Here is a 230,686-nt window from a genome sequence, read left to right as displayed (position 1 = left end):
TTCATGTGCGCGATGACGATCGAGCCCGGCCGGGCGGCACCGACCTCCTTGGCGATCTCGGCGGCGGAGTAGGTCGCCCCCGCGTCGCCGTTGACGGTGAAGCCCACCACCCGTTGCCCCAACTCGGCCGCGATGCGCACGGCGACGTCGTCGCAGTAGGCCGTGCCGGGCCGGAAGAAGCGCGGTGGGGCGCCGAGCAGGTCGGCGAGCCGGTCGCGGTTGGCGGTGAGCTCCGCGACCACCTCCCCGGCATCCTGGGTGCCCGCGATGCCGTAGGCGGAGCGGCCGGTGACCGACAGGGGGCGGTGGCGCGTTCCGTGGTCGGCGATCTCGAACAGCGGCTCCGCGGCCAGCCGGCGGGAGACCACGGGGTTCGCGTCGATCCAGCGGGAGTTGAGGAACAGCGTGGCGGGCACGTTCCGTTCACGCAGGAGGTCGATCAGCGCGCGGTCGTAGCCGTCGCCCCCGGGGCCGCCGCACGCGTCGAAGGTCAGGGCGATCTGCCCGCGCTCCCCGGCGAGCCGGTCGAGCACACCGGGCACGTCGGTGCCCCAACGCGTGGGAACGGTGTCCCGGTAGCGCGCCACCACCTCCGCGCGGTTCGCGGTCCCGGGGGTGCTCGGCGCGGCCGGCGTGCCGGGGGTGCTCAGGGAGGCCGGCGTGCGGGGAACGCTCGGCGCGGACGGGGTGGCCGGCTCGGACGGGGTGGCCGGCGCGGTCAGGGTGCTCGGCGCGGTCAGGGCAGCCGAGGGCCGGGAGCGGGGAGAGGCGGAGAACAACGCGTATCCAGCGGCCAGCACGCCCACGGTGCCGGCCGTGGTCAGGATCTGACGGCGGTTGGGGGCCATGCGGACTCCGGCAGATCAGTGCTGCGTCGGCGGGGAGGTGCCCGGCCATGCTGCCACACCCGGACCGGACACCACGGGACGGCGGCCATGGACACCGGCCCACGTCGGGCCACCCGCTCAGCCGCGGCGCCACCGACCACGTCCTGGCTCAGGCGGTTCGCCGACGCGGAGCCGGCCAGGCCCAGCGTGGCGGCCACCGCCACGCCGCCGACAGCCAGCCGCATCGTCGTGTGCTTGTTCCCCATGGACGTAATCCTCTCGGGAAGGGCGGTGGCCCGCTGCCTCCCGGCCGGCCGGGCCGCGCAGCATGGCCGGGTCCGGGCAGGCAGGCGCCATCACTCGGGTCCCTCGAAATCATCGGACGGAGGACGGATCCGGACCGCGGCGCTCCTGCCGCTCCCCCACGCGGCGTCCTCCTGCGACGCCCCCTGTCACCGGGCCACCTCATGCGATCCGTTCCGCCGCCCTCCAGCCTGCCGCCCCACCCACCACCCGGCATCCACCGATCGGCCCGTGCGGCGGACGACCCCCGTTCCCCGGGGTCCCCGTAGAGCGGAACCCCCTGGCAGCGGCGGCATGACCGGCGCCGAGTCCAGCGCCGTGACCGGCCGCGACATGGCCGCGTTCGACAGTCCTCAGGACGGGCAGGTACGGCGCGCCCGGCAGGATGGAGCCCGTGCCGAAGAACCCCCCGGAATCGATGCAGCACCACCTGCGCCAACGCCTCAACTGCCGTGCCCGCGCGCGGTGGCCGCAGGTGAACGCCGTCACGGTCCGCTTCCGCGCGGAATTCGCCTACGTGGCAGCCGAACTGACCAGCGGCCAGATCCTCCCGCTGTGTCGCCTGCGCTTCACCGGGGTGTTGCACGCCTGGTCCTTCGCGCTCTACCTGGCGAGCAGCGACAGCTACCAGGACACTGCCCTGCCCAGCGGGCTGCCCGCCGGCTCTCCCGAGGAAGCCCTGGAATGCGCGGGTGACCTCTACCTCCGGCCGCACGCACCGGGCGACTGCGGACCGGCGCGCGTGCCAACGGGACTGGTGGTCCTCGTCGGAGCGCCGGCTTCGGGCAGGACCAGCTTCGTGCGGGCCCTGCTCGCCCGCCGCCAGATCGACGAGCAAGCAGTGGTGTCCAGCGACGAGATCCGCGCTGAACTCTTCGACACCGCACCTGCCGAGGCGCACTCCGAGGCGGCGGACTCCCGGATCTTCGAGGAGCGCGACCGGCGGATCGCCGCCCGGCTCTCCGGCGGACGAACCGCAGTCGCCGAGTCCACGAACGTCACTCCCCAGGCGCGCGCCCGCCTCATCGCCATCGCCAGGCGCTTCGACGCCCCGGTGACCGTGCTGCGATTCGACCCGGACCTCAGCGTCCTCCTCCGGCAGCACACGGAGCGAAGCCGTACCGACCTCACGGCCGACGACGTCCGCGCCTACGCCGCGGTCATGGCCCGGCACGGCGGGGCCGACCAACTGCGCGCCGAGGGCACACACGCCGTCCACGACGTGCCCGGGGAGCGTCAGGGGACCACGCCGGCCGAGGCCGCAGCGCGGTTCTCCTTCACCTGACAGCCCAGGCTCAGCGGCTCAGCCTGGCCTGCCAGCTCTCCTTGGTCCTTCTGGACCTATTCGCTCGCTTCCTTGACCAGTTGGTACGAGGCGGCGAGCGAGAGGCTCGGCCGCGCGGTCCGCAGTGCCTTCACCGCCGCGACCCGGTCGTGGACGTCGATGCCCGATTCGCGGAGGAACTCCCGTACCCAGCGGCGGCGTACGAGGGCGTGGGACGCCGCCGCCGTCTCGGCGACGATGCGCAACGCTTTCTCCAGGCCTGCCCGCTCGCCCGCCTCGGCGGCCTCCAGAGCCTGTCGCAGGTCCGATTCCACCTGCAGGGAGTCACGGATAACGACGACGGGCTCCTCCTGAGCCTTGTGCGACCGGAACACTGCACCACTCCTAGGGATAGACGACGTGAACGCGCGTCCGGCCAGAGGCAGTTGGACCGGATCGCCGAGGCGCCGAGGATTTCGGGGGCCGCTCCCGAGGTGCCGTTACCGGTGGTGGCGGTCGGCGGAGCGGTCGGCTCGCCTGTCGACGAGGCGGGTGGCGACGTTGAAGAGCAGGCCGATGCCCACCGCGGCTGCGAGTCCTGTGATCGGATCGGAGGCATTCCCCATCACGGCCCCACCCACGGCGCCTGCGACGGCGCACATGCCCAGCCCCGTGCCCCATCGAGCGGTCGATCCGTCCGTCATGGCCCCTCCTACGGTCGATGCGCGCTCAGCATGTCACACGCTGCGGTACGGCCGGGAGACACCACGGCTGCTCGCCACCTCCTCACCGGCGCCCACACCGTCCGCCGTCTCACCCTGCGCCCCCGCTCAGCCTCTGACCCCTACAACACCGGGATTCCCGGCGTCCACCTCTGCTCCGCCGCCACACCCCTCGGCGATCGTGACCCGCGACGAGATGTGCCGGCGCCACCAGGCAGTTGCTGTCAGTCACCGTGGTGTGAGCTGGATCCCCTTCTGACGGGTGCCGGCCGGGGGTGGCCCGTGACGGTCCTCACGCGCCCCGGGCACCTCCTACCCTTCCTCGTAGACCAAGCACCGGGCCACTCCGGCCGCTCGGCCGGTCAGCCCTTGTCGATGCCACGTTCGGGCGCCAGACGCCGTGTCCGCGCTGTTTTCACGGCTCAAACCATCACAAAACGCCCAAAATGTCATGCCCTGCGAGGTTTGGCCGACCCGAACAGCACTCCCCGACCGGCCCGCGCGCCCCGCTCCACTACGACGCAGCGTCGTACCAGCACCCCTTGGAGCCAGCCGCCGACCCCGCTAACAATTGCGGAGTCGCCAGCTGCGACGGCAGTACGAACCGCCCCGCAGCTCCCCTGCGGCAGTCACCACTGGTGACCGCCCCGGCGCCGACACCCGCCCGCCGGGCCCCCCACCGGGCCCGCCGAACCGCGGAGCGAGGCGCCCAACCGATGTGAGGTCGAACTCCACATGCCCGTGATCACCACCCGCATGCGCAAGTCCGCCGCCCTGCTCGCCTCCGCCGCCGGCATCGTCGCCATCGGCGCCGCCGTCGCCCCCACCGCCGCCTCCGCCGCCACCCCGCAGCAGATCGCCGCCAGCATCGTCCCCGCCGACCAGCTCGCGTCCTTCGACCAGATCGTCTCCCACGAGAGCGGCTGGAACATCACCGCCACCAACCCCTCCTCGGGCGCCTACGGCCTGGGCCAGGCCCTGCCGGGCAACAAGATGGCCTCCGCCGGCGCCGACTGGCAGACCAACGCCTCCACCCAGATCAAGTGGACCTACGACTACATGAACAGCCGCTACGGCAGCCCGAACCAGGCCTGGGCCTACTGGCAGATCCACCACAACTACTGATCGTCCCGATCAACCCGATCGACCCGATCAACGGCCCCTGGCGGGGCCAACCCCGAGGGGCCCGGCACCCGCACACGCGCGAGCCGGGCCCCTCGGGCGTTCCCAGCGACAGCGACCGGTCTCAGCGGAACGCGGCCACACCCGCCGACCTCACCGCGCAGCCGACCAGGCCCGACCGAGGAGCGAGGATGGGTACGTCCCGCACCCTCGGCCTCGCCCTCGGCCTCGCCCTTGGCCTCCCCCTGCTTCCCCGCTTCCGCGATCGAGGAGGCAGCCGACGCGGTCAGGACGAAGTTCTTCGGGTTGGTCCCCGAGAGCAGCGGGCCGAGGACCAGGGCACGCCTGGCCGAGGCGAGGTCCAGTGACGTCATCCAGCCCGGTTCCTGGGCCTCGTCGCCCTCCCGGGGGCGCGACAACCACGTGCGCACGCCCAGGACGATCAGTCCGGCCCCGACGACCACCCGCCCGCAGTCAGCGATGGCGGAGCTCGTGCTGTCGGGGTCGTAGGCCCCGGAGAACAGCGTCACGACGGCGGTCGCCACAATCGCGAGCCCGGCGATCCATCCGCCCGCGAACAGCGCACCGTTGCGCTCGGCACGGTCGCCCACCAGGATCAGCACGACGCCGATGAGCGGGAACGGGCTGAGTGCGACCGCCGCGGCCGTATTGGAGCAGCACCGAAGAGCCCTCCTGTCGCACGCCTGGTGACAGCAGTGTGCGTCCTTCCCCGTCCGTATCCCGGAGCCGCCTCACCGGTGCCCCGCGGTGCTGCCTCCGAACGGGTCAGCACCGCCCGGACAGCGATCGAACCCCGGGTGGGCAGGTGGCGGCCCCACGCCCACGCCTCGTGTCGAGCCGAGGCATGCCGGTGATGGGCGACCGTCGGGGGAAGATTGAGGGGTAGCAGAGGAGACCACCCCCGGACCGACACCCCGTTTGACACCGGCCGCAGCCGGAGCGGAGGCCCTCGGGGACGAAGCGGAGACGGTGCGGGGACGAAGGGCACGCGTGGACCATGACCGTGGTGGCCAGGAGGGCCTGGAGTTCGCGGAGGACCGCGTAGAGGGTCAGGCCGGCGCAGGGACTTTTGGGTCGAGCCGCAGCAGGGTGCAGAAGGCCTGGGCGACGAAGGCGAGGGTGACGTGGCGGTGCCGGCCGGAGTAGTTGCGGCCCTCGAAGTGGTCCAGGCCGAGACCATCCTTGAGTTCGCGGTAGTCGTGCTCAACTCTCCAGCGGATCTTGGCGATTCGCACCAGCTCGCGCAGTGGGGTGTCGGCGGGCAGCGTCGAGAGCCAGTAGTCGGTGGGCTCGGCGCAGTCGGGGGGCCACTCGATGAGCAGCCAGCAGTCGGGCAGGGAGCCGTCGGCGCCTCGGGGGACGTGTCGGTTGGCCGGGCGGACCCGCAGGGCCAGGAACTGGGAGCGCATCTCGGCGTTCGGATTGCGCCTGGTGGCCTTGCTGCCCTGTCGCCAGGTGACGGTGCGGGCGCCCCCTTGCCCCGCTGCCAGGGCCAGCGCCCGCAGCGTGGTGTGCTGCTGGGGGTAGGCGGACACGGGAGGGCGGCCCTGCCCGCAGTACGGCGGGCGTTTCCCTTGGACCCGACGCCACGTCACCAGGACGAAGGCGGGGTCGGCGACGAGGTTGAACAGATCGTCGAACCTGCGGGGAGGTCATCGTTCACCCAACGGTGCGGCTTGGTCCGGATCTCCAGTCAGAGCAGGGCGTCGGTCTCGACAGGCCCTGCCGTGATGTGCAGAGTGCGGATTCGCGGTAGCGCCTCGTCGCTCTGGTCGAGGTAGAAGATGTGCGTGAACGGGGCACGCACGACGGTGTCAGGTTCGGTCTTCTTGGCGACGGTCGCCTCGCCCCGGAGGATCAGCACGTCCCCGACGGTCCACGTCTCGATCACCTCGTGCGTGGTGATGAGCGGGGCGTCGATCTTCACGAAGAAGTCCTTGATGGCGTCGACTCCGTGCACGCGGGCCGTACCGAAGATCATCTCGGTGTCCTGGTCAAGGTTCGTGGCGAACGCGGTCGCGAACTCGAGGGTGTCGATCTCGTGCATGAAGGCGTGGATCCATGCAGGGGCTTCGCCGCGGTCGGTGGTGGCGGGCATGCTCATCAGATCCTTTCCAGCGCGGGCAGTTCGGCGAGGAAGGCGTCGATCTCGGCGTTGACGGCCTGTGGGTTTTCGCGAGCGGCGAGGTGGCCGGTGTGCAGCAGCACTTTGAAGGTGGCGGTGGGGATCGCGTCGGCCATCCGGCGCACGGCGTGCACGGGGAACTGGCTGTCCTCCTCGCCGGCGATCACGAGGACGGGGACGTCCTTGATCGTGGCGAGCAGGCGGTGTTCGTCGCGGCGGCCGATCAGGATGCTGCGCAGCGCCCAGGCGACCGACTTGGGGTCGTTGGTGAGCACGAGATTCAGGAACTCGAGGAACTCCGGGCGTTCGGCCTCGGCCGTCGGCCCGGCGAACGCGCTGCGGGCCGCTTTCAAGGCCAGTTGAGGCATCTTCGAGTTCAGTGACAGGTACCCGGCCAGCGCAGTGGCCCAGACGCTCTCGAAGGTCGTGGGGAGCGAGGCCGTGCAGTTGATGCCGACCGTCCCCGCCGAGCGGTCCGGGTGGTAGGCGGGGAAGACGCCGGCCAGCATGCCGCCCCAGCTGTTGCCGATCAGCACCGCCTTGTCGATGCCGAGCGCGTCCTGGATCTCGACGAGCGCGTCAGCACACTGCTTGAGGTCGATGATGCGGCGCAGGGCGTCGGACTTGCCGTGTCCGGGGCTGTCGATGAGCACCACGCGGTGGGTGGGGGCGAAATGCTCGTACTGGTGGCGCCACATGGTGCCGTCCATCATCAAGCTCGGCCAGAAGATCAGAGGCGAGCTGCCCGCCCTGCCGCCGTCGCGCACGTTGATCAACCCGACAGAAGTGGGGATGAGCCGCTCGGTGACGCCGTCGAGCCAGGTCGTGGTCATGGCGATTCCTCTCGTGACGGGGATCGTTCTCCACTCTCTAACCAGGAGCGTATTGCTACTAGTTCTTGTCTGCAACCATTGGGATCAGGTTCGAGGCCTGGATCGACTGGTGACAGACGCTGCACGCCAGGTAGGGCTCGGTCTCCTTGCCGCAGACGGTGTGCAGGAGCGGCCGGCGCGGGCCGGCGCCGGCAGCCTGCGGATCCGGTCCGCGCTCCTCGGCCCAGCGGGTGATCGCCACGATCGCCGGCACGACCAGCTCGCGAGCGGCATCCGAGAGCTCGTACTCGAACCACTGCTTGTCCTCGCGGTACGCCCGCCGCGTGAGCAGGCCCAGCTCGGTAAGGGCGTTCAGGCGAGTGGTCAGGATGTTCGCCGAGATGCCGAGCGCGCGCTTCAGTTCGCCGAACCGCGCTGTACCGAAGAAGACTTCGCGCAGGATCTGATAGTTCCAGCGCTCCGAGATCGTCGCGAGAAACGTCTGGCCATGCTGGAACACGACGGGCTGTGAGTCGTTCATCACGGGACCACCTTGATTGCAATTCGATACTAGTTCTACCATGATACCGGTGGAGGCCACGCGGCTGCCGGGACATGCGCGCACAGCGCCGTGCTGGTGTACCACCCAGGCGTCGGAGAGCGGGTCACCGGGTCTTCGCGAGGCGCCGGGCGCGCTGACGCGTTCTCGACCCGAAGGGCGGACCGGTGGGATGACGACCGGTCAGCCGGCCCGTCGCCCCGCTTCCGAAGCGGAACGTCCTCCATTCGAAGAGGCGAGCGGTTACGCGACGGACAGGGCCTACCCGCCGCTCGGGTACGCGGGCCTGCGAGAGCCGCCAGTGGCGGGCAAGACCGTCGGGCGGGTCGGTGAGGCAGTCCCCGTCCAGACGGGTTCCGGCTTGTTCGACCTGACGGAGGATCGGGCCGACCTCCATGCCTTCGACGCCGGGCAGCGTTCCGAGGCCCTCGATGGTGAACCCGAACAGCTCGTCGAGAGCACGGCACTGCACGACGGCCTGGAGGTTGTGCGGAAACGGCACCGTCGTGAACGACTGGCTGGACGGCAACGGCCGCTGGCAGGGCCCCTCCCCCCTCGGCGGCACCAGCCGCTAACACCACACACCACGCGCCCCGACACAATCAGTCGGGGCGTTCGGCGACCAGAGCCCGGACCGGTGGAAGCCGCCGGCCCGGTCGGCGTGGTGTCCGTACGCGGCGGGCCTGGACGGATGTGAAGGCCCTCTACAAGCTGACGGTGACCGCGCCGGAGAGGACGGCGCTCGTGTCCATGCTTGACACATGTGGGGCCGGCTGATGCCCACGATCGAGTCGGCGATGTGCGAGGACGAGGCCACCGCCGGCCCCGGCGGCGCGATGACCGTCGAAGTCGGTGTCATCACCGGGGACCTGACGGTTCACACCGAACGCCGCACCGACGGGCCGGTCGAGGTCAGGGTCCAGTACACGGGCGCCGACGAGTGGTACACCCTGCAGGGCAGCCTCGCCCGCGCGCCGGAGGGTGAGCTCGAGGGCTACCACTACCTGGTCCTGGACACGATCGAGGTCGGCGCCGCGCAGGCACCGCCGGCCTGATGACCCGCCGTGGGGTGGGTCAGGCGCTGCGCCGCCGCTTGCCGGCGGGGAGGTGTTCGATCGCCTCCGGGAAGTGGGCCATCCCGGGCCGGGACCGCGGGATTGGTGTGGGGTGGGTCAGCCGGTGACGGTTTCGGCATGCCGGGTGAGCCCGTCCAGGAGCGCGGTCTGCTGCTCGGTCGGCTTGCCCTCGGTGCGGGCCTTGTCCTGCTTGCGCAGCCAGGTGCCGGGCCGGAGCGCCGGGTCGGCTTCGCCGCCGGTGCGGTTCGCCGGGCCGTCGATGATGCCGCCGGCCGCGAGGTAGGCGAGCAGACGGCGGTAGGAGCGGTTCCAGTCCGGCTCCAGGCGCCACAGCTCGTCCAGCGCGACGAGCTTGGCGGCCTGGTCGAGGTCAAGGTTGTCGGCCTTGCGCTGGCGGCGCATCCACGCGCCCGCCGCGTAGTCGTCCGGCTTCGGGGCCGCGCTCGGCTTCGTGCAGCGCCAGGCGATCGACGACCTGCGCGGCTTCAAGGAGTTCATCGAGTCCCGCGTGGTCGACACCGCGGCTGGGACGGGCGCCGGCCTCGCCCGAGGCGCGGACCGGCCGGGTCGCGCCACTGCCCCGGCCGACGCGCCACTGCTGTTTGTCCGGCCCGACCGGGGACAGACGGGGGGCGTGCGTTTCAGCGGCATCATCGACACGAAGGGCGGCGCAGTCGCATGGGAATCATCGCGTGGATCCTGATCGGCCTCCTGGCGGGAGCGATCGCCAAGGCCCTGATGCCCGGCCGGGACCCCGGCGGAGCGATCGTCACCATGGCGATCGGGATCGCGGGCGGGTTGCTCGGCGGGTGGCTCGGGAAGATTATCTTTCATGTGCACTCCATCAACGGCTTCTTCCACCTCTCCACCTGGATCGCCGCGATCGCCGGCTCCTTGATCATCCTGACCCTGTACCGGCTGACGGCCGGTCGGGGCCGCTGATGACGACGGCCCGGCGGGTCCGGGCGCTGGTCGCAGTCGACCGCCGCGCCCGGCCCGCCGGACTGCTCGACAACGGCCCGGTCCGCACCGGCTCCCTTCGGGCCGGTTCCCTGCGGGCCGGGCCGACCCGCGCGAGGGAGCGCGCCGCCACCGTGCGCGGCGCTGCCGCCGCGCTCGATCAGCGGCTGTTCGTCCGGGTGGCGCGGGCCCGGCTGCCCGTCGTGGGGCGGGTGCTGCCGGGGCTGAGCCGGGCGGCCGATCACGGTGTGCTGTGGTCGGCCGCAGCGGCAGGTCTGGCGGCCTGCGGTACCCCGCAGGCCAAGCGGGCGGCCGGGCGGGCACTCGGCTCGCTGCTGGTGGCCTCGGCCCTGGCCAACGTGGTGGCCAAGCGGATGGCCGGGCGTCCGCGCCCCGAGCTGAGCTCCGTTCCACTGGTCCGCCATCTGCGCCGGGCGCCGTTCACCAGCTCCTTCCCGTCCGGGCATTCGGCTTCGGCCGCCGCATTCGCGGTCGGTCTGGGCCTGGAGTCGCCCGCGCTGGGCGTGGCGGCGGCGCCGGTCGCGCTCGGCGTGATGCTCTCGCGCGTCTATGTGGGTGCCCACTATCCGGGTGATGTGCTGGCCGGTGCCGCGCTCGGCGCGTCGGCCGCCGTCCTGCTCAGGCGCCGGCGGCCGGGGCCACAGACCCCTCCCCCACCGGCCGGGCTGCCAGGGCCGGCGGTCCAGCTGCCCGCGCTGCCCGGTGGAGCGGGCCTGCACGTCGTGGTGAACAGCGGCTCGGGGGCGGGCGGCCTGGCCGACCTGTGGCGCGACGCCGACGCCGACGATCCCAACCAGGCGCTGATCCGGGACCTGCTGCCGAAGGCCGACGTCCAACTGGCCTCGGACGGCGACGCGTTGCCCCAGTTGATCGCCGAGGCGGCCGAACGGGCCCGCGCCGACGGCGGCGCGCTCGGCATCTGCGGCGGCGACGGCTCGATCAATCTGGCGGCGGGGATCGCCGCCGAGCACGACCTGCCGCTCGCGGTCTTCACCGGCGGCACGCTCAACCACTTCGCCGCGGACGCCGGCATCACCGACTTCGCGACCGTGGCCGCGGCGGTGACGGCGGGCTCCGGCATCGCGGTGGACCTGGGCACGGTGACCGACCCCGGCGGCGACCGGCACCGGGTCTTCGTCAACACCTTCAGCATCGGCGTCTACCCCGACCTGGTGCGCCTGCGCGAGCGTTGGGAGCACCGGATCGGCAAGTGGCCCGCGCTGGCCCTGGCCGGCGCCCGGCTGCTCCACACCGCCGAGCCCGTCGAACTGGAGATCGCCGGCCGGCCGCGGCGCATCTGGCTGCTCTTCGCGGGCAACGGGCGCTACCACCGTCGCGGCGTCGCGCCGATCACCCGCGAACGCCTCGACGACGGGGTGCTCGACGCCCGGGTGGTGAACGCCGGACACCGATTCACCCGACTGCGCTTGGCCGTGGCCTGCCTGACCGGCGCGCTGGACCGCACCCGGTTCTACCACGCGACACGGTTGCGAGCTCTTGAACTCACCGACCTGACAGCGGTGAGCCATCTGAGCGTGGACGGTGAAGCGGTGCCGGCGCCCGACGCGCTACGACTGGCCTCGGCCGCCGGGGCGCTGCGGATCTACCGCGTCACCTCCTGATCGAACGCGGGTGGCGGTGGCCCGCCCGTCCGGCGAGGGGCTGAGCCGTTTGAGCCGCCCTCCAGTGGTCAGACGACACCTGAGGCCGTCGGCCGGCCCCGCGCGTCTCTCCCCCCTCACGCGGCGGGTCGGCATCCGGATACGGCCTCGGGCAGCCGCTCCGGACCCGGTGAAACCACCCGGGTCCGGGGCGCTTCCCGTTCACCCGCACGGCGGCACCGCCCTGATCGAGCCCTGATCAAGCAGACCCAGAAGCGCATGGCCCGCCCGCACGCCGAGGGCCTGGCCGAGTTCGTGCCCCTGCCGCAGGCCGGCTGGGCGAAGGCCTGGCACCTCACCGCCCAGGGCGCGGCAGCGGCGGCGACCTTCCCCGATGCCCGCCGCCCGGGCGCTGGACGAGGGCGAGGTGGGCATGGGCTGTCGGCGAGCAGCGGTGTGCTCGGGGCGGCGAACCGCTGGCGGGCGGGTTCCACACGCGAGATATCGGTCAGATGAGCGGCGTTCGGCGACGCTTCGCGCCGACCGCATTGCTGTGCGGTGTGCGCAGGAGAGCGGGGCGGCGCTCGGAGGTCGCGCTGGTTCAGGGCGCAGAGAGCGCGCCGCCCCGCCCCCGTAACCGCTTCTGCCCGTGGCGCCGGGGGTTCATTCACTCCCCGCTCTCGCGTGCCCGGCCCCGGGCCGCCATGGTCGGGTACGCCAAAGCGGGGCGCCCGCTGGTCGGGCGCCCCGCTTGAGGCCGTGCGGTGCTGGCCGCTGCTACCAGCGGTACCAGCGGCCCCGGCTGCCGGAGGCGCCGGTGCCACGGGCGACAAAGCCCACCAGCCAGACCACCAGCACCACGATGGCGACCCACCAGAGGATCTTCACCGCGAACCCGAGGCCGAACAGGAGAAGGGCGAGCAGCAGGACGAGAAGAAGGGGAACCATCGTGACCTCCACAATTCAGTGTCGGAGGACCGGGTGCCCTGGTCCGGCGCCACTATTCGTAGGAATCTTCCGGTTCGGGTCGGGCAGGCGACCCGATGTCAGGCAGGACGGTGCACCAATGACGAGGAGAGTGCGATGAGCACGGGCGACAAGATCGAGAACGTCGGCGACAAGCTCAAGGGGAAGGTCAAGGAGACCGCCGGCAAGGCTGTCGGCAACGAGCGCCTGGAAGCCGAGGGCAAGGCCGACCAGGTCAAGGGTGACGTCAAGCAGGCTGGCGAGCACGTCAAGGACGCCTTCAAGCACTGAGCGCCCCGCGCGCAGGGGTCCCCGACCGCTTTGGTCGGGGACCCCCCGCGCGTTCCGCGGCAACCTTCCGGCACCGTACCGCCGCCCCCACGAAGGAGACCGCCGTGCCCGGGACAGCGGCGAGGGCAACATCGGATCGGCGAGGGATTCGTAGACGCCCTCCACCCTCGCCAACAGCCGCTCACCGCGCCCCCGGGCGGATTCGACGGACTGAGCGTCGCGCGGGACCAGCAGGGCCGGGACCGGAGCCGACAATGCGGCGTGCAGCTGTGCGAGCGTCGGTTTGTCGGCCAGCTCCGCCACCACCTGATCGGACAGCGGAACCTTGCCGTCGACCACCCGCTCCGAGACGGCGATGCCAAGCACCGTACAGGCGCTGACGCACGGCCACATCACCTTCTCCACCGCATCGGTGTACTGGCAGGAGGCACGGCCCACCTCCTCCAGCACCCGCGACCGAAAGGTGAACCGGGCACCGCCATCGAGGTGCCCGGCGTGATCGGACAACGCGAACAGCCGGTCCAGGACCGCCCTCGAACTGCCCCACTCGTGCCGCACCTCGGTCATCGCGAAGTGCAACGAGGCGAGCACCTCGAACTCGGCGTTGCTCAGGACCGCCAGCCGCTCCCTGCCCGGGAAACCGCACCGCCTACCCCTCCCGTCGATCATCGTCCCGCGGCCGCCCACGCTACCCGCGCCAGCCGGCCACCCTCAGCGGCTTGACACGATCAGGGTTCGCCCGGTGATGAGAGCCGATCGAAGTCAACCTCGGTGGGACGGCCCAACGGTCCGGATCACGCGGCACCACTTCGCGGCGGCCGAGGAAGCGTTGCAGGGTGCGCCACTGCTTGTGCTCGGCGTTGGCGTGCTCCACACAGCTCCGCTCCGAGGACTGCTGATGGCGCTCCGCGTTCCAGGCGGCGACTTCCTCCGGTGTCGCGTCCTTCTTCGGTTTGAGTGGCGGGGCCTGGACCCGGCCTGGAAATTCCTTGGCCAGACCCCGGTATCCGGCGGCGACCTTGGCTTTGACCCGTGGGAACTGCTCGAACAGGTCGGCGATGCCCTCGGTGCGCACCGCTGTCTGGTCGTGCATCCGGCCGGGGCGGAACGCGCCGGCCCACAGGGTGCGGCCATCGCCGTCGGTGACGACGGTGGCCTTCTTGGTGTTCATCTTCTTCTTGCCCGAGACGAGCGCGCGTCGGCCGGGCTTGTTGAAGCGCGGGCGGCGGACCTGGACCTCGGTCCCGTCCAGCCGCAGTTCGACGCCCTCGGCCGCCGCACAGGCAAAGACGTCCGCCAAGGTACGAAGTCGCAGATCGGGGTGTCAGCGAGGTCTTTCCCGCCCCGGCCGTCCCCGCGACCAGCAGCAGCCGCACACCCCCGCCGCCGGGGACGGCGTTCTCCAGCGCCTCCAGGTGCCGCAGCTCGGCCGCGCGGCCCACGAAGCCGGGCACGTCACCGGGTAGCTGACGCGGCACCACCACCTCGTGCCCCGGCGTCGGCCAGGTGCCCGGAGCTGGGGGCGCGGCGTGGTAGTGGACGACCTGTCCGGCGTGGCCGACGGCGAAGCCGCCGTGTTCGGCGGAGACGGCCGGGTGCCTGGTGGTGGGTGCGGGTGGTGTGGCGCCGGGTCCGCTCAGCCCTGGGGCGGACCCGGCTGCGAAGGGTTTCCCACCGTCACATCCCCCACCCGCAAGGCGGCCACCGACCCGTGATCGGCCCGGACGTCCACGCTGCCGCCCACCGCGACACCGTGGTCCCCCGCCGATACCGCGCAGCCGGCGGCCTGCTCCTGGACCAGGGCCCGCAGCTCGGCCGCGACCCGCTCACGCTCCGCGCCGGCCACGTCCTCCAGCAGGGCCTCGAACCGGGTCTGCCAGGATGCCTCTTGACGCAGTCGCACCCGCTCGGCCTCTGACGGTGGCGGCGCCTCCAACGCCCCGGCGGTGCGGTCCAGCCGCTCCAGTTCCACGCGCTCGCGCTCAGCGTCCCCACGGCCCAGCAGCCGGGCCACCCGGACCCGCAACGCGTCCCACGCCTGCGTCCCCGCCGCCTGGACCACAGCCGTACCACCCGCCGTGGCCAACGCCACCAGCGCGTCCTCCAGCATCCCGCCCCCAGGCTCACACCCGATGCGCTACCCCTTCGACCATAGCCCCGCCGCGGCGCCCCGCGTAGCGACTCCGCGAAGACGCCGCCACTGCCTGGGGCACCATGCACGGCACGGGATCTTGGGCCCGGACCGGACTTGGCGGGAGGCAGCCGCCCTGCTCGGCGGGTTTTACGCCCCGAGGGCCGGCGCGGTGCGCGAGCACATCGCCGCCCTCCTCGACCGCCGGCCGCCTGACGTACCGCCAGGACCGGGGAACACCGGACCGCTACCACCGCGTGGGCCGGACCCGCCCGCTGGTGATTCCGAATGCCTCGGTTTCAAGCATCGGCGGTGCAGTCCCAGGAGGGTCAGTCGTCGGCTGCGACGAGCAGCACGAGTGCGGCTGCGGGGCGGTCGATGAGGACCAGTTCGTGGTAGTCGATGTGGATGGGGCCGTAGTCGTGGAACGCGTCCTCGGCGAGCCGTCCCAGCACGTATCGGGTGGTAGCCGTGCGGATCGGGGTGTAGATCTCCTGCCACAGGCGGGCCTCAAGCTTCTCTGGGATATCGCCATGCCGACTGGCCCACGAGTGGATGATGTCGGCTGCGGTTGCATCGTCGACTGCCTTGTAGGTGTCGGGGGTGATGCGGTCAAGCCACCATTGGCCGTGCCGAGGCCAGTCGTGAACGCCCGCTCCGTCGTACGTGTCCCGGAATTGAGGGTGCGCGATCAAGGCCGCCAACACGTTTCGGTCGTCGGGCACATCGGCTGGAATCCGGAAGCGCTTGGTGTTGACCCAGCGGAGACCGTGGGAGCCCTCAGCGAAGTCGAAGTCACGGAAGTTGATGAAGGGGCTGTCCAGATGGACGAGGGTGGGCACCGGTTCCATGCTGATCATCGTAGTGCGCGCTGCATCCTCGAACCCGACCGGCCATCTGCGGCCTGACCAGCTACTACTCCCGACCAGTCACCATCTCCGGCGTCGGGAGCCTTCTGCAAAGCGTGCGCTCACGAGGTCGTGCGCCGGCTGACTTCGGCTGCGTAGGCGGCCCAGTCGCCGGCGGATACCTTCTGCCATTGGACGGCGACGGGGCCGGGGGCGGGCCGCCAGCCGGCCCGCCCGGGCCGGTCAGCAGCCCCGCCCCGCCCCACGACCGGTCGAAGCGTGAGGTGGCTCGCCGTGCACACTCCCCCGTCCGCATCGTCCCCGTCCCCGGACGACGACACCGCCTCCTACGAGGACGCGAAGGAGGCGGTGAGCGCGGTCATAACCTGGTACGGCCGCCAGCTCTTGGACGCGCGGCGTTCGGGCGATCAGCAGCGCCTGGAGGAGTTGACCGAGCAGATGAAGGTCTGCACTGAGGACCGGCGCCGGCTGGTTGGCGCGGCGCCGCAGGAGATCGAGCGCCTCAAAGTCCTGTACACCGAGCGGCTGAGGAATCTGGGGGCTGGTGAGAGCTAGGGGGGAGTTCGCCTTCCGCTACAGCGCGCGGACAGCCTTGGTGCTGCCCGCGGCCCGGCGAAGTCAGTTGCACTGGAGTGGCTTGCTTTGAGAGTAGTAATAGATCACGGGGCAGAGGTACATGCCCGGGCCGTCGTAGATCCAGCCTGACCCGGCGCCTGTGGATCCCCAGTAGAAGGCGTTGTTGTTGAAGATGGAGAACTGGCAGCCGCTGGCGGTTGAGGTCGGGTAGAACTCCATTTCGTCATGCCACCCGCCGTTGATGTTGGCCAGCTGGATCTTCTCCGTGGCAGCGCAGGGCCCGACCGCGCCGGAGTAGGTGCCCTCGTTGGCGGCGGAAGCGGGCGAGGACGACAGGGCGATCGCGGCACCGACGCCAAGGACGGCGATGGCAGATCGCAGGGACCTACGGCGAGTCAGCATGAAGGGGCTCCCTCGTGTGGGCATGACGAGGAGCCTTGTGCCCCCCGTGGCTACCGATTGAGCCTAAACGCGAGCCAGGTATCCATGGGGAGAGCAAAACCGGCCATACGAGCGGAGGGGAGGTGCTCGGAATCGAGCCTCGACCACCGGGTTGCATGATCAACCAGGACGGCTCGGGGCTAACGCCACCGCTGGCCGATCGGCCCTGGTTTCCGTAAGGGCAGGCCGTGCCCTGTAAGGGGTGGGCAGCGCGGCCGTGTCGACAGGCGCTTCGATCCGGCGCGGCTGCAGAGCCGCGGGCATGAGCGTGCTGGCCTGGGCGGCGATGGCGGTCAGGTCGTCGCGGTACTGTGGCATCGCCGTGTGCAACTCCCGCTGGACGGCCCAGAACGCGGCCGCCTCCTGGTCGGTGTGGGGGCGTGCCTGCTCCGCGAGCAGGGCCAATGCCGCCGCCGGGTGCCGCGGCAGCTGACGGGTGGGCTGGCTGCGGTACAGGGCTGTCCCGTCGCGCCGCATCACGGTGACCTGGTCGACCGCCGCCAGCTCCTCGGCGGCCGCGACGACGTCGGGCAGCACCCGGTAGTGGGCGTCGTGGCCGGCGGCGGTGGTGAGCCGGGCGGGCAGGCTGCGCTCGCTGAGGCGGGCGTAGCGGTGGGCGGTGCCCTATCTGACAGCCGCCGAGCCGCCGGTGCCGGCGCCAAACACCAGCAAGGGGCATGGCGGAGAAGCCGAGCGGCGTCGGCTGTCTGTCTGGCCGGTCTGGCCCGTGGCCCGGATTTCCGTGGGATCCTGCGCTGTTGGCTGTTCTGGACGCGGGGGGCGGAGACGCACGGCTACGACCCGACCACCCGCCTGCGCGTGGTCGCCGACTCCCCGGCCTGGGACGCCCAGCTGTGCCGTCCTCGCCGCCCTCGAGTAGTTGCGCCCCGGCACCGTCTGGGCAATCGACGTCCGCGTCGGCCTCGCCCCCGTGGTGCAGCACGACCAGGACCCCGGTGACCGGCCCACCGGGCAAGATGGCCACCACACAGCCGGCCCGGTCCCCACAGCACCTACCAGGAGCTGCGTCGCCAGATGCGCAAGGACGCCGCCGCTCGCCAGGCCGCGCTCGACGAGGCCACCGCCGCCGAACGGGAGACCATCCGGCGCCGGAACTACAACTGGCCGCGCGAGCCCGAGGACACCCACCGGTCCGCGATCGAGGACGCCCCGGTCACCGACGCCGACGAGCACGCCCGCCAGCAGCGCCAGCGCCATCGCGCCGCTCTCGCCACCCGGGCCGGGGGGATCCCGCTGCGCACTGACCGCCCGGCCCTGCCGCGGACCGGAGCGGCGTGAGCAGCACGGTGGTGCTGTGTGAAGGTGCCGAACGCCGTGTCGATGCCGGTCTCGCTCCGGCGAGAGGAGTGCCGCCATGAGTCAGCCCGCGCACGAGGGAGTCGAGATCATCCCCCGGCCCGAGCAAAATCCGCCCGCGCTGAAGGCCGCACTGGCGATGGTCGCCGCGGACCGGCTCCCGGAGATGAGGCCAGCGAACCACCACCGCCGCCCCGCTGCTCCCCTGCCGCCACCGCCCACCCAGCCCCTCCGCGACCAGACCGGATGCAGGCTTGGTCGCCTTACCTGAGGGACCATGATCCATCTGCGAGCAGAAGAGCCGGGCCAGATCACCGCGTTCATGCAGGTCAGGCAGCGATTTCCATTCGGAACGATAGGCACCCCGAGCTCGTGCGTCTGAAGGGTTCCGGGCCGTCGTCGCCGAGCAGCTGCGCAAGTACGAGATCCGGTTCATCGGAATGACGCAGATGGCGCTGCGCCTCCCGGCGATCAACCGCCAAGAGCTGGAACGGGCACGTCGCCCCCGAGACCATCTCTGCGCTCCCCAAACACGCTTGGGTGTTCTCCGGCTCATAGCCTGGAGGATTGGTGCGGCAGGAAGCTGGTGTCTGCTGGGGCCTCCCCTTCCAGCCGAGGTATCCCCTGATATCGCGTAAGGTTGTGCCTCTGATCGCGACTCTGGAGAGGTATGGCGCATATGACAGAGGGAATCGGTTGGCTTCCTGACCACTTTCGGCAGGGCTTCTCGGTAACGTTTGCCCGCGGGGTGCCGCCGAAGGATCTTCTTCTGCGGATGGGGTGCCCGGAGGAAAGCTTGTCGATGATGACGCGCGAGGATGCCGAAGAGATGGACATGGATGATGATGTCCGCGTCATCCGTGCCGGCCTCTCCCAGGGGTGGGGTTATGCAGTGCAGAGCTGGGATGCGCACATCTTGGGCGAAGAAGGCGACCTGATGTCGAAGGTCTCCCAGGGGACTGAGGTCGTGGTTCTGGTGAGCACCGCCACAATCCCCTGGTTCGCATACTGTGAGAATGGTGAGATCGTCTGCAGCTTCGATCCGGGCACCCCTCTCGGGCGGTACGGGTCGGATCCTGATCGTTTCCTCGCCGCCATGCAGCGTGTCGGCATTGTCGCTGGCGGTCCAGCCCCGGAACGGGGAGCGGTGGAGGCCGTGCTGGAGATGGCCGAAGTGGAGTTCGGCTTGAGCCTCCCCGCGGCAGACGTCTCCGGCACGGAGCTGCTGGCCGGCATCGCCGGGGAGTAGGCAGGGAAGCCGACAGCAGCACAAAGGGTGAGGGAAAGGCATTGCCTTTCCCTCACCCTTTTTCATGCACCTGTGCTACGGAAGGCTACACAGGGTCTGATTGCAGTTCTCGAACCCTGGGGTGTCCACGTAGTAGGCATCCTTGTCATGAAGTCGCATCGCCGTGGTGAAACGGCCCAGCTGTCCGCCCGCTCCTGTGTTCTGGGTGAGCGGGATAGCTCCGCGTCCGCATACTTCCTGCCATGTGGGGAGGGGAGAGTTATCGTCGTACTCCAGGGCCCATCGGCCGTTTTCCTTGACAGAGTAGAACTGGGCGCACTGATCACCGACGACCGACTGCCCCCCGCTCTGCCGCGATTTCGCGAACGGATACTCGTCGCATGACGGGGCATCGGCTGTGCCGTTGGGGCGCCCCTTCCAAGAGGAGGGGCACATCTTTCCACGGTTCCCCTTCGCGATGTCTTCGTCGGCCTGACGGGTGAGTGGTGAGTTGTGCGCCTTGCTCCCCGGGTGGGTCTCCAGCTTCTCCATGAGCAGCCAGTAGAGGGCAGCTGCGGCCGGGTACTTCTTTGAATTGACGGGCAGCGTGGGGATGTACTTCTGGAAGACGCACCCAGGCTTCGTCTCAGGAACCTCCTCCTTGCCCATGATCACGTCGCAGCGGATTTTGAGATCCGCGTCCGACCAGCTGAACGACGGGGTCTTGGAGGAGGCGGGCGAGCTGAACTTGAACGTCCAGGACAGGTCGATGTTTCCGACACCGCTGGTGCCGGTCCACCACTGACCGACGCCAGCGGTCACCGAATGCTGGTCGCCCGGCGTCCACGTCGGGGTCCCCACCCACTCCTGGGTTCCGCTCGAGCACTGACCCGCACACAGGGGTGTCCACTCGATGGACACGCTCTTCAGTGCCGGATCGACCTTCTGCGGGACGATCGTCATGGTCTGGTCGATGCTGTTCTCGTTCTTGTACAGCTGGACCTTCTGGTAAACGGTCCAGGAAGCGGTCCCGATGAGAGCTCCGCTGCGATCGTCGTAGAGAGCAGCCCCAATCGGTGCGCTCAGCAGACAGCCTACGTACCGGCTGTAGAACGAGCCGGACGCCGCGCACGAGACCGCGTCGCCGGCCGTGGCAGCGGAGGAGGAGGAGGAGGAGGAGTGGGGCGCCGGCGCCGCCGAGACGTTGGAGGCCAACGCCATCGGACTCACGGTCGCTGTTGCCCGTGCTGCGCACCACCGAGGTCAGGTTCGCGGCCGGCCGCCCCTGGGCGTCGGTGGTGCGGTGGGAGCAACTGGATCGCGGCCCCTGGCGTGGCGATGCCGACGGCCAGGCGTCGGGCAGGTCTTCCGTCCATGGCTGCTCCCGAAGTCGTATGACGAGCACCACTCCTGACTGCCCGGCAAGTCGCCTACGGGAGGGCCTTCCCCGGTCCGCACCCACGAGCCGCGCGGGACGGCCCGCCGCTCCCGCCGGGGCTCGGCCGCCCACGGCGTCGAGGCGCTCCCGGTCACGTGGTGACCGGGAGCGCCTCGAACCCGTCCGGGCCTCGGGCCGCTCCGCGTCAGGCCGTGGCCCGACTCCGGCCGCAGCCCGCGCCCGAGGAGTCGAACGAGGGCGGCGGGTTGGTGATGAGGCCGATCGGGTCGAGTCCGGAGACGACGGATCCGAAGAGGGCTCCCACGCCGTTGCTCAGGACGCTGCTTGCGGCCTCGCCCCCGACGAGGCCGCCGAACACCCCTCCCACCCCTGAACCGCCGAACCCGACCTCGGCTCCGACGAGTCCTTCGAGACCCGCCTTCTCGAGACCCGGCGTCCCCCATTTCACCGACTCCCAGCCGCTGTCGTTCGCCTGGGTGAGGACGCTCGACGCGAAGGACCCCGCACCGCTGGCCAATCCGCCGAGCAGCATGCTCGAGCCGAGTGAGCACTCCGGACCGCAGAGCCCGGCGAGACCGCCGGCGACCATGCCGGTGTCCGCATCGATCAGCACGTCCTTGACGTTGAGGTTGCCGTTGATGAGGCCGTTCGCGACGCCGCCCACCGCACCGCCGACCGCGCCGACGACCGCTCCGATGATGGCCGTGCAGAGCGGCCAGCACAGTCCGCTCCGGTCCGTGACGTTGGCCGGGTCGTCCTGGGCGTACCCGTAGGCCGACCGGCTGATGTCGATGGCCGGGTCGCGGGTGAGGAACTGGGCCGTGGCGGGGTCGTAGTACCTCGCCTGGAGGTAGAGGAGCCCCGAGGCGGCGTCCTGGTAGCCGCCGGTGAACGTGAGGGGTGTCGTCGCCGGCCCCGAGGACGAGGTGATCCGGCCGTAGGGGTCGTAGCCGAAGCCGGCGGCGACCGCGCCACTGCCGTCCAGCAGTTCCCTGGTCGATCCCAGCGAGTCGCGCAGGTACCAGTAGCTCGTGCTCCCGGCGAGCTGCTCGACGGCGCCGCCCGGCCCGTAGACGTAGCTCGTGGTGCCGTCGCTGAGCAGGTCGGCGGTCTGGGCGTCGTCCCAGGTGAACCTGGTGGTCGTGCCGCCCGAGGTGGTGCTGGCCCGCAGTCCGTTGCCGTCGTAGGCGTTGGTGCTTCTGCCTGTGGGGCCGGTGGTGGCGGTGAGCCGGTTCGCCTGGTCGTAGGTGTAGGTGCTGGCCGTTCCGGACGCGGGCTGGGCCTTGGTGCGGTCGCCCAGCGAGTTGAAGGAGTAGGTGGTGGCACCGGTGGGCGCCGACTGGCACGGTGCGCTGCTCGTCGGCGCGCCCGGAAGGCTCCAACACAGCTGCGAGGCCGCGTCGAAGGTCTGCGCGCTGCCCGCGACCGTGGTCGGGTTGCCGGCCGGATCGTAGCCGTACGACGCCGAGTCGGTGCCGCTCGCGGAGGCCAGCCGCTCGGTGGTGGTGTAGCCGAAGCTCTGGGCCGTGTCGGGCAGGCCGCTCGGCGTGCTGGTCGCCACCTGGCCGGCGCCGTCCCGGGTGTAGGCGAGGGCGGCCAGGGTGTTGGTGCCGTTCGTGAGCGTGGTGCTCGCCGTCCGGCCGTCGTCGTCGGCCGTGGTGGTCACGGTGTCGCCGTCCGGGTAACCGGTCGACGTGAGGGTCCCGTTGGCGTCGTAGCCGAACCGGGTCGTGGCGTTGTTCCAGTCGGTGACCGAGGTCTGCCGTCCCGCCTTGTCGAAGGTCTGGACGACGGTCTGGGTCGGGCCGCCGGGGTAGACGATCGAGGTCGTCCGGCCGTCGTTGTCGTAGCCGTAACCGATCGAGGAGCCCGCGCCGTCGGTCTTCGAGACGATCTCGCCGAACGCGTCGTAGGACCAGGTCGTGGTGCCCGTGCCGTCGGTCATCGCGGTCCGCACCCCGCCGCTGTTGTACCGGTAGGTGACGTTCGGGGTGACACCGTCGGAGTAGCTGAGCGAGGTCAGGTGCCCGGCGGCGTCGTAGCCGTCGGTGACCGTCTGGTTGGCGGCGTTGACGCTGGTGCGGGGCTGCCCGTCCGCGTCGTAGGTGATGGTCGTGGTCCGGCTGTCGGGATCGGTGCGGCTGGTCTGGTGGCCCTGGCTGTCGTAGCCGTACACCGTCCTGGCTCCGTCCGCGTCGACGGTGTCCGCCGTGCTGCCGTCCGGGTTGTAGTCCGTGCTCGTCCGGGTGCCGTCCGCGTTGATGGTGGCCGTGAGCCGGTTCGCCGGGTCGTAGGTGTAGGTCGTCTGGTTGCCGTTGCCGTCGGTGCTGGAGGTGCGGTTGCCGTCGGCGTCGTACCCGGTCGAGGTCGAACGGCCCAGCGGGTCGGTGGTTTTGACGATGTGACCCCACGCGTCGTAGGAGAAGGCGGTGCACCCCTTGGCCGGTGGCGTGCATCCGGGGGCGGTGCCGGCGGCGCTTCCGTCCGGGTTGACCATCGAAGTCATCCGCCCGGTCGCGCTGTCGTAGCCGTACTGGAACCGGCTCCCCATCGGGTCGGTCTTGCTGACGGCCTCCCCGGAGGCGTTGAACGTGGCGGAGGAGGTGTAGCCGTCGGCGTCGACGACGCGGGTCTGGTCCCCCGGATGGGCGGCGTCGTCGTAGTAGTAGGCCGTCGTGCGCACCGGCGGGGAGGCCGGGTTGCTGTCGACGATCTCGGCGGACTGCTGCGGCTGGGTGACGGTGGTGCTCGTCGGCAGGCCGAACGTCAGCGTCCCGTCGTTCGTCCCGCCGGACACCGCGATGTGCCCCGCCTGGTCGTACGCGTACATGGTCAGCACCCCCAGGGGGTCGATGGCCGATGTCATGTCGTCGATGGCGTCGTAGGTGTAGGCGGTCGTGCTCCCGTTCCCGTCGCTGGCCGAGATCTTGTTGCCGTGCTCGTCGTAGGCGAAGGTCTGGACGTTGCCGAGAGGATCGGTCACGGTCGTCACGCCGAGGCTCACCGGGTCGTACGTGTAGGACCAGGTGCTCGGCGTGCTGCTGCCGTACCCCTTCGTCTCCGAGGCGAGAAGCCCGTTCTGATAGGTGTAGAGGACCTGGTGCCCGGCGGCGTCGGTGACGAGGGTCTGCCCCGCCGCGAGGGAGGGGCTGCTGCTCGGACCGTAGGAGAAGGTCGTGGTGCGGCCAGTCTGGTCGGTCTGGGTGACGACGCGTTCCGACGAGTCGTACGCCATGCTCATCACCGGTGCGGGGCTCGTCGTGGTGTCGCCGTAGTACTTGGCCTGGCGCCATGAGGTGAGCAGGTGGGAGGCGGTGTTGTAGCCGTAGACGGTGTGGTCGTTGTCCTGCGGGGCCGGGAGCCGCGTCGTCGCGGCACCGTGGACGTCGGTCAGATCGCCGGCGGCGTCGTAGGCGTAGGTGACCTGGCGTCCGGCCGAGTCGCCGAGGCTGGTGATGTGCCCGCCGCTCCAGCCGAGCGTGTACACGTGCCCCGCGGGATCCGTGATGGTCGACAGCTGGCCGCCGCTGTAGGCGAGGGTCGTCGCGTAGGGACTGGTGGCGTGCGCACCGGCCTGGTCCGTCTCGGCGAGGAGGTGGCCGGTGGCGACGTCGAAGGTGTAGATCTCCTTGCCCCTGCGGGTGAGGGTGTAACTGGAGCCGGCCTTGGTCAGCGTGGCGTCATAGCGTGGCGCCGAGGGCACGTACCCGGTGGCGGTGCTGGTGAACGTGAGCTGGGAGCCGTCTTCCTGATGGACCGTCACATTGCCGGTGGCCCCGTCGGTGACCGCGGAGAGGTTGTAGGAGAAGGTCCAGCCGTAGCCGAACGGCCCGTCGAGCGCGCTCCCCCCGTTCGGCCCGGCGGGATCGGCCAGGGCCGAGGCGTAGGTGCGGGTGAAGGACAACGGCATGCCACGGCCCGGCGTGGACAGGTCGGTGACCGTCTCTCCGTAGTAGCCGGTCGCCGTGTCGACCGGGTCACCGGCGGTTCGGGTCGCGCAACCGCACTGGATCCACGCCGGGTTGCTGCCGGTGGGCGCGTCGGTGATGCCGGGCGGTCCGCCGATCGGCGTTCCGGGGGTGCCGCCCTGGGGGAGGAAGGCGATGGCGTCGTAACCGACGTCGTACCCGCCTGGAGTCATCGCGCTCTGGTTCGACAGCTGGACGGTCGCGCCGGGGGACATCGCGAACGTCCCGATCGTGACCCACTGGTCCGAGCCCCAGGCCTGGTTGACCCGGATCTTCCACGGGCTGGCGTTGCCGCCCGGATTGATGACGTAGACGACGTCGGTCGCGCGGGCACCGGTCGCCGGGATGTGCAGCTTGACCTTGTAGTACTGCAGGCCCGGCAGTGTCGGGGTCCACGTGCCGGTGTTCATGACGGCGGCCTCAGTGCCGTTCTGGGTGTGGTCGAACATGACGTAGCCGCCGAAGCCGGCGCCGAGCTGGTGGGTGTCGATCGCGCCCGTCGGATCACCGTTGGCATTGGTGCCGTAGGCCATCGTGAAGGATCCGCCGTTGGACCAGTTCGAGGTCGACGGGCACCCGACGATGTTCAGCGGGGTCCTGCCCGCCGCCAGCCCGACCTGTGCCGCGACGATGACCGGTGGTCCGTTGGAGGTCGTCGGCACGACGTTCGTGTCCAGGGCACAGACCGGTGGGTGCGGGTCGGTGACCGGGGGCTCGGTGGAGCCGGGGCCGACCGCGTAGGCGCTGGTCGAGCACGTCGTCGAGCAGGTGGGTATCCAGGTGACCGGCGCGTGCCACCAGCACTCGTAGTCGGCCAGCGCGCAGGTGCCCGACTGCCCGCTCGCGCCCGGCGTGCAGAGGTTGGCTGTCGTGGTGCAGAAGGTGTTGAAGGCGGGGATGTTCAGCCAGTTGCTGCCGCCGTTGAAGTTCGCCTGCGCGTACGCGTGGGTGCCCGTCCGCACGAGCGGGGTGCCCATCCAGCCGAGCACCCGCTCCTGGTAGGGCCAGTCGGCCGGATGTGCCGCGTCGCCGTAGCTGTAGGCCAGGTAAGGGGCGCGGTTCGGCGGGAAGTTGGGGTTGACGGGGTTGTTCGCCCAGCCCAGGCCCCACGTCCCGTCCGGGCCAGTGCACGTCGGGCCGGGGGTGCAGCCGGTCGTGTTGCCGTGCTTGGCGTCCGGCTGGACACCGGTGTTGTACGCCCAGATCGCGAAGTACCAGTTCTCCAGGAAACGCGGATCGCCACCGTTGGCGGTGATCCCGGCGCTGTACAACGAGTTCCAGGTCCGTTCGAGGATCTGCAGGCCGGCGGCGATGTTCTCCTGGTAGTCCACCGCGATCTTCCACTGCCCGTGCGCCGAGTACTGCTGACCCGTCTGGCTCGCGAACATCCCCGTCGTCACCTGGGAGATTCCGTAACCGCAGTCGGCACCAGCGTAGTTGATCGTGTCGATCGTCCCCGCGGCACCGTAGTAGTCGGCGATCACGGGGTTGCCCGCGATCCCCGGCAGAGCGTGCCAGGACGCCTGGTCCCAGTTGGACTCCTGCGCCATGATCGCCTCGAAGACGGAGCGCGGCACGGTGTTCCAGGTGTCGCTCGACGGGTGCGAGAGCGGCACGGCGGCGAAGTCACCGTTGGGTGAGTAGGAGACCAGGCCCAGGTTGCCGAAGTTCGCGGGGCGGGCGTACGCCGAGCCGGTGAGCAGGTTCTGTTCGGCCATCTGGACGGCCCAGTCGATCTGGCTCGATCCCGGCTGCGCCACCTGGAACGTGGGGCTGTTGCGGGGCACCGAACACGCCGGGGTCGCGGGTGTCCCGGCCGCCGCGCCGCCGGCGCTGCTCGCGGGTCGGCTCTGCTCCGGGTCGGGGGCCGGCGGCAGGTCTGCGTTGAGGGCGTCCGGGTCGACGCCGTCGGGGACGACAGCCGAGGTCGCGGTGGTGGCCGGGGTCTCGGCCGTGCTGTCGTACGGCTGCTTGACGAGTCGTCCCGTCCTGGCCGCGAGAACCGTCGAGTCGGGGTTCGCGTCCGTCCGTTGCGCGCCGAAGACCGCGTCGCCGTCCATCGAGACCGTCAGCGGGTCGGTGATCGACTTCGTGTCGAGCGGGCGTACGGCGGCCCCCGCGTCCATGTGGTCGGCGCCCGTCACGATGGTGTGTCCACCGCGCCCCGCGAACAGCTGGAGTCGGGAGGTGTTCCCCGTGCCCGCGTCGCTGACGGCACCGTTGCCCTCGTGCTCGACGTGAGCCGTCCCGGAGCCCGGTGCGGTGACGAGGAAGTCCACGCCGCCGTCGGCTGCCGGGTGCAGATCGTAGGCCTGGCCGGGAAGGGTGGCGAGGGTCAGGGGGAGGCCGGTCCGCGGCCCGGACTCGGGCACCGACACCAGCCGGGAACCGAGGACGCCGACCACTCCGTGCGCGGTCGGGACCACCGACGTCAGCTGGCCCGCGATCCTGGTCGTGTGCTCCACCGTGCCCGACGCCAGCGCGGCCGAGACGACCTCGGTGGTCTGCTGGTCGTCCCCCAGGGCGGCGGTGAACTCCGCCTCGTCGCCGGTCCCACAGCCGGGAGAGTGGTAGGCGAGGGCAACACCGCTGGCCACGGCCCGCACGCGCCCCGTCTCCAGGTCGACCGAGTACGCGAAAGCGCCGTGGTCGCGTCCCGCCGTCGAGTTCGCGGCCGAGAGCGGGGCCACCGTCACCGCCGCATAGCGACCGTCGCCGGACACGCACTGGTAGCCCGTCCACGACGACTCGTCGAGGCCGCCGGGCTGCAGCACGGCGATCTCGTGCCACGCGAATCCCGATTTCTCGCGCGAAACCTCGAGGTGATAGCCGTGGCCGTCACCGGATCCCGATACCGCGAGGTCGGGGGACGAGGCCGCGGCGGGACCGAAGTCGGCGGCGACGCCCTGCCGCAGCGGCGCGTTCGGGCGGCTCGGCGAAGCGGACGCGGTGACCGCCGCCACCCCGTTGGCGGCCAGACTCAGACAGAGCGCGACAACGACCCGCCTCGTCCAGTGGTGCGGTGTGAACCACCGCGGAACGACTCCGTGTGCTGCAGTCCGCATCGCATCCCCAGTCGGTGCCTGGCTCATCCTGCGTTCGCCCCGCCGGCGGCGATGATGTGCGCCGCCTTGCCGAGCCGGTCGTCAAGGCTCTGTTCGAAGGCCGAGAGGGCTGCCGCATGCGACGCGATGTACTGCTTGTCGTACGCGGTCTCGACGGCTACCGCCACACCCATCAGGTTGGTGGACAGCTTGCAGCCCAGATCGGCGGTGGCGGTGGCGATCTCCTGCGGAGTGTGGGCGAGGGAGACCGCGCCCGGCCGCTCCGCGGACCGCCACTTCGGGTCGTCGTAGGCCGCCCAAGGAGAGGCGTAGTCGAAGCCCTTGGACTTCATGCAGGTGCTCCACCGGGCGTTGACGTCGACCATCCGGGGATCGGTCGCCGGAACCTTCGGCCCGCCGTCCGGCAACTGGCCGGAATCCGCGGGCATCGGCGGATCTCCGACCTCCGCTCTGCCCTTCCCCAGGCACCCGTGGTCGGGAACGCTCTTCCCGTCGAACACGGTGACGGCCTTGTTCGATCTGTCCACTCCGTCGAGAACCGCGAGCACCGCATCGGAGATGGTCGGCTGGGCGCCGGCGTCGCTGACACCGACCGCGTCGTACCCGTTGCTCCTGGGGGCGGCCGGATCGAAGAAGCCGTAGAGCACGGAGCGACTCTTGAGCTCCCGGGGCGTGTCGCCGAACGCATCGCCCCACTGCGGAGCCGGATAGCTCAGGCCGTAACTCTGTACGCACTGCCGGGTCACGACGGTGGAGGCTTGGAACAGCGTCCTGGTCTGCTCGACGGTGACGTCGTAGCGATCGATGGGCAGGGTGATCTGGTCCACCGAGGTGATCACCGCGATGGGACCGAGCGGCGGTGGTGCGCCGTGCGGCGTCGCCGTGCCGCGGGCGCAGGAGGCGGCGGCGATCAGCACGGCCAGAACCGCCGCGACCCTCGTCGTCCTGGTACTCGAAACGGTCTTGATCCTCAAGATGCGACCTCGGTTGGTCCCGGTTGTCACTCGTCGGTGGTGGCGGCCGCCTCCGGGACCGGCGACCGCCACCACCGAGAAGGCGGGTCGAGCGTGGTCTCAGGAGTCGGCTCGGCGCCGTCGGCGTCACGATCTAGGACCGCCGGCGGCGCCGAAGGACGACGACAGGTCCTAGCTGGTGATGTAGATCCACTGCGTCGTCCACAGGCAGCCCGACCCGCAGTCGGGCAGCACGATGCCCCAGCCCGGAGCGAAGTGGACCGGTACCCAGCCCGAATCGGCCACGACGTAGCCGGTGTTGACGCTGCTGCCGACCCCCCACGTGCCGGGGATGTCGGCCCAGCCGGGGCCGGTGTTCCCGTCCTTCCGCAGCCCGTAGCAGTAGTCGGGGCCGCCGCTGTACACGGTCACCCCGGCGGTCGGGCAGGAGATATTGACAACGGTGGCGTCGGCCGGCACGGCCATGGCGACGCTGCCCGCGAGGATGCCGCCGGCAACGGCGATCGCCGCAAGCTTCTTTCGGACCCTCAACATCGTGTTTCTCCGTTCGTGCCGTTCGGCGTCACTGGTCGCCGTCGACCTCGGATCGCCGGGTTCTGCCTCCGGAGCAGGAGCCAGGTCTGGAGTGCGGCACGAGTATCGCCGCCCGCTCGGGGCACGAGCCAGGGATTCGGACCGTCCCGGACAGTCCCGGACGTTCGAGGACGGTCTGGCACGAACCGGCTTCGCCGCGAGCGGTGTTGACGTGGAGCTGCCGGCCGTCCCACACGAGCCCGGTCCGGGCCCGGGACCTGGCTGGACGCTCCCGGACAGCCTCGGACACGGTCCGGTCGCGCACGGCGGCCAGAACGTGGGTGGAGTCGGTGCGCTGAGTGGCAGGGACGGCTGCCATCAGGGCGGCGTGGGGCACGAGCATCTCCAGAAGAGGATTGACGACTCGCCAGGTGCGAGAGCAGCGGGCATTCTCTCCTGAGATGATCTTGAAGCCTTGATTCGCAGACCGGGGCCGCGGTGAGCGGATCAACACAGGCGGCTTCGGCCGAACCCCTCGCCGGGGTTCGCCGAAGCGCTCGACGCGCGACTCGCTCCCGGGCACTGCGTTCCGCCGTCCGTCCCCGCCCAGCCGTGATCAACATCCAGGAGTACCACGTGAGTCAGACCAGCACCCTGTCCCCCGACGACCCTCAGGAGGCCGCCGCCCCGGACCGTCGGCCCTGGCTGGTGCGACGGGGGCTGCTCCTCGAGTCCGGCCCCCAGCGCCGACTGGCCCTCGGCGGCTTCGTCAACCAGCTCGGCACTGCGGCCTTCCTCGCGACGGCGCCGCTGTACGCGATGCGGGTGGTCGGCCTGTCCATCGGGCAGGTCGGCCTCGGTCTCGGTGTCGCCGGGGTGGTCGGCCTGATCGCCGGCCCGCCCGTCGGGCACCTCGCCGACCGCCGCGGCCCGCACGGCGTCTTCCTGGTCACCCTGCTGATCCAGGCCGTGGCCATGGTGTCGCTGCTGTTCGCCCACTCGTTCGCGGCGTTCATGGCGGCGGTGGCGGTGACCGACCTGGCCGGCGCCTCAGGGGGCGCGGCGCGCGGCCCGATGATCCGCCGCTTCGGCGGTGACGAGGTGCCGAAGTTCCGCTCCTACCTGCGCTCGACCGCCTTCCTGGCCAGTACCTTCGGCGCGCTGGCCGCCGGTGCGGTGATCCAGCTCGACTCCGGCACCGCCTACCGGGCGCTCATCCTCGCCAACGCCCTGACCTTCCTCGGCTGCGCGGCCGTCATGCTCCGGCTGCCCGGGCTGAAACCGCTGCCCGCATCGACCGAGTCGGACCGGTGGCTCGCCCTGAAGGACAAGCCGTACATGGCATTCGTCGTGCTGGACGGCATCCTGTGGATCCAGGGCGAGGTGGTGACCTACGCGCTGCCGCTGTGGGTGGTCCTGCACACCCATGCACCGCGCTGGTTCACCGGCGTCGCGCTCGCCGTCAACACCGTGATGGTGGTCCTCCTCCAGGTCCGCACCAGTCGCGGGATCAAGGGCGGCCGGGTCGCCGGCCGGGCCACCCGGCGCGCCGGGGTGGCGTTCCTGGTCGGCATGGGGGTCATCGCGACGGCCTCGGGCCTGCCCGGCTGGGCCGCCGCGGCGATCATGACAGCCGGCGTCGCCGTCCACACCGTGGGTTCGCTGTGGCACGCGGCCGGGTCGATGGAGCTGCGGTTCCGGCTGGCCCCCGCGCACGCGCAGGGACAGTACTCCGGCGTGTTCGGCATCGGCATGGGCCTGTGCTACACCATCGCCCCCGGCCTGCTCGGCCTGCTCTGCCTGAACCGGGGCGCCCCCGGCTGGCTCGTCATGGGCGGCCTCTTCGTCGCCGCCGGCCTCGCCATGCCGTTCGTGGTCCGGTGGGCCGGACACTCCCGGGAACTCGGCGCCTGAACCGCCAGACCAAGAGTCAACGGCGGAGCACTACGGACGAGCCGGGTAGCCGCTGGTGAATCCGGGAGGCCGCGGCGCTTGGCTCACGCACCCACGGCGAGGAACCCGTGAGCGCCACGCAGCCCGGTGCTGAGCGTGCTCCGGGTGACAACGGTCGCTCCGGTCCCGAAAGCCTGCCGGTGCCGGCAACCGACCCGGGCCACTTCGGCGTGGTAGCGGACGGCTGTTGCGCCGGTGCGCAGGGTCGACAGGTCGCCGGGGCCAACCAGGGGGAGCCATGTCAGCGGAAACGGTCATCGGCTTGTGCGGAATCGGGATCCTGACAGCCGCAGTCGTGGCGATCGTCGCGGTGTGGCGCACGGGCTCGCCCCTGCCGCCGCGCACCGAACCCCCGCCGCTTCGGCCCGACTGCACGAACTGCGGCCACGACGCCCGCTCGCACGGCGAACAATCAGGGTGCGCGGTCACCTACGGCAGCGGCGACATCTACGACAACGGCGGCGACTGGATCGGCCACCAGAGCGAGCACCGTTGCCCGTGCGCCACCTACCACGCCGTGCCCTGGCCGAACTGCACGACCTGCGGCCACCGCAGCGACGAGCACGACATCTACCTGAGGTGCAGGCACGGCAGGACCCCGGGCTCCCGTCACGACGACGCCTGCTCCTGCACCCACTACCGTTCCAAACCCAAGCCGAAGCGGCCGAGCCACCTGGAACGGCGGCGCGAGAAGGCCCGGCGCTGCCGCATTCCCGCCGACCGGCGCGCCGACGGAGCACTGTGCCTCAGGTGCGAGGTACGGGACGGCCGGTGCCGATACGACCCTCCCTCGCAGACAGCACCATGAACAGCAACGCACCGTCGACAGCACGACGACGCGCCAACCACCTCCGCCTCGCACACCCACCCACCGTGCTGGAGGAGCAATTGTCACATCCTGTGCACCGGTCAGTGTGGTCGGCGGGCTTCCCAGGACGGCCGCTGGAGCTGAGCGTTGTCCACGATGATGTCGGCGTGGTCGGTTGGGGGCCGTGGCGGAGTAGAGCTGTGCTGGTGGCGACAGTGGGTGTCGGTGTCCGTGTCGTAGACCGTGTCTCATCGGTGACCGTCCGCTCCCGGCCCCGTCGGGGCGCGGCGCCCAAGCCCTCCGGTCCGCGAGGCAGCGGGCGTGCCACGTGGAGACCGTCTCCGCGGTCGCTGCGACGGCAGCCGCAACCGCACCGGCCGACCGGGGCAGTCCATCGGGCTCGACCTCGGCGCATGCCAGCACGGTCCGGGCCCTCAGCGCCAGAGCCTGCGGCGTCGACCGTCCGCGCACCCACCCACCGAGCACCCGCCGCTCGTGAGCCGACAACACCAACGCGGCCGGCTTCGGCCAGGGACGTCCCGTGCGCTGATCAACGACGGATCACGGATCAAAGACTCAGGACACCAGGCGCACGAGATCAGCGGGGCCCGGCCGGGGGCCTTGCACCACCCACTCCCCCGGTGCTGGAGAACGTGCCCGAGCCGCGGCGCCGCCACGGAGAAATCGGACGGCGTGCCGCAGAGACCCCGAGCTCTCCACATCGGCCCGGGACTGCCGACAGGAACCGCGGGCGCCCACAAGCCGGAACCGAGATCTCACACCGCCCAATAGTGCGACGTCCAGTCAGTTCCGGAAAGGCCGTGGTCAAGGTCGGCACGGTCGCAACACGGGTCTAACGTTGCCCATGTGAACGCTCCTCAGCTCGCCTACCGCGAGAGCGCCGGTGAGGGCCGCCCCGTCGTGCTCGTGCACGGCAACTCCAGTTCCTCGCGCACCTGGCTGCCGCTGCTCCAGGGCCCGTTCGGGCGGCGCTTTCGCTGCCTGGCCCCGGACCTGCCCGGGCACGGCGCCTCGCCGCGCGCCGGTGACAGGTACTCGTTCACGCTGTACACCCGCGCGCTGGCCGGCTTCGTCCGGGACACCCACGCCGAGGGTGCGCTGATCGTGGGGATGAGCCTGGGCGGACACATCGTGATCCAAGCCGCGCCCGAGCTGCCGGGAGCCGCCGGGTTCGCGGTCTTCGGCGCGCCGCTGAAGAGCAAGCCCGGCGCGATGACCGGGAGGTTCCTGCCGCACCCCTCGCTCGGCACGGCCCTCAGCGGCGAGGTCGGCCCGGACGAGGCGCGCGCCTACGCCGCCGCCCAGCTGGCTCCCGGCGCGCAGCCTGCTCCCGAGGCCGTCGCCGACATCCTGGCCACCGATCCGGCCGCCCGCACCGATCTCTCGGCAGCCCTCGCCACGGGGTCCTTCGCCGACGAGATCGCCATCGCACGTGGACTCAGGCGGCCGCTGGCCATCCTGCACGGGAGCGAGGAGCAGCTCGTCAACCTGCGCTACCTGCGCGTGCTCGCGCCCACCCTGCCCACCTTGTGGCGCGGCGAGATCCAGCTGGTCCCCGGCGCCGGGCACAGCCCCCACCAGGAGGCACCGCAGGCGTTCACGGCACTGCTGACCGACTTCGAGGCGAGCCTTCCCGGGCCAACGGCCCGGGAACCAGCCGATCAGTGATCCCCGGAACCGCCCTGGCACGCCCCCACCCACAAGCCCCCCCGGGTGGCCGCCCGGAAGCGTCGACACGGACCACGAGACCCAGGCCACGCCCGGCAGCCGGGATGCTGCTCGCACCCGACCCAACGACCACAGCCACACAGCGCAGCCGGAGGGCCCACCGTCGCCGAGGCGGCCCAGCCGGCAGCGGCGAGGCGGTGCCGCACCTGGTAGGGCCCACCGCGGCCCGCCACGGCCCGCCGGTGACGGCCTCGACCCTTTCGGGGGGCGGGGGGCGTTTCGGCTCGTTGACCTCCGGCCCCACGGCCCGTGCTCTGCGAATCGCCTGCCTCTTCGGCCGGGCCGGCGCCGTTCGCCGGGCCGTCATCGCCGGATGGCCGGCCGGTCGTGATGCGCCGACGGGCGTGGCTTTGGAGACCTTCGGGGTCGGCTGCGACGGGGCCGGGACCCGTGCTCCAGACGTAGCCGCCCTCGACCCGCAACGCCCGGCCACCGGGGGCGGGCTCGAACTGACTTTGCCGGGGCAGTGGGGGCCGGTGGGTTCACGGTCCGGGCCGCCGGGCGGAGCGGACAGGACGGCTGCCGGAGCGTCGCCTGCCCGCTCGGCGATCGCGGTCAGCGACTTCGAGCGAGCCCGGCACCGCGCCGGCCGGCGGCGCGCACGCAGCGAGCGCAGGGACGAAGCAGAGAGGGTGGCGGCGGCCCTTGGCCGTGCGCGGATCGGGCACGGCCGTCGGGCAGTCCAGCGGATGCGGGTGTTCCGCGGCCCCGGCGGGGTGGGCCTGGTGGATTGGCCCAGGCCGCCGGGGACGGTCGATGACGAGCGGGCAGAGACGGTCTCGCGTCGCGGCGGCCAGGAACTCGACACCTCTGGACGGACACGCGAAACCACCGTGCCCCGGTATCGGAGGTGCCACGTCGAGGCGCAGATGGGCCGATGAGCAGGTCAGCTCACCGGCCGGGGCCGGTCGTGGCGACGAGCGCGCGGGCGGGATCGAGATCCCCGTGGTGATCCCAGGTGGGTCATGCCCGGGCGGCTGCGGCGGGCTTGAGGACTTCCCTGCACCAGGTGCGGAAGTCTGTCGGTGCGGGCTCGGCGGTCGCCCAGTCCGCGTCGTAGATGCCGTGGTCCTGTGCGGCGAACGCCTCGGTCATGTCCTTGACCGTCTGGTCACTGGCACCTCGGGAGCGCAGCAGCGACGCGAAGTCGTCGCTGCTCAGGCGGCGGTAGGTGACCGGACGCCCGAGTTCCTGGCTGATCACCTCGGCCATCGCGTCAGGGGTCAGTCTGTCGGGGCCGAACACGGGGAGGTTCTCCTGCCCGGTCCAGGACAGATCGGTGAGCAGGCCGGCGGCGGCGCCGGCGATGTCCCGCGTCGCGGTCGACGCCAGCGGCAGGTCGCCTGCGCAGGTCAGTTGGAACGCGCCCTGCTCGCGGATGGCATCGAGTTGCCCCAGGAGGTTCTCCATGTAGAAGGGCATGGACAACGCCCGGTACGCCGCACCGGACGTGCCGAGTTCGGCATCCATCGCGAAGGCCGCCGACAAGACGCCGGCCGGAGACGGCCAGCCGTGGCCCGCGCTGGACACACCGACGAGGTGGCCGACCCTGTGCCGGGCAACGGCAGCGGCGCCCGCCCGGGCGAAACGGAGATAGTGCGCCTGGGCGCTCGGTGCCTGCGGGTTCGGCGGGACGAGCCAGAACAGCGCATCGGCACCGGGCAGGGCCTTGTCGAGCACGGCCGGATCGTCGTGCGAACCGCTGACGGCCTCGACCCGCTCGCGGACCGCGTCGTCCAGACGCGAGGCGTCACGAACGATGACGCGGACCTCCTTGTCCTGGTCGAGCAACTGACGGACCAGTTGGCTGCCGATCTGTCCCGTCGGCGTGGTGACGACGATCATCGCATCTCCTCTAACATGAACCTGAACTCCGGTTCCGAATGTAAGCGCGACTTCCGCGCAACGTCAACTACAGTGGAGCGACCATGACCGCTCCCCAACGCCCGCTGCGCGCCGACGCCCGGCGCAACCGCGAGACCGTCCTCGACGCCGCCGGCGAGCTGTTCGCCCAGCGGGGCGACGCCGTGCAGATGGACGAGATCGCCGAGCGTGCCGGCCTGGGCGTCGGCACCCTCTACCGGCACTTCGCCGACAAGCAAGCGCTGCTCGCGGCGATCATCGGCCGCCGGTTCGAGGCGATGACCGCCCTCGCCCGCGCCGCCGACGAGACCGAGGACCCTTGGACGGCGTTCGAGACGCTGCTCTACGGCTATCTGGAATCCGTACAGGCCGATGCCGCGTTCCGCTTCGCGCTCCTCAGCCCGGAAGAGCCCCGCTGGAACGACATCGCCGTCGAAAAGACAGACTTCTCGGCGATCACCGAAAGCATCGTGCAGCGTGCCGTCGACGCCGGCCACCTCCGTGACGACTTCCACGCTCGCGACTTCGTCCTCATCACCCGTGGCGCCATGGCGAACATGACCGGCGCCAACAACTGGCGCAGGCACGTCACGCTGTTGCTCGAGGGCATCCGCGGCCCCGAACGCCGACCCGACACCGGTCCTTCGAACCACCCGCGGGCGCACCAGAGCACCATCGCATTCAGCAGAGCTGAGGATGACACTCCCCAGCCGGGCTGAACGGTCCGGCGGGTCAAGAAGTGTCGTGCTGCAGTGACTCGCGCCAGACCAGGAACTTGCGGTCCTCTGCGGTCCACGCCGCCAGTTCGTCCCAGATCGCGATCAGTGCTTCGTGGGCCAGTTCGACGGTCTCCGCGCCCTGGGAGCCATCGATGACCAGCATCCGGGTGGTGGCCAGGCGTTGTGCGATCTGCCACTGGTGCTCGCTCAGTTCATCGCGCGGTACCCGTCTGCGAGTCGCGCCGGCCGAGCTCAGCGGTACCCAGAGCAGCTGGGTGAACAGCCGCCTCGACTGCCCTGGCTGCCTCGGCTGCCTTTTGACCAACGGTAGACGTAGCCGACGTGACGGCAGGAAGCCGAAGACCATTCGCGAAATCACGGCCAGAACCCCGGACTCCCCCATCCCGTGCTCGATCGTCGGCCGGACCTGCTCGGGGCTTCCCCGGCCCGTCGTGCGGTCCGGCACCGGTTGCGGCCGTCCGCCCAGGCCGATGGTGCGGTCGGCGGGGACGGGGCCGTCCACGCGCAGGAGCCGGACCCCGCTGCCGCAGGCCGCGCGGAGCAGAGCCAGGATGCCGAGCAGTGCCTCGTGCGGGCGCGCGGCGGCGGTGAGCGGGACGCCGCGTTCGATCCGGCGCGGCGGACGGGCAGGAAGGGCGGTAAGGGCCGGCGGTCCTGGGCCCGGACGCGGTGCTGGCCCGCCCCCTGTTGCCGGGTGGGCGGGCCAGGCGTCGACGCGGCGGTCAGGCCCTCTGCAGGCCGGCCTGGACATCGTCGAAGTTCATCACCGGAATGAAGGTGATCCTGGCGCCGAGCTCCTGAAAGAACGGCTCGGCGACACTGGGGATGTCGGACGCCTCCTTGAGGTCGAAGACGATGAAACCGGTCCGCATCCCGTCCTTCGCCCCGAAGTACGCGGCCTCCGGCTTGATCCGCTCGAACACCGACGCCATGGTCTGGGCCAGCGTCTTGCCCGCGATCGCCTTATTCGTCTTCTCGGTGTCCATCTGGACCGTCAGCAGCACCCTCATGGCTGTTTCCACCTCTGGTTGGCGTTCGGGCACATACGTGCCCCCTTCCAGATCGTGGCCGCGATCCGCGGACCCGGCAGCCGGGGCAGCGCACAGGAGGGACACGAGGCCGACCCTGCCGAGGGGTCCGACACGCAACGCCCCGCTCCCGAGGCCCGGGCGCGGCGCCCGGGCGCGGGCCGTTCGTCGCCCCGGTGCCCCGTCGCCGTACAGGTCGGTGTGCGCCGTTCGGACGCAGGCCGGGCCGATCGATCCAAGCAGCCCGGGAACGCCCGCCCCTGCTCGGCGGTGAGGACCCGACACCCCCTTGGCCGGGCCACGGGCTACGGGCCACGGGCTACGGGCCACGGGCTACGGCGCCGGACGGTGAACGCCCGGTGTGCCACGACAACGGCGGCAAGCCACCATGCGCACGGACCGCCAGGACAGCAGCCGGCCAGGACCTCGACCGGCAAAGCCGCCACCGGATCGACCCACCCCGGCGCCGAACGGGTGATCCGCAGCCGCCGCGCAGGAGCAGGCACGGTGCGGCGAGGCGGGACCGGCGCCTTTGCGTCCGGACACGTGGTCGGGACGGCAACACGAAGACCACCAGGAGAGCCGGGACCACCGATGCACGCCGCACCCGCCGACAGCCCCCGCCACCGTCGCCAGTTGCTGTACCCGCTCGCGGACTCCCGCCCAAGACCCGGTGCTCATGCCCGCAGCGTACGAGCAGGGTCTGACACGCACTGAGGTGGCCCGAGCAACCCGGGCGGCATCACGACAGGCCCACACGCATCCACCACTCGCTGCCACCCGCACCCGCGCGACACGACCACCCCCGACGGAGAACGCCGCCATCACCGCACGGCCCGCAGTCCCGCCCTCCGAGCCGGACCACCGGGCGACGAAGGCGGGAGAAGCGGAGAAGGCAGGATTCGAACCTGCGTGGGCCTGCGGCCCGACCGGGACCAGAGCCCCGGCCCCCGATCAACCACTCCGGGCACCTCTCCCCAGGACCGACCCGCTCGCTTCGCCGCGGTCCGTCCCCGTGCCACCAACCATGCACCGCCCCGCTGACCCGCCACTGACCCCCGCCTGACGGCGCCCCCGGCAGCCGACGGCGCAGTGCCCCGGTGGGAGAGGCCCGGCCCCGCCCGCGGCGGAGAACAGCCGTGGCCATAGGCGTTCCGGGCCCCACCGCCGGGCCCGGCCGGTCAGCGCGAGCTTGTCCTGTCGATCGAGCCTTTGGCGACCGTTGTGCGGCCGGGCACGGGAGGGCCTGCGGGTGTGACCGGCGGTCGTTTCGCGATTCCCGGTCGCCTGACGCCGAGTTGCGTGACGACCGCCCCGGCTGCAGGCGCCCGGCCAGGACGCGTCCGCGGTGATCTCCAGGGGGTCGGCTGCCGGTACGGCCGCGGGGGCGGCTTCGACGCCGGTTGCCGTCGGTCGCGCCGTCCGGGACTGTCCAAGACCGTCCGACACCGTCCGGGGGCCCGGGAGACCGGCTTCGGCTCTTGCCACTGCGATTGTCCGCTGGAAGCATGACCGCGTCCGGCCGTACCCCGGCGCATCATGCGCCGATGCGTGTGCCGGCTGATGACCCTCGGGGGAACCGTCTCATGCTGTCTCGTCGTACCTCGCTGCGAACCGCCGTCGCCGTCCTCGGCGCGGGCGCCGCGCTCACCCTGACCATGTCCGCACCGGCCTTCGCCGCCAACGAGGGCGATCACTGGCTCACCACCGCGAACTGCACCGCCGACCAGAAGATCGAGCTGCAGCTCTACAGCGACGGCCAGTACCACGACTTCCAGGCCATCGACCCGACCCGGATCAACGGCAACTGCGAGTTCGTCCTGCTGGACGGCCGGGTCGGCTGGGACTCCTTCAGCGGCGCGCAGTCCCCCTGGTACTACGACGGCCCGGGCCGCAGCTACCAGGCCTACGTCATCGACCACACCTCCGGCCAGGTCGCCTACGGCATCCGCAACTGAACCCAGGGCTGAACCGAGGGGACGTGCGCGGCCGGGCACTCGCCGACCACGCACGTCCCCGACCCGGTCGGCCCTTGGCCGCGGCGACAAGCACCCAGGCGCCGTCAGAGCCCGGCGACATCGATCCCTCGCGGCGTGGGGACCGCTCCCGCTGCCGAGCAGCACCTGCTGCCGGAACCCACCCACAGACCCACGGCCCGGACGCACCCCTCCCCTGCAGGCCGCCCCGACGGCGACCGTCCGGCAGTCCCCGCACCCACCGTGCACCACCCCGGCCGGCGGCCGGTGAACAACTCCCAGCAGCCGCAAGCCGCCAGCGGTCCACCACGGGCCCGCGGGATGCGCACGCCAGACCCCTGACGGGCCACCACTTCGGCGAACTGGCGCCGGGCCCCCTGCCCGACCACCAGCCGGCGACCGGAACACGCGTGCCGGTCGGTGCGGCGGTCGAGCACCGCACCGCACCGACGCGCGTGCCGCTCAGGTGTTGCTGTCCCAGCGCGGCGCGCCGTTGCACGGCGTTGTGTTCGGCAGCGGCGCGTAGATCACGAGGTTGCCGTCGGTCTGGAAACACACGTAGTAGTTCGAGCCGGTGTTGCCGCCCGTTCCGGAGTTCCACAGCGGCTGGTTGTTCTTCTGCACGACGAGGTTGCCGTCGTTCTGCATCACCGCTGAGGCGCCGGGGTGGCCCTCGGTCTGCGTGTTCCACAGCGGGTGGCCGTTGACGTCGTAGATCACAAAGTTGCCGTCGTTCTGCATGGTGAGCTGGTACTCGCCCACGCACCAGCGAACGCCGGGTGCGAAGTTGCTGCCGGGAGCCCAGGCCTTGTCGGCCGTCAGGCCGACCTGGCAGGGGACCCAGGCGTCGTGGGGGGCCACGGTCGCGGCGGACGCTGGGGTGGGGCCGAATGCCGCTGTAGCGGCGAAGGCGAGGGCGGCAAGCCGGAGGGCTGCCAGACGGGATCGCATGGGGCTGAACCTTCCCGGTCGATGAATCAACGGTCTGGAAGTGCTCGTAGCCGTGCATGCCCCCGCCCGGCGGGAGCGCCGATCAGCGTAGCGAGACCGGAACGGCCATGCCATAGGCCAAAGGCGCACCCCAAACGCGAGCAGCACAGCAGGAACTCCACCCGCACGGCGACTTCGGCCGGCCCCGCCCCGAACGGACCGGACTCGACCTGGTCTTCCCGATGGTCGACCTCAACGTGCTGCCCTGGCAGCGGATCCGGGGCTCAAGGACGCGGCGGCCTTCGCCCACCCTGGCGGGCATGTGACGGTCACCCGCTCACCGCGGGAGACCACCGGAGCCGCCACGGACAGCGGCTGGAGCGTCCTCCGACACGACGGTTAGCGGCCCAGTCGGCCGAAGGGCACCATCCGACGCGGCACCTCCCCGGGCGAGATCACCGCCCTTCCTCGCCAGACCGGGCAACAGCCGGAGCCGAGGGCGCCCCGGTGCTGCCCCCGCCCGGGCCTGCCGTGCCGTCCCGACCCAAGCCGACGGCGCAAGACCCACCGGCCAACGTCCCCAGCCGCCTGCGGCCCGGTGCACGAAGCCGCTCACCGACGAACAGACCCAGCTGCGACCGCAGTTGAGCACGAAGCGCCGCACCGCCTTCCCGTAGAGGCGGTCAGCGGTTGCCGGTCCAGACGACCCGGCCCGCGAAGCCGCCGCGCTCATCCGCCTTGGCCCTGCGGATCTCTTCCACCTGGTCCATGTCGATCCCCAGATCCGCGGCGAGCGCGTACACCGCCTCCAGCACGTCCGCGAGTTCCTCCGGCGCCCTCGCGTCGTCGGCCTCCAGGAACTCGGCGACCTCCTCTCCGAGCTTGTCCCGCAGGCGACTTCGGTACTCCTGTGGGCCGGCGGTGTAGGTGACAGGCGTCGCCCCGCTCTCCCGGATGATCTGCGGAATCCGGTCCCGCACCAACTTGCCGTACTCGCCCCTGCGGTTCACCGGTTGTTCTCCCCCACCCAGTCGCTGCGGGGCAAGCCCCGACAGCCGCCCCTTCATGCCGAGGTAGCCTAGGCAACTCGCCTCGCCACCCGCCATACGAACCGCCATTCCCACCCGTTCGGGTCCAGGACGGCCCAGCATCAGCGCCCACCACGCGGAAGCAGACGGTGGCCCCTGCCGACAGGGGCCGTCCGCTGCGGTGCCGGGTCCAGGGCGGCGAAGCCAAGCGCAATACCCCAGGCGGCCAGGGCTCATCGCGCTCGGCGATCGCCCGGTCCGCACCCGCCCGGTCCGCACGACGCAGTCACTTCAGTCGTAGGCGACAGGCGCATTGCGGGCCCTGACCCCGTGGCCGCGCTTCCGACCGACCGGGCCGGCCGGACAACTCCCCGGCAGTACGAAACGCTCAGGACCGCTCGGGACGGTTCCGCGATCTCCACTGCCAGAGCCCAGAGGCCCGGTGATCGATGTCGAAAGCGGGGCCGAGCGGGCCCACCCGCTCGTACGCCTCTTCAGTCCGCGGATCGTCCAGCTGGGCAAGACCGTAGGCGCCCTCCAGGCGCAGCAGTTGATTCTCCTCGTCCAGCAGTGCCCGGAACGCGTCAGTGACGGCTGGCGTGCGGTCTCGGAAGCGCGACAGGGCGACCGCGGCGCTGGAGCGAGCGCCTTCGTCCGGGTCACGGATCAGGGTGAGCAGCGCGTTCCTGATGTCGGGGGTGAGGCCGGGTCCTGCTCCGAGTGCGTTGCCCACGGCGCGGCGTACCGCAGGGTCGGGGTCATGCGCGAGGGCGAGCAGTGCGGTGGTGGCTTCGGGGGTGGGAGGGGTGCCGCGTGCGTAGAGGAAGTAGGGCACTTCGCGGCGCACCCGGGGGTCGGTGTGGTTCGTGTAGCGGAGTCCGAGGGCCTCCTTGTCAGGGTGGTCACCGCCGGGGTGGGCGTCGAGGACCTTGGCGAGGACCTTGCCGTCCCCCTCCTCGGCGGCCCAGGCGGTCAGGAGACGGTTCCGTTCCTTCGCGTACCAGTCCTGGTCGGTGGGCTCGATGCCGACTCCGATACCGAGGGAGCAGGCCACGAAAGCGCGGTGGGCGGGCGAGGGGTGGTGGCGCATGGCCTCCACAGCCGACCATGTGTCCTTGTCGCGGCGCTGGCTGAGGGTGAAGCAGGCCGCGAACCAGTCCACGTGCCAGTTCGCGTCTTCCTCCTCGGGGTGACGAAGCGCGCGGGCCGCCAGCTCCCCGACCGGTGTCGGGATGTGGAATGCCTCCTCCAGCCAGGTGAGGACGGCGCCGTGCCCAGCCCTGACGGTGAGCCCGCCGACGGAGATCTGCTCGACACGGTTGTACTCGCAGTCGGGAATCACGAGCACCTCGGCGGGACCGGGCGCTCCCGTCCTTCGGCGCAATTCCTCGGCCGCACCCCTCTCGTACCAGTTCCTGGCCAGGGCCAGCAGCCGCTTCTGTGCTGTTTGCGGCAGGCGCAGCTGCGGCTCGTTGCCCAGGAGCGCCGTGACCACCGCCGGAGAGCCGAGTTCGACGGCCCTCAGCAGCGGCGTCGTCCCGTCCGGCAGCAGCCGGTTCTGATGCGCGCCGCCGTCAACCAGCGCCTCGGCGACCGGTCCGTCGTACGCCGCCACGGCCGTACACAGCACCGGGAGCCCGTCCGCGCCGAACGCATCGGGGTCCGCACCCGCTTCCAGTACCATCCGCACCGCGTCGGCGTCGCGCGTGCGTACCGCTGCCACGAGCCTGTCGTCCTGGCTCCCCGTACCTCCGCTGTCCCCCAGCGCTCCCATCCGACCCCCTCCTGGCAGGATGACACCCGCCCCTGCCTCACCGACACGTCCGAGCGGCCTGGTGACGCCACCCGTCCCAAGGGCGAGATCCTGGTCCTGTATGTGCTGTGCGCGCAACTGCTTTGCCCTCCCTCGGCCAGCAGCAGTGGGCGATGTGATGGTGTTCCGTCCGCTGCCAGCGTCCACGGTTCCGGCGTTGGCCACCCCGCCTGCGCTGCCCACGGTGCCGTCACCTCCAGGGCCTGCGGCGCCGTAACGACCGACCCCCTGCGATCCATTCGCACCGCCGGCGCCGTTCGTTGCCCCGGTAGGTGTCCGCGCGGTCGGAGCCGGCGCAGAGGCTCACTGTGGTGGATCGGTCGCCGATGCGGGGAACGTCGTTCACCGGTACCACGTGGCGGCCCGCACGGCTGTGCTGGTCGACTATCGCGTACCGCAGGCCTTCGTTCGCCGAGCTCTGCTGCCGATGCGCATGCGACCGCGGAATCCGAACCGCGTCCGGAGCGCTTCCGCCGCCGTTTCCAGGGCCCCCGTCACCCCCCGGCCGGGCCCGCTGCCGCCACGGCAGCGGGCCCGGCCGGGGCGGAGCGGTCAGTCGACGATGACCGCCATGTCGCCGTAGCTGGCGTACCCCGCGTCGAAGGCCGCCTCGCTGATCTGCAGCTGCCCGCGGGCCGGGTCGTTGACCAGATACTGTCCGTTGCTGACCCCGGTCACGACGACGGTGTGCTCGGACGGGCCGGCGTAGGGCACCACCTGACCGTCGTACGCGGTGTACGAGCTTGCCGCGACGTCACGCCAGTTGTAGTCGACCCAGACGATCGCCGGGTGTCCCGCGGCAACCGCGCTGCGCAGTTGGGCGGGGGAGATCCCCTGTCCGGCCGCCGCCGTGGACAGGCCGTAGGACTGCGCGGCCTGGGCGATCGGCGGATAGTACACGCCGAAGCCGGTACCGGCTGCCTCCGAGCCGCCGGGGTCTCCCACGAAGGCCCGGAACGGGTCCCCGGACAACGGCCCGGAGACTCCCGCCTGGGGATGCGCCAGGTCGACGCCGATGCGCCCGAGCACGTCCTGGTCCGACACCTGCACACCCCGTGCGGCCAGCACCATGCGCAGGGAGGTTGCCTCGCAGTCGTTGCCGAGTTGCTGCCCGAAGACCGGGACAGCGGCGGAAGCGGCGCTCGCGAGGGGCGTGCCGGCCACCATGACAGCGCTGGTCAGGACCGCGGTGACGGCTGCTGCCAGCCTGCCGTGCCCCTTCGCCGCCGGCCGGCCCGGCACGGAGCGCCTCCCGGCGCGCGGTGCGCTCTCGGGGGACGAGGCCGCGGGTGGAACCGGCTGCCGCGGACCGGGATGCAGGCACCGCCCGCCGTTCAGAACGTCCTCGTGGCTCTCCATCGCTCATCTCCTTTCCCATGGCTCCTCATCGTCCGAGGAGCCGGACATCCGCCCCCAGCTGCCACCGGCCTGGACGCAGGCCATCGCCGGCCACGGACATCCCCTCCATCGAACCCCGGCTCCGCCGGCTTCGCCTCGCGGGGACAGCTGCACTGGCGGAGCCGGCCACGCTGGTGTAGGCAACGGGAAGTGCCAGCACAACTGACTCTGGTACTCGGACCTGTCCTACGACGTCGAGCGCTGTCACCTCGCGCTCGACCCTCGGTTCCCCGCCGATGCGCGGGGCGACAACTGGACAGTCCCGCAGCTCGACGATGCAGAACTGCTCGCGCTGGAAACCGTGCTCTTCGGTGACGCCGCCGACTGACCGACCCGCTGGTCCGGGATACCGGTGGAATGCCCGTACACCCACTGCGTCCCGCTGGTCTGGGCGGTCAGGACAGCGGCGTTCAGGACAGCGGCGTTCAGGACAGCGGCGTTCAACGGCACAGGGTGCGCAGGGTGGTGAGGCAGTCCGCGGCCCGGCGCTGCGGGTCGGTGTCGGTGCTGGCCCAGGCGATCCGGGCGTCCGGCCGTATGAGGACGGCCGTGACGTCCCGCCAGATCGGATGCGCCGCTTCGGTGTTGACTGTTGCTGCCCACTGCTCCAGGGCATCGGTGGGGCACGGTGTCCGGCTCCCGCCGAGGTCCAGCAGCAGTGGTCGGCCGCGGTGCAGCAGCGGGTGGGCGGTGGGCACGCCGGCCGTGTCCAGGGCGAGGCCGGCCAGTCGGGTGCCGTTCAGCGGGTGCGCGCCGGGTACGGTGCCGGCGGGCAGCGGATCGTCGAACCCGGCGATCCGGCGGGCCCACTGGCGGTTGGTCCGCGGTTCGGCCAGCGCGGCGGACCAGACCTCGCGCAGCGCGATCTGCTCCGGGCTCGCCGCGGCGAACAGAGCGAGTTGCGCGCGGGTGTTGTCGATGACGGCGCGGGCGGCCGGCCGGCGCTCCGTGTCGTAGCTGTCGAGCAGTCCGTCGGGCGCCCGGCCCTGGAGGGTGGCGGCCAGCTTCCAGCCCAGGTTGGTGGCGTCCTGGATGCCGAGGTTCATGCCCTGCCCACCGGCCGGGAAGAACATGTGCGCGGCGTCCCCGGCCACCAGCACCCGTCCGGCCCGGTACCGTGCGGCCTGGCGGGTGGCGTTGCCGTAACGCGACAGCCAGCGGGGGTTGCGGATGCCCAGGTCCCGTCCCAGCAGCGCGCGGGTCTGCTCGCGCACCTCCTCCAGGGTCAACGGTTCGCCGGCGCCACGGTGCATGGTGGCCGTGGACAGGCCCGCCAGCCGGTGGACGCCGTCGCCGATCGGGGCCACCAGGAACGACCCGGCCGGCCCGGTGGCGCCGAGCGGCGCGGTGGGCGGATCGTCGAGTTCGACGTCGGCGAGCCACCCGGTCAGCGTGGTGTCCTGACCGGGGAAGTCGATGCCGGCCGCCTGGCGCACCGCGCTGCGGGTGCCGTCGCAGCCCACCACCCAGCGGGCCCGCACGGTCCGGTGGGTGCCACCGGACCGGATCACCGCCTCGACGGCGTCCGGCCCCTGGGTGAGCGAGACGACCTCCTCCCCGCGCAGTACCCGGGCGCCCACGGCAACCGCGTGCTCCTCCAGCAGCTGTTCGGTGACGGACTGACCGAGCGCCAGCATGAACGGGTGCACCGCCCCGACCGTGGAGAAGTCCAGCCGGGTGGTCGCCGCCCCGAAGTGGCCGGTCGCCACCGGGGTGCCCCGTTCGATGAACCGCTGCGCGAGTCCGCGGGTGTCGAAGGTGTCCAGCGTGCCGGCCTGCATGCCGACCGCGCGCGAGCGTCCGTCCGGTTCCGGCCGGCGCTCCACGACAGTCACCTCCACTCCGTGCAGGCGCAGCTCCGCGGCGAGCCAGAGCCCCACCGGGCCGGCCCCGGCGATGAGCACGTCGAGCATGACAACCACTTCCTCTCACTCTTGTCCGTTGGACAAGAGTGAGCATGCCCTAGAATTGTCCATTGGACAACAGTGGTTGGACGGCAGAGGCGCGAAAGCCGACCGGAGAGGTGCATCGGATGGGTACGACACGGGGCGAGATCGTCGCCGCCACACTGGCGGTCCTCGACGAGCACGGGCTGGACGGGGTGACCATGCGCGCCGTCGCGGCCCGGCTCGGGGTGCAGCACAACACCGTCCGCTGGCACGCCTCCAGCAAAGGCCGCCTGCTCGAACTGGCCTCTGACGAACTCCTCGCGCACTGTCTCGACGAGCCGCTGCCCGAGGCGTTCCCCGAGCGGCTCAAGGAACTGGGTCGCCGCTGTCGCACGGCGCTGCTCTCCCACCGCGACGCCGCCAGAATGGTCGCGGGCGTATTCGCCGCCGAGCCGCGCACGCTGCGCTACGCCGACACCGTGATCGCCACCCTGCTGGCAGCCGGCCACTCGCCGCGCACGGCCGCGTGGACCCACTGGTCGATCTTCTACCTGACCCTGGGCCTCACCCAGGAACAGCAGGCCGCCCAGGAGACCGCACCGGCCCTCCCCCCGGGCCAGGTCCCGGCCGACACCTACCCGGCCCTGGCCGCGACCCTGTCCTACGTCGGCCCCGACAACTTCGACCAGCGCTTCGAATTCGCCCTCGACCTGATGATCGCCGGCCTTCCCCGGGTGGAGGGGCCGGCTCGGTGCGCACCGGCGGCCGACCAGCCTTGACGCCCTGCGGCAACAGGGGTTCCAGTACCGCCCGTTGCAACGCCGAGGATTACCGTCACGGACAATGCGGGTGCCGAAGGCCGGCGCAGACCAGTAGCCTCTCGATGTGTCCGCATCCGACGAATCCGCGTTCCCGAACCCGATGGAGCCGCGCGGGAACTCCACCGCCCATCTGCACCTGCCGACACGGTCGGCGCGGTGGCGAACACGGTCGCGCGCCTGTGCCATGGGCGACCTGGTGGCCGCCGTGGCCGGTGCCGCACTGCTCATCCTCTCCCTCGTCGACAGCCTTGCCTCGTGGCCCTCGAACCGGGTGCTCGTCGTCCATGACGATCTGTCACGTATCGCGGGAGCCGTCCTCGTACCGTGCTGGATCTGGCTGCTGGTCTCCCTCTTCCTGGTCGTACGCCCCCGCGCAGCACGCCGCGACACGCAGGAGGAGGCCGCTCGCCGTGCCGCCGAGATGAGGATCTGGCGAGCGATGTTCCCCGACCGACGGCTGCGGCTCGGGCTCGGCGTCATCGGCATCCTGTGCCTGGGCGTGGTGATCGGTGGATTCGTCGTAGGTGGAGCGAAGGGCAGCAGCCGGATCCTGCCGGGCCCGAGCTACCAGATCTCGACGGCAGACCTCAACGATGACGCGTGGACACCGGTTGCGCCGCAGCAGTACACCCTCTGGCAGGCCCGGTTCATCCGGGAGGACGGCCTCTTCACCGTCTTCGGACTCGCCCTGGCGGGCGGCAGTCTCGGGCTGCTCCAACTGCACCACACGACACGGAGGCAGACCACGTCATCGCGGATGACGGGCGGACCGGACCCGATCAACCGAGACGGGGACCACGTCCGTTGAGACGGGAGCGCGCCACGACAACGGTCGGACGCGCCGGGGCTGCCGGAGGGTTCGGGTCCGTCCAGCGAGGTCAGAAGGTGCAGCGAGGCCGGAAGGTGCAGCGACGCCGGAAGGTGCAGCGAGATCGAACCGGTGGTTGAAGCTCCGTCAGCAGCGAGCCGGCTCAAACCTGGTGGATCCGGGCCGGTGTGCAGCGCGTGACGCGGCCGTCTCCGGGCGGGCGGGTCGACTCAGAGTCCGGTACGCACCGACCGACCCGCATGGACCGGCCACCGCATGCCGACCTCAGCCGGGGGCCGCCCCGGGTGCGGCCGGCTCCGCCAGCACCACCGCCAGCAGGCCCGGGTGCCGCGCCTCGACGGCCGCCCGGCGCAGCGTCATCACCCGGTGCTTGCCCTCCTGCCGGGTCTCGGTGAGCCCGGCCTCGCGCAGGATCCGCCAGTGGTTGGTGAGCGTGGAGCGCGGTACGTCGAGTCCGTCCGGGCTGCAGGTGCTCTCCCCCTGCGCGGCCAGTACCCGGACCAGCCACAGCCGCACCGGATCGCCCAGCGCGTGCAGCACCACGGCGAGTTCGGGCTCCCCGGACATCGTGTTCCCCTCCCCTGTGCACCGTGCGCCCCCGGGTCGGCCCGGGATCCCCTAGTATGCCTTTCGCTTCGTCAATTCGGGAAAGTCGAAACGATCACATCGATCAATCCAACCGATCCGGGGGGACCCGCCATGCCCGCACTCGCCAGCTACGCCCGCATCTACGTCGACGACCTGGACCACGCCCTGCCGACCTTCGTCGACCTCACCGGCGAGCAACCCGCCCTCCGGTTCGCCTACCGCGACCTCGAACTGGCCCGGATCGGCGGCTACCTGCTCATCGCCGGCACCGCCGAGGCCCTGGCCCCGTACCGCGCCACCCAGGCCACCACCGTGGTGACCTCGCTGGACGAGGTCCTGGCACTGACCGGGCGCCACGGCGGCGAGGTGCTCGACGGCCCGAACCAGGTCCCCACCGGCCGCAACCTGACCGCCCGCCACCCGGGCGGCGCGATCATCGAGTACGTGGAGTTCGACACCGCCACCCGGGCCCGGACGGCGGAGTAGGTCTTCTCTGTTCAGATCTTGTCGGACCGGCGCGCGGCGGTGGGCGCCTGCCCGGGCGGGCCGGCGAAGCGCCCTTGTACCCGGTCGTACGTGGGCGCTTCGCCGGTCTGTCCAGCCGGGATGCCCTGCGTCGCGCGCTCGGCGAGACAGCCTTACCGAGCGCACGGGCCGCTGGGTTGGTAGGTGACGGCTCGTCATAGTCGAGCAGCCGCCTGCTGCACTGCTCCTGCTGACGGGGGATCGGGCAGGAGCAACCTGGCAGTGCGACCACCCAATACCTCTGGTGAGGACGCCCCTCGTCCGCCCGGCCTTGCACCAGGATGCATGATGCAGTCACCGCTGCACACGGGTTCCTGCCGCCGATGCGGTGCGGCGGCTGCTTCTCGGCTGCGTCAACGTCGTTCGCCCCCGGCTTAGCCTGCGGGCGCCGCGCCTTGACATGGTCGTCGCACCGTCGAAGTACGGCACCTGTCAGGAGCAACGGCTCCATCCGGGCTTCCGCCTCCGGCACCGGGCGAGACGGTGCGTGAAGCGCTCCAGGGCATGCCCTGGAGCGCTTCGGTGGACCACGAGGCGGAGAAGGCAGGATTCGAACCTGCGTGGGCTTGCGCCCGACCGGGACCAGAGCCCCGGCCCCCGATCAACCACTCCGGGCACCTCTCCCCCAGGACCCGGCCCGCCCGTTCGCTGCGGCCCGTCCCTGTGCCATGAACTATCGCCCGCCGCGCTGACCCGCCACTGACCCCCGCCTGACGGCGGCATCCGCACCGTAACGACCACGGTGCCGGACCCGGCCATGAGCGTGAGGCCGGCGACGTACGGGGCGGTAGTCGACCCGGGACGCCTTCGTGATGAGATCATTCCGGCCCCGACCACCAGCCCCCCGGCCGGCCGAACCGGTGCCCGGCCCGCGGACGGTCGACGCTCCCGCACAGGAAAGCACCACCGAACCGCCGCCGGGTGCACCGACCGTTGCGGCGGACAGCACCCGCGTTTGCGAGTGCGCACGGCCGGCCCTCGACACACACCACCAGAAAGGCATCCGACGTGACCAACGAGTCCGACAACGCCACCGGCCAGGAACCGGCCCGCGCCGGCAAGCCGCGGAGTGGCGGCCCGGTCGGCCCAGCCGTGCCCCGGATGCGGCGGCTCCAACTCGTCGGCGCCGCAACGGCCGTCCTCGTCCTGGCGACCATGTCCGCCTGCTCCGGCCACACCGGGGGGCACCAGAGCGGCCACGCTGTGGCCGGCGCCACGCCGGCCGGCCCGCCGAGCGCCCCCGCGACCCCGAGCACTGCCCTGTCGAGCCCAACTGCTTCCCCAGCGCCGGGCGACACCGCCACCGCGGCGGGCAGCCCCTCCCCCACCGGCGGCGCCGCGACCGGACCGGCCGTACCGAGCACCGCCGCGACGCCGGCCCCCAGCGGCCCGCTGGCCCCCGTCACCGCGCCGGCCCTGCTGGCCGCCGTGGTCCAGGCACTGCCCACCGGATTGACCGCCGATCACTTCGAGGCCAACCCGCCCTCCACCAACGACCCCTACCCCAGCGTGTACGCCCAGGTGCACACACCCGACGGCACGGGCCAGCTCGGGGTCAGCATGTACCCGAGCACCGGCGCCCTCACCTGCCCGGACACGGGCACCTGCCCCACCGACCCGGCCGGCGACCCCGTCCAGGTCCAACACGAACCGGGCAACTGCATCCAGAACACCGTCATCACGGTGCAACGCCACGAAGGGTTCACCCTGGCGGTCCAGATCTCCAGTTGCCTGCTCGCCGGCAACACGCCGGCCGTCCCGGCACTGACCCAGGATCAGGCCACCGCCCTGGCGGGCAACCCAGCCCTCACGACCAAGATGCCCGCCTCCTACGTACAGAGCGCCAACGCACAGTACCCGCACCTCCCTCTGGTCTAGGCCGCGTTCCTCCGATCATGCGACTCTTTTTCGGACGGGTACGACTGGTCGGGGGGATCCGAGCACCGCCCGAGCGGGCGTGTCGGAAGGCGCTGCTGCCCGTCAGCAAGGGGCGGCGTGGCGGCAGGCGGCGGGATCATCGGCAGCTGACCAACGGGGTCCTGCACCCGAGTACCGCCAAAGCCAACCCCACGGGCTGCTACGTCCCGGCCGCGCCGGGCTCCCGCCTCAGGGATTCCTGGTAAACGTCCGCACAGGTGGCAGAGCCCTCGACCAGGCCGTCGCAGAAGGCGGCGACGTCGGTGCCGATCAGTTCCAGGACCCCCTTGCCCTCGGCAACGCCCTCCTCGAAGAAGTCCACGATCCCGGGGAGCAGGGGCCCCTCGGGCAGCGAGACCGGTCCGACCTTCAACAGGTACCTCTGCATCTCCTTGTAGACGATCCGGTAGTCCGGCGGGAGCGCCTTGACCCGGGCCGTGTGCGCCCGCCACTGCTTCTTGCCCTCGACGATGTCCTGGATGCCCACGTCAGCCTCCCAGCCGGCTCAGTTTCCTTGCGACGTTCCTGTTCAACTGCTCGCGCCACCGGTCACGCCAGGTTCGAGCCCCCTCTCCGCCGACCAGCGCCGTGCAAAATCCCCGGATGTCGTCGCCGAGCACCTCGTGGACGCCCTGCCCGTCCGCCGCTGTTTCCTCGAGCAGCCCCAGGGCGGCGTCCAGGATCGGCATCAGGGCACGGCCGGTGAAGCCCGCACGGGGCACGAGGTGGCCCTTGATCTGTTCCCACGCCGCCCGGTGGTCGTCCGGCAGGGCCTCGGCCCGGTCCTCGAACGCCTTCCACTGCCTGGTGAGATCGCTGCCTGTGACGCTCTCCCAGAAGTTCATCTCCCGCCCTCCTTGAGCCTGTCGATGCGTGATGAGACGTACCGCCATTTCGCCCAGAACTTCGCGAGTTCCTCGCGTCCGGCGTCGTTGAGCGCGTAGAACTTGCGCGGCGGACCGACCCCGGACGGCCGCTTCGTCACCTGGACGAGCCCGTTCCGCTCCAGCCGCAGCAAGATGGTGTACACCGTGCCCTCGATGACGCCGGTGAAGCCGAGCTCGTTCAGCTGACGGGTGATGGCGTACCCGTAGGTCTCCTCGCTGCCGATGATTTCGAGCACGCACCCTTCGAGCGTGCCCTTCAGCATCTCCGTCAGGTCGTCCATCGCGAGTCCTCCTCAGCACTCCAGGTACTGCGTGATACCGAGTACTGCTATACGGTACCACCGAGTAGCGGAGAGCGGCAGCCCCCGACAGGCGCGGGACGGGCGGGTGCCCGTCCCCCAGCCCGGCCCGCGCGACCTGCTCGTCCAGGTGGAGGCCCTCGCGGTCAACCCCATGCAGCACCACGTCCTCGCCCGGATCGCGCGCCTCGTGGACGCCGGCATCCTCACCAGCACCGCCACCCAGGACCTCGGTCCGATCAACGTCAGGAACCTTCGCGAGGCCCACCGGATCAGGGAGTCCGGCACGGCGATCGGCAAGACCACCCTCACCGGCTTCTGAGAGTGGCCGCCACCCGACCCGGTGCAGGCGGTTTCTGACGAGCGCGAGGTGATCCGAGTCGGTGTCAGAAGCCGGACGGCCGGGGCTCGGTGCCCGGGCTGCGGACGCCGGGCCGGGGCGGGTACGGCGGGAGCGCCGCCCGCGCACCGGTCACCAGGCCCGCGCGGCGCCGGTCACGAGGCGGTCTGGCGACCGCTCCTGCACTGAGGCATCATCAGTTCTGGCAGTGGGGCAAGGGGGCGGATGTTGGAGCTGGCGGAAGTCATTCGGGCACTGCGCGACGAGCTCGAGTACGCGATGGCGGCCGGAGCTGACGAGGCCCTGCGCTTCGAGCTCGGACCGGTGGAGGTCGAGGTGTCCGTGGCGATCGAGGCCGGGGCGTCGGCCGAAGTCAAACCGCGGTTCGTGGTGCTCAGTCTCGGCGCCCACGGCAGCGTGGACCGCACGTCCACCCAGCGCATCAAGCTCACCCTCACCCCCCGCGAAGGCAGGGAGGGCTGGACCCCTATGGTCTCGGGTGAGGCCGGGGAGCAGGAGCGGTGACCGACCGCTCCGGCGGTCTCGATCCGCAGCGCGTCGCCGAGGTCATCATCTCCACCGCCGCCAAGGGCGGGAGCCGCCGCTGCGGATCGGGCTACCTGCTGGCCCGGGACCTGGTGCTGACCGCCGCGCACGTCCTGGACGGCGCGGCCTCGATCAGGGTGCGTCTCAACGCCGATCAGGACGGGCAGTGGACCGCTCGGGCGCAGCCCGCCTGGTCGGATGCGGACCTGGACATCGCCGTCCTGCGCATCCTCGAGGCGTCCGTCGATCCGCCGGGCCCCGTGCCACCGGTGGCTCGTGTCCGCTTCGGCCGCATCGTCCGACCGCCGGTGGAGTGCGAGACCATGGGCTTTCCACGGTTCAAGGTCCGCGACGATGCGGCGCGCCCGGGCGCCGACGGCAGACCGACCCAGTACCGCGACTGCGAGCACGCCACCGGCCATGCCACCAACTGGGCCAACCGGCGGGAGGGAACGCTGGAGATCCAGGTCCGGGAACCGGCACCCGACCCGGACCGCGGACGCTCCCCCTGGGAGGGGATGTCCGGCGCCCCGGTGTTCTGCGGGGACACCTTGGTCGGGGTGATCGGCAAGCACCACCCCAAGGACGGCCCCGGCGCGCTGGCCGCCTACCGGGTCGACCACTGGTACCAACGCCTTGACGCCGACCGGCTCGCCGAACTCGCCGCCCTGATCGGCCTGCCCGGCAAGCCCGGGGGCCTGACCCAGGTCACGGCCCCCGACCACCGGGGCACGGACGGGACTCCCCGCCAGTTGCCCGCCACGACCTCCGCATTCACCGGCCGCGAACGAGAACTCGCTCAACTGCTCGACATCACCGACGATCCCGGTGGTTCGTCGGGAACAGTGGTGATCTGGGCCATCGACGGAATGGCCGGGATCGGCAAGACCACCCTGGCCGTCCACGCCGGGCACCGACTCGCTGAGCGATTCCCTGACGGTCAGCTCTTCGTCGACCTGCACGGCTACACCCGAGGCATGACCCCGCGCGACCCCGCCGACGCGCTCGCCGCTGTGCTGCAGGGCTACGGAGTGCCTCCGGGCCGGATCCCCGCGGACCTCGACGCCCGCGCGGCGCTCTACCGCGGCCGCCTGGCCGGGACCAGGACCCTGATCATCCTGGACAACGCCCGCAGCGAAGCGCAGGTGCGCCCGCTGCTGCCTGGCGACAGCGGATGCCTGGTGCTGGTGACCAGCCGAAGACGACTGGGCGCACTGGACGACGCGTCGTCCCTGCCGCTGGACGCACTCCCGATGAGGGATGCCGTGGCGCTCTTCCGCGAGGTGGCCGGGCCCGGCCGGACCCAGGCGGACGATCCCCTGCTCGAAGAGATCGTCGAGTTGTGCGGGGGCCTGCCCCTGGCGTTGCGGATCGCCGCCGCCCTCATCCGCATCCGTCCCACCTGGACCCTGTCGCGCCTCGCGCGCAGACTGCGTGACGCCCGCCCCAGCCTGCAGCGATTCTCCGACGGAGAACGGGACCTCACCTCCATGTTCGACCTGTCCTACCAGAACCTGACCCACGACCAGAAGTCCCTCTTCCGCTGTCTCAGCCTGAGCCCCGGGGCCGAGATCGACGCCTACGCCGCCGCGGCCCTGCTGGACTGCGACCTCACCGACACCGAGGACCTGCTGCAGGACCTGGTCGACCACAATCTGCTGGCCGAACCCGCGGCCGGCCGCTACCGGATGCACGACCTGATCCGCGCCCACGCCCACACCTTGGCGCAGGGCGACCCGGCCGATCAGAGGGGCGCGGCGGTGCAGCGGCTGCTGAACTACTACGGGCACACCTCCGTCTCGGCCGACACGAGGACCTTCGAGTACGCCCGGCACGAGCAACACGGCTCGGCCCCTGCCCACGCGCCGGCCCTGCCCTCCCCGCACGAGGCGTACACCTGGCTCCGCGCCGAACGCGCCACCCTGGAGGCCTGCCTCGCACTGGCCACCCGCCAGGGGTGGCTCGAACACGTGGTCACACTGACCGAGGGCCTGGCCGAACTGCTCTACGCCGACGGCCCCTGGTCACGGGCACGGGCCCTGCACGCCGCCGCGGCGGCCGCCGCAGAACACCTGGGCGACCGCGGCGGGCAAGCCGACGCGTTGAACAACCTCGGACGCGTGCTGCACATGACCGGGGAGTACGTGGCCGCCGCCGACGCACATGCCCGCGCCGCCGACCTGTTCCAGCAGGTGTCCGAACGGGCCGGCCAAGCCGATGCTCTGAACGAGCTCGGGCGGGTGCTCAGGAGCACCGGGGACTACCCTGCTGCCGCCGACGCACACTCGCGTGCGCTGGCGCTGTACCTCGAGTCGAACGACCTGATCGGCCAGGCCGGTTCACTGGGTCATCGCGGCAGGCTGCGACGACTGACCGGGGACACCGCGGGAGCCGTCGAGGACCTGTCCCAGGCGCTGAGCCGCTACGAGCAGTTGGGCCACCGGCTGAGCCAGGCCAAGACCCTCACCGTGCTGGGACAGGTGAGAAGGGCCACCGGGGACGAGGCCGGCGCCGCCGACGCCGACGGCCGCGCATTGACGATCTATCAGGAACTGTCCGAGCAGTCGCGTCCGCCGTCCGGCCACAGTGAGTGGCTGGACCGGGCCGGCGCACTCATCGGGTTGGGGCGGATGCGGATGACGGTCGAGGACTACGCGGGCGCGCTGGACGCGCATGCCCGAGCCCTGGACATCTACCGCGAGATGAACTCCTACGACAACGAAGCGTGGGCGACGAACCTCTATGCCGCCGTCTTTGCCGCCGCCGGCGACACGGCCCACGCCTTGGCCACGTACCGCGATGCACTGCGCCTCACCCGGGAAGTGCAGCACCGCGACGACGAGGCGATCGCCCTGGAGGGCATCGGTGCCATGCTGCTGCGCTCCACCGAGGGAACCGGGCAAGGCGCCGAGTACCTGAACCAGGCGCTGGCAGCCTACCGAAGCCTCAGCATGCGCCCCGACGTCGAGCGCGTCCAGGCCCGCCTGGACGCGCTCACCACCACCGATCCGTCCTGATCCGGCAGCGGTAGCGGCAGGCAAAGAGAGCGGCTCCGAGCCGGAGCGCTGCCGCCCACGGGTGGTCACCGAGGACCTGGCAGCGGGTGGGGGCACCGACTTCGCGCGGCTCCACCCGCTGTTCCAGGTTGTGACCTGGCTGACGAAGCCAGCCGGTACCCTGCACGACCCGGACCCCGTCGCCCGAGGGGGGATGCCGCCGCCGTCCGTACCCGCCCGCCGCCACCGAGGGTGGATCCGGTACCCCATGCCGGTGGCTGCCTCGCGGGCGTGCCAGGGCCCATCTGCCCTGAAGTTCCCAGATTGTCGGAAAAGCAAGCCGGTTCGGAATTTTTCTGACCCGTCAATCCATTTTCCAGAATTGTCAGGCGCATGACGCAGTACTTATGGAATTTCTCCCTCCATATTCAATGGTGGCTTGTTTTCTCCCACCCGTCTCGGCGCAGCTCCGTACCACGGAGCCCATTCGTGCGGCTCAGTCGGGCGAAAGGGAGGCATGGAACATTCAAGACATTTACCCAAATGAGCCGAATACCTCCTATGTCCAGCAGTACTTTGCGTCAATTTCCACTTCTGACAGATATTCTCGAGCGAGAACTTTGTTCGAATGCAATGATTCAGATCGGCGCCGATCGTCGCCGAAGATCCAGTCGAATCCGAACCGAAAGAGGTCGACATGTTTTCCGAAAAAGCTGAGAGCCGGTTCGGGAAGCTCGCGTTCAGTGCCCTGATCGCCGTCCCGGCCGTCGGCCTTGCGTTCGCAACGGCGCCCCTGGCCTCCGCCCAACCCTTCAGCCCGACCACAACACCTTCGAACGCCGTCACGAGCACCGCGCCGGCCGGGGCGATCGTCCTGCCGATGACCGTCAGCGGAGTCGACCACGCCGTGGCCGAAGCGCACGGCTTCAAGGTGGTGACCGAGCCCGACGGCACTGAGCGCGCGGTGCCCACCGCTTCGGCGACCAACCCGGACGGAACCCCTTACCGCGCCGGGATCCGCCCCCTGAACCAGATCGACGGCGACTGTGGCGACTCCTACCTCTGGATCCACTCGGTGGGCGGCTACAACTCGGAGATCGAAACGGGCTTCGACCTCGGCACGGGCGCGGTGGCCTACCACTGGCAGGTCAACCGGTCCGATAATTGGGGCTCGGACAGCCACTCGTGGGGCGGCGGTCTCGGGGTCGACGAGCATTGGCACGGCGAGTGGGACATCCACAGCGGCGGTGCCACCTGGGAGACGGCCGGCGTCGTCGCCAGCAGCGATGTCCTGCTGTGGGACGGCGAGCTCTGCCACACCGGCGCCCCCAGCGACACCACCTGGGTCTTCTGACACAAGGGAGCGCAACCTATGACGGCAGCACCGAGCACGGCATGGTCGGTCACGCTGGACTACTCACACGACATAGCCTTCGCCCTCGCCATCCGTGACGCGCTTGGCTTTACCGACCCGCTCGGCCTGCCGCCGATCGACCCGCCTCTGCCGCTGACGCCGCTTCAGGACACGGTCCCCGAGATCGAGTCACGGTGGCAAGCGTGGTGGGAGTTCGCTCTGGCATCACCGGGCCACGAGTCCAACGCCGCGCAGAGCCTTCACGGCCCCCTCGGCGCCCTCGTCCGACGCCACTCCACCGAACTCCTGGCCTGGAGCTCCCAGCGGAAGAGGGAACTGGCGAAACTGAGCCGGACCGCCCCGGGACAGCCACGCACCCGCCTGGCCGACGCCATCCACGAACACGTACGGAAAACCGGAAACCAATTCCCGGAATTTCATCTGACGATCATCGCCATCCCGGTTGCCGGAACAACGTTCACACCGGTCAACAAGAGCAGCGCCATCGTAGCCAGCATCGAGCTGATGCGAGACCGAAACGCATATTTCTCCAAAATCATCGAACACCTCGTGGGGACCTAGCTCATCCCTTTGAAAGCGGCGACCACAGCGACCGTGATCCGACCAGGTCACGAACAACAGCCCGCCGTGACCCCGTGCTGATCTGGTGCCATGGAGCCCGATGGCGGCCCTCTGCAATCCGGGGGCCGCCATCGGCACGTCGCTGCCCGGTAATGCGCCGTCGCTGCGTAGCCAGGCTGGGCTCTCGGACGATCGCCATTGAGCCCGGAGGAGCCACGTGGCCGGGCCAGGGGCGTAGCCGGGGAGGAGGCTCGCGGTCCGGGAACGGTCGCTTCCATCACGATCGCGTGCGTCGCGCCGACCATCCGTGCGGGCACGGGCCCGCGCCAGCGCACCGGCTGGCCTGGCATCCGGCCCGGCATCGACTGGCCCCTCTCTTCCGCGGCTCTCGCGCGGAAGGAGGTGTCGTCGCGCGAGAAGGGCTTGCCCATAGGCCCTGACCTGCGGATACGGCGGCACCAGCCGCCAGGCGGCTGCACCCTTCGGTTCACCCCTCCAGGCACCGGTGGGACGGTGTGGCACCCACCCGGATGCCACACCGTCCTACGTCATCCGCTTCCGGGGCCAGATCGGTCCTGATCCGTGTCACCCGGGCTGTGACGCATCCACTCGAACTCCAACCGCGCCTGGTCCGTACAGGTGCACGGTTCGAGAACGGCATCCTCGTCGAGCGCGAGGAGCAGGCCGCTTGATCGACTGACGGAGCCACCGGCCGGGCCATGGCCAAGCCGTCCAGCTGCACAGATCCTGGCCTATGCCCAGTCGAGTTGAATCGGGGCGCCGAGAGCTAGTGCCGCGTCAGGCAACCTTCGCCCCGTCGCGACGCCCGGCACGCACTCTCGCCGCACCGGCCGAAAGCCCAAGTACGTCCAGTACGAGGACTTCCGGCCGGCACGCCGACAGCACGCACCGGACGCCGCTCCTTGACAGGCAAAGGCTGCCTGACGCGGCACTAGGTGCGACTGGACTACCGGCCCAGCGTCCCATGGCGTCACGGGGTGGCCGACGGCAGGGCAGGTGCCGCCTTTGCGGCGGTGGCCACGGTCGGGTCGGCGAGCAGCTTGGCGTACTGCTGCTGGAGCAGGGCGGTCATGACCGCCCGGTCGACGGCCTTGCTCGGCTGCCAGTAGCTGACGTCGATGGCGATGTTGCCGATGACGGCGTAACTCTCGGTCAGGATGTCCCCGTTGCTGTCGAGGTCGCGGTGGTCGTAGGCGATGGTGTCGCCGCTGTTCGGGATCGGGTAGGTGCCGGCGGCGTCCGCCTTGTCGCCGGCGCTGCTCTGGTGGCCGAGGGTGTAGCTCTGTGCGCCGGTCGCGGTGGCGAACTGGGCCAGTACGATGTCGGCTTCCTGGCCGTCGCTGGTGTTCCAGTTCTCCCGGACCGCGTACTGGAAGCCACGGGTGGTCTGCTTGTCGATGACGCCCTGCCGGTCGGCCTGCGCGTAGCGGATCGCGAACTGGTTGAGCGTCAGGATGCCACTCGGCCCGGTCTGGTCGTCGGCCTGCCACGGCTTGGAGGCGGCGGGCGGCGCCACCAGGTCGCCCAGCAGGCGGTTCTGGTCGGCCGGGGCCGCTGCGGCCGCCGTGGTACCGGCCGGGGCGGGCGCAGCCGACGTGGTGCCGGGGGCGGGTGCGACCGACGTGGTGCCGGCGGGCAGCGGCGAGGGGGTGGTGACGTTCCCGGTCAACCGTGCCTGCTGGGCGCGGGCGAGTTGGGCCAGCCCGCCCGAGTCGGGCTGGCCGGGGGTGTAGTAGTGCACGTCGGCGGCGATGTTGCCAACGGAGAACCAGGCGCTCTGGCGGATGTTCCCCACGGTGTCCACCGCGCCGGCGGTCCACGTCTCGCCCCCGGATATGCCCGGCAGCGAGCCCAGCGGCCGCTGCGGCTTCTCCTCGTTCGCCGTCGCCTGCGACACGCCGCTGACGAAGTCCTGCGCGCCGTCGGACCTGGTGAACTGGAGCAGGAAGACGTCGGCCGAGGTGCCGTCCGGTGCGTCCCAGTTCACCTCCGCGGCGGACTTGAAACCCCGGTCGGTCATGCTCCGCTTCTCGTCGGACCGGTCACCGGCCTTGATCACGCCGTCGACGAACTGGTCGAGCGTCAGGATGCCGTCAGGCGACAGCGTTCCCTGGGCGAACGGCTTCGACCCGGCCGGCGCGGTGACCAGCTCGCTCTTCAACTGCTCCGGCGGCAGCGTCTTCAACTGGCCGGACAGGGCCTGGCATCCGCTGAGAGACTTGAGGCTGGCGAGTACGACGGCGACGACGGCGAACGAGATACCGCCCCTGAAACGGCGGGCAGGGCTGGACTGTTGAGACACCATGAACCAATCGGGAGCAACGAGCACAGGAACGTGAAGATCACCTGACAGTCTGACGGAGAAAGATCACATCTCCGTCGCGAGCCGATCAAGGTGTCGACCGCCCGAACCAGCGCACCTCCCGGGACCGCCCCCAGCAGTGGTGAGAGGAAGCGGGCGCACCGGAGGACGCGGACGGCTGCTGGGTGGATTGGACGGTGACCACTCGTCTGCTGGGGGAAGCGGCCCTCCCGGTCTGGGTCGGCCGGGACGGCGGGGGGGGCATTGCGGAGCGGCGAGCGGATCAGCAGGCGACGTTCCTGGCCGGCCGGCGGAGCGGCGGCCAGGGGACCAGCTCCAGGCGCACGCTCTGCCGCCCGATCGGCCTCCCGGCGGTGCGGACCGTCGCCTGCTTGCGCGGCCACGAGCCGGGCCGAAAGGTCGGATCGTCACCGAGGCCGGTGCGGTTCGCGGGGGCGGCCAGCGTGGCGCCGACGGCGAGGCAGGCCGGCAGGCGGCGGTAGGAGCAGCTCCAGCGCGGCCTGCACAACACTCATCAGACGTACCCGAATGCCAACGACGGCTGCCCGGACGAACGGGGCCGGCTGCGTGTGTACGACGACGCCATGCTCAGCCTGCCCACCGACGTGCAGTAGGCGACGTTCGGTAGGCACTGCGACGTCCGATGGCGCGGTGCTCGGACCCGCAGACGAGGGCGGCCCCGCCGGCACCCGGCACGGCGGCTGCGAGGACGGTGGCGACCAGGACGGTACTGGGCCACTTCGAAGCCGTGCCGCCTCGCCTGCGCCACGGTCTGCGGGATCAGGCGTCAGCGGCGGCCGCTGGCCAGGATGACGAGGAACTGGCCGCCGCCCGCCTCGATGTCGGCGGTCACCGGCAGCCCTGGTACCAGCCGGGAGAACCGGTCCACCAGCCAATCCGCCGCCTCTTGGGCGTCCTGCCTGGTCGGACAGCGGCCCACCATCTCGCGGCCCCCCTTGCGCTCCAGCCTCCCCGCAACGGTGATCAGCGGCGCGGGTTCGACCACGTACAGACGGTCCGGCCAGGCGATGACCACCTTGACCGCGCCCTTGCGGGTGTTGCACCCGCGGTGCGCGAGCCGCTCGGCGACCTTGGCCTTCCGGTCGGTGGTCCGGCTGTCGACGCTGGGCCCTCGCGGGTCGTTCACCGACTTGTCGGGGTCGACCGGCTCGTCGCACACCCAGCACCGCCAGCCGTCACGCTCGGCCACATCATCAAGGAGACTCACCCGAGCAAACTAGCCTGCCCGGTCGCCGTCCCGCGAACCGGGGCCTCGGCAGAGTCCCGACACCGACAGACCATGCTGCAGATCCTGGCCATGACATCCGCGAAGCCTTCCCCGTCCCCGCCACCTGCCTGATCACCCACCGACACGTCCAACGTCCCTGACAGGCCCTCGATGCCGACGCTCATCGATGAGCAGGTGGTGCGCGCCCACGCCCTTCCAGGGTACGGACGCGCACCACCTGGGACGGGGTGAGGGGGCTCACGGGACGAGATTCCGAGAGGAGCGTGCGGTGCCTGACCTGTCCCCTTGCGTTCCGTCCCTGCCGAAGTGCCCTTCGCCGGTGCGGACAGCGCCGTACCGGCGCTCGGCATGAGTGCTGATGAGCGCCTGGTGGTACTCGGTGCGATCACCCACCTCGTGGCGGGGGCAGGCTACGTGGCGTTGAGCGGTCTGACGGCCAGTCGGGCGCCGATCCGGCGTCGGGAGATCGGGACCGGGCCGGGTGCCGCGCTCAATCTGGCCGACTCGCTGGTCGAGTGCTCCGCGCGGGAGTTCGGCGAGCAGCACCCGCACACCTTGGCGGATCCTGGCGCTGCTGTGCATGAGCTGCCCCTCGTCACGGTGCGTCGGATGCGACGGCCAGCCTGCGCAACGGTCCTCGCGCGGCCCCGCCCCGCGCGCCACGCCCGCCGACTGGTCTCGCACGACCTGGCACGAGCGGTACCGGACCGGGGCAGCCTGCTGACCGCCCGTCAGCAAAGTGCTGCTCGCCACGGGTGAACAGCACCCGCGGCGAGCGGGAATGGCGAGGGCTGGCTGGATTGCTAGTCATCAGCCACATTCGGGTTCTGCGGTCGCTCATCGCCCGCCTTCACGCGGCGGCCCTTGCCGCGTGGTCCGATGACGACCGTCTTCATGGTCACCTTGGGGTGGTTCCTGGCGTAGTAGCCACCGCTCCAGACGTCGTGGAAGGACGCCGTCGAAGCGATGGTGTACGTCCTGGGGTCCGGGGTGGTCTGTCCGCTGCCGGCGAATGCCTCCAGGGTCAGGGTGTCGGCTCCGTCCACCCCCACGACCGCCGCCGCGTGGTACTGCGACATCTCCTCCTCGCCGGGGTTCATGGCGACCATCACGTAGGCCTGGCCGACCACCGGAGCCGCGCGGCGGTCCGGCTCCCCCTTGAAGTCCGCCGCGCGCTCGCGGTTCGACTCGTCCGACACGCCGAAGGCCTTGGTGCCGTCGTTCGTACGGATGTTGCTGTTCGCACCGTCGCCCAGTTCTCCGACGGCGTTGTGCATGATCTCCTCCGCGGTGTGGAGGCAGTCGTCCAGGATCTCCCGGGCAAGCTGGTACTCCTGGTAGTTGCCGGTGCCGAAGAGGTCCTGCGGTTCCGTCGTGGTACGCCGCAGCGCCGGGGAGACGTTCGCGGCCGGTGTCCCGGCTTTCACCCAGACCGAGTCCGGTTCATCGGCGACGACTGCGAACAGCCCGCCGGCCGACACCTTCATGGCCTGCTCGGTCTGGGAGTCCTGATCCGCCCAGCGCTGGACCGCCAGCCCCGGTGTCCGGTCGGCGCGCTGCACGGTGCTCTCCCGCACCGGCACCGCACCGCCCATCACCCGGCGGGCGGTGCTTTCCGCCTCCCGCTCGAAGCGGTCGGCGGGATCGGAGACCCGAAGCCCGTCGCCGGTGTCGGAGCCGGCCACCGGCCCCTGACGCTGCTGGATGACGTGCGTGAGCTCATGGGCAAGGGTGTGCCTGTCCGCACCGCCCGCACCGATCACCACGTGGTGCCCGGAGGTGTAGGCGCGAGCTCCGACACCGGCCGCGGATGCCTTCGCCGCCCCGTCGTCGTGGATCCGCACATCGGAGAAGTCGGCGCCGAAGCGACTCTCCATCTCGGTACGGGTACCGTCGTCGAGCGGCCGCCCAGGAGATCGCAGCACGTCGTGAACCGCTGAACGCTGCACCGCTTCCGGCCCGTCCGACGAACCCAGGCGGCCGGCCTGTCGCAGCCGCTGCACGACCGCGGCGTTCCCGACGGTCGCCTGAAGCCGGAGAAGGTCAGGAGACTGCTCCCCGCGGGCTGCCGAGGCGCCGCGGGGCGCCGGGTCGGCCTCCTTCTTTCCGGTGTCCCTGGCATTCGCATGGCCGCGCACAGCGCCTCCTCCGGGGTGGAATGACGTCCTCCTCCTGGATACGCCGAACCTGGGTCTGCTGTCAGGGCCGCAGGGGCAGAGTGCGGTGCCTGCGAGGGCAGAGCGGCCCGGCCTGCGCGGGTGCCTGCCGTTCCTTGCTGCTGCGATGGCGTTGGCGGCCCGCAGTTGGTCGCGGCATGGCACCTGCTCGCTCCCGGTGGCCGTGTGCAGAGCGTCGGTTGGACCTCCGGCGAGCCGGCTGTCTTCCCTCCGTACGCGACGGTCGGCCCTGCCAGGTCGCTGACCTCCTTCGTCATCGAGGGCGACGCCGGCGCGGAGCTGGCGGTGCTGGCCGGGCTGGTCGCGGAGGGGACGCTGGCCGTGGAGACCGGTTGGCTGGGCGCCTGGGAGCGCTTCGCCGAGGCAGCCGAGGCGCTCCGCGGGCGTCGGGTCACCGGAAAGGCCGTTCTGGAGGTACGGCGCAGCGCCCCCGCAACGTGACCGGCCCGGAGCAAGGGACCCGGGTTGTCCGCGGTCGCTGCGGTGTCACTCAGCGGGACGCGGCACTCTCCCGGAACCGACGAAGGAGCTCGCGCGCCGGAGCACTCGCGGGATCGAAGGTCTGGCGAGCCAGGTTCGGGGTGACGGCCTGGCCGTAGAACCACGCCGCGTGGCAGTGGAAGCAGAAGGCGATCTCGAAGAGGACCTGACCCGAGAAGACCTGGCCCGGACCGGTGTGGGCACGGACTGCGAAGCCCGGGGAGAAGCACCGCGTCCTGGTGCTCGCGGGGAGGCCAGCGACGAGCGCGAGGACCTCCTGCGCATCGTCCCAGAGCCCGACGGTCTCGCCGGGGACGGTATCCGTCCACTGGTACCAGCCGTGTGGCTCGGTGATCCGGACGGCCTCGACGAGCTCGACGAGGTCGGCGGTGGTGGGAAGCAGCACCCGGCCAGTCTTCCGCAACCGGTCGCGTGGCAACCAGCGGGTTTCTGTGCTTGCCCGGTACGAGCTTCTGGTGGGAGGACTTCGAGCTTCTGGTGGGAGGATCCAGCAGGCACGCCACCCACGACGTGTGATCGTGCCGAAGCGGACCGGTCGGAAGCACGCCCGGCATCCACGAACACCGTGATCATCAAGGGAAGTGGCTACGAAGTGACTGGCGAGTCCGTCGAGTACACGTCGCCGTGCCCGGACTGCGCCGCAGCGCTGACCTGCTCCGGCGGGCAGGAGCTCGTCGGCAGCACGTTGGAGTGGAGCATCGAATACCACTGCCCGACCTGTGGGTGGGCACTGGCCGATTGCGGCCGAGGCGACCTCCCCGATTCCCTCCGAGGGCGGCTTCTGGCTGAACACGGGCCCGCTCGGCTGCAGCTCGCCGACCCCGCAGCAGGCGCCGTCACCGTGATGAAGGTGCTCCGCGCCGAACTGGGCGGCGACCTGGCCCACGCCAAGGCAACCCTGCACCGGATCCGGACCGGCACATACGTGGGAACCCTCGCGGAGAGGGCTCTGCTGGCCATGCGCCTGCAGGACGCCGGGATCGAGCCGCTGATCACCCGCCCGCGAGTCACGCAGCCGTAGTGCGAAGCAGCGAAGTCGAGCAGCAATCAACCGGACAGCCAGCAACCTTGACCCTGGACGCCACCTCGCTCAACAGGACGTGGCGTCCAGGGTCGCCCGGCTCCGCGCAGAGCCACGACATCGCAGAGGGGATCACGCACCCCAAGCGTGTCCGAGGTGCCTCCCCCGCTCGTTGGGGCGTCGCTCGTTTCGATGGGCCTGTCAGCCGCGGCTGAGGGCACGCACGACCAGGACGACGATGACGATGAGCACAATGGTGCCGAGCCCTATGTACATGTGACTTTCTCTCCTGTCTCGCCTCGCAAGGCGGCTTGACTGAACGTGGAGCGGCTTCCCCGCTTGCGGTGTGTCATGCCGCGGTACGACGGAAAGGACCTGGCGCTCGGTTGTCCCCTGGGGCACCGCCCAGGTCCTGGCGGGAGACCGGCGGGAGAGGTGTCGAGTGCCTGCGGCGGGGCAGACGGGCGGCGACCGGACCGCTGGACGCGGTCCGGCACAATCGCAGGAGGAATTCAGGTGAGCACACCAGTGCAGTACGCGATCGGCGCCGAGGTCCACTGCCCGGACGGCACCTACGGCCAGCTGAAGCGGGTGGTGATCGAACCGCAGTCGGCGCGGGTCACCCACCTGGTGATCGGTGGCCGTGACGCCACCGACCGGCTGGTGCCCGTCGACATCGTCGACGGGACGGCCAGTGACTCCGAGAACATCCGCCTGTTCCGCGACACGGCGGCCGTCGCCCAGCTCGCCCCCGCCGAGGAGACGGAGTACCTGGCGGGCGCCGATGAGCAGTTCGGCTACGAGCCCGGCCAGTGGCTCGTCATGCCGCCTGCCGGCCTCGGCGGAGGCGGCGCCGTCCCCATGCCGCTGTTGCCCGACAGCGGCGCGCCGCACACGGTCGTCCGCGAGCGGGTACCGGGCGACGAGGTCCAGATCCGCAAGGACGACCGCGTCGTGGCCGACGACGGCGAGGTCGGCCGCGTTCAGGGGCTGCTCGTCGACCCGCGCGACCAAGGCGTGACCCATGTGCTCCTCAAGGAGGGCCACTTGTGGGGCAGGAAGACCGTCGCCATCCCGATCGACGACGTGTCGTGGCAGGCCGGGGTCGTCACGACGCGGCTCAGCAAAGCGCAGCTGGCCGACCTTCCGCCGGTCGACATTGACAGCCGCCCCTGACCCCGGCCGGGAATCCACCAGCCCCGCGGTGCGCGGCCCGGTCAGCGCCGCCTTCGAGTCGGGCGGGCGTGGCGAGGACGGGCAGCCCGCGGCACAAGCGGGGGCGCCGACGGCTCGGGCGGCAGGACGCGGGCGAATCCCGGCAGGAGCCCAGCCGGCGGACGTGACCGCCCGTCGTGCACAGACGCAGGCTCCTGCGGCGAGGCCGAGGTCGCAGCGCTACGTGTCGCGATCCGTGGAGTCAGGAAGAGGAGGTCGATGGGCGAGGTCGTAGGCTTCCTGCGACGCCGACACGTCGCCGAGGTGCGCGATCGACCATTCCTGTAGTGCGCGCAACGGCTCGCGCAGGGTGCGGCCCGCCTCGGTGAGCGTGTACTCGACGCGGACCGGGACTTCGGGGTGGACGGTGCGGAGCACGAGCCCGTCCCGTTCGAGCCCGCGGAGGGTCTGGGTGAGCATCTTCTGCGAGACGCCCTCGATGCGCCGCCGCAACTCCGAGAAGCGGGCGCTGCCGTCCCAGAGGGCGCCCACGATGAGCACCGTCCAACGGTCGCCGATGCGATCCAGGATGTGGCGGGTCGGGCAGTCCGCGCGGTAGGGGCTGCCGCCGGGCACCGGCTCGGCCTGCGTGGTTACCACAAAGTGCCTTCTTCCCGTCAGAGAGCTGCACTCATACGGTAATCACATCGCGTCGCCCGACGCCACCGTCTCGTCGAAAGGCCCCTCGTGTCCCGCATGACCGTCATCGGCGGTACCGGCTATGCCGGTTCGGCCATCGTCGCGGAGGCCGCCGCCCGCGGCCACCGGGTCACCGCACTGAGCCGCTCGCTCCCCGGCGCGCCCGTCCCGAACGTGACCTACGTCCAAGGCGACGCCACCGACGAAGCAACGCTCGCGGCAGTCATCGAGGGCGCGGACTCCGTCGTGGCCGCACTCGCCCCACTCGGCCCGCTGGCCGGCACCTTCCGCGAGGTCCACCGCACCATCGCGCGACTGGCCGATGCCGCAGGCGTGCCCCTGTTCGTCGTCGGCGGCTTCTCCTCGCTGCGTCCGGCCCCCGGGGCGGATCGCTTCGTCACCGACCTCGGCCACATCCCCGCAGCGCTCCACGACGAGATCCGCGCCGGTGCGGCGCTCGTCATCGAGGACCTCCCGGCCACGCCGGCGACCCTCGACTGGGTCTTCGTGAGCCCGGCGCTCGGGTTCGGTGCGCATGTGCCCGGCGAGCGACTCGGCCGCTACCGGCTCGGCGGCGACGTCGCGGTCCAGCCCGACGACGGCGGCGCGATCTCCGCCGCGGACTACGCCCTCGGGTTCGTCGACCTGATGGAGAAGGGCGACCACCACCGGACACAGGTCAACCTCGGCCACTGAGGCGATCCGGTGATCCAGTGGTCCAGCGGTCCAGCGGTCCAGCGGTCCAGCGGTCCAGCGGTCCGGTGATCCCCGCGGGCTCCGGCTCGCCGCAAGGAAGGCATGTTCCCTCATGGATGACGACTGTGAAAAGACGCTCTACCGGGGATTCGGACCCGTTCTCGGGCTGCCGGTCCAGGACGCCCGGGTGGATCTCGCGGCCCTTCCCCCGAATCTCCGGGCGGTAGTGCGGGAGGCGTTCCCGCCGGTGCTCGAGCGGGCGAAGGAGCCGCTGGTCGGCATCACGACGGACGGGCACGTCATACCCGATCTGTTCGCCCTCCAGGACACCGGCTGGGATCCGGGGCCCGCGAGCAGGGCGGCGACCGCCTTCCTCGACGGCCTCACTCCCGCGCAGCGCGGGGAGGTCCTCTTCGCCGTCGACGCGGACGAATGGCGGATGTGGATCAATGCCTTTCCGAACTGGGATCCGCACGGCCTGCGCCTGGAGGACCTCGAGCCCACGCAGCGCGAGCGTGCGCTCGCGGTCCTCGAGGCCTGCTTGTCCGCCAGCGGCTTCTCCGACGCTCGCACGGCGATGAAACTCAACGCCGCGCTCGGCGAACTGATCGGCCAGTACCGCGACACCCTCACCGAATTCAGCTATTCCTTCGCGGTGTTCGGCACCCCCTCGACAACGGAGCCGTGGGGATGGCAACTGTGGGGCCACCACCTCGACGTGCACTGCTTCATCATCGGCCGGCAGATGGTCCTCACCCCGACCTTCATCGGCGCCGAGCCCACCGAGGCCGACCGCGGTACCCACAAGGGCCTGCGCCTGTTCGACGAGCAGCGGACGGCCGGGCTCGACCTGCGGCGCAGCCTGCACCCCGAACAGGCACGTCAGGCCGTTCTCCACCCATCCATCCGGTCGCAGGACCTGCCCGCGGAACTCGCCGACCCGGTCAACGGCAGGCACCTGGGCGGCGCGGCCCAGGACAACCGTGTCATCCCCTACGCCGGGCTGCCGGCCGGTGGGCTCTCCCCCGGGCAACAGGAGTTGCTGCTCCACTTGGTGATGACCTACGCGCAGCGGCTCCCGGACGGTCCCGCCGCCGTGTTCATGGAGAGCGTCGAGCAGCACCTCGACGACACGCACCTCGCCTGGATCGGCGGGAGCGGCGACGACGACGCCTTCTACTACCGCATCCACAGCCCCGTCGTCCTGATCGAATACGACTGCCACCAAGGCGTCTTCCTCGACAACGACCAGCCCGAACCGTTCCACGTCCACACCATCGTGCGCACCCCCAACGGCGGCGACTACGGACGCGACCTGCTGCGCCGACACCTCGCCCACCACCATCCGCAGCAACGCATCGGACGCTGACCACCATCGCGCCCGAAGACCGGGAAGCCGGGAGGCCGGGAGGCCCGGGGTCGCCGTCGCTCAGACATGGCAGTGCACGTCGACCAGGAGTGTGTCGCCCGGCAGGGCCGCCAGGCAGCTGTTGACGTGGTCGTAGCCCGGCGCCGGATCCGGCTCTTCCCGACCCGGAAGCGACGCCCTCGCCCAGGCCATCTGTTGTCTTGACAACAGTTGTCCCGGCATGCAGGCTGGAGGGGTGACAGCATCGAGCAGCGGGCTTCGTGACCACCTCGGCTACTGGCTGCGCCGGCTCTCCGACGAGGTCCACGGCCGGTTCGAGAAGCAACTCGCGGAGCACGGCGTGACCGTCTCCCAGTGGGCGGTCCTCATCACCGTCCACCGCGGCGACGCCACCACCACCCGTGAGGTGGCCCGCTACGTCGACATCGACGTCGGCGCGGTCTCCCGCCTGGTCGACCGGCTGATCGCCAAGGGCCTCATGTCACGCGAGAGCGACCCAGGATCCCGGCGCATCCTGCGGCTCACCCTCACCGACGCCGGTCGCGACCTCGCACCGCGCCTGGCGGAGATCGCCGATCGCAATGACGCCCACTTCTTCGCCCACCTGGCCCCGGCCCAGCGCCTCCAGCTGGAGGACTGGATCCGCCGTCTGGTAGGCGACCCCCATCCCGAGACCCCCGGCTCCGGAAAGGCCCCGTCATGAACACCAGCCCCGCCACCGTTCGCTCGGTGACCAAGACCGTCAGCATCGACCGCGCCGTCGCCGAAGTCTTCGCCTTCCTCGCCGACCCGGCGAACTGGCCCGCCTGGGCCGTCGTCAACGTCAAGGCCATCGAGCCCACCGACGAACCCGACTGGTGGCTGATGACCACGCCGCACGGCCCCGCCAGGCTCCGGATCCGCGGCAACGCCGAACTCGGCCTCCTCGACCACGACTACCTCGACGAGCAGGCGTCCTGGCAGGTCCCCGCTCGCGTCGTCGCCAACGGCACCGGCTCGGAGTTCATGATCACCTTCTTCCAGCCGCCGGCCTTCACCGACACCTACTTCGACGAGCAGATCGCTCTCGTCGACACCGAACTGACCACCCTCAAAAGCATCCTGGAGACCGGCGCGTGACCCTGCCCGTGCCCGCCCGGACCGGAGCCGCCGGCCCAGGGCGGGCAACGGTCAGCCCATTCCCTGGCGGGCCAGGAGTTCGGCGATGCGCTTCGCCGTCTTCTCTCCTGCCCGCTGTTTGATGAGCCCCTCCTTGGCCGCACCACGAACGGACACCGTGGTGCGCTCCGGCCCGTCCTCGCTCAGACCGACGGTGATCAGCACCGGATTCAGGCTCCCGTATCCGCCCCCGACCACCGCTCGGACAGCGCGCGCCCCCGTGGGCCGGGTGTCCTCCGCGTCCAGCAGGTGTCCGGCCCGAGCGAGGACGGCAGCAACGTGTGCGGCGGCGGCATCCAGCGGCATGGCCAGCGACAGGCCGATCTCATGGACGTTCTTCTTCAGGCGCTTCGCCGCGAACGTCGCCCCCCGTCCGCCGCCGAACCCACCACTGCCGGCTCCCAGCGCACCGATCGCAGCAGCCAGGATCTGGTCCTCGTCATCGATCACGGCCGCAGCGTACTCCCCGCCCGGGAGCGCTCACAGAGCCCCCTGCAGTCGGCGTGACCCGTACCGATCGGCCGACGGCCTGATCAAGTCCACACGAAGCGGCGCGAACCGGGGAGAGCCGACGGGCAGCCGCCCGGCCCGGGCAGCCGACCGCGGCTGCTACGCCGGGCGAAGAACGGGGGCGATCCCGGCCAGGAACTCCTGCAGCTGACGAGCCCCCTGGTGGGCCCCAGGAGGTGCACCGGACCCGCAAGACCGCCCAGCTCACCCTGCCCGTCAGCTCCCTGGCGGCTGTCCTCCTGGGCCGCGTACGCCCCTCGGCACTGGCGGCGGCCGGAGCCGTGACCGTCCTCGACCCCAGAGCGCTGCCCGGCCCTGCTCTTCGACCGCGAGGCGGTGCTCTTCGGGGCCGCGACACACGACATCGGGAAGACCGTGCACGTCTCCGAGCTTTCCGGGCCCGGAGCGGCGCACGAGGAGGCCGGACAGGCTCTGCTGCTCGGCTGCGGCGTCGGCCCGGAGCTGTCCCGCTTCGCCGCGACACACGCGTCGTGGACAGCGTCGCGTGCCGGCTTGGAGGACCTCCTGGTGAGCCTCGCCGACAAGATCTGGAAGAACAAGCGCGTCGCCGACCTGGAGGATCTCGTCGTTGCCCGGCTGGCCGAAGCGACCGGCCGGGCGGCCTGGGAGGAGTTCGTCGCACTCGACGACGTCCTGTCCCGCATCGGCGATGACGCCGACGGTCGCCTGTCGTTCCAGGCATCCTTCCCGATCCACGGCTGACAGACGGTAAGCCCGCACACGGCGCCGAGTGCAGCGTGTGCGGCCTCGGCCGGCCACCCCGGCTCTGCAGCCGGCGGTGGTGTCCGCGGACACCACCCGGGTGTCCGAGAACGTCCGAAAACCAGCGCAGCCCTTGCCACCGTGATCATCCGCTGAAAACATCGCTCCGCCCGGCCACACCCCGGCGGAGCCGTCCGCCGCTGCGTGTGCCGGGTACCGACAGGAACCGACAACAGGGGGAACCCCACACCATGCTGTCTCGCCGTACTTCGCTGCGGACCGCCGTCGCCGTCCTCGGCGCGGGGACCGTGCTCGCCCTGACCATGTCCTCGCCGGCCTTCGCCGTCGAGGGCGATTTCCAGATGCCCAGCACCCCGAACTGCGACGCCGTGCAGAAGATCGAGCCGCGGCTCTACACCGACGGCCAGTACCACGACTTCCAGGCCATCGACCCGACCAGGACCAACGGCCACTGCGAGTTCCTGATCTGGGACAGCAGCAACGGCAGGCCGGTGTACGACTCCATCAGCGGCTCCCAGTCCCCGTGGATCTACGACGGCCCGGGCCACTCCGTCCGGACCGAGATCATCGACCACCTCGGCGGCAAGCTCTCCTGGGGCATCTACAACTGACCCCGGATGAGGCCGGGGAGGCGTACGTCTCCCCGGCCGGCCCCGACGACTCCGCCACCTGCACCGCCACGTGGGAACACCCGACCGGTTCCCGGAGAGTTCGGCTGGATCGAGGAGTCCTCCCCGGTCCGCGTGATCACAGAGCGTCGCAACTCCACGATCACCGATCCCTGCGCCCACCTTCCACCGACTGAATGATTTTCATACCGCACGCCGTCAGCACACCGCGCCGCAGCCCCGCTCCCGGAGTCCGGACTCCTACCATGCGCCGTGAGCGCCCCGCGAAGCGGGGCTTCCGACTCCAGAACGGCTGGGCGAATGAGATCGAGGATCCGTCATCGGGTTCGGGCCTGGGCCACCGTCGGCGCCACACTCGCGGTCGTGGCGGGTACAGCTGCCGCCGCACCTGCGGAGCACCCGCACAGCGGCTTCGGGCCCGACATCACGGCGATCATGGACAAACCCGCGTACGAGCACGCGCAGTGGAGTGTGCTGGAGATCGACCCCGCGAGCGGGCGGGTCATCCACTCCACGTACCCCGACCAGTTCTTCATGCCGGGTTCGACCATCAAGCTGATCACCATCTCCGGCGCCTGGCACGCCCTCGGCCCGGACCACCGCTTCACCACGCCGGTGAACGCTGTCGGCCACCTCGACGGGTCGACCCTCACCGGGAACCTGGCGCTCGTCGCCCAAGGCGATCTCACCATGGGCGGCCGGACGAAGCCGGACGGGTCGGTGGACTTCACCTCCATCGACCACACCTATGCCGACGACATCCCGGGCGCCACCCTCACGCCCGAGGACCCGCTCGCCGGCCTGGACCAGATCGCCCACCAGGTCCACGACTCGGGCATCACCACGGTCGACGGCGATGTGGTCATCGACCCGCGGCTGTTCACGCCCCCGCCGATCAGCCCCCAGCCGACGCCCCTCATCATCAACGACAACGTCATCGACCTGCTGAGCACGCCGACCTCCCCCGGTCAGCCCGCCCAGCTGAGCTGGCGCCCGCAGGTCGCGCCGTACCAGGTCACCTCCAACGTCCAGACGGTGGAGGCCGGTGGCACCACCGACATCCAGGTCTCCACGTCCCCCGACGGCACGGCGATCACGCTCTCCGGCACGATCGCCGCCGACGCCCAGCCCACCCTGAAGAACTCCCAGATCCAGGACCCCAATGCCTTCGGGCGCACCGCCCTGATCGAGGCCCTGGGCCGCGCAGGGGTCACCGTCACCGCCCCACCGACCGGGCCCAACCCGGAGAACACGCTGCCCGCCTCGTACACCGGCGATCCCCAGGTCGCCGCCTTGGTCTCGCCGCCGTACCGCGACTACGCCAAGCTGATCCTGAACGTCAGCCACAATCTCGGCGCCAACCTGGCCCTGTGCAACATGGCCGTGAGCCGCGGCAGCACGAACTGCTTCGACGGCTTCCCGGTCATCCACGACTTCCTCACCCGGACGGCGAACGTCGACCCGACCCAGTTCCAGATGGCGGACGGACGCGGTGACGTCCCCGTCGACCGCGTCACGCCCACCGGGCTCAACCAGTTGCTCGCATACTGGCTGCGCACCCCCGACGCGGACGCGTTCCGCACCTCACTGCCGATCCTCGGTGTGTCCGGCACGGGCGCCCTCTTCTGCACCAGCGACTGCCCGGCCAAGGGCAAGGTCTTCGCCAAGCCCGGCACCATCATCGGCTTCGACCAGCTCAACCAACAGGTCGCCGTCAACGCGCAGACGTACGCGGGCTACCTGCAGGCGGACGACGGCCACCTCTACACCTTCTTCGTCGGCGTCAACGGCGCGGCGGCACCGAACATCCAGGGGTTCTTCGACGTCAACGACGACGTCGACGAGATCGCCGTCCTCCTCCAGCAGGAGGCATGCGCAGAACACAGCCCCGACCGCCCGCGCCACACGGCCGACACGTCCGCGAGCAGGCTTCTCTCCCGGATCATTCGTCCGTAGCGCGGCCAGAGCTGCCGCCCGCCTGGCGGGTGTCGCGCCGTCCGGAGGGCAACCGGGCGGCGCGACGCCTCACGACAGGGCGAAGGCCCGCTGGTCCGGCCCCGGCAGGAGTGTCACGCCACGGGTGCGAGACGCAGCTGCTGCGGGGCGGACCGCAGGTGTGCCGAGAGGTCCGGCAGGGGGGCGGTGTCACCCGCGGTGAACCACACCAGGACGTCCTCGCCCGCCCGTACCGGCAGGGCGGGGAAGGTGTTCTCCGCGTGTTCGGTGCGGTGCACCGCCAAGGGCGGTGTCAGGGCGGCCAGCTCCGGGCGCAGCTGCCGCTCGAAGTGGTCGGCGAAGGCAGCCGTGTCGAGGGGGTGGCAGATGGTCGCGACGACCGGTCCGCTGCTGTCCGGGGCGGTGAAGCCCGGGCCGCGCAGCAGGAGAACGTCGTCCGAGTCCAGCATGGTCGCGTTGGCGGCCTGCCCGTGCTCCTGCCAGACGGGGCCGTAGTAGAAGGCGTGCAGTGCTCGTTCGCGGGTCGCCATGTCCGGGAAGCCGCGCAGCCAGACGAAGCGGTCCGGGTCGTCCAGGTCACGGAACCGGCCGCCGACGGTGATACCCACCGCCTGCTGCCCCGTCACGAACTCCCGCTCGAAGAGGTCGATCAGGGTGTCGCGGGCGCCTGGGCGCAGGGTGTACTGGCGCAGTTCGACAATGCTCATGAGGGCGTCGGCGATACTGCGGTCGGCCACGTCCGAGGAACTGTGGCGGAAGTCGACATCGTTCATGGCCGCAGGCTAGAACCGGTCCACTGACATCTTCTGTCAGTGGATACTGGCAGCCATGCGCGCCAGCCGACTGATCTCGCTGCTCCTGCTCCTGCAGAACCGCGGAAGGATGACGGCCGATCAGCTCGCCGACGAGCTGGAGGTCTCCGTCCGCACCGTCTACCGGGACCTCGAAGCCCTCGGCGCCGCCGGTGTCCCGCTGTACGGCGAGGCCGGTCACGGCGGCGGCTACCGGCTGCTCGACGGGTACCGCACCCGGCTGACCGGCCTCACCGCCGATGAGTCGCAGGCCCTCTTCCTGGCCGGGCTGCCCGGCCCGGCAGCCGAGCTGGGCCTGGGCGAGGTGCTGATGACCGCCCAGCTGAAGCTGTGGGCCGCCCTTCCGGCGGAGCTTCACGAGCGGGCCAGACTGGTCCAGGAGCGCTTCCACCTCGACGCACCCGGCTGGTACGCGCAGGCGGACGAGACGCCGCACCTGGCGGCGGTCGCCGCCGCGGTCTGGGACCGGCGCACGGTGTGGGTCCGGTACCGGCGGTGGAAGGCACCCACCGAGGTGGAACGGCGGCTGCAGCCGTACGGGCTGGTGCTCAAGGCCGGCCGCTGGTATCTGGTCGCCGCCGCGGACGGCGCCACCGCGCGTACGTACCGGGTCGATCAGATCCTCGAACTACGCTGTCTGGAGGAGCAGTTCGAGACACCCGAGGGCTTCGACCTGGCGGCGCACTGGCAGGACCGGCTCGCCGACTTCCATGCCCGGCTGCACACCGCGCAGGCGACGGTACGACTGTCGCCGCGCGGTGTCGCCCGGGGCGGCGAGCAGCTCGGCCAGGCGTTCGCCCGGGCGGTCGCGGAGTCTGGGACGGCCGAGGCGGACGGCTGGACCAGGGCGTCCGTGCCCATCGAATCCCTTGACCACGCCCACGGCGCGTTCCTGGGGCTGGGCACCGATGTCGAGGTCCTGGAACCACCGGCCCTGCGTGCCCGCCTGGCCGCGACCGCCCGCGAGCTCGCCGACCGGTACGGGGCCCCGGCCTCGTGAGGTCGTCGTCGCTGCTCCCCCGCTCATCCGGCGCGTGGCAACAATGCCCTGGTCCCCTAGGATCTTGCCATGACAGTGCATCGAGTCGCCGTCCTGGCGCTGGACGGGGTCACCCCGCTCGATCTGGCCATCCCGGCACAGATCTTCAACGCCCGACCGGAGACGCCGTACGAGATGACCGTGTGCGCGCTCGACGCGAAGGTGGCCACCACCGCAGGATTCGCCCTGGTCGCCGGTGGGGGCCTGGAGCAGGTGCGCGCCGCCGACACCGTGATCGTGCCGGGCTTCGAGCCGATCGTCCGGCCTCCGGACGCCGTACTCGCCGCGCTGGCCGAGGCCCGCGGTCGCGGTCGGCGCGTGGTGTCGATCTGCACGGGAGCCTTCGCGCTGGCCGCGGCGGGCCTGCTGGACGGCCTGCACGCCACGACCCACTGGAAGCACATCGAGGAACTCGAACGGGACTTCCCCGCCGTCACGGTCGACCGCGACGTGCTGTACGTCGACGAGGGGGACGTCCTCACGTCGGCCGGGGTGTGCTGCGGCATCGACCTCTGCCTGCACATCGTGCGCCGCGACCTGGGAGCGGGGGCCGCCAACGAGATCGCCCGCGGCCTGGTCGCAGCCCCGCACCGGGACGGCGGACAGGCCCAGTACGTGCCCGCTCCGGTCGTGGTGGCCGGTGAAGCCTCGCTCTCCGCCACCCGGGGATGGGCCCTGCAGCGACTCGACGAGCCGCTCACGCTGCCGGTACTCGCCCGCCACGCCGGCCTGTCGCAGCGCACCTTCATCCGCCGGTTCGCCGAGGAGACCGGCACGACCCCGCTGAAGTGGCTGCTCAACGCCCGGCTCGGCCGGGCGCGGGAACTGCTGGAAACCACGGACCGTCCGGTGGACCGGGTGGCGAGCGACTGCGGACTGGGCACGGCCGCCAACCTGCGGCTGCACTTCCGCCGCGTACTCGACACCACGCCCACGGCCTACCGGCGCACCTTCTGGCACGCCGACCGCAGCCGGCCGCCAGTGCCGACACCCTGATCGCCGGTCGTGGCAAAAACCTGACGAAGTTGGTCACTTTTGCCACTCGTCCGGCAGATGGCGCCACGGCGACGATGAAGTCATGACCGGACCTCCTCCGCACGAGGCGGTCACCGACCTGATCACGCTGCCCGGCACCCCGCTTGCCGACGCCGTCGTGAACCTCATCCGGCCGGTGCACACGCCCTCCCTGTTCAACCACAGCGCCCGCAGCTACCTGTTCGCCCGACTGGTGGCCACCCGCCTCGACCTGGCCGCCGGCCGGGACTACGACGACGACCTGCTGTTCGCCGCCTGCGCGATGCACGACCTCGGCGTCGCGTCCGACGGCCCGCACCGTCAGCGCTTCGAGGTCGAAGGCGCCGACCGGGCCGCCGAGTTCCTCATCCGCCACGGGACGTCCACGGCCGACGCCGACCAGGTCTGGCAGGCCATCGCCCTGCACACCTCGCCCGGCATCGCGGAACGCCGCGGCACGCTCTGCGTCCTCGTCCGCGGGGGCGTCGCGCTCGACTTCGGCGGCCCGCTGGGGGCCGATCACCTCGGCGCGGTCAGCGACGAGCAGGCCGACGCCGTCCACGCCGCCTATCCACGGCTGGACATGGTCCGTTCCCTGACGGACGCGATCGTCGCGCACGCGGCGAAGGACCCGAAGAACGCACCCCGGTACACGATTCCCGGCGAATTCCTGCGGGAGCGCGAGACCTTCGGCCAAACCCGGCTGGAGCACGCCTGCCGTTCCTCCCGCTGGGGCAACTGAGCCCCCTGGCTCACCCCCTCGGCCCGACGACCGGGCCGAAGAAGAAACCCACAGTCAACGCAAAGGCCACGCATCGCCATGACCAGCTACACCGTCGAAGTCCCCCAGGACAACGCCGTCTTCGGGCAGACCACCAGCGCCTTCGCAAGCTTCGGCTACTCCGCCGCGGTCCGCGCGAACGGCCTCCTGTTCATCGCCGGAACGATCGGTCGCCGGGCCGACGGAACCATCCCGGACACCATCGAGGAGCAGACCGAGATCGCCATCCGGAAGATCGAAGAGATCCTTCGGCTGGAGAACCTCGACCTGTCCGCCCTCGTCGACGTCACCAGCTACCACGTCGACATCCGCCAGCACCTGCCCGGCTTCGCCGAGGCCAAGAAGCGCCTCGTCAAGGAGCCCTACCCGACCTGGACGATCATCGGCGTCAGCGGCCTGGCCAGCCCAGGGCTCCTCGTCGAAATCCGCGCGATCGCCGCCTGCCCCGAGGCATCCCGGTAGATCGCCGCTCCTGGGCCGCCCCTGGCCCAGGAGCCCCTCTTGCTGTGCCGGCACCGGGCCCGGCGGGCTTGGCTACGGCCGTTGCCGGGGCAGCGGTTGAAGGGCGGGCCAGCGGGTGAGCATGCCCTGCCGCACGGTTGCGGCGAGCTGTCCCAGGCCCTTGAGCTCCTCGCCGGCCGCGGCCATCCGGCCGACGACTTCGAGACGGTGGACCAGTCGCTGCCGGGCCGTTGCCGTGCCCCACGTCCAGTCGCGGTTCGGGATCTCGGCCAGGTGGTCGGCGGTGCCACGGTGGGCCCGCTCGACCAGCGCGTCGCCCCGTAGCAGCCAGCCGGCGCATGCGTCGGTGAGATCGCCGTGGACCTCGGTGCCCGTCGCGCTGCGCCACGTCTCGCGGTAGGCGGCCTCCGCCGCCCGCAGCAGGGGCTGGGCCGGGGCGGTGACGCACCAACAGGTGGGAAAGCCGATGCGCAGGTAGGCGAGCTCCACGAGCCCGTTGCCCAGCGCTGCCTGTTCGAAGTCGATGAACCGGATGCCGCCGCCGGTGTGCATGTCATTGCCGGGGCAGGGGTCGCCGTGCAGCAGGGCATGGCCCGGTGCGCCGAGCAGACGGTTCACCAGGCCGTCCAGCTCGCTTCGGACACCGGAGGGCACTGCGACGCCGAGCGCCCTGGCAAGCCCGAGGAAGGAGTCGACGTCGTCGTGGGTCGGGCCCGACCAGGCGGGGAGCCTGCCCGCATCGTCGGCGCCGGTGGCCATGTGCAGCCGGGCCAGCGCCGAGGCGTAGTCGATCACCCAGTCCTCGCGGGGCTGCCGGTGCTCCAGGTACTCGAGGACCAGCACCCGTTCCGCCGGATCGGCGCCGAGGAGCACCGGCACCACCGGCGGATCGACCCGGGATGCGAGCGTCAGCGCGGCCACCTCGCGCGCATACCGCTCGTCGGCCTCCGGTCCGTCGACCAGCTGCTTGACCACCACGGGTGTGCCGGACAGCTCCGCCCGCCATACGCGTGATCGCGGGCTGCTGCCCAGTCGGCGGCCCCGACGAGGTGCGCCGAGCTCGGCCCGCAGCTCCTCCCCGAAGGGCAGTCCCGTCCCCATGGCGTCATCCTCGCATGCGCGCGAACACTTGTGGCGGTGAAGCGGGTTGGTCACCCGGAGCCCGTCAGTCACACCCCGCCTCCGCGCGCATCCGGAGCCCCGGAGTCAGTCCGCTTCGGCGGGCGACGAGCCACGCGGCACTAGGAACCGGTGGCGCCGTCGGTCAGCTCGCGGACGATGTCCAGGTGGCCCGCGTGACGGGCGTACTCCTGCAGGACGTGGAAGAGGATCCAGCCCAGGGTGGGCCGCGGGGTGCCGTCGTCCGGGAAGCGGCCGCCGGCGGCGGCGAGGGTGCCCAGCGGCGTCCCCGTGACGATGGCCCGGGTGCGCTCGCCGCCCGTGTGCAGCGCGGCGAGCAGGTCGGCAGCCGACTCCTGCGGGCGGACGTACCAGCGGTCCGCGGGGCCGCGGTCGCCCCAGGGCTCCGCGACCTGCTCGCCCCGGAAGCCCCAGCGCAGCCAGCGCTGCTCCATGTGGACGAGGTGCTTGAGCAGTTCGAGCAGGGTCCACCCGGACGGGAGCCTGCTGGCGCGCAGGTCCGCGTCGGACATCCCCTCGACCTTGGCACCGATCACGGAGCGGTAGTAGTCGAGATAGTCCAGCAACAGCGCGCTGGGGTCGGAGAGTTGCTGGTCCGGCTCGGGAACTGTAAACGTCATGGACCGGAGTCTGCCACTCCAGCTCCCGGCCGCCTACCAGCCCGTCCGGTCAACCGTGCGACCGGCCGCACCTGGCCGCTCAGGCCGCGGCCGGCTCCGCGTCGAGGATCGCGTCGATCTCGGCCAGTTCCTCGCGGGTCGGCACCCACTGTCCGGCGGCAGCATTGGCGCGCACCTGCTCGGCGCTGCTGGCCCCGGCGATGACCGAGCCGCAGCCGGGCCGTGCGGCGAGCGCGCCCACGCCGATCTCCAGGATGCTGCGGCCGTGCGCCTGGCCCCAGGCGGCGAGGCGTTCGACCGTGTCGAGACCGGCCTCGGTCACCCGCTCGGGCCGCGACGCCAGGCGCGAGCCCGCGGGGACACCCGTGGCACGGCGCACCTTCCCGGTCAACAGACCGTTGGCGAGCGGGAAGTACGGCAGCACCCCGAGACCGTAGTGCAGCGCCGCCGGCACCACCTCCCGCTCCACGCCGCGTTCCAGCAGCGACCACTCGTTCTGGGCCGAGACGAACGGCACCGCCCCGGTCTCCCGGGCGACGTGCGCGGCCTCGGCGAGCTGCCAACCGGCGAAGTTGGAGTGCCCGATGTAGCGCACCTTGCCTTCGCGCACCAGCTCACCGAGCGCGGCGAGCGTCTCGGAGATCGGCGTGTGCGGATCGGGGGTGTGCAGCTGGTAGAGGTCGATGTGGTCGGTCTGCAGCCGCCGCAGCGATTCCTCGACCGCCCGCCGGATGTACGCCCGGCCGCCCTTCGACCCGGCCGCGGGGCCGTACCCCAGGTCCGTCCGCTGATGGCCGAACTTGGTGGCCAGCACCACCTCGTCGCGCCGCCCCTTCAGTGCCTGGCCGAGCAGCGTCTCGGACCCGCCCAGGCCGCCGTACATGTCGGCGGTGTCGAAGAGCGTCACCCCGGCGTCGAGTGCCGCCTCGACCACCGCGCGGGTCTGCGCCGCGTCGAGACGTCCGCCGAAGTTGTTGCAGCCGAGTCCGACCGCGGAGACGAGGAGCCCACTGCTGCCGAGCGTTCGATAGTCCATGGGGGCACTGTACGTGCGGGACACGGACGGGCGGGGCAGGCTCGGCCCCGGAGTCAGGGCAGCAGGACGGCCCTGGCCCGGCACGCCGGCGCCCGAGGCATCGAAGACGAAGTCCACGCCGCCCGGGGCGACCGCCGCCACCCGCTCGGCCCAGCCGTCGCCGCAGCGCACGGCGGCGCCGAGTCGCCGTGGCTCTACGACGGCCCGGGCATGAGCCTGGCGGCGTGCGTGCTGTCGCCCGCCGGACTGGTGTGCGGCCCGTCCAACTGAGTGCGGTGCGGTGAGCGGGGCGGGAGCGGCCCTCGCGGGTCCGCTCCCCCGCTTCAGCCCAGGGGGAATGCTCCGGCTCCGGGGTCTGGGGCCTGTCCCTGTTCCTCCCCCGGTTCGGGCGGCAGCGTCCGGGTGAGCCACCGGTGGATCGCCTCCGCCGTGGTGGCCACGTGCTCCTCCAGGACCGAGTGGTGGTCGCCCGGCACCTCGCCGGCCCGCAGGTGCAGGGTCGGGACGGTCGTCTCCGCCGGCCGGTCCAGGAACAGGCGCGTGTAGGCGCCCATCGCCGCGAGGGCGGGCTCGTCGAGCCTGAGCGCGCTGCGGACGGCCAGTTCGGCCAGCCACTGCTCGTCCCGGACCGGGTGGGTGTCCACCAGCACCACCGCCAGGGCGCCGACCTGCTCCGCGACGGCCTGGGCGACCAGGCCGCCGGTGGAGCGGCCCAACAGCACCACCGGCCGGTCGAGTTGCCCGATGGAAGCGGCGTGCGCGCGGACCAGGGCCGCCACGTCCTGCGGTACGGCGCCGCCCTCGTACCCCGGGTGCGGGAGCAGCCACAGGCCGGGCAGGTGCCGGGCCAGCGGGCCGTACTCCCCGGGGGGCGAGGTGAAGGAGGGGAAGCAGACGATCGCCGGGCCGTCGCCCTCGCTGAGCCTGCGCGGAGCCGCAGCAGGCAGCGCAGCCGCCGACGGCAGCGCCCAGGAAGCGCAGACGAGCAGGTGCACGGCCTCCTGGGGCCGGCCCAGCTCGCACAGCCTGTGGTAGAGGAACGCGAGCGTCCCCGGCGCGGGTGGCGGGCGCAGCTGCTCGGCCAGGGCACGGGGCGTGGCGGAGTCGAGGACCACGGTGGCGGGCAGGCGCAGGGCGGTGCGCGCCTCCAGGCGGTTGCGCAGCTCGATCGAGGTCAGCGAGTCGAAGCCGAGGTCGAGGATCGGGGTGTCCGGCTGCACCTGCGGGTAGCTCAGCACGGCGGCGACCTCGGCGCACACCAGCTCCAGCAGGTCGGTCGGCGGCGCCTGCTGCGGCGTGCTGCCGGCCTCGGGCCGGGGCGGGCGGTCGAAGGCGATCGGCACCAGGACCGGCTCGTCGGTGCCCAGCGCCGCCTCCAGCAGGGCCACGCCCTCGGCGGGCGTCAGGGGCAGCAGGCCGGGGTCGGCCCTCCGGTCGGCCATCATCCCGATCGTCCACGGGCCCCAGGCCAGCGAGAGGGCGGGGAGCCCGAGGCGGCGGCGGTGGCGGGCGAGCTCGTCCAGGTAGCCGTTGGCCGCCGCGTAGTTGGCCTGCCCGGCATGGCCGAGCACACCGGCGGCCGAGGAGAAGAGCACGAAGGCGTCCAACTGCCGGTGCGCGGTCAACTCGTGCAGGTGCCGGGCCGCTTCGGCCTTGGGGCGCCACACCGTCTCCAGGCGCGCCGGGGTCATCGACGCGAGGATCCCGTCGTCGAGGACCCCGGCGGTGTGCACGACGGCGCGCAGGTCCTCGATCGAGTCGACCAGCGCGGCCAGGGCCGCCCGGTCGGTGACGTCCAGCGGCGTCTCGCCGCTGCGGCCGGCGACCACGACGCGCACGCCCTGGTCCCGCAGGTGCTCGGCGACCGCCCGGCCCAGCGCGCCGCCGCCGGTGACCAGGACGGTCCCGCGCCAGCTGAAGGACCCGCCCGGCACCGGGACCAGCTCCGCGCGCTCGGCGACGATCCGCGTGCGGCCGGCGTCGGCTTCGGCCAGGGTGAACCTGCCGGGGTGCTCCGTCTGCGCGACGCGCACCAGGGCGGCCACCGCCGCTGCGGCCAGGTCCCCCGGCCGCACCAGGACCGTCAGATGCTCGTGGCCGGCCTGCAGTTCCCGCAGGGTGAGCGCCAGCGCCGCGGGCGCGTCGCCCGGCGGCACCTGAAGGACCTGGCCAGGCGGCGGCGGGCCCGCGACCCGCTGCCACGCGGGGCGGAACAGCGTGCCGCGGCCGGTCGCGGCCGCCCGCACGGTGAGCGATTCGACGCACGCCACCGGCCGGCCGCTCTGATCGGCCAGGTCGATCCGCCCGTCCCGGAGGCGCACGCGCAGGCCGGTGGCGCCCCGCGCCAGCAGGTGCACGCCGCGCAGCGCGAACGGCACCCCGCCGCTGAGCTGCCGGGCCGGGTGCAGCGCCGCGTCGAACAGGGCGGGGTGCAGCGCGAACCGCCCCGCGTCCGGGAACTGCCCGCGCACCTCGCCGAAGAGTTCCCCGCCGCGGCGCCACATCCTGCTCAGCCCGCGGAAGGCGGGTCCGTAGTCGGCGTGCTCGACTTCGAGCTCCTCGGCGTCCGGCGGGGGCCACGGACCGAGGTCCGGCTGCGGCCCGGGCCGGGAGTCCAGGCGGCCGCTGGCGCAGCGGACCCCGCCCGCGTGCACCTCGAACGGCCGGGCGCCGTCGGACTCGGGGCGCACGACGATCTCGGCCCGCCGCGTCTGCGGAAGGCGCATGGCCGTGTGCAGGACCAGTTCGTCGACGGTGGTGCAGCCGGCCCGCGCTCCGGCGTACAGCACCAGCTCCAGGATCGCCGTGGCGGGCACGATCGCCGTGCCGTCCACGACGTGGTCGAGCAGCCACACCGGGCTGAGGTCGGCGACGCACACCACCTCGCCGGACCCGGGCACCACCACGGTCGACTCGATCAACGGGTGCTCGGCGGCGCGGTCGAGCCAGTAGCGCTGCCGGTCGAAGGCGCGGGTGCCGCGCAGCCGGGCCGCCGCCCGCTCGGGGTCGGCGGCGGGGATGACCCCTTCGACGAGCGCGGCCAGCGTGTGGCCGGGGCCCAGTTCGACCAGGGCGGCGCCGTCGACCGCGGCCAGGTGGTCGGCGAAGCGGACCGTCTCGCGCACGTGCCGCACCCAGTGGTCGGGATCCTCCGGTCGGGCCCCGATCACCGCAATGAGCGGTGGACGGTACGTCAGACTCCTTGCCACCTGCGCGAACTCGGCCAGCACGGGGTCCGTCAGCGGGGAGTGGACGGCGTCGCTCGCGGTGCGCCCCGGGGCGCCGCCCGCGGGCAGGTCGCGCATGAGCCGCCCGCGGGCGGTGACCAGGGTGGCCGCGTCCGCCAGGGACAGGACGCCTGCCACGTGCGCCGCCGCGAGCTGCCCGGCGGAGTGCCCGATCAGCGCGTCCGGGCGGTACCCCCAGGACTCCAACAGGCGGAACAGCGCCACCTGGTAGGCGAACAGGGCCGCCTGGGCGAAGTCCGTGCGGTGCACCAGGTCGGTGTCGATCGCCTCCCGCAGCTGCGGATCCAGCCGGTCGCACGCCTGCTCGAAGGCCGCGGCGAAGACCGGGTACCTGGCTGCCAGCTCCCGGCCCATCCCGCGCCGCTGCGCGCCCTGCCCCGGGAACAGGTACGCCACCCGCAGCTGCTCGTACTCCTCGACGATCACGTGCGCGTTGGTCCCCGAGATCCCGAAGGCCGACACCCCGGCCCGGCGCGGGCGGTCCCGCGCCGGCCAGGGCGTCGGCTCGGTGACCAGGCGCAGCGCACCGGCGGACCAGTCGACGTGCGGGCTGGGCTCGTCGAGGTGCAGCGTGGCGGGCACGGTGCGGTGCCGCATCGCCATCACGGTCTTGATCACGCCGGCGACCCCGGCGGCCGCCTGGGTGTGCCCGAGGTTGGACTTGACGGTGCCGACCAGGACGGGCTCCGGCCGGTCCTGGCCGTAGGTGGCGAGCAGCGCTCCCGCCTCGATCGGGTCGCCCAGCGCGGTGCCGGTTCCGTGGGCCTCGACCACGTCCACCTCGGCGCCCGTCACCCCGGCGTCGGCCAGCGCCTGCTGGATCACGGCCGCCTGGGCGGGCCCGCTGGGCGCGGTGAGGCCGTTCGACGCCCCGTCCTGGTTGACCGCCGAGCCGCGCAGCAGGGCCAGGATCGGGTGCCCCTTGCGCACCGCGTCGCTCACCCGCTCCAGGACCAGCAGCCCCACGCCCTCCGACCAGGCCGTGCCGTCGGCGGCCGCGGCGAAGGGCTTGACCCGTCCGTCCGGGGCCAGGCCGCGCTGGCGGCTGAACACCACGAAGCTGTCGGGCGTGGCCATGACCGTCGCGCCGCCGGCCAGGGCCAGGTCGCACTGTCCGGCCCGCAGGGCGTCGGCCGCGAGGTGCATGGCGACCAGCGAGGAGGAGCAGGCCGTGTCCAGGGTGAGCGCCGGACCGTGCAGCCCCAGGTGGTAGGCGATCCGCCCGGAGGCCACGCTGCCCGCCGCGCCCAGCGCGATCTGGGACTCCAACGGGTGCGCGGCGCCCCGGAAGCGGCCGGCGTAGTCGTTGTACATCAGGCCCAGGTACACGCCGGTGTTGCTGCCCCGCACCGACTCGGGCGCGATGCCCGCGCGTTCGAACGCCTCCCAGGCCGTCTCCAGCAGCAGTCGCTGCTGCGGGTCGGTGGCCAGGGCCTCGCGCGGCGACATGCGGAAGAACGCGGCGTCGAAGTCGGCGGCGCCGGTGAGGAAGCCGCCGCGCGTGACGTAGCTGGTGCCCACGTGGTCGGGGTCGGGGTGGAACAGCTCGTCCAGCGGCCAGCCCCGGTCCGCGGGGAAGTCCGTGATGGTGTCCTGGCCGGCGGCGACCACCCGCCAGAGGTCCTCGGGGCAGCTGATCCCCCCGGGGTAGCGGCAGGCCATGCCCACGATCGCGATCGGCTCGGTGGCCGGGACGGGCGGCGGCGCAGCGGCGGCCCCGCCCGCGAGGTGGCCGGCCAGCGCGCGGGGCGTGGGGTGGTCGAAGACCAGCGACGGTGGCAGCGCGAGGCCCAGCTCCGCGCCCAGCCGGTCGCGCAGGCGCACCGAGCCGAGCGAGTCCAGCCCGGCTTCGGCGAATGGCTGGTCGGCTCCGGGCGACCGGCCGGTGATCGCCTCGGTCGCCCGCCCGACGGCGTCGAGCAGGTACTGGAACCGCAGCAGCCGCCGAGCGGGCTTGCCGGAGGAGGTCTGCGGGATCCGGCTGACCGGGCGGATCGCCTGCGGCACCCGGTGCGGCGGCAGCCGGCGACGGCAGGAGGCGAGCAGCGCCGCCGGGTCCGCCTCGCCCACGACGTAGGCGACCGGCACCTCGCCGAGGAGCGGGTCAGGCTCACCCGCCACGGCCACCTCCTGGACGCCCGGGAGGGGGGCGAGGACCCGTTCGATCTCGGCCGGGTGGATGTTCTCCCCGCCCCGGATGATCATTTCGCCGGCCCGCCCGGTCACCACCAGCCGGCCGCCCTCCTGGTGGCCGAGGTCCCCGGTGGCGTGCCAGCGCTCGGCGCCGGGCATCCTCAGCTGGATCGCGCCGTCCACGAACCGGGTCCCGATGCCGGGCAGCACGACGCCGTCGACGGCGATCTTCCCGGACGCCTCCGTGCTGCCGTAGCCGTCGTGCAGGTCACGGGCGAACCTGCGGCGGAACCGGAGCCGCAGTTCCTCGGGCAGCGGGGCCCCGGCCGACAGGCACCGCACCGGCAGTGGGGCTCCGGCGTCCAGGAGTTGGCCGAAGACCGTCGGCACGCCGCCCAGCGCGGTGAACGGTGTGCGGCGCAGCAGGTCGGCGGCCCGGTCCGGGGTGAAACGGTCCATCACGTAGGCGCTCGCGCCCAGCGCCAGGACGCCCACCACGCACATCGAGTGCCCGAAGGCGTGGAACAGCGGCAGCGGCCACAGCAGGTGGTCGTCGCCGGACATGCCCAGCAGCCCCCGGTAGGCGTCCTCCGCCGACCGGAGCCAGGCTCCTTGCGCGGACAGCACGCCCTTCGGCTCCCCGCTGCTGCCGGAGGTGTAGTGGAGCCAGGCGGGCTCGTCCGGCCCGAGGTCGTCACGCGGCGGTCTGCCGGTGGGCACGAGCAGGTCGTCGACGGTCACCACGCCGACGCCGGCCACCCGCTCGACCTGCGCGAGGTGTTCGCGGTCGGTGACCACCAGCCCGGCTCCGCTGTCCGCCAGCCGGAGCCGGAGGTCGTCGTCGCCGCTGCGCGGGTCGAGCGGGACGCCCACCGCGGCCGCCCGGCAGACGCCGAGCACGGCCGTGACGGCAGGCACCCCGCTGCCCAGGTACAGCGCCACCCGGCTTCCGCGATCGACGGGGAGGTTGCCGGCCACCCGGGCGGTGCGGTGGGCGAGATCCCGGTAGCTCACCGCACCACCGGCGTCGGCGAAGGCGGTCTTGCCCTGGAGCTCCGCTGCGTGACGGAGGATCAGCTCGTGCACCTGGCACCTCTGCGGTCGGTCCCGGCGACCAACTGGCGCTGGTCGCCGGGATCCTGCCCCGCGGTCGGCTGCGGACTCCTCACACTATTCGGCGGCGTCAGGGGACGAGGGTCAGCCGGCGCTCCTCCTCCTCCCGGTGGTCGAGTGCCTCCGCCAGCTTCTCGCCCTCGATGTCGGGGTCGGGCACGAGGCGGCCGTACCACCGGGGGTGGTACCAGATCCGCGAGCCGAGGATCGCCATCAGGGCGGGCACCAGGGCGAGCCTGACCACGAAGGCGTCCACCAGGACACCGACGGCGAAGCTGAAGCCGATCGCCTTGACCATCGGGTCGTCGCCGAGCATGACGGCGACGAAGATCGAGGCCATGATCAGCGCGGCTGCGGTGACCACCCGGGCGGACAGGCCGGTGCCGGTGACGGCCGCGCCCCTGGCGTCACCGGTGCGGGTGTACTGCTCCTTGATCCGGGAGACCACGAAGATCTCGTAGTCGCTGGAGAGGCCGAAGATGATCGCCAGCAGGATGATCGGCAGGAAGCTGAGCGTCTGGGTGGGCTCGACCCCGAACAGCGCCTTGCCCCAGCCCCACTGGAACACCGCGACCTGGGCGCCGAGCGCGGCACCCGCCGAGAGCAGGAACCCGAGGATCGACTTCAGCGGCACCAGGATGGTGCGGAAGGCGAAGGTGAGCAGGACGAAGGCCAGGCCGACGACGACCACCAGGAAGACCGGCAGCGCCTGGGAGAGCTTGGCGGAGACGTCGATGTCCATCGCGGTCTGGCCGCCCACCAGCACGGTCCCGCCGGCCTGCTCCTGCAGCGCCGGGCGGTCGTCGCGGATGTGGTGGACCAGGTCGGCGGTGTGCGGGTCGGCCGGCCCTGTGGTGGGCACCACGCTGATCAGCGCGATCCCGTCGGTGACCACGCCGACGTGCGCCGAGGCGACCCCTGGGAGCCGTCCGAGGGAGGCGCTGAGCTGCTGGGCCCTGGCCGGGTCGGTGACGTTCTCGGCCAGGACGGTCAGGGTGCCGTTGTAGCCGGGGCCGAAGTGCTCGGTCGTCAGGTCGTAGGCGACGCGCGAGGTGTCGCTGGTGGGGCGGGCGTTGGCGCCGGGCAGCCCCGGGTCCATCGAGACCGCCGGGACCGCCAGCAGACCGAGGCCGAGCACGCCCAGGACCAGCACCGGAACCCGGCGGCGCACCACCCAGGCCGCCCAGCGGGTGCCCGCCAGCCGGGCGGGGTCGCGCACGGCGTTCTCGGTGGCGGGGCGGGCACGGCGCAGCAGCGGCAGCCGGGAGAACCGGCCGGCGCGCTCACCGGCGAAGCCGAGCAGGGCGGGCAGCAGGGTCAGCGCCACCAGCAGGGCGAGCGCCACGGCGCCGGCGGCGGTCAGGCCCATCACGGTCAGGAACGGGATGCCGACCACCGCGAGGCCGCACAGCGCGATGATGACGCTCAGTCCGGCGAAGACCACCGAGCTGCCCGCCGTCCCGGCGGCCCGCCCCGCGGACTCCTCGGGGCTCTGCCCGGCCAGCAGGTTGGTGCGGTGCCGGGAGAGGATGAACAGGGCGTAGTCGATGGCGCAGGACAGCCCCAGCATGCTGGCCACCGAGGTCGAGGCGGCGGCGATGTCGGTGACGGCGGCCAGGATGCTGATGCCCGTCATCGAGATGACCAGCCCGAACAGGGCGGTGGCGATGGGCAGTCCACCGGCGAGGAGGGAGCCGAAGGTGAGCACCAGTACGACGAGCGCGACCGCCATGCCGATGGTCTCGCTGTTGGCGGCCTTGGCGTGCGGGTAGACGGCGCCGCCGAACTCGACCTGCACACCGGCGTCGTGCGCGGCCTGCGCGGCGGGCCGCAGCCCGTCGACGGTGGCGCTCTTCACGTCGCCCGCGGCGGAGTCGTAGTTCACCGTGGCGAGCGCGAGGTGCTTGTCGGGTGAGACCGCCATGGTCTTGAACGGGCTTGCCACACCGGTGACCTGGGGCAGCTTGCCGAGCTCCTGCACGGCGGCGTCGATGGCCTGCTGGTAGCCGGCGGCGGTGATGTCGGCGTTCGGCGTGGCGAAGACGACCTGGGTGGAGGCTCCGGAGGCGGCGGGCAGCTTCTCCTGGAGCGCGCTGACCACCCGCTGGGACTCGGTGCCCGGGATGGAGAGCGCATCGGTGGTCCTGCCGCCGGCCGCGCCGGCGACGCCGACCGCGGCGGCTATCACCAGCAGCCAGCTGAGCAGGGTCGCCCAGCGGTGGCGGAAGCACCACCGGGCGAGTCGGTACAGGTAGCGGGACATCGGTGCTGGGCACTCCTCGTTCGATGGCGCAGGGCGTTCGGCGACCTGGGGCCTTGGGTGTCACGGGCACGCCGGACAGCGGGCTGCCAGCGAAGGCAACAATGCCAACGGTAGCTTTTTTGCAGCCAACGGCAAAAATGCCGCCTGCTGCTATGCTGCCGCCATGGGAGAACCGAAGGGGGCGCCGGGCGCGACGTCACTGCGCGAACGCTCCAAGGCCAAGCGCCGGGAGGCGATCCGGCGGGCGGGGATGCGCCTGTTCGCCGAGCGCGGCTACGAGGGGGCGACCATCGCGGACATCGCGGAGGCCGCCGAGGTGGCTCCCCGCACGGTCTCGATGTACTTCCCGTCCAAGGCCGACATCGCCCTGTCGGTGGCCGCCGACGTGGCCGGCCGGCTCACCGCGGTCTTCGAGGCCCGGCCCGGCGTCTCGTTCCTGGCGGCGGTCGACGAGTGGCTGACCGGCGAGATCGAGCACCTGGATCCGGAGCTCATGGCACTGACCGCGGCGATGTACGAGGCCAACCCCGCCCTGCGCTCACTCAGCAGCACCGAGGTCGCCGACGCGGCCGCCGTCGGCGGACCCGCCTTCGCCGCCGAGGCCGGACTCCCGCCGGAGCACCCGATGACCGCCGTGATCGGCGCCGCCGCCGGTGCGGCCATCGCCAAGTACCTGACCTCGGGCCCCGATCCGGACCTGCACGGCCCGTTCATGGCCTGCCTGCGAGCGATCACGACCGCGGCCTCCTGAGACCGCGGTCCGGCTCCGCACGGGTGCGCCGGCCCCTTGGCCGGGGCCGCCCCGGCCGCCGGGAGACGCGAAGGTCCGCCCGGGAGCAGCGCTCCCGGGCGGACCTTCGTTCCTCTCGCTCCCCGTCCGTCCTGTCCGCCCCTGGTGCGGGGCCCGCGGGCCGGTCGGCGAGGGCTCAGCCGCTCACCCTCCGGTCGCTGCCCGGCAGCCCCTGGACCAGCAGGGCCAGCAGCAGCTCGAGCGCCACCAGGGCCAGCAGGCTGAGCGTGAAGGCGTGGCCGAAGCCGCCGTGCGCCAGGCTGCTGTAGAAGAGGTTGCCGAGCAGCGCGATCCCGAGGGCGCCGCCGACCTGCTGGACGGTGGCGAGCACCCCGGACGCCGAGCCGACCAGCTGCGGGCGCACCCCGGTGAGCACCGTAGCGGTCAGCGGGCCCATCACCAGACCCATGCCGAGACCGTCGACGAACAGGCCCGGCACGAGCCACCAGACGCTGCCCGAGGTGCCGACCTCGGTCACGGTCAGCGCCATCAGGCCGAGGCCCGCGGCGATCACCACCGCGCCGAGCGCGTTCACCTGGCGGCCCAGCCGCGCCGCGACCCGCGGCGCCACGAGGGAGGTACCCAGGTAGCCGCTGCCGATCGCCATGAACAGCAGCCCGGAGTCGAGGGCGTCCAGGCCGTGGCCCTGCTGCAGGAAGACGGCGAGCACCAGGAAGAACGAACCCTGCCCGAGGTTGAAGACCAGCTGGCCCAGCAGGCCCAGGCCGGTGGCGCGGTCCCGCAGCAGCCCGAAGTCGACCACCGGGTCGGTGGCGAAGCGGCGCTGGTGCACCGCGAAGGCGGCGAACAGCAGCACCGAGCCGGCCAGGCAGACCCACGTCCACAGCGGCCAGCCCTGCGCCTGGCCCTGGATCAGCGGCAGCACCAGGGCGGTGACGGCGGCGACGACCAGCACGGTGCCCGGCAGGTCGAGTCCCTGCTTCTGCGGGGCGCGGGACTCGGGGACGCAGCGCCGCACCATCGCCAGCGTGGCCAGGCCCACCGGCACGTTGATCAGGAAGCAGCTGCGCCAGCCGAGGCCGAAGAGGTCGGCCTGGATCAGCAGACCGCCGATCAACTGCCCGAGGACCGCGCCGATGCCCATCGTCATGGCGTAGGAGCCGAACGCCCTGGCCTGCGCCGGGCCGCTGTAGGCGGTGCGCAGGATGGCCAGCACCTGGGGGCCGGTCAGCGCGGCGGCCAGGCCCTGCGCCACCCGGGCGCCGACCAGCACCCCGGCGCTCGGGGCCAGGCCGCAGGCGGCCGAGGTGATGGTGAAGAGCAGCAGGCCCAGCGCGAACATCCGGCGCCGCCCGAACCGGTCGCCGAGCCGACCGGCGGTGATCAGGCCGGCCGCCAGGGCCAGGCCGAAGCCGGCCACCACCCATTGGACGGCGGTGGGGCCGGCCCGCAGGCCGGTCTGGAGCGAGGGGATGGCCACGTTGACGATGAAGAAGTCCAGGGTGGTCATGAAGGTGGCGGTGAGCACCACGGGAAGCAGACCGCGCGGGACCGGCGCGGGGGCATCGACGCTTGGTAGCGGGCGGGACAGGGTGGTGGCCATCGGGACTCCTTCAAGAGCTGTGCCTGGAGGTGAAGCTGTGCCTGGGTGACGCTGTGGCTGGGTGACGCTGTGCCTGGGTGACGCTGTGCCTGGGGTTGAGCGGTCGCCGGCTCCGGGTCGTCGGCCCGGTTGCTGGAGGCCGGTCGTCCCCGGCTCCCCGTCGGCTTGTCGCGCCTCGTTCTTGCTGGTCATGACGTTAGGCGCGAAGCGCGACGGCCGAATCAGTCAGGCATAGGTAGGCCGCGACCGTGCCGTGCGCACGAGCAGGCCGGGCATCCGTGGATGCACCCGGCGACGCCGTCCGGCACGGCGGTGGGCCGCCCCGTCGGCGCAGGTGCGTTTGCCGTGCCGGCCGCAGCCGTGTGACGGTGAAGTGCCGTTGCGGTCGGCAGTCGCCCCCGGCCCGGGACTGTCCATCGGTCCGACCCCCCGGCGTCCGGCCTGACGAGGGAGCACCCCGTGATCGAATTCGGACCCGGAAGCGACCTGCCCGTCGCCGGTGCGGTGGCGGACGGTGCCCCGGTACCGGTGGCCGCGTATCGCGAGACCACCACGGATCTGCGGCGCGTCGGGATCGACCCCGACTTCTGGTACCCGGTGGCCGTCTCCTCGGCCGTGCGCAAGGAGGGCACCTTCGCCGCCGTCTTCGCCGGGGAGCGGATCGCGCTCTACCGCGGCCGAAGCGGGAAGGTCCACGCCCTGGAGGACCGCTGCGCGCACCGCCAGGTGCCGCTGAGCATGGGCGTCGTGGAGGAGGAGACGCTCCGCTGCTGCTACCACGCCTGGGCCTACCGCGGCAACGGCCGCATCTCGCAGATCCCGTACCTGCCCAGGGGCTGTGAGCGGCCCCCGCGCGGCGTGCGGTCCTACCCGGTGCGCGAGGCGTACGGCCTGGTCTTCGTCTTCCCCGGCGACCCGGAGAAGGCCGCCGCAGCGCCGTTCCCGCAGTTGCCGCAGTTCGGCGCGGCCACGCACCGGACGATGACGTTCTCCCGCACGGTGCGGTGCCACTACTCGTTCATGCACGAGAACCTGTTGGACATGAACCACCAGTTCCTGCACCGCAGCGTGCTGGGCAGGATCCAGCCGGAGCTGCTGGGCTACGAGGCCGGGCCGCGGTTCGTCGAGGCGCGCTACCTGTTCGTGCCCGCCGGGGGCAGGAAGGACCGCGGCGCCGGTCTGCTCTCCGCCGAGGGGCTCGGTGGACGGCAGACACCCGACGTGGTCACCATCCGCACCGAGTACCCGTACCAGACCCTGCAGGCTGTCCCCACCGGCGCCGAGCTGCCGGCGTTCTCCCTCTGGACCGCCTACGTCCCACGGGACGCCGAGCAGCGCACGTGCCACGCCTACGGACTGCTGATGATCGCGAAGCCGCCGGTTCCCGGGCTCATCCACCTGGCCTGGCCGCTCATCCGGCGCTTCACCGAGAGGGTCTTCGCCCAGGACCGGATGGCGGTCGAGGCCGAGCAACGGGCCTGGGACGAACAGGGCGAGGACCGCAACCACGAGGTGTTCCCGCTCATCCTGGAGGTCCGGAACGTCCTGCGGACCAACGGCACACCGCTTGCTCCCGAAGCCGCCGCCGAGCCCCCCGCCGTCGACGGCCCGTGCGGCGTGCACCGCGAGGGGCCGTGACCTGCTGCGCGCGAACCGTGCCCTGAAACGCGGGACGGCACCGACCCGTTGGTCGGTGCCGTCCCGGAGGTCGGGTCAGCAGAGACCGGTGTGCTTCGTGCTGCCGAACCAGACCTCGCCCTCGGTGTCGATGTTGACGTTCGACCCCGCCGCCCCCTTGGTGGCCGACGACCAGAGCACCCAACCTCCGTTGTAGAGGACGAAGTTGCCGTCCGACTGGTAGGTCGCATTGGTCGCACCGGACCCGTTCGTGTGCGTCGACCAGCACACCGAGGCCCCCGCAACCCCGTCGTTGTGCCTGTACTCGACGAGATTGCCGTCCGTCTGCAGGGTCAGCTGGTAGTGAACGTCCCCACCAATGTTGTCGGCCCAGATCGAGTCCCCGGGGTTGAGGCTCTGGCCACGGTTCAAGGCACTCATGTCGTTCGCCGAGGCGGCCCCGGACACCCCGGCCATGGCCGCCACTGCCATGGCGCCCGTCACGAGTATCTTGGTGGTCTTGCGCATGGACTTCATGATCCCGCCCTTGTCGAGTGAACTGCCATCCACGGACGGCGCCGGTGTCGGACCCTGGCGCCCCGCAGTACAGCCTCCTGGAGCAGCGATCTCGCAGCTATCCACTTCGTGACGCCGGCGGTGCGCACCTGCGGATAGCCAATCGCCCCGACGATGTGTTAGGGCCCGTCCGTCGCCCGGTCGGTGGCGCCTGAGCCGCCCCAACGATCAGCAGCGTGTCGAGGCGGCAGCCTGGAGCGGGCGGTCACCCACTGCGGTGGGTGGCGCTGGTGGCGTCGAACGTCCGCTGCAGGCGCGGGAGCAGGTCGGCCAGATCCTGGTCCCAGCAGGTGGAGTCATGGCCGCCGTCACACCGTCCCCAGCCGGCGCCACCGCCGTAGTCCACGAAGTACGGGGTCTGGCCGGCGCTCGTCAGGGCGGCGGCCAGGTGCTGGGACGAGCTCTCCATCCACCACTCCCTGACGTCCCCCGACGGTCCGTTGCCGTTGCCGACGTAGAGGGAGACGCCCATGCCTGCGAACGCCGAAGCATGCTCGGTGGGGTCGGCAGCGTTCCACAGCGAGTCGTTGTACGGCGGGGTGATCGACAGGGGGTACGGCGAGCCGAACAGCGCGTCGCTGCTGACGGCGGGCTGATAGGGGTCGTTCGTCGGATGGCAGGCGCTCCAGGTGGAGACACCGGGCACGATGCCGCTCGTCAGGACCGGAAGAGCCCCGTACCCGTCGATGAGCGAGGCGACGACCACCTCGCGCAGGACCATCTCGTTGCGCGACAGGTCGTCATCGCCCGACAGGCTCGCGACCTGACCGAACAGGTCCGGGTGAAGCTGAGCAAGGTGCAGAGCACCGAAGCCGCCCATCGAGATACCGGCGATGGCGCGGTGCTGCCGATCCGCGACGGTGCGCAGGTTCGCGTCGATGAACGGGATCACCTGGTCGATCTCGAAGTTCTCCCAGTTCTGGGAACCGGCCTGGGTGCTCTGGTCGCGCCAGTTGGAGTACCAGCTGCGGGCGCCCCCGTCGGGGATGACGGTGATCATCCCCGAGGTGTTCTTCACCGCGTTGAACTGGGGGAAGAGGGAGCTGTTGAAGTAGTCGCAGGGGTCACCCGGGGAGCCGTGGAGCAGGTACAGGACCGGGTAGCGCTTGCCCGGGCTGCTGTAGTAGTCGGCGGGCAGGACGATCCGGATGTGGTGCCCGACGCTGCTGGGGTCGTTGGCGACCTCGGGTGTCGTCACCGTGATCGTGAAGTCGGTAGCGGTGGCAGCGGGAATGTAGGGGCTGTTCAGCGACGGATCGCTCCGGGTGACCTGGGTCAGCCCGAAGCCGTCCGAGAGGACGGGCGGCGTGCTGGGGTCGGCCGGGGCGCCGGCGCCGGGGGTGAGGCTGCCTCCGGCACCCGCGGCGGCCGGGTCGGCGGATGCGGCACTGCCGGCGAAGGCCGCGAACAGCAGGCTCGCGAGGGCAGGTAGCAGAAGGCGGCGGATCGAACGCTGTGGCATCACAGGCACATTCCCTCTCTCGATGAAGCTCGACCGGACCTGCGGATCTCGCCGGGTGCGGCGGGCACCGTGAATCCCGCAGCTGAGCAGGACGTCGGTGTCCGGCCCGGCCTGCTGCGAGGACATTAGCCGTGTACGGTCAACTTCGGACAGGGGAAATCTGGACTCTTCGCTCTCTTCCGCCGGGCTGAAGGGAGTTGCGCCTCACCCGCCCGGGCGATCACTTCGCATGTCCTGCGCCACAACAGTCCGGGTGGCGCACGCCTGGGCAAGGAGCGCCAGGGCCTGCTCGGAGGAGGAGCCGGCGGGGGTCGTGCAGACGATGAGCAGCTGGTCGGGTGAACGGGCGATCGAGAGCGTCTGCTGGGTGACCGTCACCGTGCCGACGACGGGATGGTGCAGCTCGTAGGAGGCGGCCTCGCACGGCGCCACCCGGTGGTCGCGCCACAGGGCGAGGAACTGCGGGCTGCTCATCGTGAGTTCGCCGATCAGCTGCGCGAGCAGCGGGTCCTGCGGGTGCCTGCCGACGGCCAGGCGCAGGTTGCCGACCACCGCGCGCACCTTGCTCTTCCAGTCCGCGTACAGCTCCTGGCCGTGCGGGTCCAGGAACAGCATCCGGCTCATGTTGGGGCGCCGCGCCGGGTCGTCCGGGGCGAGGACGTCCAGGTGACCGGCGAGCAGGGCGTGCCCGAGGGTGTTCCAGGCCAGCACGTCGGTGCGCCGGCCCAGCACGAGCGCCGGGACGCCGTCGAGGGCGCGCAGGAGGTCGCGGGTCTCGTCGGCGAGCTTCTCGGGCCGCGGGCGGCGCACCCGGGGCGCGTGGCGGGCGGCGACGGCGAGCCGCTCCAGGTGCTCGCGCTCGTGGCTGTCGAGCAGCAGGGCGCGGGCGATCGCGTCGAGCACCTCGGCCGATGCCCCGCGGGACAGGCCCTGTTCGAGGCGGGCGTAGTAGGAGACGCTGACGCCCGCCAGCTGGGCCAGTTCCTCGCGCCGCAGCCCCGCCACCCGCCTGCGGGGCCCGAGGTCGCGCAGGCCGACGTCCTCGGGCCGCAGTTGCGTTCGTCGGGCTTGGAGGAAGGCGCCGAGCGGGCCGGGTCCGTTCATCACCCCAGTATTCGGTGCCCGGTGCTCTCCCAGCCACACCCTGCCAGGGGTAGGACAGCCCGGGAGTGGCCCACGCCCCGGCAGGCGTCCAGGCTCGGTCCCAGTCGGCCACCCACCCCACGAGGCCCTGGAGGGACCCCATGGAACAGCACCCGGAGCAGATCACCCTCGGCGAGGTCACCGTCACCCGCATCAAGGAGTTCTACGGCTCGTCCCAGCTGCCCCCGGAGGGGTTCTTCCCGGACAGCCCGGACGGCGCGTGGCAGGAGCAACGCCACTGGCTGGCACCCGACTTCTGGAACCCGCGGACGAACGAGTGCCAGACCGCGATCCAGTCCTGGCTGCTGCGCAGCCAGGGACGCACGATCCTCGTCGACACCGGCGTGGGCAACCACAAGGACCGGCCCTACGCGCCGGTGTGGAACCGCCTGGAGACGGACTACCTCGACAACCTCGCCGCCGCCGGGGTGCGGCCCGAGGACATCGACATCGTGGTCAACACCCACCTGCACATCGACCACGTCGGCTGGAACACCCGCCTCCAGGACCGGACCTGGGCGCCGACCTTCCCGAACGCCAGCTACCTGATGACCCGCCGGGACTTCGAGTTCTGGGATCCGGCCAACGAGACCACGACCGTACTCGGCCGCGGGAACCAGAACGTCTTCGAGGACAGCGTCGCACCCGTCCACCAGGCGGGACTGACCCACCTGTGGGAGGGCACGTACCGGATCGACCAGAACCTGCGCCTGGATCTCGCACCCGGGCACACCCCCGGCTCGTCCGTACTCACCCTGGAGTCCGGCGGCGAACACGCCCTGTTCGTCGGGGACCTGATGCACACCGCCCTGCAGATCACGCATCCGCAGACCAACTCCTGCTTCTGCGAGGACCCGGCGGCCTCCCGCGCCACCCGGCACAGACTGCTCGCCCGCGCCGCCGAGACCAACGCGCTCGTCTTCCCCGCGCACTTCGGCGGCCAGGGTGCCGCGCGGGTCGCACGCAGCGGGTCGACGTTCACGATCAAGCAGTGGGCGGGATTCTCGCGCCTCTCCTGACCTCTCCTGACCTCTCCTGACCTCTCCGACGGCCCTTTGACGACCCCTGTGACGACCCTCCCGAAAGGAAGTATCTCCCGTGCCCCGACAGGCAGTTCCAGTCGTCGAAACCCCGGCGGGCGCCGTGCGCGGCCTGCGTGACGCAACCGGCGAGCGCTACCGCGCGATCCCGTACGCCGCGCCACCCACCGGCGCCGGCCGCTTCGCCCCGCCCGCACCGCACCCGGGCTGGTCCGGTGTCCGCGACGCCACCCGGCCCTCCCCCACCGCTCCCCAACCGGCCCGCAGCTTCGGCCGGCTCGACATGACCCCCTACTTCGGACCGGGCTGGGTGCCCGGCGCGGAGTACCTGAGCGTCGATGTCCACACGCCCGCCGCCGACGACGCCCGGCGCCCCGTCATGGTCTTCGTGCACGGCGGCGGCTTCGTCACCGGCTCGAACCGCGCCAGGCTCTACGACGGCAGCGCCTTCGCCCGCGACGGCATCGTCCTCGTCACGGTCAACTACCGCCTCGGCATTCCCGGTTTCCTCGATCTGCCCGGTGCCCCCGCCAACCGCGGGCTGCTCGACGTGCTCGCCGCACTCGGCTGGGTGCGCGACACGATCGCGGCCTTCGGCGGCGACCCCGGCAACGTCACCGTCTTCGGCCAGTCCGCGGGCGCCACCCTCACCGGCGCACTCCTCGCCGCACCACAGGCAGCCGGCCTGTTCCAGCGGGCGATCATCCAGAGCGGCAACGGCACCGGCGCGTTCACCCCGGAACAGGCCCGACGCGTCACCACCCGGGCCGCCGCGGCCCTGGGCATCGAACCTACCGCTGAGGCGTTCGCCCCGATCCCCGACGAGCGCTTCCTGGCGATCCTGCCCGCCCTGGCCGGCCTCGACCTGCACACCGCCACCGCCACCGACCCGCTGGCCGGGCTCAGCCCGTTCAGCCTGGTGCTGCCCGTCCAGCCCGCCGACGCCCTCGCCCAGGGCCCGGCCCGCGACGTCGACCTGCTCATCGGCACCAACACCCAGGAGGGACACCTCTACCTCGTGCCGCAGGACGCCCTGGAGTCCACCACCGAAGCCGACCTGCTCACCCTCGCCACCCGGCTGCACACCCACCCGCACACCGCCCTCGCCGCCCTCCGCACCGCCAGGCCCGACGACACGCCGGGCGAACTGCGCTCGGCCCTGCTCGGAGCTGCCCTGTTCGAGACCGGCACGGCGCGCATGGCCCGGGCCCACGCGCGGATCTCGGGCGGCCGCACGCACCTCTACTCGTTCGCGTACCGCTCCACAGCCCTCGGCCGACGACTCGGCGCCGCCCACACCGTCGAACTGCCCTTCGTGTTCGACCACGCCCACCAGCCCTGGCTCCACGCCGACACCCGCCTGCTCGGCCCAGGCCCCGCCCCGACCGGACTCGCAGCCCACATCCACGGCGCCTGGACCGCCTTCGCCCGCAGCGGGGACCCGGGCTGGGCCGGCTACGACCCGCGACGACCCGCGGCGGAGATTCTGGGTGGTTGAACGTCCCCGTCCGCCCTCGCACCGCGCACCCGGGAAGCCCCGGCCCAGCCCTCCCCAGCCCAGCTGCTACGCCCAGCTGCCGTCACCGGCCGCCTGGGCAACGCCCCCCGTGGGACCGGCCGACCCGCTTGCGTCGGGCACCACTTGCTGCGGCGCGGGCGCGCTCCAGCTGTTGTCGTCCGGGTCCAGGGACATGTGGGCGACCCGGTGCACGACCCCGCCCGCAGCCTGCTGGATGGACGCACCCGCCGGTGCCACGACTCCTGCGGCGATCGCCGCGGCAACGATGAACTTGGCCGTTCCGCCGAACATGGTCTCTCCACTCGTCTTCATGCCGATGCCCCACGGGGCCACGGCGGGTGAAAGGTACGGACGCCGACCGACGAAGGCGCGCGCGAAGGGCCCGTCCGCCCCGGGAGGCGGACGGCCCCAGCAGACGCACCGTCAGCCGGTGCCGTGTCCCTGGCAAGGATGATCGAAGGACCGGCACGGGCGCTATCCGGAAATCGCCGCGGTGCGAGAGCGTCAGTGGATAGCCAGGGCTCGCCGGAGCCGGTAAGCGGCGCCGCGCCCGGTCCCCAGGATGAGCGCTACCGCTGACCGACCCGCTGCTGCCCCGTCTGCCGGGAGTCGGCCACGATCCGGGAGGCGTACTCCCGCATCCGGTTCTCGTACCGGCCGACGGCCCGCACGAACGGCTCGCCCCTGCCCGCCGCCTCGGCCAGCGCCCGGGTGAGCTCGCCGGCGTCGCGGACGGCGGTGTTGGCGCCCATCGCCAGGACCGGGCTCATCGCGTGGATCGCGTCACCGATCAGCGTCACCGGCCCGGGCTGCCAGTGCGGCACGGGGGCGGCGGTGGAGATCCGCAACGGGAAGAGCGAGTCGGTGTCCCAGTGCGCCAGCAGGCCGTGGACATCCTCGTGCCAGCCCTCACCCGTCCACCGCAGCGCGAGGTCGCGCAGCGCGGCCGGAGCGAGGGTGCGCAGCTCCGCGAAGGGGGGCATCGCGGGGTGGTCGGCCGGAGCGCCGACCAGGCAGGCGACGTAGTCGCCGACCGGGGACAGGTCCACGGGCGGGGTCAGCGCCCGGCCCGCCTCCTCGGGTCGGCGGCCGAACTCCACCGGGCCCAGGCCCAGGTGCGGCTGGCCCGGGCCGCCGGTGACGACGGTGAAGATGCTCTCGAAGACCCAGGAGGGCAGCTGTGCCCGGGTGCTTCCGTCGAGCGGGATCCTGCCGTAGACCAGCCGCAGCCCGGCGTCCTCGACCCGGGCCCCGGGCAGCAGGAGCCCGCGTACGGCCGAGTTGACGCCGTCGGCGCCGATCAGCAGGTCGGCGGTGGCGGTCCGGCCGTCGGCGAAGCGCGCGGTGACCCTGCCGTCGGCGTCGTGCCCGTAGCCCACCAGTCGCGCGCCGTAGTGCACCTGGCCGTCGAGTCCCAGGAGCATGATCTGACGCAGCGTCGGGCGGTTGAAGGCGCGCGGGCCCGACACGTCGGCAGCGGCGGAGCTGTGCGCCGCGGCCTTGTCCGCCAGGACGTCCAGCCGGCGGTTGCGGACCGAGACCCGCGCCGGGGGCGCGCCGGCGGTCGACAGGCAGAGCTCGAAGAGCGCGGCGGGCAGGCACTCCCGCAGACCGGTCAGGCCGGGTTCGTCGAGCTGGATGCGGTAGCCCTGGGGACGGGCCCCGGGGTGGGCGTCGCGTTCGTAGACGGCGACGTCGATGCCCTGCTTGCGCAGGCCGTGGGCCAGCGCGAGTCCACCCAGCCCAGCGCCAATGATGATCACACGATACGGAAAGTGCACAGTCCTCTGCCTTCGCTCATGACAACGAAGGAAGCACCGGGTCCCTCGACGAGGGACGAACACCACGTGGGGCGCCGCTCAGAAACACCATTCAGGAGCGAATTTTTCGCGCATTCCATCCAGCGCCGCCGACCCTAGCACGCCCCCGGGCGACGGCCCTTGCCCGGGGCACAGCTGGTGGGCTGCACGCGACGGCCGGCACGGCACACCCACCGATACACTGACGCCATGTCAGCCGATCCGCACCAGGGCCCCGCCTCCGACGAGCAGCCTCTCGACCTGGTCGACGAGGGTTCCCCGGACGGCGCCGGCGCCGTCGTCGACCTGACGAGCGGGACCGACGCCCCGTCCCCGGCCTGTCAGCCCACCCGTCCCGGACCGGGAGCAGTCCCCGGCCCCATGGGCGCCCTGCCCGTAAGTCTGACGGAGATCGCGACCGGGCTCGGTGCGGCGGCGACCGCGGTGAGCGTGGTCGCGAAGGCGAAGATCGAGGCCCGTGCCGAGGTGCGCAAGGCCGAGATCGAGGCTCAGGTGCGGCGCCTGGAGATCACCGAGGAGACGCGGCGCGAGCAGATGCGCCTCGACGCCGAGCGCCCGGCCTGAGGCGGGCGGGCCTCAGGACCGCGCACCGGGGCAGCGCCGTCGCTCGTTCACCGACCGCCCGCCCGGTGCCCGGCCTTCACGGCTTGTCACCGGACGCCCAGCCGCCGCAGGGCGCTCTGGTGGGTGATCCGGACGACCTCGTGCCAGAACGGCACGGCGGTCAGGTAGGTACCGAGCGCCGCCAGGACCCCGAAGGCCACGTCCACGCTGACCCGGCCCTCCTTCGCCCAGTACACGTCCTGCAGGTCGAGCAGCAGGGCGAACTCGTCGGCGATCAGCGCCGTGCCGGCCCCGTAGCCGGCGGCGACCGCGGGATGCCCGACGGCTTGCCGGTCGCCCCGCACCGCGACCAGTCCCACGCCGGCCAGCGCGGCGATGCCGAAGTTGTAGTGGTGCAGGTGCCTGCCGCCCGCCGAGACGTTCCCCCAGGGCAGCCAGCCGCCCCGGATGCCGTGCGTGATCAGCCGTGTCGTGCCGAAGGTCGCGCCGAAGGAGACCCAGGTCACCAGCAGCGAGCGCTTGGTCGGCGGCAGGTGGGTGTCCACCGCCTGCTGCCACCGCCGGACGAATCCGGCGTTCGGCACGTCACGTCGCGCGGGCTCGCCGATCGTCATGTTCCTCGCCTCTCCCTGTCCCTGCGTCCCACCGATGCCACCACTCCTCACAGCGACGTTACGGGGATGCCGCCGCGCCAGCACCCGCAGACGCGCGCCCGACGTCGAGACGCGTTTCGGCGATCAGTCCAGGAGCTCGGCACGGCGCGGCGGGTCGGCGCCCGGGCGGGTGCAGGTGAGGGCCGCGGTACGGGCTGCCAGGGCGAGCGACTCGACCACCGGAGCGGGCAGCCGCCGCGCGCCGGTGGCGGCCCGCAGCTCGTCGCGGGCGGGCACCCGCTCCCCCCGGGCGCCGCCCAGCAGCCCGGCCCGCAGCAACCCGCTGAGCAGGCCGGCCATGAAGGCGTCGCCGGCGCCGACCGTGTCCGCCACCTTGACCGGCACCGGCCGGACCCGGTGGCCACCGTGCCGCCAGAAGGCCCGTGCGCCGCCGGCCCCGAGGGTCAGCACCACGAGTGAGGGGCCGCTGCGCGCCCACCGTGCGGCCACCGCGCCGGGGTCGTGGCCGGGGTAGAGCCAGCCGAGGTCCTCGTCGCCGGCCTTCACCACGTCGCTGAGGGCCACGAGTTCCTCGACCCGCGGCCGTTCCCGCGCCGCGGGGCCCAGGAGCGCGGAGCGCAGGTTCGGGTCGTAGGAGACGGTGACGCCCGGGCGCACCGCCCGTACGGCCGCGACCACCTGCTCGGCGCCGGGGGAAAGAAGCGCCGCGATCGACCCGGTGTGCAGATGCGCGACCTGGCCGGTGGCGGCCGGGTCGGTCGCCACCGGTGGCAGACTCCAGCTGACGTCGAAGTGGTACCTCGCCACGCCTTCGGCGTCGAGGACGGCGGTGGCGGTGGACGTCGCGGCGTCCACGACCGATCCGTCGGTGAGTCGCACACCGCTCTCGCCGAGGTGGCGCCGCAGCATGCGGCCGTACTCGTCGCCGCCCACCCGGGTGGCCAGCCGCACCGGGTGGCCGAGCCTGGCCAGCCCGAGCGCCACGTTCGCGGGGCTGCCCCCGGGGACGGCGCGTCGCCGGCCGTCCGGTGCGGCCAGGATGTCGATGAGCGCCTCGCCGATGACCAGGGCCGACGGTTCCGCGCGCGGCAGGGGTGCTCGGGTGCTCATGGCGTGATGACGATCTTCCGGCCCTTGCCCGCCTGGAAGCGCCGCAGCGCGGCGGCGTAGTCGGCCAGCGGGAGCCGGTCGCTGATGAAGACCTGCGGGTCCAGCACCCCGGCGGCGAAGAGCTCCGCCGCGCGCTCGTAACTGTGCAGGACCGCCATCGAGCCGGTGATGGTGATCTCCTGGTTGTAGATCCGGTAGGGCTCGATCGTCGCCCGGGCGGCGTAGTCGGCGACGCCGAACTGCAGGTAGGTGCCGCCCTTGCCGACCCGGCCCAGGGCCTCCTGGATGGCCCGCTCGTTGCCGGTGGCGTCGATGACCACGTCCCAACCGCGCGGTCGCTCGATCTCCGCGGCGTCGGCGACGGCGTTGGTGCAGCCCAGCAGGCGGGCGGCGGTGAGCCGTTCGCTGTTGATGTCGACCACGTCCACGCTGGCCGCCCCGGTGCGCTTGGCGAGCTCCAGCATCATCAGACCCATGGTGCCGGAGCCGTAGATCAGCACGTTGCTGGCCAGCCGGCTGCGCAGCACGTCGTACCCGCGCACCGCGCAGGAGAGCGGTTCGATGAGGGCGGCGTCCTCGGTGCGGACGTGCTCCGGCAGGCGCACGCAGTTGGCGGCCGGGGCGAGGGCGAACTCGGCGGCCGCGCCCGGGACGGTGACCCCGATCGCGGCGAAGTGCTCGCACAGGTTGCTCCGCCCGATCCGGCAGTAGTGGCACTCGTGGCAGGGCAGCGAGGGGTCGACGGCGACCCGGTCCCCGATCGCCAGCTCACCGACGCCGGTGCCCACGGCGACCACCTCCCCGGCGAACTCGTGGCCCGGGACGATGGGCAGGGTGGGCGCGAACTCGCCCTGCAGGATGTGCAGATCGGTGCCGCACAGACCGCAGGCCGCCACCTTGACCACCACCTCCCGCGGGCCCGGTGCCGGATCCGCCACGGTCTCCATGGTCACCACACCGGGTGCGCTGATGACGGCGGCCTTCACCGCACCGCCCCCGAGACGATCTGACCGGTCATTTGACTGCCCCAAGCGAGAGGCCCTGGACGAGCTTGTCCTGGGCGGCGAAGCCGGCGACGAGCACCGGCACGGAGATGCAGACGGCGGCGGCGCACACCTTCGCCAGGAAGAGGCCCTGGCTGGTGACGAAGCCGGTGAGGAAGACGGGTGCGGTGCCGGCGACGACGCCCGTCAGTACCCGGGCGAACAGCAGTTCGTTCCAGCTGAAGATGAAGGAGATCAGCGCGGTGGCCGCGATGCCCGGCATGGCCACGGGAGCCACGATCCGCGCCAGCGTGGTCAGCAGCCCCGCGCCGTCGATCGAGGCCGCCTCCAGCAGTTCCCTGGGCACCTCGGCCAGGAAGGAACGCATCATCCACACCGCGATCGGCAGGTTCATCGCGGTGTAGAGGATGACCAGCAGCCAGATGTCGTCCAGCATGCCGGCGTTCTGGGCGATCAGGTAGATCGGCAGCAGGCCCGCCACGGCCGGCAGCATCTTGGTGGACAGGAAGAAGAACATCACGTCGGTCCACTTGCGCACCGGCCGGATCGACAGCGCGTAGGCGGCGGGGATCGACAGCAGCAGCACCAGCAGCGTCGAAGCCACGCTGGCCGTCAGGGAGTTGATCAGCGGCGGCCACGGGCTCACCCCGGTGCCGGCGCCGAAGAACTCCCGGTAGCCCTGCAGGGTCAGCCCGGCCCCGACGCTGGGCGGGTTGGTGGCCGCGGCCGACTCGCTGTGCAGCGAGGTGAGCACCATCCAGGCGAACGGCAGGAAGAAGAGCACCCCGCAGCCCCAGGCCAGCAGCCCGAGCAGGGCGCCGCCCCGCCGGGCCGCGGCGGCACGACGGCGCGGGGCGGACAGGGTGGTGGTCGCGGCCGTCACAGTGACTCCTCCCGGAACAGCGACGAGACGGTCCTCAGCGCGAAGGTCGCGAGGAGGATGGTGCAGATGACCACGAGGACGCCCTCGGCGGAGGCCTGGCCGTAGTCGTGGCCCTGGTAGAAGGTCTGGTAGACGGTGTAGGGCAGGTTGGCGGTACCCAGCCCGCCGGAGGTCAGCGTGAAGACCGCGTCGAAGTTCTGCACCACGTAGATGCTGCCGAGCAGTGCGGCCAGCTCCAGGTAGCGGCGCAGGTGCGGGAAGGTGAGGTAGCGGAACACCTGCCAGGTGCTCGCCCCGTCCACCCGGGCCGCCTCGACCACGTCCATCGGCCGGCTCTGCAGTCCGGCGAGCAGGATCAGCATCATGAACGGCGTCCACTGCCAGATCAGCGAGGCCTCCACCGCGAGCAGCGGCGTGGTCGAGAGCCAGTCCGGCTGTGGTGCGCGGGTGCTGCCGAACAGGCTCCAGAGCCAGGTCAGCGTGCCGTTCAGCAGACCGTAGGAGGCGTTGTAGATCGCGTGCTTCCAGAGCAGCGCGGAGGCCGCGGGCACCACCAGGAAGGGCGTGATCAGCATCGTGCGCACGATGCCGCGGCCACGGAATCGCCGGTCGAGCAGCAGCGCCAGCACCAGCCCCAGGAGCAGGCTCACCAGGACCACGGCGGCGGTCAGCAGGACCGTGGTCTTGATGGACGAGCGCAGCGCCGGATCCTCGAACGCGGCCTTGTAGTTGGCCAGGCCGCCGAAGCCGCGGTCGTCCGGCTCCAGCGCGTTCCAGCGCATGAACGAGATCACCAGGGTCCCCACGAAGGGCAGCTGGGTGACGACGATCATGAATACCAGCGCCGGCAGCAGCGGCGCCCGGCGGGACCAGGCGCCCCGCGGCCGGCGGCTCACCGGCGGGGCGCCGGGCCGCAACGCCTCCGAGGGGCGCCGGCTGCGAAGGATCGAGAGGGTGCTCAAGGGTGCCTCCGTCAGTGACCGGCGTACTTGGCGCCGACCTTGGCGGCGAGCGCCTGACTGTTCTTCAGCGCCTGGTCCACACTGGTCCGGCCCGCGATCGCGTCGCTGATCTGCTGCGAGACCTGGGTGCCCAGATCGGTGAACTCGGGGATCCCGACGAACTGGATGCCCGGCGCGGGCCGCGGCTGCACTCCCGGGTTCTGCGGATCGACGCTGGTCAGTGCGGTCTCGGTGGCCTGGGCGAACGCCGAGGCGGCGGCCACGTAGCTCGGGTTGCGGTACGTCGAGGCGCGCTTGCCGGCCGGCACCCGGGACCAGCCCAGACTCTGGCCGACCAGGTTCTCGTAGCCCTGCCCGGAGGCCCAGGAGATGAACTTCCACGCGTCGTCCTGGTGCTTGCTGGCCTTCTGCACCCCCCAGGCCCAGGTGTAGAGCCAGCCCGAACTCTTCGTCTGGTCGACCGGCGCGGGCACGTACCCGATCTTCCCCGCCACCGGTGAGTCGGAGGCCTCCAGCGAGCCGGCCGCCGAGGTCGCGTCGTACCACATGGCGACCTTGCTCTGCTCCATGTCGTTGAGGCACTCGGTGAAGCCGGACTGCGGCGCGCCCGCCTCACCGTGGGACTTCACCAGGTTGACGTAGAAGTCGGTGGCGGCGGTGAAGGCCGGCGCGGTCAGCTGGGCCTGCCAGTTCTGGTCGAACCAGGTGCCGCCCATGGTGTTGACCACGGTGGTCAGCGGTGCGATCACCTCGCCCCAGCCCGGTTGCCCGCGCAGGCAGATGCCCTTCATGCCCGGCTGCGCCCCGTCGGCCTTGGCCGCCAGGTCGGCGACCTGCTCCCAGGTCGGGTTGGCGGGCATGGTCAGGCCCTTGGCCGCGAAGACGTCCTTGCGGTACATCAGGAACGAGGACTCGCCGTAGAACGGCTCGGCGTAGATCTGGCCGTTGTACGTCAGCGCCTGCTGGATGGTGGGCAGGATGTCGCTCTGCTGGAAGCCGCTGTCGCTGCTCGCGTGCCCGCTGAGCGAGGCCAGCCAGCCGTTCTTCGCGTAGAACGGGACCTCGTAGTTGCTGATGGTCGCGATGTCGTACTGGCCGGACTGGCTGGAGAAGTCCTGGGTGAACTTGTCCCGGGCGTCGTCCTCCGGCAGCACGGTGAAGTTGACCTTGATGCCGGTGGTCTTGGTGAAGTTGGCCGCCGTCAGCTTCTGCAGGTCCTCCATCTGCGGGTTGTTCACCATCAGCACGTTGATGGCGTGCGCCTGCGAGCCGCCGCCGGCGCCACCGGCGCCGCTGCATCCCGCGAGGGTGGCTCCGCAGAGGGCTGCCAGGCCCAGCGGCACGGTGGCGCGCAGGACCGTCTGTCTGATCGTCATGGTGCGTGTTCCCTTTCTCGGCGAACCCGGTCGGGTGGGACCGGTTCGGGGCACGGGCGACCGGGGCGGCGGCCGTGCGTCCTGCGGAGACGGCGGCAGCCGCGCCACGGCCACCGGCCGGTGGCGCCCGGGGCGTGCTGGTCTTCGAACGCGGGGCTTTTCTCGGGACCGGTGCCTCAGGCCCGGACGACGTGCGGTCCCAGCAAGGCGTAGCGGTGGGCTTCCGCGCTGGACAGTTCGGTGTCGGTGACGATGGTCTCGAAGTCGCCGACCTCGGCGAAACGGCAGAAGCTGCTGGCCCCGAACTTGCTGTGGTGACCCATGAAGACCCTTCTGCGGGACACCTCGAGGGCCTTGGCCTTGACGTCGGCCACCGCCGGATCGGGCGTGGTCAGGCCGAGGTCGCGGGATATCCCGTTCGCCCCCAGGAACGCCAGGTCGATGACGAAGCCCGAGAGCATCGCGCAGGCCCAGGAGCCCACGGTGGCCATGGTCCGGCCGCGGACCCGGCCGCCCAGCAGCAGGACGGTCATGTTGGCCGAGTCGGCCACCGCCGCGGCGGTCGACAGCGAGGCCGTCACCACGGTCAGCGGACGGTCGCCCGGCAGCAGCGCGGCGAGGAGCTGCGGGGTGTAGCCCTCGTCGACGAAGACGCTCTCCGCCTCGCCCACCAGCTTGACGGCTTCAGCCGCGATCCGGCGCTTCGCCTCCACGTGCCGGGTGACGCGCTGCGCCAGGTCGGTCTCGAAGCCGGTGCTCTCGACCGGGTAGGCGCCGCCGTGGGTACGGCGGACCAGCCCCCTGCGCTCCAACTCGCTCAGGTCGCGCCGGATGGTCTCCACCGCGACGTCGAAGTCGGCGGCCGCGGCGGTGACCTCGACGCGCCCCTCCTGGCGGGCCAGGACCAGGATCCGGTGTTGCCGCTCCGCTGCCTGCATCTCCCGATCTCCCTCCGCCCGTTCGGACATCGGAAGCCCGAAATGCGCCCGTGGAAGATTTATACCCCCGTGCCGGAACGACGGACAGCTCCACGGCCGACCGGATCAGGCCCGAATCATGCCCGTTCCCGGTGGAGATGACTGCAGGTCAGCGGCACAAGCCTGCTCTGCGGCCGCTCTGCGATGCCCGAATGACCGGGTTCCGGCTCCCGATCCGGCACAACAGCGCCTGGATCGGTGCGGATCCGGTCATCCTGCGCAGGGGAAAGGCACGGTCACGGGGCTTGACCCCGGTGTCGGACACCGACGACACTCGGACCCCGATGGTCCGGGCCGGCCCCAGCTCTGGTGGCCGACGATCTCAGGACCACCTCGGGACCACTCCCGGAGACAGTACTGCGGACCTGGCTCCGGAGCGCCCGGCAGACCCACGCGCACGGCCGTGGTCGCCCGGGCGCCGGACGTCCTCATCGCACCACCAGGCTACGCAGAGCCGGAACAACGCCCCCACCCCGCGCCGGAACTCTGCTTTCTCCGAGGGAGAGACCGTCGTGGAGAACGACCGCCTGAGGGTTGAGACTCTCGGACCGCTGCGCGCCTACGCCCAGGGGCGAGAACTGCTTCTCGGCTCGCCGAAGCAACGCGCGGTGTTCGCTGTTCTCGCACTGAGGACCGACAGTGTCGTCTCCCGTGACGATCTGATCGACTCCATCTGGGGCGAGGCTCCCCCGGCCACCGCGGCCGGCATCCTGCACACCTACGTCTCCGGCCTGCGCCGCGCGCTGAAGGGTCTGGGCGACCCGCTGACCAGTTCAGGGCCGGGCTATGCGCTCCATCTCGCCCCCGGCCGGCTCGACATCAGCGTGGTCGAGCAGTTGGCGGACCGGGCCCGCCACAGCCGGGCCGGGCAGGACCCCGCCGCCGCGGTCACCGCCCTGGACGGGGCACTGGCCCGCTGGCACCCGGGCTCCGCACTGGGCGGCCTGCCGGGTCCGTTCGCCGCCCAGCACCGCACGTGGGCGGCCGAGCTGCGGTTGCGGCTGCTGTTGGAGCGTGCCGAACTTCTCCTGGAACTCGGGCAACCGGCCACGGTGGCAGATCAGTTGACGGGCCACGTGCCGGACAGCCCGTACCACGAGCGGCTGCGTGCCCTGCTGATGACGGCGCTGCGGCGCAGCGGCCGGACGGCCGACGCGCTCGCGCAGTACCACGAGCTGCGCAGGCTGCTCGCCGAGGAGCTGGGGATCGACCCGTCGGCCGAGTTGCAGGCCCTGTACGCGTCGATCCTGTCCGACAACGCCGGGGCCGGCGCCCGTCCGCGTGGCGAGGCGGTCGCACCGGCGCACGCGCCTGTCCCCCGGCCGGCGCAACTGCCGCGCGGCGTCGGCGGGTTCGTGGGGCGTGCCGGGTCGGTCCGACAGGTGCTGGACGCGGCACGCACCGCCAGCGGTGGCGGCGGGGCCGACGAGGCCGGGTGCCCGCAGATCGTGATGGTCGTCGGAGTCGGCGGGGTCGGCAAGACCGCGCTGGCCGTCCACTGCGGTCATCTGCTGGCCGCCGACTACCCCGACGGCCAGCTGTACCTCAACCTCCGCGGCTTCGACCCCAAGCACCCGGCCAGTTCCCCCGTGGACGCCCTGCACCACCTGCTCACCTCGCTGAACGCCGGGAAGATCCCGGCGGACCAGGAGGAACGGGTCGCGCTGTGGCGCAGCATCGTGCAGAACAGGCGCATGCTCATCGTGCTGGACAACGTCGCTTCCGCCGACCAGGTGGAGGACCTGCTGCCGGGCGGCGGCCCCTCCTTCACCGTCGTGACCAGCCGCAACCGGCTCAGCGGCCTCGCGGTCCGCTACGCGGCCCGCCGGGTGTCGCTGTCCCCGTTCACCGCCGAGGAGTCGCTGCGACTGCTCCGCGACGCGATCGGCAGTGCCCGGGTCGGCGCCGAACCCTCGGCGGCACGGCGCCTCGCCGACCTGTGCGACCACCTGCCGCTGGCGCTGCGGATCGCCTCCGAGCAGGTGACCGCGGGCCCCCGCTCGCGGATCGCCGACCTGATCGCCGACCTGGAGGACGTGCGGCGCCGGCTCGACGCCCTGCAGATCCCGGACGACGAGCTGTCCTCGGTGCGCGGCGTGCTCTCCTGGTCCTACGCCGGGCTCGACGCCACGGCCGCCCACGCCTTCCGCACGCTCGGGCTGTTCCCGGGCGTGGGCATCCGCATGGAGGCTGCCGCCGCGCTGCTGGACGTCACGCCGCCGGCCGCGGCGACGGCGCTGCGCAGCCTGGCCGCCCAGCACCTGGTGGAGACCACCGGCAGCAGCTACTGGATGCACGACCTGACACGCATCTACGCCGAGGAGGTGTCCCGCGGCCACGGGACGAGCACCACGCGTCGAGCGGCCCTGGAGCGGTTGCTGCGGTGGTACGTGGGAACCCTGACGCGGGACAACGGGGGCCACTGGGCCGGGCTCGCGCCCGCCGGTCCGGCCGCGGACGGCCACGGGCCGTCGCGCCTCGACGAGCAGCGGGAACGCGTGGCCTGGTGCGCACAGGAGCGGGACAACGTCGCCGCGCTGGTGCGCACGGCACAGCGGATCGGCTGTCACGAGCAGGCCTGGCAGCTGGCCCACCTGCTCTTCGACTACTTCTCCACCGCCGGGCAGGCCCGGCCGTGGGTGGACCTCCTCCTGGTCGCACTGCGCAGCGCCGAGCTGGCCGGGAACCGGCGGGCCCAGGCGCTCCTGCTGGGCGACCTGGGCGTGGCCCACACGCGACTGGGCCGTCACGGTGCCGCGGTGGACCGGCTCCAGCACGGCCTGCGCCTGCTGGCGGATCTCGACGACGACGTGCTGCGCACCGGTCTTCTGAGCAGTCTGGCCGCCGCGCTTCGGGGGGCGAAGGACTACACGGCCGCGCTGCCCCACGCCCGAGCGGCCCTGGACCTGGCGCACCGCGTCGGGTCGGGGTACCACGAGGCGCGCTGCCTCGACGTCCTGTGCGAACTGCACGCCGAAATGGGTGAGTTCGAGGAGTCGTTACGCTGTGGCAGGCCCGGCCTGACCGCGGCGCGCAGCGGGCGCAACGTGCCGGCCGAGGCCAACATCCTGATCAACCTGGGCGTGGCGGAACACGGGCTCGCCAACACCGGGAAGGCACTGCGGTACCTGACGGACGCGCTCTCGCTGTCCGAGTCGGGCGGCGACCGCTACCACGAGGCGCTGGCCCTGTTCGCGCTCGCCCGGGTGCACCGTTCGGGCCCGGCCCGGCGGGCGACGCGCGGCCTGGCGGGCCGGGCGCTGCTGCGGCTGCAGGAGCTGGGGGCCGAGGAGACCGCCGAGGTCACGGAGTTCCTGCGGGTGCTGGATGCCGATCCCCCACCGGTGACGGCCGGGCGTCCGATGCGTCGCGCCGGGGATCGGGTGCGTCGCGCCGGATAGTCCCGCCTCGCCGGTGCTGCTGCCAGATCAGCACCGCCTCGACCCGGTTGCCCGCCCCCAGGGCTCGGAAGATCCGGTTGACGTGGTTCTTCACGGTCTTCTCGCTGACGTGCAGTCGCGCGGCGATCTCGGCGTTGCGCGCGCCGCGGGACACCAGGGCCATCACCTCGTGCTGACGCCGCGACAGCGCGGCCACCGGGCTGTCGGCCCCGGTGTCCGGCAGCGCGGCCAGGCGGGGCCGGGTCTCGGGGGCCGGGTCCTCGGCCACCGACCGGCCGCCGACCTCCACCACGCTCAGCCGGTACTCCGCGCACAGCCGGCGAGCGGCCCGCACACCGGCCGGGGCGACGGGGCCGGCCACCCGCTCCGGCGCGGTCGCCACGGCGGACCGGCCGGTGGCGGCCACGGCGACCGCTGCGACCGGCCCGGGTGCCGGTCTGACGGTGACCTCGACGTAGGGCATTCGGACGATGTCGACGGCCAGGTTCTTGCTGGCGAACACCTGCCGGATCTGGGCGAGGATGTCCGGGCTGGTGATGGCGATCCGCACGCAGGTGGAACCGGCCGGCACTGGGGTGGCGACGAGTGTCATACGCCCAGCGTGGCGGAGCCGGGTTCAGACATCCTTCAGGACCGGTTCAGACGGCGTTGGGGCTCGGCTCGCCGGACGGCGCGCCCTCCCCCGACTGCTGGGCCGCTTCGGACACCTGGGCGGCTTGGGCGACCTGGGCCAGCTGGTCGAGCACCTCGTCCTCGGTGGGGACGTCGGTGCGGTCCGCCCAGCGCAGCGTCGCCACGATCATGTCGAAGAGCAGCACGACGGCCTGGACCGGCTCGGCGGCGACATCGCCGTCGGTCAGCACGGTGAAGGTCAGCAGCCCCCACACCCCGGGCGCGTCGGGGTTGGACACGTAGTACGAGACCCGCCAGGACGGTGCCTTGCGCCGGACCCGACTGCTGTCGACGACCGAGGCCACCCGCACCGCCGGAGCGCCGCCGATCTCCAGATAGGTCCCCTCGGTCCCCGCGTCGGCGAGGATGGAGGCCAGCAGCTGTTCCGCGTCCTCGCTCTCGTCCTCGCCTTCGAGGACGGTCACCAGCATCGATCCGGGCAGCCGGATGCCACTGAACTCCTGCAGCGGCAGGAACACCGAGCGAGCACTCTGCCGGGCGGCTTCGTCGGTCGCCTCGGTGAGCTCCTTGCGCAGCATCCGGCGCCACGGACCCGCCTTGTCCCGCGGCAGCGAGTCGGGCAGGTGGTGGCGGATCACGTCGTCGATGATCCGGCGGCGCAGCGTGGTGGTGTCCGGTGTGGTGGGAATCTGCACCCAGCCGTCGGGGAGGACGAGTTCGAAGTCGATCACGGCGCTCCCCCTTCGGCGGCAGCGACGAAGCCGAGGCGGGCCGGGCTCGCGTCGGCGGGAGCGCATTCGTCGGCGATCTGCTGCATCAACTGCTCGACTCCATTGCCGATCAAGGCCATCAGTCCCATCTCGAAGACGAGCGTGGTCAGCAGGACGTCGATGCCGACGCCCGGCGCGCCGCCGGTCGGCGGCACGTCGAGGCGGAGCGCGGCGTTGACGCGCGCGTAGGCGGCGCCCTCCGCGCTGCGGCACAGCGCGAACACCCGCAACCCGTCACCGATCGGGGTGGTCACGTAGTCGACGGCGGGCTCGCGTGCGTCGCCCTCCGTGCCGCGGGCCCCGACCAGGTGCATGAGGTAGTTGGGATCCCCCGCCACCGGCCCGGAGAAGTCCACGACGACCGGGACCGGCGCCCACCTGGGCCGGCCGCCCACGAACACCGCACCCCAGGCCAGCCGGGACCAGGCGGGCAGTTGGTCCGCGCGTTCCAGCAGCCAGCGGGCGGCGTCCCGTCCCAGCAGGTCCGAGGTGAAGGGGAACTCCGCCCCGGCATCGGCCGGCCAGGCCGCGCGCGCGGCGACCAGGCCCTCGCCCGTCCACTGCTCGAACAGCGCCACCAGGTGCTCGGTCCACGTCTCGCGCTCCGGCTCGCCCGCTCCGAGGGCCGGCACCCACTCCCAGTGCCACGGCAGCCGGGTCAGCGCCAGCAGATCGTCGTTCATCGTCCCTCCCTCACTCATGTGGCGGGCACCTGGCCCGGCGGGTTGACCGCGGGGATCCAGCCCATCAGACGCCCGCCGGTGTAGATGAATCCGGCACCGATGCCGAACGCGCCGTTCAGGCCGCCCCAGGCGAACCAGAGCGGCGAGATGCCCCCGAGGCCGCCCGCCTTCATGATGGCCGCGAGGTCGAGGGGGCCTTTCAGACCGGTGATGATGCTCGCGAAGTCCTTGCCGAACTTCGCCGGATCGGTCAGCAGGGTGGCCCACATGTCGCCGGCGCCCTTGAGTTGGGCCCAGGCCGAGGCCCAGAACCCGGTGTCGGGGGTGATGACGCCGAGCTTGCCCAGCACCCAGTTGGTGGCCGGGTTGTTGAACCAGTCCGACAGGTTCTGCCAGTCGCTGGCCGCGTTCGGCGCCGGCTTCGGGAGCGGCCTGGAGAAGTTCGGGACCGGGCGGCCCGGCACGTTGCCCGGCGTGTTGCCCGGCTTCGGGAGCGGCCTGGAGAAGTTCGGGATGGGGCGCGGCGTGTTGCCCGGCCCGAACGGCCGGGAGAAGTTCGGGACACCACCGCCACCTCCGCCGCCGCCGGGTGGCCGCAGCGGCACCATCTGGATGTTGTTGCCCCCCTGGGTCACGATCGGCTTGGGCGTCTTGCCGCCGAGGGCGGCGGCGGCCTTGGCACCGGCGGACAGCCCCTTGCCCACCAGCGAGACGACGGCGCCGAGGCCCGCCATGCCCAGCCCGATCACCCCGAGGACGACGTCGACGACGCTGCCCTTGCCGTCGTGGTAGAGCACGACGTTGGCGATCAGCGTGACGGCGCCGGCCACCACTCCGGCGATGACCAGCACGTCCACGCCGGGGATGAGGATCGCGAGGGCGCCCAGGATCATGCCGATGATGGCGAAGATCTGGCTGATCTTGGCCATCACGGCGTCGAGCTTGTCCTTGTAGGAGTCGGTCAGCCCGTCGTCGTACCTCCTGGCGCTGACCGCGTCGCCGAAGCGCTTGCCGGCCACGTTGAGCGCGTCCAGCGCGTTGTTGAGCCGCGTCTTCGCCGCCGTCATGCTCGCGTTCGCGTCGGACTGGGCCTTGCTCTTGTCGGTGCCCTTCTGCTGCTCCGCGGGGGTGGTGGTGCCGTCCGAGCTCTTCTGCGGATCCGGCATGCCGTTCGCCTTGGTCTGGGCGTTCTTGGCCGCTTCGGCGTCCGTCAGCGCACCGGCGGTCTCGCTGAGCCCCTGGTCCAGGTCCGGCTCGTACTTGTTGATCTCGTTGGCGACGTCGTGGTACCGCACAGCGGCCTTGCTGAGTCTGTCGTTCAGCGAACTCGCCTCGGACTTCAGCCCCTGGACGTACTTGCCGGCGAGGCTGTCGCTGTTGGTACTGACGATCTGCTGCAGCTTGGCGGTCGCGTCGTCGATGGTCGTGGCGATGAGGGCGTAGCGCTTCTGTGCCGCGACCACCACGTCGGGGTCGGCGTGGACGGGGTCCGAGTCCCGGTCCAACGGCGACCAGTCGAGATGCCTGATGCTCATTCGGTCCTCCTTCCCGGCTCGTCAGCTCTGGAACGAGTCCAGCAGCTGCTGGTCTCCCTGCGTCCACGCGGCGTCGATCTTGGTCACCTTGTCGCGCAGGGTCTTCATGTCCTTGACCATCGCGTCGCGGTGGACGGTCCAGTTGTCGGCGAAGTCGCCCATCGACAGGTTGGCGTTGAGCTGACCCCAGAGCCCCTTGTCGTCGTTCTGGAAGTCCAGCGCCCCCTCGAACTGGCCGATCAGCGAGTTGAGGTCGTTGACCAGGTCCTGCAGGTCCTTCACCACGAGGTCTGCCATTACTGCTCCCGGTTGTCGTGGACGGGGTTGTCGTGGGCAGGATGGGCGGGCGGCGCGGACGCCGGCAGCGGGATCCGGGCGGGCAGCAGGCTGCCGCTCCCCAGATGCACCAGGGCCGCGCCCGGCACGACCCTGGCGGCGGTCTGCGAGCGGGACAGCCGCACACCCACCAGATCGCCGTCGCTCATGTTGGGCGGCGACAGCAGCACGCCGCGCCGGTTCTTCTTGACCTCCGCCTGCCAGCCGGAGAAGCCCGTCGCGACCGAGGCGACCTCGCCGCCGATGATCAGGCCCCGCCTGCTGCCGGAGGCCTTGCGGACGTAGGCCTTCAGCCAGTCCCGGCAGCGCAGTTCGCGCCAGGCCTCGGCATCGTCGACCACCAGCACCACCGGACCGTCGCCGGGGTCGAGCAGCTCGGCGAACTCGCTCTCGGTGGGCTCCTCGCTGGTGATGACACCGCGCACGCCGGCCCGCCCCGCGAAGCCGCGCAGCGGGGAGTTCATCGGGGCGCCGATGACCACCTCGGCCCCGCCGCGCAGCAGCGACTCCGTCATGACGCCAAGTGCCGTGCTGCGCCCGGACCGCGAGGGCCCGGCGACCAGGAAGGTCGGCTGATCGCCCAGCAGGTCGGCCCCGACCGGCTCCAGGTCGTCGCCGGCGACCCCGATCAGCGCCCACATCGGGGCCGGCGTCCCGACCATCTCCCACGCCTGCTCGAACGGCAGTTGGGTGGGCAGCACCGCGATCCGGGCCGGCCGCGCCGACTTCGCCACGCCCGCCTCCCGCTCGACGAGCCGGGCCGCCAGCGCGTGCACCGCGGCGACCTGGGCCGGGCCCGCCGGGTCGGCCGCCACCAGCGCGACCTGGGTCTCGACCGCGCTCACCGCGCGGTAGCCGCGCCCCGGCGGCAGGTTCTCCGGGATCTTCCGCGAGTTCAGCCCGGCCAGACTCGCATCGGTGCGGTCCGACAGTCGCAGCACCAGCTTGTCCTCGCACAGTGAGCTCATCCGGCCGCTCAGCAGCATGTGGTCGCCGGCGATGACCACGTGCACACCGGCGCTGGCGCCCTCGCGGTGCAGGATCTGGACCAGGTCGGTCAGCGCCCCGCTGTCGTACTCGCTCAGGGTTCCCATGAACCCCTCCCAGCGATCCAGCAGCAGCACGATGTGGGGCAGCCGCTCGCCCTCGTGCCCGGCCGCGCGCTGCTCGGCCAGATCGGCGAAGCCGCCCTCGCCGAGCAGTCGCTGACGGTTCTGCACCTCGGCGTGCAGGCGCTTGAGCAGCCGGGCGGCCCGTTCGGTCTCCGAGCGCTGCACCACCGCGCCGCAGTGCGGCAGCCTGGTGAGCGGGAGCAGGGCGCCGTTGCCGCAGTCGAGCCCGTACAGGTGCAGGTCGGCGACGCTGGAGGCGCTGGCCGCCGCCGCCGCGAAGGTGCGCAGGGCGGCGGAGCGCCCGGAGCGCGGGGCGCCGATGATGTGCAGGTGCCCGAAGGTGGCCAGGTCCACCGTCACCGGCTCCTGGCGCTGCTGCGCGGGCAGGTCCTGGACCGCCCAGGAGAACGACGGATTGCCCCGCGCACCACCGACCGGATCCACCGCCAGCTCGACCACCGGCGACAGCGGCAGCGGCGGCAGCCACGGCCGGCGCTGCGGGGCGATGCCCAGCAGGTCGTTGGCCTGCCTGATCGCCGTCACCAGGACCGACAGGTCGGTCACCTCGTCGGTCTCGGCCGCGCTCGGCGGGCGCTGCGGCGCGGGCAGTCCGAGGTCCAGCCACGAGACGGGCTGCAGGAACGGCGGCGCCGCCGCTGCCGCCCGGTCGGCCAGCGGGCGACGGCCGCCCACCCGGCCGGTCTGGAACGGGATCAGCGAGCTGTGCCCGAGCCTGGCGTAGGCCCGCCCCGGGGTCGCCGCCGAGATGCTCGCGGCCTCCCGCGCGTCGATGACATCGGTGCTCTCGCCGGCGTCGGTCACCCGCAGCGCGACCCGCAGGTTGGTGTTGGCACGGATCTCCGCCGAGACCACGCCGGAGGGGCGTTGCGTCGCCAGGATCAGGTGGATGCCCAGCGAGCGCCCGCGCTGGGCGACGTTCACCAGACCGCTGACGAAGTCGGGCAGCTCGCGCGCCATGGACGCGAACTCGTCGATGACGATCAGCAGGCGCGGGATGGGGGCCAGTTCGGGCCGGCGGAGGGCGTAGTCGAGGTAGTCCTCCAGGTCCTTGGCACCCGCGGCGGCCAACAGGTGCTCGCGATGGGTCAGCTCGGCGCCCAGCGAGGTGAGGGCCCGCTCGACCAGATGCGTGTCCAGATCCGTCACCAGGCCGACGGTGTGGGGCAGTTCGACGCAGTCCTTGAACGCGGCGCCGCCCTTGTAGTCGACCAGGACGAAGGTCATCGCGTCGGGGCGGTTGGCCACGGCCAGGGAGGCCACCAGGGTCTGCAGGAACTCCGACTTGCCCGAGCCCGTGGTGCCCGCCACCAGGCCGTGCGGGCCGTGGTTGACCAGGTCCAGGGCGAACGGGCCGTTGAGCGAGTAGCCGACCACGGCCTTGGTGCTGCGGCTCGACGAGCGCCACCGGGTGGAGATCGCGGCGGCGCTCGGGTCCTGGAGCCCGAGAACCTCCAGCAGACGCGCGGAGCCGGGCAGCGCGGCCTCGCCCTGGTTCTCGCTGACATCGCGCAGCGGCGCCAGCCGGCGCCCGGTCCCCGCGTACCAGCTGTCCGCCACCTCGTCCGCGAGGATGCCGTCGATCTGCGCGGCGCGCTGCCGGCGCAGGGCGGCCGGCCGCCCCTCGGCGCCGACGATCACGGTCGCGCACTCCTCCGGCAGGGTGCGCTCGTCGGCGTCCACGCAGATGCTGTGGACCCCGACCGCGGGCCCCTCCTGCAGGACCGTCACCACTCCGGGCAGCGCCCGCAGCCGTCGGGCGCCGTCCATCACCACGATGACGTCCGGGTCGGCGAGGGCGGCCCCGGCGCCGGCGTTGAGCCGCACCTGCTGGCGGGCGCCGATGAGCTCGACCAGCTCGGCGACCCGGTGGCCGAGCGTCTCGGCGTCCGCGCCCACCAGCGCCAGGGCCTGCTGCCCCAGCAGCGGACGGGTGTGCGGCAGCCAGGCCGCCCACTGCCACAGGGGCTCGCCCGCCGGGTCGGTCAGGATGTACAGCTGCACGTCGCGGGGGCTCTGCAGCACGGCGAGCTGACCGACCAGCCAGCGTGCCATCCGGCGCGGCCATCCGTCCGGCCCCGCGACGCCGACGACTCCCGTCTGCGCGATGGAGAAGGCCACCGGGACGTCCGGCACCGCCCGCAGTTCGCGGTGGCGCTCGGTGCCTTCGCCCTCCTCCACGACGATCCGGGTGGGCAGGTCGGCGATGCCGACCCGGACCAGCAGGTGGTCCGGGTCGGTGCGGCGGCGTTCCCACAGGCGGGCGCGCGGGCCGGTCGCGATGACGAGCAGTTCGGCCGGGTCCGGGCTCGCGGCGCGGCAGTCCAGGCGTTCCTGGTCCAGTGCCGCCGCGATCTCGGCCTCGGTGGCCGCCAGCTGGGCCTGGTACTCGGTCAGTTGCCGCCGGTACCCGAGCCGGCCCTGACGCCGCCCGGTGAACCAGTTCGCGACAATCATGACCGGCGACATCGCCGCCATCATCAGGAACATCGGGTTGTGCGTCATCATCGCGATCGCGCCGCCGCCGACGGCGGGCAGACCGGCCGCCACCCACGGCAGCGCGTTCTGGGCCGACGGCCTGGGCTGGACCGGAAGGCGGAACGCGGTGCGCTGCACCGGGGGGAGCAGTCGAGGGGGGCGGTTGTAGTCCAGGTACTCGCCATCGTGCGAGGGTTCGACGACGGCGTCCGGGCGCAGCACCCGGTGCGCCTCCATGATGGTGTCCCCGACCAGGAGTTGGACCGTCTCCCGCCAGGGGACCTCATGGTCGGGCAGTGGGGCGCGGCCCAGCAGGGCGGCGGGGGCCAGAGCGCGGACGTGCACCGTGGCGTCCAGGGTCACCCGGACGACGGCGACCGCCGCCGCCGGGTCACCGCCCTTGGTGACCTGGGCACCGGAGCGGATGCGGTGCTCACCCGCGCCGAGGTACCAGACCCGTCCGGCGCCGACGCCCGCCACCACCCTGATGGTGACCAGGCCCGCGCGGCGGCTCGGCGCCGGGCCGGGCCGGCCGAGCCACAGGACGGTCCCGTCGTGGATCCCGCTGCCCGCCAGGGGTTGGGAGAGGTCGAGCAACTGATCGGCGAGATAGACCGCCGTCCTGGCCGGGTCGCCGGTCGGCAGGGCCTGCGACACGTCGACGCTGTCCAGCAGGTTCTTCACGACGTCGCGCAGGAGCGTGGTGGGATCGGCGTCCACGACCACGTCGGCCGACCAGTCCGGACGCCGGGCAATGGTGATCATCATGGGCATGGTCCCAACCCCTCAAGAGTCCAGGCGCCCCGCGCCGACGGCACGGCCGGCGCGGGGCGCGCGTACGGTGCCGGCCGGCTCGGAGCCGGCACCGGGCCGGCTACTGCTGGTTGAGGGAGCCGGAGAGCTGGGTGTCCATGTCCTGCATCGCGGCCACGGCCTTGTCGAGCCACTGCGAGAGCTGGTCCAGGGTCTCCATCGCCTGAGTGGCCGAGGTGTTGAACTCGGTGTGCACCTCGTCGAACTTGCCCGACGCCTGCTCGGTGACGAAGCCGTTGGTGGTCAGGTTGTCGACGATGCTCTTGCACTGATTGAGCTTGTCGTCGATGTCGGCCTTGTTGTTGCGCATCGTGGTCGCGGTGTCCGACATCTCCTGGTAGGTGACGTTCAGATTCGCCATGGTGTGTCCCTTCTGGTGTCGCCGAGCGTCCCGGTAGGCATCGACACGTTCGGCACGGACGTTCTCGATGCTAGGAAGGCACCCCGTGACGGTCCAGAACCCCCGCTGCGGCCGTGGGCCCAGGGGCCCACGGCCGCCAGGTGTCCGGCGTTGACACCTCCCTGACGGGTAGCCAAGGTTCGGGGAACACACCGAAAGGCCCCACCCGGCGGTCGGCGTGCGGCGTCTCCCGACGGGCCGGACACCGCCGTGGGGGCGGGGTGTCCACGACCACGACCGGCCACCCACAGCCGAGGAGACATGGTGACACTGCCGAGCCGATCCGCCGATCGCGTCCCTCGCCGCCGCAACTGGCTTGCCAGGATGATCAGTTCGCGCAGGGTTAAGCCGCGGTCGGCGTCGACCCCGCGGGCCGATCACGGTCTGTGGACCGTGGACCGGGTCGTGCGCGTGCTGGCCACCGCCTGCGACCGCGAGAACCGCGGCGTTCCGGTGGCCCACGTGATCGTCGTCGGGCCCGACACCGTCCGACTCCACCTGAAGACCCCCGACGAGCGGCCCCCCGCCGGGTGGACCGCCGGTCCCGACGGCCTGACCTGGCAGGCCCAGCTGCGCGGGCTGCAGAGCGCGAGCGTGGCCGAGTCGCTGCAGGAACCGTATCCACGGCTGGTCCCGCTCGGCACCACCCGTGAGGGCTTCGTGCTGCTCAACCTCGGTCAGGTGGGCGGGATCATCAGCCTGGAAGGCGACGCCCGACGGGCCAGGGCGCTGGCCGAGGACTGGACCCGCGAGCTCACCACGAGCCCGTGGTCACGGACCGTGCAGGTGGTCCGCATCGGGTTCACCTCCGGTAGCGCGGAGCGGTTCCGGTCGAGCGAGACGCCGGCCCTGGTCGACGGCGAGGCCACCCTGGCCGACCAGGACGGCGGGGTGGCGCTGCTGGCCGGCCTGCCCCGCGGCCGGGACCGCGAGGCCGTCTACCGGCTGGCCGACGATCCGCAGGGGCGCTGGTCGGTGGTCGTCCTCGGCCGGGTCGAGCATCCGCGCTGGCGCTTCACCATCGACTCCACCGGCGCCGTGGACACCGGCCTGCTGGACGAGCCCGTGACCCCTCGCCCGGAGTCGGCCTGGGACGCGCCCGCCCAGGAGGAGGCCGAGGCCGTCCCCCGTCCGGCCCGCTCCCCAGCCGGCGCGAGCGCACCCGAAAGCCCCCGGCGCGAGCGGCGGTTCACCCGCCGGTGGGCCGTCGTCGCGTCGGTGGTCGTCACCTGCCTGGTGGGCGGTGCGCTCGCGCTCACGCTGAAGGGCAACTCGACGCCCACCGCCCCCGTGGCACAGGCATCGGACAACCAGCGGGCATCACGCGGGACCACCACGCCGAAGCCGACGAAGAGCGCGGCGCCAACGGGCAGCGCCAACGCGACGGGCAAGGCAGGCAAGGCGGGCACGCTGGTGAACCCCGCCACCGGCAAGTGCCTCAGCGGATCGGCAGGGACGGACGGCACCCCGCTGGTCCTCCTGGCATGCGATGGCGACGCGAACCAGCAGTGGGACGTCGCCGCGGACGGGACGATCCGCACGAAGGGCCTCTGCATGGACGCCGCCTGGGGCGCCGCCACGGCAGGCACCGTCGTGCAGATCGCGGTCTGCAGCGGCAACCCCGCCCAGCAGTTCGCCCCCAAGGGCGACACCGTCTACACCACGCACGCCAACCTGTGCGTGGGCGAGGTGAACGGCGGCACGGGGATCCAGCTGCTCCCCTGCGACCAGAGCGGAGCCGAGGTCTTCAAGCGGTCCTGAACCGCCGCCCCACACCGCAGCCGAAGCCGATCAGGAGCTGCGCAGGGCCCCGGTCGATCCGGCCACCGGCGAAAAGCCCAGGGGCACGCCGGCCCAGCCTGCTGGGCCGGCGCACGGCGCCGCAGGGCCTCAGGTTGCGGAGAAGGTGAACCAGTGGATGTTGACGAAGTCGGAGGGCGAGCCGATGAAGGTCAGGTAGACGTCGTGGACCCCCGTGGCGGTGCCCGTCAGGTTGATCGGGACGGTCTCCCAGGACTGCCAGCCACCGGTGTCGGCGAGGTCGATCTCGGCGATCTTGGTTCCGGTCGGACTGTCCAGCCGCACCTCGACCCCGCCACTGATCCCGGCGGCCGCGCCGGAGGCCAGGCGGGCCAGGAACCGCCTGGGTGAGGTCGCACCGAAGTCGAGGCCGGTGTAGCCGAGCCAGCACCCGGCGTGGATCCAGCCGACGTCCTGGCCGCCCCCGGTGTCCGAACACGCCTCCGTCCGGGTGCCGTTGTGGGAGGTGCAGGAGGCTGCCTGGATGGTGCCGTAGGCGCTGACCGTGGAGCCGCCACCACCGCCGCCTCCGCCGCCGCTGGACCCGCCGCCGAAGGTGACGGTCCACGAGGTGGGTGCCGGGTCCTGGAGGTGGCCGTCGACCGGCGCACTGCCCGTCGGGCCCACGTCGTCGTAGGGGAAGGCGTACCCGATGCTGGCGTTGGCGTGCACCAGGCGGGCGTAGTGGTTGGTGATCGCGTTCTGGTAGTACTGACCGGCCGTCACCCCGCTGGGCTGCTGGGCGCCGTCGGACAGCAGCAGCGTGCTGCGGTTGAGCGCGGCGGACAGGCGGGCGGCGACCGCGCCGCGGGCGTCGCCGCCGGAGTTGTAGAGCGGACCGCTGGCGCAGCTGAAGATGTCGTCCGTGCTCGGTCTGGTGAACGCCACCCCGTCGGTGTTCAGGCCGGTGAAGGTGAGGACGTCGTTGCCGACCGTGCCGCTGAACGAGCCGAAGGCCGGGTTCTGGGTGTCGATGGTCAGCGGCGTGGACTGGAAGCGGGACCAGACCTGGTCCACGTAGGGGCCGAAGTAGCTGCCGAAGGAGACCGGCGTGTGGGTGGGGGCGAGCACGCGCAGGACGGTTCCGCTGCCGTCCTTCACCACCAGCTGGTCCCAGGGCGCACCGTCGACGGCGTGCTGCGCGACCAGTCCGCTCGCGAGGGCGTCCAGGGCCCCGGCAGGCAGCGGGCTGACCGCCTGACTGCCGGCCGCGCCGGTGCTCGCCATCGAGATGGGGGCGGCGACCAGGTCGACGTAGCTGATGTTGGCGTAGAGGTTGGCGGAGTTCCAGGTGAACTCGCAGAACGACCAGTCGGTCAGCCAGTTGGGGTCACTGGTGCTGAACCCGGGCTCCACCAGGCCGGGTTGGCCACCGCCCACCGCCGGGTTCACGAAGAACTGGATCTTGTTGCCGGAACTGAACCAGACCCGGCCGCCGCTGATGTACTGCGACAGCGCGAGGGTCACGCCCGCACCGCCCGAAACCCCCAGCGGGATGGAGTAGTCGGGCACCGGCGTCAGGTTGGCGGCGGGATCGGCCAGCGCCTGGAACACGCCGTCGGGGCCGACGAACCCGGGGCGGTTCGAGCTGTCGGCGCCGGTGACGTAGGCGTAGACGGTGTCGCTGCCGGAGGTGTTGCGCAGCGTCAGCGGCAGGGTGGGGCCGGCCGCGGAGGCGACCGTGCCGAGTTCGGAGATGAGCAGTGGGGCGCCGAGCAGGGCGGCGGTGACCGTCCCCGTGGCAGTGAGCAGCTTGCGACGCGAGATCATCTGGATGTCCCGTCCGGGGCAGGAACGACGTGGGGGTCGGCGACGGAGGCCGGCCGTCGCGGATGCTGCAGCGGCGTTCAATATGGCCCGGTGGCCCAGACCAGTCAAGTACAAGAACTGAAGATGCGCCAGGGAGTACGGTGGCCCGAGCTTCCATTGTTTGAAGTGTCATGCACGTCGATGGCGCGGCGTGGGCGCCGCGACAGGCTCCTGCCTCCGTGCCTCCCCGGCCCGTCCCGGCCCCTCGGTCACCCCGAGCAGGAGGCCGCGGCACGAGGCCGCGGCACGATCTGCCGATGGTCACGGACACAGGTGGACGGATTCCACCGCGAATGCGCTGTGGAGCGGGGCGTCCAGCTGGTCGGGGGTTTCGTCGGTGGTGAAGGTGAAATGCACCGAGACGCCCGCGAGGCCGGCTGGTTCGGTTTCGACGGTGAATTGCGGGAGGCTGTGCTCCTGGGGCAGGAGGCGCCAGGGCAGGCCCGCCTCGGAAAAGGCGGCGCGGAGCTCGCGGAAGGTGGTGGCGGGAGCGATGGTACGGATTTCCCCGGAATGGGCGTCGGGGATTCTGATGGTGTCGTACCAGGTGCGGATGGAAACCTTGGTGATGACGTGGCAGGCGCAGGTCTCGACCACCACGTCGCCGTAGCTGAACCATTGGGGCCACGGCTGGTCGTCCGAGATCCGGCCGGATTTCCCGGGTGGACCGAGGCGGTCCGTCACGTCCGGGAACGAGCCCAGCGGGTGGATTCCGGCAATGCCGCCCAAGGCGCCGAATTCTGTCAGTACGGCCAGCATGTGCATGCGCCCATGATGCCACAGGGCATCATGGGCGCATACGCGCCGGGTCACATACTCTGAATGGCCTGGATCAGCTGTTCCAATTCAGCCGCTCGATTGTTGGCGCAGCCCCACGGGCCGCCCCAGGTGCCCGCCTTCTTTCCGGGGGTGTTGAACTGTTTGATGGCCTCCCGGGCGACCGCGACGATCTGGTCGCGTATTTTCCCGTCGGACTTGATGGCGTCGATCGTGGCGTTGATCTCGGCCGGGGTGGCGTCCTGCGGGGCGGGCCGGCCGACGATGCCGATGAGCTCGCCGGCGGCGTCGGTGAGCAGGCTGACCTCGGAGCCGTTCTTGAGGTTGATGTGCATGCCCTTGGCGCAGAAGTCCGCGTCCAGGACGGCCACCCGCTTGATGCCGCAGAACTTGGACTTCTTGGCGCGCGGTGCCATCGCCGCCGCGAAGGACTGCGGGTGCGCCGCCGCGCCGGCGACGGCTTCCACCGCGCAGTCGCCCACCTTGGCGGCGTCGATGATCTCGCGCAGCCGGTCGATGGTCAGGCGGGCCAGCCGGACCTCCTCGAGGAACTTGGTGATGCCCTCGGTGATCCGGATGATGGCCCGGCTGACCGCCGGGATCTTGCCCGCCACCTCGATCAGGGCGGCGACGTTCACCGCCGTCCACAGGCAGCTCTCGACGTCGCCGGAGCTGAAGCACTTCTCGGCGTCGGAGACCCCGAGCACGTCGAGCAGGATCTGGCCGCCGTTCTGCTTGACCCAGTCGAGGACGTCCTCGTTCGACAGCGCCATCGCCTGGTTGTAGTCGTCGACGCAGTCCTGACCGCACTGCGCCTGCAGCGCCGCCACCTCGTCCGGGGTCAGGCCCGGGACCTGGGTGGTGGGGCCGTTGACCTCGGCGGCGAGGGCCGCCTGGTCGTCCTTGCGCTGCTGGTCCTCGGCGGCCTTGGCGTCCGTGTCGGCCTGGGTCGCGAGGTTCTGCGCGTTGGCGGCGGACTGCTCCGCGGCAGTGGCGTCCTTGTCGGCCTGGGTCGCCGTGCCGCGGGCGGTGGCCGCGTTGCCCTCGGCCGTGGTGGCTGCCGCACGGGCCGCCGCCGCGTCCTGCTCGGACTGGGTCGCCGAAGCCCGGGCGGCGCTCGCGTCGGTGTCCGCGTTGCTGGAGGCCGCACTTGCGGCCATGGCGTCGGCGGCGGCCTGGTTGTTGTACTGCGCGGTGGCGGTGTCGGCCGCCTGGGCCGCGGTGGCCTCGGCCGCGGCCTGCGCGGCGGACTCCCGCGCCTGCTGCACGGAGACCGCGGCCTTCGCGGCATCGGCAGCGGCGTTGGCGGCGAGCTGAGCGGCGGCCTTGGCATCGGCCTTGGCCTTGTCGGCCGCGGCCTGCGCGTCCTTGGCCGCCTTGGCGGCCTCGTCCGAGCGGGCCTTGGCTGCGTCCGCCTGCTGCTGGGCGATGGTCTTGCTGTCCTCGCCGACCAGCACCGCGAGCCCCGCCGAGACATCGGTCGCCCGGTAGGGCGTGCCGAGCGCGACGGCGGTGTTGCCGGCGTCGACCGCGGCGCTCGCCGCGTCGCGGGTGGCTGCGGCGTACTGCGCGGCTGCGTACGCCTGGCCGGCGGTACGGGCGCTGTCGGCCGCGGCGCGGTCCGCATCGACCCGGGCGGTGAGCGCGTCCTTGCGGGCGCCTGCCGCGGCGGTGACCGCGTTCTGCGCCTGCTGTTCGGCGTTCTTGACGTTCTGTGCGGCGGCGGCCGAGGCGTTGATCGCATCGGCGGCGGCCGCGTGGGCGGTCGCGGCGGCGGCGCTGGTGGTGGCCGCGTCCGCCTGGGCGGCGTCGGCTGCCGCACGGGAGCGCTGGGCCGCTCCGGTCGCCCGGGTGGCGTCGGCCCGGGCCGCGATCGCCGCTTGGCCGGCCTGGTCGGCGGCCGTACGGGCACCGCTCGCGGCGTCGGTCGCCTGGCCGGCCGCCGTGTCCGCGTCGTTGGCCGCCTGGCGGGCGTCCTGCGCGTCCGAGGTGCCCTGCGCGGCCGTGGCCGCGGTGTCCAGCGCCTTCTGCCGGGAGAGCGCCGCATCGCGCGCCTGCTCGGCGTCCGCCGCGGCGTCACGGGTGGCGGCCGCCTGCGCCTCGGCGTTCCGGGCGGCGCTCGCCTTGTCGGCCGCGGTCTGCTCGTCGGCCTGCGCCGCGTTCATCGCGGTGGTCGCGGCGGCCTGCTGCTGCTGGGCCTTGGCCTCGGCGGCCTCGGCATCCGCCCGGTGGGAGTCGGCCGACTGCCGGGCGGAGGCCGCGGTGGCGGCCTCCTGCTGGGCGACGGCCAGCTTGGCGTCGGCGTCCGCGGCCGCGCTCTTCGCGGTGGCCTCGGCCTGCTCGGCGGTGATCCGGTCGGCCTTGGCCGTGGCGGCGTTCTGGGCGGCCTGGCCGGCCTGCACGGCAGCGGCGGCGGCGGCATTGTGCGCCTGGTCGGCGGCGGCCTGCGCCGCAGCCCGCTGGAACTCCGCCTGGGCGGCGTGCGCCTGGGTGTCGATCAGGGCGTAGAGCGCCTTGGAGTCGGCCTGGCCGGTCGAGACCGCGTTCAGGGTGGCCTCGATCGCCTTGGCCGCCGACTGCGCGGCAGCCGCCGAGGCGCTGGTGACCTGCGCCGACTGCAGCGCGTAGGTCAGCCCGCGACCGTACGGCGTGCCGTTGGCCAGCGCGGTCTTCCCGGCGTCGGCCTGGGCGGCGGTCGCCTTGTCGGCCTGGGCCTTGGCGGAGGCGGCGGCCTTCTGGGCGATCGTCAACTGCGCCTGGATCGCCTTCTTGGCGGTCGCCATGGCGGCGGTGGCCTGGGGGAACTTCTCCGGCTTGGGGTAGAAGATGTTGCTCTTCGGCTGGCCCTGCCAGTACTTCTGGAAGAACAGCATCCGGCCGACGATGTACGCCTGGCCCTGGGCCTCGTTCATCGCCGCGGAGGCGGTGCGCACGTCCTGGTAGGCCTGGGCGTCGGCGGCCACGATGTCGGCGCGCTGCTCGGCCATGGAGCCCTGCTCCGCCTGCCACTCGGCGCTCGCGGTGGCGACCACCGCGTCCAGCACGTGGTTCGGGTCGATCGGGTCCTGCGAGTCGCAGGCGGCCCACTGGGTCTTGAGGTCCTCGACCTCGGTGCGGAACTCGACCGAGCCGCTCGCCGGGGCCTGGGTCGGGAAGCCGCCGAACCGGATGAACCGGGCGATCTCGTACGCCGACCAGCTCTTGACCGCGCCGTCGCCGGCGTAGAAGTGGTAGAAGCCGTACGGGCTCTGCTCACTCGCCTGGTGCTGGTGGGCGATGCTGAGCGCCTGGTTCAGCGCGTCCTGGGACGGGCCGGGCGGGGGCGGCGGGTTGAAGTTCCGCTCGCCGGTGTCGAGCAGGAACTTCTGCATCGGGTCGAAGTAGTTCGGCGGGTTCAGGAAGGCGGTGTAGTCGTCGCCGAAGATGCCGTCGCCGAACGGCTTGGTCACGGTGCCCCAGGCGCCCGGGCGGGCGTTCTGGGCGCTGTCGACCTTCTGCTCGTCCTCCTTGTCCTGCTCCCGGGCGATGGGCAGCGGGCCGTAGCCCATGTACTGTCCGGCGTCCTGGCGCAGGCCGGGCCGATCGCTCGCCAGGGCCTTGGCGGCCAGCGCCTTCACCTGCGGGCCGCCGGCGTGCAGCCAGCTGCCCGCGGTGCAGACGTCGTCGCGGTTGACGCCGTCCGGGATCGCGACGTTCGCGGCCTCCAGGTCGGGCAGCGCGCGCTGCCAGATCCGCACCTCGGCCATCTTGCCCGGGAAGTAGTCGGCGCCCTGGCCGGCCGTCAGGCCGCGGCCGATCTCCAGTTGCCCGGCGGCCTTCCAGCTCGCGGTGTGCGGGACGTCGGCGACCTTCACGCCGTTCACGTACAGCCGGATCTCGCCGGCCTGGGCGTCGAAGACGCCGGTCAGGTGGGTGTAGTTCCAGTCGTTGTTCGACGGGACCGGCACAGGTCCGCGGGCGGTGTCCCAGGTGGCCTGGTCCGCGTCGCTCTGCGGCATGGCGAACACCGGCGTGCCGTTCGGATCGATCCGCAGCGAGAAGCCGGAGGTCCGGCTGCCGTCCTCGGTGATCACCGACTCGGCCGCGCCGGCCTTGTTGGGCAGCACCCAGGCGGAGACCGTGAACGACTGGTCCGTGGGCAGCGTCAGCGGGACGGAGGCGTACTGGCTCCTGCCGTCCAGCTGGACCGTGCGGTGGGTGCCGCCGGGAAGGCCCCAGATGAGGGTGTTGTCGGTGCCGGGGTTGGCCGCGGCACCGTTGTGGTACACGGCGTTCGGGCCGCCGGTGATGCGGTTCGGGGCGGACTGGTCGGTGCCGTAGTCGAAGTCGTAGTGCGCCACTTCCCCGTTGACGGCGTAGCCGGGGCCGGGCGCCGGGTCGGCGCTGGTGGCGGCGGGGGCGGGCGTCGGTGCGGCCTGGGCCACCGACATGGTCAGCGAGGTCGCGGTCACCAGCGCGGTGAGCGAGAACACCCGGGCCAGGTTCCTGCGCGCCCGGGCAGGGCGGGGCGGAACTCTTCTGTGCATGTTGCTTGCCAACTCCTGGATGAATGGTCTCGGCGCCCAGGAGGAGGCCAGGTGTTCACCACGTGCACGTCGTCGTCCGACGCGCCGTCAGTTCATGGTCCGAGCAGGAAGGTACCGCCACCCCCGTAGGCGACGGAATCCTCCCACGTTCGCATACGTCCATGCCCCCGCCGGTCGACGGGGGCGCCACCCCCGCCGATCGGCGGGGGCAAGGGGAGGTCATGCACGCGGAAAGCGGAGGGCAGGCCGAGGGCGTGCCGTGCTCTGCGCAGAGCGGTGCATCCGCTCAGGCCGGGGCGCCCGTCGGGTTCAGGTCGGTGGCGCAGTGCCAGCAGCGGGTGGCGCCTTCCGGCAGGTCCTCGCAGAGGCACGCCGGGCAGGTCTTCAGCGGCTGAGGGGCCCCGAAGACAGGGACGCCCCGGCGGGCCTGGACGTGCTTGTACGGGACGACGATGAGGAAGTAGACGACCGCCATGAAGATGACGAAGTAGACGAGCGCGGCGATGAAGGCGCCGAAGTCCACGTAGGTCGCGGTGTTGCCCGCTTGACCGAGCTGGACGCCGAGGCCGACCGACTTGCCGCCCTGCGCCCGGGTGATGATCGGGTTGATGACGCTGTCGGTGAACGCCTTGATGAGCGTGCTGAAGGCGAGCGCGATGATCAGTCCGACAGCCACGACGACGACGTCGCCGCGCATCAGGAAGTTCTTGAAGCCCTTCAGCATGTGTGCCTCCTCGGCGTACCCGTGGTGTCGTCAAGGCCAGCTGATGGGATGCCCGGGGCGGTCACAAGCCCTGTCACCCGGACGGGTGACGGGCGGGCCCCCGGGCCCCGGACCTCGGGGACACCCCGCCACCCCCGCCGTCCCCGCCGCGGCAGCCGGGGTGTCACTGCCCGCCGGGGAGCGGGCCGGGGCGGTTGCGAGCAGCAGCACGGTGAGGAGGAGCAGCATGGTGACGCCGCCGAGTTCCAGCAGGAGCGCCCGCCGCAGGGCGAGCGGCCGGGTGGTGAGCCGGCGGCGGGCGAGGGCGGCGATCGCGAGGACGAGGGCCAGCACGGCGGCCTTGGCGATGAGCAGCCGGCCGTAGGAGGTGCCGGTCAGTGCGGCCGGACCGCTCACCTCGCGGAACGCCTGGTAGAGGCCGGTGGCGGCGAGCAGGCCCACCGAGCCCAGGGCCAGCCGGGAGAACCGGCCCGCGACCGCCGTCAGCTCCACCCCGCGCGCGCCCAGCACGGCCAGCGTGAACAGCCCGCCCGCCCAGACCGCCATCGCCGCCACGTGCACGGTGGTGACCGCCAGGGCCAGCGGCACCAGCGAGCCGCCGGCCGCGTGGCTGGTCTGCGCCCAGGTGAGCGCGAGCAGCAGGGTGAGGACGGCCGCGCCCGCCGTGGCGGCCGCACCGCCGCGCAGGAGGGGCCCGCCCAGCGCCGCGACGAGCGCGAGCAGCAGGATCCGTGCCACCAGCGTCCGGCCCTCGTGGCTGGAGAGAGTCGCGGAGAGCAGCTCCCGGTCCGCGAGGCGGTCGAGCGACTCGCCCTGGGTGGCGGGCCCGTACACGAAGAGCTGGAGCACCGTCCCGGCGAGCAGCACGGCCCACCCGGCGGACGCGGGCCAGCTCAACTCCCGCGCCCGCGCCGGGGCGTCGGCCGGCAGGCAGCGCAGCCGGACCGCCGCACAGCCGACCATGGCGGCCAGGCCCGCGAAACCGAGCCAGACCGCCAGGTCCTGCACCGCGTCGGTGAGCCGGTCCTCGCCGCCCCCGCCGAGCGCGGCGTCGCGGCTGGGCGCGCCGACCGAGAAGACCACCGCGCCGGCGGTGGTGTGCCCGTCGTCCACCGCGCTGACCCGCCAGTCGACCACGTAGCTGCCCTGCGGCCCGCCCGGGGCCAGCGGCACGGTGAGCGTGGTCCCGGTGGCCCGCACCGGACCGCTGTCGGCCCGCCGCCCGTCCGGGGCGATCACCCGGATCGAGCTCAGGCGCAGCGTGACCTCTTCGCTGAACTCCAGTTCCACCTGGTGTGGTTCGCCGCTGAGCACCGCGCCGTCCGAGGGCGTGGCCGCCACCAGCGCGGCGTGCGCGGCGGCCGGCCCGGCGACCCCGAGCAGCACCGCGACGGCGAGCAGGCCCGCCAGCAGCAGGCGGCGCACCCAGGCCATGGGGGTCAGTGGCATGAGCCGGCAGCCCGTCGCGCGGTCACGAGCCGGTCGACACCCGTGCGGTAGGCGGTGAGCGAGGCGGCGTCCGGCACGAAGCGCCAACTGCCCAGGGTGTACACCACGGTGTTGCTCCCGCGCTGCGACCCTTGGTGCCAGTCCACCCGCACCGTGTCCTGGTCCACCTTGTCGCTCTGGTCGATCACGTACGGCACCCCGAGCGCGGGGCGGCACTCGGTGTTCAGCTCCACGAAGTCGGCCTGGGTGATGGCCTGCTGGCCGGAGCTGTCCCAGAGCGACCAGGCCTGCGCCCAGCCGCCCCCGGCGAGCAGCCCGAACTCCTGCCTGGCCACCGACTCCGCCTGGAAGCTCTGCGGCACCGGCGGCGTCCCGGCCCGGGCCGGGCGCGCCGGTCCCGAGGAGCACCCACCGACGGCGGCCACGGCCAGCCCCACCCCCAACAGTCGTGCGCACCAACGGCGTCCCACCATCGGCTGCCTCCTCGCTGATCGCAGGTCGGGGCCGGGTCCGGGGCGGGCGGACGCCCCGCCCCGGACCCGGCCCGTCGAACCGGACCGGTGTCAGTTGGTCAGCCGGTTGGTGCCGTAGTGCTGGATCAGCGCCTGGTTGGCGCTGAGGTCGAGGTCGGCGGTGAACTTCAGCGAGTCCCGGATCTGCGTCAGGGAGATCGCCGAGCTCGGGACGCCGCCGAGGCTGTAGGTGAACGACTGGCCCGGCGAGACCTGACGCTGCGTCAGGGGTACGTCGTGGAAGTCGATCCGGGCGATGTAGAAGGACGTCCCGTCACCGCGCGGCACCTCCAGGTAGTCCTGCTGGGGGTGCCCGTACTGCTGGGTCGCGGTGTAGCCGTGGTTGTCCGAGCCGGACGGCGCACGGAAGACCAGCACCGCGCAGTCGGTGGACAGCACCTCGTTGCTGGTGTTGGTGAAGACGAAGTTCCAGTTGCCGTAGTACTCGTTGCCGCTGAAGTCGACGGACTCCGACAGGCCCACGTTGCTGGTGAACTGGGTGGTCAGCGGCTCGCCGAGCACCGGGTTGGCGCCGCTCAGCGGGTAGTTGACGCCGTTGGCGCAGCGCTCCAGCGGGGCGCTGTACTGGGAGGGCTGGCCGGTGGGGACGGCCTGGGTGAAGGTGGCCGGGCCCGCGCTCACCGCGGTCGTGGTGTTGGCGTCGGCGCTGGCGGGGCTGCCGCCGGCGAACGCGGCGATACCGGTGAGCAGGAGGACGGTGCCGAGCGCGGCTCCCAACCCCTTCTTCGCGGACTGTCTGTGCATGGTGGATCGATCCCTTCGGTCGCGAAACGAGGGCGAACGACGACCCACGGCGTGGTGCCATGCACCGAGGGGCGCACCGGGGCCGCGGCACGACGGCCGTGACCCGGAACGACCTTGCTGCGCACCGGCTCGGAGCAGTGGGGGAACGCGGAGACGGCACGCCTTGGGACAGCCCGCCGGGGGCTCGCCTGTACGGTGGCACTCACCCGTTGCGCCCGTCAAGGGTCTGGACCATTGAGGTCCAGACCATTGGGTCTAGACCTCTCCAGTGAGACGGGCGACTCGCCCAGGGAGACCGGATTCCGGACAACTTCCGCAGAGATTCCATACGTCGACCTGAAGGTCGGCGCCTCAATCGAACGTTCACTCACGACCTGCGCCGGCGTCCTCACCATCGGCCGGCCCGCGCGCATGACGGCGGGCCGGCCGGGCCGCTCGGGCCGCTCGGGCCGGCGAGGCGGTCAGGACGGCCGGTGCGGCCCCGTCCGGGTGAGGGCCGGCAGCGGGATCCGGCTGACCACCGACCCGATCAGGGTGCCGATCGCCACCCCGAAGACGGCGGAGGCGGCCGTGACCAGGGAGTGGGTGGCGTTGCCCACCTCGATCTGGGCGCTGTGCAGCAGACCGAAGGAACCGGGGACCACGATCCAGAAGGCGGGCAGGTAGGCCACCCGCCAGGCCGGGCCGCCCGGCAGCCAGTGCGCGACGGTGGCCGCCGCCGCGGCGGTGACCGCACCGGCCAGTCCCCCGACGGCCGGGCCGTCCGAGCTGCCGACGGCGATCTGCACGGTGGCGGTCACCGCGACCACGGCGACGATCCAGGCGATGGCACGCGGCGGCACGTGCACGTTGATCACGATTCCCAGCACGGCCAGGGCGACCCCGAGGGAGACGACCCACCAGCGCGCCGCCGGGACCGGGACGTCGGCGAGAACGGAGGTCGGCGTGCCGGTCGCCGCGGTGGCCGCCACCACCCCGGTCAGGAAGAGGGCGAGCTGCACCGTCCCGGAGACCAGCCTGGCCGCTCCGGCACTGGCGGCACCGGCGGCTATCTCCGAGAGCCCGGTCACCAGGAGGCTCCCGGGCAGCAGGATCGCCAGCGTCGCCACGATCGTGCGCAGCGGACCGTCGAGCAACGAGGCCCGGGCGGCCAGCAGCACCAGCAGCGCCACCAGGAAGCCGGCCGTGACCGGCAGCAGCGGTCGCAGCAGCGGCGCTCGGCGCGCCAGCATGGACAGCCCCGCCACGACGAGCGACCCGAACGCGGCAGCCACCACGTTCGCCGCCACCGGCTGCAGGTAGAGGCAGATCCCCACCCCGACCGGCAGCACTCCCAGGTCCGCGACCCAGGCCGGCCACCGGGCGGGCGTCCGGCGGATCCCGTCCAGGGCGGTCAGCGCCCCGGGGCCGTCGAGCGCGCCGGCCCGCACGCGCTGCACCACGTCGAGCACCTCCGCCGTCTGCTCGAACCGCAGCGCCGCGCCGACCGGCTCGAACGCCGTCCCCTCGTCCGGGTCCATCGCGATGAAGAGCCCGGTCGTGAGAGCGGCGACCCTCACCTGCGGAGCTCCCAGCGCCCGCCCCAGGGCGGAGAGTTCCTCCTCGACGTCGTGCACGGGCACGCCGCCGCTGAGCAGCGCCGCGCCCAGGTCGAGCAATAGGCGCCGACGCGGATCGGCGGGAGGCGAGGAGCCGGCGGCGAAGGCGGGCAAGCCGGCGGCGAGGGCGGGCGAGCCGGCGGGAGGGTGGGGATGCGGTGGTGCGCTGAGCATGGCGCATATCGTCCCATTCGTGGAGTCCGGGCCGCGAGGCGGTCCCCCCCCCCCGTTACCTTCCCGCGCACGGTCGGCAGCGGGGCCGGCGCTCCCTCGGGGAGAGGGCGTGAAGAGTGTGGATACCAGCGGTGTTGTCCGATTGGAGCTGGTCCAGTCCTCTTGACGTCGCCCAGGGCAGGCGGTTTGGTATGTACCAACTCAGGCTCTGTCTGCGTTTCTCCTCCCCCCACCCCACCCCCACAGCGCCCGACGGGCGTTCCCGAAAGGGGTCCACTGCCATGCGTGTGGCAAGAATCGCCGGTTCCGTCTGCGCCCTCGCGCTGGCGGCCACCGGCTCGGTGGTCGCGCTGGCCCCCGCCAGCAGCGCGGCCGGCGCCACCAGCGTCTACTCCGTAGCGCCCTACGTCGACATGTCGAACAGTCAGGAAGGCCTGCTCGACACCGCCATCACGGCGCACGGCCTCAAGGCCTACACCGCGGCCTTCGTGCTGGGCACCGGCTGCAACCAGGTCTGGGGAGACACCCTCCCGATCGGCGCCGACTCCTTCACCGACCCGCTGATCGCCAAGGCGAAGTCCGAGGGCGCCTCGCTGATCGTCTCCTCCGGCGGCGCCTCCGGGGAACCGCTCGCCTGGACCTGCACCACCCAGAGCAGCATCGACGCCGGCTACCAGGCCATCATCAACGACTACGGCGTCACCCAGCTCGACTTCGACATCGAAGGCGCCGCCATCGCGGACACCGCCTCGGTGGCCCGCCAGATGCAGGCGATGAAGGACCTCAAGGCGGCCAACCCCGCCCTGCAGTTCTCGATGACGCTCCCGGTGCTGGCGAACGGCCTGACCGCGGACGGTGTCAACATCGTCCAGGCCGCCAAGAACGCGGGCATCAAGATCGACGTGGTCAACATCATGACCATGGACTACTACACCGGCAGCGGCACCGAGATGGGCCAGGGCTCGGTGGCCGCCGCCCAGGCCACGCTCGCCCAGATGCAGTCGGTCGACCCGAGCTACACCTACGCCAACCTCGGGATCACCCCGATGATCGGCAAGAACGACGACGGCTCCACCTTCACCCTGGCGGACGCCCAGACGGTGGAGAGCTTCGCCGCGCAGCACGGCGTCGGCCGTCTCGCGTTCTGGTCGATCGACCGCGACCAGCCCTGCAGCGGCACCGCCAACTCCCTGTCCACCTGCAGTGAGATCGGCCAGAGCAACCTGGCGTTCACCGACGCGTTCGTCCCGTACGAGGGCAGCGGCGGCGGGGGCGGCGGGACGACGAGCAGCGACTTCTCGCTCGCCGTCGCCCCGGGCTCGGCCTCGGTGGCCCAGGGCGGCTCCACCACGGCGACCGTGTCCACCGCGGTCACCGCCGGCAGCGCCGAGCCGGTCACCCTCTCCGCCTCCGGCGCGCCCTCGGGCGTGAGCCTCGCCTTCAGCCCGGCCTCGGTCAGCTCCGGCGCCGGCTCGACGCTGACGGCCACCGTCGCCTCCTCGGTGGCCGCCGGCTCCTACCCGATCACCGTCACCGGCACCGCGAGCACCGGAAGCCACAGCGCGACCTTCACCCTCACGGTCACCGGCAGCGGTGGCGGGGGCGGGGGCGGCGGCGCGCTGGCCAACGCCGGCTTCGAGACGGGCGCTCTGGGCCCGTGGACGGGTGGCGGCACCGTGGTCTCCAGCCCGGTCCACTCCGGCAGCTACGCGCTCCAGGTGACCCCCACCGCCGGCAGCACCGGCGAGACCGACCAGACGGTCACCCTCGCGCCCAACCACAGCTACACGCTGACGGCCTGGGTCCAGGGCCCGTACGCCTACGTGGGCGTCTCGGGCGGCGCGACGGCCAGCGCCTGGTCCAACGGATCGACGTGGAACCAGGTGACGGTCCCCTTCACCACCGGAAGCAGCGGCACGGTCACGGTCTACGTGCACGGCTGGTACGGCCAGGGCGCGGTGGACGCCGACGACTTCAGCCTGAGCTGACCCGCCCGCTGCCCGGCCGGCCGCCCCGGACGGGGCCGGCCGACCGGGGCCGGCCGACCGGGCGGCGGAGAGTCGACGGGACGTCAGCGGCCCTGGAGCGACTTGACGTTGTCGCCGAAGGTCCAGCCGAGTGAGCCGTCCCAGTTGAGCGACCACGTCATGAGCCCCTTCAGCGAACCGCCGAAGGCGTTCCACGACTGGCCGACCAGGCTCGGCGCCATGTAGCCGCCACCCGCGCCGGGTTGGGCCGGCAGGCCGGGCACCTGCTCGTCGTAGGGCACCTTGATGGTGGTGCCCTGAATGGTCAGGCCGTTGTTCAGGCAGGTGGTCTGCGCGGTGAAGCCCTGCACGGTGCCGGCCTCGTAGGAATCGCCGGAGCAGCCGTACATGCTGCCGTTGTAGTACTGCATGTTCAGCCACCACAGGTGCCCGTTGTCGGCGTACTTCTTGACGATCGGCAGGTAGGCGCCCCAGATCGACCCGTAGGTGACGCTGCCGCCGGTGACGTAGGCGGTTTCGGGGGCCATCGTCAGGCCGAAGCCCGCGGGCATCTGGGACAGCACGCCGTCGATGATCCGCTCCAGGTTGGCCTGCGAGGCGGAGAGCGTGTTGATGTCGCCGCTGCCGGCGAGGCCGGTCTCGATGTCGATGTCGATCCCGTCGAAGTTGTACTCCTTGAGGATCGGGACGACGGTCGCCACGAACCGGTCGGCGACGGTGCTGGAGCTCAGGTCGATGCCCGCGGAGGCTCCGCCGATCGACATCAGGATCGTCGCCCCGGCCGCCTTCGCCTGGCACATCTCGGCGGGGGTCGGGACCTTGACGTTGGTGTCCATGCCGTCCTGCCACTCGACGGTGCCGTCGGAGAGGATCACCGGGAAGGCGGCGTTGATGACGTTGTAGCCGTTCACGGCGATCCGGCTGTCCGTGATGGGGATCCAGCCCATGCCGGGGTGGACGCCGTTCGCGGCGCCGTCCCAGTTCTCCCAGTAGCCCTGCAGGACCTTGCCCGACGGCTTGGGCTTCGTGGGGCAGGTGCCACCGGTGGGAGGCGTCGTCGTCGGCGGCGCGGTGGTGGGCGGCGGCGTGGTGGGCGGCGCGGTCGTCGGCGGCGGCGGCGTGGTGGGGGGTGGCGGCGTGGTCGGCGGCACGGTCGTCGGGGGCGCCGTGGTGGGCGTGGGGCTGCTGCCGCCGGGGCCGGTGAGCGACACGTCGTCCGCGTAGTACGCGGGCTGCCCGTACCAGCCGTGCAGGTAGACGGTCACCGAGGTGGTGCTCGGACCCGTGGTGAAGGCGACGCTCAGCTGACTGTACGAGGGGCTGTTCGGCGTCCAGGTGGACGGCGCGCTGGTGATGCCGCTGCCGGTGGCACCCAGGTAGACGTAGCTGCCCTGGACGTAGGCGCTCAGCGTGTAGGGGGAGTTGGGCTGCACGCTGACGGTCTGGGAGCACTGGGCGGTGTCCTGGCCGGTCGGCGCGGCCTGGAGCGCGGCGGCACCCGAGTGGACCGGACTGCTGACGATCGTGGCGGACCCGCTGGAGCACGTCCAGCCCGAGAGTCCGCTCTCGAATCCGGGGTTGGTCACCAGGTTGGCCGTGGTGGCGGCCCCGGCCGTGACGGAGCCGGACGCGACGACGCCCGCACCGATGAGGGCGGCGGCGCTCACCGCGGCGAGGGAGCGCCGCCGGACGGCCGGTCCCTGCTCGGCGCGGCTGATCCGGTTCACCTGCGCCGCGCGCCCCAGGGCCGCCTGCCGGGGGCGGACATCGCCCGACGGACGTGGCGCGGTCGGCGCGGGCGACGTGGGTGGCATGGGTGGCGTGGGCGGCGTGGTTGGCGCAGGTGCAGCGGTTGGAGCGGTCGGCGCGGGTGGCTTCCGACGGAACATGCTGGGCTCCCTTCCCGCCGAGCGCCATGGACAGGACCGACGCGTGGGGGCGTGACGCCCGGCTCTGGGTGAGGTGGGGACATGTGGGGCTGTGCCGGACCGGATCGTAGGAGCGACGGCAGAGCCCGTCAATAGGTCTGGACCACTGCGAGGGGTGCGCCCCCGTCGGGCAAGGGTGATCACCCCCGGTCGCCGACGCGCCGCGCCACGCCGAGCAGTCCGCTCCGGGGCGCCTGGACCCGGGTCGGTCGCGGCGTTGGCGCAGCGGCGGGCCGGGTGCGCGGGCGGGGCGCCGCGGACAGTCGCCCAACAGCTGGGACGCCCAGCCGGATCCCGGACCGGCCCCCTGATCACGGGCCGGTCCGGGGGGCCTCCTACTATCAGTTCGCATTCTTCGACGGACACTGATGCCCGCTTGGTCGTGTGCCGCCGTCCAACGCCCGACACGACACAGCGGCTCCACCGATGACGATGGGGTCGTGCATCCAGGAGGAACGTTCATGCACGCCCGGAAGATCGGCACGGCAGCCGCAGCAGCGGTGGCGGTTCTGGCAGCCCGCGACCTCATCCAGAAGAGGCACGCACTGCTCCGGAACTTCCCGGTGATCGGGCACGCCCGGTACCTGTTGGAGACGATCGGGCCGGAGCTGCGGCAGTACATCGTGACCTCCAACGAGGAGGAGCGCCCGTTCAGTCGTGACCAGCGCAGCTGGATCTACGCGTCGGCGAAGGAGGAGAACAACTACTCCGGGTTCGGCACCGAGGTCGACGTCGAGCACGTGCAGGGGCACGCCTACCTGAAGCAGCGCACGTTCGCCGGCACGCTGCCCGACGCGCACGACCCGCAGGCACCGCTGCCCTCGGCCAAGGTGCTGGGCGGACCGCGCGGGCGGGCCGAGGCGTTCCGGCCGGCGAGCGTGGTGAACGTCTCCGCGATGAGCTTCGGATCGCTCTCCGGCGCGGCCATCACCGCGCTCAACAAGGGTGCGGCGCTGGCCGGCACGATGCACAACACGGGCGAGGGCGGCCTCTCGCCGTACCACCGCAACGGCGGCGACCTCGTCCTGCAGATCGGTACGGCGTACTTCGGCTGCCGCAACGAGGACGGCACCTTCAACCTCGACAAGCTCAAGGACGTGGTCGCCGGCGCCCCGGTCAAGGCGATAGAGATCAAGCTCTCGCAGGGCGCCAAGCCGGGGCTGGGCGGGATGCTGCCGGGCGCGAAGGTGACCGAGGAGATCGCCGCCATCCGCGGCATCCCGGCCGGCAAGGACTGCGCCTCCCCGTCGCGGCACACCGCGTTCAGCGACGTCGACTCGATGCTCGACTTCGTCGAGCTGCTCGCCGCCGAGACCGGGGTGCCGGTCGGGGTCAAGAGCGCGGTGGGAGACCTGGGCTTCTGGCAGGAGCTGGCCACGCTGATGGCGCGCGGCGACCGTGGCGTCGACTTCGTGACGATCGACGGCGGCGAGGGCGGCACCGGGGCGGCACCGCGGATGTTCGCCGACTCGGTGTCGCTGCCGTTCCGGATGGGCTTCTCCCGGGTCTACGGCACCTTCGCCGAGCTGGGGCTGACCGACGACCTGACCTTCATCGGCTCCGGCAAGCTCGGCCTGCCGGAGAACGCCGCGGTCGCGTTCGCGCTGGGCGTCGACATGATCAACGTCGCCCGTGAGGCGATGCTGTCGATCGGCTGCATCCAGGCGCAGAAGTGCCACACCGACAAGTGCCCCACCGGCATCGCCACCCAGAACCCCTGGCTGGCCCGCGGCCTCGACCCGGCCTCGAAGGCCACCCGGGCCGCCGTCTACCTGCGCACCCTGCGCAAGGAACTGCTCAAGGTCTCCTCCGCCCTCGGCGTCGCCCACCCGGGACTCATCACGCCCGACGACATCGAGATCATGAACGGCGACTACGAGGCCCGCACCCTGGCCGGCGTCTACGGCTACAAGGAGGGCTGGGGCGAGCTCGGCCCGCACCTCGCCGACGAGATCACGGGACTCCTCTCCCCGAAGCCGGCCACCGGCTGGGCGCCGGCCGTCTGACGCGCCGACGGCGACGAGCCCCAGTGCTGCCCTGCGCTGCCCTGTGCTCCCGCGGGAGCACAGGGCAGCACTGGCGGTCGCGCCGATCGACCGGCTCGGGTGGCCCCGCCTGCGGTGGCCTGCTCCCGGGGGCGCGGCAGGCGATTCCCCGTGCCCGCGCGGGCCGCTGCCCGTCAGTCCTCGATCGCCTCGGACAGGGCGTCGGTGATCAAGCGGGTGGCGAAGTCCCGGTCGTCGCCGGCGATCCGGTTGATGTGCTCCGCGAGCAGGACGGTGGTGGCCTCCAGGGGGTTCATCTCGGCCTCGGTCCAGGCTCCGTACTGCGCGCGCCACAGGTTGGGGCTCAGGCCGGTGCCGGCGGCGACGAGCAGGCCGACCATGGTGGGGATGACCTCGGGGCGGAACGTCCTGGGCATCATGCGCATCGTGGCCACCAGGGTGGGCACCACGTGCTCGACGATGTCCTGCTCGTGCTCCTCGCAGGCTCTGCGCAGCCAGCTCATGTACATGAAGATCAGCGTGCAGGCACCGTCGAGCAGGTCGTCGAACCCCGCCGGCCCCATGGACGCCGCGAACTGATCGATCATCCGCCGGTGTTCGGGGTCCGTTTCGGTCCGGCCCTCGTAGACGGCCTTGAGCCGGGAATCGATCACCATGAGCGCCGCGGCCACATCGCCGACAGGAGCGAACTCGGGGTCACAGGACGATGGCGAAGACACAGGACTCCTCCTCACGCGGCCACATTCGGTAGCGCGGCCTGTTCGTAGCGTAAGGCGCGGGGCGCCGGAGATCCGGCGAATCCCGAAGACGGCCCGTGCACCAACCACGCCCCCCGACCACGGCGCGGGAGGTCGGAGGACCAGGCCGCCACCCGGCGGCCCCCGCCACCGGACGGAAGCCAAGGGGTGGTCCCACAGCCCCCGTTGCGCCCCACACGCCCCCCGAGTGGCGAGTGGGGCTCGCTCGCGACGGGTGGCGCCTATCCGTCGAGGTAGTGGCGGTCCGCACCGGCGGAGGTGATGAAGAGCCGGCCCTCGCGGACCTGCCACTCGCTCGTCCCGTCGACTTCGTGGCCGACGAGGAACAGACCCCGGACCAGGTCCCCGTCGTCGTCGGACGCCGGGATCCGGGCGATCTCTCGGATCTGCTCCGCGAACCAGTCCAGGGCCGACGCGCGGATGTCGGCGCCGTAGAAGATGAAGCGGGTCCAGTTGATCTGCCGCCGCGGGGTGCTCCATCCGTCGGAGTAGTGATCGTCCGCGTGGGACGCCAGGACCTGCTCGACGGCGACGAGTTGCTTCTCGTCGCACTCCAGCCATCCTCTGACCGACACGTAGACGCCCATCGACCTGCCCCTTTCCGTCGTCGCCGGTCCTGCTGCGACAGCCTATGGGGCCACCCGGGAGGCGGGCGGCCCGAGGGTGCGCCGCGGCCCGGGCGATGGCGGCCGGGCGGCCGATGGCCGGCGGGCAGGGCTGTCGAAGGGTCAGGTGAGCGCTTCCTTAGGGAACTCTGTGGAAGTCCGTGATGTGGCATTTGCGCGTTTCGGGCTACCTAGGATCGGGCCAGGAGTCCCGGTGATCGTCCGAGCCCGGGCAGCTCGTACCTCTTTCCCGTCGACAGGTGGCGCCGCTGCGGTGCCCCGTCGCCGGGCGACCCATCCGGCAAGGAGAACCGTTTTGTCGCACGCTCAGACGCCACCCAGCAAGCCCTCCCACCGGCGCTCCGCACTCAAGCGCCGCCTGCGGGTGGCCGCAGCGGGCTCCGGCGCGGCTGCCGTGATCGCCGGCAGCGTCATCGCGCTCAACGCCAACGCGGCGGTCACCGCCGGGAGTTCCCCGCACCGTGTCGCCCTCGGCACCGAGCAGTACCGCCAGGCCTGCCCGCCCGCCTCGCCCGGCCGCTACTCCTGCAACGCGCTGGTGCGCACCGACATCAAGCCGCACCTGGCCCGCGCCGGTGCCTCCCGGGCCGCCGGCAGCGTCGGCGGGTACGGACCGGCGGACCTGCAGTCCGCCTACAACCTGGCCTCGGCCGCCGCCTCCGGTGGCAAGGGGCAGACGGTGGCCATCGTCGACGCCTACGACGACCCCACCGCCGAGAGCGATCTCGGCGTCTACCGCAGTCAGTTCGACCTGCCCGCCTGCACCGCGGCGGACGGCTGTTTCACCAAGGTCGGCCAGGACGGCAGCGCCGGCGGACTGCCGCAGCCGGCGCCGGCCAACGACGACTGGACCGGCGAGGAGTCCCTCGACGTCGACATGGTCTCGGCCGTCTGCCCCAACTGCCACATCCTGCTGGTGGAAGCGAACTCCGAGAGCGGCAACGACCTGGGCACCGCGGTGAACACGGCCGTCCAGCTGGGCGCGAAGTTCGTCTCCAACAGCTACGGCGGCCCCGAGACGCCCGACGAGACCAGCGAGGACGCGCAGTTCTACCACCACCCCGGCGTGGCGATCACCGCGTCCTCGGGTGACTCCGGCTTCGGTGTCGAGTACCCCGCCGCCTCCCCGTACGTCACGGCCGTCGGCGGGACCGCGCTGACGAAGGCGGACAACGCGCGCGGCTGGACCGAGGCGGCCTGGGCGACCTCGGCCAACGAGGGGGCCGGCTCCGGCTGTTCCGGCTTCGAGAGCAAGCCCGCGTGGCAGCAGGACCAGGGCTGCACCAAGCGCACCGTCGCCGACGTGTCCGCCGTCGCCGACCCGGCCACCGGCGTCGCCAGCTACGACACCTCCAACGGCAACGGCGGCTGGAACGTCATAGGCGGCACCTCGGCCGCCGCCCCGGTCATCGCCGCGACCTACGCCCTGGCGGGCGCCCCGGCCGACGGCACCAGCCCGGCCGCTTATCCGTACGCGCACACCGACGCGCTCAACGACGTCACCTCCGGCGCCACCACGACCTGCACGCCGAACTACCTGTGCACCGCCGGCTCGGGCTACGACGGGCCGACCGGGCTCGGCACGCCCAACGGGACCGGCGCCTTCGCAGCTGCCGCCGGAGGAGGCGGAACGGGCGGCGGCGGGACGGGTAACGGTGGGACGGGTAGCGGTGGCACGGGCAGCGGCGGCACGGGCGCAGGAACCGGTGGCGGCACCGGCGACGGCGGGACTGACGGCGGGACGGGCGACGGCGGTACCACCGGCGGGGCGTACTAGCTCTTCTGACCGGCCGACCGGGCACCGGCCATCGCGAGCCCCGGCCGCATCGTAGGACCAACTGCACGGAGGGCGTCCGATATCGGGCGCCCTCCGTGCAGTGGCCCGGTCGGGTCGTGCCGGCCGGTGGGCAGCAGGGCGTCGCGGATCTCCGCGCGTGCGCACCGGGCGCCGGCACGCGGGCGAGAAGGGCTACGGCGTGGAGGGGTCGCGGTGGTGGGGCAGAAGGTCTGGTTGAGCAGGGACATCACGGTGGGGACGAGGGCCGCGGACTTCGCCGGGTCGTAGGGGGTCACCTAGATCGCGACCTGGCGGGTGCCGGCGCGGTTGCCGAAGACGTAGGTGGTGTAGCCGTCGATGCCGCCCGGGTGGCCCCAGACGTCGCCGCAGGACAGGGTGGTGCGCATCAGGCCGAGGCCGTACTGGGAGGGCGGGTCGGCGTCGGCGGGGACGGTGCTGGTCATCTCGGCGAGCTGGGCCGGGGCCAGCAGGCGGCCGCCGAGCAGGGCGGCGTTGAACCGCGCCAGGTCGTCGGTGGTGGAGATCGTCTCGCCCGCCGAGCCGGCCACCGAGGGATTGCGGTCGGTGATGTCGGCCGGCCCGGTGGCCAGTGGCAGGTAGCCGTGGGCGTGCGGGCCCGGGATCGAGGTGGCGGTGCCCGGCAGGTAGGTGTGGTGCAGGGAGGTGTGGTGCAGGCCGAGCGGGCGCAGGTGGTTTGCGGCGAACGGGGAGCCGTGAACCCCTGGGGTGTCCCCAGGGGTTCACGACGGGCGGGACATCGACCTGATGCCGCTGCTGAAGGTGGCCACCAGGGCGGCGACGGCCACCAGGAGCGGGAAGGCGAGCAGGGCGGTGCGGCCCGCGACGTGGGCCAGCAGGACGCCGGCCAGGGCGGGGGCGAGCGCCGCGGTGGAGGTGGCGGCCAGCAGGAGCAGGCTCACCACGCGGCCCTGCAGGTGGTCCGGGGTCACCGCAGCCTGGTAGCCGAACAGGGCGGCGTTGGCGGTGGGGCCCAGAAAAACGGCGGCGGCCAGCGGGACCGCGGTCGCGATGCTGGTGGACAGCAGCACGCTCAGCGCCATCAGGGCGGCGGCCGACCAGCAGATCAGCGTGATCAGGGTCGGCAGGCGCATCCGGCGCTGCAGGGCCGGTGCGGCGGTGGCCCCGAGGAGGCCGCCCACGGCGACGACCATGCCGACCAGGCCGACCAGGGCCGGGGAGAGTCCGGAGCGCCGCAGCGAGATGGTCATCGCGAAGATCATGCCGGTGAAGGCCATGTTGAGCGGGGCGGCGATCACCAGCAGGGCGCGCAGGAAGGGGTTGCCGAGGACGAAGCGCAGCCCCTGGCGCCCCGCCCCGCCCGCGGCGCCCGGGGCCGGGGCGGAGCCCGGTGCGGCGGCCGGTGGGCGGGGCTGTTGCAGGGGCCGGCGGATGGCGGAGACCGCCACCAGGGACAGCAGGAAGGTGACGGCGTTGCCGAAGAACGGCAGTGCCCGGCCCAGGCCGAACAGCAGGCCGCCCAGCGGCGGCCCGGCCAGCGAAGTGCCGTACGCCCGCGCCTCGTTGCGGGCCACCGCGGTGATGATCTGGTCGGTGCGCACCAGGCTGCGCACCGCGGCGTGTTCGGCGGTGCTGAACAGGGCGGTCGCGGCGGCGCTGACGGCCACGACCGCGAGGATCACCGCGAGGTGGGCGTGGCGCGCCTGGATCGCGCAGGCCAGCAGCGTGAAGAGGACCAGCCGCACCGCGTCGCAGAGGATCATCAGCCGGCGCCGGTCGAAGCGGTCGACCAGGATGCCGGCCGGCAGCCGGCAGGCCATCGTGACGGCGAAGCCGACCGTGCCGACGAAGCCGGCCTGCTCCGGGGAGCCGGTCAGCTGGAACACCAGCAGCGGCAGGGCCAGGTCGGCCATGGCGCTGCCGGTGTCGGACAGGCACTGGCCGGTCCACAGCAGGTTGAAGGCGCGGTTGCGCCACAGGCCGGGCAGCCGCTCGGCCGGTGGCGCCTCATCGGTGGTGCCGACCGGTGCCCCACTCATGCCGGCTCCGTGGTGTTGATGACCAGCATCTTCGTCACCGAGCCGTCGTCGCCGACCACGTCGCGCAGGTGCCGGAAGCCCAGCCGCCGGCACATCGCAAGGCTCGCGGTGTTCTCCGCGCCCACCATTCCGTAGGCCTCCTTGAGTCCGAGATTGTCCGCCGCGTGGCGCAGCAGTCCGTGCACCACCTCGGTGCCCAGTCCGCGCCCCCAGTACTGCGGGGCGAGGGCGGCGACGAGTTCGTGGCCCTCGACGTTCCCCGTCTTCTTGACCTCCGCGTGGCCCGCGTAGGCGCCCTCCAGCCACAGGCCCCACACGTCGAAGAGTCTTCTGGGGTACACGTCGGTGAGGATCGAGCGGAAGACCATCCGGATCTCCGGTTCGGGCGCCCGCTCCTGGCCCATCCAGCGGCACACCTCCTCGTCGCGCAGCAGGGCGACGAACACGTCCTCGTCCTGCTCGCGGTAGGGCCGGAAGGCCAGGTGCTCGGTGCGCAGTTCGGGGGTCAGGATCGGGGTCGGGGTCGGGGTCGGGGTCATGATCGGCTCCTCGGAGGCGGCGTGGGAACAGGGGCGGGCGGGGCGCCGGACAGGTCCTGGGTGGCCGGCGCCCCGGTGGGAGGTCGGGCTGCGGGGTCAGGCTCCGGCGTTCTCCATGCGCTCGCGCAGGCTGCGCGGACGCATGTCGGTCCAGACCTCGTCGACGTAGGCGCAGCACTCCTCCTCGGAGCCCTCCTTGCCGACGGGCTGCCAGCCGGCGGGCACCTCGATGGCCAGCGGCCAGAGCGAGTACTGCTCCTCGTCGTTGCGCAGGACCTGGTAGCGGGTGTTCTCGTCCATCTCGGGTTCCTTCGTCGTCGGTGGGTCATGGCTGAGGCGGGTGGCGGGGCCGGGCGGGGCCCGGGTGGGCGGGGGCGTCGTCACCGGCCGCCCCGGGCGTGGCGGGCGATGTGGCGCAGCGCCTGGGCGAACTCCTCGGCCACCCGCCGCACGTCCGCCGTGGCGTGGACGGCGGGGCGGTGGTGCCAGGTGAAGGCGAGGCGGCCGTGCTGGACGGCGCCCACCACCTCCACCAGGTGCGAGCCGCCGTCGCGGGGGTCGTGGTCCCGTCCGAAGGAGCCGTGCTCGGTACGCACCAGCGCGCCCTCGGCGACCTGGGGACGCGCGTCCCACTGGCCGAGGTAGTTGAAGACCACCTGGCCGTGCGCGGCCCCGGCCAGGCGCTCGCGCACCTCGGGCGTGCCGAAGGTGCGCAGCGCCCCGAAGCCGAGCCCGTTGCCCGGTACCGCGCGCAGCTGGCGGCGGATCGACTTCACCAGGGCCCGCCAGTCGCGGTCGGGGCCGAGGTCCTCGGGAGCGGGCACCTGGAAGGCGACCGGGTAGACGGTGGTGAACCAGCCCACCGTGCGGGACAGGTCCACGCCCTCCAGCAGGTCCTCGCGGCCGTGCCCCTCCAGGTCCAGGCGGACCCGCTGCTGTCCCCGCCAGCGGGCCAGCGCCAGTGCGAGTGCGGCGAGCAGCACGTCGTTGACCCGGGTGCGGTAGGCCGCCGGCGCCGCCCGCAGCAGCGCCTCGGTGTCCTCCTGGCCCAACTCCACGGTGACCGTGGCCGTTTCGGCGGGCACGGTTCCCGCCGGGGCGCCTTCGGGGGCCGTCTCGGCGGCCACCGCCTGCTCCCAGTAGGGCAGTTCGTGGTCCAGGCCGCCGCCTGCGACGTGCGCGGCGAGTCCGAGTGCCCACTGCCGGAAGGAGGTGCCGCGCTCCCCCAGTGCGATCGCCCCGCCCCGCACGGCCTGCTGGTAGGCGCCCTCCAGGTCGTCGTGCAGCACCCGCCAGGAGACCGCGTCCACCACCAGGTGGTGGGCGACCAGGAGCAGGAACGCCGGCTGGTCCGGATCGCCGGTGAACAGGGCCGCGCGCAGCAGCGGACCGCCGGCCAGGTCGAAGCGGGTGTGCAGCTCGTCGGCGGCCTTGGCCATGGCGGCCTCGGCCTCCTGGGCGGTCTGTCCGCTCAGGTCGTGCTCGACGAGGAGGTCCGCCACCGGGGCCGGCGGCGGGTTGAACTGCTGCCAGCTCCCGTCCTCGGCACGGGTGTAGCGCATCCGCAGCGCGTCGTGGTGCTCCAGCAGCGCCTGCAGCGCGGCGGCGAGGGCCACCGGGTCGGGGGCGGCCTCCAGTTCCAGCAGCATGGACTGGTTGAAGTGGTGGTGGGCGGCGCGCGGGGAGTCGAGGAACCACTGCTGGATGGGGGTGAGCGGCACCTCGCCGCTGACCGGGCCCTCGCCCCCGCGTTCGGGGGCGCTGCGCACCACGGCGGCCAGCTCGGCCAGGCTCTGGTGGGTGAACAGGTCCCGGGTGGCCAGGTGCAGTCCCTCGCGGCGCAGCCGGGAGACCACCTGCATGCTCAGGATGGAGTCGCCGCCCAGCACGAAGAAGTTGTCGTCGAGACCGACCTCCGCCACCCCCAGCACATCGGCCCAGATGCGGGCGACATGGCGCTCGGTGTCGGTGCGCGGCGCGCGGCGCGGACCGCCGGCGGCCGCGACGGGACCGGGCGCGGGCAGGGCGCGCCGGTCGGTCTTGCCGTTGGGCGTCAGCGGCAGGCTCTCCAGCGGCACGAACTGCGCGGGGATCATGTGGGGCGGCAGCAGGTCGGCCAGGTGCAGGCGCAGTTCGGTGACCGCCAGAGCCTCCGACGGTGCGGCGGCGCTCTGCTGCGCGGGGACCACGTAGGCCACCAGCCGGCCCGGGACCGGGGCCGCCCCCTCGCCGGTCGCCTCGGTGTGCACCGTGACGACGGCATCGCGCACCAGCGGGCTGCGGCGCAGCGCGCTCTCGATCTCCCCCGGTTCGATCCGGAATCCGCGCAGCTTGATCTGCTCGTCCACGCGCCCGGCGAAGCGCAGCTCGCCGTCGGCGTCCCGGCGCGCGAGGTCGCCGGTGCGGTACATCCGCTCGCCCGGTGCGCCGTAGGGGTCGGGGAGGAACCGCTGGGCGGTCAGGCCCGGGCGGCCCAGGTAGCCGCGGGCCAGGCCCGGCCCGGCCACGTACAGCTCCCCCACCACCCCGGGCGGCACCGGGCGCAGCGCCGCGTCCAGCACGTGGGCGCGGGTCGCACCGCTGGGGCGCCCGATCGGCGGGGTACCGGTGCCCGGTGCGAGCGGGCCGGTCCAGGTCGCCACCACCGTGGCCTCGGTGGGCCCGTAGGAGTTGACCATCCGCCGGCCCGGTGCCCAGGTGTCGACCAGGTCGGCCGGGCAGGCCTCGGCGCCCACGATCAGGGTGCGCAGCTGCGGCAGCGCCGCGGCCGCCTGCGGATCGACGGTGGCCAGCGCCGCGGGCGGGATCAGCGTGTGGCTGATCCGCCGCCCGGCCAGCACCTCCGCCAGCCGCTCGCCCACCAGCGGGCCCTCCTCGCCGGTGACCAGCGCGGCGCCGCTGAGCAGTGAGACGCACAGTTCGAGGACCGAGGCGTCGAAGCTGGGCGAGGCGAACTGCAGGACCCGGTCGCCGGGGCCCACCGCGTACTGCTCGGCGCCGGCCGCGGCGAAGGAGGCCAGGCCCCGGTGGGTCACCAGTACGCCCTTGGGCGTGCCGGTCGAGCCGGAGGTGTAGATGACGTAGGCGGGGTGCTCGGGGGTGAGGGCGGTGGTGCGGTCGGCGTCGGTGGGCGCCTGGCTCGGTCCGTCCTGTGCCCACACCTCGCCGGGGTCGTCCAGCAGGAGGTGGGCGCGGGCGTCCTGCAGCATGAACTCCCGGCGCTGCGCCGGGTACTGCGGGTCCAGGGGCAGGAACGCCCCGCCCGCCTTGACGACGGCCAGCTGCGCCACCACCATCTCCGCCCCGCGCGGCAGCGCCAGCGCCACCAGGCGCTCGGGGCCGACCCCGCGTCCGATCAGCCGGTGGGCCAGGCGGTTGGCCGCCTGTTCCAGCTCGGCGTAGGTCCACTGCCGCTCGCCGTCCAGCAGTGCCACCGCCTGCGGGGTGCGGGCCGCCTGACGTTCGAACAGCTGCGGCAGGGTGGCCTGCGCCACCGGGGGGAAGCTGCTCCGGGCCTGCTCCAGCAGGGCGGGCAGGTCCTCGCCGGGGGCCAGCGGCAGCGCGCCCAGCGGGCGTTCGGGGTCCTGCGCGACGGCGGTCAGCAGGGCGGTGAGCTGGGCGGCCATCCGCTCGGCCGTGGCCGCCTCGAACAGGTCCGTGTTGTAGGTGATCAGCCCGTGCAGCCCGCCGCCGTCCACCTCCGCGAACTCCAGGGTGAGGTCGAAGGCGGCCTGTTCCACCTCGGTGTCGACCTCCGTCACCTCGAGACCCGGCAGGTCGAGATCGGCCGCCGGGGTGTTCTGCAGCACCACCATGACCTGGAAGAGCGGACTGCGGCTGGTGTCGCGCAGCGGCTGGACCTCGTCCACCACCCGCTCGAACGGCACGTCCTGGTGCGCGAAGGCGTCCAGCACCGTCTGGCGCACCCCGCCGAGGAACTCGGCGAAGGAGAGGTGGGGCTCGGCCTGCGCGCGCAGCACCAGGGTGTTGACGAAGAACCCGATCAGGGCTTGCGTCTCGGCGCGCTCGCGGCCCGAGGTGACCGTGCCCACCGCGATGTCCGAGGCTCCGCCGAGCCGGGCCAGATAGGCCTGGGCGCAGGCGACCAGCGTGGTGAACACGGTGCAGCCGCGCTCCCGGCCGACCTCGGCCAGCCGGCGCGCCAGCGGGGCGGGCAGCTCCAGCCGGGTGGTGGCGCCGTTGCTGGTGCGCACGGCCGGGCGCGGCCGGTCGGTGGGCAGGTCGAGCGGCTGGATCCCCGCCAGGTGCTCCTTCCAGTAGGCGAGTTGCTCCTCGCCGCCGGCGGCACGGGCGGTGCGCTGCCAGTGGGCGTAGTCGGCGTACTGCACCGCCAGCGGCGGCAACGCGGCCTCGGTGGAGCCCGTTTCGGCGCGGTAGAGGTGGGCCAGGTCGCCGAGGGCGACCGAGGTCGACCAGCCGTCGGTGACGATGTGGTGCACGGTGAGCGCCAGCACGTGCTCGTCCTCGGCCGACCGCACCGCGGTGGCACGCAGCAGCGGCCCCTCGCGCAGGTCGAAGGGCCTGGCCCGCTCCTCGGCCAGCAACCGGCGCAGCGCGCCGTCGCGTTCGCCTTCGGGCAGCCGGGACAGGTCGTGCAGCGCCAGCGGCAGCTGCGCGGGCGGGTGGACGATCTGCACGCCGTGGCCGTCCACGCTCTCGAAGGTGGTGCGCAGCGACTCGTGGCGGGCCACCAGGGCGCTCAGCGCCGCGCGCAGGGCGCCGAGGTCCAGCGCGCCGCGCAGGCGCAGCGCGAGCGCGGTGACGTACTCCACCCCGCCGGGGGCGAACTCCTCCAGGAACCACAGGCGTTGCTGGGCGTAGGACATCGGCGAGGCCGCGCCGTCGCGTGCCACCGGGACGATCGCCGCCTGCGCGCGCCCGCTCTGCTCGGTCAGCAGCCGGGCCAGCGCGGCGGGCGTGGGGTGGGTGAAGACCGCACGCGGGGTGAGATCGGTGCCGAACACCTCGCCCAGCCGGGAGGCGAGCCGGATGCTGAGGATGGAGTCGCCGCCCAGCCGGAAGAAGTCCTCCTCCACCCCCGGCTCCTGCCCGCCGAGCACCTCGGCGAAGACCTCCACCGTGCGGCGCTCGGCCCCGGTGCGCGGCGCCACCCGCTCACGCCCGGCGGCGGTGTCCGAGGGCGCCGGCAGGGCCGCACGGTCGACCTTGCCGTTGCCGGACAGCGGGAGGGCGGCGAGCGGGACGAAGGCGGCGGGCACGAGGTAGTCGGGCAGCAACCCGGCGGCGAACGAGCGCAGTTGCTCGGCCTGCTGCCCCGCCGGGCCGACCACGTAGGCCACCAGCCGCTTGCCGCCGTGCTCCTCCTCGCGCACGACCACGGCGACGTCGCTGACACCGGGGTGCGTGGCGAGCGCGGCCGCCACCTCGCCGGGCTCCACCCGGAAGCCGCGGATCTTCACCTGGTCGTCCACCCGGCCCAAGAACTCCAGCGTGCCGTCCGCCCGCCGCCGGGCCAGGTCGCCGGTGCGGTACATCCGAGCTCCGGGCGCGCCCAGCGGATCGGCCAGGAAGCGCGCCGCGGTCTGCCCGGGCCGGCCCAGGTAGCCGCGCGCCACCCCCTCGCCGGCCACGAACAGCTCGCCGACGCAGCCCGGCGCGACCGGCCGCAGCAGCCCGTCCAGGACGTGCACCCGCTTGTCGTCCAGCGGGTGGCCGATGGGCACCACCTCGGGCACCGCCGCCGCGTCGCTCAGCGGGTGGGCGGTCGCGAAGGTCGTGGTCTCGGTGGGCCCGTAGCCGTCCACCACGCCCAGCCCCGGGCAGGCGGCCAGCACCCGGCGCACGGCCGCGCCCGGCACCACGTCACCGCCGGTCCACAGCCGGCGCAGCCCCGCGAAGCAGTCGGGCGCGTCCTGGGCCAGCAGCCGGAAGAGTCCGGCGGTCAGCCACAGCGCGGTGAGCCCCTCACCGGCGAGCCGCCGCAGCAGCGCCGCGTCCACCGGGCCCTCGGGGGCCACCACCACGCAGCCGCCGGTCAGCAGCGGCGCCCACACCTCGAAGGTCGCGGCGTCGAAGGCCACCGGCGAGTGCAGCAGCACCTGGGCGCACACGCCATCGGCGAAGCGGCTGTCGGTGGCCAGCGAGGCCACGTCACGGTGGCGCACCGCCACGGCCTTGGGCTGCCCGGTGGAGCCGGAGGTGAACATCACGTACGCCAGGCGGTCGGGGTCGAGGGGCCGGGCGGGCGGCGCCGGCGGCCCGGCCTCCCCGCCGCGCGCGGCGGGGACCCGGGCCGCGGCGACCTCGGCCGCGGTCAGCCGCACCGTGGCGCCCGCCTGGGCGAGCAGGGCGCCGCGCCGCTCCTCGGGCGCCCGGCCGTCCACCGGCAGGTAGGCGCCGCCGGCCTTCAGCACGGCCAGTTGGGCGACGACCAGCTCCGCCGAGCGGTCCATCAGCAGCGCCACCCGTCCCTCGGCGGCCAGCCCTCCGGCCAGCAGCAGGGCGGCCAACTGCTCCGACCAGAGGTCGAGCTGACGGTACGTCAGCTCCTGCTCACCCGCGCGCACCGCGAGAGCGTCCGGGGTGCGGCGGGCCTGCTCGGCGAAGAGCTCCACCGGGCTCGCCGGGGACGCTGCGCGGGCGGTGGTGTTCCAGGACGCCAGCAGCGCCCGGTCGGCGGCGGTGAGCGGCTCCAGCCGGGCAAGGTCGCCGTCGCGGCGGTCGTCGAGGCTGTCGGCGATGGCGGCGAGCAGCACGGCCAGGCGCTCCGTCGCCGCCTGCACGGTGGCACGGTCGAACAGCGCCGGGTCGTAGGCCAGGTCGAAGCCGAGCCGCTCGGCCAGGTAGGCGCGCAGGCACCAGGCGAAGGTGGTGGCGTCCTCGGCGCGCACCTCCTCGACCCGCACGCCGGTGCGGTCCGCGACCGACTCGTCGACGGGGTAGTTCTCGAACACCACCATGCTGTCGAACAACGCCTCACCGGCGGGCACCTCGCCCAGTGCCTGGATGCGGGAGAGCGCCAGGTGGTCGAAGCGGCGGCTGTCGCTCTGCCCCTCCTGCAGCTCCCGCAGCCAGGCGCGCACACTGCCGCTGCCCGGGATCCGCACCCGGGCCGGCACCGTGTTGATGAACATGCCGATCATCGACTCGACGCCGGGCAGTTCGGCCGGGCGCCCGGAGACGGTGGTGCCGAACACCACGTCCCCCACCCCGCCCGAGCGCGCCAGCAGCAGCGCCCAGGCGCCCGCCAGCACGGTGTTGACGGTCAGTCCGGCGCCGGCCGCGCTCGCCCGAAGGCGCTGCGAGAGCTCCTCGTCCAGCTCGTGGTGGACGGCCGCGACGGAGCGGGCACGGTGCGCCTGGCCCGGCGGGCGGTCGTAGGGCAGCGGGGTGCGCGCGGCGAAGCCGGCCAGCAGCTGCGCCCAGTGGGCCTCGGCCGCGTCCTGGTCCTGCTCGTCCAGCCAGCGCAGGAAGTCCGCGAACGGCCGCCGCACCAGCCCGGGAACGGGCGCACCGCCCAGCAGTGCGCCGTACTGCTCGCACACCTCGGTGAGCAGCTGACCGCTGCTCCAGCCGTCCAGGATCAGGTGGTGGGTGGACCACAGCAGCAGCACCTCGTCGCCGGGCAGCGCCGCCAGGGTGAGGCGGGTGAGCGGGGCGCGGGTCAGCTCCATCTCCGTCGCCGCATCGGCGGCCAGCAGCCGCTCGGTCCGCGCCGCCCGCTGCTCGGGCGAAAGGCCGCGCCAGTCCAGCTGGGCGATCGGCAACTCGGCTTTGCTGTGCACCAGTTGGACCGGGTGCGGCAGCTGTCGCCAGTGCACGCTGGTGCGCAGCGCCTCGGTGCGGTCGGCCACCTGCTGCCAGGCCGCGGCGAACGCGTGCGGGTCGGCCACGCCCGACAGGCGCACCACGATCCGGTCCACGTAGGCGCCCTCGCGGTCGAGGAGGCCGTGGAAGAGCATCCCGGACTGCAGCGGGGTCAGCGGCAGCACGTCGGCGACCTCACGCCCGTCGCCGACCAGGGCGTCCAGCCGGTCCTGGGCCAGCGCGGCGAGCGGGAAGTCGGACGGGGTGCGGCCACCGGCCCCGGGGGCGGCGCAGTGCGCCACGATCTCGCGCAGCGCCGCGCACATCTCCTCGGCCAGCCCGCGCACGGTGGCCTCGTCGTAGACGGCCGACGGGTAGGTCCAGCCCAGCTCCAGGCGTCCGTCCTGGACCACCCCGGTGATCTCCAGCAGGTAGGGCCGCACCTCGTCCGGGTCGCTGTCGCGCCCGGCGCCGGGCAGCGTGGCGCGGTAGAGGCCCTCGGCCTCCCCGGAGGTGCCGGCGGCGTCGAACCGGCCGTGGTAGTTGAAACCGACCTGCGGGGCCGCCGAGGGCACGCCCTGCGGCAGCAGGTGGCGCAGCGCGCCGTGGCCGAGTCCGTGCAGCGGGACGGCGCGCAGCTGTTCCTTGACCGAGCGCAGGGTGTCGTGCCAGCCCGCCTCGGGGGCCACCCGCAGGGCGAGCGGGAACTCGGCGGTGAACCAGCCCACCGTCCGGGAGAGGTCCAGGTCCGCGAAGAGGTCCTCGCGGCCGTGCCCCTCCATGCCGATCAGCACGCTCTCGCGCCCGCACCAGCGGGCCAGGGTGCGGCCCAGGGCGCTCAGCAGCACGTCGTTGACCTGGGTGCGGTAGACGGCCGGGACCTGGCGCAGCAGCGCCTGCGTCGCCTGCTCGTCCAGGGTGACGCTGACCGTGGCCGCCGCGCCGTGGGTGTTCGGGCCCGGCCGGCCCGCGGGCAGCGCGGCGGGAGCCGCGGCGGTGCGGGTCCAGTACGGCGCGTCCGCGGACAGGCCGCCGGCGCGGGTGTGCTGCTCCAGCCGGGTGGCCCAGTGCGCGAAGGAGGTTCCCGCCGGGGGCAGTTCGGCGCTCCCGCCCGCCGCGGCCAGGCGGTGGGCCGCCGCGAGGTCGGCCAGCAGGATGCGCCAGGAGACGCCGTCCACGGCCAGGTGGTGGATGGTGAGGACGAGCTGGCCCGGCTCCCGCGCGCCGCGGTCGAAGAAGAGCACCCGGGCCAGGCGGCCCGCGGTGGGATCGAGGGCCGCCTGCGCCTGCTCGGTGGCGCGCTGCACCTCGGCCTCCAGGGCGGCGGGGTCGAGGCCGGCCGCCTCGTGCCGGGTGAAGACGCCCTGCGGCGCGTGGTCCAGCACCTCCTGGTACCAGCCGTCCTCGCCGCGGCGGAACCGGGTGCGCAGCGCGGCGTGGCAGCGCAGCACGGCCGCCACCGCCGCGCCGAGCGCCACGGGGTCGGTGCCCAGGGCGAGTTCGAGGCGCTGGGTCATGGTGAAGCGCAGCGCGTCGCCCGGGCGGCGGGCGTCCAGGTACCAGTGCTGGATGGGGGTGAGCGGGGCCTGACGGGGCGCCGGCTCGGCGCCGGGCACCTGCGCGGTGGCCACCTCGCCGACCCGCAGCGCGAGTTCGGCCACGCTCTGGTACCGGAAGACGTCCTTGGTGGTCAGGGCCAGCCCGGCGGCCCGGGCCCGCGAGACGATCTGGATGCTGAGGATCGAATCGCCGCCCAGCGCGAAGAAGTTGTCCTGCGCGCCGACCCGGGCCACGCCCAGCACCTCGGCCCAGATCGCGGCCAGCGCCTCCTCGGTGCCGGGGCGCGGCGCCAGGTAGGCGGTGGTGGTCTCGGGCCGGTCGGGCGGTGCGGGCAGCGCGCGGCGGTCGGTCTTGCCGCTGGTGGTGCGCGGGATCCCGGTCAGCGGCACGAACGCGGCGGGCACCATGTGGTCGGGCAGGGTGCGCCGCAGCCGGGCACGCAGTTCGTCGGCGGGCGGCACCCGGTCCCCGGCGGGCACCAGGTAGGCCACCAGCATCAGGCGCCCGGCGTGCTCACGGGCGATCACCGTGCAGTCGGCGACCTCCGGGTCGGCCAGGACGGCGGCCTCCACCTCCCCCGGCTCGATCCGGAAGCCGCGGATCTTGACCTGCTCGTCGACCCGGCCCAGGAACTCCAGCCGCCCCTGCGCGTCCCAGCGCGCCCGGTCGCCGGTGCGGTACATCCGCGCCCCCGGCGGCCCGAAGGGGTCGGGCAGGAAGCGGGCGGCGGTCAGGCCGGGCCGGTTCAGGTAGCCGCGGGCCACCTGCGCCCCGGCCAGGTGGAGCTCCCCCGGCATCCCCGGCGGTACCGGCCGCAGCGCCTCGTCGAGCAGGTGGGCGCGCAGGCCACCGCCGGGCCGGCCGATCATCGGGCGTTCGGGGCTGTCGGTGCAGCGCCCGTAGACGGCGTCGACCGTGCACTCGGTGGGCCCGTACATGTTGTAGGCGGTGACACCGAGGTCGGCCGCCGCGCACAGCTGCTGCCAGGCGGCGGCCGGGACGGCCTCGCCGCCCACCAGCAGCAGCCGCGGGTGGTGACGGCCGGGCGCGAGCAGCCCGGCGGCGGTGAGTTCGCGCAGGTAGGAGGGGGTGACGTTGACCAGGTCCAGGCGCCTTTCGGCGATCTGGGCGCAGAAGGCCTGCGGGTCCAGCCGCACCTCCTCGTCGATCAGGTGCACCTCCTGGCCGAGGGCCAGCAGCAGCGCGCCCTCCCAGCTGGTGTCGAAGGAGAACGAGGCGCTCAGCGCCATCCGCAGCCGGTGCCCGTCCGCGGTGTGCGGCTCGACCAGCGAGGTGCGGTGGTCCAGGCAGAGGTTGACCAGCTGGCGGTGCTCCACCAGGACGCCCTTGGGCCGGCCGGTGGAGCCGGAGGTGTAGACGATGTAGGCGCCGTGCTCGGGCAGCAGCGCCCCGGTGCGGTCCGCATCCGTCAGGTCGTGGGCGGGCAGTTGCTCCCACGGGGCCTCGCGCAGGTCCTCCGCCGTCAGCACGGTCTGCGGCCGGGCGTCCTCCAGCAGCAGGGCGGCCCGCTCGGCGGGCAGCTCCAGGTCGACGCAGAGCACGGTGGCGCCCGCCTTGAGCACCGCGAGGAGCGCCACCACCGCGTCCGCGGTGCGCGGCAGCCGCAGGGCGACCACCCGCTCCGGCCCCGCTCCCAGGCCCACCAGGTGACGGGCGAGCCGGTTGGAGCGCTCGTTGAGGGCCGCGAAGTCGAGGGCGGCGTCCCGGGCCACCAACGCGGTGGCCCCCGGGGTGCGGGCCGCCTGGGCCTCGAAGAGCGCGGGGAAGGTGGCCCGGCTCGCGGGCAGCGCCGGGCCCCGCCCCCAGGCCAGTACCTGCTCCTGCTCATCGGCCGTCATCAGCGGCAGGGCGCCGACCGCGCGCTCCGGGTCCTCGGCCACCGCCGCCAGCAGGACCTGCAGCCGGGCGGCCAGGCCCGCGATGCTCGACGCGTCGAACAGGTCGGTGTTGTACTCCAGGTGCGCGGTCAGGCCGCCGTCCTGCTCGACGAAGTCGAAGGAGAGGTCGAAGGTCGCGCCGCGCACCGGCACCGACACCGGTGCCACGGCCAGCCCCGGCAGCCGGGGCGCCTCGGCGCCCAGGTTGTGCAGGGCCACCATCACCTGGAACAGCGGCGTGCGGCTGGTGTCGCGCTCGGGCTGCAGCGCGTCGACGACCTGCTCGAAGGGCACCTCCTGATGGGCGAACGCTTCCAGCACTGCGGTACGCGCCTGCGCCAGCAGCTCGCGGAACGACGCCTCGCGGCGCACCTGCCCGCGCAGCACCAGGGTGTTGACGAACATGCCGACCACGTCGTGCAGTTCGTGCCGCTCCCGGCCCGAGGCGACGGTGCCGACCGTGACGTCCGGCTGGCCGGCCCAGCGGGCGAGCAGCACCTGGCAGGCCGCCAGCAGGGTCATGTAGAGCGTGGCGTCGGCCTCCCGGCCGCGCTCGCGCAGCCGGGAGGTCAGCTCGGCGGGCAGCGTGACGGTCAGCAGCGCCCCCGCGCGGGTGCGCACCGCAGGGCGCGGCCGGTCGGTGGGCAGCTCCAGCGGCACAAGACCCGCGAGCGCCCGGCGCCAGTGCGCCAGGTCCGCCTCGGCACGCTCGGTGCGGGCGCGCTGCCAGGCGGCGTAGTCGGCGTACCGCACGGGCAGCGCGGGCAGCACGGGTTCGCGCCGCTCGCAGGCCGCCGTGTACAGCTCGCCCAGGTCGCGGCCGAGCACCGCCATCGACCAGCCGTCGGTGACGATGTGGTGCACCGCCAGCGCGAGCACGTGCTCGTCCGCGGCCAGCCGCACCAGGCGGGCGCGCAGCAGCGGCCCGGCGGCCAGGTCGAAGGGCGTGGCGGCCAGGCGCTCCAGCAGCGCCTCCAGCGCCGCCGGGTCGTCCCCGGTCAGGTCGTGGAGCGTCAGCTCGACCGGCCGCGGCGGGTGCACCAGCTGGCGCGCCCGGCCGTCCTGCTCGGCGAAGGTGGTCCGCAGCGCCTCGTGCCGGGCCACCAGAGCGGTCAGGGCCGTGCGCAGCGCCTGCCGGTCGAGTCCGCCGCGCAGGCGCAGCACGGACAGCGTCGTGTACTCGGTGCTGCCCGGCTCGAAGCGGTCCAGGAACCAGAGCCGCTGCTGGGCGTAGGACAGCGGCACCTCGGCGCCCTCGTCCACCGCGGGGATGACCCCCGCGGCGTCCGCGCCGACCGGGCCGGCGAGGGCGGCGGCCAGCTCCGCCAGCACCGGGTGGCTGAAGAGCAGCCGGGGCGAGACCTCGCCGCCGAAGGCCGCCCGCAGCCGGGAGGTGACCCGGATCGCCAGGATCGAGTCACCGCCGAGCGCGAAGAAGTTGTCCCCCGCGCCGACCTCCTCGGTGTCCAGCACCTGCGCCCACGCCTCGGCGACCAGGTGCTCGGCGCGGGTGCGCGGCGCGATGTGCTCGGGGCCGGCGGCGAAGCCGTCGGGCCCCGGCGCGGGCAGGGCGCGCCGGTCGAGCTTGCCGTTGACGGTCAGCGGCAGGGCCGCCATCGGGACGTAGGCGGCGGGCACCAGGTAGGCGGGCAGCAGCCGTTCGAGGTGGGCCCGCAGCTCGGCCGCGCCCGGCGGCGTCGCGCCCTCACCCACCACGTGGGCCACCAGGCGGCGGGTGCCGGCGCCGTCCTGGTACACGCCGACGGTCGCCTCGCGCACGCCCGGGTGGGTGTGCAGCGCGGCCTCGATCTCGCCGGGCTCGATCCGGTAGCCGCGGATCTTCACCTGCTGGTCGGCCCGCCCCAGGTACTCCAGCGTGCCGTCCGCGCGCCAGCGCGCCCGGTCGCCGGTGCGGTACATCCGGCTGCCCGGCGCCCCGAACGGGTCGGCCACGAAGCGGGTGGCCGTCAGGCCCGGGCGGTTCAGGTAGCCGCGCGCCAACCCCTCGCCCGCCACGTACAGTTCGCCCACCGCGCCGGCGGGCACCGGCGCGCGGTCGGCGTCCAGCACGTACACCCGCAGGTCGGCGATGCCGGTGCCGATCGGCCCCGGGCCGCCCGCGGCGGCCGTCGCGGCGTCCAGTTCGGCGTGGGTGACGTGCACGGTGGTCTCGGTGATGCCGTACATGTTCACCAGCCGCGGCGCGTCCTGCGGGTGGCGGGCGTACCAGTGGGCGAGCCGGGTCACCTCCAGCGCCTCGCCGCCGAAGACGACCGTGCGCAGCGCCAACCGGTCACCGAGATCGGGGTGTTCGGCGTCCGCGCGGATCAGCGGGTAGAACGCCGAGGGGGTCTGGTTGAGGACGGTGACCTGCTCCTCGGCCAGCAGGCGCAGGAAGTCCTCCGGCGAGCGGGCGGTGTCCTCGGGCACCACCACCAGCCGACCGCCGTGCAGCAGCGGGCCCCACAGCTCCCAGACCGAGAAGTCGAAGGTGTAGGAGTGGAAGAGCGTCCACACGTCGTCCGCGCCGAAGCCGAACAGCTCCTGGGTCCGGTCGAACAGCCGCACCACGTTAGCGTGCGGCACCACGACGCCCTTGGGGCGGCCGGTGGAGCCGGAGGTGAAGATCGCGTAGGCCGGGCTGTCCGGCAGCGGCCGGTGCCCGGCGGGCAGCGCGGCGGCCGGGCGAAGCGCCAGGTCGGCCCGCACCTGCGCCTCGTCCAGTGCCACCACCGGGACCGCGCTGCTGCCCGCGAGTTGCGGTGAGAGTGCCACCAGCGCCACCGGCCGGGCGTCGTCCAGCAGCTGGGCCAGGCGCTCGGCGGGCAGCTGCGGATCCAGCGGCAGATAGGCCGCGCCCGTCTTGAGGACGGCCAGCACCGCGACCACCTGGTCGACCGAGCGCGGCAGCGCGAGGGCCACGAACCGCTCGGGCGCGGCGCCGAGTTCGGCCAGCCGGTGGGCGAGCCGGCCGGCCCGCGCGTCCAGGGTCGCGTAGTCCAGCCGGTCCTCGCCACAGCTGACGGCCGGGGCCCGCGGGGTGCGGGCGGCCTGCGCCTCGAAGAGGTCCACCAGGGTCCAGGCGGGCCGGCCCTGCGCGGTGCCGTTCCAGTCGACCAGGATGCGGCGCCGCTCCTCCTGGCTCGTCCAGGCGAGCGCGCGCAGCGGGCGCTCGAGGCCGTCGGCGAGCCCGGTGAGCAGCAGGCAGAGCCGCTCGGCCAGGGTGCGCACGGTCGCGGCCTCGAAGAGCCGCGGGTCGTAGGCGAGGTCGAAGCCCAGCACCTCGCCCTGGTAGGCGCGCAGCACCAAGGGGTAGTTGGTGGCGTCGTGGGAGGAGACCTCGGCGAGGCGCACACCGGAGTCGGCGGCGCGGCCGGCGTCGAAGGGGTAGTTCTCGAAGGCGACCATGCTCTCGAAGAGCGCGCCGCCCGAGGGCACCTCGCTGAACCCGGTCAGCTCGGCGAGCGAGACGGCGGCGAAGCGCCGGGCCTCGGCCTGCGCCTGCTGCAGCTCGGCCAGCCAGGCCGCGGCGGTCCGCGCGCCGTCCACCCGGACCCGGGTGGGCAGGGTGTTGATGAACATGCCGATCATCGACTCGACGCCCGGCAGGTCGTCCGGTCGACCCGAGACGGTGGTGCCGAAGAGCACGTCCGGCTCGTCGCTGTAGCGCGACAGCAGCAGCGCCCAGGCGCCCTGCACCAGGGTGTTGAGCGTCAGCCCGGCCTGCCGGGCGGTGCGGGCCAGGCGGGCGGAGGCCTGCTCGGAGAGCGCGGCCGTGTGCACCCCGGCCGACCGGACGGCCTGCTCGGGGCGCCGCGGGTGGTCCGCCGGCAGCGCGGTCACCGTGGCGAAGCCGTCCAGCACACCGCGCCAGTGCGCGCGGGCGGCCTCGGTGTCCTGCTCGGCCAGCCAGCGCACGTAGTCGCCGAACGGGCGGCGCACGGCGGGCCGCACCGGGGTGCCGGCGGTCAGGGCCGCGTACTCCTCGAACACCTCGGTGAGCACCTGGGCCAGGCTCCAGCCGTCCAGGATCAGGTGGTGCGAGGTCCACAGCAACTGGACCTGTTCGTCGGGCAGGTGGACCAGGGTGAGGCGCATCAGGGGTGCGACGGCGATGTCCAGGCCCTGGGCAAGGTCGGCGGCGCGCAGCGCGGCCAGCTGCTGCGCGCGCTCGCCCGCACCGGCCGCGCGCAGGTCCAGGTGGACCACCGGGACGCGCACCTCGCGGTGCACCACCTGCAGCGGGACGGGCACGCCCTCCCACACCACCGAGGTGCGCAGCGCGGGCGTGCGGTCGGCGACCCGCTGCCAGGCCGCGGCCAGCGCCGCGGGGTCGCCGACGCCCGCCAGGAGCAGGGCGGCCTGGTCGACGTAGACGTCCTGCGCGTCGCCGACCAGGCGGTGGAAGAGCATGCCCTCCTGCAGCGGGGTCAGCGGCAGCAGGTCCGCCACCTGCCGCCCGTCGCCCACCAGCCGGTCCACGGCCGCCTGATCGAGGCGGGCGAGCGGGAAGTCGGAGGGGGTGCGTCCACCGGCCCCCGGGCGGGCGCAGTGCTCGACGACGGCGGCCAGCGCGGCGGTCATCGCGTGCGCCAGGGAGCGGACGGTGGCGGTGTCGTGCACCTGGTCGCTGTAGTGCCAGGTGATCTCCAACTCCCCGTCGGCCACCACGGCGGAGATGTCGAGCAGGTGGTCCAGCGGCTCCTCGGGGTCGATGTCGCGGCCCGGCACCTCGCCGGCGGGGGCGAAGTCCCCGCCGGCGGCGGCCGTCCACTGGCCGTGGTAGTTGAAGCACACCTGCGGCAGCGCGGCCCGGCCCAGCGCGCGGGCGTCGGGGTGGGGCGAGCCGAGGCGGGCCAGCGCCTCGTAGCTGAGGCCGCGCCGGGGCACCGCCCGCAGCAGCTCCTTGACCGTCTTCAGGGTGGTGGCCCAGTCGGGGGCCACCGTGAGGGTGACGGGGTACTGGGAGGTGAACCAGCCGACCGTGCGGGAGAGGTCCAGGTCGGCTGCGCCGAGCTCCTCGCGGCCGTGGCCCTCCAGCGTGACGGCCACCTGGTCGGTGCCCGTCCAGTCGGCCAGCACCCGGCCCAGCGCGCTCAGCAGCACGTCGTTGACCTGGGTGCGGTAGACGCCGGGCACCTCGCGCAGCAGCGCCTCGGTGGTGGCCCGGTCGACCCGGGTGCGCAGGGTGCGCACCGAGCCGGCCAGCGGGGTGCCGGGACGGTCCACCGGCAGCGGGGCCACCGCGGCCCGGGTCTGGGCGGTCCAGTGCGGCAGGTCCTCGTCCAGGCCGCCGGCCCGCACGTGTGCGGCCAGGGCGTGGGCCCAGTCGGTGAACGCGGTCTGCTCGGGGGCAAGGCTCACCGGTCCGCCGGCCACCGCCTGGCGGTAGGCGCCCGCCAGGTCGGCCAGCAGCACCCGCCAGGAGACGCTGTCCACGGCCAGGTGGTGGGCCGTCAGGAAGAGCCGGGGCCGGGCCCCGTCCGGCGCGGGCAGCAGGACGGCGCGCAGCAGGGCGCCGGTGGCCGGGTCCAGCTGCGCGCGGGCGGCGTCGGCCGCGGCGGCGGCATCGGCAGCAGCAGCGTCGGCGTCGGCGGCCGGGTCGTGCCGGGTCAGCAGGCCGGTGGCCGCGCCCGCGCCGGGCTGCTGCCGCCAACTGCCGTCCTCGGCGCGGGTGAAGCGGGTGCGCAGCGCCGGGTGCGCGGCCACCAGCGCGTGCAGCGCCTGCGCCAGGGCGCGCTCGTCCAGGTCGTGCGGCAGGTCCAGCAGCATCGACATGGTGAAGTGGCGCAGCGGTCCGTGGGTGGCGAGGAACCACCCCTGCACCGGGGTCAGCGGGGCCGGGCCCTGCTCGCGCACCCGGGGGGCGGGGGCCGGGTCGGCGGGGCGGCGGGCGGCGGCGACCAGGTCGGCGACCGTCTGGTGGCGGAAGACGTCGCGCGAGCTGAGCTGCAGGCCCGCCGCGCGGGCGCGGGAGACGGCCTGGATGCTCAGGATCGAGTCGCCGCCCAGCTCGAAGAAGTTGTCGGTGACGCCCACCCGGGCCACCCCGAGCACCTCGGCCCAGATGGCGGCCAGGGTCTGCTCCTCGGGGGTGCGCGGCGCGGTGAACTCCCGCTCGTGCGCCTCGGCCCCGGGGTCCGGGGCGGGCAGCGCGCGGCGGTCCAGCTTGCCGCTGACGGTCAGCGGCAGCGCCGGCAGCGCGGTGAACGAGGAGGGCACCAGGTGGTCGGGCAGCACCCGCCGCAGGGCCGCGCGCAGCTCGGCGGCCGACGGTGCGGCGCCCGCCGTGACGGGCACGACGTAGGCCGCCAGGCGCAGGTGGCCGTGGGCGTCGGGCAGCGCGAGGACGGCGGCGGCGGCGAGCTCCGGCAGGTCGAGCAGGGCCGCCTCCACCTCGCCCGGCTCGATCCGGTGGCCGCGCACCTTGACCTGGTCGTCCGCACGCCCCAGGTACTCCAGCTGCCCGTCCGCCGTCCAGCGGGCCAGGTCGCCGGTGGCGTACATCCGGGAGCCGGACGGCCCGAACGGGTCGGCCACGAAGCGGGCGGCGGTCGGCCCCGGCCGGTTCGCGTAGCCGCGGGCCAGCTGCGCCCCCGCCAGGTACAGCTCCCCGCTCACCCCGGGCGGCACCGGCTGCAGCCGGTCGTCCAGCACGTACGCCCGCACACCCGGCAGCGCGCGCCCGACCAGCGGGCGGTCCTGGTCCGCGATCCGGCAGGCCGCCGCGTCGACGGTGCACTCGGTGGGGCCGTAGAAGTTGTAGGCGGTCACCCGCGGGTGACCGGCCAGTTCGCGCCACAGGGCCGGGCCCACCGCCTCGCCGCCGAGCATCAGCACCCGCGGGCAGTGCCGGGGGTCGCTGAGCAGCCCGGCGGGCAGCAGCTGGCCCAGGTAGGTGGGCGTCAGGTCCAGGAAGTCGATGCGGTGGCGCACCACGTACTCCACCAGCGCGCCCGCGTCCATCCGGGTGTCCTCGTCCACCAGGTGCAGCGGGTGGCCGTCGGCCAGCAGCAGCACCCCCTCCAAGGAGGTGTCGAAGGAGAAGGAGGCCGTCAGCGCCACCCGCAGCGGGCCGCCGCCCGCCTCGGCGACGAAGCCCGCCCGGTGCGCGGCCAGCAGGTTCAGCATCGCGCGGTGCTCCACCGCGACGCCCTTGGGGCGGCCGGTGGAGCCGGAGGTGTACAGGAGGTAGGCGGTGTTCGCCGGGCGCAGCGGGGCGTGGCGCTCCGCGTCGCCCGGGTTCGTGTCGGGGGCGGTGGCGGGCACCGCGGCCAGCGCCTGCTCGTCGAGCACCAGCGCCGGGCGGGCGTCGGCCAGCAGGTGGCGCACCCGTTCCTCGGGCAGCGCCCGGTCCAGCGGCAGGTAGCCCGCGCCGGCCTTCCAGACGGCGAGGATCGCCACGACCAGGTCGGCGGTGCGCGGCAGCCGCAGCGCCACCAGCTGCTCGGGGCCCGCGCCCCGGGCGATGAGGTGGTGGGCGAGCCGGTTGGCGCGGGCGTTGAGGGCGGCGTAGTCGAGCCGCTCGTCGCCGGCGACCAGGGCCAGGGCGTGCGGGTCGGACGCCGCCCGGCGCTCGAATAGTTCGGGGTAGGCGATGGACTCGACGGGCAGCGCAGGGGCGTGCCGCTCCCGCGTCAGCTCGCGCACCTGCTGCGCCGAGAGCAGCGCCACCGTGCCCAGCGGGCGGTCCGGTTCGGCGCTCGCGCCCGCCAGCAGCCGCAGCAGCTGGTCGGCCATCCGCTCGGCGGTGGCCGCCTCGAAGAGGTCGGCGCGGTACTCCAGCAGGCCGGTCAGCTGCTCGCCGTCCGGCACGAACTCCACGCTCAGGTCGAAGGTGGCGGCCTGGCGCGGCACGTCCACCGGCGAGACGGCCAGGCCCTGCGGGGCGCCGGCGGCGGGCGGCGCGGGGTGCAGCAGCACCATCACGTCGAACAGCGGGTTGCGGCCCGCCTCGCGGGGCGCGCCCACCGCCTCGACCAGCCGCTCGAAGGGCGCCTCGCCGTGTGCGAAGGAGTCGTTGACGGTCTCGGCGCAGCTCGCCAGCAGGGTGCGGAAGGAGTCGGTGGACGCGACCGGGGTGCGCAGCACCACCGTGTTGACGAAGCAGCCGACCGCCCGTTCCAGCTCGGTGCGCGCGCGTCCGGGGGTCAACGAGCCCACCGTGATGTCCTGTTGGCCGGACCAGCGGGCCAGCAGCGCCTGGGTGGCGGCCACCAGCGCGGTGTGCAGCGTGGTGTGCTGCTCGGCGGCCAGCTCGCGCAGCCGGGCCACCAGCGGCGCGGGCACGGTGAAGCCGTGGATCGCCCCGGGTCCGGCCTCCTCGCCGCGGCGCGGGTGGTCCAGCGGCAGCGCGGGTGCCATCGCGCCGGCCAACTGGTTCTTCCAGTAGGCGAGATGACCTTCCAGTCTGGCACCGGAGAGCTGCTCGCGCTGCCAGGCGGCGAAGTCCGGGTACTGCGTCGCCACCGCCGCGAGCGCCGGCTCGGCGCCCCGGGCGAGCGCGTCGTAGGCGGTGCACAGCTCGTCCAGGACCACGCCCATCGACCAGCCGTCGGTGACGATGTGGTGCGCGGTCAGCAGCAGCACGTGCGAGCCGGCCGGCTCGCGCACCAGCAGCGCCCGCAGCACCGGGCCCTGGCAGAGGTCGAAGGGGCGCGAGTACTCGGCCAGCAGGGTCGCGTCCAGGGCCTGCGGCCCGGTCAGTTCCTGGACGGGCAGCGGCAGCGGCTGCGCCGGGTGGACGGTCTGCGCCAGGCGGCCGTCACTCTCCTCGAAGGTGGTGCGCAGCGCCTGGTGGCGCTCCACCACCAGCGCCAGCGCCCGGGCCAGCGCCTCGCGGTCCAGCGGCCCGGTGAAGCGCACGGCGACGGCGCTGTTGTAGCGGGGGTCGCCGGGGCTCAGCCGGTCCAGGAACCACAGGCGCTGCTGGACGAAGGAGAGCGGCAGCGGGCGGGTGCGGTCGGCCTGCGGGATGCCCCGGCCGGCGGTGGCGGCACCCTCGCCGCCGCCGGTGCGTCCGGCCAGCCGGCGGCGCAGCGCCTCCTGGAGGTCGGCGGGCAGGGCCGCGGCGCGGTCGCGCTTCGAAGACGTCATGGTCGTCCGTTCCTCACCGTTCGTCATCGTCGTGGTCGCCGTGGGCGGCGGCTTCGAGTTCGCTGAGCACCTGGTCCTCCACCAGCTCCGCGAATGCGGCCACCGTGCGCGAGACGAGGACGTCGCGGGGGGTGAGCGCGAGCGCGAAGGCGTCGTTGGCCCGGGAGGCGATCAGCAGGGCGCGCATGGAGTCGCCGCCGAGCAGGAAGAAGTCGTCCGTCACGCCGACCGCCGTCGCCAGGGTCTCGGCCCAGATGGCCGCCACCGCCTCCTCGGTGGGCGTGCGCGGTGCCAGGTGCTCGGCCGGCTCCGCCTCGGCGGGGGTGGGGTCGGGCAGCGCCGCCCGGTCGGTCTTGCCGTTCTCGGTGAGCGGGAACCGCTCCAGCACCGCGAACGCCGAGGGGACCATGTAGCCGGGCAGCGAGCGGGCGACCAGCGCGCGCAGCTCGGCGCCGCCCGGCTGCTCGGCGCCCGGGACGGCGAGCAGGTGGGCGACCAGGCGCGGCTGCCCCGTGTCGTCCTCGCGCACGCTCACCACCGCGTCCACGACGCCCGGGTGGCGCACCAGGGCGGCCTCCACCTCGCCCGCCTCGATGCGGTGGCCGCGCAGCTTGAGCTGGTGGTCGGTGCGGCCCAGGTAGTGCAGCTCGCCGTGGGCGTCGCGGCGCACCCGGTCGCCGGTGCGGTACATCCGGGTGCCCGGTGCGCCGAACGGGTCGGCGGTGAAGCGGGTGGCGGTCAGGCCCGGGCGGCCCAGGTAGCCGCGGGCCAGGGCCGCCCCGCTCAGCCACAGCTCCCCCGGCACGCCGTCGGGCACCGGGCGCAGCCGGGCGTCCAGCACGTAGGCGCGGGTGCCGGGCAGCGGGCGGCCGATCGGCGGCGCGGCGCCGTCGGCCAGCAGCGGCGCCGACCAGGTGGCGACCACGGTGGCCTCGGTGGGCCCGTAGGAGTTGACCATGCGGTGGTGCGGGGCCCAGCGGGCCACGAGTTCGGCGCCGCACGCCTCCGCGCCCACCACCAGGGTCTTCAGGGCGGGCAGCGTGCCCGCCGCCTCGGCCGCCACGGTGGCCAGCGCGGCCGGCGGCAGCAGGGTGTGGGTGATGCGCTCCTCCCGCAGCACCTGGGCGAGTTGGGCGCCGAGCAGCGGGCCGGGAGCCGGGATCACCAGGCGGGCGCCGTGCGGCAGCGACATGCACAGCTCCAGGACGCAGGCGTCGAAGCTGGGCGTGGCGAAGGCCAGCACCCGGTCCCCCGGGGCCACCTGGTAGTGCGCGGCCTCGGCCGCGGCGAAGGCCGCGAGCCCGCGGTGGGTGACCAGCACGCCCTTGGGGGTGCCGGTCGAGCCGGAGGTGTAGATCACGTAGGCCGGGTCGTCCAGGTCGAGCGGGCGCCGGCGGTCCGCGTCGGTGGGCCGGTGGTCGGGCACGCCCTGCGGTGCCGCGAGCAGCTCGGCGACCTCCTTGGCGTCCAGGGTCAGCGCGGGGCGGGCGTCCCGCAGCATCAGCTCGACCCGCTCGTCCGGGTAGCCCGGGTCGACGGGCAGGAAGGCGGCGCCCGCCTTCGCCACCGCCAGCTGGGCGAGCACCATGTCCGCCGAGCGCGGCAGCAGCAGGGCGACGAGGTCGCCGGGGCCCGCGCCGCGGGCGATCAGGCGGTGCGCCAGCCGGTTGGCGTGCCGCTCGGCCTCGGCGAAGGAGAGCTTTGGCCCGGCGCCGCTCAGCGCCACCGCGGCCGGCCACCGGTCGACCGCGGCCTCCACCAGCGCGGGCAGGGTGGCCGCGGGCGCCGGGGCGAGCGGCGGGCGCGCCGTGCCGCGCAGCAGGTGGGCCCGCTGCTCGGCGGGCAGCACGTCGAGGTCGTCCAGGCGCGCCGTGCCGTCGCCGGCGGCCAGGGCGGTCAGCGTGTGCAGCAGCTGGCCGGCCAGCGCTTCGGCGGTGGCCGGCTCGAAGCAGCGGGCGTCGTAGCCGAGTTCCACGCTGAGCCGGTCACCGGGGGAAATGACCACGGTCAGGGGGTAGTTGGTGGCCTCCCGGGCGTCCAGGTCGCGGATCCGCAGGCCGTGGGCGCCGGCCGTGGCGTCCCCGACCGGGTAGTTCTCGAAGACCACCAGGCTGTCGAAGAGCGGCGTCCCCGGGGGCACCTCGCCCAGCGCGTGGATCTCGCCCAGTGGCAGGTGGTCGAACCGGCGGTCCTCCGCGCGCGCCTGCTGCACCTCGCGCAGCCAGGCACCGCTGGCGGCCCGACCGTCGACGGTGACCCGCGCGGGCAGCGTGGTGATGAAGAGCCCCACGATGGTGTCGGCGCCGATCAGGTCGGTGGGCCGGCCGGAGACGGTGGTGCCGAAGCAGACCTGCGCCTCGCCGCTCCAGCGCGACAGCAGCAGTGCCCAGGCGCCCTGCACCAGGGTGTTGAGGGTCAGCCGGTGGCGGCGGGCGAACGCGGTGAGCCGGCCGGTGGCGGCCTCGTCGAGCTGCTGGGAGAGCCAGTCGGCGGAGCGGGCCGTGGTGTGCTGCTCGGGCCGGCGGTCGTAGGGCAGCGCGGTGGGCGCGCTCAGGCCCGCCAGCGTCTGGCGCCAGTGCTCGACCGCGCGGTCGGTGTCGCGGGCGGCCAGCCAGGCCGCGTAGTCGCCGAAGGGCCGGCGCTCGGGCAGGCTCGGCCGCTCGCCCCGCGCCAGCGCGGCATGGGCGGCCAGCACGTCGCCCAGGACGTGGAAGACGCTCCAGCCGTCCAGCAGGACGTGGTGGAAGGTCCACACCACCCGCACCGTCCGGGGCGCGAGCCGGACCAGGGCCAGGCGCAGCAGCGGGGCCTGCTGCAAGGTCAGTTCGGCCCGCTGGTCGGCGAAGAGCTTCGCCAGCTCGGCCTGGCAGCGCTCGGCCGGCAGCCCGCTCCAGTCGTGCTCGGTCACCGGCAGCTCCACCTGCCGGTGCACCACCTGCAGCGGCACCGGCACGCCGGTCAGCGCCACGGCGGTGCGCAGCACCGGGGTGCGGTCGACCACGTGCTGCCAGGCGGCGGCCAGCGCGGCCGGCTCGCCCACGCCGTCCAGCACGAAGGTGATCTGCTCGATGTAGAGGCCGCTGTCCGCCTCGTCCAGGCCGTGCACGACCATGCCGGTCTGGGTGGGGGTCAGCGGGTACACCTCCGCCACCTGCCGGCCGGTGCCGACCAGCCGGTCCACGCCTGCCTGGTCCAGCCGGGCGAGCGGGAAGTCGGAGGGGGTACGGCCGCCGGCCCCGGGTTCGGCGCAGTGCGCGACGATCGCCCGCAGCTCCTCGGCCAGTTCGGCCGCGAGCCGGGCCACGGTCTCGCGCCGGTGGACCTCGCCGGAGTAGGACCAGGTGAACTCCAGTCGCCCCTGGCTCACCTGCCCGAGCACGTCCAGCAGGTGCGGCCGCTGTGCCGAGCGGTCCATCCCGCCGGTGAGCGGGCCGTGCGGCCCGAGCAGCAGGCCGCCCGGGGTGGGGCTCCAGTCCTGGCGGCCCAGGTAGTTGAAGCCGATCTGCGGCAGCGCGGGCAGCTGCGGGCCGGGCGCGGGGTGCAGGTGGCGCAGCGCGCCGTGGCCCAGCCCGCCGCGCGGCACGGCCCGCAGGCTCTCCTTGACCGCCTTCAGCGCGCTGCCCAGGTCGGCCCGGCGGGGCACGTCCAGGGCGAGGGGGTACATCGTGGTGAACCAGCCCACCGTGCGGGCGAGGTCGACGTCGGCGAAGAGCTCCTCGCGGCCGTGGCCCTCCAGCGCCACCGCCACCCGGTCCCGCCCGGTCCAGCGGGCCAGCACCCGGCCCAGCGCGCACAGCAGCACGTCGTTGACCCGGGTGCGGTAGACCTCCGGCACCTCCTGGAGCAGCCGGCGGGTCTCCTCGGCGTCCAGGGCGACGGTCAGCGAGCGCTCGGTGGCGCCGGTGTTGGCGCCGGGCAGGTCCCGGGGAAGCTCGCCCGCGGTGTCGCGCCCGGTCTCCTGCCAGTGGGCGAGTTCGTCGTCGAAGCCGCCGGCCGCGGTGTGCGCGGCCAGCTTGTGGACCCAGGCGCGGAACGAGGTGCTCTTGGGCCCGAGGACGGGCCGCTCGCCCGCGCGCAGCGCCTGGTGGGCGCGCTCCAGGTCGGTGAGGATCAGCCGCCAGGAGACCGCGTCCACCACCAGGTGATGGGCCGCCAGCAGCAGGACCGGGGGCCGGTCCTGGCCCCGGCGGCAGAGCGCGGCACGCAGCAGCTCCCCTGCCGCCAGGTCGAATCCGTCGGCCAGCTCCTCGGTCAGCGCCGCCAGCCGTGCCTCGGCGTCCGCCTCGCCGGACAGGTCGTGCACCCGCAGGTCGGGGGCCGCGCCGGGGGCGCTGCCGTACTGGCGCCACTCCCCCTGGCCGGCCGCCTCGAAGCGCAGGCGCAGCGCGTCGTGGTGGTCCAGCACGGCGGCCAGCGCGGCGCGCAGCAGTGCCTCGTCCGGGTCGGCGGCGAGCTCGAAGGAGACCGCCTGGGTGAGGCGGGCCGGATCGCCGCCGAGGGTGTCGAAGAGCCAGTGCTGGACGGGGCCGAGCGGGACCTCGCCCACCACCGCGCCCTGCTCGGCGGCGACCGCCGCGACCGGCGCGTGCTCGGCGGCCAGCGCGAGTTCGGCCAGCGTCTGGTGGGCGAACAGGTGCCGGGGGGTGAGCGACAGGCCCGCGCGGCGGGCGGCCGAGACGATCTGGATGCCCAGGATCGAGTCCCCGCCGAGCGCGAAGTAGTTGTCGTCGGCGTGCACCTCGGGCACGCCCAGCACCTCGGACCAGATCGCGGCGAGCGTCTGCTCCGCGCCGGTGCGCGGCGCCCGCTCGCCGCCGCCGGCCGGGGCGGCCCAGCGCGGCTCGGGCAGCGCGCGCCGGTCGAGCTTGCCGGTGGCGCCCAGCGGCAGCCGCGCGAGCGGCACCACCACGGCGGGCACCAGGTGCTCGGGCAGCGTGCGGCCGAGGAAGGCGCGCCAGCCGGCGGCATCGGGCAGCTCGCCGTCGCGGGCGACCGCGTAGCCCACCAGGCGGCGGTGGCCCTCGTGCTCCACCACCCGGGCCGCGGCGGCCGACACCCGGGGGTGGCGGGCCAGCGCGGCCTCCACCTCGCCGAGTTCGATCCGGAAGCCGCGCACCTTCACCTGGTCGTCGCTGCGCCCGACGTAGACCAGGTCGCCCTCGGCGCTCCAGCGCACCAGGTCGCCGGTGCGGTACATCCGCTCGCCCGGCGCGCCGAACGGGTCGGCGACGAAGCGCTGCGCGGTCAGGCCCGGGCGGCGCAGGTAGCCGCGGGCCACGCCGGTGCCGGCCAGGAACAGCTCCCCGGGCGCGCCGACGGGCACCGGGCGCAGCCGCTCGTCCAGCACGTAGGCCCGGGCGCCGCCGACCGGCCGCCCGATCGGCGGGTCGCGGTCGGGGTCGGCGGGGTCGCAGGTGAAGGCGGTGGCGTAGACGGTGGCCTCGGTGGGGCCGTAGATGTTCAGCACCCGGCAGCCGGGGACCGCCGCGCGCACCTGGCGCACGGTCCGGGCGGGCAGGCCCTCGCCCGCCAGCACCACCGTCTCGGCGGTCAGTTGGAGGGCGTCCTCGGCCAGCAGCCGGCCCAGCGCCGAGGGCACCGCACTGAGCAGTCCGGCCCGCCACGGCTCGGGGCGCTCGGCCAGCGCCAGCAGGTCGCGGACGATCTCCACGCAGCCGCCCGAGAGCAGCGGCGCGAAGATCTCGAACACCGAGACGTCGAAGTTGAGCGAGGTGGCGGCCACCACGTGGGCCAGGCCCCGGCCGGCGAACTCGGCGGCGGCCCAGTCGGTCAGGGCCAGCACCGAGGCGTGGGCGACCACCACGCCCTTGGGGCGGCCGGTGGAGCCGGAGGTGTGGATCACGTAGGCGGGGTGCTCCGGCCGCAGGGCGGCCCGCCGCTCGTCGTCGCCGAGCGCGGCGCCCGAGGCGGCGGCCAGCTGCGCCGCGCACACGGGGTCGTCCAGCACGATCCGGGTGAACGTGCCCTGCGGCAGCCGCTCGGCGCCGGCGGTACTGGTGATGACGGCGTCGGGCCGCACGTCCTCGAAGAGGAACGCGATGCGCTCGGCCGGGTAGCCCGGGTCCACCGGCAGGTAGCCGGCGCCGCTGCCGAGGACGGCGAGCAGCGCCACGACCAGGTCGGCGGTGCGCGGCAGCGCGAGCGCGACGAAGCGCTCGGGCCCGGCGCCGGCGGCGATCAGCAGCCGGGCCAGCCGGTTGGCGCGCTCGGCCACCTCCCGGTAGGTCAGCGCCTGGTCGCCGCAGCGCACGGCCACCGCCTCGGGGGTGCGCGCGGCCTGGCGGGCGAAGGCCTCGGGCAGCGTGGCGTGCGGTGCTTCGGTCACCGTCCCGCCGAAGCGTCGCAGGAGTGCGCGGCCCTGCTCGGGCTCCAGCAGCGGCAGTTCGGCGAGCGGGCCGGTCAGGCCCGCGGCCATCGCCGCCAGCAGGGTGCGCAGGCTCGCCCCGATGCCCTCGACGGTGGCGGCGTCGAAGGCGGCCGGGTCGTAGTCGAGGTTGACGGTCAGGGCCTCGCCGGGGGCGACCACCACGCTGAGCGGGTAGCTGGTCGGCTCCACGTCGCGTTCCGACTCGACCGACAGGCCGTGCCGGGCCACCGCGTCCTCGTCGAACGGGTAGTTCTCGAAGACCACGATGCTGTCGAACAGGCTCGTCCCGCCGGGCACCTCGCTCCAGGACTGGAGCTGGGCGAGCGAGACGAAGTCGTGCCGCCTGGCCTCGGACTGGGCGGCCTGCAGCTCGCGCAGCCAGTCGAGCAGCGGGCGTTCGGCCGCGATCCGCACCCGGGTGGGCTGGGTGTTGATGAACAGGCCCACCATCGAGGTGACGCCCGCCAGTTCGGCGGGCCGGCCGGAGACGATGGTGCCGAACACCACGTCCTCGCCGCCGCCGTAGCGCGAGAGCAGCAGCGCCCAGGCGCCCTGCACGACGGTGTTGACGGTCAGCCCCGCCTGCTGGGCCTGCTCCCGCAGCCGCGCCGACAGCCCGCTCTCCAGCGTCACCCGCACCGAGGACGAGGAGGAGGCGCGGTGCGCCTCGGCGGGGCGCCGGTCGCGGGGCAGTTCGGTCGGGGCGAGGAAGCCGGCCAGGCTCTCGCGCCAGTACCGCTCGGCCGCGGCGGTGTCCTGAAGGGCCAGCCAGCGCAGGTAGTCGGCGAAGGGGGCGCGTTCGGGCAGCTGCGGGCGGCCTCCGGTGGTGAGGGCGGCGTAGCGCTCGCACACCTCGTCGAAGACCTGGGCCGCGCTCCACCCGTCGAGCAGCACGTGGTGGAAGGTCCACACCAGCCGCACCCGGGTCGGCGAGAGCCGGATCAGGGCCAGGCGCATCAGCGGCGCGGTGCCCAGGTCGATGCCCGACTCGCGGTCCTCGGCGAGCAGGCGGGCCGTCGCGCGTTCGACGTCCTCGCCCGGCTGCCCGCTCCAGTCGTGGTGCGTCACCGCGACGGTGGCCCGCGGCCGCACGATCTGCACCGGCTCGGCGCTCTCCTGCCAGGCCAGTTCGGTCCGCAGGATCGGGTTGGCGTCCGCGGTCCGCTGCCAGGCCTCGGCCAGCGCGCGCGGGTCGGTGACGCCGTTCAGCACCAGCTGCACCTGGTTGACGTAGGTGCGGCCGTGCGGGTCCAGCAGGCTGTGGAAGAGCATGCCCGCCTGCATCGGCGTCAGCGGGTAGAGGTCCGCCACCGCGCGGCCGTCGCCGACCAGCCGGTCCACGGCCGCCTGGTCGAGGCGGGCGAGCGGGAAGTCGGAGGGGGTGCGGCCGCCGGCCCCGGGCCGGGCGCAGTGGGCGACGATGCCCTCCAGCGCGTGCAGCATGCCCTCGGCGAGCGAGGCGACGGTCGTCTCGCGGTGCCGGGCGCTGCTGTAGTACCAGCCGATCTCCAGCTCGTCGTCCTCGACCCGGGCCACCACGTCCAGCAGGTGCGGGCGCGGCGTGCCGGGCGCCTCCGCGCCGCCCAGGCCGCCGGGGACGGCGCGGACCAGGGCGGCGCCGTCCCTGCCGTCTGCGGCCGCCTCCGCGGCCTCGGCGGCCCAGGCGAAGCGGCCCAGGTAGTTGAAGCTGATGCCGGGGGTCTTCGCACCGGCCAGGCTCTCCTCGCGGCCCAGGTAACGCAGCGCGCCGTAGCCCAGGCCCTGGTCCGGCACCGCCCGCAGCTGTTCCTTGACCGACTTCAGCGCGGTGTCCCAGTCCCCCTCGGGCAGCTGCAGGGCGACCGGGTAGAGGCTGGTGAACCAGCCCACCGTGCGGGAGAGGTCGACGTCCTCGAACAGGTGGTCGGCGCGGCCGTGCCCCTCCAGGCCGACCGCCACGGTGCGCCGCCCGGTCCACCGGGCCAGCACCTGGCCGAGGGCGGTGAGCAGCACGTCGTCGATCCGGGTGCGGTAGACCCCGGGCACCTGGCGCAGCAGCGCGTCGGTGCGCTCGCGGTCCAGCCGGACCGTCACCACCCGGGTCTCGGCGATGGTGTTCGGGCCCTCGCCGTCCTGCGGCAGCGGGACGGCGCACTGGCGGGCGACCGCCTCCCAGTGGGCGCGCTGGTCCGCGAAGCCGCCGCCGGCGAGGTGCGCGCGCAGCCGGCGCGTCCACTCGCGCACCGAGGTGGTGCGGGCGGGCAGGCGCAGCGGGCGGCCTTCGGCGGCCTGCCGGTAGGCGGTCTCCAGGTCCTCCAGCAGCACCCGCCAGGAGACGCCGTCGACCACCAGGTGGTGCACCGCCAGCAGCAGCCGGGCCGGGCGGGCGCCGCCAGCGGTGAAGAGCCGGGCGGTGAGCAGCGGGCGGGCGTCCAGGCGGAACGACGCGTGCGCCGCCGCCGTCAGCTCGGCCTCGGCCCGCTCGGCCGCCGCCTCGTCCAGGCCGCCGAGGTCGCAGACCTCCAGCAGCTCGGGCGCGGGGGCCTCGGCGGGGGCGCAGTCCTGCTGCCAGGCGCCGTCCTGCCCGGTGCCGAACGATGAGCGCAGGGCGTCGTGGTGGACCCACAGGGCCGTCAGGGCGCGGCGCAGCAGGGCCGGGTCGGTCCCGGCGGGCACCTGCAGCACGAGGGACTGGTTGAAGAAGTCGGCGTGCGCGGGGCGGGGGTCGAGGAACCAGTGCTGGATGGGGGTGAGCCCGACCTCGCCGTGCACCGGTTCGGTGCCCGCGACGGCGACGGCGCTACCGGCGGAGGCGGCCAGCGCCGCGATGGTGGGCCGCCGGAACAGGTCGCGCGGGCTCAGCGCGATCCCGGCGGCACGCGCGCGGGAGACGACCTGGATGCTGAGGATCGAATCGCCGCCCAGCATGAAGAAGTTGTCGTCGACGCCGACCCGCGCCACGCCCAGCAGCTCGGCCCAGAGGTCGGCCAGCACCCGCTCGGTCCCGGTGCGCGGGGCGCGGTAGGCGCTGTCGCCGGCCGCCGACCAGTCGGGGGCGGGCAGCCGCCGCCGGTCCACCTTGCCGTTGGCCGTCAGCGGCAGCGCCGGCACCGCGACGAAGGCGGCGGGCAGCATGTAGTCGGGCAGCTCGGCCGCCAGATGGGCGCGCAGCACGGCGGCGGACGGCAGCTCGGCGCCGGCGGCCGGGAGCAGGTGAGCGGTCAGGCGCTTGCGCCCGGCGTCCTGGTGGAGCGAGACGACGGCTTCGGCGACGTCCGGGTGGGCGGTCAGCCGTGCCTCGATCTCGGCGGGTTCGATCCGGAAGCCGCGGATCTTGATCTGGTCGTCGGCGCGGCCCACGAAGTGCAGTTCGCCGTCCTCGCTCCAGCGCGCGGTGTCGCCGGTGCGGTACATCCGGCTCCCGGGCGGCCCGAAGGGGTCGGCCAGGTAGCGGGCCGCACTCTCGCCGGGCCGTCCCGCGTAGCCCCGTGCCAGCCCGGCCCCGGCGATGTACAACGCCCCTGCGATGCCCGGTGGTTGCGGCTGCAGCGTGTCGTCCAGCACGTACGCCCGGGTGTTGTCCAGCGGGCGCCCGATCGGCAGCACGGCGGGCAGCGCGTCACCGGCGCGGTAGGCCCGGCGGGTGGCGAAGGTGGTGGTCTCGGTCGGGCCGTAGCCGTCCACCACGGTCAGGCCGGGGCAGGCGTCCAGCACCCGGCGCACCACCGCGCCCGGCACGGCCTCGCCGCCGGTCCACACCTCGCGGGCGCCGCGCAGGCAGCCCGGGTCCTCCTGGGCGAGCAGGCGCAGCAGGCCGACGGTCAGCCACAGGCAGCGCACGCCCTGGTCCGTGATGGCGCGCCGGACCTGCTCGGCGTCCAGCTCCACCGGCGGCAGCAGCACGGCCGTGCCGCCGCGCAGCAGCGGCACCCAGACCTCGTAGGTGGCGGCGTCGAAGGCGTGCGGGGAGTGCACCAGCACCCGGTCGTGGCCGGCGAAGGAGCGGTCCAGGGCGAGCGCGGCCACGTCGCGCTGGCGCACCGCGACGCCCTTGGGGGTGCCGGTGGAGCCGGAGGTGAACATCAGGTACTGCACGTTGTCGGGGTGGACGGCGGGGGCGGGCAGCGCGCCGGCCGGCTCGGGCCCGGCCGCGGCGCCCGCCGCGTCGAGCAGCAGCACTCCCCCCTCCGGGTCCAGCTCGCGGGCCGTCCGCTCCCACGGCTCGTCGGTGAGCAGCAACCCGGCGCCGGCCTGGTCCAGCATCCGGCGCAGCCGCTCGCGCGGGGCCCGGCCGTCCAGCGGCAGGTAGACCGCGCCGGTGCGGGCCAGGGCCAGTTGGGCGACGACCAGCCCGACGCAGCGGTCCATCAGCACGCCGACCGGGCTCTCCACCCGGGCGCCGAGCGCGAGCAGCCGCCGGGCCAGCGCCTCGGCGCGGTCGTCGAGTTCGCGGTAGCTCAGGCGCTGCCGGCCGGCCTCCAGCGCGACGGCCTCGGGCGTGCGGCGCACCTGCTCGGCGAAGAGCTCGGCGACGCTGCGCTCGGGCAGCTCGGTCCCGGTGTCGTTCCACCCGTGGAGCACCTGGGCGCGCGCCTCGGCGGTCAGCAACGGCACGTTCTTGGGCGCAAGTTGAGCGTTCTCGGGCATGCCGCCCAGCAGCACCGTGAGGTGGCCGGCCAGCCGTCGCACGGTGGCGGCGTCGAACAGCTCCGGGTCGTAGCACAGCCGCAGCGCCAGCTCCGGCCCCGGATAGGCCACCAGGCTCAGCGGGTAGTTGGTGGTCTCGATGCCGTCCAGCTCGCTCAGGGCGAGCCCGTGCGCGGCGGCGAGGTCCCCGTCCACCGGGTAGTTCTCGAACACCACGATGCTGTCGAACAGGGCGACCCGCTCGGGGAGTTCGGTGAAGCCACGGATCCGGGTGAGCGGGACGAAGTCGAAGCGGCGGTCCTCGCTCTGCTCGCGCTGCAGGGTGCGCAGCCAGTCGAGCAGGGTGCCCTCGCCCGGCACCGCGACCCGGGTGGGCAGCGTGGTGATGAACAGGCCGGTCATCGCCTCGGCGCCGGGCAGCTCGTCCGGACGGCCCGAGACGGTGGTGCCGAACACCACCTCGTCCCGGCCCGCCTGACGGCCCAGCAGCAGCGCCCAGGCGCCCTGGACCAGGGTGTTCAGCGTGAGGCCGGAGCGCTTGGCGAGCTGCTCCAGCGCCCGGGTGCCGGCCGCCGGCAGCGTGACCCTCACCGCCTGGGTGGACTCCGCGCGGTGGCTGTGGCGCGGCTCGCGGTCGAAGGGCAGCGCGGTGGCCTCGGTCAGGCCGGCCAGGCGCTGCTGCCAGTGCCGCTCGGCCCGCGCCCAGTCGCGCTCGCGCAGCCAGGCCACGTAATCACCGTACGGGCGGCGCTCGGGCAGGGCAGCCGCCCCGGGCAGCGCCGCGTGGGCGGCGAAGACGTCGGAGAGCACCTGGAACAGGCTCCAGCCGTCCAGCACCAGGTGGTGGAAGGACCACACCACCCGCACGCCGCGCTCGCCGGTCCGGGCGAGCACCAGGCGCTGCAGCGGGGCCTGCGCCAGGTCGATGCCGCGCGCCCGGTCGCGGTCCAGCAGCTCGGCCAGCCGGGCGCCCCGCTCGTCCTCGGACAGCTCGCGCCAGTCCAGGTGGGTGACCGGCAGCGGCGCCCGGCGCTGCACCACCAGCAGCGGCTCGGGCACGTCCTGCCAGCGGACGCGGGCGCGCAGCACCTCGGTGCGGTCGCTGACCTGCTGCCAGGCCGCGGCCAGCGCGTGCGGGTCGCCGACGCCGTCCAGGACGAAGGTCAGCTGCTGGAAGTAGACGCCGCTGTCCTCCTGGGCCAGGCCGTGGAAGAGCATGCCGGACTGGGTCGGTGTCAGCGGGTAGAGGTCCGCCACCGCGCCCGGGTCGTCCGCCGTGATCCGGTCCACCGCGGCCTGGTCGAGCCGGGCGAGCGGGAAGTCGGACGGGGTGCGCCCGCCCGTGCCCGGCTGCGCGGCGTACCCGGCCAGGTCGGCCAGCGCCTCGGCGAACCGTGCGGCCAGCGCCTCGACGGTGGCCTGCCGGTGCAGCTGCTCGGAGTAGAACCAGGTGAACTCCAGCGCGTCACCGTCCAGGTGGCCGACCACCTCCAGGGCGTGCGGACGGACCGTCAGCGGGTCGGCGTCCAGCTCCAGCGGCCGGAAGGTGCCGCGGAACAGCCCCGCGGGGTCCGCACCGAACCCGAGGCGCCCCAGGTAGTTGAAGCTGATCCGGGCGGGCGCGACTCTGGGCGCCGACTCCGGCCGGCCCAGCCGCAGCTGGGCCTCGAAGCCCAGGCCGTGCCGCGGGACGGCGCGCAGCTGCTCCTTGACCTGCTTGAGGACGGCGTCCCACTGCGCGTGCTCGGGCACGGCCAGGGCGACGGGGTGGCGGGTGGTGAACCAGCCGACCGTGCGGCTGAGGTCGAGGTCGGGGAAGAGTTCCTCCCGGCCGTGCCCCTCGACGTCCACCACCACCGTCTGCGGCCCGTCGGCGGCGCACAGCGCCCGGCCCAGCGCGCTGAGCAGCACGTCGTTGACCTGGGTGCGGTAGGTGTCGGGCAGGGTGCGCAGCAGGACGGCGGTGTCGGCGGGGCTGAGCCGCACGGTCACCGAGCGGGCCGAGGCGTAGGTGTCGGCACCGTCCAGGTCCGTCGGCAGGGGCGCGATCGCCTCGGGGACGGCCTGCTCCCAGTAGGCCCGCTCGTCCGCGAAGCCGCCCTCGGCCGCGTGGTCCGCCAGCCGCCGGGCCCAGTGCCGCAGCGGCGAGGACTTCGCGGGCAGCGCCGCCGCACCGTCGCGGCCCGCGCGACGGGCGCGGTAGGCGGTCTCCAGGTCCTCCAGCAGCACCCGCCAGGAGACGCCGTCGACCACCAGGTGGTGCACCGCCAGGTGCAGGACCGGCGCGCGGCCGGCGCCCCGCTCGTGCAGCACGGCGCGCAGCAGCGGGCCGTGCTCCAGGTCGAAGGGGCCGAAGTGCGGGGTGTCGGTGTCGGGGCCGGTGTGGCGCGGCAGGGCGATCCGGGGCGCCCGGTCCTCGATCCGCCACCGCACACCGTCGGCACCGCGGTCGGCTCGCGGCTGCGCGTCGGCGGCGGGCGGGGCGTCGTTCGAAAAGGCGGGCGGGACGTCGTTCGGGAAGGCGGAGCGCAGCGCGTCGTGGTGGGCGAGCAGGTCGTTCAGCGCCTCCTCCAGGGCCGCCGGCTCCACCTCCTCGGGCAGTCGCAAGGAGAGCGCCTGGGCGAAGTGGCCGGCCCGGCCAGCGGCGTTGTCGAACCACCAGCGCTGGATGGGGGTCAGCGGGCTCGGTCCGCCGGCGGCCACCACGGCGGCAGCGGCCGGCTGCCGGCTGCCCGCCGCCTCCGCGCACCGGGCGAGGGCGGCGAGCGTCTGGTGGCGGTAGAGGTCCCGGGAGGTCACCTGCAGGCCCGCCTGCCGGGCGCGGGCCACCACCTGGATGCTCAGGATCGAGTCGCCGCCGAGTTCGAAGAAGTTGTCGTCCGCGCCGACCCGTTCCAGCTGCAGGATCTCGGCCCAGATGGTGCTGAAGGCCTGCTCGGTGGGGGTGCGGGGGGCGACGTGCCGCACGGTGCGCACGGCCGGTCCCGGGTCGGGCAGCCGGCCGCGGTCCAGGGCGCCGCCGGCGTCGAGCGGCAGCGCGGGCAGCACCACGACGGTGCCGGGGACCAGGTGGTCGGGCAGGGTGCGCCCCAGCGCCCGGCGCACGCTCTCGGGGTCGAGGACGCTCTGCGGGGCCGGGACGACGTAGCCGACCAGGCGCCTGCCGGCCTCGTCGGCCAGCACGGCGGCAGCCGCCTGCGCCACGCCCGCACACCCGCGCAGCGCCTGCTCCACCTCGCCGAGGTCGATGCCGAGGCCGCGGACCCGGGCCTGCCGGTCGGCCCGGCCGACGTACTCCAGTCCGCGCCCGGGGGTCCAGCGCGCCAGCTCCCCGGTGCGGTGCATGAGCGCCCCGGGGCGGCCGAACGGGTCGGCGACGAAGCGGGCGGCGGTCGGGCCGGGCCGGTCGCCCTCCGCGGGTGTGCCGCCAGCGATGTACAACTCGCCGACCACGCCCGGCGGTTGCGGGCGCAGTGCGCCGTCCAGCAGATAGAACCCGGCGCCGCCGGCGACCAGCCGGGCGAGCTCCGCGGGCAGGCCCTCGACCGGCCGGTCCGGCCCGTCGGGTGCGGGCGGATTCCAGGCGTCGAGCAGCGCGCGCTGCTCCTCCTCGGTGAGCATGGGCAGTTCGGCCAGCGTGCGCTGCGGGCCCTGCGCCATGCCCGCCAGCAGGCGGTGCAGGTGCAGGGTCATCCGGGCCACGGTCGGCGCGTCGAACAGGTCGGTGTTGTACTCGGCCGTCAGCGTGCAGCCACCGGTGGCGTCCGGGGCGAACTCCAGCACCAGGTCGAAGCGGGCCGCCGGGCGCGGCAGCGGGTGCTCCTCGAAGTGCAGGCCGCCGGCGGGCGGCAGGGCGGCGGCGGTGGCCTGCTGGACCACGAGCACCTGCACCAGCGGGGTGCGGCTGGGGTCCCGGGGCGGGGCCAGCTCCTCGACCACCCGGTCGAAGGGCACCGCGGCGTGCACGAAGGCGTCCAGCACGGTCGTGCGCATGGTCTCGACGAAGCGGTCGACGGTGGCCGCCTGGTCCACCTCGCCGCGCAGCACGACCGTGTTGGCGAAGAAGCCCGTCACCTCCTCCAGTTCGCGGCGCTCGCGCCCGTTGGTGACGGTCCCGAACGCCACGTCGCGCTGACCCGACCAGCGCGCGAAGAGCAGCGCGCAGCCCCCGGCCAGCAGGGTGAAGAGGGTCGCGCCGCGCCCGGTGGCGAGCCCGCGCAGTTGGTCCACCAGCTGCGCCGGCAGGTGGTGGCGGTGCGCGGCGCCCGCGGTGGTGCGCAGCTCGGGCCTGGGCCGGTCGGTGGGCAGCTGCAGGGGTTCCAGGCCCGCCAGCGAGCGCTTCCAGTAGGCGAGGTCCGCGGCGTCCTCGGCCCGGTCCCGCCGGTGCTCCCACAGGGCGAAGTCGGGGTACTGCAGGCCGGGGGCGGGCAGGCCGTCCGGCTCGCCCAGGGCCTCGGCGCGGTAGAGCGCGGCCAGCTCACGGGTGAGGACGCCCACCGACCAGCCGTCGGTGATGATGTGGTGCTGCCCGAGCAGCAGCAGGTGCTCCTCGGCGGCCAGACGCAGCAGCAGCGCCCGGGCGAGCGGTCCGGTGGCCAGGTCGTAGCGGCGGCCCAGCTCCTCGGTCAGCAGCCGGTCGGCCTCCTCGGCCCGCTGCGGCGGGGGCAGCTCGGCGAGATCGGCCGTGCGCAGCGGCAGCGTGCCCGTCCCGGCGATCCGCTGCACGCCCTGCCCCTCGACGGTGGCGAAGGTGGTGCGCAGCGAGTCGTGACGGGCGGTCAGGCGCTGCAGGGCGCGGCGCAGCGCCTCGGGGTCCAGCGTGCCGCGCAGCCGCAGCACCACGCCGGTGTTGTACTCCGTGCTGCCGGCGCTCAGGTCGTCGAGGAACCACAGCCGCCGCTGGGCGCCGGACAGCGGCAGCGGGTGCTCGCGCGGGGCGGGCGGGATCGGCTCCGGCGGTGCGGCGACCTGCCGCCCGTCCAGCAGCGGGGCGAGCGCGGCGACGGAGCGCGCGGTGAAGAGGTCGCGCAGGGTGAGCCGGGTGCCGAGCTCCGCCCGGATGTGGGCCAGGACCTTGGCGGCGAGGATCGAGTCGCCGCCCAGCTCGAAGAAGTCGTCGTCCGCCCCGACGGCGTCGACGCCCAGCGCCCGCGCCCAGATGGCGGCCAGGGCGCGCTCGGGCGCGGTGCGCGGCGCCAGCCGGCCGGTCGCGGCGGGGCGGGCGGGGGCGGGCAGCGCCTGCCGGTCGATCTTGTGCTGCGCGGTGAGCGGCAGGGTCGCGAGGACGACGAGGGCGGCGGGCACCAGGTGGGCGGGCAGCGCGGCGGCCAGGGCCGCCCGCAGCGCCCCGGGCTCGGGGGCCGCCGTGGGTTCGGCGGGGGTGACGTAGCCGACCAGCCGCTGCTGGCCGGGCTCGTCCTCGCGGACCACGACGACGGCCTCGGCCACCCCGGGCTGCTCGCGCAGCGCCGCCTCCACCTCCCCGGGCTCGATCCGGAAGCCGCGGAGCTTGACCTGCCGGTCGAGCCGGCCCAGGTACTCCAGCTCCCCCTCGGCGCTCCAGCGGGCCCGGTCGCCGGTGCGGTAGAGCCGCGCGCCGGGGGTGCCGAAGGGGTCGGCGACGAAGCGCGCGGCGCTCAGGCCGGCGCGGCCCAGGTAGCCGCGCGCCACCGCATCGCCACCTACGTACAACTCGCCGTCCACGCCCGGAAGTTGTGGCTTCATCGCGGCGTCGAGGACGTACAGCCGGGTGTGCGGCAGTGCGCTGCCGATGGTCGGCGTGCCGGTGCCGGCCGACAGCGGCCCGGTCCAGCTGGCGACGATGGTGGTCTCGGTGGGGCCGTACGAGTTGATCATGCGTCGGCCGGGCGCCCAGCGGTCCACCAGCGCGGCCGGGCAGGCCTCGGCGCCCACGATCAGCGTGCGCAGGTGCGGCGCGGTGCCGTCGGCCGGGGCGGGGAGGGTGGCCAGCGCCGCGGGCGGGATGAGGGCGTGGGTGATCCGGTGCTCGTCCAGCACGGCGGCGAGCTCCTCGCCGAGCCAGGGGCCGTCCGGCGGGACCACCAGCGTGGCGCCGGACAGCACCGAGATGAACAGCTCCAGCACCGAGGCGTCGAAGCTGGGCGAGGAGAACTGCAGCACGCGGTCCCCGGGCCCCACCGCGTAGCGCTCGGCGGCGGCCGCGGTGAAGCCGCCGATGCCGCGGTGGGTGACCACCACGCCCTTGGGGCGGCCGGTGGAGCCCGAGGTGTAGATCACGTAGGCGGCGTGGTCGGCGTCAGCCTCGGGCCGGGCAACGGCGGCACCGTCGCCCGTCGCCCGGTCCGCCGCCAGGATCTCGCGTACCCGGGCCGGGTCGTCCAGGGTCACCGCGGGAGCCGCATCGGTGAGCATCAGCTCCCGCCGCTCGGCGGGGTAGGCCGGGTCCACCGGCAGGAAGGCGGCGCCGGCCCGCGCGACGGCCAGCTCCGCCGCGATCAGCTCCATCGAGCGGGGCAGCACGAGCGCCACCGTCCGGTCCGGCCCGGCCCCCTGCCGCACCAGGTGGTCGGCCAGCCGGTCGGCCCGGGCCGCCAGGTCGCGGTAGCTCCAGGTGCGCCGGCCGTCGGTGACCGCGGGCGCGTGCGGGGTGCGGGCGACCCAGGCGGCGAACAGCGCACCGAGTGTCCGGTGCCCCGGCAGCGGGGCCGGGCCGCCGGCGGACGGCTCGGCACAACCGCCGGCCAGCGGCGAGCTGGGCGCGGCTACGGGCTGGTCGGGCTGGTCGGCCATGCGTGAAGTCCTTCTGGCTCGGGGGGAGGCGTGCGCGAGCGAGGGCGGGCGAACGGCCCGCAGACCCACGGGCGGTGCCGGTGGGTGTGCGGGCGCGCCCGGCCACGGCCCGGCACTGCGGGTCGGCAGGGGGGCGGGGCGGGTCGGCTCAGGCGGGGCCGATGCGGCGCGCGGTGCGCCCGGATATCTGGACCCGGTCGATCGCCCCGGTGGCGGGGTCGCGGTGGAACCGTCCGCCGGGCTCGGGGCGGCCGGTGTCCGGGTCGACCAGATCGCAGGACAGATCCGGGTAACAGCGCAGCGGGATCGCCAGGTCGCCGTCGACCGAGAGCGTCGGCGAGCCGTCGGGCTCCAGCGCGACGCGGTAGCGGATGCCGCCGTTGGCGTAGGTGCCCGCGCACTCGGGCAGGGCGACGGGGGCGCTCTGGGCCGCGGTGGCGCGCTGGGCCACGGGCGCCATCGCGGCGGGCACCCGGATCCCGGTGAGGAGGGCCAGTTCCTCGGCGAGGTCGCGCCAGAGGGCGGTGGCGGCGCCCGCGTTGCCGGTGAAGGCGACCACCACGCCGCTGTCCGGTTCGACCCGCAGGTGGCAGGAGGTGCCCTGGGCGTTGCCGTCGTGGCCGCACCAGAGCAGCCCGTCCTGCCGGAAGAGGGCCGGTCCCAGGCCCCAGCCGTCCGCCAGCGCGCCCGGCCGGGCAGCGGGCTGCGGGCTGCGCATCGCCAGCGCGACGTCCTTCGGCAGCAGCTCGCTGCGGCCGGCCAGGGCACGGCCGAGGGCGGCGAGGTCGGTGGCACTCGCCAGCAGGGCGCCTGCCGGGGCCTCCAGCGGCGCCAGGTTCTGCCGTACCGGACGGACCCGGCCGGTGGCGGTGTTGACGGCGTGGCCGGCGGCGACCGGCCGGGCGGCGGCCGGGTCGCCGAGCAACGCGGGCACGGTGCCCAGGGGTTCCAGGAGCAGGGTGCGCACGGCCTCGTGCCACGGCATGCCGGTCACCTCCTCCACCAGCCGGCCGGCGGCGACATAGCCGGCGTTGGAGTAGGAGAAGTCGGTCCCGGGCGGGAAGAGCGCGTCCTGGGCGGTGCACACGGCCGCCAGGTAGTGCGCGGGCGTGGTCCGCCCCGCGGTGTCGGAGTCGGGGCCGGTCGGCAGGCCGCCGGTGTGGCTCAGCAACTGCCGGATCGTTACTGCGGGCAGCTGTCGCAGCTCGGGCAGGTGCTCCGCGACGAGGTCCTCCGGGTCGAGGTCGCCGTCGTCGGCCAGGAGCATCACCAGGGCCGCCGTGTAGGGCTTGGTGAGCGAGCCGAGCGGCACGGCGGTGTCCGCGGTGACGGGCGCACCGGTGGCGGCGTCGGCCGTGCCGGTGTGCAGCGCGATGACCTGCGAGCCGGTGTCCAGGACGAGTTGGGCACCGGGGACGCGGTGCTCGCGGGCCAGGGCGTCGAGCCGCTCCTGCAGCTCTCGCGGTAACAGGAACGGCGCGCGCTCGCGGACCGGGGCGGTGGTGGAGTACAGCATGAGAAGGGGGCTCCCGTGGACTGGGTCTCATGTGCGGGCGTGGCGGCCGGGCGCGGGTGAGCGCGCGGGGCGGCCGGGGCGCGGGTGCGCCGGACCTACCGTCTGACGACCTCGACCGGCAACCGGCGCACGCCGAGGATGACGGCCGGGTTCTGGTAGGCGACGTCCTCGTGGCTGGGGATCGTGAGCGCGCGGAACCGGGTCTGCAGCATCCGCAGGGCGATGTCCGCCTCCAGCCGGGCCAGCGGGGCGCCGAAACAGAAGTGGATGCCGTGGCCGAAGGTCAGGTGGGGATTGGGGTGGCGCCTCACGTCGAAGACGTCCGGGCGCTCGAAGCGGGCCGGATCGCGGTTGGCGGCGCCCAGGTGCGCCATCAGCAGGGTGTCGGCGGGTAGTTCGTGCCCGCCGAGGACCACCGGACGGGTGGTGCGGCGCCCCAGCTCGGGGAAGGGCGGCAGCCAGCGCAGCACCTCCTCGACGGCCTGCGGCAGCAGGCCGGGGTCGGCGCGCAGCGCGGCGTCGACCCCGGGCTGCCGGTCGAAGGTCACCACGGCATTGCCCAGCAGCGCGGTCGTGGTGACGTGCCCGGCGACCAGCAGCAGGGCCACGAAGCCGACCATCTGTTCGTCCGTCAGGCGGACCCCGTTCACCTCGGCGGCGATCAGCCTGCTGGTGAGGTCCTCGCCCGGATCGGCGCGGCGGTTGCGGATGTGCTGCAGGACGTAGCCGTTCATCTCCCGGACGGTGGGGGCGATGGCTTCCAGGGCCCGTTCGAGGTCGGCCATGTCGGGGGCCTCGCCGAGCTGGTCGCCGCCGAACAGGACGCTCGCCCACTCCTGGAAGAGCAGGTGCTCGCCGGCCGGGACGCCGAGCAGTTCGGCGATGACGATGATGGGCAGCGGATAGGCCAGCGCGTCGACCAGGTCGAAGCGGTCGTGGTCCGCGACGGCGTCCAGCAGCTGCGCGCAGACGGCCTCGATGCGCGGCGCCAGCCCCTGCACGACCCGCGGGGTGAACGCCTGGCTCACCAGCGTCCGCAGGGTGCGGTGCTGCGGCGGGTCCATCCCGACGAAGTTGCCCTGCCGGAAGGTCTCGAAGTCCTCCTGGGTGGGAGCGAGGGAGGAGAGGTCCGAGGAGTACGTGACCGGGTCGGCGAGCACGGCGGACACACCCTCGTGGTCCAGGACCTGCCAGACGTCCTGGCTCTCCTCGTAACGCACCGGCCCGGTCTCGCGCAATTTCCGCCAGCGCTCGGGTATGTCCTCCAAACCTACTGAGGAGTACCGTATCTGATGGTCAGTCAAGTCTTCTCCTTGAGCACGGCTCCGATCGGAAGCCGGGGCCGGGCGGGGCAACGCGGGCAGGGCACGGCGAACCGCACCGCGCCGGAGCGCACGAGGCGTCCGAACGAGGCGGGTGCGACCCAGGCAACGCCCCCAGGGCAGGGGCGAACGGCCCGATGCCGTCGGCCTGTTGTCGAGGCAGAACAGCACGCGGCAGAGCAGCGCGCAGCGGCGCAGGACGCAGCAAACCCCCCAGCATCTCTCCCCTGGCACCACCGGCGAACCCGCCACAGTCTTCACGGTGCGTCACTCTCTCGCAACCCCTTGAGGTTGAACGAGGGTCAACTCTCACGCAAACCGGCCGCGGTGTGATATCCCGGCCGGTCCGCCGCCCTTGCGTCTGCCCGGCCACGGCAGCGTAAACCCCGGAAACCGCGCGGTCGGCGCCCCAACCCGGTAAACTGGAAGGACAGTTGCCACTTGCGTGCCATCTGCGCAGGTGCAGGGCCGGTCACCCGTCAGGGCGCCGACCGGTCCAGACCACGTTCAACTGCCGCGAGGCCCGGTCCGTCGGGCTCCCGGCCGCTTCGAGGAGGTGGAGCGATCCCGAACACCGAACCGGGTGCCGCACCACCGCGCCGCCGGTCAGCTGGAGCCGACCGGCGGCCACGTGGTGCCGACTCGACGCGACGTCATCTCTCTGACGTCACGTCAGATCTTCAACCCGGCCAGCTCCGCCGCCGACAGGGTGAGCCCGGCCGCCGCCGCGGAGTCGCGGATGCTGGCCGGTCGGCGCGCGCCCGGGATCGGGAGCACGACCGGGGACTGCGCCAACTGCCAGGCCAGGGCGATCTGTTGCGGGCTCGCCCCGCGCTCTCGGGCGAGGGCGTGGAACGGGGTGTCCGGGGCCGGTGCGGTGCTCGCCGGGTCGTCGACGGCGCTGCGCGAGATCCCGCCGAGCGGGCTCCAGGGCAGGAAGGCCAGGCCCAGCGCGGTGCACAGGTCGAGGGTGTCGCGGGTGGCCTGGTGCGCCGGGGAGAACCGGTTCTGGACCGAGACCAGCCGCGGGCCCAGGATCTCCCGCGCCGTGTGGATCTGCTCGCAGTCCACGTTGGACAGGCCGACCATCCTGATCGTCCCGGCGTCGGCCAGCTCGCGCAGCGCGCCGACCGACTCCGCGAACGGGACGGCGGGGTCCGGCTTGTGCAGCTGGTAGAGGCCGATCGTCGCCACCCCCAGCCGGGCGGCCGAGGCCTCGGCGGCCCGGCGCAGGTGGCGCGGGTCGCCGTCGACCGTCCACGATCCGTCGCCGGGACGGCCGCGACCGCCCTTGGTCGCCACCAGCACCTCGCTCGCGCCGCTGCCGCAGCCGGCCAGCGCGCGGGCGATCAGCCGCTCGTTGTGGCCGACTTCGTCCGCGTGCCAGTGGTAGCTGTCGGCGGTGTCGATCAGTCGCACGCCCGCGTCGAGCGCGGCGCGGACGGTGGCGAGTGCCTGCTCCTCGCCGGGGCGCCCCTCGACGGAGAGCGGCATCGCGCCGAGGCCGATGGCGCCCACCGGGACACCGCCGATGGTGCGGGAGACGCCCGGCCGGGTCCGCGTCATCACTGGGCCTCCTTGACGGCCGCTCGGTTCCGGAGGTCGGTCCGGGTCTCCCGGACGACCTGCGGCAGCCAGTCGGCCACCGACGAGAAGCCGAAGCCCAGGCGCTGCGCGCGGCCGGTGTCCAGCGCGTAGCAGCGCTCGAAGGAGAACGGCGAGAGCTCCTCCCCCGCGCCGACCGCGAGCACCGGGTCGACGCCGACCGCCCGGCCGATCGCCGCGCACAACTCGGCGGCGTCCAGCGCCCCGTGGGAGGCGGCGTTGACCGGACCGGTGAAGTCGGCCGCCGCCGCCCAGGCCAGGAAGCGGGCGATCTCCGGCTCGTGGACGAAGGAGGCGGGCTGGGGCGCGGCGTGCACCGCCACCGGCAGGCCGCCCTCGATCCGCTCGACGTAGTGGGCGAACCGCCCGGTGAAGTCGCCGCCGCCGAGCACGTGCGCGGTGCGGACGACGGCGAGGTCGAAGGGTGCCCGGCGGGTGAGCAGCGCCTCCGCCTGCCGCTTGCCCTCGCCGTAGTGGTCGGCCAGGAACCTCTCGTCGCTCCAGGGCAGTTCGAGGTCCACCGGCCAGGCCGAGGGATCCACGGCCCGCTCCGCGACGGCCTGCCTCCCCGGTCGGCCCCGCTCGGCGTAGACCTCGACCGTGGAGGTCAGCACATAGCGCCGGGTCCGTCCGGCGAAGACCCGGGCGGCGACGGCCGCCTGCCGCGGCGTGTAGCAGACCTGGTCGACCACGACGTCGAAGCTCCGGCCGGCCAGCGCGGCGCGCAGCGCGGCCTCGTCGTCGCGGTCGGCGCACAACCGGGTCACGCCCCGCGGCGGGAGCGAGGAGCCGCGGTTGACGACCGTCACCGCCGCGCCCCCGTCCCGCAGTTCCTCGATCAGCCGCCGCCCGAAATAGCGGCTCCCGCCGATCACGCACACCTGCATGCCGCAGTTCCTCCCTCGGCCCGTTTCCTGACGTCCTCCGACGTCCTCGGCGGCCAGTCTTTCGAATGGTGATCATCAGCAGTAGTGTCTGCTCGGCCACCTCGTCATTAGGAGAACTGTTGATCGACGTCCAGCGACTGGCCGTACTGCGCGAGGTCGCCCGCCACGGCAGCTTCAACCAGGCGGCGCTGACCCTGCACTGCACGCCGTCGGCCGTCTCGCAGCAGATCGCCGCGCTGGAGCGCAGCCTCGGCACACCGGCGGTCGAACGCTCCACCCGCGGCGTCACACTGACGCAGGCGGGGCGCCTGCTGGTGGAGGCCGCGGACGCGATCGCCGCCGAGCTGACCGACGCACAGCAGCGCATCGAGCGCCTGACGGCCGTGCAGACCACGCTCACGGTCGCCACCTTCGCCAGCGCGGGCCGGCGGCTGCTGCCCGCCGCCCTGGCCGGGTTCGTGGCGGACCATCCGGAGGTGGAGCTGACCATCCTGGAGGCGGAGCCGGAGGAGAGCCTGCCCGCGCTCCGCGAGGGGCGGGCCGACCTCGCCCTCGCCTACCACTTCGACGGGCTGCCGCCCGCGCGGCCCGGCGACCGCTCCGGCCTGGACTGGACGCCGTTGGGCACCGACCCGATGCAGGTCGTGCTGCCGCGCAGCCACCCGTCCGTGGCCGACTACCTGAACCGCCCTGAACCGCCGCAGCTGGCCGAACTGGCCGACCAGCGCTGGATCCTGGGCTGCCACAAGTCCGCCGCCCAACTCGCCCGCCACGCCGGGACGCTCGGCGTCGAGCTGCGGATCGCGTGCACCGCGACGGACTACGACTTCGCGCAGTCGCTGGTGCGGGCCGGCATCGGCATCGCGCTGATCCCCGCGATCGGCCTGACCCGGCACCCGGAGCTGGTCGCGTTCCCGCTGGCCGAGCCCGCCCCGCGCCGCCACCTGGGGCTGGCGCTGGCCCGCCGCCGGCGCGGAACCGCCGCGCGGCTGGCCGAGGATCTCGCCGCGCGCCTCGTCGGGCCGGGCGATCGCTGACGGAAGGACAACGGCTCCCGGCCCCCGTCGCATGCGCCGGGGGCCGGGAGCCGGGAAAGTCACCAGCCCGTCGCGGCCGCCCCGCAGGACGGCCCCGACGGGCCACAGGAGGGACTACAGCGTGCCCGACTCCTTGATGACGATCTTGCCCTTGGTGGCGCCGCTCTGCGAGCCCAGGGCCTCGATCTTCTTGACGATCTCCTCGCCCTCGACGACCTCGCCGAAGACGACGTGCTTGCCGTCCAGCCAGTCGGTGACGATGGTCGTGATGAAGAACTGCGAGCCGTTGGTGTTCTTGCCCGCGTTGGCCATGCTGAGCAGGAACGGACGGTCGTGCTTCAGCTGGAAGTTCTCGTCCTCGAACTTCGCGCCGTAGATGCTCTTGCCACCGGTGCCGTTGTGGTTGGTGAAGTCACCACCCTGCAGCATGAAGGCGGGGATCACGCGGTGGAAGCCCGAGCCGGCGTAGCCGAAGCCGTTCTCACCGGTGGCCAGCTCGCGGAAGTTCCGCGCGGTCTTCGGCACCACGTCGTCGAACAGCTTGAAGACGATCCGGCCAAGAGGCTCGTCGTTCACGGTCACGTCGAAGTAGACGTTCGCTCCGGTGTCAGCCATTGTGCGCTCTTTCGCTTGGGTGTCGGAATCCTTACAAGCTGGGAGCTTAGCGTCCTGACGTGCGGTTTGCTGGTACTCCCCGGGGGTCATACCATGGTCGGGCCCCGAGGCGCGCCGGCTGCACCGGTCCGGGCCGCCGGCCGCTGCCCGCCCCGGGGGCGTTCGATTCCGGTGGCCAGCAGGTAGGCGAGGCAGGCCACCGCGAGCAGCGCCGTCCAGAGCCAGGCGCTCCCCCGGTTCAGCAGCCGGGTGAAGAGGCTGGGTGCCAGCACGGCGGCCAGGCTCCAGCAGGTCTGGTGGAGCGCGAAGTACCGTCCGCTCAGGCCCGGCGGGGCGAGCGCGGCCACCAGGTCGGGCAGCACCGGTGAGCAGATGATCTCGCCCAGGGTGAAGGCGAGCAGACCGGCCACCAGCCCGACCGCGACCCACCCGGTGCCGGCCGCGTCCGCCGACCACAGCAGAACGGCGGAGGCCGCGAACATCGCAGCTGCCAGCCGCAGCCGGCGCGGACCGTGGCGGCGGCGCAGCAGCTCCGCCAGCGGCGTCTGCAGGGCCGCGACCAGGGCGGTGTTCCCGGCGATCAGCAGCCCGGCCACCCAGGCGGGACGCCCCAGGAGTCGGGTGGTGTAGAGGGTGAGGACCAGTGGCACCGCCAGCAGGTTGAGGACGAGGAGCAGCGTCACGGCGTTGAGTGCCGCGAAGGAGCGGTCGGCGAGCACCCTCCGGTAGCCGCACGGCGCAGCGGGTGCCGGGGGCACGGCGGGTGCCGGAGCGGCGGCGGGGGCGGGGGCAGCCGCAATCGCCGGTGGCCGCCACCGGGCGAGCACGCCGGCCGCCAGCAGGAAACTGCCAGCGTCGGCGGCCACCACCAGGCGGCCGCCGGTCGGGCCGGCGCCCGAGGCGAGCACCGCGGCCAGCAGTGCGCCGGTCCCGGTGCCCGCGTTGCGCACCACCCGGAGCAGGCCGAACCAGCGCGCCCGGTCCCCCGGTGCACCGACCAGCGTGACCAGGGCGCCGTTCGCCGTCCAGAACAGGCTCTGGCCGGCGTTGGCCAGGAACCCGAAGGCGGTGATCTGCCAGGCGGCTCCGGCCGCCAGGTAGCCGAGGAAACCGGCCGCCTGCACCGCGTTGGCCAGCACCACCGCGGCGCGGGCACCGATCCGGTCGACCAGCGGGCCGAACAGGGCGGCGCACGGCAGCGCGAGGGCCGCGGCCGCGGAGAGCGCGACTCCGATCGTGGTCAGCGGAAGGCGGGTGGTGTCGAGGAAGTAGAGCAGCGCGTACGGCAGGAAGAGTCCGGAGCCGGCGCTGTCCACCAGCGACGCCGTCAGCAGCGGCCCGGCGCCCCTGAGCTGTGGCAGGCCCAGCCGCTCGCGCCGGCTGCGCGCCGGGCGGACCGCCTGGTCGAGGGTCACGCCGCCGCGCCGGTCAGCCGTTGAGGAGGGTCAGCAGTTCGTCGCGGGCCAGGCCGGCCCGGGCGAACTCGCCGTTGATGGAGGTGGAGGTCATCCGGGCACTGGTCCTGATCCCGCGCATGGTCATGCACAGGTGCTCACCGTGCCCGACCACGGCGACGTCCTGGCTGCCGGTGATCCGGATGATGTCGGCGGCGATGTCGGCGACCAGGCGTTCCTGCACCTGCAGCCGGTGCGCGTGCTGGTGGGCGATGCGGGCGAACTTCGACAGTCCCAGCAGCCGTTCGGTGGAGCGGTAGGCGACGCTGATGGAGCAGCTGAACGGCAGCAGGTGGTGCTCGCACAGCGACCAGACCTCGATGCCGGAGACGAGGACCAGCTGCCCGGTGGTGGTGGTCTCGAACAGGGTGGCGACGGTGCCGGGGTCGTAGTCGGTGAACTCCCGCCACCAGCGGGCGAACCGCTCGGGCGTCTCGCGCAGCCCGTCGCGGTCCGGGTCCTCCCCGATCTCCTTCAGCAGGCTGACCGCGAGGCCGACCAGCGGGTCCGGCTCGGTGACGGCGGCGATCTCCATCGCCGCGGCGACGGCCTCCTCGTTCACCCCGATGCCGTTCACCTCAATGCCGTTCACCTCGATGCCGTTCACGGCGATGTCGTTCACGTCGGTGCTCAACTCAGACGCCCCTTTCCTGTCCCCAGATCAAGGTGTGCAGCCGGGTGGTGAGGTTCCAGCCCCGGGCGATGACCGGGGCCGCCAGCTGGTGCAGGTGCTCCTCGAGGCGTTCGGCGCTCTGCCCCTCGGGCATGATCCACACCGGGTCGAGGCCGTAGCGCGCCACGAGTGCGCCGACCTCCTCCAGATCGGCGGTGTCCCGGCAGACGAACTTGAACGCGGTGCCCGGTGTGCCGGCCAGCGCCCGCAGTGCCGCCGGTCTGATCCGGCGCGCGGCCAGGACCCCCGAATGGGCCAGCTTGGGCGAGACGTTGAACCGCGCGCCCGCCGCGACCAGCGCCGGGTGCGGGACGTGGGTGCCGTTGGTCTCGATCTCCACCTCCATGCCCCGGCCGGTGAGCAGGTCGACCAGCGGCGCCAACCGGGCCTGCTGGCCGAGCGGTTCGCCTCCCGAGATCACGACCAGGCCGACGCCGAGCGCGCCGACCTGCTCCGCGACCGAGGCGACCGAGCGGCGGTGCAGCTCCTGGCGGGGGTCGTAGGCGATGCCGGTGTCGCTGCTGCCGGTCCAGTCCCAGGTGTAGGGCGTGTCGCACCAGCGGCAGGTCAGGTTGCAGCCGCCGAGGCGCACGAAGGCGCAGTGCCGGCCGAGCGAGCGGCCCTCACCCTGGACGGCTAGGTGGGGCCGAAGATTTCGTTGACGACGATCTGCGGTTCCACTGGCATCACCTCCTCGTGGTCGGCGGGCCGGTCCGGGCGCCCGGTCACGGGCGGAACTCGGCCCAGGTCTTGGGCGTCTCGGAGATGCGGACGGCGGAGAGCTCGGGCAGCCGCGCCGACCACTGGTCGTAGATCCAGCGGGCCAGGTTCTCGGCGCTCGGGTTGGACCTGACGATGTCGTTGAGGTGCTGGTGGTCGACGGTGGTGTCGATCCACTGCTTGAACGGCGCCAGGTCGCCGTAGTCGCGGACGAATCCGGTCGGGGTCAACTGGTCTGCTTCCGCGGCGAGTTCGACCTCGACCACATAGTTGTGGCCGTGCAGGCGGGCGCACTGGTGCCCGTCCGGCAGCCCGTCGAGCCGGTGGCTGGCGGAGAACGCGAACTGCTTACTGATCCGCATCGTCACGGGTCTGGTCCCTTCTCGTGGTGGGGTCAACACCGGTACTCGGTCGGGTCTTCGACAGCGGCGGTGACGAACGCGGCGCGCCGCTCGACGCAGGCCGCGCAGCTGCCGCAGTGCAGCTCCTCGCCGCGGAAGCAGGTCCAGGTCCGCTCCCAGGGAACCTTCAACTCCTCGCCGAGGGCGATCACTTCGTGCTTGTGCAGGGTGATCAGCGGGGCGAGCAGGCCGAGGTCGGCGCTGCCCTGGCCGCGGGTCGCGATCCGCTCCATGGCGAGGAACGCGTCGAGGAAGGCGGGCGAGGTGTCCGAGGGGCCCACGTCGTCGGCCATCACCCCGAAGGCCACCGCGTGCGCCCGCTCGACGACCGCCACCGTGTAGGCCACCGCGAGCAGGACCGCGTTGCGGTTGGGCACGATGTCGGGGTTGGGCCCGACCGGGGCCCGGCCCGCGTCGGGGACGGGCACCGTGGGGTCGGTCAGCGAGGAGCCGCGCATCAGGCGGCCCACCGCGGTCAGGTCGACCTCGTCGTAGCCCGTGCCGAGCCGGCGCGCGGCGGCGCGGGCGCAGTCCAGCTCCCTGCGGTGGCGCTGTCCGTAGTCGACGGCCACCAGGTGCAGCCGGTGTCCGCCGGCGGCCAGGTGATGGGCCATGGTCACCGAGTCGATCCCGCCGGAGACGACGGCGACGATTCTGCTCACCTTTCACTCCCCTCCCGGGCGCCGTGGCCGGCGCCGCCCACCGCGCCGGGGCCGGGGACCGGCACCACGTCGAGTGCGTACAGTTGTGCGAGTTCCGCCAGGCGCAGCGGGACCTCGTCCTCGCTCCCGACGGTGAAGAGCACCACCCCGGTGTGCGAGGTGGAGTAGAGGTCGGGGTCGATCAGGTCGCCGACCCGCCGGGTCATGGTGACCTGCCGCACGCCCGGCAGCGCGGCCAGCTTCTCGGCCGGGGTGATCGCCGTGATGCGCCCCGGCCGGGCCGGCAGCATGGAGTTGACCACGATGCGCTCGGCGGTGCGCGGGCGCAGGGTCGGCGCCAGCCCCAGCGAGGTCTCCAGGAACGCCTGCCACAGGTCGACCCCGTACTGCAGGGCCAGTCCGTCGACCAGTCCGCCGCCCGGTGGGCGGCAGGCGAGTTCGCCGACCAGGATCCCGCCCGCGGTGCGGAACATCTCCACGTGCGCGACCCCGTGGCGCAGGCCCACCGCGCCGAGCACCCGGCGCAGCAGGGTGCGGGCCGCCCACTGGTCGCGGTGGTCCTCGGGCAGCGGGTAGGAGCCGACGAAGCCGCCGAGGGTGCGCAGCACCGGCCCGTGGTAGCGGGAGACGGCGGCGAACAGCACCTCGCCGTCGTGCACCACCGCGTCGCAGTGGTACTCCGCCTCCATCTCGACCAGCGACTCGACCAGCAGCGGTGTGCGGCTCGCGCGCAGCCGCCGCGCGCCCGGGCTTTCGGCGAAGGCCGCGAAGTCCCGCGGGCCGGCCAGCTCGACCACGTCGAAGGTGCCGCCGCCGAAGGTGGGTTTGAGCACCACCGGCCAGCCGAGATCGGCCGCGGCGGCCGGTACGTCGGCCAGCCGGTAGGCCGGCCGGAAGGCGGTGACCGGCACACCGGCCGCGGCCAGGGTCCGCTTCATCACGTACTTGTTGGAGCACGCGTTGGCGGTCTCGTAGCCGATGCCCTGGATCCCGTAGTGCGAGCGCAGCAGGCCCGAGGCGGCGATGCCCGCCTCGGCGGGCGTCAGCACCGCGTCGACGGGCCCGTCGGCGAAGAGGCCGAGGGCGGCGTCGCGCACGGCGCTCAGGTCGTCGATGCTGGGGACACAGGTCACCTCGGCCCGGCCCCCGTAGAGTCCGGCGAAAGCGGGCTCGGTGATGACGCGGACCCGGCCGAGCAGGTCGTCGGCCAGCAGGCGTGCGGGGAGGGGCTTGTAGGAGCTGACCACCAGCACGTCGTGCGCGGCGCGGGCGGTCACCGGGTGCCCTTGCGGGCGACGAGCACGAACCAGTGACGGGCCAGGTGGATGCCGCGCTCGCCGGTCGCGCGCGCGAGGTAGCCGTCGAGGGCGGCCCGGTCGGCGTCCGGGTCGAAGTCCTCGAAGATCGGGACCTTGCCCAGGAACCCGCGCAGGTCCTGCGGGTGGTGGAAGTACTCGTCGAAGCGGTACGAGCGGATCTCCACCGCGAAGCCCGCGGCCACCAGCCGCGCCCGGCCCTGCTCGGCCAGCGGCGCCTCGTGCCAGCCGCCGTAGTGCTGGCCGCGGCCGAAGGCCTCCTTGAGCGCCCGGACGTCCTGTTCGCCGATGCCGAGGTGCACGACGGCGCCGCCGGGCTTCAGCACGCGGTGGAACTCGGCCGGGAAGAGCGGTCCGCGCCGGGAGCAGATCACGTCCACCGAGTGGTCGGGCAGACCGGTGGCCGAGGCGTCGCCGACCTCGAAGACGACGTGGTCGAGGCTGGTCCGGGCCTGGTTGCGGCGGGCGGCGGCCACCATCTCGGGCGAGAGGTCGATCCCCCGCACCCGCGGGAACCGGTCGGCCACCGCGAGCAGGTTGCGCCCGTCGGCGCAGCCGACGTCCAGGAGGCTGCCGCCGCCCAGGGCGGCGAGCACGCTGTCGACGTACGCCTCCGGATCCCCCTCGGGATAGTCGGTGTCACGTGGCGGCCAGTCGGGGTAGCCGCCGAACCGGGTGGCCACCTTGGAGTAGAACGCGGGGTCGGACACGATCGGTCGCCTCCTCGGGCGGGGTCGGGCCGGGCGGTGCGCGGGCGTCGTCACGCGGGCGTCAGCGGGACGCCGAGCTTGCCCAGGATCGACTCGCCCGCCACGGCCGGCGCGAGGCCCAGGCCGCCGCCCGCCGGGGCGGCGAGCGGCTCGATCAGGGCGTCCGGGTCGGCCTCGAAGAAGAACACCAGGGAGACCTGCTCCTCGTCGGGGGCATCGGCCCCGGGCGCCGGTACGCGGTGCCGCAGGGCGCGCCAACGGCCGTCCGTCCACAGCTCCATGAGGTCGCCGAGGATCACGATCAGGGTGTCGGAGTCCATCGGGTAGGCGGGGGCGAACCAGCCGTCGGCCTCGTTCCACACCTCCAGGCCGCCCTTGCCCGGCTGACGGTTCAGCAGGGTGAAGGTGCCCAGGTCGGTGTGCGGGGCGTTGCGCATCCGGCCGGTGCCCGGCTGCCCGAGCCGGGTCAGCGACGGGTACCAGCTGACGTTCTGCGTCCAGGTGGCCCGCCGGGCCCGGGAGGTGAAGAAGTCCGCCGGCTGGCCGAGCAGTTCGGCGAACATGCGGTTCACCTGTTCGGCGACCCGGACCATGTGGCCGGTGTACGCCTCGGCCGTCGCCCGCAGCTGGGGCAGCTCGGCGGGCCACCGGTTGGCCGGGTAGAAGAGCTCGTCGAACCTGGTGTCCCCGGTGCGGTGGGTGGGTCCCGCATAGAAGGACTCGTGCAGGTCGGGGGCGCTGGTGTCGTCCGCGGCCGCGGCCGGAATGCCGACGTTGCGGTGCACCTCGCGCCAGCCGTTGTCGTACTGCCACTGGATCTCGTAGCCGAGCTTGGCCTGCCGCGGCAGCCGGAAGAAGGAGAGCCCCGCCTGGCGGAAGTCCTCGCCGCGGGCGCGCGGGACCCCGTGACCGGTCAGCAGGAACATCCCGGTTTCGCGCAGCGCGGCATCGACGGGCCGCAGCAGGTCCGCGCGTTCGCCGGCGTCGGCGGCCAGCCATTCCTCCAGGTCGACGGAAGGGATTTCGGTGGTCACAGCTGCACGCTCCTCGGGTGCGGGCCGGAGGCCTTTCGGGTCGAATTCCGCAGCCGCTCAGGGAAATTCGGAATCTCGCCCTGACCCAGTCTCAGCCGCACCGGGAAGCGGTGTCAACGACATGGTTGAAGGTTAACCAGAAAAAGGCCCCCAGCTCCGCGAGGGCCACATGCAGCGTCCATATCGCCGACTTTCGCTGAATCATCAGGAGATGATGCGCCAGCGAACAGTGGCCGGGGATTTACCGTCCCTGGTTTGTCCGGTACCCGCCCACCTCCGGCCGCACCCGGATCATGCAGGGGCTATTTCACGCCAGAATACGATCATCATTCCTATTCGACGGCGAGATGGCGTTCGATCCAGTCCGCCGCGGTACGGCGGAACAGCACCCGGCTGCGGGTGCGCCGGAACTCGTGGCCCTCGCCCGCCAGCAGCAACAGCTCGGCGGGGATGCCCCGTTGGCGGGCCGCCCGGACGAGCTGCTCGGACTCCCCCGGCGGGACGTTGGTGTCGTGCTCCCCGTGGACGGTCAGCACCGGGACCCGCAGCGCGTCGATGCGGCTCATCGGCGACAGCGCGTGCAACAGGTCCCGGTCCCGCTCGGGGTGGCCGTACTTGACGGCGGCCGATCGGGCGATCCAGGGCTCGGTGCCGGCGAAGAAGGTCAGGAAGTCGGACATGCCGCACACCGAGACCCCGGTGCGGAACAGCTCCGGGTGCCAGACCAGCGAGGCCAGCGTGAGGTACCCGCCGTAGGAGTGGCCCATCACGGCCAGCCGCCGGGCGTCGGCGACCCCGAGGGTGATCAGGTGCGCCGCGCAGTCCGCGACGTCGTCGATCGCCGCGAAGCGCCCCTCCCCGAGGTCGGCGTTGACGAAGGAGCGGCCCGCGCCCAGCGAGCCGCGCACGTCGGGGGCGAACACGTCCAGGCCGTGGCCCAGCAGCTCGTGGTAGAGCGGCTCGAACACCGGTCGCTCCTGCTGCTCGGGGCCGCCGTGCAGGTGGATCACGCACGGGCCCCGGCCGTCCGGCTCCCGGCGCGGGGCGCGGTAGTACCAGCCCCCCAGTTCCAGCCCGTCGCGGGCACGCAGGCGCAGGTGCTCGGGCCGGACCGGCGCGGGCTGGCCGGGCGCGACGACGTCCTCGTCGCGCGAGGACCAGGGGGTGCGCAGCGGGCTGGCGCCGTCGGGCGTGTGCCAGACCCCGGGGCGGCGGCGCGAACCGGCGACGGCCAGCGCCAGCCCGCGCGGCCCCGCCGGGCTGATCCGGGTCACCACCTCGTGCGGCAACGTCAGTACCCGGGCGGCGAGTTCGGGCGCCGGTGCGGACGGCGCCGGTGCAGCGGGAGCGGGAGCGGCCGGTGCGGCGGGTTCGGCGGGAGCGGCGGGAGCGGCGGGGAGCGCGACGGTCTCCAGCTCGGTGCGCCCGCGCACGTTCCACGCCAGCACCGCGGTGCGACCGTCGTCGGCCACCGACAGCAGCTCCAGGTCGGCGTCCTCGCGCCCGGCGGTCACCACCCGGCGCAGGCAGCTCCCGTCCGGTCCGAGCTCGACGGTGACCAGTGCCGCGAACTCCCGGTCGGCGTCGCTGCGCAGGTAGAGCCTGCGGCCGTCGGGCGAGAACCGGCCGACCCAGGGATCCCCGTCGGCCACCCGCACCGAGTAGGCCGTCTCGCGCCCGTCGCTCCGCAGCACCACGGCCTCGCGCCCGCCGCGCGGTCCGCGCAGCAGCAGCACGAGCCGGCCGTCCGCGGTGCTGTCGCACACCCGCAGCGTGGCGCCCCCGGGTTCGGTGGCGATCAGCTCGGCCGGCCGCACGCCCGCCGGATCGGCCAGGAAGACGGCGAGCCCGCCGCCGGTGAGGTGCGGCTCGTCGGCGGCGGCGCCGGGCGCCGGGCCCGCCGGCCGCAGCACCGCCGGCCCCGCCGCTCCCGGCCGCCCCAGCTCGCCCCGGTGCGCGCCGCCGAGCAGCGCGGGGCCGGCCGCGCCGCGCTCCGCGATCAGCAGGCCGGTCGGCGGATCGGTGGCGGTGACGGCGATGAGCGCACCGTCGCGGCTCCAGCGCCCGAGGTAGGCGGTGCTGCCCGAGGCGGCGCCGGCCAGCACCCGGCGGTCGCTGCCGTCCGGCCGCACGCAGAGCACCCGGGTGAGTTCGCCGCCGCCGGGCGCGGTGGTGTACGCGATCCAGCGCCCGTCCGGGGACCAGGAGACCTCGGTGACCGGGTCGGGCCCGGTGTCCAGCAGGTGCGCGTCCTCACCGTCGGCCGGACCGGTCCACAGCTGCGGCACCCCGCCCCGGTTGCAGATGAAGGCCACCTGCCGGCCGCTGGGGTCGGCCGAGGGGTACCAGCAGCCGTGGGCGGTCACCGGGCTGTGCGTCTCCCGGGCCCCGCGCGCCTCCGGCAGGGCCGCGGCGCGCGGCGCCGGCTGTCCGGGGCCCGCGGGATCGGTCGGCCGGTCCACCACGCCGCGCCTCCCGCTCAGCCGATCCGGTGGGACTGGAGCCACATCTCCAGCAGGGCCACCTGCCACAGGGCGTTGGCCCCGCGCGCCGTGCGGTGCGCGTCCGGCGCGGCGAGCAGCCGCTCCAGGTAGGCCTCCTGGAAGACCCCGCGGGAGCGGGCCTCGGGAGCGGCCAGGGCCTGGCGGATCCGGTCGAGCACCGGCGGCGCCATCCGCCGGATCGCCGGCACCGGGAAGTAGCCCTTGGGCCGGTCGATGACCTCGGCCGGCAGCAGCTTGCGGGCGGCCTCCTTGAGCACGCCCTTGCCGCCGTGCGCGAGCCGGTGCTCCGGCGGGCAGGCCGCGGCCAGCTCGACCAGCTCGTGGTCCAGGAACGGCACCCGCGCCTCCAGGCCCCAGTCCATGGTCATGTTGTCGACCCGTTTGACCGGGTCGTCGACCATCAGCACGTGGGTGTCCAGCCGCACGGCCGCGTCCAGCGCCGTCTCGGCGCCCGCGAGCGCCATGTGCGAGCGGACCAGCTCGCCGGAGGCGTCGTGCTCCGCCAGCAGCTCGGGCTTGAGGATCCGGCCCAGTTCGGCGTGCGAGCGGTCGAAGAAGACCTCGACGAACCTCTCGGGCTCCTGCTCGCGCGGCACGGCCGCCAGCGCCGGATGCCAGCGGTACCCGGCGAAGATCTCGTCGGCGCCCTGGCCGCTCTGCACCACGCTGACGTGCTTGGAGACCTGTTCCGCCAACAGGTGGAAGGCGACCACGTCATGACTGACCATCGGCTCGCTCATCGCCGCGATCGACCGGTCCACCGCGGTCTGCAACCGGTCGGAGGGCACCATGATCTGGTGGTGGTCGGTGGCGAACTCCCGGGCCACCAGGTCCGAGTAGTGGAACTCGTCGCCCTGCTCGCCGCGTTCCGTCTCGAACCCGACGCTGAAGGTGGCCTGGTCGTCGAAGCCCGCCTCGGCCAGCAGCGCCACGATCAGGCTGGAGTCCAGACCGCCGGAGAGCAGCACCCCGATCGGCACGTCCGCCACCGTGCGCCGGCGCACCGCGGTGCGCAGCGCCTCGAGCACCGCGTCGCGCCAGTCGTCGGCGTCCATGCCGGCGTCCTCGGGGCGGCGGCGGTGCGGCGGCTGCCAGTAGCACTCGTCGTGCTGGCGGCCGTCCGGCTCCACCACCCGCACGGTGGCCGGCGGGAGCTTGCGCACCCCGGCGAGCACGGTGCGCGGCGCGGCGACCGTGCCGTGCAGGGTCAGGTACTGGTGCAGCGCGGCCGGGTCGAGCGAGGTGTCCACCCCGCCGCCCGCCAGCAGCGCGGGCAGCGCGGAGGCGAAGCGCAGCCGGCCGGGGCGCTGCGCCAGGTAGAGCGGCTTGATCCCGAGCCGGTCGCGGGCCAGCACCAGCCGCCCGGTGTCCAGTTCGGCCACCGCGAAGGCGAACATGCCGTAGAGGTGGGACACGCACGCCGTGCCCCACTGCCGGTAGGCCTTGAGCAGCACCTCGGTGTCGGAGGTGGAGAAGAAGCGGTGCCCCAGGGCCTCCAACTCGCCGCGCAGCTCACGGTAGTTGTAGATGCAGCCGTTGAAGACGCCGGTGAGCCGGGCCGCGGAGTCGGTCATCGGCTGGGCGCCGCGCTCGGACAGGTCGATGATCTTCAGGCGCCGGTGGCCGAGCGCCACGGCGCCCTGCGACCACAGGCCCCGGCCGTCGGGACCGCGGGCCGCCAGCCGGTCGGTCATGCGCTCCACCGCGGCCAGGTCGGGCCGCCCGCCGTCGAAACGGATCTCACCACTCAGCCCGCACATGCCGGCTCACCTCCGTTGCAGCACCGATACCGCGCGGATGCGCGTGGGTCCGGTCGACCAGGAAGTCGACGGCCGCCGTCAGGTCGCCGGCGGCGGCGACGCGCCGCACCTGGTGGGCGGCGTCCCCCAGGGCCAGGGTCTCCTCCGCCACCGCGGAGACGATCTCCCAGTCGCCGAGCTCCTCCAGCGTCGGCCGCAGCCGCGCCAGCATCCTGCGGACCACGGCCCGGGCCGGCTCGGCCAGCCCGGTGGTCGGGTCGACCAGTTCGCCGCCCAGCCCCGAGCGGGCGGCCCGCCAGGTCATCGCCCGCAGCCACTGCGGCCGGGCGTGCCGACAGCCGTCGGCTCCCCGCACGGCCGCACAGGCGTCCACCACCAGCGCGCGGTACAGTCCGGCGATCATCACCACCGTCTCCACCCGGGGGCAGGCGTCGCAGATCCGCAGTTCGAGCGTCTGCTGGTGTGCGGAGGGCCGCAGGTCGTAGTAGACCATCCCGGCGTCACTGATGACTCCGGAGCGCACCAGCCTCGTCACGGCCGCGTCGTACTCGGCCGCCGAGTCGAAACAGCCGGCCGGACCGCTGGTGGGCCAGCGCTGCCACAGCAGTGTCCGCCAACTGGCGTAACCGGTGTCCGCGCCGAGCCAGAACGGCGAACTGGCCGACAGCGCCAGCAGGGTGGGCAGCCAGGCCGAGATCACGCACATCGCCCGGACGGCCGTGTCGCGGTCGGGCACGTCCACGTGGAACTGCCCGCCGCAGATCAGCTGCTCGTCGGCCACCACGCGGTACTCGTCGGCCATGTGCAGGTAGCGGGGGTGCGGGGTGGCGTCCACCACGCCCGCCCTGGCCAGCGGCGCGGTGCCGGCGGCGACGATCGCCAGGCCCAGCCCGGCGGCGGCCTCGGAGAGGGTCCGCCGGGAGTGGGCCAGATCGGCGTAGAGCGCCTCCAGCGAACCGTGCACGCCGCTGTTGGACTCGACCACCGACTGCAGGAACTCGGTGACGAAGCCGCGCCGTGGCAGGCGGTCCAGCACGTCCTGGGCCCGTGCCACCAGCATCCGGCTCTCCACATCGACGATGTGGAACTCCTCCTCGACTCCCATCGACACGGCCATCGGACACCTCCGAACCGGTTCGACGTCACGGCGGGTCACCGACCCGCCGTGCCGGGGCGACCGCTCCACGGTCGCCCGTCCCCCCCAAGGGTCCAACCTCCCACGACCGCCCCCGCGCCGCATCATGAGTGCGGGGTACCGGGCTCGCCCCGGGACTCCTCAGCCCTCGCCGAACCACCGCCGCAGGGCACCCGCCAGCGGCTCCGACGGGTACGGCTGGGCCGCGGCCCAGCAGACGTGGCCGTCCGGGCGGATCAGCAGCGCGTCGGTGGCCGTGCTGGTCGGGACCCGGTCGACGCGGTCCTTCCAGCCCCGGGCGACCGCGGCGAGGTCGGAGCCGCCGCTGGGGTCGAGCAGCAGGCCCCGGCCCGCCCGCAGCAGCGCGTGCAGGCGCACCGGGCCCTGCGCGCCGGTCAGGTCGAGATCGGGCGCGCGACGGCCCAGCAGCGGGTGGCCGGGCGCCCCGGGCATCGGGTACCGGATGTCGAGTCCGGCCATCCGGGCGGCCAGGTGGCGCCTGGTGTCGGGCAGTTGGAGCAGGGTGTCGAAGAGTTCGCGGGTCGCGGCCACGTCCGGACCGCCGGTGCCGGCCCAGTCCATGAGCAGGCTCTGCGCCTGGACGATGCGCAGCACGCCGGCCGCGACCGGATGGCGCTCGCTCTGGTAGCTGTCCAACAGGCCCTGCGGTGCCCAGCCGTGCACGGCGGCGGCGAGCTTCCAGCCGAGGTTGACCGCGTCCTGGAGGCCGGTGTTCATGCCCAGGCCCCCGATCGGCAGGTGGATGTGGGCGGCGTCGCCGGCCAGGAACACCCGGCCGTGCCGGTAGTCCGCCACCTGGCGGGCGGCGTTGGTGATCCGGTACGTGTAGCGCTGCTCGACCAGGTCCACGCCCGGCCCGTACACGGTGCGCAGGCCCGCGCGGATCTCCTCCTCGGTCACCGGGATCTCCCTGGGCAGCGAGTGCGCCGGGCCGCCGAGCGCGAGCCGGCGCAGGTCCCCGCCGAGCGGGAACTGCATCGCCCAGCTCCCGTCCGCGGCGGTCGTGTGGGACTGGCCGGCAGCCGCGGGCCGCGAGGGCCGGGTGTCGCGCAGCCGCACGTCGGCCACGAGCGCGGTGTCCGTGCCGGGCCTGCCGGGGAAGGCGATCCCCAGCAGCCTGCGGACGGTGCTGTGCGCGCCGTCCGCCGCGACCAGGAACGCCGAGCGCACGGTGCGGGTGGTGCTGCCGTGGCGCAGGGTCGCGGTGACGCCGTCCTCGTCGGCCGCCAGCCCGACCAGCTCGTGCGCCCGGCGGACACCGACGCCGTGCCCCGCCAGCCGGTCGGTGAGGAAGTCCTCGACGACGGTCTGCGGGATGAACCGTCCGGGCAGCCTGCTGTCGTGGTCGGCGGGATCGAAGAGCCGGCCGGCGAAGTGACCGGGGCTCACCGGGTAGTCGCCGGTGGCCAACAGCGGCTCCAGCAGGCCGCGCTGGTCCAGGACCTCCATCGTGCGCGGGTGCACCCCGCCGGCCCGCGACAGCTCGCTGCGCTCGGGCAACCGGTCGACGACCACCGCCGACACCCCGGCCACCCGCAGTTCGTGGGTCAGCATCAGTCCCGTCGGACCGGCTCCCACCACGAGAACGTCGGTGTCCATGTCCACTCCTCGGCTCCGGAGCCCGCAGCTTGACGGACCCTCAGGAACCAGGCTGCGACCGCGGTCCGCGCCGGTGCCACGCACAATCCGCATCCTGGCGGAATCCGAACCGGGTACGCTGCCGCAGGTGGAATCCGACAGGTACGACGATCTGGACCGCCAGCTCGTCCACTCCCTCCAGATCGACGGGCGGGCACCGTTCAGTGCGATCGCAGCCGTTCTGGAGGTGTCGGACAAGACCGTCGCGCGCCGCTACGCGCGGCTGCGCTCGCGCGGCGCGGTGCGGGTGGCCGGGACCACCGATCCGCACGCGCTCGGTGAGGTGGTCTGGTTCCTGCGGGTGCGCTGCGCACCCGACGCCTCGGTGGCGGTCGCCGAAGCGCTGGCCCGGCGCTCCGACACCTCCTGGATCAGCCTCACCTCCGGCGGCACCGAGGTCGTCTGCATCGTCCAGGCCGACAGCGAGCAGCAGAGCGAGGCGCTGCTGCTGCACAGGCTGCCGCGCACCCCCCGGGTCGAGGGGATCACCGCGCACTGCGTGCTGCACCACTTCTTCGGCGGACCGGCGAGCCTGATCACCAAGCACGGGCCGCTCTCGGGCGACCAGATCGCCCGGCTGCAGCCGCCGCCGGCCCGGCACCGCCCGGGCGGGGTGCACCTGGACGCGGACGACCAGCGGCTGCTCGCGGTGCTGGCCGCCGACGGCCGCGCCGGATACGAGGACCTGGCCGCGGCCACCGGCTGGTCGCCCAGCACCGTGCGACGACGGATGGCCGAGCTGCGCGAGTGCGGCGCGCTGTACTTCGACGTCGAGTACGACTGGCCGATCTTCGGCCTGCTCGTCCGCAGCCTGCTGTGGCTCTCGGTGGCGCCCGCCCATCTCGAAGCCACCGGACGGGAGCTGGCCGGCCATCCGGAGGTCGCCTTCGTCGCCGCGACCACCGGCCCCTCCAACCTGTGCGCGAGCCTCATCAGCGCCGACCGGCACGCGCTCTACGCGTACCTGACCACCCGGATCGCCGGGCTGCCGGGCATCACCCAGGTGGAGACCGCGCCGGTGATCCGCACGCTGAAGCGGGGCGTGCCCCGGCGGCACCTCCCCTGAGCCGGTTGCTCCTGACGCTTCATCAACTCGACCTTCAGCATCACCAACAACTCCGACAACCAGTGCGTGGGGCGATGCGCCCACGGGGATCGGGGGGCTGCACCTGGACATGGCGGCCTGCGACACCAGCGACTCCACCCAGCAGTGGTACCTGGAACCGGTGGCACCGGCCTCGACCACCGGGAAGCCGACTCTCTACCGGATCCACCAGGTCGGCAGCAGCACCTGTCTGACCGCCCTGAAGCACAACCCGGGCTTCCACCCCAGCGAGTTCGTCGAGCGGATCGACTGCACCGGCAAGAACGCGAACGACCACAACACCTGGCGGCTCGGCAGCGGCACCACCAACGCCCCGGGCGTGCTGGAGCTCGCGCTGAACCGGGCGGCCCAGCAGTGCAGCACCACGCCGGCGAGCAACAGCTGCAGCTTCACCGACACCTCCACCCCCGCGGCCTACCAGGCGGCCACCGGCTGCGTGGTGAGCAGCATCCTCTACAACGCCGGCGCCACCACCACCGCGAGCGACACCGTCAGCTGGGCGCACATCACCGGCACCGAGTGGTCGCTGGGCCGTGAACTCGAGTTCCAGGTCCCCGAGGTGCTGTCGACCAGCTTCACCGCCTCGCACAGCTGGATCGACCAGACCAGCGTCACGCAGTCGGCCACCGTGCAGGTGCCGCCCCACCAGTTCGGCTGGGTCGAGTACGCCCCGGTGGTCCGCGAGACCGAGGGCTACTGGACCTTCACCCTGGCCGGTCAGAGCTGGACGGTGCCCGGCCGCAACCTCTCGGTCGCCGCGTCAGGCACCAGCGGGGTGAACCCGATCACGGTCACCGTCACCTCCGGCGAACCGCCCACCGACAGCCGGTGCGACTGACGCAGGGCGCATGACCTCACCCGGCGACCGGCTACTCGGCCAGTCCCCGGGTGAGCACCACCACCGCGACGAAGGCCCGGTAGAGCCGGACCGGGTCCTCGTCGGTCAGCGTGACGGTCAGCGCGTCCACGCGTTCGGTGCCGCTGATCCAGGTGGCCTGCTCGGCCAGGTCCGCGTTGCGGAAGCGGACGGTGAGGGTGGCCGGCAGGGTGATCGCCGGCGCCGCGGCACCCGGCAGCTGCGCCACCGCCTCGCGCGCGGCGGCGCGGATCACCTCCCGCGCCTCCTCGGGGTGCAGGCTCTCGGCCGCGAACCGCGACACCGAGGACTTGACGACCGCGGCCCGCACCCCCGGACAGAACGGCTCGATCTCCCGCGCGGTCACCTCGTCGCCGGTGATCAGCACCACGGGCACCCCGTGCCCGAGCGCCACCAGCGCGTTGATGCCGCTCTCCCCCGCCGGCACGCCGTTCAGGCGCACCTCGGCGATCGCCCGCGGGTTGTAGGTGTGCGACAGCGCCGACGGCTCGCCGGCCATCGAGCCGTGGTAGGAGACCAGGAACACCGCGTCGTACGAGGCGTCCAGACCCTGCATCATGTACAGCGGCTTGTGCCGGCCCGACAGGTAGCGGGCCCGCCCGGCCAGCGCGTCCGGGCGCAGGTTGGCCATCGCCCCGTGCGAGTCGTTGACCAGGAACTCGCCTGCGCCGCCTGCGATCGCGCCCTCGATCGCCGCGTTGACCTCGCCCTGCAGCAGCTCGCGGTAGTAGCCGTAGTCGGCCCCCGAGGAGCGGCACTGCTCCCAGTCGACGACCCCCGCGGTGCCTTCCATGTCCGACGAGATGAAGATCCGCACGGTCCCTCCCCTGCTCACCGATGCCCCGGGCGCCCCGGCACTGTGCGCAGTCTGCCACCCGGGCGGCGGGCCGGTCAGCGCTGTGGAGGCCGGTCGGCGCTGTGGTGAGCCGGTCGGCGCCGCGGTGGGCCGGTCAGCTGCGCGGGTCGCCGGGCCAGGCGACGGTGGTCTCCACCGGGGCCGCCTGGTCGACTCCCGGCACGTCCCAGCCGTAGAGCTCGCGGAACTGGCCGTGGAACCACGCCGGTGCGGCCGGGTCGGCCGCCAGCGCGGCGGCCGGATCGGCCCACAGCGCGCGGACGCGGTCCTGCACGTCCTGGTCCAGCTCCCAGCCGTCGAGCCGGATGCGGCCCTGCTCGTCCAGGTCGAGCGGCCGGGCACCGGTCAGCTGCTCCCACAGCTCCACCGCCTGGTCGGCGGTGGAGCGCCAGCCCTGCGGGCCCAGCACGGTGCGCAGCAGCGAGGTGTAGAGGGCGATGGAGGGGATCGCGGTGGAGGCCTGGGTGACCGCGGCACCGGCCACGGCTGTGAAGGCCCGGCCGTGGCCGGCCAGCACACCGGCGTTGAGCTGGTGCGCGGTCCGCTCCAGGTGCTGCTTGGCGGCACCGATGGTGCCCTGCCGGTACACCGGGGCGGTGATCTCGGAGCCGACGTAGGACAGCGCGACGGTGCTGAAGTCCTCGGCGAGCAGGTCGGCTTCGGCCAGCGCCCGGCACCACAGCGCCCAGTCCTCGCCGCCCATCACCTTGACAGTGGCGGCGCGTTCGGCCTCGTCGGCCGGGGCGAGCTCGACGCTGCCGACCCTCGGCTCGCCGTCCTCGAAGACCAGCGACGGGGAGGTGTAGGCGTCCCCGAGCGGCTTGATCACCGAGTGGTGGACCTCGCCGGTGGCCGGGTCGGTGCGCCGCGGGGAGGCCAGCGAGTAGATCAGGTGGTCCACCGGTCCGTAGCGCTCGGCCAGCAGCTCCAGCACCTCGGTGCGGGTCCGGTCGGCGAAGGCGTCGGCGTTGACCAAGGTCAGATCGGCGGCGGACGCGGCGGCCAGCTCGGCGAGGGCCGCGCTGCGGTACCAGCCGGCCGAGGCGGTGCGCCGCTCGGTGCCGGCCGCCTCGAAGGCCACACCGACGCCGCGGATGCCGTGCCGGCGCAGCCCGGCCGCCAGCACGGCCAGGCCGTAGCCGGCGCTGGAGCCGAGCACCAGGACGACCGGCGCCCGCTCGCCCGGCTCGGCCCGGGGGATGGACTCCCACAGCCGCTCGACCGTCTCCGCGCAGCCGGTGGGGTGCGAGTTGACGATCAGATAGCCGCGCTGCTTCGGGGTGATCTGCTGGGTGCTCACTCGGCGGTGTCCTCTCGGCGGCTGTCGGTCCCCGGACCGCGGTCCAGGTGTCCGCAATCCGGTGATCGTTTCCGGCGATCGTAGCCACGCCGACGGTCCGTCACCGGTGCCGGAGAACCACGGAGGAGGTGCGCCGTCGTTGTAGGGGTCGGCCTTGCGGCGGCGGCCCGGTTCGGCTAAGCCGCACCGGCGAGGCGGTGGGTGGGTGGGTGGGTGGTGAGCGGGTGAGCGGGTGAGCGGGGCGGTGAGCACCCGGCTGGCCCCGGTGGCGTCGGCGCAGGTGCTGATCAGGCCGTCGCCGAGGATGAAGCCCCGGCGGCGGTTGACCCGGTAGACGCCGGCCTCCAGGTCGACCCAGGGCAGCGCGCGCAGCAGGTAGCGCGGGGTGATCCCGAGCATCTGCGGCACGGTCTTGGTGGTGGTCGCCAGGTTCCTGGCGGCGGAGGAGCCGAGGCTCTGCGGGCTGGGCTGCGCGGTTTCGGTGGTCATGACTGATTCCCGTCCTGTGAGGAGAGCCGACTGGACGTCAGAGCACGAACGAAGGCGGCAGCAAGGCCGTTCGCCAGGTCCGCCCCAGTGATTGTCACGACTGCCGAGTGCCGGTGCGGCGATGTTCGAGGAGATATTCCGGGCCCCGCGCGGGCGGCAGGGCATATGTCCTCGTCAAAGTCAGTGCCGAAGTGATGATTTATCCACAAGGGCTGATAATGCGTTCGAAAGTGAAGGTTGGGAATACCGCCGAATTGCCACGGCAGTTCGACTCGAAAGGGCCAGAACGCCCCGCATGAGGTGAACACTTCACGACGTCCCGTGGTCGTGTTAGCGTCGCTCGGATGTCGAGGATTCTGGTCACCGAGCTGGACAACTCCTTACCCGGCAGCGCTCGCGAGGAGCGCCCCGTCCGCGGGCACTCGCTCGTCGTCGGCTACCACCGGCCCCCCATGCACTGGAACGGTGCCGTCTGGCAGCCGCCCGCCAGCCCCAACGGCATCCTGCCGACCCTGACCAGCGCCTTCACCGACGGCCTGCCGGGTGTCTGGGTCGCGGCCCTGGCCGGCGGCGACCGCCGGGCCACCGGCCCGCACCCCACCGAACTGCCGCTGTCGCTCGTGCCGTTGAGCAGCGCCGAGTGGACCGGCTACTTCCACCGTGCCTGCAAGGAGACGCTCTGGCCGGTGCTGATGTCCGAACCGGAGCGGTCGGTCTTCGCCGGGCAGGCCTGGCACGACTTCCGCACGGTGAACGCCCGCTTCGCCGAGCACATCAGCACCGAGGCCGCGCCCGGCGCCACCGTCTGGCTCCACGACTACAACCTGTGGCTCGTCCCCGGTCTGCTCCGCACTGCCCGCCCCGACCTGCGGACCGGGCTCTTCCACCACACGCCGTTCCCGTCCCCGGAGGTCTTCGCCACCCTGCCGGTGGCGGCCGAACTGCGCGCCTCGCTCGCCTGCCTGGACTGGGCGGGCTTCCACACCGGCGTCTTCGCCGACCGGTTCCGGCGCACGCTGGCCGACGCAGACGGCCAGGACGAAGCGGACGGCCCGGACGGCCCGGACGAACCGCTGCGGATCGAGGCGCCGCGCATCGAAGTGCCTCGGATCGAAGTGCATCCGCTCGGGATCGACCGGGGCGCCGTCGAGCGGCTCGCCGCCGGCCGCACCATACGGCGCCGACCCGCCGGGACCCACCTGGTGCTCTCGGTCGAACGCCTGGACTACGCCAAGGCCCCGGTCCAGAAGGTCGACGCCATCGACCACCTGCTCACCCGCCGGCCCGACCTGCGCGGCAAGCTCAGCTTCCGGCTCGTCTGCCCACCGCCCGAACCCGGCATCACCGCCTACGACACCACCCGCCGACGCCTGGAGCAGCGGGTGGCCGAGGTCAACGCAAGCTGGGCGGAGCGGAGTTGGCAACCGATCGACTACCTCCCGCGCAGTCTGTCCGACTCCCGGGTGATCGAGGAGTACCTGGCGGCCGACGTGCTGTGGGTGACCTCCCTCCAGGACGGGATGAACCTGACCGCCAAGGAGTTCGTCGCCGCCCAGGCCGCACACCCCCGGCACGGCGCCCGGGGGCCGGGCGTCCTGGTGCTCTCCCGGCACGCCGGTGCCGCCACCGAGCTCGGGCCGGCGGCACTGCTCACCGACCCGCACTCACCCGGCGACCTCAGCTCGGTGCTGGCCCGGGCCCTTGCCCTCACGCCCGCCGAACGCCGGACCCGCATGGCCGCACTCGCCGGACTCCTCGGCCACGAGCGCCCCGCGGACTGGGCGAACCGGATCGTCCACGCGATCGGGCAGTGCGGCCCACCGCGACAAGTCGGTGGACACGCTCGGCGGGCGGAGCCCACGATGGGCGGATGCTGAGCACCCTTCCCGCCTTCCTCGGCGCCTGCACCCTGATCGCGGCCTCGCCCGGCCCGAGCACCATGCTGATCATCCGGCAGTCGCTGCACAGCAGGCGGGCGGGCTTCCTCACCGTGCTGGGCAACGAGTCCGGTGTCTTCATCTGGGGCACCGTCGCCGCGTTCGGGCTCACCGCCCTGCTCGCGGCCTCCCAACTGGCCTACGACGCCATGCGGATCGTCGGCGCCGTGACGCTGATCGCCTTCGGGGTCAAGACGCTGCTCGACGCCCGCCGCGAGCACGAGGGGCCGGCGGCGGAGGAGGCGGCGGCCGAGCGCTCCGGCTGGCGGTCGTACCGCTCGGGCCTGCTGCTGAACCTCGCCAACCCCAAGGCGGCGGTGTTCGCGATGTCGTTCCTGCCGCAGTTCGTGCCCGCCGGCGCGCCCCACCTGCCCACCATGATCGGCCTGGCGGCGGTCTGGGCCGTCTTCGAGATCGGGTACTACGGACTGTACGTCTGGTTCGTCGGGCGGCTGCGCAAGGTCATCTCCCGGGTCCGCGTCCGCAGGTGGCTCGAACGGGTCTCCGGCGGCGTGCTGCTCCTGCTCGGGATCCGGATGGCCATCGAGAGCTGACGGCCGTCGCGTACGCACGCCCGCGCACCCGCCGAACGGATCGGCGGGTGCGCGGTGTTCGACGACCTTTGATGGCCTTTGGCAGCCTTTGACCGAAAATCAGCGCCCGGTCGGCAGGTTGGCGCCGCCCGTGCAGTCCAGGACCACGCCCGTGATGAAGGTGTTGGCCGCCAGCAGCTGGATCGCCTGGGCCAGGTCCTCGGGCCGCCCGACCCGGCCGACCGGGGTGGTGGCCGCGAGCCCGTCGAAGAGCTCCTTGCGCTGCTCGGCCGGCACGGCGTCCCACCAGGGGGTGTCCACCACGCCGGGCGAGACCGCGTTGACCCGCAGCGGCGCCAGCTCGACGGCCAGCGGCGGCACCATCGCCTCCAGCGCGCCGTTGATGGCCGCCAGGCCCGCGGTGCCCGGGAAGGCCGACCGGGCCGAGGCGGCGGTGATCAGCGTGACCGAACCGTCCCGCCGCAGGTGGGGCAGCGCGGCCTGGAGGACGCGGACCTGCGGCCAGAACTTGCCGTCGAACCCGGCCGCCAGCTGGGCCAGGTCGAGCTGTGCGAACGGCCCGACGCCGGCTCCGCCGCTGACCCCGACGACCAGGTGGTCGATGGTGCCGGCCTCGGCGAAGAAGGCTTTGAGGGCCTCCGGGTCGGCCGCGTCCACCCGGTGGCCGGTGGTCCTGCCGCCGATCCGGGCAACGGCCTCGTCCAGGCGGGCCTGGCTCCGGCCGGTGATCACGACCTCCGCGCCGTCGGCGGCGAAGGCGGTGGCCGCGGCCTCCCCGATGCCGGAGCTGCCGCCCATCACGAAGACGCGCTGACCGGTGAAGGCGGATGCCGAAGTGCTCATGATGGTGCTTCCTTCGTCTTGTCGAGACCGCTCGTTTCGTCAACCATGGTTGCCGAGACTGATAGTCTTGTCAAGCGGGGGTCGAACAGGGGCCTGAGCGAGGGAGAAGAACGATGAGCGCGGCAGCACCCCAACCGGACGCACCCCAGCCGAGCGCAGCCCAGCCGGACGCAGCTCAGCCGAACACGGCCCGCCCGCACACCGGGCGCCGCCGCAACGAGGCCGCCCACCAGGCGATCCTCGACGCCGCCCTGCGCCTGCTGGCCGAATCCGACGGCACACCGGTCACCATCGACGCCATCGCCCGCACGGCCGGCGTCGGCAAGCAGACCGTCTACCGGTGGTGGCCGTCCAAGGGCGCCGTCCTGCTGGACGCCCTCAGCGACCGCGCCGCCCAGCACGTCGCCGCGCCCGACACCGGCGTGCTCCACGACGACCTGCAGGCCTTCGTCGCCACCACCTTCGACGCCGCGCAGCAGGACACCACGGCCTCCGCCCTACGCACCCTGGTCCGCGAGGCCGCCCGCGACCCGCACCTCGCCGAACTCATGCGCGGTTACACCGCCGACCGCCGCAGCGCCCTGCGGGACCTCCTCGACCGTGGCCGCGAGCGCGGCCAACTCCCTCCGGACGCCGACCTCGACCTGATCGTGGATCAGATCTACGGCCTGTTCTGGTACCGCTTCATCCTCGGCCACGGCCCGCTCGACCACACCGTCGCCGAACAGCTCGCCACAACCCTGCTGCACGGCGCGGGTGGGAGCGCCCTGCCGAGCGAGCGCAAGTGATAGGACGGAGTCGAGCCGAAGGAGGTCCGACATGACCCGCTACTGCGTCGACCCTGTGCGACACGAACTCATCGCCGTCTGGGGCACCGGGCAGGGCGAACTCGCCGCGCGCGTCGCCGCCCTCCCGGCCGGCACCGACCTCGCCGCACTGTCCCGCCTGGCCGCCGCGCTCACCCAGCTGTCCACGGCGGCCTGGCGCACCTACACCCACCCCGCCAGCGCCGCCGACTCGCTCGACGTCGACAGCGAGGGCTGGCACCGGGAGCAGGAGCGCCGGGCCTTCGAGGAGGTCCCCCAGGCCGTGGAGGCACCCAACCTCCCGCACGGCGGCACCATGACCGTCTCCTACAGCCCCGTGCTGGAGAACGCGCACCGCATCGGCCGTGCCCTGCTCGCCCTGGAGCTCCCGGAGCTGACCGACACGATCCGCGACGAGACCGCGGCGGAGCTGGCCGCCGTCGAGAGCGCCGAACTCGGCGACCTCACCGGGCGGGCCCAGCAGGCCGTCCTGCTCAGCCGCGAGGGCGCCTCCCCCGTCCAGGTCGCCGCCGCCGACCGGCTGTTGGAGGAGGACCCGTTCGGCCCGTCCGCCCTCTACTCCGAGGTCGACCCGACCGCCGCGGCCGTGGCAGCCGCCCACTGGCTGCGCGCCGCCGCCGAAGCCGTCTCCGAGGCCTCCGGCTACGAGGCGTCCGAGGTGGTCCGGGAGGCGGACACCATCGAGGCGCTCCCCCACGAGACGCCCACCCTCGTCCTGGAACTGCTCGACGCCGGCTTCTCCCCCTACGACGCCGTCACCGGCCTGGTGCGCCATGCCATGAAGGTCGCCGACGGCGTCCTGCCCGACCCGGCGACCTTCCGCGAACAGCTCGACGAGGCCGAGGAGATGGTCGCCCAGTACTCCGACGACGACGGCGGCTCGGAGGCGGTCCTCAGCGGCATCCGCCTCACCCCACTGGACCCGCGCCGGCCCGCCCGCGACCTCCTCGAAGACCTCCTCCTGGGCATCCACGGCTGCTGGCTCGTCCACGACGAGTACGCCGAGAGCGACGAGGACGACGAGGACGCGGACGCGGAGAACACCGAGGGCGAGCAGCCGGACGACGCGGCGGACCAGGAGCAGGAGGAGGCGGCGGAACGCCACCAGCACCACAGCCGCGCCCAGTTCGCGGCCCTCGTCCGCACCGTCGCCGCCCGCAACCACGAGCGGCTGATCTAGCTTGACTCTGCTGGTGATCTTGATAGTCGCGGTCAGCTGCTAACGGTTCGCCCGGCGACAGGGCCTACGACCACCACAATGACACCACCGAGACACCCCTCCGCCGGCCCAGCGGGCCACCTTGACGGACCGGAACTCCCCTCCCCGCCCCGAACAGGCCGAGGAGGGGAAGGGAGGGCAGCCGCAGACCGCTTACGGCTTGGGGAGCGATAGGAATCTGGGCAGGCTCGGCTGAGCAATCCGCCTGGGATTGATCAGCAGGACGTCGGGCGGGCGTCGGCGGCGAGGACGAGTTCTTTGCTCGTCCTGCGGCGGGCGGCCCGGCGGGCTGACCAGTCGGAGACCAGGCCGGCTATGGCGGCTTGGGTCTCGGCGAAGTCTTCGCGGCGGCCGGTGTAGCGCTGCAGGGGCCGCCACGCTTGTACTCGGCGTTGGCGTGCTCCACGCAGATCCGGTTGGAGGACTGTGCTCGGCGTTCGTGCCGCCAGGCGTGCTGTTCGCCGAGGGTCGCGTCCTTCTTCGGCTTGCGGGGTGGGGCGGTGACCTGATGTGGGAACTGGTTGGCCAAGCCCAGGTAGCCCTCGTCGACATGCACCTTGACGCCGGGGCGGCAGCGCAGCTGCTCGGCGATCCCCTCGGTGCGCACCGCGGTCTGGTCGTGCATTCGTCCTGGCCGCGCGACCCCGGAGTAGAGGGTGCGGCCGTGGCCGTCGCTGAACGTGGTGGTCTTCATGGTGTTCTGCTTGCGCTTGCCGGACACGAACGCCTTGCGGCCCGGACGCCCGGCCTTCGGGCGTCTCACCTGCACGTCGGTGCCGTCGATACGCAGCTCGACGTCCTCGGCCTCGGCGTAGGCGAACACGTCCTCGATGGTGCGCAGCCGGATGGCGGGCTGGTCGGGCACGGCGAACCCGCGCGCCGCCAGCAGCGGCCGGACCTGCCGGATCGCGGCGGACACCGTGGAGCGGTCCACTCCTAACAGCACAGCCAGGGCCGAGTGCGGAAGGTCGTGTCGCAAGTGCGCCAGCGTGACCAGCACCCGATCGACGAACACCAGACGATGCTTCGGGCCAGCACCGGCCTCGCGGCGGCGATCGCCGCCGCGCCGCTCCCGCAGCGCAGACTCCTGCCGCGCCTCCCATGCCGGGGCGAGCTCAGCGACGAGTTCGGCAAGATGCTGTCGGGATATGCCCGATGGGGCTTGATGAGACAAGGCCGCGCGGGCTGATGACTTCACATCCACGGGCGCCGCGCCTCGCGCCGCCTACGCCTGCCGCCGCTCCCACTGTTCCTTCGTGATCTCGTACCGCACACCCCCGTGCTCGGAACCCTCAACCGCCATCATGTCGTCCGGCGTGGGGATGCTCTCCGCGAGCGTCATCCCGAGCTTCTCCATGACGTTGCGCGAAGGGCGGTTCACGGTCATAGTCTCGGCCCAGACCATGCGGATCCCAAGCTCGGCGAACCCCTTCGCCAGCAGCGCCTGCGAGACCTCCGTAGCGTAGCCCCGGCCCCAGGCCGCCTGGCGCAGGCGGTAGCCGAGTTCGGCCTCCTCACGCGGGCCGCTGCGGAGCGGACGCAGGCAGAACCAGCCGACGAACGCGCCGCCGTCCTTCTCGTGCGCGGCGAACAGGCCGAGGTTGTGATCCCAGCGCTCGTAGCCGGCGAGGATGCTGGGGATGGCGAGGTCGCGGACCTCCTCCGGCGGAGTCGGAGCGCCGCCGGTCAGATAGCGCATCACCGCCGGGTCGCTGTCCAGCTCGATCAGCAGGTCCGCGTCGGCGGCGGCGAAGGGGCGCAGGGTCAGGCGCTCGGACTCGAGGTAGGTGGTCACGTGAGGATCATGGCCGAGGGGGGTCCGACGGTCCAGGCGTTTTCGGACCGCGTCTGTCACCGGGTGGGGTGCTGGAGGAGCAGCATGGCACGGCCGCCTTCACGTCATGGCCGAGGACCCGCCTCTATCGCTCCCCAAGTCGTTAGGAGTTGGCGTGCTCGATCGCCTCGAAGATGTCGGCATCGGTCTCCTGCTGCCAAGCGGGCAGGTCGTTCGAGCCAGCGACGTAGCCCGGCTTCGGGTCCTCAATGTGCTTGTGGATCTGAGCAATCCAACATGTCGCGACGAACCGACCCTTCTGCTCCCGGGTGAGCTTTGACGTATTCCCGCCGCTCACACTGATGAAGTCTCGAACCTGGCCATACACGGCGGCGGCACTCGCGTTCCCCGTCAGGCCCCGAAAGCTGCCGTCAAAAGTCTTGACAGCAACACCGGTTTCCCGGTCCATACCTCCCCGGCCCCCGATGTGCCCCGACGCCTGGTGGCCGATCAGCAGCCCGCCCGCCGACCACCAATAGGGACCGGCCCCGAAGTGGGGCCCGATGAGCAGCCGCTGCTCACCGGGCCTCACTGTCTTCGGTTCTACGGGACGAGCCCGGTCACGGGAGCTGCTGGTCGGACCAGCAGCGGCGCGATGCCGGTCTCGCCGCTGGTGTAGTGGGCGCCGCGAATGAGGACGACGGGTCGCGCGGCGCCGGACTGGCCCATGAGGGCCGAGGCGGCGCCGGCGAGTTCGTCCACCCGGTTGAGATCGCCGTGGGCTGGGTTGCCGTACAGGTCGGTGTCGCCGACCGGGGGCTTCTCGACGGCGACGATGCCGGCCAGTCCGATCGCGGCGCCGTGGGAGCCTTCGCGGTGGGGGCCGCCGAGGCTGTCGGTGACGATCACGGCAACGGTGGCACCGGTGAGCTCGCGGATCCGGTCGCGGATGCGGCGGGCGGAGGCGTCCGGGTCGACGGGAAGCAGGCAGGCCCAGCCCTCGCTGTAGATGCCCGCGTTGGAGAGGTCGACACCGCCGGCGGTGTCGACCAGCCCGCGGCGGTCCAGGGTGACGACGTGGCGGCCGATCAGGTCGAGGACCTGCTCGCTCTCGTCCAGGACGAGCTGGCACCAGCGTGGATCGCGGCCGGTGCGCTGCGCGAGCTCCTCGGCCCGGGGGCTCGGGATGACGTCGGCCAAGCGCACGATCCGGCCCTCCGTCTTGCTGACGATCTTCTGGGCGACGCACAGCACGTCGCCGTCGGCGAGCTGGTGGCCGTCCTCGGCGCCGGCCTTGCAAATCAGAGCGGCGATGTCGTCGCCGGTGCTGACCATCGGGATGCCGGGCAGAGCGCGCAGCCGCATGTCCCAGGTACTCATTGGTGCCTCCTCGCGGGGCGGTGTGGTGCTGGCAGTATCCGCTCTGTGATGGTCTGTCAGGCGCTGCGCTGGAACGCGCAGGCCGCCATGTCACCAGGCGACTTCCCCCGCTCGGTCGGCATGCGCCTGGCCATTGTCGCCACCACCCACCTGCAGGAGCAGGAACTGGAACAGGGCCTGCCGCTCGGACACCAGGCCGTCGGGATCCTCGCCCACGTCGAGTCCACCCGGGCCCGCGGCTACGTCCAGGACCTGGTCACCGCCCTCGCCCCCTGGCAGCAGGAGACGGCCGTCGCCGACTTCGTCCACCACGCCCGCACCGAACTCGCCCTGACCGGCTGACCACCCGTACCGGCAGAGAACGGCCTGCTGGATTGTGTCCCGCGGGACACAATCAGGCCCATCTTGGTGGCGGACCGGATGGCCCGTCAGCTCCTCCGGGGCGGCCAGGTCGATCCCGCTGGCTGGGTCCTCGCTCGCCCAGCGGTACGCGGACGGTGTCAGGACCGGGCAGCCATCCCAACCGGCACGTTGAGCGGCACGGATCGGTATCTCCAGCTGGCTGGCGGGCGGAGCCGCGCACGCGACCAGGTACAAGGTGCTGGATGTCGTCACGCGGGCAGTCCACACCGCTCGGCGAGAGACGCAAGCGTTCCTCCGCGGCCCCGCCCCCAGAGCCCGCAGATCCTCCACCAGCCTGCGGGTCCGCGGGCGGCAGCGCACTTCCTGCGGTGCCTCCCGCTCGGCCGCCGGCAGCGTATCCACCACCTCGACCCGCTGCCCGGCCTGAAGGTAGCCGCGGGCCGGGTCCGCCACACATGACGCCAGCCTGCAGTCTGCCTCATCAGCTTCGGCCTCCGCGCGCGTGATCAGGCTTCGCACGTGGTCACGAACCTTCCGCCGGTCCCGGCGTAGTGCTGGCGGGGTCGGCCGGCCTCCTCAGCGTCGCCAGATCCACCCACACCGCCCGCCATCCACTCCCCTGCACAACCGGACCACCACTTGGAACGGGAGGAAGCCTCCCCGGCCCCCGTCATAGTGAACTCGCCGTCAGCCAGCCGCTCGTGGCGGCGGCGAGCAGGAGGGTGAGGTTGAGGGCGATCCGGCGGTCCCCCATGCGCAGGTGTACCGAGGTCGCGCCGAGCTGCAGGAGCACGAACCCGAGGGCGGCGGCCGGGGCGAGCCAGCGTGCGAGGCCGGTCAGCGGTGGCAGGACCAGCCCGAGCGCGCCCAGCACTTCGATCGCCCCGATGGCCCGGACGGCCGGCATCGGCACGCTGTCCACCCAGGCCATCATGGGGCGCAGCCGCGCACGGTTGCGGAGCAGCTTCAGCCCGCCGCCGTAGAGGTAGAAGAGGGCGAGCAGAGCGGCAGCGATTCCACCGGCGGCCTTCACGATGCGCCTCCTCGGGGACCGGTCGCCGGGCTGCCGCCGGCCGCCGGGCGCTCGCCGAAGTCGGTGGCCGGCACGGTGGCGTAGCGGCTCATCGTCTCGATGCTCGCCTGCGGGGTCATCGCCCGACCGCCGGCGATCATGTCCTGCAGGTCCCGGAAGTACTGCACGTACAGGTCCGGCGTGAACGTGCTGAGCATGACGGCCGGTTGGTCGGTCGTGTTGGCGAAGGTGTGCGGGGCACCCGGCGGAACCATCACCAACGTGCCCGCCGTCGCGTCGTACTGGCGCTCGCCGACCGTGAACCGCACGGTGCCGGAGATGATGTAGAAGCCCTCGTCGTGCTGGGCGTGGCGGTGCTGCGGTGGTCCGGGCGTGTGCGGCGCGAGGACCGACTCGGCGAGCCCGAGGCGGTGCCCGGTGTTGCTGCCGTCCTCCAGCAGGCGCAGTCGCGTGGTGCCCAGCACGATCGTCTCGCCGTCGTCCGGACCGACCACCGACACGGCGAGGTCGGCGGTCGGGTGCTCACTGGCTTTCGGTTCGCTCGTCGGTTCGCTCGTCGTGTCGTTCGTCATGCTTCGATTCCACCGCCGGGGCACCGCGGGCATCCAAGACCTGTTCGATGGCCTCGATACCGTACGGGTATCGTTGCCCCATGGAACTGCGTACCCTGCGCTATTTCGTGGCGGTTGCCGAGGAACTCCACTTCGGCCGGGCGGCCTCGCGACTGCACATGAGCCAGCCGCCGCTGAGCCGGGCGATCAAGCAGCTGGAGACCGAGACCGGCGCCGCGCTCTTCGACCGGTCCTCCGCCGGCGTCTCGCTCACCCCGGTGGGGGCGGTGCTGCTCGACGAGGCGCGTGCCCTGCTCGACCACGCCGAGCAGGTGCGCACGCGCCTGGCCAGGGCGGCCGGAGCCGCGACCCTCACCGTCGGCCTCCTCGGCGACGGCACCGACCCGGGCACCACCCGGCTGGCCCGCGCCTACCGCCGTCGGCACCCGCGCGTCGAGGTCCGCATCCGCGAGACCGACCTGACCGACCCCACCTGCGGACTGCGCGCCGGGCTGGTCGACATCGCCGTGACCCGCGCGCCGTTCGACACGGCCGGCCTGATCACCCAGGAGCTGCGCGCCGACCCGGTCGGAGCCCTGCTGCGCGCCGACGATCCACTGGCCCGCCGCGACAGCCTCGACCTGGCCGACCTGGCCGACCGCCGCTGGTTCCGGTTCCCGGAGGGCACCGACGCGCGCTGGCAGTCCTACTGGCACGGCCGCGAACCCCGCGAGGGCCCAGTGGTGCGGGCCGTCCAGGAGTGCCAGCAGGCGGTGCTGTGGAACGGCACCGTCGGCATGACCCTCCTGGACCACGAGCCGGCGGCCGGCCTCACCGTGGTGCCACTGGCCGACATGCCGCCCAGTCGCGTCCTCGCGGCATGGAACAAGGGCGACACGAATCCGCTGATCCGCTCGTTCGTCCAGGTCGCGACCGCCGCCTACCAGCGGTGAGCGCCGGGGAGGCAGCCGACTTGTGCGCGGCTTCAGCCCCATGCGCGGCTCAGGTCAACAGGTCGGCCGCCCGCACCCGGCGGAGGTGGATGAGGACGCCGTAGGACGGCCCCAGCGCGATGTCGGCGAGCGGGCACGGGTACTCGGTGCCGATGTGGCGCGTGGGGCGGACGGTGTCCAGCCAGGCACGGGCCGCGGCCGGGGCGGTGCGGGCGTCGAGGTACCAGTCGGAGCGGCAGACCTGGTCGAGGGTGTACTCGTTGGAACCGGGAGCGGCCGCGTCCACCGTGAAAGGCTTCCACGGGCCGTCCAGGGCCTGGTCCTTCGACAGGAAGGAGCCCTGGTCGAAGGTGGTTCCGATGGCGAGATAGGCGCTGCCCAGCGCCTCGCGCAGGAACGCACCCTGGACCTTCGGGTACATCACCGGGTCGTCGGTCACGTACCCCACGTGCCCGTCGTGTGCCGACAGCAGCATCCGGTGGCCGGTGTTGCGCTGCCACCAGACGATGTTGTCGGCCATCAGCTGGTCGCGGTAGAGCTCCGCGGCGGTCACCGCCTTGGCGTCGTCGAAGTCGCAGGCGAGGAACCTGGCGGTCTGGGCGATCGACCGGGCATGCTGCACCGTCCAGGCGAACTCCGTGGCGCCCGCGTTCGGTTGACCCTCCAGCAGCTCCAGCGCCTGCTGGGCGTTGGCCGCCAGGCGCTGGCGCTCCGCCACCGGCTTCGCGATGTAGGCGAGGTAGTCGTCGAGCGGGCGCAGGCCGGTGTAGAGCTCGTCGAGCCGCGCCAGCAGCTGCGGCTCGTGCTGACGGACGTAGCCCGTCACCCGCTCGAAGAAGGCGTCCCCCACGCTGGGCGCACCGGCGTCGTCGCCCATGAAGTGCACCCGACGACCGGGATTGCGCCGGTTGTGGTCCCGCATCCACTCGACCAGGTGCAGGAACTCCTCGCGCTCGAAGGGCGATCCGCCCAGGGCCTGCTTCACGACCTGGCGCGCGTCGCCCTGCCCGCCCTGAATGTAGTCGTCGATCAGCATGCCCGAGGGCCAGCCGATCTCCAGCGCGAAGGTGGTGAAGCCCTTCGCCTCCACGAGGTACTGGAAGATCCGGTGCTTCAGGGCGAAGAACTCGTGCGACCCGTGCGTGGCCTCGCCCAGGCCCACCACCGCGGCGTCGCCGATCATCGCCCCCAGCGGCCGCAGATCGGCCGTGCCCGAGCCCGGTTCGGTCGACCGCAGCGGGCGCGCGGCCCGCTCCAGCGCGCGCACCGGGTCCTGGCCGTCGGGCTTCGCCGGCGCCTTGCCGGCCGTGGCCCCGTCAGCCGCGTAGGCCGACGCGGGGGCCAGCAGCGCCCCCACCGTGGCCGCCGCCGCCATCAGTAGCGGCCGTCGCCCGAACTGCTCCGTCATGCCCTCGCTCCTCGCCTCGTCCAACCGGCGCCGTCGGTGTCGGCCCGGGAGGATCCCAGCTCATCACCTGGCCGGCGGCTGCTCGTCGGAGCGCAGGACGAGAACGCGCGGGGGACCAGGATCCACCCGCGGCGCCCGGACCAGGACCGTGGTCCTACCCGCGCCCCGGCCGTTGGGCCGGAGCGCGGGTGGGGGCGCGGGTCCGGGCGCGGGTAGGGGCGCGGGTCCGGGCGCGGGTGGGCCGCGGGTCGGGCACCGCCGGGGGCGGATCCGACCGTGGGTGGATCCGACCGGGGGTGGATCCGACCGGGGGTGGATCAGCCGGCCGCGGCCGGTCCGAGGTAGGTACCGCCGGAGGCGTCGATGGTCTGGCCGGTCACCCAGCGCCCCTGCGGGCCCACCAGAAAGCCCACCACGTCCGCGACGTCCTCCGGCTCGCCGATCCGCCCGAGCGCGGTGATCGCCTCCAGCCCGGCCACCGCCTCGGGGACGCCGGTGAAGCCGGCGGTCAGGTCGGTGCGCACCACCCCGGGCTCGACCGTGTTCACGGTGATCCCCCGCCCGCCCAACTGATGGGCGAGCGAGGGGGCGAGTGCCGCGAGCGCCGCCTTGCTGGCGGTGTAGCCGATCTGCATCGGGGCCGCGATCCGAGTGGCCGCCGAGCCCATGTTGACGATCCGCCCGCCGTCCCGCAGCAGCGGCAGCGCGCGCTTGACCACGAAGAGCGGCGTGCTCAGGTTGACCGCCAGCAGCCGCTCGAACTCCTCCTCGCTGAGCTGCCCGATCGGGCTGACCGAGTGAATGCCCGCATTGTTCACCAGGATGTCCAGGCCGTCCGCGCCGTGCTCCGCCAGCCCGGCGGTCAGCCCCTCGAAGAGCCGGTCCACCGCACCGCTCTCGCCGAACCGGGCCTGCACCGCGAACGCCCGGCCCCCGGCCTCCCCGATCCGCGCCACGGTCTCGGCGGCAGCCGCCTCGTTGCCCCCGTAGTGGACCACCACCAGCGCCCCCTCGCCCGCGAGCCGCAGCGCGACCGCGCGACCGATCCCGCGCGAGCCGCCCGTCACCAGCGCAGTCCTGCCGTCCAGTTCCCCCATGATCGCCTCTCCTTTCGTGATGCCCCGGCCGAATCCGGGCTCCGATCACCATAAATGACGAACGGTCAGCCCGACCCCCGCCAAAAGTCCACAGCAAGGAGCCCGCCGCGACAGCGTGTTGCCGGCCCACCGGAGCAATCGGCAGCACCGGCCCCGCGCCGGACCGGCCGAGGAGCACGCAGGGGAACGCCGTGGCCTACGACGCCGTCGAGTACGTCTTCACCACCGACCAGCGCCACGTGGGGGTTCGCCCTCCGCACCGCGCCTGTCCGGCCGGGCTGCAGACCGAGGCCGACGTGATCAGCCGGTTCCAGGTCCGGCAGTGGAGCCCCGCCTTCGGCTTCCTCGCGGAGCACCTGGCGGACTGAGCGCCCGCGCAGCCACCGGCGTCGAACGAGCTCCGCGGGAAGCCCGGTCTCGCCGTCGAGGACCTGGATGTGCACGCCCTCGGCCGGGACAGGAGTTTCGCCGACGCCCTCCACGATCAGCGCGCCGACGTGTGGAGCGGGCCCAAGGAGAAGGTCGTCCACAAGGGACCGGGCTCCCCCTTCGGCCGCGATCCGCTCGCCTACCGGACCGACGTGCCATCCCGCTCCGGCGTCGCGGCAGCCGCCACGTGGCGGAGCACCTCCAGGTCCATCGGCGTCAGCTGAACGTTGATGGTTTCCCCGATCCAGACCGTACTGGTGGCCTTCAGGGTGCGGGCTGTCGCTGTCGACCGGACGCCGGCCAGCTCCGTCACCGTGTACGGGGCCGGGATCGTCTCGACGGTCCTCCCCTGGTGCCAGCGCAGCACGGCCTGCCCGTCGGCCGGCGCCTCGAAGAGCAGCACGCCGAGTGCGGGGCGCGGTCCATCGATCCGCACCGCTCGCGCGTACAGGCTCGCGCCGCGGGCGAGGGCCGCGACATCCGCGCGCGCCGAACGCGCCGGAATGCCGCCGATGGCGACGAGCAGCCGGTCGACCCGACGCCGCATCATCGCCGAGGTGGGCTGTGCCCCTGCCACCTGCTGCTGCAGCCGACGCGGCAGCGCTGCCATGACGACGCTCAGCACCAGCAGACCGGTGACGAACTCGATGAGCGTCAGCAACAGCCTGCTCACGTCGTCCACGCCGAACAGGTTCCCCACCAAGGTCCCCACGACGAGCGCCGCCAGAACAGCGCCGTAACCCAAGGTGATCAGTAGTCTCATTGCCACACTCTTCATCTCGTCCATCTGTCAGCGAGCAGTGATGGTAGACGATGCGGGAGCGCGCGGCGTTCGCGCCGGGAGGCCTGGCACTGACTGCCCGTAGCCTGCTGACCTGCCGCCAGAGCGGCGGCCACCAGCGGAAACCGGTTGGCCGGTCGCACGATCCGACTGGAACAATCGCCGCCGTGACAGTGCAAGCGCCCCTGACCTACCGGGCCTTCGGCGCCGCCGGGACGGTCGGAGAGTTCGAGACCCACCTGACCCTCGCCGCGACGGACGCCGAAGCCCTGCCCGACACCCGGCCCGACACCCGGCCCGACACCCGGCCCGATGCCCTACCGGCCCTCGCCCGCTGGGCGCAGGCGCACGGGCTGAAGTACACCCACATCGTGCTGGCCCGCGGGCAGCACCCCTCGCAGCCGATGCTGTCCTGGAGGGCGGCGGGCACGTTCCAGGAGCAGCTCGAGCGGGCCGAGCGGCTGACGGCCGCGCTGCGCACCGACGGCTTCACCCCGGTGCGGGTGAAGTGCGAGGCCGCGCCGTGGGCCCCGGGCGTGCCGGGCAGTGACAGCGAGGCCGAACTCCTCGGCCCGGCGCGCTACTTCGAGCACCACCTCAAGGTGCTGCTGGCGCCCGGTGAGCGTGCGGCGCTGGTCCGGGCGGTGGCGGGCCACTGCGCCCACGTGTCCTGGAACGCACGCCGCACCGATCCCACCGGGCGCGGCCAGCAGTTCGTCACCCAGCGCTGCCACGGCGTGGGACGCCGCACCGCCGAGCACCGGCTGGCCGCCCTGACCGACACGCTCGTGGCGGCCGGCCATCCGCCGATCGCGGTGGAGCGCGAGTTCGTGGTGCACGACAGCAACCTCGCCGTGGACGACGGCTGGATAGCCGCCGACGGCTCGACGCCGAAGGACCCGACCCCGTGAACGACCGTTGGCAACTCCTCCCCGACGGCAGCGTGCCGCAGCTGCGGCCCGTCGCGGGCGGCCGCCCGGCCCCCGGCGTGCCGCTGACCCTGCGTCCGGTCCAGGACCCGCGCGCCACCCAGGCCGGCGTCTTCGACCCCGCGCTGAAGGCGCACCCCTACGCCTACCGCGCCGCCGATCCGCGGTTCACCGACCCCGGGCTCGGCGCCGCCTGGTACGCCGCACGGCGCCGGGCCATGGACCTGCTGCTCGCCGCGATCGCCGACTCGCCCTGGGCCGAGGCCCTGGTGCTGCGCGGCAGCGTGCTGCTGAGCGCCTGGTTCGGGGCACAGGCCCGCGAGCCCGGCGACCTGGACTTCGTGGTGGTCCCGCCGCAGTGGCGGATCGAGGAGCCGCGGACCGCCGAGATGCTGGACGGCATCGCGCGGGCCGCCGAGGCCGCGAGCCACGGCCCGGTCCGCTTCACCGCCTCGGAGGCGGTCAGCGAGGACATCTGGACCTACGACCGGGTGCCCGGGCGCCGGTTGCTGCTGCCCTGGCGGGCCGACGGGCTGCCGGACGGCGCGATCCAGCTGGACTTCGTCTTCAACGAGCCGCTGCGGGTGCCCCCGCAGCCGGCCCTGCTGCCCGCCGCCGAGGGGCCCGCCACCGGGACGGCCGGCGCCCGGCTCAACGCCGCTTCCCCCGAGCTGTCGCTGGCCTGGAAGCTGATGTGGCTGGTCAGCGACGCCTACCCGCAGGGCAAGGACCTCTACGACGCGGTGCTGCTGGCCGAGTCCACCCCGCTGCGCTACCAGGTGCTGCGGGACATCTTCACGGACGGCGAGGCCTTGTACGCCGAGCACCCCGTCGAGGCGTTCACCATCGCGGAGTTGGGCCACACGGTCTCGGTGGGCTGGGAGCACTTCGCGAGCGAGTACCCGCACCTGGCCCGGCCCGCCGAGGACGAGAACGAGAACGAGAACAACGACAACGACAACGACGCCGACGACGCATACGACGACGTTCCGTACCATCTGGTCGACCGCCTCGCCGCGGCGCTCGCCCCCACCTTCGCCGAGGTCGACCCGGCGGCGCTGGCCGATTGGTGGGCCGATGCCTGGCTGGAGCAGCTGCGCCCGGTGCTGGCGGAGGGCGGGCTGCCCGCCCTGCAGGAGCGGCTCGCCAAGGCGCAGGCCACCTTCGCCCTGGCCCACCGCCTCACCAAGCGCCTGCTCGGGCCCGGCGGCCCCGACGACGCCGCACTCGCCGAGCTGTTGCTGTCCTGCCCGGCCTGGTCGTACTGGGCGGGCCGGCTGCGCGAAGGCGCCCTGACCATGGAGTGGCTGCTCCGCTGAGCGCCGCACCAGGAGGCCCCGGTCACAAATCGCGTGCCCGCAGCCCGCGGGCGCGCTACCCTCGCGGTATGAACGTCACCGGCCGAAGCACCAGCGCGACCGCGCGAGCGACCAGCTCGCCGGTTGCCGCCGCCTGACGTACGTCCCACCCCCACCGGCGACCGGAAACGGTCCGCCGGTGCGTTCATGCCCGCTCCACGCTCCGGTTCCGACGCTCGTGCGGACCGTTCTCCGGTGCCTCCCCGCTCGCACCCGCGAAGGAGCACCCCATGGGCACCGACATGAACACCGGCCTGAACACCGACGTGAACACCAGCATGAACACCCACCTGGACACCGACCGGATCGTCCGCACGTTCGTCGAGTACTACGAGGACCGCGGCCACCGCAGCATCACCGGCTCGACCCTGCTCCCGCCGCCCGGCGACCCGGTGCTCTTCACCACCTCGGGCATGCACCCGCTCACCCCCTACCTCGAAGGCCGCCCCCACCCGCTGGGCCGACGGCTGGTCAACGTGCAGCGCTGCCTGCGCACCACGGATCTCGACGAGGTCGGCGACCGCACCCATCTGACCGTCTTCGAGATGCTCGGCACCTGGTCGCTCGGCGACTACGAGGGCCCGCAGAGCCTCGACTGGGGCTACGGGCTGCTCACCGAGGGGTTCGGCATCGACCCCCGACTGCTGCACGCCACGGTCTTCGGCGGCGACGAGCGGACGGGCCCGGACACCGCCTCCCTGGAGGTGTGGCAGCAGCACGGCGTGCCGGTGGAACTCACCTGTGAGGACAACTGGTGGTCCAACGGTCCCACCGGCCCGTGCGGCCCCGACTCGGAGATCTTCCTGTGGACCGGCGACACCCCGCCGGAGTCGACGCCGACCGGTGACGACCGCTGGGTGGAGGTCGGCAACCACGTGATGATGCGCCACCGGCGGCTCGACGACGGCTCGCTCGTATCGCTCCCCCAGCGCAACATCGACACCGGACACGGCCTGGAGCGGCTCGCCTCGCTGCTGCAGGGCCGGCGCTCGGTGTTCGAGTGCGACGTCTTCGGCCCCTGGCGCCGGCTCGTGCCGCCGCTGTGGGAGCTGGACGAACCGTCACTGCGGCTGGTCTGCGACCACCTGCGCTCGGCCGTCGTGGTGATCGGCGACGGGGTGCGCCCGAGCAGCACCGGCCGCGGCTATGTGCTGCGCCGGCTGGTGCGCCGGGTGCTCACCGTGCTGCGGCGCGACGAGCCGGGGCGCACCCTGGCCGATCTGCCGCAGGAGCTGGTCCGGCACACCCTGGACCGCTTCCGCCAGGACGAGGACCCGGAGCTGGTGCGCCGGACGCTGCTCGACGAGGAGCGCCGCTTCGGCCGCCTGCTGGAGCGCGGCCGGCAGGTGCTGGCCCGGCCCCGGTTCCGCGGGCCGTTGGGCGAGGAGGACTTCCACTACCTCCACGACACCCACGGCCTGCCCCGCGACCTCGTGCTGCACCTGCGGCCGGGCGTCAGCTGAGCAGGGCCCGCCCGTACCAGTCCTGGGCGTCGGCGACACCGGGCAGCACGAAGAAGTAGCCGCCGCCGAAGGGCTGGACGTAGTCGATCAGGGGCTCGTTGACCAGCCGGGTCTGGACGGTCTCGAACTGGCGCTTCACGTCCTGCTGGTAGCAGGCGAAGATGTGCCCGGACTGGATGTTGCCGTTCTGGTCCAGCCCCAGGTCGTAGTTGTAGGAGCGGCGCAGCAGTCGCTGGTCGGCGGTGTCGGGGGTGCGGGGGTTGGCGAGCCGGATGTGCGAGTCGAGCGGGATGACGTTGCCCTTGGGGTCGGCGCCGTAGTCCGGGGTGTCGAACTCGTTGGTGCCGTCCAGCGGTGCGCCGGTGTCGCGGCGGCGGCCGAACATGTTCTCCTGCTCGCTGATGGAGACCCGGTCCCAGAACTCGACGAGCATCCGGATGAGCCGGACGACCTGGTAGGAGCCGCCCTGGGCCCAGGCGGGCTCGGTGGGGTCGTCGACCCAGATCAGCTGCTCAGCGGTGCCGCCGGTGGGGTTGGCGGTGCCGTCCTTGAAGCCGAGCAGGTTACGGCCGGTGCCGGAGGGCCGGGGCGGGGAGTTGTAGCCCTCGATCTTCCAGCGCAGCTGCATGGCGCCGCGGGTGTGCTTGGCGATGTCGCGGATGGTGTGGTGGACGGTGTCGGGGTGGTTGGCGCAGATCTGGAGCAGCAGGTCGCCGTGCAGCCAGGCCGGTTCGGGCGAGTCGTTGGGGAAGATGCGCATCGGCGTGAGGTTCTTCGGCTTGTGCCCGCCGAGGCCGAAGCGGTCGTCGAAGAGGCTGGCGCCCACCGAGGTGGTGACGGTCAGTCCGTCGGCCGGTATGTCCGGGCCGAGGACGTCGCTGTCGGCCGGGGGCTGGCCGACGCCCAGGTCCGGGGCCGCGCCGCCGGTGGTGAGGGCGCGGGCCCGGTCGGTGAGGGTGTGCATCAGGTCGGCGAGTGCGCCCTTGTCCTTGGCGGTCACGTCGAAGGCCGCGTAGCAGGAGGCGTTCTGCTTGCCGGACGGGCCGGGGGTGAGGATGCCGGACTGGTGGGCGCCGTGGAAGGGGTAGGAGTCGGCGGCGGCCGGGCCGCCGGCCGCCGCGTGGGCGTCGGCCTGGGCGCCGCCGATCA

At 73.0% G+C, this 230,686-nt stretch carries 169 protein-coding genes, 2 tRNA genes and 4 pseudogenes (2 of these 175 running past the window's edge); 60 read left to right on the top strand and 115 right to left on the bottom strand.

Annotation, left to right across the window (positions count from 1 at the left end; translation table 11 throughout):
• A protein-coding gene (locus tag OG500_RS37670) for a polysaccharide deacetylase family protein (protein ID WP_329587236.1) crosses the window boundary here: on the bottom strand, positions 1–848 show its 5' portion. 100 nt of this gene lie to the left of the window's left edge; the window shows 848 of its 948 coding nt (coding positions 1–848); the start codon lies at positions 846–848; its stop codon lies beyond the left edge, outside the window.
• A gap of 676 nt (positions 849–1,524) precedes the next feature.
• Here OG500_RS37670 and OG500_RS37665 point away from each other — a divergent pair.
• Positions 1,525–2,415 carry an ATP-binding protein gene (locus tag OG500_RS37665; protein WP_329587234.1) on the top strand — a complete coding sequence of 297 codons (891 nt, stop codon included), beginning with the start codon at positions 1,525–1,527 and terminating at the stop codon, positions 2,413–2,415.
• 56 nt (positions 2,416–2,471) lie between these two features.
• Here OG500_RS37665 and OG500_RS37660 read toward each other — a convergent pair whose 3' ends face one another.
• Together OG500_RS37660 and OG500_RS37655 are read right to left on the bottom strand one after the other, a co-directional pair.
• A complete protein-coding gene (locus OG500_RS37660) occupies positions 2,472–2,789 on the bottom strand; it encodes a hypothetical protein (protein WP_329587232.1) in 318 nt (105 codons plus the stop codon).
• Positions 2,790–2,894: 105 nt separating this feature from the next.
• Positions 2,895–3,098 (bottom strand): hypothetical protein, encoded by a 204-nt coding sequence (locus tag OG500_RS37655; protein ID WP_329587229.1) that lies wholly within the window; start codon positions 3,096–3,098, stop codon positions 2,895–2,897.
• Between the two features lie 753 nt (positions 3,099–3,851).
• Between OG500_RS37655 and OG500_RS37650 the strand changes: the two genes are divergently transcribed.
• A complete protein-coding gene (locus tag OG500_RS37650) occupies positions 3,852–4,241 on the top strand; it encodes a lytic transglycosylase domain-containing protein (protein ID WP_329587226.1) in 390 nt (129 codons plus the stop codon).
• Here OG500_RS37650 and OG500_RS37645 read toward each other — a convergent pair.
• The 6 genes and pseudogenes from OG500_RS37645 to OG500_RS37620 all read right to left on the bottom strand — a co-directional run bounded on the left by OG500_RS37645 (position 4,235) and on the right by OG500_RS37620 (position 8,284).
• Positions 4,235–4,978 carry a GAP family protein gene (locus tag OG500_RS37645; RefSeq protein WP_329587938.1) on the bottom strand — a complete coding sequence of 248 codons (744 nt, stop codon included), beginning with the start codon at positions 4,976–4,978 and terminating at the stop codon, positions 4,235–4,237. The two genes, OG500_RS37650 and OG500_RS37645, sit on opposite strands and share 7 nt — an antisense overlap.
• 330 nt (positions 4,979–5,308) lie before the next feature.
• Positions 5,309–5,830 (bottom strand): annotated as a pseudogene (locus tag OG500_RS37640) (transposase); the annotation flags it as partial.
• A 122-nt stretch (positions 5,831–5,952) separates the two neighbouring features.
• Positions 5,953–6,357: a nuclear transport factor 2 family protein gene (locus OG500_RS37635; protein WP_327071386.1), complete on the bottom strand. Its 405-nt coding sequence runs from the start codon at positions 6,355–6,357 to the stop codon at positions 5,953–5,955.
• Between the two features lie 5 nt (positions 6,358–6,362).
• A complete protein-coding gene (locus OG500_RS37630; RefSeq protein WP_329587218.1) occupies positions 6,363–7,217 on the bottom strand; it encodes an alpha/beta fold hydrolase in 855 nt (284 codons plus the stop codon).
• A gap of 58 nt (positions 7,218–7,275) precedes the next feature.
• Complete coding sequence (locus OG500_RS37625) at positions 7,276–7,737, bottom strand: winged helix-turn-helix transcriptional regulator (protein ID WP_327071384.1); 462 nt, start codon at positions 7,735–7,737, stop codon at positions 7,276–7,278.
• 124 nt (positions 7,738–7,861) lie between these two features.
• A complete protein-coding gene (locus OG500_RS37620; protein ID WP_329587213.1) occupies positions 7,862–8,284 on the bottom strand; it encodes a hypothetical protein in 423 nt (140 codons plus the stop codon).
• A gap of 247 nt (positions 8,285–8,531) precedes the next feature.
• On the opposite strand from OG500_RS37620, the gene OG500_RS37615 reads away from it, so the two are divergent.
• Positions 8,532–8,810, top strand: a complete 279-nt coding sequence (locus OG500_RS37615) for a hypothetical protein (protein WP_329587210.1) — start codon at positions 8,532–8,534, stop codon at positions 8,808–8,810.
• 117 nt (positions 8,811–8,927) lie between these two features.
• On the opposite strand, the gene OG500_RS37610 is transcribed toward OG500_RS37615, so the two are convergent.
• Positions 8,928–9,329, bottom strand: coding sequence for a hypothetical protein (locus OG500_RS37610; protein WP_327071381.1), 402 nt, complete (start codon positions 9,327–9,329; stop codon positions 8,928–8,930).
• A gap of 180 nt (positions 9,330–9,509) precedes the next feature.
• On the opposite strand from OG500_RS37610, the gene OG500_RS37605 reads away from it, so the two are divergent.
• Both OG500_RS37605 and OG500_RS37600 read left to right on the top strand, forming a co-directional pair.
• Complete coding sequence (locus OG500_RS37605; RefSeq protein WP_327071380.1) at positions 9,510–9,773, top strand: GlsB/YeaQ/YmgE family stress response membrane protein; 264 nt, start codon at positions 9,510–9,512, stop codon at positions 9,771–9,773.
• On the top strand, positions 9,773–11,434 hold the full coding sequence (locus OG500_RS37600; protein WP_329587207.1) for a bifunctional phosphatase PAP2/diacylglycerol kinase family protein: 1,662 nt from the start codon (positions 9,773–9,775) through the stop codon (positions 11,432–11,434). The genes OG500_RS37605 and OG500_RS37600 overlap by 1 nt, the downstream gene beginning before the upstream one ends.
• Positions 11,435–12,190: 756 nt before the next feature.
• On the opposite strand, the gene OG500_RS37595 is transcribed toward OG500_RS37600, so the two are convergent.
• Positions 12,191–12,361 (bottom strand): hydrophobic protein, encoded by a 171-nt coding sequence (locus OG500_RS37595; RefSeq protein WP_327071377.1) that lies wholly within the window; start codon positions 12,359–12,361, stop codon positions 12,191–12,193.
• Positions 12,362–12,496: 135 nt separating this feature from the next.
• On the opposite strand from OG500_RS37595, the gene OG500_RS37590 reads away from it, so the two are divergent.
• Positions 12,497–12,670, top strand: a complete 174-nt coding sequence (locus OG500_RS37590) for a CsbD family protein (RefSeq protein ID WP_327071376.1) — start codon at positions 12,497–12,499, stop codon at positions 12,668–12,670.
• Positions 12,671–13,358: 688 nt separating this feature from the next.
• Here OG500_RS37590 and OG500_RS37585 read toward each other — a convergent pair.
• The 3 genes from OG500_RS37585 to OG500_RS37575 all read right to left on the bottom strand — a co-directional run bounded on the left by OG500_RS37585 (position 13,359) and on the right by OG500_RS37575 (position 15,652).
• Positions 13,359–13,970, bottom strand: a complete 612-nt coding sequence (locus OG500_RS37585) for a transposase family protein (RefSeq protein WP_329587203.1) — start codon at positions 13,968–13,970, stop codon at positions 13,359–13,361.
• Between the two features lie 336 nt (positions 13,971–14,306).
• Positions 14,307–14,780: a hypothetical protein gene (locus OG500_RS37580; protein ID WP_329587200.1), complete on the bottom strand. Its 474-nt coding sequence runs from the start codon at positions 14,778–14,780 to the stop codon at positions 14,307–14,309.
• Between the two features lie 350 nt (positions 14,781–15,130).
• Positions 15,131–15,652 (bottom strand): hypothetical protein, encoded by a 522-nt coding sequence (locus tag OG500_RS37575; protein ID WP_329587197.1) that lies wholly within the window; start codon positions 15,650–15,652, stop codon positions 15,131–15,133.
• Positions 15,653–15,943: 291 nt separating this feature from the next.
• Between OG500_RS37575 and OG500_RS37570 the strand changes: the two genes are divergently transcribed.
• Positions 15,944–16,225 (top strand): hypothetical protein, encoded by a 282-nt coding sequence (locus OG500_RS37570; RefSeq protein ID WP_329587194.1) that lies wholly within the window; start codon positions 15,944–15,946, stop codon positions 16,223–16,225.
• A 63-nt stretch (positions 16,226–16,288) separates the two neighbouring features.
• Here the strand turns inward: OG500_RS37570 and OG500_RS37565 are convergent, their stop codons facing one another.
• Both OG500_RS37565 and OG500_RS37560 read right to left on the bottom strand, forming a co-directional pair.
• Positions 16,289–16,648, bottom strand: a complete 360-nt coding sequence (locus OG500_RS37565) for a hypothetical protein (protein ID WP_329587191.1) — start codon at positions 16,646–16,648, stop codon at positions 16,289–16,291.
• 159 nt (positions 16,649–16,807) lie between these two features.
• Entirely contained in the window at positions 16,808–17,224 is a 417-nt protein-coding gene (locus OG500_RS37560) for a hypothetical protein (protein WP_329587188.1), read from the bottom strand.
• Between the two features lie 498 nt (positions 17,225–17,722).
• Between OG500_RS37560 and OG500_RS37555 the strand changes: the two genes are divergently transcribed.
• Both OG500_RS37555 and OG500_RS37550 read left to right on the top strand, forming a co-directional pair.
• Complete coding sequence (locus OG500_RS37555) at positions 17,723–17,986, top strand: hypothetical protein (RefSeq protein ID WP_329587185.1); 264 nt, start codon at positions 17,723–17,725, stop codon at positions 17,984–17,986.
• Positions 17,987–18,683: 697 nt separating this feature from the next.
• Positions 18,684–19,253, top strand: a complete 570-nt coding sequence (locus OG500_RS37550; RefSeq protein ID WP_329587182.1) for a DUF6461 domain-containing protein — start codon at positions 18,684–18,686, stop codon at positions 19,251–19,253.
• Positions 19,254–19,328: 75 nt separating this feature from the next.
• Here the strand turns inward: OG500_RS37550 and OG500_RS37545 are convergent, their stop codons facing one another.
• The 4 genes from OG500_RS37545 to OG500_RS37530 all read right to left on the bottom strand — a co-directional run bounded on the left by OG500_RS37545 (position 19,329) and on the right by OG500_RS37530 (position 29,172).
• A complete protein-coding gene (locus tag OG500_RS37545; RefSeq protein WP_329587179.1) occupies positions 19,329–20,453 on the bottom strand; it encodes a hypothetical protein in 1,125 nt (374 codons plus the stop codon).
• Between the two features lie 362 nt (positions 20,454–20,815).
• Positions 20,816–27,373 carry a DUF6531 domain-containing protein gene (locus OG500_RS37540; protein WP_329587177.1) on the bottom strand — a complete coding sequence of 2,186 codons (6,558 nt, stop codon included), beginning with the start codon at positions 27,371–27,373 and terminating at the stop codon, positions 20,816–20,818.
• 314 nt (positions 27,374–27,687) lie between these two features.
• Complete coding sequence (locus OG500_RS37535) at positions 27,688–28,581, bottom strand: hypothetical protein (RefSeq protein WP_329587174.1); 894 nt, start codon at positions 28,579–28,581, stop codon at positions 27,688–27,690.
• A gap of 228 nt (positions 28,582–28,809) precedes the next feature.
• Positions 28,810–29,172, bottom strand: coding sequence for a hypothetical protein (locus OG500_RS37530; RefSeq protein WP_329587171.1), 363 nt, complete (start codon positions 29,170–29,172; stop codon positions 28,810–28,812).
• 615 nt (positions 29,173–29,787) lie between these two features.
• Between OG500_RS37530 and OG500_RS37525 the strand changes: the two genes are divergently transcribed.
• The 3 genes from OG500_RS37525 (at position 29,788) to OG500_RS37515 (ending at position 33,601) form a co-directional block, all read left to right on the top strand.
• Entirely contained in the window at positions 29,788–31,065 is a 1,278-nt protein-coding gene (locus OG500_RS37525) for an MFS transporter (protein ID WP_329587168.1), read from the top strand.
• Between the two features lie 277 nt (positions 31,066–31,342).
• Complete coding sequence (locus OG500_RS37520; protein ID WP_329587166.1) at positions 31,343–31,912, top strand: hypothetical protein; 570 nt, start codon at positions 31,343–31,345, stop codon at positions 31,910–31,912.
• Positions 31,913–32,779: 867 nt separating this feature from the next.
• Positions 32,780–33,601, top strand: coding sequence for an alpha/beta fold hydrolase (locus OG500_RS37515; RefSeq protein WP_329587163.1), 822 nt, complete (start codon positions 32,780–32,782; stop codon positions 33,599–33,601).
• Between the two features lie 1,023 nt (positions 33,602–34,624).
• On the opposite strand, the gene OG500_RS37510 is transcribed toward OG500_RS37515, so the two are convergent.
• A complete protein-coding gene (locus OG500_RS37510; protein WP_329587161.1) occupies positions 34,625–35,506 on the bottom strand; it encodes an NAD(P)H-binding protein in 882 nt (293 codons plus the stop codon).
• 83 nt (positions 35,507–35,589) lie between these two features.
• On the opposite strand from OG500_RS37510, the gene OG500_RS37505 reads away from it, so the two are divergent.
• Complete coding sequence (locus tag OG500_RS37505) at positions 35,590–36,243, top strand: TetR/AcrR family transcriptional regulator (protein WP_329587158.1); 654 nt, start codon at positions 35,590–35,592, stop codon at positions 36,241–36,243.
• 13 nt (positions 36,244–36,256) lie between these two features.
• On the opposite strand, the gene OG500_RS37500 is transcribed toward OG500_RS37505, so the two are convergent.
• The 3 genes from OG500_RS37500 to OG500_RS37490 all read right to left on the bottom strand — a co-directional run bounded on the left by OG500_RS37500 (position 36,257) and on the right by OG500_RS37490 (position 38,269).
• Positions 36,257–36,766 carry an nSTAND1 domain-containing NTPase gene (locus OG500_RS37500; RefSeq protein ID WP_329587155.1) on the bottom strand — a complete coding sequence of 170 codons (510 nt, stop codon included), beginning with the start codon at positions 36,764–36,766 and terminating at the stop codon, positions 36,257–36,259.
• 220 nt (positions 36,767–36,986) lie between these two features.
• Positions 36,987–37,379 (bottom strand): DUF3303 family protein, encoded by a 393-nt coding sequence (locus OG500_RS37495; protein WP_327071356.1) that lies wholly within the window; start codon positions 37,377–37,379, stop codon positions 36,987–36,989.
• 800 nt (positions 37,380–38,179) lie between these two features.
• Positions 38,180–38,269: transfer RNA gene (locus OG500_RS37490), tRNA-Gln, on the bottom strand.
• Between the two features lie 609 nt (positions 38,270–38,878).
• On the opposite strand from OG500_RS37490, the gene OG500_RS37485 reads away from it, so the two are divergent.
• Positions 38,879–39,250: a hypothetical protein gene (locus OG500_RS37485; RefSeq protein WP_327071353.1), complete on the top strand. Its 372-nt coding sequence runs from the start codon at positions 38,879–38,881 to the stop codon at positions 39,248–39,250.
• Positions 39,251–39,730: 480 nt separating this feature from the next.
• Here the strand turns inward: OG500_RS37485 and OG500_RS37480 are convergent, their stop codons facing one another.
• The 5 genes from OG500_RS37480 to OG500_RS37460 all read right to left on the bottom strand — a co-directional run bounded on the left by OG500_RS37480 (position 39,731) and on the right by OG500_RS37460 (position 46,350).
• Positions 39,731–40,219 carry a hypothetical protein gene (locus OG500_RS37480; protein ID WP_329587152.1) on the bottom strand — a complete coding sequence of 163 codons (489 nt, stop codon included), beginning with the start codon at positions 40,217–40,219 and terminating at the stop codon, positions 39,731–39,733.
• A gap of 662 nt (positions 40,220–40,881) precedes the next feature.
• Positions 40,882–41,208 (bottom strand): nucleoside triphosphate pyrophosphohydrolase, encoded by a 327-nt coding sequence (locus tag OG500_RS37475; protein WP_329587150.1) that lies wholly within the window; start codon positions 41,206–41,208, stop codon positions 40,882–40,884.
• A 406-nt stretch (positions 41,209–41,614) separates the two neighbouring features.
• Positions 41,615–43,000, bottom strand: coding sequence for a HEAT repeat domain-containing protein (locus OG500_RS37470; protein WP_329587148.1), 1,386 nt, complete (start codon positions 42,998–43,000; stop codon positions 41,615–41,617).
• A 591-nt stretch (positions 43,001–43,591) separates the two neighbouring features.
• Positions 43,592–44,281: a C39 family peptidase gene (locus tag OG500_RS37465; RefSeq protein ID WP_329587145.1), complete on the bottom strand. Its 690-nt coding sequence runs from the start codon at positions 44,279–44,281 to the stop codon at positions 43,592–43,594.
• A 596-nt stretch (positions 44,282–44,877) separates the two neighbouring features.
• Positions 44,878–46,350 carry an FAD-dependent monooxygenase gene (locus tag OG500_RS37460; protein ID WP_329587142.1) on the bottom strand — a complete coding sequence of 491 codons (1,473 nt, stop codon included), beginning with the start codon at positions 46,348–46,350 and terminating at the stop codon, positions 44,878–44,880.
• A gap of 119 nt (positions 46,351–46,469) precedes the next feature.
• Between OG500_RS37460 and OG500_RS37455 the strand changes: the two genes are divergently transcribed.
• Positions 46,470–47,105, top strand: a complete 636-nt coding sequence (locus tag OG500_RS37455) for a TetR/AcrR family transcriptional regulator C-terminal domain-containing protein (protein ID WP_327071347.1) — start codon at positions 46,470–46,472, stop codon at positions 47,103–47,105.
• Between the two features lie 226 nt (positions 47,106–47,331).
• Positions 47,332–47,955, top strand: coding sequence for a hypothetical protein (locus OG500_RS37450; RefSeq protein WP_329587138.1), 624 nt, complete (start codon positions 47,332–47,334; stop codon positions 47,953–47,955).
• A 285-nt stretch (positions 47,956–48,240) separates the two neighbouring features.
• On the opposite strand, the gene OG500_RS37445 is transcribed toward OG500_RS37450, so the two are convergent.
• Positions 48,241–48,543, bottom strand: coding sequence for an ArsR/SmtB family transcription factor (locus tag OG500_RS37445; protein WP_329587134.1), 303 nt, complete (start codon positions 48,541–48,543; stop codon positions 48,241–48,243).
• Between the two features lie 132 nt (positions 48,544–48,675).
• Between OG500_RS37445 and OG500_RS37440 the strand changes: the two genes are divergently transcribed.
• On the top strand, positions 48,676–49,050 hold the full coding sequence (locus tag OG500_RS37440; RefSeq protein WP_329587131.1) for a hypothetical protein: 375 nt from the start codon (positions 48,676–48,678) through the stop codon (positions 49,048–49,050).
• A 574-nt stretch (positions 49,051–49,624) separates the two neighbouring features.
• Here the strand turns inward: OG500_RS37440 and OG500_RS37435 are convergent.
• Positions 49,625–49,713 (bottom strand) — tRNA-Gln (locus OG500_RS37435).
• 384 nt (positions 49,714–50,097) lie between these two features.
• On the opposite strand from OG500_RS37435, the gene OG500_RS37430 reads away from it, so the two are divergent.
• Complete coding sequence (locus tag OG500_RS37430; RefSeq protein ID WP_329587128.1) at positions 50,098–50,967, top strand: hypothetical protein; 870 nt, start codon at positions 50,098–50,100, stop codon at positions 50,965–50,967.
• Between the two features lie 199 nt (positions 50,968–51,166).
• Here OG500_RS37430 and OG500_RS37425 read toward each other — a convergent pair whose 3' ends face one another.
• From OG500_RS37425 to OG500_RS37415, 3 genes are read right to left on the bottom strand one after another with little or no spacing between them, the layout of a single operon-like run.
• Complete coding sequence (locus OG500_RS37425) at positions 51,167–51,493, bottom strand: DUF1048 domain-containing protein (protein WP_329587124.1); 327 nt, start codon at positions 51,491–51,493, stop codon at positions 51,167–51,169.
• Position 51,494: 1 nt separating this feature from the next.
• Entirely contained in the window at positions 51,495–51,851 is a 357-nt protein-coding gene (locus OG500_RS37420; RefSeq protein WP_327071341.1) for a DUF1048 domain-containing protein, read from the bottom strand.
• Positions 51,848–52,174, bottom strand: coding sequence for a PadR family transcriptional regulator (locus tag OG500_RS37415; RefSeq protein ID WP_329587121.1), 327 nt, complete (start codon positions 52,172–52,174; stop codon positions 51,848–51,850). The genes OG500_RS37420 and OG500_RS37415 overlap by 4 nt, the downstream gene beginning before the upstream one ends.
• 106 nt (positions 52,175–52,280) lie before the next feature.
• On the opposite strand from OG500_RS37415, the gene OG500_RS37410 reads away from it, so the two are divergent.
• From OG500_RS37410 to OG500_RS37390, 5 genes are all read left to right on the top strand, one after another.
• The gene (locus tag OG500_RS37410; RefSeq protein WP_327071339.1) at positions 52,281–52,514 is read left to right on the top strand and encodes a hypothetical protein; all 234 of its coding nucleotides are present in this window, start codon (positions 52,281–52,283) and stop codon (positions 52,512–52,514) included.
• A gap of 243 nt (positions 52,515–52,757) precedes the next feature.
• Positions 52,758–53,057, top strand: coding sequence for a trypco2 family protein (locus OG500_RS37405; RefSeq protein WP_327071338.1), 300 nt, complete (start codon positions 52,758–52,760; stop codon positions 53,055–53,057).
• Positions 53,054–56,095: a tetratricopeptide repeat protein gene (locus tag OG500_RS37400; protein ID WP_329587117.1), complete on the top strand. Its 3,042-nt coding sequence runs from the start codon at positions 53,054–53,056 to the stop codon at positions 56,093–56,095. The genes OG500_RS37405 and OG500_RS37400 overlap by 4 nt, the downstream gene beginning before the upstream one ends.
• Before the next feature lie 859 nt (positions 56,096–56,954).
• Positions 56,955–57,428 (top strand): hypothetical protein, encoded by a 474-nt coding sequence (locus tag OG500_RS37395; RefSeq protein ID WP_329587115.1) that lies wholly within the window; start codon positions 56,955–56,957, stop codon positions 57,426–57,428.
• A gap of 18 nt (positions 57,429–57,446) precedes the next feature.
• Positions 57,447–58,010: a hypothetical protein gene (locus OG500_RS37390; RefSeq protein WP_329587112.1), complete on the top strand. Its 564-nt coding sequence runs from the start codon at positions 57,447–57,449 to the stop codon at positions 58,008–58,010.
• 991 nt (positions 58,011–59,001) lie between these two features.
• On the opposite strand, the gene OG500_RS37385 is transcribed toward OG500_RS37390, so the two are convergent.
• The 4 genes from OG500_RS37385 to OG500_RS37370 all read right to left on the bottom strand — a co-directional run bounded on the left by OG500_RS37385 (position 59,002) and on the right by OG500_RS37370 (position 63,741).
• Positions 59,002–60,336 carry a hypothetical protein gene (locus OG500_RS37385; protein ID WP_329587110.1) on the bottom strand — a complete coding sequence of 445 codons (1,335 nt, stop codon included), beginning with the start codon at positions 60,334–60,336 and terminating at the stop codon, positions 59,002–59,004.
• Positions 60,337–60,616: 280 nt separating this feature from the next.
• Positions 60,617–60,865, bottom strand: coding sequence for a hypothetical protein (locus tag OG500_RS37380; RefSeq protein ID WP_329587107.1), 249 nt, complete (start codon positions 60,863–60,865; stop codon positions 60,617–60,619).
• Positions 60,866–61,141: 276 nt separating this feature from the next.
• Entirely contained in the window at positions 61,142–61,582 is a 441-nt protein-coding gene (locus OG500_RS37375; RefSeq protein ID WP_329587104.1) for a hypothetical protein, read from the bottom strand.
• Between the two features lie 824 nt (positions 61,583–62,406).
• Entirely contained in the window at positions 62,407–63,741 is a 1,335-nt protein-coding gene (locus tag OG500_RS37370) for an eCIS core domain-containing protein (protein ID WP_329587100.1), read from the bottom strand.
• Positions 63,742–63,861: 120 nt separating this feature from the next.
• Between OG500_RS37370 and OG500_RS37365 the strand changes: the two genes are divergently transcribed.
• Positions 63,862–64,221: a zinc-binding dehydrogenase gene (locus OG500_RS37365; protein WP_329587097.1), complete on the top strand. Its 360-nt coding sequence runs from the start codon at positions 63,862–63,864 to the stop codon at positions 64,219–64,221.
• 49 nt (positions 64,222–64,270) lie between these two features.
• On the opposite strand, the gene OG500_RS37360 is transcribed toward OG500_RS37365, so the two are convergent.
• Positions 64,271–64,666: a hypothetical protein gene (locus OG500_RS37360; RefSeq protein WP_329587094.1), complete on the bottom strand. Its 396-nt coding sequence runs from the start codon at positions 64,664–64,666 to the stop codon at positions 64,271–64,273.
• Between the two features lie 180 nt (positions 64,667–64,846).
• Between OG500_RS37360 and OG500_RS37355 the strand changes: the two genes are divergently transcribed.
• Both OG500_RS37355 and OG500_RS37350 read left to right on the top strand, forming a co-directional pair.
• Positions 64,847–65,302, top strand: a complete 456-nt coding sequence (locus OG500_RS37355; RefSeq protein WP_329587091.1) for a hypothetical protein — start codon at positions 64,847–64,849, stop codon at positions 65,300–65,302.
• A gap of 528 nt (positions 65,303–65,830) precedes the next feature.
• Positions 65,831–66,478: a PRC-barrel domain-containing protein gene (locus OG500_RS37350; RefSeq protein ID WP_329587088.1), complete on the top strand. Its 648-nt coding sequence runs from the start codon at positions 65,831–65,833 to the stop codon at positions 66,476–66,478.
• A 219-nt stretch (positions 66,479–66,697) separates the two neighbouring features.
• On the opposite strand, the gene OG500_RS37345 is transcribed toward OG500_RS37350, so the two are convergent.
• Entirely contained in the window at positions 66,698–67,117 is a 420-nt protein-coding gene (locus OG500_RS37345) for a winged helix-turn-helix transcriptional regulator (protein ID WP_327071329.1), read from the bottom strand.
• 96 nt (positions 67,118–67,213) lie between these two features.
• Here OG500_RS37345 and OG500_RS37340 point away from each other — a divergent pair, with 96 nt between their 5' ends.
• The 4 genes from OG500_RS37340 to OG500_RS37325 all read left to right on the top strand — a co-directional run bounded on the left by OG500_RS37340 (position 67,214) and on the right by OG500_RS37325 (position 70,340).
• Positions 67,214–67,852, top strand: coding sequence for an NAD(P)-dependent oxidoreductase (locus OG500_RS37340; RefSeq protein WP_329587085.1), 639 nt, complete (start codon positions 67,214–67,216; stop codon positions 67,850–67,852).
• 112 nt (positions 67,853–67,964) lie between these two features.
• Positions 67,965–69,221, top strand: coding sequence for a DUF3500 domain-containing protein (locus OG500_RS37335; RefSeq protein WP_329587083.1), 1,257 nt, complete (start codon positions 67,965–67,967; stop codon positions 69,219–69,221).
• A 235-nt stretch (positions 69,222–69,456) separates the two neighbouring features.
• A complete protein-coding gene (locus OG500_RS37330; protein ID WP_327071326.1) occupies positions 69,457–69,924 on the top strand; it encodes a MarR family winged helix-turn-helix transcriptional regulator in 468 nt (155 codons plus the stop codon).
• Positions 69,921–70,340 carry a hypothetical protein gene (locus OG500_RS37325; RefSeq protein ID WP_329587080.1) on the top strand — a complete coding sequence of 140 codons (420 nt, stop codon included), beginning with the start codon at positions 69,921–69,923 and terminating at the stop codon, positions 70,338–70,340. The genes OG500_RS37330 and OG500_RS37325 overlap by 4 nt, the downstream gene beginning before the upstream one ends.
• A gap of 51 nt (positions 70,341–70,391) precedes the next feature.
• Here OG500_RS37325 and OG500_RS37320 read toward each other — a convergent pair whose 3' ends face one another.
• Positions 70,392–70,829 (bottom strand): hypothetical protein, encoded by a 438-nt coding sequence (locus OG500_RS37320; protein WP_327071324.1) that lies wholly within the window; start codon positions 70,827–70,829, stop codon positions 70,392–70,394.
• A gap of 363 nt (positions 70,830–71,192) precedes the next feature.
• On the opposite strand from OG500_RS37320, the pseudogene OG500_RS37315 reads away from it, so the two are divergent.
• The 3 genes and pseudogenes from OG500_RS37315 to dacB form a co-directional block, all read left to right on the top strand.
• Positions 71,193–71,612 (top strand): annotated as a pseudogene (locus OG500_RS37315) (phosphohydrolase); the annotation flags it as partial.
• A gap of 251 nt (positions 71,613–71,863) precedes the next feature.
• Positions 71,864–72,244 (top strand): hypothetical protein, encoded by a 381-nt coding sequence (locus OG500_RS37310; protein ID WP_327071323.1) that lies wholly within the window; start codon positions 71,864–71,866, stop codon positions 72,242–72,244.
• A 381-nt stretch (positions 72,245–72,625) separates the two neighbouring features.
• Positions 72,626–74,218, top strand: a complete 1,593-nt coding sequence (gene dacB, locus OG500_RS37305) for a D-alanyl-D-alanine carboxypeptidase/D-alanyl-D-alanine endopeptidase (RefSeq protein WP_329587077.1) — start codon at positions 72,626–72,628, stop codon at positions 74,216–74,218.
• Positions 74,219–74,331: 113 nt separating this feature from the next.
• On the opposite strand, the gene OG500_RS37300 is transcribed toward dacB, so the two are convergent.
• A complete protein-coding gene (locus tag OG500_RS37300) occupies positions 74,332–74,991 on the bottom strand; it encodes an NIPSNAP family protein (RefSeq protein ID WP_329587074.1) in 660 nt (219 codons plus the stop codon).
• Positions 74,992–75,046: 55 nt separating this feature from the next.
• Here OG500_RS37300 and OG500_RS37295 point away from each other — a divergent pair, with 55 nt between their 5' ends.
• The 4 genes from OG500_RS37295 (at position 75,047) to OG500_RS37280 (ending at position 78,326) form a co-directional block, all read left to right on the top strand.
• Positions 75,047–76,030 (top strand): helix-turn-helix transcriptional regulator, encoded by a 984-nt coding sequence (locus OG500_RS37295; protein WP_329587071.1) that lies wholly within the window; start codon positions 75,047–75,049, stop codon positions 76,028–76,030.
• Positions 76,031–76,099: 69 nt separating this feature from the next.
• A complete protein-coding gene (locus OG500_RS37290) occupies positions 76,100–77,065 on the top strand; it encodes a GlxA family transcriptional regulator (protein WP_329587068.1) in 966 nt (321 codons plus the stop codon).
• 82 nt (positions 77,066–77,147) lie between these two features.
• Positions 77,148–77,825, top strand: coding sequence for an HD domain-containing protein (locus OG500_RS37285; protein ID WP_329587065.1), 678 nt, complete (start codon positions 77,148–77,150; stop codon positions 77,823–77,825).
• Between the two features lie 78 nt (positions 77,826–77,903).
• Complete coding sequence (locus OG500_RS37280; protein ID WP_329587062.1) at positions 77,904–78,326, top strand: RidA family protein; 423 nt, start codon at positions 77,904–77,906, stop codon at positions 78,324–78,326.
• A gap of 72 nt (positions 78,327–78,398) precedes the next feature.
• On the opposite strand, the gene OG500_RS37275 is transcribed toward OG500_RS37280, so the two are convergent.
• The 5 genes from OG500_RS37275 to OG500_RS37255 form a co-directional block, all read right to left on the bottom strand.
• A complete protein-coding gene (locus OG500_RS37275) occupies positions 78,399–79,427 on the bottom strand; it encodes an aminoglycoside phosphotransferase family protein (RefSeq protein WP_327071316.1) in 1,029 nt (342 codons plus the stop codon).
• A gap of 140 nt (positions 79,428–79,567) precedes the next feature.
• Positions 79,568–80,086, bottom strand: coding sequence for a DinB family protein (locus tag OG500_RS37270; RefSeq protein ID WP_329587058.1), 519 nt, complete (start codon positions 80,084–80,086; stop codon positions 79,568–79,570).
• Between the two features lie 79 nt (positions 80,087–80,165).
• Complete coding sequence (locus tag OG500_RS37265; RefSeq protein ID WP_329587055.1) at positions 80,166–81,122, bottom strand: aldo/keto reductase; 957 nt, start codon at positions 81,120–81,122, stop codon at positions 80,166–80,168.
• 323 nt (positions 81,123–81,445) lie between these two features.
• The gene (locus tag OG500_RS37260) at positions 81,446–87,589 is read right to left on the bottom strand and encodes a polyketide synthase (protein ID WP_329587052.1); all 6,144 of its coding nucleotides are present in this window, start codon (positions 87,587–87,589) and stop codon (positions 81,446–81,448) included.
• Between the two features lie 97 nt (positions 87,590–87,686).
• Positions 87,687–89,879, bottom strand: a complete 2,193-nt coding sequence (locus OG500_RS37255; protein ID WP_327071312.1) for an MMPL family transporter — start codon at positions 89,877–89,879, stop codon at positions 87,687–87,689.
• A gap of 163 nt (positions 89,880–90,042) precedes the next feature.
• Between OG500_RS37255 and OG500_RS37250 the strand changes: the two genes are divergently transcribed.
• Complete coding sequence (locus tag OG500_RS37250; protein ID WP_327071311.1) at positions 90,043–90,630, top strand: TetR/AcrR family transcriptional regulator; 588 nt, start codon at positions 90,043–90,045, stop codon at positions 90,628–90,630.
• 175 nt (positions 90,631–90,805) lie between these two features.
• Here OG500_RS37250 and OG500_RS37245 read toward each other — a convergent pair whose 3' ends face one another.
• Complete coding sequence (locus OG500_RS37245; RefSeq protein ID WP_327071310.1) at positions 90,806–92,233, bottom strand: MFS transporter; 1,428 nt, start codon at positions 92,231–92,233, stop codon at positions 90,806–90,808.
• 504 nt (positions 92,234–92,737) lie between these two features.
• Here OG500_RS37245 and OG500_RS37240 point away from each other — a divergent pair.
• A complete protein-coding gene (locus tag OG500_RS37240) occupies positions 92,738–93,871 on the top strand; it encodes an aromatic ring-hydroxylating dioxygenase subunit alpha (protein ID WP_327071812.1) in 1,134 nt (377 codons plus the stop codon).
• 75 nt (positions 93,872–93,946) lie between these two features.
• Here the strand turns inward: OG500_RS37240 and OG500_RS37235 are convergent, their stop codons facing one another.
• From OG500_RS37235 to OG500_RS37225, 3 genes are all read right to left on the bottom strand, one after another.
• Positions 93,947–94,378, bottom strand: coding sequence for a hypothetical protein (locus OG500_RS37235; RefSeq protein WP_327071309.1), 432 nt, complete (start codon positions 94,376–94,378; stop codon positions 93,947–93,949).
• Between the two features lie 253 nt (positions 94,379–94,631).
• Positions 94,632–95,888: an alpha/beta hydrolase gene (locus tag OG500_RS37230; RefSeq protein ID WP_327071308.1), complete on the bottom strand. Its 1,257-nt coding sequence runs from the start codon at positions 95,886–95,888 to the stop codon at positions 94,632–94,634.
• A 204-nt stretch (positions 95,889–96,092) separates the two neighbouring features.
• Complete coding sequence (locus OG500_RS37225; RefSeq protein WP_327071307.1) at positions 96,093–96,992, bottom strand: helix-turn-helix domain-containing protein; 900 nt, start codon at positions 96,990–96,992, stop codon at positions 96,093–96,095.
• Positions 96,993–97,132: 140 nt separating this feature from the next.
• Here OG500_RS37225 and OG500_RS37220 point away from each other — a divergent pair, with 140 nt between their 5' ends.
• Positions 97,133–98,050: an MBL fold metallo-hydrolase gene (locus OG500_RS37220; RefSeq protein ID WP_327071306.1), complete on the top strand. Its 918-nt coding sequence runs from the start codon at positions 97,133–97,135 to the stop codon at positions 98,048–98,050.
• A gap of 79 nt (positions 98,051–98,129) precedes the next feature.
• Positions 98,130–99,569 (top strand): carboxylesterase/lipase family protein, encoded by a 1,440-nt coding sequence (locus OG500_RS37215; RefSeq protein ID WP_327071305.1) that lies wholly within the window; start codon positions 98,130–98,132, stop codon positions 99,567–99,569.
• Positions 99,570–99,635: 66 nt separating this feature from the next.
• Here OG500_RS37215 and OG500_RS37210 read toward each other — a convergent pair whose 3' ends face one another.
• Both OG500_RS37210 and OG500_RS37205 read right to left on the bottom strand, forming a co-directional pair.
• A complete protein-coding gene (locus OG500_RS37210; RefSeq protein WP_329587044.1) occupies positions 99,636–99,902 on the bottom strand; it encodes a hypothetical protein in 267 nt (88 codons plus the stop codon).
• Between the two features lie 257 nt (positions 99,903–100,159).
• Positions 100,160–101,353 carry an FAD-dependent oxidoreductase gene (locus OG500_RS37205; protein WP_329587042.1) on the bottom strand — a complete coding sequence of 398 codons (1,194 nt, stop codon included), beginning with the start codon at positions 101,351–101,353 and terminating at the stop codon, positions 100,160–100,162.
• Between the two features lie 246 nt (positions 101,354–101,599).
• Between OG500_RS37205 and OG500_RS37200 the strand changes: the two genes are divergently transcribed.
• Positions 101,600–101,974 (top strand): hypothetical protein, encoded by a 375-nt coding sequence (locus OG500_RS37200; RefSeq protein WP_327071303.1) that lies wholly within the window; start codon positions 101,600–101,602, stop codon positions 101,972–101,974.
• Between the two features lie 86 nt (positions 101,975–102,060).
• On the opposite strand, the gene OG500_RS37195 is transcribed toward OG500_RS37200, so the two are convergent.
• The 7 genes from OG500_RS37195 to OG500_RS37165 all read right to left on the bottom strand — a co-directional run bounded on the left by OG500_RS37195 (position 102,061) and on the right by OG500_RS37165 (position 108,861).
• Positions 102,061–102,588, bottom strand: a complete 528-nt coding sequence (locus OG500_RS37195) for a hypothetical protein (protein ID WP_327071302.1) — start codon at positions 102,586–102,588, stop codon at positions 102,061–102,063.
• Between the two features lie 123 nt (positions 102,589–102,711).
• Positions 102,712–103,698 (bottom strand): carbohydrate kinase family protein, encoded by a 987-nt coding sequence (locus tag OG500_RS37190; RefSeq protein WP_327071301.1) that lies wholly within the window; start codon positions 103,696–103,698, stop codon positions 102,712–102,714.
• Positions 103,695–104,684 carry a zinc-dependent alcohol dehydrogenase family protein gene (locus tag OG500_RS37185; protein WP_327071300.1) on the bottom strand — a complete coding sequence of 330 codons (990 nt, stop codon included), beginning with the start codon at positions 104,682–104,684 and terminating at the stop codon, positions 103,695–103,697. Before OG500_RS37185 ends, OG500_RS37190 begins: the two co-directional genes overlap by 4 nt.
• A gap of 28 nt (positions 104,685–104,712) precedes the next feature.
• On the bottom strand, positions 104,713–105,585 hold the full coding sequence (locus OG500_RS37180; RefSeq protein WP_442789293.1) for a carbohydrate ABC transporter permease: 873 nt from the start codon (positions 105,583–105,585) through the stop codon (positions 104,713–104,715).
• Entirely contained in the window at positions 105,582–106,418 is an 837-nt protein-coding gene (locus OG500_RS37175; RefSeq protein WP_442907165.1) for a carbohydrate ABC transporter permease, read from the bottom strand. The genes OG500_RS37180 and OG500_RS37175 overlap by 4 nt, the downstream gene beginning before the upstream one ends.
• 140 nt (positions 106,419–106,558) lie before the next feature.
• Positions 106,559–107,923, bottom strand: coding sequence for an ABC transporter substrate-binding protein (locus OG500_RS37170; protein ID WP_327071298.1), 1,365 nt, complete (start codon positions 107,921–107,923; stop codon positions 106,559–106,561).
• A 176-nt stretch (positions 107,924–108,099) separates the two neighbouring features.
• Complete coding sequence (locus tag OG500_RS37165) at positions 108,100–108,861, bottom strand: DeoR/GlpR family DNA-binding transcription regulator (protein ID WP_327071297.1); 762 nt, start codon at positions 108,859–108,861, stop codon at positions 108,100–108,102.
• 551 nt (positions 108,862–109,412) lie between these two features.
• Between OG500_RS37165 and OG500_RS37160 the strand changes: the two genes are divergently transcribed.
• Positions 109,413–112,301, top strand: a complete 2,889-nt coding sequence (locus tag OG500_RS37160; RefSeq protein WP_329587032.1) for an AfsR/SARP family transcriptional regulator — start codon at positions 109,413–109,415, stop codon at positions 112,299–112,301.
• Here the strand turns inward: OG500_RS37160 and OG500_RS37155 are convergent.
• From OG500_RS37155 to OG500_RS37125, 7 genes are all read right to left on the bottom strand, one after another.
• Complete coding sequence (locus OG500_RS37155; RefSeq protein ID WP_327071295.1) at positions 112,204–112,893, bottom strand: response regulator transcription factor; 690 nt, start codon at positions 112,891–112,893, stop codon at positions 112,204–112,206. The genes OG500_RS37160 and OG500_RS37155 overlap by 98 nt on opposite strands.
• A gap of 46 nt (positions 112,894–112,939) precedes the next feature.
• Positions 112,940–113,665, bottom strand: coding sequence for a hypothetical protein (locus tag OG500_RS37150; protein WP_329587029.1), 726 nt, complete (start codon positions 113,663–113,665; stop codon positions 112,940–112,942).
• Complete coding sequence (locus OG500_RS37145; RefSeq protein WP_327071293.1) at positions 113,662–114,387, bottom strand: hypothetical protein; 726 nt, start codon at positions 114,385–114,387, stop codon at positions 113,662–113,664. Before OG500_RS37145 ends, OG500_RS37150 begins: the two co-directional genes overlap by 4 nt.
• Before the next feature lie 14 nt (positions 114,388–114,401).
• Positions 114,402–115,922, bottom strand: a complete 1,521-nt coding sequence (locus OG500_RS37140) for a hypothetical protein (protein WP_327071292.1) — start codon at positions 115,920–115,922, stop codon at positions 114,402–114,404.
• A 21-nt stretch (positions 115,923–115,943) separates the two neighbouring features.
• Positions 115,944–116,219, bottom strand: coding sequence for a hypothetical protein (locus tag OG500_RS37135; RefSeq protein ID WP_327071291.1), 276 nt, complete (start codon positions 116,217–116,219; stop codon positions 115,944–115,946).
• Positions 116,219–120,634: an FtsK/SpoIIIE domain-containing protein gene (locus OG500_RS37130; RefSeq protein ID WP_329587025.1), complete on the bottom strand. Its 4,416-nt coding sequence runs from the start codon at positions 120,632–120,634 to the stop codon at positions 116,219–116,221. The genes OG500_RS37135 and OG500_RS37130 overlap by 1 nt, the downstream gene beginning before the upstream one ends.
• A 106-nt stretch (positions 120,635–120,740) precedes the next feature.
• Positions 120,741–121,040 carry a WXG100 family type VII secretion target gene (locus OG500_RS37125; RefSeq protein WP_327071289.1) on the bottom strand — a complete coding sequence of 100 codons (300 nt, stop codon included), beginning with the start codon at positions 121,038–121,040 and terminating at the stop codon, positions 120,741–120,743.
• Between the two features lie 432 nt (positions 121,041–121,472).
• Between OG500_RS37125 and OG500_RS37120 the strand changes: the two genes are divergently transcribed.
• Entirely contained in the window at positions 121,473–122,840 is a 1,368-nt protein-coding gene (locus OG500_RS37120; RefSeq protein WP_327071288.1) for an RICIN domain-containing protein, read from the top strand.
• A 129-nt stretch (positions 122,841–122,969) separates the two neighbouring features.
• On the opposite strand, the gene OG500_RS37115 is transcribed toward OG500_RS37120, so the two are convergent.
• The 8 genes from OG500_RS37115 to OG500_RS37080 form a co-directional block, all read right to left on the bottom strand.
• On the bottom strand, positions 122,970–124,649 hold the full coding sequence (locus OG500_RS37115; RefSeq protein WP_329587020.1) for a beta-1,3-glucanase family protein: 1,680 nt from the start codon (positions 124,647–124,649) through the stop codon (positions 122,970–122,972).
• A gap of 300 nt (positions 124,650–124,949) precedes the next feature.
• Positions 124,950–125,453, bottom strand: coding sequence for a hypothetical protein (locus OG500_RS37110; RefSeq protein WP_329587017.1), 504 nt, complete (start codon positions 125,451–125,453; stop codon positions 124,950–124,952).
• A 44-nt stretch (positions 125,454–125,497) separates the two neighbouring features.
• The gene (locus OG500_RS37105) at positions 125,498–129,937 is read right to left on the bottom strand and encodes a LamG domain-containing protein (RefSeq protein WP_329587014.1); all 4,440 of its coding nucleotides are present in this window, start codon (positions 129,935–129,937) and stop codon (positions 125,498–125,500) included.
• A 340-nt stretch (positions 129,938–130,277) separates the two neighbouring features.
• Positions 130,278–130,715 (bottom strand): large conductance mechanosensitive channel protein MscL, encoded by a 438-nt coding sequence (locus OG500_RS37100; protein WP_327071284.1) that lies wholly within the window; start codon positions 130,713–130,715, stop codon positions 130,278–130,280.
• A gap of 30 nt (positions 130,716–130,745) precedes the next feature.
• Positions 130,746–132,164: a copper resistance CopC/CopD family protein gene (locus OG500_RS37095; RefSeq protein ID WP_329587011.1), complete on the bottom strand. Its 1,419-nt coding sequence runs from the start codon at positions 132,162–132,164 to the stop codon at positions 130,746–130,748.
• The gene (locus OG500_RS37090) at positions 132,155–132,637 is read right to left on the bottom strand and encodes a hypothetical protein (protein WP_329587008.1); all 483 of its coding nucleotides are present in this window, start codon (positions 132,635–132,637) and stop codon (positions 132,155–132,157) included. The genes OG500_RS37095 and OG500_RS37090 overlap by 10 nt, the downstream gene beginning before the upstream one ends.
• Before the next feature lie 90 nt (positions 132,638–132,727).
• Complete coding sequence (locus tag OG500_RS37085) at positions 132,728–133,441, bottom strand: hypothetical protein (RefSeq protein WP_327071281.1); 714 nt, start codon at positions 133,439–133,441, stop codon at positions 132,728–132,730.
• 461 nt (positions 133,442–133,902) lie between these two features.
• Positions 133,903–135,213, bottom strand: a complete 1,311-nt coding sequence (locus OG500_RS37080; RefSeq protein ID WP_329587006.1) for a threonine/serine exporter family protein — start codon at positions 135,211–135,213, stop codon at positions 133,903–133,905.
• Between the two features lie 281 nt (positions 135,214–135,494).
• On the opposite strand from OG500_RS37080, the gene OG500_RS37075 reads away from it, so the two are divergent.
• The gene (locus OG500_RS37075; protein WP_327071279.1) at positions 135,495–137,201 is read left to right on the top strand and encodes a carbohydrate binding domain-containing protein; all 1,707 of its coding nucleotides are present in this window, start codon (positions 135,495–135,497) and stop codon (positions 137,199–137,201) included.
• An 83-nt stretch (positions 137,202–137,284) separates the two neighbouring features.
• On the opposite strand, the gene OG500_RS37070 is transcribed toward OG500_RS37075, so the two are convergent.
• The gene (locus OG500_RS37070) at positions 137,285–138,352 is read right to left on the bottom strand and encodes a chitinase (protein ID WP_442789392.1); all 1,068 of its coding nucleotides are present in this window, start codon (positions 138,350–138,352) and stop codon (positions 137,285–137,287) included.
• A 102-nt stretch (positions 138,353–138,454) separates the two neighbouring features.
• Positions 138,455–139,015 (bottom strand): annotated as a pseudogene (locus OG500_RS37065) (carbohydrate binding domain-containing protein); the annotation flags it as partial.
• 575 nt (positions 139,016–139,590) lie between these two features.
• Between OG500_RS37065 and OG500_RS37060 the strand changes: the two are divergent.
• Positions 139,591–141,135 carry an FMN-binding glutamate synthase family protein gene (locus OG500_RS37060; RefSeq protein WP_329587002.1) on the top strand — a complete coding sequence of 515 codons (1,545 nt, stop codon included), beginning with the start codon at positions 139,591–139,593 and terminating at the stop codon, positions 141,133–141,135.
• A 173-nt stretch (positions 141,136–141,308) separates the two neighbouring features.
• Here OG500_RS37060 and OG500_RS37055 read toward each other — a convergent pair whose 3' ends face one another.
• Together OG500_RS37055 and OG500_RS37050 are read right to left on the bottom strand one after the other, a co-directional pair.
• Positions 141,309–141,854 carry a hypothetical protein gene (locus OG500_RS37055; protein WP_327071277.1) on the bottom strand — a complete coding sequence of 182 codons (546 nt, stop codon included), beginning with the start codon at positions 141,852–141,854 and terminating at the stop codon, positions 141,309–141,311.
• 260 nt (positions 141,855–142,114) lie between these two features.
• Positions 142,115–142,480, bottom strand: a complete 366-nt coding sequence (locus OG500_RS37050) for a hypothetical protein (RefSeq protein ID WP_329586999.1) — start codon at positions 142,478–142,480, stop codon at positions 142,115–142,117.
• 334 nt (positions 142,481–142,814) lie between these two features.
• Here OG500_RS37050 and OG500_RS37045 point away from each other — a divergent pair, with 334 nt between their 5' ends.
• Positions 142,815–144,296, top strand: coding sequence for a S53 family peptidase (locus OG500_RS37045; RefSeq protein WP_329586997.1), 1,482 nt, complete (start codon positions 142,815–142,817; stop codon positions 144,294–144,296).
• Positions 144,297–144,592: 296 nt separating this feature from the next.
• Here the strand turns inward: OG500_RS37045 and OG500_RS37040 are convergent, their stop codons facing one another.
• From OG500_RS37040 to OG500_RS36995, 10 genes are all read right to left on the bottom strand, one after another.
• On the bottom strand, positions 144,593–145,006 hold the full coding sequence (locus tag OG500_RS37040; RefSeq protein WP_329587935.1) for a serine hydrolase domain-containing protein: 414 nt from the start codon (positions 145,004–145,006) through the stop codon (positions 144,593–144,595).
• A 51-nt stretch (positions 145,007–145,057) separates the two neighbouring features.
• Entirely contained in the window at positions 145,058–146,335 is a 1,278-nt protein-coding gene (locus OG500_RS37035; RefSeq protein ID WP_329586994.1) for an MFS transporter, read from the bottom strand.
• The gene (locus OG500_RS37030) at positions 146,332–146,874 is read right to left on the bottom strand and encodes a GNAT family N-acetyltransferase (RefSeq protein ID WP_329586991.1); all 543 of its coding nucleotides are present in this window, start codon (positions 146,872–146,874) and stop codon (positions 146,332–146,334) included. The genes OG500_RS37035 and OG500_RS37030 overlap by 4 nt, the downstream gene beginning before the upstream one ends.
• A gap of 96 nt (positions 146,875–146,970) precedes the next feature.
• Positions 146,971–147,174, bottom strand: coding sequence for an MbtH family protein (locus OG500_RS37025; protein ID WP_327071272.1), 204 nt, complete (start codon positions 147,172–147,174; stop codon positions 146,971–146,973).
• An 80-nt stretch (positions 147,175–147,254) separates the two neighbouring features.
• Complete coding sequence (locus OG500_RS37020; RefSeq protein WP_329586986.1) at positions 147,255–167,216, bottom strand: non-ribosomal peptide synthase/polyketide synthase; 19,962 nt, start codon at positions 167,214–167,216, stop codon at positions 147,255–147,257.
• Between the two features lie 13 nt (positions 167,217–167,229).
• Entirely contained in the window at positions 167,230–185,001 is a 17,772-nt protein-coding gene (locus OG500_RS37015) for a non-ribosomal peptide synthase/polyketide synthase (protein WP_329586984.1), read from the bottom strand.
• Between the two features lie 148 nt (positions 185,002–185,149).
• A complete protein-coding gene (locus OG500_RS37010; RefSeq protein WP_329586981.1) occupies positions 185,150–186,517 on the bottom strand; it encodes a serine hydrolase domain-containing protein in 1,368 nt (455 codons plus the stop codon).
• Positions 186,518–186,612: 95 nt separating this feature from the next.
• The gene (locus tag OG500_RS37005) at positions 186,613–187,821 is read right to left on the bottom strand and encodes a cytochrome P450 (protein WP_329586978.1); all 1,209 of its coding nucleotides are present in this window, start codon (positions 187,819–187,821) and stop codon (positions 186,613–186,615) included.
• Between the two features lie 690 nt (positions 187,822–188,511).
• Positions 188,512–189,405 carry an aldo/keto reductase gene (locus OG500_RS37000; protein ID WP_329586973.1) on the bottom strand — a complete coding sequence of 298 codons (894 nt, stop codon included), beginning with the start codon at positions 189,403–189,405 and terminating at the stop codon, positions 188,512–188,514.
• Positions 189,405–190,331: a reductase gene (locus tag OG500_RS36995; protein ID WP_327071266.1), complete on the bottom strand. Its 927-nt coding sequence runs from the start codon at positions 190,329–190,331 to the stop codon at positions 189,405–189,407. Before OG500_RS36995 ends, OG500_RS37000 begins: the two co-directional genes overlap by 1 nt.
• A gap of 119 nt (positions 190,332–190,450) precedes the next feature.
• On the opposite strand from OG500_RS36995, the gene OG500_RS36990 reads away from it, so the two are divergent.
• Positions 190,451–191,368, top strand: coding sequence for a LysR family transcriptional regulator (locus OG500_RS36990; protein ID WP_329586970.1), 918 nt, complete (start codon positions 190,451–190,453; stop codon positions 191,366–191,368).
• 114 nt (positions 191,369–191,482) lie between these two features.
• On the opposite strand, the gene OG500_RS36985 is transcribed toward OG500_RS36990, so the two are convergent.
• The 13 genes from OG500_RS36985 to OG500_RS36925 form a co-directional block, all read right to left on the bottom strand.
• The gene (locus tag OG500_RS36985) at positions 191,483–191,983 is read right to left on the bottom strand and encodes a peptidylprolyl isomerase (protein ID WP_327071264.1); all 501 of its coding nucleotides are present in this window, start codon (positions 191,981–191,983) and stop codon (positions 191,483–191,485) included.
• Between the two features lie 86 nt (positions 191,984–192,069).
• On the bottom strand, positions 192,070–193,398 hold the full coding sequence (locus OG500_RS36980) for an MFS transporter (protein ID WP_329586967.1): 1,329 nt from the start codon (positions 193,396–193,398) through the stop codon (positions 192,070–192,072).
• Positions 193,399–193,411: 13 nt separating this feature from the next.
• Positions 193,412–194,071 (bottom strand): GTP cyclohydrolase I, encoded by a 660-nt coding sequence (gene folE / locus OG500_RS36975; protein ID WP_329586964.1) that lies wholly within the window; start codon positions 194,069–194,071, stop codon positions 193,412–193,414.
• Position 194,072: 1 nt separating this feature from the next.
• Positions 194,073–194,702 carry a 7-carboxy-7-deazaguanine synthase QueE gene (locus OG500_RS36970; protein WP_327071261.1) on the bottom strand — a complete coding sequence of 210 codons (630 nt, stop codon included), beginning with the start codon at positions 194,700–194,702 and terminating at the stop codon, positions 194,073–194,075.
• Positions 194,703–194,835: 133 nt separating this feature from the next.
• Entirely contained in the window at positions 194,836–195,192 is a 357-nt protein-coding gene (queD, locus tag OG500_RS36965; protein ID WP_327071810.1) for a 6-carboxytetrahydropterin synthase QueD, read from the bottom strand.
• Positions 195,193–195,224: 32 nt separating this feature from the next.
• The gene (locus tag OG500_RS36960) at positions 195,225–195,893 is read right to left on the bottom strand and encodes a 7-cyano-7-deazaguanine synthase (protein WP_329586959.1); all 669 of its coding nucleotides are present in this window, start codon (positions 195,891–195,893) and stop codon (positions 195,225–195,227) included.
• Positions 195,890–197,170: an ATP-grasp domain-containing protein gene (locus OG500_RS36955; protein ID WP_329586956.1), complete on the bottom strand. Its 1,281-nt coding sequence runs from the start codon at positions 197,168–197,170 to the stop codon at positions 195,890–195,892. Before OG500_RS36955 ends, OG500_RS36960 begins: the two co-directional genes overlap by 4 nt.
• Positions 197,167–197,919, bottom strand: coding sequence for a methyltransferase domain-containing protein (locus OG500_RS36950; protein WP_327071258.1), 753 nt, complete (start codon positions 197,917–197,919; stop codon positions 197,167–197,169). Before OG500_RS36950 ends, OG500_RS36955 begins: the two co-directional genes overlap by 4 nt.
• A gap of 50 nt (positions 197,920–197,969) precedes the next feature.
• Positions 197,970–198,953: an isopenicillin N synthase family dioxygenase gene (locus OG500_RS36945; protein WP_327071257.1), complete on the bottom strand. Its 984-nt coding sequence runs from the start codon at positions 198,951–198,953 to the stop codon at positions 197,970–197,972.
• A gap of 332 nt (positions 198,954–199,285) precedes the next feature.
• Positions 199,286–201,418: a S9 family peptidase gene (locus OG500_RS36940; protein WP_329586952.1), complete on the bottom strand. Its 2,133-nt coding sequence runs from the start codon at positions 201,416–201,418 to the stop codon at positions 199,286–199,288.
• A 14-nt stretch (positions 201,419–201,432) separates the two neighbouring features.
• The gene (locus tag OG500_RS36935) at positions 201,433–203,217 is read right to left on the bottom strand and encodes an N-acetylglutaminylglutamine amidotransferase (RefSeq protein ID WP_327071255.1); all 1,785 of its coding nucleotides are present in this window, start codon (positions 203,215–203,217) and stop codon (positions 201,433–201,435) included.
• Positions 203,198–204,334, bottom strand: coding sequence for a carboxylate-amine ligase (locus OG500_RS36930; protein WP_327071254.1), 1,137 nt, complete (start codon positions 204,332–204,334; stop codon positions 203,198–203,200). Before OG500_RS36930 ends, OG500_RS36935 begins: the two co-directional genes overlap by 20 nt.
• A gap of 159 nt (positions 204,335–204,493) precedes the next feature.
• Positions 204,494–205,972: an FAD-dependent monooxygenase gene (locus OG500_RS36925; RefSeq protein WP_329586946.1), complete on the bottom strand. Its 1,479-nt coding sequence runs from the start codon at positions 205,970–205,972 to the stop codon at positions 204,494–204,496.
• Between the two features lie 127 nt (positions 205,973–206,099).
• Here OG500_RS36925 and OG500_RS36920 point away from each other — a divergent pair, with 127 nt between their 5' ends.
• Both OG500_RS36920 and OG500_RS36915 read left to right on the top strand, forming a co-directional pair.
• Positions 206,100–207,077 (top strand): Lrp/AsnC family transcriptional regulator, encoded by a 978-nt coding sequence (locus OG500_RS36920; RefSeq protein ID WP_327071252.1) that lies wholly within the window; start codon positions 206,100–206,102, stop codon positions 207,075–207,077.
• A 109-nt stretch (positions 207,078–207,186) separates the two neighbouring features.
• Positions 207,187–207,954: a hypothetical protein gene (locus tag OG500_RS36915; protein ID WP_329586943.1), complete on the top strand. Its 768-nt coding sequence runs from the start codon at positions 207,187–207,189 to the stop codon at positions 207,952–207,954.
• A gap of 31 nt (positions 207,955–207,985) precedes the next feature.
• Here the strand turns inward: OG500_RS36915 and OG500_RS36910 are convergent, their stop codons facing one another.
• Positions 207,986–208,810, bottom strand: coding sequence for a M55 family metallopeptidase (locus OG500_RS36910; RefSeq protein WP_329586940.1), 825 nt, complete (start codon positions 208,808–208,810; stop codon positions 207,986–207,988).
• A 133-nt stretch (positions 208,811–208,943) separates the two neighbouring features.
• Positions 208,944–210,638, bottom strand: a complete 1,695-nt coding sequence (locus OG500_RS36905; protein ID WP_329586938.1) for an enoyl-[acyl-carrier-protein] reductase FabV — start codon at positions 210,636–210,638, stop codon at positions 208,944–208,946.
• 344 nt (positions 210,639–210,982) lie between these two features.
• Here OG500_RS36905 and OG500_RS36900 point away from each other — a divergent pair, with 344 nt between their 5' ends.
• Together OG500_RS36900 and OG500_RS36895 are read left to right on the top strand one after the other, a co-directional pair.
• Complete coding sequence (locus OG500_RS36900; protein ID WP_329586935.1) at positions 210,983–212,515, top strand: alpha,alpha-trehalose-phosphate synthase (UDP-forming); 1,533 nt, start codon at positions 210,983–210,985, stop codon at positions 212,513–212,515.
• Positions 212,509–213,129, top strand: coding sequence for a LysE family translocator (locus OG500_RS36895; protein ID WP_327071247.1), 621 nt, complete (start codon positions 212,509–212,511; stop codon positions 213,127–213,129). The genes OG500_RS36900 and OG500_RS36895 overlap by 7 nt, the downstream gene beginning before the upstream one ends.
• Positions 213,130–213,228: 99 nt before the next feature.
• Here OG500_RS36895 and OG500_RS36890 read toward each other — a convergent pair whose 3' ends face one another.
• On the bottom strand, positions 213,229–213,972 hold the full coding sequence (locus tag OG500_RS36890; RefSeq protein ID WP_329586933.1) for an SDR family oxidoreductase: 744 nt from the start codon (positions 213,970–213,972) through the stop codon (positions 213,229–213,231).
• A gap of 113 nt (positions 213,973–214,085) precedes the next feature.
• Here OG500_RS36890 and OG500_RS36885 point away from each other — a divergent pair, with 113 nt between their 5' ends.
• Together OG500_RS36885 and OG500_RS36880 are read left to right on the top strand one after the other, a co-directional pair.
• Positions 214,086–214,760, top strand: coding sequence for a TetR/AcrR family transcriptional regulator (locus OG500_RS36885; protein WP_329586930.1), 675 nt, complete (start codon positions 214,086–214,088; stop codon positions 214,758–214,760).
• Positions 214,761–214,791: 31 nt separating this feature from the next.
• Entirely contained in the window at positions 214,792–215,979 is a 1,188-nt protein-coding gene (locus OG500_RS36880; RefSeq protein WP_329586928.1) for a hypothetical protein, read from the top strand.
• A gap of 335 nt (positions 215,980–216,314) precedes the next feature.
• On the opposite strand, the pseudogene OG500_RS36875 reads toward OG500_RS36880, so the two are convergent.
• From OG500_RS36875 to cofE, 4 genes and pseudogenes are all read right to left on the bottom strand, one after another.
• Positions 216,315–217,216: pseudogene (locus OG500_RS36875) on the bottom strand (transposase family protein); the annotation flags it as partial.
• Between the two features lie 27 nt (positions 217,217–217,243).
• Positions 217,244–217,813, bottom strand: a complete 570-nt coding sequence (locus tag OG500_RS36870; protein ID WP_329586925.1) for a GNAT family N-acetyltransferase — start codon at positions 217,811–217,813, stop codon at positions 217,244–217,246.
• Positions 217,814–217,955: 142 nt separating this feature from the next.
• On the bottom strand, positions 217,956–218,261 hold the full coding sequence (locus OG500_RS36865) for a hypothetical protein (protein WP_442907115.1): 306 nt from the start codon (positions 218,259–218,261) through the stop codon (positions 217,956–217,958).
• A gap of 134 nt (positions 218,262–218,395) precedes the next feature.
• Positions 218,396–219,172, bottom strand: coding sequence for a coenzyme F420-0:L-glutamate ligase (gene cofE / locus OG500_RS36860; RefSeq protein ID WP_329586923.1), 777 nt, complete (start codon positions 219,170–219,172; stop codon positions 218,396–218,398).
• A 45-nt stretch (positions 219,173–219,217) separates the two neighbouring features.
• Between cofE and OG500_RS36855 the strand changes: the two genes are divergently transcribed.
• Positions 219,218–219,514 (top strand): hypothetical protein, encoded by a 297-nt coding sequence (locus OG500_RS36855; RefSeq protein WP_329586920.1) that lies wholly within the window; start codon positions 219,218–219,220, stop codon positions 219,512–219,514.
• A 691-nt stretch (positions 219,515–220,205) separates the two neighbouring features.
• On the opposite strand, the gene OG500_RS36850 is transcribed toward OG500_RS36855, so the two are convergent.
• Both OG500_RS36850 and OG500_RS36845 read right to left on the bottom strand, forming a co-directional pair.
• The gene (locus OG500_RS36850; protein WP_329586916.1) at positions 220,206–220,568 is read right to left on the bottom strand and encodes a DoxX family protein; all 363 of its coding nucleotides are present in this window, start codon (positions 220,566–220,568) and stop codon (positions 220,206–220,208) included.
• Positions 220,565–221,140 (bottom strand): cupin domain-containing protein, encoded by a 576-nt coding sequence (locus OG500_RS36845; protein ID WP_329586913.1) that lies wholly within the window; start codon positions 221,138–221,140, stop codon positions 220,565–220,567. The genes OG500_RS36850 and OG500_RS36845 overlap by 4 nt, the downstream gene beginning before the upstream one ends.
• 80 nt (positions 221,141–221,220) lie before the next feature.
• On the opposite strand from OG500_RS36845, the gene OG500_RS36840 reads away from it, so the two are divergent.
• On the top strand, positions 221,221–222,072 hold the full coding sequence (locus tag OG500_RS36840) for a LysR family transcriptional regulator (protein WP_329586910.1): 852 nt from the start codon (positions 221,221–221,223) through the stop codon (positions 222,070–222,072).
• A 49-nt stretch (positions 222,073–222,121) separates the two neighbouring features.
• Here the strand turns inward: OG500_RS36840 and OG500_RS36835 are convergent, their stop codons facing one another.
• Together OG500_RS36835 and OG500_RS36830 are read right to left on the bottom strand one after the other, a co-directional pair.
• Positions 222,122–223,480 (bottom strand): erythromycin esterase family protein, encoded by a 1,359-nt coding sequence (locus OG500_RS36835; RefSeq protein WP_327071236.1) that lies wholly within the window; start codon positions 223,478–223,480, stop codon positions 222,122–222,124.
• Positions 223,481–223,797: 317 nt separating this feature from the next.
• Complete coding sequence (locus OG500_RS36830; protein WP_327071235.1) at positions 223,798–224,577, bottom strand: SDR family oxidoreductase; 780 nt, start codon at positions 224,575–224,577, stop codon at positions 223,798–223,800.
• A 191-nt stretch (positions 224,578–224,768) separates the two neighbouring features.
• Here OG500_RS36830 and OG500_RS36825 point away from each other — a divergent pair, with 191 nt between their 5' ends.
• Positions 224,769–224,945 (top strand): hypothetical protein, encoded by a 177-nt coding sequence (locus tag OG500_RS36825; RefSeq protein WP_329586907.1) that lies wholly within the window; start codon positions 224,769–224,771, stop codon positions 224,943–224,945.
• A 200-nt stretch (positions 224,946–225,145) separates the two neighbouring features.
• Here OG500_RS36825 and OG500_RS36820 read toward each other — a convergent pair whose 3' ends face one another.
• Complete coding sequence (locus OG500_RS36820) at positions 225,146–225,793, bottom strand: hypothetical protein (RefSeq protein WP_327071233.1); 648 nt, start codon at positions 225,791–225,793, stop codon at positions 225,146–225,148.
• 161 nt (positions 225,794–225,954) lie between these two features.
• Between OG500_RS36820 and OG500_RS36815 the strand changes: the two genes are divergently transcribed.
• The 3 genes from OG500_RS36815 to OG500_RS36805 all read left to right on the top strand — a co-directional run bounded on the left by OG500_RS36815 (position 225,955) and on the right by OG500_RS36805 (position 229,537).
• Positions 225,955–226,698 carry a hypothetical protein gene (locus OG500_RS36815; RefSeq protein ID WP_329586904.1) on the top strand — a complete coding sequence of 248 codons (744 nt, stop codon included), beginning with the start codon at positions 225,955–225,957 and terminating at the stop codon, positions 226,696–226,698.
• Positions 226,695–228,035, top strand: coding sequence for a nucleotidyl transferase AbiEii/AbiGii toxin family protein (locus OG500_RS36810; protein ID WP_329586901.1), 1,341 nt, complete (start codon positions 226,695–226,697; stop codon positions 228,033–228,035). The genes OG500_RS36815 and OG500_RS36810 overlap by 4 nt, the downstream gene beginning before the upstream one ends.
• A 317-nt stretch (positions 228,036–228,352) precedes the next feature.
• Positions 228,353–229,537 (top strand): alanine--tRNA ligase-related protein, encoded by a 1,185-nt coding sequence (locus OG500_RS36805; RefSeq protein ID WP_442907164.1) that lies wholly within the window; start codon positions 228,353–228,355, stop codon positions 229,535–229,537.
• Here the strand turns inward: OG500_RS36805 and efeB are convergent.
• Positions 229,530–230,686, bottom strand: the 3' portion of a protein-coding gene (efeB, locus tag OG500_RS36800; protein ID WP_329586899.1) for an iron uptake transporter deferrochelatase/peroxidase subunit. The gene runs 76 nt beyond the window's last position; only the last 1,157 of its 1,233 coding nucleotides appear in the window; the start codon falls outside the window, past its right edge — the gene reads right to left on this strand; the stop codon is at positions 229,530–229,532. The genes OG500_RS36805 and efeB overlap by 8 nt on opposite strands.

The sequence above is a fragment of the Kitasatospora sp. NBC_01250 genome (assembly GCF_036226465.1).
Classification (GTDB): domain Bacteria; phylum Actinomycetota; class Actinomycetes; order Streptomycetales; family Streptomycetaceae; genus Kitasatospora.
Note: the sequence above shows the minus strand (reverse complement) of the source record. Positions and strands in the feature narration are given on the sequence as shown.

Bases quoted from the DNA above. Each gene is read 5' to 3' on its own strand.
- OG500_RS37175 (WP_442907165.1), bottom strand. From the start codon at position 106,418: ATGATCGTCGTCACCCAGCTGCCCTTCGTGGGGACCCTGGTGATCTCG.
- OG500_RS37130 (WP_329587025.1), bottom strand. From the start codon at position 120,634: ATGATGATCACCATTGCCCGGCGTCCGGACTGGTCGGCCGACGTGGTC.
- OG500_RS36925 (WP_329586946.1), bottom strand. From the start codon at position 205,972: ATGGACACCGACGTTCTCGTGGTGGGAGCCGGTCCGACGGGACTGATG.
- OG500_RS37210 (WP_329587044.1), bottom strand. From the start codon at position 99,902: ATGAAGACGAGTGGAGAGACCATGTTCGGCGGAACGGCCAAGTTCATC.
- OG500_RS37625 (WP_327071384.1), bottom strand. From the start codon at position 7,737: ATGAACGACTCACAGCCCGTCGTGTTCCAGCATGGCCAGACGTTTCTC.
- OG500_RS36890 (WP_329586933.1), bottom strand. From the start codon at position 213,972: ATGAGCACTTCGGCATCCGCCTTCACCGGTCAGCGCGTCTTCGTGATG.
- OG500_RS37510 (WP_329587161.1), bottom strand. From the start codon at position 35,506: ATGATCGTCGTCACCACGCCGACGGGACAGATCGGCAGCCAACTGGTC.
- OG500_RS36930 (WP_327071254.1), bottom strand. From the start codon at position 204,334: ATGGCCGTGTCGATGGGAGTCGAGGAGGAGTTCCACATCGTCGATGTG.
- OG500_RS37115 (WP_329587020.1), bottom strand. From the start codon at position 124,649: ATGATCTCGCGTCGCAAGCTGCTCACTGCCACGGGGACGGTCACCGCC.
- cofE (WP_329586923.1), bottom strand. From the start codon at position 219,172: ATGAGTACCTGGGACATGCGGCTGCGCGCTCTGCCCGGCATCCCGATG.
- OG500_RS37075 (WP_327071279.1), top strand. From the start codon at position 135,495: ATGCGTGTGGCAAGAATCGCCGGTTCCGTCTGCGCCCTCGCGCTGGCG.
- OG500_RS37050 (WP_329586999.1), bottom strand. From the start codon at position 142,480: ATGGGCGTCTACGTGTCGGTCAGAGGATGGCTGGAGTGCGACGAGAAG.
- OG500_RS37025 (WP_327071272.1), bottom strand. From the start codon at position 147,174: ATGGACGAGAACACCCGCTACCAGGTCCTGCGCAACGACGAGGAGCAG.
- OG500_RS37300 (WP_329587074.1), bottom strand. From the start codon at position 74,991: ATGAACGATGTCGACTTCCGCCACAGTTCCTCGGACGTGGCCGACCGC.
- OG500_RS36805 (WP_442907164.1), top strand. From the start codon at position 228,353: ATGAACACCCACCTGGACACCGACCGGATCGTCCGCACGTTCGTCGAG.
- OG500_RS36900 (WP_329586935.1), top strand. From the start codon at position 210,983: ATGTCGAGGATTCTGGTCACCGAGCTGGACAACTCCTTACCCGGCAGC.
- OG500_RS37440 (WP_329587131.1), top strand. From the start codon at position 48,676: ATGCCCGCACTCGCCAGCTACGCCCGCATCTACGTCGACGACCTGGAC.
- OG500_RS37265 (WP_329587055.1), bottom strand. From the start codon at position 81,122: ATGGACTATCGAACGCTCGGCAGCAGTGGGCTCCTCGTCTCCGCGGTC.
- OG500_RS37590 (WP_327071376.1), top strand. From the start codon at position 12,497: ATGAGCACGGGCGACAAGATCGAGAACGTCGGCGACAAGCTCAAGGGG.
- OG500_RS37650 (WP_329587226.1), top strand. From the start codon at position 3,852: ATGCCCGTGATCACCACCCGCATGCGCAAGTCCGCCGCCCTGCTCGCC.
- OG500_RS37605 (WP_327071380.1), top strand. From the start codon at position 9,510: ATGGGAATCATCGCGTGGATCCTGATCGGCCTCCTGGCGGGAGCGATC.
- OG500_RS37255 (WP_327071312.1), bottom strand. From the start codon at position 89,879: ATGTCCCGCTACCTGTACCGACTCGCCCGGTGGTGCTTCCGCCACCGC.
- OG500_RS37165 (WP_327071297.1), bottom strand. From the start codon at position 108,861: ATGCAGGCAGCGGAGCGGCAACACCGGATCCTGGTCCTGGCCCGCCAG.
- OG500_RS36845 (WP_329586913.1), bottom strand. From the start codon at position 221,140: ATGACGAACGACACGACGAGCGAACCGACGAGCGAACCGAAAGCCAGT.
- OG500_RS37020 (WP_329586986.1), bottom strand. From the start codon at position 167,216: ATGACGTCTTCGAAGCGCGACCGCGCCGCGGCCCTGCCCGCCGACCTC.
- OG500_RS37010 (WP_329586981.1), bottom strand. From the start codon at position 186,517: ATGCTGTACTCCACCACCGCCCCGGTCCGCGAGCGCGCGCCGTTCCTG.
- OG500_RS37290 (WP_329587068.1), top strand. From the start codon at position 76,100: ATGACAGTGCATCGAGTCGCCGTCCTGGCGCTGGACGGGGTCACCCCG.
- OG500_RS36995 (WP_327071266.1), bottom strand. From the start codon at position 190,331: ATGCAGGTGTGCGTGATCGGCGGGAGCCGCTATTTCGGGCGGCGGCTG.
- OG500_RS37135 (WP_327071291.1), bottom strand. From the start codon at position 116,219: ATGGCAGACCTCGTGGTGAAGGACCTGCAGGACCTGGTCAACGACCTC.
- OG500_RS37340 (WP_329587085.1), top strand. From the start codon at position 67,214: ATGACCGTCATCGGCGGTACCGGCTATGCCGGTTCGGCCATCGTCGCG.
- OG500_RS37530 (WP_329587171.1), bottom strand. From the start codon at position 29,172: ATGTTGAGGGTCCGAAAGAAGCTTGCGGCGATCGCCGTTGCCGGCGGC.
- OG500_RS37395 (WP_329587115.1), top strand. From the start codon at position 56,955: ATGACCGTCAGCGGAGTCGACCACGCCGTGGCCGAAGCGCACGGCTTC.
- OG500_RS37575 (WP_329587197.1), bottom strand. From the start codon at position 15,652: ATGGAACCGGTGCCCACCCTCGTCCATCTGGACAGCCCCTTCATCAAC.
- OG500_RS37555 (WP_329587185.1), top strand. From the start codon at position 17,723: ATGCGCAAGGACGCCGCCGCTCGCCAGGCCGCGCTCGACGAGGCCACC.
- OG500_RS37190 (WP_327071301.1), bottom strand. From the start codon at position 103,698: ATGAGCACCCGAGCACCCCTGCCGCGCGCGGAACCGTCGGCCCTGGTC.
- OG500_RS37450 (WP_329587138.1), top strand. From the start codon at position 47,332: ATGGGCGACCTGGTGGCCGCCGTGGCCGGTGCCGCACTGCTCATCCTC.
- OG500_RS37155 (WP_327071295.1), bottom strand. From the start codon at position 112,893: ATGACACTCGTCGCCACCCCAGTGCCGGCCGGTTCCACCTGCGTGCGG.
- OG500_RS37035 (WP_329586994.1), bottom strand. From the start codon at position 146,335: ATGAGTGGGGCACCGGTCGGCACCACCGATGAGGCGCCACCGGCCGAG.
- OG500_RS37095 (WP_329587011.1), bottom strand. From the start codon at position 132,164: ATGCCACTGACCCCCATGGCCTGGGTGCGCCGCCTGCTGCTGGCGGGC.
- OG500_RS37000 (WP_329586973.1), bottom strand. From the start codon at position 189,405: ATGACGCGGACCCGGCCGGGCGTCTCCCGCACCATCGGCGGTGTCCCG.
- OG500_RS37390 (WP_329587112.1), top strand. From the start codon at position 57,447: ATGACGGCAGCACCGAGCACGGCATGGTCGGTCACGCTGGACTACTCA.
- OG500_RS37470 (WP_329587148.1), bottom strand. From the start codon at position 43,000: ATGGGAGCGCTGGGGGACAGCGGAGGTACGGGGAGCCAGGACGACAGG.
- OG500_RS37565 (WP_329587191.1), bottom strand. From the start codon at position 16,648: ATGCTGACTCGCCGTAGGTCCCTGCGATCTGCCATCGCCGTCCTTGGC.
- OG500_RS37325 (WP_329587080.1), top strand. From the start codon at position 69,921: ATGAACACCAGCCCCGCCACCGTTCGCTCGGTGACCAAGACCGTCAGC.
- OG500_RS37335 (WP_329587083.1), top strand. From the start codon at position 67,965: ATGGATGACGACTGTGAAAAGACGCTCTACCGGGGATTCGGACCCGTT.
- OG500_RS37245 (WP_327071310.1), bottom strand. From the start codon at position 92,233: ATGGCCACCACCCTGTCCCGCCCGCTACCAAGCGTCGATGCCCCCGCG.
- OG500_RS37230 (WP_327071308.1), bottom strand. From the start codon at position 95,888: ATGCCACAGCGTTCGATCCGCCGCCTTCTGCTACCTGCCCTCGCGAGC.
- OG500_RS37145 (WP_327071293.1), bottom strand. From the start codon at position 114,387: ATGAACGACGATCTGCTGGCGCTGACCCGGCTGCCGTGGCACTGGGAG.
- queD (WP_327071810.1), bottom strand. From the start codon at position 195,192: ATGCGGATCAGTAAGCAGTTCGCGTTCTCCGCCAGCCACCGGCTCGAC.
- OG500_RS37080 (WP_329587006.1), bottom strand. From the start codon at position 135,213: ATGCTCAGCGCACCACCGCATCCCCACCCTCCCGCCGGCTCGCCCGCC.
- OG500_RS37405 (WP_327071338.1), top strand. From the start codon at position 52,758: ATGTTGGAGCTGGCGGAAGTCATTCGGGCACTGCGCGACGAGCTCGAG.
- OG500_RS36835 (WP_327071236.1), bottom strand. From the start codon at position 223,480: ATGACGGAGCAGTTCGGGCGACGGCCGCTACTGATGGCGGCGGCGGCC.
- OG500_RS37170 (WP_327071298.1), bottom strand. From the start codon at position 107,923: ATGACGATCAGACAGACGGTCCTGCGCGCCACCGTGCCGCTGGGCCTG.
- OG500_RS37595 (WP_327071377.1), bottom strand. From the start codon at position 12,361: ATGGTTCCCCTTCTTCTCGTCCTGCTGCTCGCCCTTCTCCTGTTCGGC.
- OG500_RS37270 (WP_329587058.1), bottom strand. From the start codon at position 80,086: ATGACGTTTACAGTTCCCGAGCCGGACCAGCAACTCTCCGACCCCAGC.
- OG500_RS37090 (WP_329587008.1), bottom strand. From the start codon at position 132,637: ATGGTGGGACGCCGTTGGTGCGCACGACTGTTGGGGGTGGGGCTGGCC.
- OG500_RS36915 (WP_329586943.1), top strand. From the start codon at position 207,187: ATGGCGGCCTGCGACACCAGCGACTCCACCCAGCAGTGGTACCTGGAA.
- OG500_RS37100 (WP_327071284.1), bottom strand. From the start codon at position 130,715: ATGCTGAAGGGCTTCAAGAACTTCCTGATGCGCGGCGACGTCGTCGTC.
- OG500_RS36895 (WP_327071247.1), top strand. From the start codon at position 212,509: ATGCTGAGCACCCTTCCCGCCTTCCTCGGCGCCTGCACCCTGATCGCG.
- OG500_RS37060 (WP_329587002.1), top strand. From the start codon at position 139,591: ATGCACGCCCGGAAGATCGGCACGGCAGCCGCAGCAGCGGTGGCGGTT.
- OG500_RS37385 (WP_329587110.1), bottom strand. From the start codon at position 60,336: ATGGTGTCTCAACAGTCCAGCCCTGCCCGCCGTTTCAGGGGCGGTATC.
- OG500_RS37610 (WP_327071381.1), bottom strand. From the start codon at position 9,329: ATGAACTCCTTGAAGCCGCGCAGGTCGTCGATCGCCTGGCGCTGCACG.
- OG500_RS37285 (WP_329587065.1), top strand. From the start codon at position 77,148: ATGACCGGACCTCCTCCGCACGAGGCGGTCACCGACCTGATCACGCTG.
- OG500_RS37220 (WP_327071306.1), top strand. From the start codon at position 97,133: ATGGAACAGCACCCGGAGCAGATCACCCTCGGCGAGGTCACCGTCACC.
- OG500_RS37600 (WP_329587207.1), top strand. From the start codon at position 9,773: ATGACGACGGCCCGGCGGGTCCGGGCGCTGGTCGCAGTCGACCGCCGC.
- OG500_RS37110 (WP_329587017.1), bottom strand. From the start codon at position 125,453: ATGCACATGCTGGCCGTACTGACAGAATTCGGCGCCTTGGGCGGCATT.
- OG500_RS37420 (WP_327071341.1), bottom strand. From the start codon at position 51,851: ATGAACTTCTGGGAGAGCGTCACAGGCAGCGATCTCACCAGGCAGTGG.
- OG500_RS37415 (WP_329587121.1), bottom strand. From the start codon at position 52,174: ATGGACGACCTGACGGAGATGCTGAAGGGCACGCTCGAAGGGTGCGTG.
- OG500_RS37235 (WP_327071309.1), bottom strand. From the start codon at position 94,378: ATGCGCAAGACCACCAAGATACTCGTGACGGGCGCCATGGCAGTGGCG.
- OG500_RS36820 (WP_327071233.1), bottom strand. From the start codon at position 225,793: ATGGACGAGATGAAGAGTGTGGCAATGAGACTACTGATCACCTTGGGT.
- OG500_RS37630 (WP_329587218.1), bottom strand. From the start codon at position 7,217: ATGACCACGACCTGGCTCGACGGCGTCACCGAGCGGCTCATCCCCACT.
- OG500_RS36880 (WP_329586928.1), top strand. From the start codon at position 214,792: ATGACCCGCTACTGCGTCGACCCTGTGCGACACGAACTCATCGCCGTC.
- OG500_RS36830 (WP_327071235.1), bottom strand. From the start codon at position 224,577: ATGGGGGAACTGGACGGCAGGACTGCGCTGGTGACGGGCGGCTCGCGC.
- OG500_RS37460 (WP_329587142.1), bottom strand. From the start codon at position 46,350: ATGCTCGACGTGCTCATCGCCGGGGCCGGCCCGGTGGGGCTCTGGCTC.
- OG500_RS37455 (WP_327071347.1), top strand. From the start codon at position 46,470: ATGGGTACGACACGGGGCGAGATCGTCGCCGCCACACTGGCGGTCCTC.
- OG500_RS37125 (WP_327071289.1), bottom strand. From the start codon at position 121,040: ATGGCGAATCTGAACGTCACCTACCAGGAGATGTCGGACACCGCGACC.
- OG500_RS37545 (WP_329587179.1), bottom strand. From the start codon at position 20,453: ATGGCGTTGGCCTCCAACGTCTCGGCGGCGCCGGCGCCCCACTCCTCC.
- OG500_RS37505 (WP_329587158.1), top strand. From the start codon at position 35,590: ATGACCGCTCCCCAACGCCCGCTGCGCGCCGACGCCCGGCGCAACCGC.
- OG500_RS37140 (WP_327071292.1), bottom strand. From the start codon at position 115,922: ATGAGCATCAGGCATCTCGACTGGTCGCCGTTGGACCGGGACTCGGAC.
- OG500_RS37550 (WP_329587182.1), top strand. From the start codon at position 18,684: ATGACAGAGGGAATCGGTTGGCTTCCTGACCACTTTCGGCAGGGCTTC.
- OG500_RS37480 (WP_329587152.1), bottom strand. From the start codon at position 40,219: ATGCGATCCCGTCTGGCAGCCCTCCGGCTTGCCGCCCTCGCCTTCGCC.
- OG500_RS37580 (WP_329587200.1), bottom strand. From the start codon at position 14,780: ATGCTGGAGGACGCGCTGGTGGCGTTGGCCACGGCGGGTGGTACGGCT.
- OG500_RS37485 (WP_327071353.1), top strand. From the start codon at position 38,879: ATGCTGTCTCGTCGTACCTCGCTGCGAACCGCCGTCGCCGTCCTCGGC.
- OG500_RS37275 (WP_327071316.1), bottom strand. From the start codon at position 79,427: ATGGGGACGGGACTGCCCTTCGGGGAGGAGCTGCGGGCCGAGCTCGGC.
- OG500_RS36840 (WP_329586910.1), top strand. From the start codon at position 221,221: ATGGAACTGCGTACCCTGCGCTATTTCGTGGCGGTTGCCGAGGAACTC.
- OG500_RS36905 (WP_329586938.1), bottom strand. From the start codon at position 210,638: ATGACCACCGAAACCGCGCAGCCCAGCCCGCAGAGCCTCGGCTCCTCC.
- OG500_RS37195 (WP_327071302.1), bottom strand. From the start codon at position 102,588: ATGACGATCGGCGAGCCCGCGCGACGTGACGTGCCGAACGCCGGATTC.
- OG500_RS37030 (WP_329586991.1), bottom strand. From the start codon at position 146,874: ATGACCCCGACCCCGACCCCGACCCCGATCCTGACCCCCGAACTGCGC.
- OG500_RS37295 (WP_329587071.1), top strand. From the start codon at position 75,047: ATGCGCGCCAGCCGACTGATCTCGCTGCTCCTGCTCCTGCAGAACCGC.
- OG500_RS37280 (WP_329587062.1), top strand. From the start codon at position 77,904: ATGACCAGCTACACCGTCGAAGTCCCCCAGGACAACGCCGTCTTCGGG.
- OG500_RS37015 (WP_329586984.1), bottom strand. From the start codon at position 185,001: ATGGCCGACCAGCCCGACCAGCCCGTAGCCGCGCCCAGCTCGCCGCTG.
- OG500_RS36985 (WP_327071264.1), bottom strand. From the start codon at position 191,983: ATGGCTGACACCGGAGCGAACGTCTACTTCGACGTGACCGTGAACGAC.
- OG500_RS37655 (WP_329587229.1), bottom strand. From the start codon at position 3,098: ATGACGGACGGATCGACCGCTCGATGGGGCACGGGGCTGGGCATGTGC.
- OG500_RS37250 (WP_327071311.1), top strand. From the start codon at position 90,043: ATGGGAGAACCGAAGGGGGCGCCGGGCGCGACGTCACTGCGCGAACGC.
- OG500_RS37085 (WP_327071281.1), bottom strand. From the start codon at position 133,441: ATGCACAGACAGTCCGCGAAGAAGGGGTTGGGAGCCGCGCTCGGCACC.
- OG500_RS37200 (WP_327071303.1), top strand. From the start codon at position 101,600: ATGTCAGCCGATCCGCACCAGGGCCCCGCCTCCGACGAGCAGCCTCTC.
- OG500_RS36935 (WP_327071255.1), bottom strand. From the start codon at position 203,217: ATGTGCGGGCTGAGTGGTGAGATCCGTTTCGACGGCGGGCGGCCCGAC.
- OG500_RS37445 (WP_329587134.1), bottom strand. From the start codon at position 48,543: ATGTCCGGGGAGCCCGAACTCGCCGTGGTGCTGCACGCGCTGGGCGAT.
- OG500_RS37615 (WP_329587210.1), top strand. From the start codon at position 8,532: ATGCCCACGATCGAGTCGGCGATGTGCGAGGACGAGGCCACCGCCGGC.
- OG500_RS37635 (WP_327071386.1), bottom strand. From the start codon at position 6,357: ATGCCCGCCACCACCGACCGCGGCGAAGCCCCTGCATGGATCCACGCC.
- OG500_RS36865 (WP_442907115.1), bottom strand. From the start codon at position 218,261: ATGGACCGGGAAACCGGTGTTGCTGTCAAGACTTTTGACGGCAGCTTT.
- OG500_RS36885 (WP_329586930.1), top strand. From the start codon at position 214,086: ATGAGCGCGGCAGCACCCCAACCGGACGCACCCCAGCCGAGCGCAGCC.
- OG500_RS37310 (WP_327071323.1), top strand. From the start codon at position 71,864: ATGCTGTCTCGCCGTACTTCGCTGCGGACCGCCGTCGCCGTCCTCGGC.
- OG500_RS37520 (WP_329587166.1), top strand. From the start codon at position 31,343: ATGTCAGCGGAAACGGTCATCGGCTTGTGCGGAATCGGGATCCTGACA.
- OG500_RS37225 (WP_327071307.1), bottom strand. From the start codon at position 96,992: ATGAACGGACCCGGCCCGCTCGGCGCCTTCCTCCAAGCCCGACGAACG.